Source organism: Algoriphagus sp. SE2 (assembly GCF_039563885.1).
Lineage (GTDB): Bacteria > Bacteroidota > Bacteroidia > Cytophagales > Cyclobacteriaceae > Algoriphagus.
In genome coordinates, this window is sequence record NZ_JBCLWJ010000001.1 from 346,029 (window position 1) to 564,135 (window position 218,107).

The window sequence follows — 218,107 nt, forward strand, 5'->3', positions numbered from 1 at the left end:
TAGCTGACCAGAGTAGTGATAATCTTGCGACTACTGGTGCTATTGAAATTAAAAATATCATGACTGGTACTCCTAGTTCCCAGACCGTTACAGGTGGTTGGAATTGGGGTACGCTAAGAAATATTAATTATTTCCTTGATAATTATACAAAAGCTACTGGGTCTGAAGACGGAATTGCACATTATGTTGGACTGGCTAGATATTACAGAGCACTCTTTTATTTTGATATGGTAAAAAGATACTCTGATGTTCCATGGTATGAAACAACGCTAAATCCTGGGGATGAAGATTTATATAAGCCAAGAGATTCCCGTGAAATGGTAATGTCAAAGGTGATGGAGGATCTTGATTTTGCTATGGCCAATGTAAGAGAATCTGTACCAACTGGAACACCAAACGTTTGGGCAGTAAAAGCTTTTACTGCAAGAGTAGCTCTACACGAAGGCACGTATAGAAAATATCATTCAGAATTAGGTTTGGAAGGAAGCGCCAACCAATTTCTGGAAAAAGCTAGAGATGTTGCGGTAGAAATCATGAACTCTGGGCTTTACTCTATTTATAATTCAGGGAATCCAGAAAGTGATTACGGGTCTCTTTTCGGTGCTCAAAATTTGGTAGGAAATCCAGAGGTGATACTTGCTAATATCTATGATTTAAATAAGGACAGAGGTTCAAATAACAACACCGTGATTTTTGGAGATTATGAGCAATCCCCCACTAAAGATCTTGTCTTAAGTTATTTATTAAGAGATGGATCGAGATTTACTGAAATGGAAGGTTTTGACAAAATGGGTTTTGTGGATGAATTCCAAAATCGGGATCCAAGATTAAGCCAAACAGTAGTCTATCCTGGTTGGGTGAGACAGCCAGAAACAGATCCTTATATTCAGACATTAAGTAAAAACTTTACAGGTTATCACCAATTAAAAGGGTATGTGAATAGCATTGACAATGTAGAGGTCTCTAGTGATGACTTCCCGGTTTATAGATATGCAGAAATTTTGCTGATTTATGCTGAGGCAAAAGCAGAATTAAATGAGTTGAACCAGGGAGATTTGGATATGTCCGTAAATCTATTGCGTCAAAGAGCAGGGATGCCAAACTTGGAAATGTCTGCGGCAAATGCAGATCCAGACCCATTTTTGATGGAAAAATATCCTTCAGTTACTGGTGCGAATCAAGGAGCACTACTTGAGATTAGAAGAGAGAGGCGCGTAGAAATGGCTCTTGAGGGCTATAGATATGATGATCTGATGAGATGGAATTCAGGGAAGTTACTGGAAATTATACCTTCAGGAATGTATTTCTCCGGTCTAGGGAAGTTTGATATGACAGGAGACGGAATTGAAGATATTATTTTGGTTGATAAAGATAGCTCAATTCCAGTGGGAGATGATAAAGAGAAAAATAGCCTTGGCGTTGCACTGATCTATTACAAGGCAGGAACGATCGAGGAAAATGTTGATGTTTTCTTGTCCAATGGAGAAAATGGTGGAAATATGGTGACCGAGACAAAAGAAAGGAATTTTGTTGAGCCTAAATATTATTACAGACCAGTTCCTATTCAGCAGGTAACCCTTAACCCAAATCTGACACAAATATTCGGTTGGGACTAAAATTAGTTTTTGGAATGTGGAGCTCGGTTTGAAAATCGGGCTCCCTCCATTTATTCAAAAGAAGGAATGAAGAAATTATTACTTGCGGCATGCCTCGGTTTTGCTGTTTTACAATCTTGTACTACCGATGAAAAGCAAGAACCCCGATCAAAAAAAGTAATTTTTGTTATAGTTGACGGAATCCCAGATGATGTTATTGATTCAGTAGAAACCCCAAATTTGGATAAAATTATAGCAAAAGGAGGTATTACAAAAGCAACGATGGGTGGTGAAAAAGATGGCTATAGCCAGACTCCCACAATTTCTGCTGTAGGTTATAATTCGCTCCTTACAGGAGTCTGGGCGAATAAGCACAATGTTTGGGGAAATGGAATAAAGGACCCAAACTACAATTACCCAACAATCTTTAGAATTTATAAAGACCAGCATCCTGAAGGAAAGATCGGGATCTTTTCAACCTGGTTGGATAACCGTACCAAATTGGCTGGAGACGGACTTCCTCAAACTGGGAATTTGACGATAGACTATCATTTTGATGGATTAGAACTCGATACGGTGAATTATCCACACGACGAAGAAAGAAATTATATTCATTTAATCGATGAGGAAGTATCCAAGGAAGCTGCAAAGGAAATATCAGAAAAAGCTCCAGATTTATCTTGGTTATATCTGGAATATACTGACGATATGTCCCATAGATTTGGAAACAGCCCTCAATTTGTAGATGCAGTAAAAAAAGCGGACGTTCAAATAGGAAGAGTTTGGGATGCGATTAAACAAAGAGAAGCCTCTTTTAAGGAAGATTGGTTGATCGTAATTACCACAGACCATGGTAGAGAAGATAGCGGCTATGGACATGGAGGTCAAAGTGATCGAGAACGCAGTATTTGGATTGCAACCAACGCAAAAAATTTAAATTCTCATTTTGGTGAAATCGGTCAAACTGTAGATATACTACCTTCCATTGCAAACTTCATGGGATTAAATATTCCAAAGGATCAGGCAATGGAACTAGATGGTGTCCCATTTATAGGAGAAGTAAATGCCAGCAATTTCAAAGCAGAAAAAAACGGAGATCAAATTTTCCTTACCTGGAAATCACTTCCAAATTTAGGCAAAGGAAAAATATGGATTAGCACAACTAACAATTTTAAAACTGGAGGAAAAGACAGTTATGAATTGATAGGAGAAGTGGATCTCAAGGAGGAGAGTTATTCCTTTTTACCAGAGAACAAGAATTCTGAGTTCTACAAAGTGGTCTTAGAAACACCTTCGGGGTATTTGAATTATTGGATTATTGAGGAATAAGAAATAGAGAGCTTTCAAATGCAAGGAGAACTTATCATTTCTTACTAATGGAAAATCAATGAAGTACGATTATATAATTGTTGGGGGCGGCTCAGCTGGAGCTGTTCTTACCAACCGGCTAAGTGAAGACCCATCAAATGAAGTATTGGTTTTAGAGGCAGGAAAGCCTGACTATAAATTGGATTTTAGAATCCATATGCCTGCAGCGCTTACTTATTTGCTTACTGGTACAAATTACAACTGGGGATATTCTTCGGATCCCGAGCCATATATGAACAATCGAAGAATCGCTCAACCAAGAGGAAAGGTTTTAGGGGGTTCGTCTTGTATCAATGGAATGATCTGGATTCGTGGGAATGCAATGGATTATGAAAAATGGTCAAAAGACAAAGGGCTTGAAAATTGGGATTATGCACATTGCCTCCCTTATTTTAAAAAGGTAGAAGATAGACTTATCGGCGGAGATAAATACAGAGGAGATAAGGGTAACCTTAAATTAACGACCCCGGAATGCTCTAATCCACTTTTCAAAGCGTTTTTTGATTCTGTACAGGAAGCCGGTTATCCAATTACTGATGATGTCAATGGATACCAACAAGAAGGGTTTGGTAAATTTGATCAAACGATATATAGGTCCAGAAGATTAAACGCAGCCCGAGCATATATTCATCCTGTAAAACATCGTAAAAACTTAAAAGTTGAAACGCAGGCAATGGTTATGCGAATCCTTTTTGAAGGGAAAAAAGCCATCGGAGTAGAATACAAAAAAGGAGGTCAGGTTAAGCAAGTCTTTGCCAAAGAAATTATTTTATGTGGAGGTGCTATAAATTCCCCTCAGTTGTTGCAGCTTTCTGGAGTAGGAAATGCTGACCACCTGAAAAGTTTGGGGATTCCTGTTGTCCATGATTTACCTGGCGTAGGCGAAGATCTCCAGGATCATTTGGAAGTTTATGTTCAATGGGCCTGTAAAAAACCAGTTAGTTTATTCCCGGCACTTAACCCCTGGAAGGCACCGAAAATTGGCTTTGATTGGTTATTTAGACGAAAGGGTTTGGGAGCATCAAATCATTTTGAAGCAGGAGGCTTTATTCGCAGCAATGATTCTGTAGAATATCCAAACCTTCAGTTTCACTTTTTACCATTGGCTATCAGATATGATGGAACCGCACCAAAGGAAGGACATGGATTCCAACTTCATGTAGGCCCAATGAATACTGATGTTAGAGGAAGAATTAAAATCAAATCTGCCGACCCTACTGAATATCCAAGTATTTTGTTCAATTATCTTTCTACTGAAAAAGAAAGGAAAGAATGGATTGAAGCAATTCGATTATCCAGGAAAATCATTGAAACAAATGCAATGAGTGAGCTAAGGGGTAAGGAATTGTCTCCGGGAAAGGAGGTCCAAACGGATGAGCAGATTTTGGACTTTGTCGCAAAAGAAGGCGAGAGTGCTTACCATCCTTGCTCTACCTGTAGAATGGGTGTTGGTCCAATGGATGTAATTGATCCAAAAACTATGAAAGTACATGGTGTAGAAAATCTTAGAGTAGTAGATGCTTCGGTTTTCCCATATGTCACCAATGGTAATATTTATTCTCCGGTCATGATGGTCGCTGAAAAAGCAGCAGATATGATTCTTGGGAAAACGCCATTAGAAGCTGAAAATGTTCCTTATTTCAAAATATCAGCTCCTGAGGAGAAAAAAGAAGCGATTTCAAAAGAGTAAGTTTAAAAAATCCAAAGTTTCAAGCCTTGAGTAAAACTCTACTCGAGGCTTGATTTATTTTCTAAATGATATTTTTTAAGAGCCTTTAAGATAGAGAAACAGACAAGGATCATAAGGATGCAAACTGGCAATCCTGTCACTAAAGCTCCCGTTTGGAGAGCAATAAGCCCACCCCCCAATACTAATACAGCAGCGACAGCCCCTTCTATTAAAGCCCAGAATATTCGGAGTTTTACAGGAGTATCATCCCTGCCTCCGCTTGTTATAAAATCTATGACTAAAGAGCCACTATCAGAAGAAGTCACAAAAAAGATGATGCCCGCTAATACCACGAAGAAAATACTCAAATACGGAAGAGGGAAAAGTTCAAGTAGTGAATAGAGACCTGTATTAATATTTTCCTGAACAGCCTCACTAATACCCCCTGGCCCAAATAACTCTACATAAAAAGCAGTATTTCCAAAAATAGAAATCCAGATAATACTAGCTGCCGTTGGTCCAAGTAAAACTCCCATCATAAATTCTCGGATGCTTCTGCCTCTTGAAATTCTTGCAATGAATAGTCCAACAAATGGAGCCCAGGCAAACCACCAGGCCCAATAAAAGAAAGTCCAACTGTCCATCCAATGGGTGCCTCGATAGACCTCCATCCAAGTTGCTGTGCCTATCAGGCTTTGGAGATAAGACCCGGTGCTCTGAACTGTCGATCCAAGTATAAATAAAGTAGGCCCAACGATTACCATGAAAAGCATTAAAGCAATGGCCATCATAGAAGCAATTTTACTTAAAATCTGAATCCCATTATGTAATCCCGAGACAACTGACGCCGTGGCAAAAAGGGTGATAATCCCAATTAGTACTACTTGGATCTCAGCCCCAATTGCAATATTGAACAGATAATTGAGACCAGAATTTATATGTTGGATTCCTAGACCTAGCGTGGTTGCTAAACCAAACAATGTGGCTACTACGGCCATCGTGTCAATAAAATGTCCAATTGGTCCCTTCAGTCGATCTCCTAATAGGGGATAAAGAATCCATCGAACTCCAAGTGGTAATCCTTTATTGTATTTAAAGAACGCAATGGATAAACCCATTAAGGCATAAACTCCCCACCCATGCAAACCCCAATGCAGATAAGAAAGATTTAGCGCATTTTTGGCTGCTTGTAGTGTTCCTGCTTCTCCATAGGGAGGATTTGAAAAATGGCTGACAGGTTCTGCTACAGCATAAAACATCAGGACCAATCCTATTCCAGCATTGAATAACATACTTAGCCAGGCCCAAGTACTGAATTCCGGTTTTGAATACTTTCCTCCTAATCTTATGTTTTTGTAACGACTGAAGGCAAGGTAAATACAGAATATCAATATAACATTAACTGCCAGGACGTATAGCCAACCGAAACTAGTAGAAATAAAAGCTTGAAGGGATTCGAATAAATCTCCTACGGACTCTTGAAAGATTAAGGTGAGTGTGACAAATAGAACAATTAAACCTGCAGAGGGGAAAAAAACCCAGGGTTGAATGCTCTTTAAAAAGGGTACTTGGGTACTTTTTGAATCTTTGATAATTAGGGATGGTTTTTCGGCTAATTTAACCCATTTCCTATCACTATGGAAATATAAGTGAGCTTATCTAAGGACTTTTTGATGAATAGAAATAATGTGGAATAAATGATAAAGATGTATCAGTCAAAACTATTTTCTAATAGTGGAAATTTGAACAACCAAAAGCTGAATTATTTTTTTATCAAAATAAATATTAAAAAACCCTCTCCTAAATTAGTTCGGAGAGGGTTGAGAAAATGGAATTGATTCTATTCAGTTTCCTTCTTAATTTGGTTTTTATTCTTCACATATTTTTCCAACCAGGTATCCATTTCCCAAAGAGTGTGTAAGATAGACTCCTCGGCTGCATATCCATGGCTTTCATTCGGTAAGAAAACCAATCTTGCTGTTGCCCCATGGCCTTTCAGCGCATTATAATATCGCTCAGATTGGATGGGGAAAGTACCGGAATTATTATCTGCCTGCCCATGAATCAACAGGATTGGTGTTTCGACCTTATGCGCAAAAGAGAAGGGAGACATATTGAAGTATACATCCGGTGCTTCCCAATAAGTACGTTGCTCATATTGGAAACCAAATGGAGTAAGTGTTCTATTATAAGCGCCACTTCTAGCGATTCCTGCGGCAAACAAATTGGTATGGGAAAGTAGATTTGCCGTCATAAATGCACCATAAGAATGACCTCCTACCGCAATTCTATCTCTGTCACCAATACCCAACTCCACAATATGGTCTATTGCCGCTTCAGCATTTGCTACTAATTGTTCTATAAAATAGTCATTTGGTTCCTTATCCCCTTCGCCGACAATTGGCATTTCGGTTCGATCCATAATTGCATATCCGCGTGTTACCCAATAGAGTGGTGATCCCCAACTCAATCGTGTAAAGGCATATTTGGAACCACGCACCTGAGCAGCTACTTCTTTTGACTTATATTCTCTTGGATAGGCCCACATCAAAACTGGAAGAGGTCCATCTTTAGCTACATCATACCCTGCAGGAGTATAAATTACAGCAGAAAGATTCAGTCCATCCTTTCTTTTATAGGTTACCAGTTGCTTTTGAACTCCTTTTAGGGACTCATAAGGATTAGCAAAATTAGTCATTTGTCTAGGAGCAATTCTCTTTTTGGTGTTTACCAACCAGTAATTTGGTTGGATTTCAGTACTCTCTTTTAGAGTGATGAATTCAGTGCCATTATCGTCTATTACTTTTACAACTCTTTCATAGTAAGGCGCTTGAGATCTCCATAGGATTTCCTGCTCCTTTGTTTTTGTATTAAAAGTGGATAGGAAAGGCATGTTGCCCTCTGGAGAACCTCCGGGACTCGTCATGAATACTAAATCTCCTTTTCTCATGAGTACATTTCTACCAAATTCATTTTCTATGTAAAGAGGATCACCTGGATCATTATACAGATCATCCGATGATCTATCGATGATTACTCGTTTTGGCAGGGAAGGATCAGAAGGGTTTATTACTGATCTAACCTCTTTTCTAGATCTTGTCCAGCGCTCATTAAGGATGGCGAAAGAGTCATCAGACCAAGCTATTCCTGCATAACGGTACGGTGTGGAGGCTAATTTTTTCTTTTGGGCGGTAAAAGGGGCATCAAGTGTAAAAACAACATCTCTTTCCTCGGTGTCGACTCTAGCATCTCCTCCATCTTGTGCCTCTACCCAATACAAGGTAGCAGGCTTATCTGCTCTCCAGTTAATATTTCTTGGCCCCGTTACTGTGGCATCAAAACCTGTTGGTCGGTTTTCATCAAGTGGGATTTCAGCCAAAGTTTTTAATTTTTTTCCATCCTTTGACCAAATTTCTACATCATAAGGAAATCTTGATGCAGGAACCAAATAAGAAAATGGCTTTTTTATCAAATCCACCATGATATAGGAACCATCTGGAGATAGATCCATTCCTTTGATCATTCCACTTGGTCCAATTGGCTTTTTGCTTCCATCCAGATTTACGAGCATAATCTGAGAATCCATGAAAAAGGCAAAAAGGGCTTCATCATACGGATCTGCCAATAAATCCTGATAAGTTCTACTAGGAGCAGCATCTCCAGATGTTTCCTGGATGATTGGCCCTGCTGGAGCAGCCGGTCTTTGTGGCATTGATCCTCGGTTTGGATTCGCTGCTTTTATCAATAATTGATTTTCAGGAGTCCAAAGAATTGAATTTCCATAGACATCATTGACGATGGCATCTGTTAGTTTCTTTGCTTCAAAAGTGCTAAGATTCACTACCCAAAGGCTGATACCATTTGCTTCTGTCTGAGTAAATGAAAGATATTTTTCATCATGCGACATGGAGAAATCCCCCAAATTGGGATTGGATGGCAAGCCTGTGATCTGCTTTTCTTCTCCACTTTGGGTCATTTTGATTTTGATATTTTCTACTCCTCTTCCACGGCTCGGGCCGGAAGTAGCTGGATTAATTCTTAGACCAGCTATGCGTAATTCTGGCTGTGAAAGGTCCTCAATACTTGGGTTGTCTGCTCTTTCCAATAACAGCATCCAACTTCCGTCTTTATTAAAGCTAACAGATGGAGTGCTCGGAGCATCAACTAAATCCATGATTGATTTGGCAGGCTTTTGATAACCGGATTGAGCCTTAACTTCAGAAAATCCAAAGCATATTAGAATGCCTAGTAATAATCTGAAAGTAAATCTTCTTGTCATATAAATTAGGGTTTAGTTCCAATAACTAATTTAGTCTTGTCAGTTTGGATTACTACTTAAAAAGCCATCAATGGTTCGAATCGTGGATAAAGTCGCTTTTTATAAGTTGTCTTAAATTCTTAAAGAGTCAAATTTGAAGCAACATGCCACCTCTCGATTAACATAAATTTGTTCAAGGAGGTAAAAGTTATGACATGTCCAAAGTTGTCAAGAAATCCTTTAAAAAATTGAAGCTATAATTTTTAAAAAAAGAATTAGGATTATTAAGCTGCTAATTTTCTTAAAAACTAGTAGATTATTAAGACACAATCCAAAATAGCTGAGAAACTGTAGAATTTCTCAATATATTTGAAATTTAACCTCAGATAATTTATATCTTGACGTAAGTTAAATGAATATGAAATCAGGTTTTGTACCCTAGATAATTTTATTATATGAAGTTCATAGGAATTTTTTTTTTAATATTGGTCCTGCTGGGATCTTTTTCAATTTCTTTTGCCCAGGATGATGCGGCGGAGTTGGCAAAAAAACTAGCAAATCCCATTGCCTCTTTAATTTCCGTACCATTCCAGAATAATACAGACTATGGAATTGGTGAATTTCGCGGAACTCGGAATACAATGAATTTTCAGCCGGTGTTGCCAGTGAAAATCAATGATAATATCAATATGATTACTAGGGTGGTATTACCCATCGTAACTCAATACAATATCACAGCACCAGGTGAAAAACAAACAGGTTTGGGTGATGCAGTGATGTCCGCATTTTTCTCACCGGCTAATTCTGAAAAACTAACTTGGGGAGTAGGTCCTGCGTTTTTACTTCCTGTAGGGACAAATGATTTCTTAACAACCAAGAAATTTGGAATGGGACCTACAGCTGTAGCATTAAAGCAATTGAACGGATGGACAGTTGGAGGTTTAGTAAATCAGATTTGGTCTGTGGCAGGTAATGAAAACCGTCCTGATGTAAGTCAGATGTTCGTCCAACCATTCGTTGTCTATAACTGGAAGTCAGGGGCAGGAATTGGAGCCAGTATGGAATGGACACAAAACTGGAAAGCATCTACTTCTACTCTTTGGCTAAACCCAACAATCTCTGCTGTAACCAGTCTTGGAAAGCAAAAAACTCAATTTGTCGTGGGACCAAGACTAAATCTTGCTGCTCCGGATGGCGGTAAAGCGGATTGGGGTTGGAGAGCAGTGGTAATCTTCCTGTTTCCCAAATAGATTGTAGTACAGAATTTAATACACAACAATTTCGAAAAAGTCAGTTGGAGTTTTAGGAATTTGCTAAGTCTATTTTTCCCATTTCCTTCTGATTTTTATTAACCTTGTAGTACTAATGAAAGCATCGCCTTAAGAGCATATTTTATTGGTAATTTTTCTCAAAAAAGACCCAAAAATTGATACTTTAATTATTATAGGCTAAAGTTTTTCGCTCTTTAAATGTTTGATAAAGCTATAATTTACCATTTTTACCTTCTTAACTCGAAGAAGATGGGGAAATGATTCAAATAATAGCTGAAGTTGGACTAGGATTGGGTTTAATGGTTAGCCTTGTGTTAATTATTTTTTCTATTAAAAAAGGAACTGCTAATTGGCTGTTGGGAGTATCTTTATTTTTGCTATGGTATTGCTTAATCATCTCTGAATTATATCGAACAGAACTTATTTACACCTATGCTCATTTTTCCAGAACAGGAAATATAGCTGCATTTTTGGTAACGCCGTTTTTATATTTTTTTACTGAGAGGACTTTCGATCAAAGTAAATCCCCGACAAAAAGGTACTGGTGGGTCTTTATACCTGTCTTGTTTTATTTCATTGATTTCCTTCCTTATTTCCTATTATCACTTGAAGAGAAAAGACAAATAGTTCGATCTCAGCAGCTGGGGGATGGACATTTTGTGTTTAAAGAGGGTTTTTTTACTCCTGATTGGGTCCAATATTACCTTAGGTTTTTGTGGCTGGTCTTATTTTTATTTTTGACAGTTAGAGTGGTATGGAAAAATAAGTTTATCATTCAATCACAGAAAAGCAAGAATAACCGAACTATCGCGGGTTTTATTCTAGTGATTACTTCCCTTTACGCTATTTCAATAATACCTGGCTTTTTTATGAATTATTTCATTGAAAGCTCTTATGATCTTCAAATTCAAAGTATTAGTGTCTCCATTACTTTAATATTTACGGCTGTCTTTTTGATTTTTAAGCCCACTTATTTGTATGGATTTTATATAGAAAAGGGGACGCTTGGCATTGAGAAAAAGAAAGATTTAAAAGCAGATTATGCTTCCGAAGAAATAAATGCCAGTGATCAATCAATCGGTGACGCCCTTGATAAATATGTAAGAAAAGAAAAGGCATATAAGAACTCAGCTTATTCTATTCATGATTTGAGTAAAGAAATTGGTATACCTGTTTATAAAATTTCTCCGGCCATCAACTCTTGCTATGGTACGAATTTCAATACTTGGCTAAATGGACATAGGATAAAAGAATTTGAAGAATTGATCTTATCAGGAGCTCATGAAAACCAAAGCTTAGATCAAATTTCCAGTCAATGTGGCTTTTCCAACCGTACTACTTTTACAAATTCCTGTAAAAAGATAACAGGTTATACTCCTAGTGGATATGTCAAAACCATGGCTTCTTGAGGCTTCTGGCTTTAAAAAACTGTGAATATTTTCCAAATCGTTACATTTTCGGGAGACTTTGAAGAGGTTAAAGAGTTATTTAAGGTGTAAAATTTTATCTTTAAACTGTTATATTTAGGGTTTAACTGATTTTTATAGATTGTTTTCAATTCTAATCAAATAGATTTTCCTCAAAAATGACTCTAATTTATTAATTCCTAATCTATCCAATTTCAACTTAAGAAAGGAAATTCAAATCTTTTCTAATTCTATTAAATAACATTACTAATTATGGAAAAAACACAATCAATTTTTAAAAGCCTTCTTTTATTGATGCTATTCAGCCCAATATTGGCTTTTGCACAAGATAAACCCAATATTCTGGTAATTTGGGGAGATGATATAGGCACATGGAATATCAGCCATAATAACCGAGGTATGATGGGGTACAAAACCCCGAACATTGACCGAATTGCTCGTGAGGGTGTAGGTTTTACCGATTATTATGCGCAGCAATCTTGTACAGCTGGACGAGCTGCTTTCATTGGAGGTAATGTACCTGTGAGAACCGGTATGACTAAAGTGGGTATGCCAGGAGCCAAAGAAGGATGGCAAATGACAGATATCACAATGGCGACCGTAATGAAGAACCTAGGTTACAGTACAGGTCAATTTGGTAAGAATCACCAAGGAGACCGCGATGAGCATTTGCCAACGATGCATGGTTTTGATGAGTTTTTTGGAAATCTTTATCATTTAAATGCTGAAGAAGAGCCAGAAAATTTTGATTATCCTGCCGATTTGGTTTTGAAAAACGGTAAGACCTTCGGGGAAGTATATGGTCCAAGGGGAGTAATTCACAGTTGGGCTGATGGTAAAGGCGGACAGAAAATTGAGGATACCGGTGCTTTGACCAAAAAGCGAATGGAAACTATTGACGATGAGTCTCTCGCTGCTGCTAAAGAATTTATTAAAAAACAGGTGGAAGATGGGAAACCATTTTTTACTTGGTGGAATGCTACCAGAATGCACTTCAGAACTCACGTAAAAGAAGAGCATATAGGAATCAGTGGTCAGGATGAGTATTCTGACGGTATGGTGGAGCATGATATGCATGTAGGTGAATTATTAGCACTTTTAGACGAATTAGGAATTGCTGACAATACAGTAGTGTTTTATTCTACAGATAATGGTCCACACTATAATACGTGGCCTGATGCAGGAACAACTCCTTTCCATGGTGAAAAGAATAGTAGCTGGGAAGGAGCATATCGCGTTCCGGCTTTCATAAAATGGCCTGGAAAAATCCCTGCTGGTGAGACATTGAACGGAATCGTCTCTCATGAAGATTGGTTACCAACTTTTGCAGCAATCGGAGGTGATCCTAACGTGAAAGAAAAAATCATGAAAGGAGTAACCATGGGTGGTCGTACCTATAAAAACTATATTGATGGCATGAATCAATTAGATTACTTGACAGGCAAAGTGGATGAATCTCCCCGTAAAGGCTTCATCTATGTGGATGATGCAGGTTCGGTAGCGGCTTTGAGATATACTGATTGGAAAGCGATGTTCTTGGAAAACAGAGCTGATAAACTCCAAATTTGGTTGGAACCATTTGTAGAACTAAGAGCTCCATATTTATTTAATTTAAGAAGAGATCCTTTCGAAAAAGCATTGATTGGTTCTAATACCTATTACGATTGGTATATTGATCGCGCATATATCCTTATGGCTATGCAAGGATACGCCTTCAATTTCTTGTCCACTTTCCAGGAATATCCGCCAAGTCAAACAGCAGGTGACTGGAGCTTAAGCAAGGTGGAAGCACAGATTAATAATATGGTCAAAGCAAATAATCAATAACATTTCTAAAGCCGGTCAAACTGGACCGGCTTTTTTCTTTTAACCTTTATGGATTTTGTAGAAACACAGTCAATTATGAAAAAGTACAGCTTCTTTATTATTTTAACTACTTTTTTGGTTTCCACTTCCTGTCAATCTCCTGATACTACTGATTCCAGCATCTCTTCTACCGTATCTACGGATTTTGACGCCTTATCCTCCTGGAATGAAGGCCCAACCAAACAGGCAATTATAGATTATGTAGAAGATGTATCTAATCCGGAAAGTGCCAACTTTATTCCAATTGAAGATCGCATCGCAACATTTGACAATGATGGTAATTTGTGGTCGGAACAGCCTGCCTATTTCCAATTGTTTTTTGCTATGGATCGCGTAAAAGCATTAGCATCAGATCATCCAGAATGGAAAACAACACAGCCTTTCCAGTCGGTTTTGGAAAATGACATGAAAACCCTAAGCTCATTTGGGGAGCATGGTTTACTCGAATTGGTTATGGCATCTCACTCTGGGATGTCGACTGAGGAATTTGAACAAATAGTGACTGATTGGTTAGCCAATTCAAAGCACCCTCGTTTTGATAGGCCATTTAATGAATTGATCTACCAACCCATGTTAGAGTTGTTGGACTATTTGAGAGCAAATGAATTTAAAACCTTTATCGTATCAGGTGGAGGGATTGAATTTATGAGACCGTGGGTTTATAAAGCATATGGTATTCCTTCTGATCAAGTAATAGGAAGTAGTATTGCGACTGAGTTTGATTACAACAATGGAAACCCCATCATCAAAAGACTACCAAAAATTGACTTTATAGATGATAAGGAAGGGAAACCCATAGGAATTCATAAGTTTATAGGGAAAAAACCAGTATTCGCTTCCGGTAACTCTGATGGAGATTTACAGATGCTTCAATGGACTGATTCCAATAAGTATAAATCATTTCAATTGTACCTACACCATACGGATGCTGATCGTGAATGGGCCTATGATAAGGATTCATCAGTAGGAAGGTTAGATAAAGGTTTAGAAGAAGCAAGCAGTAAAGGATGGACCGTAATTGATATGAAAAACGACTGGAAAGTGATTTATCCTTTTGAATTAAAATAGAACTTCCAGATTTTGAATTAAATAGATAGCTGGAAATATTTTTATTAACTCTAAATATTAAAATAGCTCGCTGTATTTATGGCGGGCTATTTTTTTTAATTTAAGAAGAGAAAACAAATCAGAAGTTTAATCACTTGAAATTCAACATATTTTATCTCTAAAACCTATCGAGTATATAATGAATAAAGTTAACCTAAATGAAAAATTTGATCTGATCAAAGAGCATTGGAGCCCTAAGATCATTGGTGAACTTAACGGGCAAGATGTCAAACTTGCGAAAGTTAAAGGTGAATTTGTATGGCATGATCATAAGGGTGAAGATGAACTATTCCTAATCATCAAAGGAACACTTCGAATTGAGTTTAGAGACCGAAGTGTAACCTTAAATGAAGGGGAAATGCTAATAATTCCCAGAGGAGTGGAGCATTACCCCATAGCCGAGGAAGAAGTCTTGCTTCTACTTTTCGAGCCACAAAATACAAAACATACGGGTGATGTGATGACTGAGCGTACTGTTCAAAAATTCGAAAAGATATAATTCTAAATTATATGAAAAAATCAACTTCATCTGTTGCTCTGCTTTTATTCATGCTCATCTTGGCCTGTGATCCGAATGACAGAAAAGTAGCTCTTGACCACGAAGAGCTTTCCATTTCAACTATTCACGAGAAATATATTTCAGGAGAACTTACTGCAGCCAAACTTGTGGAGGCCTATCTTACTCGAATTGATTCAATCAATCCAAAAATCAATGCGCTTACCACTATCAATCCTAAAGCATTAGAAATAGCGGAATCACTGGATGAAGAGTTCAAGGAAACGGGAACTTTGCGACCGTTGCATGGAATTCCGATGATCGTTAAAGACAATATCAATACAGTCGGTATGCCGACCACTGCAGGGTCATTGGCATTGGCAGATTTTTATCCAGAAACAGATGCTTTTATAATTAAAAAACTTGAAGATGCCGGAGCAATTATACTTGCCAAATCAAATATGGCAGAATGGGCTTTTTCTCCTATGCACTCGGAAAGTTCTACAGCAGGCGTTACCCGTAATCCTTATAATTTAGATTATGTGCCAGCAGGTTCCAGCGGAGGCACAGGTGCTGCAATAGCAGCAAATCTGGGAACTATAGGGTTAGGAACGGATACTGGCAATTCGATCAGAGGACCTTCTTCACATAATGCTTTGGTTGGATTCAGAAGTACGCTGGGACTAGTCAGTCGAGAGGGAATTGTACCGCTGTATTTGAGAAATGACGTAGTTGGGCCAATGTGCAAAACCGTCGAAGACGCTACAAGAGTTTTGCAAGTAATGGCTGGCATAGACCCGGAAGATGCTTTGACCTCTTATTCCGAAGGAAGGTCAAAAAATAATTACATGCAATATCTTTATGAAGAAGGTTTGAAAGGAGCTAGAATTGGCGTTTTCCGTACGCTGAGTGAGCGTAACCCTGACCCGGAAATCAGCATACTATTTAATCAAGCATTAGAAGATATGCAAGGATTAGGAGCTGTGATAATAGATTCCGTTTCGGTTGCGAACTTTGATGAATTGAGGCAAGATCAATGGTGTCCCACTTTCCGAACTGACCTAGAGGACTTCCTTGAAACTTACGTGAAGCGAGATACCATGAGTACGCTAGAAGATGTTTTAAGAGTCGGGACGAAATCAGACTACACACGTCAACGAATCGAGTCATTAAGCGGCGGGAATATGGGGAGAAGAGGAAATCCGGAAATTCCTTGTGGAAATGTTTACGAGGATGAAAAAAGGGTTGCCTTTCGTGAAGCAATAGAGAAAAAAATGGACTCCTTACAGTTGGATGCTCTGGTCTACCCATCGTGGAATAATAGGCCTGCACTTATCGAAAAATTTCAGGAGGAATATCGAGGTGATAATTCTCAGATCATAGCTCCCGCTACTGGTCAGCCGGCCTTCACTGTTCCCATGGGGTTTAGTTCAGGAAATTTACCTGCTGGATTGCAGTTTCTTGGAAGAATGTATGCAGAGCCGACCTTAATTAGACTAACTTACAGTTATGAGCAAGGAACAATGCATAGAAGGCCACCGAATTTCTAAATTTCTTTGTATTATTATTAGCTGTTCCATTAGATTTTAGCGAAATTATTATCATATGAGTTTTTTACTTTCACAAAAAAGAATCCTTTTAATAGTAATACCCTTTACTTTTTGCTACCTAAGCTTAATTGCGGATTCATTTGCCCAAGGAGCACAAAAGATATTCAATCCAGTACATGATGCTTATTTCGATAGTATTAAACAGATGGATTATCCTTTTATCTTTCCGATTTTAGGAAAAGGAGCTGCAAAGAGGGGATATGATCTTCCGTATGCTTATGGAGTCAGCGGGATTTATTTTACTCAAAGACAAGAAATTCTTATTGAACGAACTCTGATAGGCTTTAATGGAAGTGAAAAAGTAGACGTCAGTAATTTTATAAAGTTTGGCCCAACAATCGCAACAACCAATGCTTATACCGTTCGGCCAGATATCTGGGTTTTACCATTTTTGAATCTTTATGGGATTTTTGGAGGAGGGACTACCCAAACTGATGTTAATTTAATCTCTCCAGTTGGGTTTGAGACAAGCCAGCGATTTTCTGTTAGCAGTTTTGGTTTAGGAGCAACCTTGACAGGAGCATTTGGTCCTATTTGGGTTGCTTGGGATAACAATTACAATTTTGCAGATGTGGAAGTGGTCGTTGAACCTGTTCCTGCTTTCAACAGTAGTTTGAGAATTGGACATGCCATTTCTTATTTTAATCATCCACAAAGATCTTTATCTGTATGGGCTGGTGTGTTTTATCAAAACATTCAAAATGATACTAAAGGTAGTATTGCAGTATCGGAAATATTTCCTGGTTTTGGGGAGGGAAAAGTAATAGAGTTTCTCGACGAGTGGGCAGATGGTCTTCCGCCAGCACAGAAAATTATTGCCAAACAAATCATTAGGAAGTTGGAAGAAGCGGGTCAAGGAATAGATGCATCCAATAGTTTTATTGACTACACGTTGGATAAAAAAGTAGCGGCACCTTTTAATATTATTCTCGGTGCACAATATCAATTTAATAAACATTGGATGCTGAGAACCGAATTTGGTGTATTTGGAAAAAGAAGCCAATTTTTGTTGAATTTAAACTGGAGGTTTCCTGGATTTAAACACACTAAAAAATGAAATTTATAAGAATAGTAGCCTTTGCGGCAATAGGATTATTTACCCATTCTTCAGTTCAAGCTCAAGTTCTTTTGAGCTTAATATTTGGGGATAAATTGAATAACGAAGAGAATGCATTCGGTATTCATTTAGACTATAGTTTCAATAATATTTCCAATTTACCAGAGTCAAACTATCAGGGCTCTTTCAATTTAGGTATTTTTTTTAGCCATAGAGTTAATGATCATTGGGAAATGAATTTAGACCTTCTCGGAAAATATGTAAGAGGAGCAAAAGGAATACCTGCTTATCCATTATTGGACCCTTCCTTGGATTCTAAGTTTACAGGAACAACGATAAATAGAAAAATTAATTACGTGAGTGCACCGATCACAATTAGGTATAAAAATAAGAAGGGGATATTCTTAGAGGCAGGTCCACAGTTTGCATTGAGAACAAAAAAGGCTTTTGATTATTTTGAAACAGATTTACCTGATGGAGAGCTTAATTTGAAAGTAGATATAAAAGATCAGGTCAAGCAATTTGATATTTCTTATGTCATTGGTTTGGGTATGTATATAGGAAAGGATAAAATAAACGCTCTGGGAATACGCTATTATGGAGGGCTTATTGATGTCATGAAAAATCTTGAAAGTGGAAATAAACATAGCCAGTTTGCTATCTATACCAACATTCCAATTGGAAGGGCAAAAGCAGGATTAAAATAATTATAGATTAATAAGTTGCATAAGGGCTGATTGACCCGTCTTAAAGAAAGAATTCTTATTAATTAAGTTATTTGTAATCATTACTTATGAAATTCTTGAGATACCAATTTTTGCTCTTAATAATTCTGGGATTTGTTTCTTGCAAAGAAGACAAAGATCTCCTACCGATTACTCCTTTAGAAGGGACATGGCAATATTCCTATTATAATCAGGATCAGCAGTTCTTTTTTATCTACCAATATATTTTTAACCCAGATGGAACTATGGAGAAGAGTATTTTAATTAGAGAAAGCGATACTCCAAAGATCCTTGGCTATTATAGTAATGCTTTGGGCACTTACGAATTGCGTGGCGAAACATATTCTGAAGTTTTGGAGAGGCAATTTGTTTTGGCATTAGATGCATATGTTTTCTATGTACCCAAAGAAAAACTAATCGAAGTTGAGGTCACTTCTGGATTTTCAAATAATGGGACACTTATTTTTTCTGAAAACAACAGATCTTTTGAGTTGGGATTCACCTGTAATGACACTCCTTCTGGAAGAACAACCAGTTGTCAAGCAGCAATAACCTACAAAAGAGTGGATTAATTTTTATTCATTTGGATGCTTTTTCATCCAATGATCTACAGAAAAATTACCCGATCCATAAATAAGGAATACAATCAAAAGGATGAGTACTGCTAAAGAAATACCAAATTCCAGGTTGTTTGAAACAGAAAGAAAACCTTGACTACTATTTACGAATAGCACAGCTCCCAATAATATTGGTATCTGAAATACAATTGCAATTCTAGTTACCAATCCCAAGGCTATCAATATTCCCCCTACTAAATGTGCAAAAGCAACGAAATGTGCTAATCCTAGATTTACAAATTGTAGATCTGCACTTTTCATAATATTTAAGAGTGCTTCTGTGTCAGAAATAAATAAAATGCCTTTATACAGGATAAAAAGACCTAAAATTACCCTTACAAAATCAATCCATTTTGGATGATGAGCATCTGCCCATTGTTCAATTTTTGATACAGCATTCATAGTATTTTGGGTTTTGGTTATATATTTTATACATGATTAATTTATTAATGATTTGAAATTCAAGTTGTTGTAGAGTTTTTTTGCTGTTCCTCATGATATTTAAGTGTCCAAATTTGTATCCTTCCCTGAATTTTTTTTAGATCAAAAATCATTTGCAGTATCTTAATCGATCAATTCCAATCTCATGCATTCAGTTTTAAAACTATTTCTTGCCTTCTTTTTTATAACACAAATTCAAAATTCCTATGGTCAAGATTTACCTAAAGGATTTATGCTCATCTGGGAAGAAGATTTTAATGGGGAGGGATTAATAGATAATTCAAAATGGAATTTTGAGGAAGGATTCGTTCGAAACAATGAGCTCCAGTGGTACCAAGAGGCCAATGCCATTCAGACTAATGGCGTATTGCAGATTCAGGGTAGAAGGGAAAAAGTAAAAAATCCGACATTTGAAGAAGGAAGTAATAATTGGAAAAAGTCCAGAGAGTTTGCTGAATATACATCTTCAAGTATAAATACTAGAGGTAAGTTTGAATTTCAATACGGGATTTTGGAGGTACGGGCAAAGTTTGATACTGCTTCAGGAATGTGGCCTGCTATTTGGACTTTGGGTATATCAAAGCCCTGGCCGGCTAATGGAGAGGTAGATGTGATGGAGTTTTATCAGGTTAATAGAGAGAAGACGATTTTGGCAAATGTGGCTTGGGCAGATGCCAAAAAAAGAGCGAATTGGGATGAAGCGAAAATTCCTTTTGCCGATTTTTTAATGAAAGACCCAAACTGGCAAGAGAAATTTCACATCTGGAAAATGTACTGGACGGAAAATTTTATCAGACTTTATCTCGATGGAGAACTTTTGAATGAGGTAGATCTTTCAACCATCCTCAATCCTGATGGATTTAATCCATTTCACCAGCCTCATTACATTTTATTGAACTTAGCCTTAGGGGCAAATGGAGGAGATCCATCCGGAACTGAATTTCCAAAAGAATATCTGATTGATTATGTGAGAGTTTATCAGAAAAAGTAAGTTTAATCAAAGGTTTTGGAACTGTCAGAAACCAGATAATTCAATTCTTTGAGTTCCTTTTCTGTTAGGTCTCTCCACTTTCCGACAGGAATGTCCAAGTGTACGTTCATGATTCGAATTCTTTTCAATTGTTTTACCTCATACCCCAAATACTCACACATACGTCTAATCTGCCGGTTGAGACCCTGCGTCAAAATAATTCGGAATTTAAATCGGGAAATTTTTTCTACTTTACATGGGTCAGTTACCGTTTCCAAGATGGGAATTCCTCCCGCCATTCGCTGAATAAACCGATCATGTATGGGCTTATCCACTGTGACAATGTATTCTTTTTCATGATTGTTTTTTGAACGGAGTATTTTATTGACGATATCCCCTTCACTGGTTAAAAAAATGAGACCTTCGGAGTCTTTATCTAACCTCCCTATTGGAAATATGCGTTGAGGATGACCTATGAAATCAATCATATTGTCTTTCTCCCCTTTCGTATCGGTCGTTGATACTATACCAACAGGTTTGTTAAAGGCAATATAAACATGTTTCTGCAGGGGTTTTCCTACTGCTTTTCCATCTACTTTGACTATGTCATTTGGCATTACCTTAGTGCCAATTTCAGGTATTTTCCCATTCAAAGTAATCCTTCCTGCTTGTAGCAGCTTATCCCCTTCTCTTCGGGAACAAAACCCTGCTTCGCTCAGATATTTATTTATCCGGATCCCCTGATTTTCTTCCATATCTTAAAATTCCTTGATTCTCTGCAAATAAAAAACCCCGAAACAATAAATGATTCGGGGCTCTTTAACTTTTATAACTTAAGAATTACTTTCCTTTTTCTCCAATAGAAATCATCGCACATCTGAAACCAATAGAATTGGTAGCAGAATCCTGGTGCATAAATCTACGCGTACCTGGGGCAAGCCAATAAGCAACATCTTTCCAAGAACCACCTTTGTAAACTCTAAACTCATCGCTTAGCATGGAGGTCTCATAATTATCGATTTCATCGTAAGCTCCATCTTTTCTCAATGGATTAAGGTCATCAAAATCCTGATATGAAAGTGGACGATATACATCATAAACCCACTCATTCATATTCCCAGCCATATGATAAAGACCGAAATCATTTGGAGCCATATCATAAACATTGGTTGGAAGGATTTCTCCATCATTTCTTTGATTTCCAGCAATACCTGCATAATCACCACGACCTCTTTTGAAGTTGGCCAAGAAATCACCTTGCTTACCTTTTCTCTTTACGTTGTATGGATTTCTAACGCCTCGTCCATCCCATGGATAGATTCTTCCATATTCCTGATTTTCGTCAAGATACTGCGTTCCTATCATCGCTTTTGCAGCATATTCCCACTCCCCTTCGTTAGGCAGACGGAAATCAGCCATTGCAACTCCTCGTTCGATCAACTGATTTTTGGTAAAAGTAGAATCGATTTCTCTTTCTTTTCTGATGATTTCCTGAACATATTCAGTTCTCCACTTAGAATACACATTTGCCTGTGTCCAAGAAACTCCAGCAACAGGATAGAAATTGAATCCAGGAAATCTGAAATAGTAAGACTGATACAAATCATTGAAAGACATTGCTCCAGACCAAACATTTTCTGAAGGTTCTAATTTCAGAATTGAATCTGCACTTACGTTTTTCTTCATCGCAAACAGAAATTCACGATAATCATTATTCGTGATTTCAGTTTCGTCCATGTAGAAATTAGAAATCGTTACGGTCCTTTCCTGATTATCTCGGAATGCCATAACGTCTTCTTCCTGCGAACCAAGAACTGCTCGACCACCTTGGATAAATTTTAGGTTTGGTCCAGGAATTTGTTCTGCGTTTTTCGCTACAAAAAAGTTGGTTGAATCATTTTCTTCAAAACTGAACTCAGCTCCTGTTGTCGCACTTTTTTTACCTGGGTTGTTGGCAGTTCTTCTACCATACCCTGGAGTTTTGTTACAAGAGGTAAGAATTGAACCTGCGGTAATTACTAAAACCGCTGTCCACATTCCCCATGATTTGTTACTAAGACGCATATTTATAGGTATTAAAGTCTAGATCAATTTGTAAATATAGGAGCAAAACGCACCACTTCCAATCAATTTTCAAGGTCGCAAGTTTAAGAAAAGCTCCTTAACATGCAAATTTTTAGGTATTCAACAAAATCGGTATGAAAAAATGCAATATTTATGCCAATTAAATATTCATTAAATCATGATTCCGCCATCTCTTTTAAAGCAATTTGAGCTTTAGATATACTTGGAACTTCCGACACTGTAAGAATCAAACGGTTTTTATGTTCTTTTATTTTACTTCTTTTTGCGTGGTTCTGAACAAATTTCATGATTTTCCCGAAAATGGCAGAAGAGTAAAAATCGTCTCTTGAGGATGGGAGCAAATAACACTTCATTAGATTTCCTTTCAAGCTTAATTTTTCTATTCCAAGCCGTTCAGCCGTCCATCTTAATCTTACTGTTTCCATAAGGTCTTCCACAGAACTCGGCAAAGGACCAAACCTGTCCAGCAGCATGCTGGAAAACTTGTCTAACTCCTCTTCATTTTTGATTGCGTCAAGCTTGGAATATAACCCCAATCGTTCCGAAATGTTGGTAACATATTCCTCTGGTATCAATAACTCCAAATCGGTTTCTATGGTACAATCTTGCACCAAGACTTTTACTTTTTCCTTGAGGTCTACTTCGAATAAAGCAGCAAATTCATTTTCCTTCAATTCTTGAACGGCCTCATCCAAAATTTTATGGTACATCTCAAAGCCCAAGTCTGTTATAAATCCACTTTGTTCGGCACCAAGTAAATTTCCAGCACCACGAATATCCAGGTCTTTCATTGCAACTTTAAAACCATCTCCCAAATCTGAAAATTCTTCGAGCGTCTGCAAACGCTTTCTCGCCTCAGGAGTAAGGCCAGACATTGGCTGAGTCAATAAATAACAAAAGGCCTTTTTATTACTCCTGCCGACACGACCACGCATTTGATGTAGGTCGCTCAACCCAAACATATGTGCTCGATTGATGATGATCGTATTGGCATTAGGAATGTCCAAACCTGATTCTATGATATTAGTAGAAACTAAGACGTCGTATTCATGGTCAATAAAACCCACCATGATTTTTTCGAGTTTCTTCCCATCCATTTGACCATGTGCCCCAACTACTCTAGCATCTGGTACTAATTTCATAATCAAATTGGCAATGCTATCTATCTCACCAACCCGATTATGGACAAAGAAAACTTGTCCACCACGCCTCAACTCATAAGCAACAGCATCCCTTATTTTTTCCTCTTGAAAAGTGACTACCTCTGTGGTTACTGGTTGCCTATTGGGTGGAGGGGTAGCAATAACGGATAAATCCCTTGCCCCCATAAGAGAGAAATGTAGGGTTCTCGGAATTGGTGTGGCTGTCAAGGTCAAAACATCTACATTGACTCTTAGATTCTTTAATTGGTCTTTTACCTTTACACCAAACTTTTGTTCTTCATCTATGATTAAAAGGCCCAAATCTCTGAAGACTATATCTTTATTGACAATTTTATGGGTTCCTACCAAAATATCGATTTCACCCGATTTCACCTGCGAAATAATCTCTTTGATTTCCTTTGCGGATCGAAACCTATTGATGTATTCAACTTTTACGGGTAGATTCTCTAATCTTTCACTAAAAGTCTGGTAGTGCTGCATGGCCAAAATAGTGGTCGGAACTAAAACAGCTACTTGTTTTCTATCATTCACTGCTTTGAAGGCAGCCCGAATAGCAACTTCTGTTTTACCAAACCCAACATCACCACAAACTAATCGGTCCATTGGATAAGATTTTTCCATATCTGCTTTGACATCGGCAGTCGACAATGCTTGATCCGGCGTGTCTTCATAGATAAAGGATGATTCTAATTCCACTTGAAGGACAGAGTCTCTACTAAAAGAAAAACCTGAGGCGGACCTTCTCTTAGCATATAGTGCGATCAAATCCTTTGCGATGTCTTTGACCTGTCTTTTAACCTTTTTCTTTTTATTGTCCCACTCCGGCGAGCCTAATTTGGACATGGAGGGCATCGTTCCTTCTTGTCCGGAATATTTTGAGATCTTATGAAGTGAATGGATATTGACGTAAAGCAAGTCATCATCCCGGAAGACTAACCTGACTGCCTCTTGTAGCTTTCCATTTACTTCCACTTTTTCAAGTCCGGCAAACCTACCGACTCCATAATCTATGTGAACGATATAATCTCCGGGATGCAAGGCCTTTAGTTCTTTTATTGTTAACGCTTTGGACTTGCTTGCCTTGATTCTGGTTTTGTATCGGTGAAATCGTTCGAATAGCTGATGGTCTGTATAACAGACCAATTTCAGAACACGATCTTCAAATCCTTCTCTCAATCCTAAAAGCATACTTTGGATCTGAAGGGTAGGGTCAAGCTCTTTGAATATCCCTAATAATCGATCAATTTGCTTTTCGTTTTCGGCTATTAAAATATTGGTGAATCCTCTTTTTTCATTTTCTGCAAAATTGCTAACCAACAAATCAAAATTCTTATTGAAGGAAGGTTGAGGTTGACTTTCCCATTTGAATTGTTTTGCTCCTTTGAGATAAAACTGTTTCCCAAATTCAATTTGAGAATGGGTCTTTGCCAGATTTGCAAAATCTTTTCCTTTTTCGAAAAGATCTGCTGGTTTTAGCATTAATTTATCCGTTTGCGTTTGTTTTGCGATCACACCAAAAGCTTGTTCAGCTTTGTGAAAGCATTCATCCATGACATCAAGCGTAAGTTGATAGTCCTTGTGCCAGATTTTACAATCATCTGGAAGAAAGCTCAAGAAAGATTGACGAACTTCCTGTAGTAGTTTGGTTTGTACATTTGGAATCAAGGAAATCTTATCCACACTGGAAATGGAAAGCTGACTTTCCGGATCAAATGTTCTGATACTTTCTATTTCTTTTCCAAAAAGCTCTAGACGATAAGGATGCTCATTCGAGAAAGAGAAGACATCTAAAATACCTCCCCGAATAGCAAATTGTCCAGGTTCGTAGACAAAATCAGTTTTCTCAAAATCGTAGCTTGTCAATATCTCTGCCACGAATTCCATGTCCACAGACTCCCCTACACTTGCGGTAAAAGTATTTTCAAGTAAGGATCTTTTGTTTATCACCCGCTCGTAAAGGGCTTCAGGATAAGAAATGATTACTTTAGAGGATGATTTGGCTTCTAATACTTGGTTTAGAATCTCGGATCTCAGTAATACATTTGCATTATCTACCTCTTCGTATTGATAAGCCCGTTTAAAACTGGAAGGGAAAATCATATGATCTTCCACATGCAACAAATTTTGAAGATCGGAATTAAGGTAGGCTGCTTCTTCCTTATCCTGAGCGATAATTAGATGAAAACCACCGTATTTTTGAAAGTAATTTGCAAAAAGTACCATGTCCAAACTTCCAGACAGACCCTTTATTTGTAGCGTATACTTTTCATTCTGACTTAATTCATGAGAAAGCGTCTGAAAGATGGGGTCTGATTGGTAGATAGATAGAAATGCCTGTCGATCCAAAATAAAATGGTTTGAGAGTAAGGGGATTCAGCCCAAATTTAGGGCATTCTGTTGTCTTTAGTGATAAATTGATTTGATTTAGAGAATTCTGAACCTAAGGACTCTTAAAATGTTTAGGAAACATGGGGAATACAAAAGATTCGCAAAGCTGGTTCCAAAAACTGGAAAGTTTGCACCCTTACGAAACAATGTTATATCTGGGAATGCTCGGCAGTGGCTTGATATTTCTTTTTTTGTCCGTTGCTTTCCTTATTTCCGGACTTAATCAACTGGAAGGCCTGAACAGCCGGGTTCCAATTGCTTTTTTGGTATCGACGCTTCTGATCATCATGAGTGGATACTCTGCTAGTAAAATGAGAATTTATTACTTAGAGGAAAATACGGAAAGGCTTCAGGTGGCTTTGAGAAACACTTTGTTTTTGGGAATAGCATTCACTTTTTCACAAGTAATAGGTTGGATGGAGCTATCAAATATGGGGATCAATTTTACCGGCATACCAAGTGGTAGCTTCCTTTATGTACTATCAGGAATTCATATTTTTCATTTGCTAGGAGCTATGGTTTTTGCTGTGATCATGTGGGTTCAGCTAAGGAATAAACAAAGGGATCAAATCAAAAACTTAGTGCTTTTAACAAACCCTTATGAAAAAATGAGGATTCGTCTTTTTACTCGATATTGGCATTTTATGGATGTGATCTGGCTGATTTTATTCTTTCTCTTTGTTCTAAGCTTTTAATCCAAAAAAATGGAAATTATAATAAAAACTCAAGTTGAGCAGGATTTCCTGAGTGTTAAGGAAGGATTTGACAAAACCTTATTCAAAAAGCTCAGTCCTCCTTTTCCGCCAGTCAAGCTCCTAAGGTTTGATGGATCCAAAAAAGGAGATTTAGTTTCCCTTGAATTGAATTTCATTTTTTTTCAACAGAAGTGGGTTAGTGAAATTATCGAAGATAAAACTACTGAAGAGGAATTCTATTTTATTGATCAAGGAGTTGAATTACCTTTCTTTTTGAAATATTGGAGACATAAACACCGCATTTTTAAAGTAGGGGAAAATTCAATTATCCAAGATGAAATCAGCTATAAAGCACCCTTCCTCATATTGACTTGGTTATTATATCCCGCTATGTTGCTTCAATTTGGATACAGAATTCCGATCTATAAGAAAATTTTCAAAAAGAATTAGATCAGAGCTGGCTTGTTTTCACAATCCACAATTAAACAATCTCCATATAAAACGAGTGAGTGGCTTTTTATGGCAGATTTAAATTCTTTGCCTATAGCCTCTTTAATTTCAGTGATTTTTGGGTCAGAAAATTCTCGGATTTTCCGACATTGATTACATACATGATGATCATGGTGTTTGTAGGTAAGGGCTTGTTCATAAAGTGCAACTTTATCTTTGAACTGGTGCTTTACTGCCAAACCACTTTCAACCAAAAGATCCAATGTATTATATATTGTTGCCCTACTGATGGTATATCCTTTGTTACGCATGCTGAGAAAAAGTCCTTCCACATCCATATGCTCATCTTCAGGGAGTGAATATAATTCATCAATTACCGAAAATCGTTCTGGGGTTTTTCTACTTCCTTGCTTAGTCAGGAAGTTTTCAAAAATCTTTTTTGCTTTTTCGATGAGAGCTTTGTCAGCCATATTTTAATATTGAATAACAATAAAGATGGAATATTCTGAAATTTTTGACAAGAAAGTGCAACCAATACCTCCTTATTTGGTTTTATTCTAAATTCAACAAAGCTCGATTAAATGCGTATATTATATCCTACCTACAAGAAATTGAATTATTCTGTGCACTTTTTTCAAAAAAAGTTATATTAAATCTGTCACCCGGGTTTTTCGAGCTAAAATGAATATGAAGATAGTTGTATCACTATTTTTTTGTTTAATCTATTCAGGTATTGTCAATGCCCAGATTCCTGGGTTTTTCATGAAAGAAGAACGCAGAAAAGTGGACATTCCATTTTACGCATCTAATAATTTAATAATCGTTACGGTTTCAATAAATGGGACTTATCCAATTAATTTTTTGGTAGATACGGGAGTAAGGGCAAATATTCTTTTTAGTAAAAATTTAGGAGATGCCATGGATTTGTCCTATTCCAGAAAATTGAATCTGGTAGGTGCAGATGGAGCGGCTAGTTTGGTGGCTTTCGTCTCCCCTACAAACCATCTCGACTTAGGACCGGTAGAAGGAGTTTTTCAAAACCTGCTGGTGTTGGAGGAAGATTTTTTGGAGTTGGAAGCCGTAATAGGAATTCCGGTTTATGGAATTATTGGATATGAATTTTTTAAATATAATCCTGTTAAGATCGATTATGACAAAGGCATAATTAGTTTTTATGAAAAAGATGCCATGAAATGGAGGCCTCCATTTTATAAAAAAGTTCCAATGTCCATTGAAAACCACAAACCATATATTACTGCGAAAGTTAGGCAACAAACTGGGCCTGTGCTTAACCCGAAACTACTGATTGATACCGGAGCGAATCATGGATTGTTATTAAACAAAGAGACCTCCGAGGATATCAGACTGCCAGAACTCTTCATTGAAACGGAATTAGGTCAAAGTCTAGGGGGTGAATTATTTGGTTTTGTAGGCAGAGTAAGAGATTTGAATATTTCTGGGTTTCACCTAAATGATGTTCTTACTTCCTACCCAGAGGAAACTCCATTTAGCTATGTAATCAAAGAATCAGGTAGGCAGGGAAGTATTGGGGCTGAAGTTTTGGGAAGGATGAAATTAATTTTTGATTATCCGCGTGAGAGATTACTAATTCATAGAGGCGAACAATTTTATGCAGCTTTTGAATATGACATGAGTGGTATTGAGGTCAAAAAGGTCACAAATGATGAGCATAGGATGTATGTCGGTCAAGTAAGAGATAATTCTCCTGCAAGTAAAGCTGGTATCTTAGCTTTCGACGAAATATTATCTATTAATAAAATTCCTATAATTATCTGGGAGCTTTCAGAGGTGATCAAATTATTTAGATCGGAAGAGGGGAAAGAAATAGAATTGGAAATCCGCAGGTACGAAGGATTGGACCTCACAAAATATGAGGACATGCGTTTTCGGATTGTGTTGAAAAAGCAGATTTAACCATCTATAGTCCGAATTGGATTAAAAAATGAATATTTTTGAGCCCCGGTAGCGAGACATTATCGAACTTATTATAATGTTTTTCGTGATTAATTCCGATTTCTAAACCAAAAAACAGACTATGAAAAAGCTATTGATTCCTATTTTGATATTAGCCGTGGTGGGTATTTATATGTACACCAAGGCAGTAGGAACGTATAATCAATTTGTTCAGACTGAAGAACAGATCAACGGTCAATGGGCTGAAGTACAGACTCAATATCAACGAAGAGCTGACTTGATACCCAACCTTGTAAATACAGTGAAAGGATATGCAGACTTTGAGCAGGAAACACTTACGGGTGTAGTCGAGGCAAGGGCAAAAGCTACTTCAGTCAATGTGGATGCAGGGAATTTGACACCTGAAAAACTGGCAGAATTTCAGCAGGCCCAGGATCAACTTTCGGGGGCATTGAGCAGGTTATTGGTAACTGTAGAGCGATACCCTGACCTGAAAGCAAATCAAAACTTTTTGGAACTTCAAGCCCAGCTGGAAGGAACAGAAAACAGAATAGCTGTAGCGAGAAGGAACTTTAATGAGTCGGTTCAAGCTTATAATGCTAATCTAAGAACCTTCCCAAATAACATCTTTGCGGGATGGTATGGCTTCGAAGCTAAAGGCTATTTCGAAGCTGCTGCCGGTTCAGAAAATGCTCCGTCAGTACAGTTTTAAGTAAAGAATTATGGCAGAAAAATTATTTTCTTCTGCAGACAAGAAGGCAATTGTTGATGCTATTCAGTCTGCAGAAGTTTCCACTTCCGGAGAAATTCAGGTACACATTGAAAGTCGCTGTAAAGGCGATGTTGTTGATCGCGCGATAGTCGTTTTTGATAAACTAAAAATGTACCAGACTCAAGATCGAAATGGGGTTTTGTTCTATCTGGCTGTGGAGGATAGAAAATTTGCCATTCTTGGAGATTCCGGAATAAATGAAGTTGTTCCAGAAAATTTCTGGGAAAAAATTAAAGAACAAATGACCACCCGATTTAAGGCTGGCGAATTTACAGAGGGTCTGATTGAAGGCATAAAAGAGGCCGGAACCCAACTTGGAGAACACTTCCCGCACCAAGGCGATTCAGATATAAACGAACTTCCTGATGACATTTCTTTTGGATCCTAAGATCCGTTCACTAGTATTTATTCTCTTATTGTTTACCGGGAGGGTATTTGCGCAGGATTTTCCGCCTGCACCGAATCCTCCACGCTTGGTAAATGATTTCACCATTACACTTTCTACCTCGGAAGTTCAGCAATTGGAGAATAAACTAGTTGCATACAATGACAGTACTTCCACTCAGATTTCTATCGTCATGATGCGCTCCGTAGGTCAATACGATATCTCTGATTATGCGTTTCGATTGGGAGATGCCTGGGGAATTGGAGGGTCTCAAAATGACAATGGGATCTTAATCCTGGCAGCCATGGATGATAGAAAAGTATTCATTGCTACTGGATATGGAATGGAAGGGGCAATCCCGGATGCATTGGCTAAAAGAATCGTCGAGCAGTTGATTATTCCCAACTTTAAAATGGAAGCCTATTATCAGGGCTTGGATCAAGCAACTGATATGATTTTCAAATTAGCTTCTGGAGAATATACTGCAGAAGATGTAGAAACAAAAGGTAAAGGTGGAGGAGCAATTTTCATGCTTTTACTATTCATTTTCTTTTTTGTAATTCTCCCGTTGATTCGAAACAAGAAGGATAATGATAATCATATGGGTGGTCGAGGCGGAGGAGTAGATCTTTGGACTACGATCATGCTTGCAAACTTGCTTGGTGGTGGTGGACGTAGAGGAGGAGGCTTTGGTGGCGGCGGTTTCGGCGGCGGCGGTGGAGGATTTGGCGGCTTCGGCGGTGGATCCTTTGGTGGCGGCGGAGCCGGAGGAAGTTGGTAGTTCTTTAGAAATTAGAATTGTAAAGTTTATAAGCTTAAAAGTTACCTGGAACCTGAAATGGTTTCAGGTATTTTTTTGGGATAATCCTTCCAATTTCAATTGTTGATTGGTTACATTTTACTCTTGCCTTATAAAACTCTTCTTCACAAACGTGCTTTTTTACCAAGGTCTATGTATACTTAATATTTCATCTCTAAAAAATTATGATTTCAGTTTTTGAAGCCCTTTCTATTATTGATAAAAATACAGATGTTCTTGAACCGGTTGTCTTGCCTTTAGCCGAAGTTAATGGTTATACATTAGCGCAAGACGTGGAAGCCCCTATTAATTTGCCTCCTTTTCGCCAATCTGCAATGGATGGATATGCATTTAAACATGGTAAAAATCTGGAGTTTCAGTTAAAAGGAGAAAGTAAAGCGGGAGATTTTGTAGAGTTTGAAATTGGTGAAACTGATTGCATTCGAATCTTTACTGGAGCTCGAGTTCCTGATCAAGTAGATACGGTGGTAATGCAGGAACACATTGAAAAAACTGCTTCAGGCATTCATATTCTAAAAATGCCGGAAAAAGGAACGAATGTTAGGCCTGTAGGTGAACAAATAAAAAAAGGAGAGATTGTTCTTAAAAGGGGAACAAGAATCAATGCTGCGATTATAGGATTTTTGGCGGGTTTAGGAATTTCAGAAGTTTTAGTTACTAACATTCCCAAAGTTTCACTGATTGTCACAGGGAATGAGTTGCAAGAACCCGGGACCGAACTAAAGCCAGGATCGGTTTATGAGAGTAATAAGATTATGCTTGAATCTGCCCTGAAATTAGAAAATGTTGAGATTATCCATTCAAAGCATGTTTTGGATGACAAAGAATCAACTTTTAGGGCAATTCAAGAAGCTTTAAAGGCAGATATAGTTTTGATTTCAGGTGGGATTTCTGTGGGGGATTATGATTATGTGAAAGAATCCCTGGAAAGAAATGGCGTAGAAGAAAAATTTTATAAGGTAAATCAAAAGCCAGGAAAGCCACTTTGGTATGGTAAAAAGGGAGAAAAACATGTGTTTGCCTTGCCGGGCAATCCCGCCTCTTCATTAACCTGTTTTTTGATTTATGTAACTGCTGCTATTCGAAAAATGAATGGAACAGCAGAAATCAACATTAATTTGAAGAAAGGAATTCTAAAGGGGAATTATGTAAATAAGTTTAATAAAGCCCTCTTTCTTCAGGCTTTTGAAAATGGGGGGGAATTGGAAGTATATCCAAAACAAGCTTCAAGTATGTTGGTTTCTTTCACCCAGAGCAATGCGTTTTTATTTGTGCCTGAAGATGTAAAAGAAATCCATGCGGGAGAGGAAGTAAAGTATATTTCGTTTAAACTTTAATTCTGCAGATGGGAAAAGTGTACCAAAATATTGCTGTTTATATTCTTTGTGGAGGAAAGAGTTCACGAATGAATTCTGAGAAAGGCTTGGTTGAATTTAATGGCAAACCTTTTATTCAGTGGATATTAGAGGCGGTGGACCCCTTGACAGACCAGATTACACTGGTGACAAAGAATGAAAATTATTCTAAGTTCCAGTTACCAATAATTCAGGATAAAGTTGAAAATAAAGGTCCCGTGGGAGGTATTTATTCCGCTTTGTCACATTCCCATTTCCAGTATAATTTGATTTTGAGCTGTGATATTCCAAAAATCACCACTGAATTGCTTTATAATCTGATTCAAGCTGCGACAAGCTCTGAAAAAGATATAAGCATTCTCTGTGATGAAACCCATGATTATCCGTTGATTGGTTGTTATCAAAAAAAAGTAGTTTCAGTTTTCAAGGACGCAGTTCTAAAAAATCATTTAAAACTTTGTCAATTGGTTAATGATCATTCTCCTCAGAAAATCCAGGTCAACAGACAAAACCATTCAGCAATTCAAAACATTAATTCACCAGAAGACTTATCTAGAATAGCGATCCAAAGCTTGTAAATGGAACAAATGAAGTCTTATGGCAGTTGATTAAAACACAATAAATACCCGATTCTAGGATTTATCGGTGGAGGAAACAGTGTTTTAAACTTATACAAGAATTGGTATATGTTTTAGATTCAATTTATTTTTCAGAATCTAAATGCAATTCCGTTCGTAAATTGATTTAAAATTTAGTGTGTATGATTCAGGTAAAATATTTTGGGATAATAGCAGAAGCAGCAAAGCGTGATTCTGAAGATATTGGGGAAGAGAATGTTACTTTATCCAAAATTCTTTCGGATTTATCATCTCGTCATAATCTCGGAGAATACAATTTCCAGATTGCTGTGAATAGAAAAATTGTCTCCAACTACTCGGATCAGAAACTTTCGAATGGAGATGAAATAGCATTTTTACCACCCTTTTCCGGAGGCTGAAATGAACCGTTATATCCGCCAGATTACATTGCCTCAAGTAGGGCTATCAGGGCAGCAGAAGCTGATAAAAAGCAAAGTACTTGTCATAGGTGCTGGAGGCTTAGGCTGCGCGGTCTTGCCGTATTTGGCAGCAGCGGGTATAGGGAAAATTGGAATTATTGATGGAGATAGGATTGAAGAATCTAACCTGCACAGACAAGTCCTTTATTCTTCGGAACAACTCGGCTATTTTAAAGCGAAAGAAGCTGCGAATTCCATCATCAGAAATAACCCGGAGGTGGATATTTTGGTGTTTGAGGAATATCTGACTCCGAAAAATGCACCTTCAATATTCAAGGAATTTGACCTAATCATTGATGCTACCGATAATCTCTTTATTCGGTATGTTATCAATGATACGTGCGTGGAACTCGGGAAACCTTTTGTCTACGGTTCCATTCATCAGTTTCAAGGTCAAGTTTCAGTTTTTAACTACCAGGATGGGCCTAGTTATAGGGACATATTTCCACAAGAAAATCAGTCAGCACCCAATTGTGCGGAGGCCGGAGTATTAGGTACCACTGTTGGGTTGATTGGAATGCTTCAAGCCAATGAGGCGATTAAGATAATTTTGGAAATAGGAGATGTACTTTCCGGGAAATTATTAATCTACGATCTGTTGAGAAATTCCCAACAGGTTTTTGAATTTGGTAAGGTGCCCAAAAATAAAAAGACCAATATTTCTCCTTCCTTTGAAATGATTATCGCTGAGGAAGCTGTTCTGAAAGAAGGAATCTTGTTGGACGTGAGGGAAATGGATGAATTACCTGAAATTCAATCGGAAAATCTCCTTCAAATACCTCTTTCCATCTTAGCCCAGAAGCAGGAAGATTTAGATAAAGAAAAAGAATATCTCATCTTTTGTCAGTCTGGTGTCAGAAGCCTCAAAGCTGCACAGTATCTTTCTGAGAAAGGTTTTCAGAAATTGAAGTTGATCCGTGGAGGAGCAAAAGATTTAATACAAGTAACGAAAAATGAAAAAAGTATTTCTTGAAGGAGCCATTTCTCCGGAATTCATTGCAGATTCAATAGCAAAGCATCAGGGCAAACATAGCATCGGTGCGCATAATATCTTTTTAGGACAAGTAAGAGGAGATGAAGTGAATGGTAAAAAAGTTGAATCCATTGACTTCACTTGCTATGAAGAGATGGCGAATGAAAAACTGCATGAAATCAGAGAGGCAGCTTTTGAAAAGTTTGATCTCACTTGCTTACATATTTACCATAGTTTGGGAAATGTAAAAGTAGGCGGGATTTGCATTTTTGTGTTTGTCTCTGCTCCTAGAAGAAAACAAGTTTACGAGGCCACTGAATGGCTGGTGAATCAAGTGAAAACAGAAGTTCCTATCTTCGGGAAGGAAATTTTTGAAAATGAGGAATCTCAGTGGAAAGAAAATAGTTGAAAAGTCTGAAAAAGTGATCAGTCCTAGTGCCTGCCGATGGAAGTCGAGGTTCTAATTTGGAATTAAAATTAAAAATGGTAGACATTACCCAAAAAATAACGACGTTACGAGTTGCAAAGGCAAAGGCTATAGTGCAGGTGAGTATGCCTGAAACAATTACTGCGGTGGTTGAAAATAAAGTACCCAAAGGCAATGTTTTCGAAATGGCAAAGGTCGCGGGTCTTTTTGCTGTGAAAAACACCCATATCACTATTCCGGATTGTCATCCACTACCCATTGAATACACAGCAGTTGAATATGAAATTCAGGGATTGGAAATTCATATCTTCATCACGGTCAAGACTGTTTATAAAACGGGTGTAGAGGTAGAAGCCATGCATGGAGCTTCGGTGATTGCATTAACTATGTATGATATGCTCAAGCCTATCGACAAAGGGATTGTGATCCGTGAAGTGGGATTGGTAGAGAAAAAAGGCGGGAAAAGTAGCTTTAAGCAACAAAGCCCTAACAATATCCAGGCTGCAGTGATTGTCTGCTCAGACTCTGTGTCCAAAGGAATCAAAGAGGATGCTGCAGGTAAAGCCATTGTGGAAAAGTTGAAATCCATGGAAGTGGAAGTCTCGTCCTATGAAGTGATTCCTGACGATTTGGATTTAATTCGCCAAAAGGCGCTGGAATATGCCGACACGAATAAATTGGTCATCTTTGCTGGAGGCACAGGACTTTCTAAAAGGGATGTAACTCCGGAAGCTTTGGAACCTATTTTAGAAAGAAGAATCCCAGGGATTGAGGAAGCGATCAGAAGTTATGGACAGAAAATCATACCTTATGCCATGCTTTCCAGGTCCGTTGCAGGTACCATTGGGGATTGTTTAGTTTTGGCTTTGCCGGGATCAACAAATGGAGCAAAAGAATCCATGGATGCGGTTTTCCCGCATTTATTGCACGTATTTAAAGTATTGAGAGGAACGCAACATGATGGAAAAGACTGAAGACCTTCAGGTACTTAAGGATCAATTTGGTAGGAAACATGACTATCTCAGGATCTCTCTGATCGAGAAATGCAATCTCCGCTGTAAATATTGCATGCCGGAAGAGGGGATTCCTTTGACTCCTTCCAAATTCATCATGAATGCAGAGGAGATAGAAAGTCTGACCAGAACATTTGTAGGTCTGGGAGTAAAGAAGATCCGATTGACTGGGGGTGAACCGCTACTTCGAAAGGATTTTGAAGATATTTTGGAGCGGATTTCCCAGTTTCCAGTGGATCTTTCCATCACAACGAATGGAATTTTGGCGGATCGGTTTTTACCAATTTTTAAAAAGCACAAACTTAATAAAGTCAATTTTAGCTTAGATACCCTTAAAGAGGAACGCTTTAAAGAAATTACCAGACGTTCAGGTTTTCAAAAGACTCTGGATAACCTGGATCTTTTTATTCAGGAAGGGTTTGAAGTAAAGCTGAATATCGTCTTGATGAAAGGATTGAATGATGATGAGGTAGTGGACTTTGTAAGATTTACCAAGGATTTACCAATTTCTGCCCGCTTTATTGAGTTTATGCCTTTTGATGGAAATAAATGGGATCGGTCCAAAATGGTATCCGAACAGGAAGTTTTGTCCGTTGTGGGATCAGCTCTTGGTTCAGAAAATTTAATTGCGCTTCCTGATGAGGAGAATCTGACGGCAAGAAAATTTCAGATCAAGGGATACCAGGGAAATTTTGGAGTGATTTCGTCGGTAACCAATCCCTTTTGTGGAACCTGTAACAGAATCCGCTTAACTGCCAATGGAAAGATTAAAAACTGTCTCTTTTCCAACCGGGAAACTGATTTACTAACTGCATTAAGAGCAGGAGAGAATGTGGAAAAACTGATTTTAGAATCCATTTACAATAAAAAAGCTGTGAGGGCTGGTATGGATAGTCTGGAAAAATTATCTGATCCAACTTTACATTCCGATAATCGCAGCATGATTGCGATTGGAGGGTAACGGTCTCGCAAAACAGTCTGGTATGGGTTAAAATGAGTTAATTTTCGGTTTAGAGCTGACATTAGCAATTGTGATAGGATTCAGACGTAGTCGAACCCGCCGTATTTGCTGTTATACATTGTTAGCAAACGTTTTTTAGCTCTTATTCATTCTATACCCAATAGCAAATTTTCAATGTCTGGATTAAGTTTCATGGCTTTATCCAAATTTGATGATAATGAAGTTCCAGACAAATTCAAAATAGAGAATTTTGAAAATGCATGGTCATTTTGGAACAGCTTTGAAAGATATATAGGTAATTTGTTTCCTGATAAAATAAATACTGCGGTTCTATATGTTGGGATGAAACGATTTCCCTTTGACTTGCCTCCAAAACAAGAAAATTTTAGTCCGGTGATTTCGTTTTTAATGTAAAAAACATCAAAAATCTCAGGCCTTAAAATCGATGCTAGAATCATTGAAATAATCAGACGACCTTCAATTCCAAAATCATGTTTTGATAAGAAAATCTCGTATGAACTTCTTTCAGATAACTTTGGAAATGGTATTTCATAAATTATTGACTTTAAGTCACCGTGATTAAAATATGAATTCATTCGATGTTCAATTAATTTTGCTATCCAATTAAATTCTTTTTCTAAAAATGATTCAAGTTCAGTATGATGATTTATCATAAGTGATTGAAATGGTTTTGTTGAAATACTCATTATTCAATTTCTGTACATCTTAAGATGTTTGCTAAAGTTTTCGGGTTTTGCATTCGGGCGGGTTTTGGAGCACAAAACTGTCAGCAAGTACAAAACTTGAATAGAAGCACAAAGCTCAATTTTTGCATATCACCCCGCCTGACGCAAAACCCGTGTTAGGCGTAGTATTTCTATTTGAGTTCATATAATTTGTTGTCAAAGTCTTCGTATAAAAATACTTTGTCAAAGTCGGTCGCTAATTCAATACTTAGCAATTCATTTACCTCAAGCGAACTTTGTCCAACGCCACCAATTATTAAAACTAACCATTGAGGTAACCTTGTATTTTGTCTATAAGCAGAAATTTTACTTTCCTTTTCTGAAACGTACTCAAGTATTAAGTCCTTTGTAATGGTCTTTTGCCAATATGCTCCAAAATTCGGGATCACACTTTTTTGAGTATGTTTCATTTTGTGTGCACCATTCACGATGTCATTGTCGTACAATTCCCCTGTCATTATAAAATGTTTAGCTAACTCTGTCAGTCGTGTTATTAGGTGTGTTTTATCATTGATTTTAAAACTCAAATTGTCCTTCAAATATAAATTAACAAGAACATTTGGAACAGAAGGGTCATTTTCTAAGTTCACTTCGACCTTATCGCAAATGTTCTCATAAAATCCTTCTTGTGCTTTAGCTTTCGAGTCCAGAATTAATTCATGTTCAAGTCCGAATTGTGTTTGTCCATTTGAAATTATGAAGTCAGGTTTTTCGGTAACTTGGATAATTTCAAAGTCATTAAAGTAAGTCGCTAATAATTTCCCAATTTGACATAACTCTAAAATCTTCTGTTTGTCGTCCTTTTTACTTTTGTCAAGTCCGTTTAGATGAGAATTAATTTTCAAACCAAGTCGGTTATGAGTTTCATTAAATTCTATGTCGTGTTGTAGCTCTCTCATAATATTACGCCTAACACTTTTATATACGCAACTCCATGAACTTATTGCGAGTATATCCTAATTGTCCACAAGTTTCACAGGAAACAATTTGAGTTGTTTCGTTCAGGATTTTTTCTTCTTTACAAATACTTTTTTCTAAAATCCCGTGGGTTTTCATTCGCTACTTTTTTGAAGGTACGATTAAAATAGGAAAGGCTTTCAAAACCAGTGAGATAGCAGGCGTCACTCACCGTCTTTCCAGACATGAGGAGCCGCTTGGATTGACTGATTCGATAGCGATTTAAAAATTCAATAAAACTATACTTGCTGGCTTTCTTAAAGTACCTACAAAAAGCTTCCTTGGTCATATTGCTGATTTCAGCTATCTCAGCAAGTTCTATTTTTTGATGATAATTCTTGTCAACAAAAGCATAGATTGCCCTTAATCTACCTTGCTCCCTCTCACTAAACTTATTTTGATAGGATTGATCATGCAATAATTCTATAGCTGAACTGTCAGCAAGTTCCTCCAACACTTCCAGCAAAAGCATATATTGCTGAAAAGAATTCAAGTGCTCTAATTGGAACAACTTTTCACCGATCTGATTTTTTGTTTCTCCTTTAAAAACCAACCCATATTTAGACTTTTCAAATAAGCTTTGAATTGGATTTAATTCTGGGATTGCCTGAAAATGGGTTTCAACAAATTCCTTTTTGAGATGAACGACCACCTTCTGATATTCTGTTTTGACTCCATAATCAAAGTTTAAATGGGGGATATTCGAGCCAATCAATACTAAATCACTCCCCTCATAAGTGGAGATGTGCTCTCCTATATGTCGGGTTCCTGTAGCTGCTTTTATAAAGACCAATTCATACTCCGGATGAAAGTGCCAGTAGAATAAGTCGCTCAACCTTGGATTGAACATCATACTAAATGACTTATCCGGACTACTGATGGTTTCAAGCTGTATTTTCATGTTCTTTCACAAAAATGAATCTTAATATAAGTTTAAAGTTATTGAATATCAATATTGTACAAGTTTCTGTTAACTATCATAAAATTATCTATTGGAGAAATTCTGAATTTGTGCCTATGTCTAATCAATAAATTGACTCAGATGAAAAATACAGACCCAACAATGACCCCAACCATGCAGCCGAACAACCAGCATAATGATATTCCAGGTAATCCCTCTACTGCAAAAAGCAGTAAGGTAAACCTAAGAACAGAAGCCACGGAAGATACGCTCAGAGTGCTGACAATGGAACAATGGAATTTTTGGAGAGAAAATGGCTACGTGGTGATTAAAAATGCAGTTCCTAGGGAACAAGCAAAAAAGACGGCTGCCTTTCTTTGGGAATTTGAGGACAAAAACCCGAATGATAAAAGTACCTGGTATACGGCTCCCCGTGCCGAAATGAAGATGAAAGAATTGGCTGGAACAGGCATGGTAGAAGTTTACAATAACCAACACCTTTGGAATAACCGCCAGACAAAAAAAGTATATGATGCATTCGTGGATATTTGGGGAACGGAAAAATTATGGGTAACAATTGATCGAGCTAACCTGAATTTCCCCATGCGTCCTGGGCATGAATACAAAGGTTTTATCCACTGGGACTATGATCCAGAAACAAAGCCACAGAATGTTCAGGGAGTATTGGCATTGGCAGATCAAACCGATGAAAACATGGGAGGATTTCAATGTATTCCTTGGCTGTTTAGAAATTATGATACCTGGAAATTAACCCAACCGGAAGATAGAAACCATTTCATGCCTGATACGACAGGGCTGGAGGATAAAATTGTAAAAGTACCACTGGAAGCGGGTGATTTGTTAATATTTAATAGCTCTGAGCCACACGGGATTCGTCCCAACCGATCGGAAAATAAGGTTAGAATTGCCCAATACATTTCTATGATGCCAGCTCAAGAAGAAGATGAATCCTTAAAAGAATGGCGGATTAATTCTTGGGAAAAAAGAATTGCTCCTGAAGGTTATGCTTTTCCAGGAGACCCCAGAAACTGGGAACAAACAAAATATGAGAAGGCGGAATTAACAGATTTAGGAAAAAAACTATTGGGCTTAAAAAAATGGTAATCGAAATAGCAATTTTTAAAAAGTTAGATTCTCTTCATAGAAAATAATCTTTAGCTAAATCTATCATTAAAAAGCTTTTCGAGGGGCTAAATCATTTGGATAAGAATTGACTAAAATCAAAAAAAGCACCCCAACCGAGGTGCTTTAAGAATAGATTGGGTAATAAAATTATCCTATTCTTTCAAATTGAGAGAAGAAGAAAGATCCTTCAATCTCAGCATTTTCGTCAGAGTCAGATCCGTGTACAGCATTTGCTTCGATTGACTTAGCGAAGATCTTTCTGATGGTACCTTCAGCAGCATTAGCTGGGTTGGTGGCACCGATTAAATTTCTGTAATCTTCTACTGCATTTTCTTTTTCAAGAATAGCTGCGATGATTGGTCCAGAGGACATATACTTGCAAAGATCAGCGTAGAATGGTCTTTCTTTGTGAACTTCATAGAATTTTCCAGCGACTGCCGGTGTCAATTGGGTAGCTTTCATTGCCACGATTTTGAAACCTGCTTCCTCAATCATTTTGAGTATTGCTCCTGAGTTGCCTGCTTCAAAAGCATCTGGCTTGATCATGGTAAATGTTTTGTTTGCTGCCATGGGTTATCTTATTTTGATTGGTTCAATTCGGGCGCAAAAATAGGTTATTTAAATACATCTTCCGAGTATTCTAAACTATTTATACCTTATAAGGTTAATTTTCAGGTAAATGCATGAGTTGGGATTTGTCAAAAAATTAGTGACCTTTGCGACCTACTTAGAGCCAAGAGTGCCGCTAATTATATATAATGGAAGCATTAGCCTCATTTAAGAAAGAAATTTCATCCCCCAAAAAAATATTCATTACCACTCATGTGAAGCCAGACGCCGACGCACTGGGTTCCTCTTTGGGTCTTGCTAACTACTTGATCAAAAAAGGGCATGAGGTAAGTGTGGTGACCCCATCTGATTATCCTTCCTTCCTAAATTGGATGAAAGGAAACGATGACGTGCTTGATTTCAGCAAACCTGACGATCAGAAAATTGCAATCAAAAAGTTACAAGAAGCCGAGATTATCTTTTGCCTGGATTTCTCTGTTTTAAACAGAGTAAATGAATTAGGAGAAATGATTCGTGAATCTGATGCTTATATTGTGAATATTGATCATCATCAGGATCCTGAGGATTTTGCTGATTTTGAATATTCCAGCACGAAAGCTGCAGCTACTTGTGAACTTGTTTTTGAGTTGATCGATAAACTCGGAGATAGAGCTTTGATTGATAAAGATATCGCGGAATGCCTCTATGCTGGCATCATGACAGATACCGGAGGGTTCAGACATCCCAATACGACTAAAAATGTTCATTTGGTCGTGGCAGAATTGATCGAGCTTGGAGCCAATAGCTCTCAGATAGCAAATTGGATTTATGATTCCAATTCTGTCAATAGACTTAAATTTATTGGTTTTGCAATCAGCAGAAGGTTAGTAGTGAGAGAAGATTTACACACCGCGTATTTCGCCATCAGCAAAAAAGATCTTAAAAAATATCAAAGCAGGACAGGAGATACAGAAGGTTTAGTCAATTATGCTTTATCTTTGGACGGCATAAAATTAGCTGCACTGTTTTCTGAACGTGAAGATGGCATCAAGATCTCATTTAGATCATCCAGCGAAGTTGCTGTAAATAAATTTGCGGCGACATACTTTAATGGAGGAGGGCATAAAAACGCATCAGGAGGCAAGTCAAATTTGGGATTAAAAGAAACTGTTGAGAAATTCGAAGCTTTGGTGGAAGAAAATCAAGAGTCACTTTTTTCAGAGGAGACTGTAGGAGCTAGCTAAAGCTCAAAAAAACCACCCACTTATTAATTGAAAATTCAAAATCCTTTATGAAAAATAACAAAAGCCTGTTGGCTATCATCGTTTTGATGTTGGGCGTATCCATCATCTCTTCCTGTCAAAAGAAAAAAGTAACCGAAAAAGACGGGATTGAATATACCTTTGTCAAAGAAGGAAGCGAAAAAGCTGCTAATGGAGATTTCTTGCTTTACAATCTTGAAATTACCACAGGAGATGACTCTGTGATTTATTCTACAGCTGATCAACCTTTTCCTGGATATTTACAGGCGAATGACTCTATTCCTGCTACTAATGGGATGGACGAAATTTTCCTGAACCTTCGTAAAGGGGACAGTATTGCTTTTGAGTCTACTGCAAAAATTATTTTTGGAGAAAACTTCCCTCCGTTTTTGGAAGAAGCAGATGTGGTGAAAGTTCGCCTTGGAGCATTTGAAATTATGGATCAGGCTGGAATTGAGACCTTCTTCAACCAAACCATGGAAGCAGAGGAGGTGAAAAGAGCAGAAAGAGCCAAGGAACTTATTGTAGAAGAAGCAAAAACTATTGAAGCCTATGTTGCGGATAAGGGTCTGAATGCGAATAAGACTGAGAGTGGGCTTTATTACGTGATCGAGGAGGAAGGAACTGGTGATGAAATCACTCCAGGGACTACGATGTATGTTAACTATGCTGGATATTTACTGGATGGAAGATTATTTGATACCTCTGACGAAGAATTAGCAAAAGAGAACGACATTTTCAATCCGAATAGACCTTATGATCCACTTCCTGTAAACGTAGGTATGGGGCAGGTTATTCCAGGTTGGGATGAAGGTTTGTTGTTATTGAAAAATGGGGCAAAAGCTAAATTTTTGATTCCTTCTCCATTAGCATATGGCGAAAATGGAGCTGGTGGTTTGATTGGTCCAAACGCAATTTTGGTTTTTGACGTAGAGATAATTGATGTTCAGAAATAAGTCCACTCAGGCTTAGAACAAATAATTAAACTATACCAACACAATGAAAATTAAACTTTATTCACTAATTGCACTATTGGCGGGAGCTGCTTCACTTGCTTCCTGCATTAATAAAGAAGAATCTGCAGACGCAGTATATGCTCGGGATGTTGCAGCAATTGATGACTATATCCAAAACAGTTCCTTGACGAATGTTAAGGAATATAATGACCCCGTTTACGGTATCCGGATTATTTGGCAAGAAGTTTCTGCCAGCGGAATACCTGTGGAACTTGGAGATACTTTACGTGTAGATTATACCGGAAAGTTGTTGAGTGACAAAGTTTTCGATACTTCCATTGAATCTGTCGCAGTTGATAATAATATCTTTTCTTCAGGTAGAAATTATATCCCTTTAAGGTTCCGTATCGGTCTTGGCGCTTTGATTTTCGGTTTTGAATATGGAGCTGCTCAAATGGAGCAAGGAGATAAAGCTACAGTCTTCATTCCTTCTGAATCGGGATATGGAAGAAATGCAAATGGAGATATTCCAGCAAATTCACCTTTAATTTTCGAATTGGATCTGATTGAAGTTGTTCCTGGTCCAACTGAATAATTTAAAATGAAAAAACTCGCTCTTGCTTTAGTAATTTTATTTTTCGCGCTCTTAGGATGTGAGCCTAATAATCCTTTTAATACAGGACCAACCTATGATATAGAGGGAAATCTAGCTATAGATAGTGTAAAAATCGCTTCATATTTGGATACAGCCCGCGTTGATAGCTTGTATAGAATCCATGATCCCAGTGGAGTTGTAATTATTGTTCAGGAAGAAGGTGAAGGTTCTAGACCTACTGGAGGCAATGTAGTTTATACGGATTACATAGGATCTTTAATGGAGACTGGAAAAGTATTCGATACTAATAATGAATTAGTTGCCAGAGAGAACGATATTTTCGTTGAGGGAGCATCTTACTCCATATTCAGATTTGTGGTAGGATCAGGGAATGTGATTACAGGATGGGATATAGCATTCCGTAGGATTAGGCCAAAAACCAAGGCCCGGATTATTATTCCCTCTCCTTATGGATATAGGAGTGCTGAAAACAACAGTAGGATTCCACCAAATTCAGTTTTGATTTTCGATGTTAATTTTCGAGGAATAGATTAAATGAGAGGGCCTAAGCCCTCTTTTTTTTACCCCATCGGGGAAAAAGTGTTGGGACATTTTTTTTGTATTCCAGATACTTTTCTCCGAACAGACTGATTAGGTTCTTTTCTTCAAAATATATTCCAAAAGGCAGGTAAATTAGCAGGCAAAGAAAGTGGATAAGGGCTGTAAATTGTGCCGAGACTAAAACATAACCTAAGAAAATCATTAATAAACCTAAGTAAAGGGGATGTCTGACTCGGGAATACAGTCCTGTTTTAATCAATTCTGTGGATTCTTCAGTAGTTTCAAAGCCTAAAAATTCTTTCATTTTAATTTCTTTGGTTGATTTTACTAAAATGATAGTGCCAAAGGCCGCAATCATATATCCCAAATAGGATATTAAAGGTGCCTGAGCCAAGAAACTCTTCTGGGGAATCAAGACGGATTGAATCATAATTGCCAAAAAAAGCAGCGTGGAGAAAATTGTATAGCTAAGTCGGTACCATTTAAGGCTATCTTTCATTCGCTCTTTTAGAATTCTTTTTAACTTGGCAGAAGCGAAAAAACTATGTGTGAAATAGAAGATACTCCAGCTTAAAATTAATAGTATATAGCCCATTAGTATTTTGATTACCCGGTAACCTTATTTTTATGAAAATCGGAATTATCCGCGAAGGAAAAAATCCGCCAGATAGGCGAACCCCATTTGTTCCAACTCAAATCAAGCAAATTCATGCTGATTATGATGGAAAACTTTCATTTAAAGTTCAATCCAGCTCAGATCGATGTTATTCTGATTTGGAATATGAAACTGCTGGTGTTGAGGTAGGGGATGATTTAGAAGATTGTGACATCATTTTTGGAGTCAAAGAAGTACCACTTGAAGGTCTAATTCCTAATAAAACATATTTCTTTTTTTCTCATACTATAAAAAAGCAAAAGTATAATAGACCGCTCTTAAAGGCTGTTTTGGAACGGAATATCAGGCTTTTGGACTATGAAGTTTTAAAAGATGAAAAAGGGAATCGGATAGTTGCTTTTGGTAGATGGGCTGGAATTGTAGGGGCCTATAATGCTATGTGGACTTATGGAAAAAAAACTGGCCTATTCGATATTAAAAGGGCTTATCAATGCTATGATAGGAAAGAATTGGAATTGGAACTTAAAAATGTTCAATTACCACCTATTAAAATAATTGTAACCGGATCCGGAAGAGTTGGAAAAGGCGTGGAAGAAATACTTAAGGCACTTGATATTAAAGAAGTTTCAACTCACGATTTTTTGCATCTTTATTTTGATGAGCCGGTTTATGTAGTATTGCATTCATCAGATTTTTATAGAAGAAAGTCTGATGGTGGTTTTGATAAATCGGAATTTTATGACTTTCCGGAAAGGTATGAAAGCCACTTTCTGAAATTCGCTGAGGAAGGAGAGATCCTGATTTCTGCACATTACTGGGATCCGGAAGCTCCCCGGCTTTTTGAGCTCAAGGATATTAATAATGCTGATTTTGCCTTATCTGTAATTGCTGATGTTTCATGTGATATCGACGGATCAGTTCCTACTACTGTCAAAACTAGCAATATCTTGGATCCTGTTTTTGATGTAGACCGGAATACTGGGAAGGCAATAGACCCTTTTGGAAGCCAAACAAGTATATCGGTAATGGCCATAGATAACCTCCCATGTGAATTGTCCCGAGAGTCGAGTTTGGATTTTGGAAATCAGTTGATTAAATGGGTGATTCCAGAGTTGGAAAAAGAAGTTTCACCAATTTTGGAAGGCGCTACTATTGCTAGAGATGGGGATTTAACCTTGGAGTTTATGTATTTGACTGACTTTGTAAATTCAGATTCTTGAAATTGGGATGAAAAACTTTCATAGATTTTTAGAGTCAACCTTACTTCGACCGACCATGACTGGTCAAGAAGTGGATCAGCTAATTAAAGATGCAATTGAAGAACAATTTGTAGGCGTTTGTGTACCTCCATTTTGGTTAAAGAAAGCAAAAAGAGAACTTAAAGATGAGGATATTCAATTGGTAACCGTGATAGGTTTTCCTTTAGGATATTCGGATACTGCGTCAAAAGTTTTTGAAGTTAAAGAAGCGGTCAAGCAGGGGGCTGATGAATTGGATTTGGTCTGGTCTCAGACTGCATTTCATTCTGGTATGAATTGGCCTAAAATAGAAATTGCCCAAATTTCCAAAATTTGCCATGAGGAGGAAAGGGTTTTAAAAGTAATTATAGAAACTGCAAACCTTAGTGAATCTCAAATAAAAGAGGCCTGTTTAATCTGTCAAGATGCTGGAGCAGATTTTTTAAAAACTTCCACAGGCTTTGCGGCTAGAGGTGCCACTGTGGATGATATTCTTACCATGCGCGCAATATTAGCTTCTCATGTCGGAATTAAAGCATCAGGAGGGATCAAAACGTTGGACTTTGCATTAGAACTTATACAAGCGGGAGCGGATCGGATTGGGACTAGTTCCGCAAAACAACTCATGGATGCATGGAGGAATAAATTTTCCTAGCTATTACTGAAGTAGATCAGTAAAAAGGGAATAATGAAAAAAGTCAAGAGGATGTAAGCAAATCCGATAAACCTTGTTTTTACGGTTTTCCTGCCCATGTAAGAAGCCAATTTAATAGGTAAACTCCGAAGGGCAGGAAAAGGTAGGAAGATTAGAGCACCAAAGAAATTTATTAGAAAATGAACAATTGCTAAAGCGATTGCTGCTTCAGTCTTATAGAATGCTGCGATTGCTGCAGTAATGGTAGTTCCAATATTTGCACCAATAATAAAAGGGAAAGATTTTTTAAGAGAAACTTTTTTATTTGCCACGAGTGGTACTACCAAAGAAGTTGTCACTGTGCTAGATTGTACAGCCGCAGTAAAGAACATTCCATAGGTAAAAGCTAAATAGGTTTTCTTAAAAATGAAATTATTAATATCCTGAAAACTATCTATTACAAATGCCTTGTAAACAGAGGATGATAATATTTTAATTGCTCCAAAAACAAAAAATATTGCAATAACCAGCGTGACGAAGGGAATCTGAATGGTATCAGAAATCCATTCTGTCAAAGGTCTGGTAAATACTTTATTGTAATCAAACGATCCGCTAAAACTTTCATTTGTCACAAATAGTGAGGCTATTTTGTGGGCAAGATTGGAAAGGAATCTAAAATAAAATTCCAGGGGAAGCAGAATAAATACGGTGATGATGTTAAATATATCATGAAGAATCCCTGCTGAAATAGCCCTTCTAAATTGATTTTTCTTCATGATATAGGAAAATGAAACCAAGGTGGAAGTTAGGGTTGTCCCAATGTTGGCACCCATTACCATAGGTACTGCCTGTTCCAATGTCATATTACCTGCAGCCACTATTGCAACTATGCTCGAGGTAACTGTCGAGCTACTCTGTATCAAAGCAGTCATCAACAGCCCAATGAAAAGGCTTACAAAAGGGTTTTGTGTAGCTCTTAGGATTTCTGAAGCAACAGAATTATTGAGTTGCCCCATTGCCACCGTTAGCAGATCTATTGAAAAAATGAATATGATTATCGCCAAAAGCATTAAAATAAAGCTCTTGGTCTTGTTTGCTACAGGTTTATCCTGATCATATAATTCCATTTCAGGCAATTTATTTTGACCACCCTCTTCTATAATAGCTTTTCTCTCTTCAAAGCCTGATAATAAAGAAAATCAAAATTTTCATTAAAATAATTCACAAAATTTGAAATTTTTTTACGAATTACAAGGTATTCGGAATGATATAAAAAAGAAATTGTGCTTACTTAACAATTTATTAACATGGAGGGGAAATTATCTTCATTAATTTTACGGCGAAAGACAAATCAATAAAATGGCCAAGGCTAAAAAGAATCTCGACCAAAATATTAATCAGGAAATATTAAGTAAAACCGCGTATTCTTTATTTGATTTTGCCAAGAAGGAAAAACAATTTTTAGTTGGTATTTGTATTTTAATTTCTATTGCTGGTCTAATACTCCCTTACACCTATGCTGCCATGTGGTTTGGATTTGCTTTGGCGGCCTATTCTGCCATAGCAAACGATAGTATTCAGACGATAGGTACTTTTATCGCCTCCAATCAGGAAAAAAAATGGTATTGGTTATGGCTTTTCATGGGATTGATTTTTGTTGGAACAGTAACCTACAGCTGGTTTACTTATGGAGGCGATGTAAGTTACGAAAGGCTAACCACAAAAGGACTTGATAAAGCTCCTGAAAGTTTCGTTTTCCTTCAGTTGGCTGCACCAATTGTCTTGTTGATTATGACAAGAATGAGAATGCCAGTTTCTACTACTTTCTTATTACTTAATGTTTTTACCTATAAAGCAGGAACTATCGTTGAGGTGATGAAAAAGAGCTTTGTAGGTTATTTATTAGCATTTGGGTTAGCGATTGTTGTGTGGTTTCTTCTAGAAAAATTCGTAGAAAACTACTTAAAAGGAAAACCTAAGCCTTATTGGATATTTTTACAATGGATTACTTCAGGTACGCTTTGGGCTGTATGGATTATGCAAGATGCTGCCAATATTGCTGTTTTTCTTCCCAGACAATTAAATGTCTATGAATTTTCAGCCTATGCTGGATTTGTATTTCTTGGACTTGGATTCTTATTTTATCTAAAAGGAGACAAAATCCAATCTATTGTAAATGAGAAATCAAACGTTACTGACGTTAGAGCTGCTACAATTGTTGATTTTGTGTACGCCATAATTTTATTCTATTTCAAAATTCACAGTAAGGTGCCGATGAGTACAACTTGGGTCTTTATAGGTCTATTAGGGGGACGTGAATTAGCGATTGCACTTGGGAAAGCTGGTAAGCCTGAAAAACGTAGGGATTGGGTTTCCAGAGCTTATAAGCTGGCTAGAAATGATGTGAGTAAGGCATTTATTGGTTTATTGGTTTCACTCCTTCTGGCTTTAATAATTAATGAAGGAATCAGAGATGAGATTTTTGCATTTTTTAAATAATTGATTTGGAGCTTTTTACTCACGATTATTTCATGAATGAAGCCTTTAAGCAGGCAAAAATCGCATTCGAGGAAGGAGAAATACCGGTTGGAGCAGTCATTGTATGTAAAAACAGAGTGATTGCAAAAGGATATAATCAAACGGAAAAACTTAATGATGTAACAGCTCATGCAGAAATGCTAGCTATTACCTCTGCTGAAAACTACCTGGGTTCGAAATATCTTAACGATTGTAAACTATATGTGACATTGGAGCCCTGTGTTATGTGTGGAGGAGCTTTATACTGGTCACAGATAGGAGAAGTGCATTTTGCAGCTCCTGATGCAAAAAGAGGTTTCAAGCAATGCAATCCGGAAATTTTGCATCCAAAAACAAAACTATTTCAAGGGCCAATGATCTCAGAATCTGAGCAATTGCTACTGGAATTTTTTAAAAAGTTAAGAAAGTAAAAGGAATATAGATTTCAGGGAATTTTTTTTCTTTTCTGCTAGTTCCTTAGGCAGATTATTTGAATGATTTTAATTTTAATGTTTAACCTTAAATTTTAACAATATGGCTTTTGAACTCCCATCATTACCTTATGCATATGATGCACTAGAACCAAACATCGATGCAAAAACAATGGAAATCCATCATACCAAGCACCACAATGGATATGTTACCAACTTAAATAATGCAATAGCAGGAACTGATCTTGAGAGTAAATCCCTGGAAGAATTATTAAAGATTGCTGGATCTAATACTGCAGTAAGAAACAACGGAGGGGGTCATTTCAATCACTCACTTTTCTGGACTATCCTTTCTCCAAATGGTGGAGGAGCCCCAACTGGTGAGTTAGCAGATGCAATTAATGCCAAGTTCGGTTCTTTTGAAGCTTTCAAAGAAACTTTCAATAAAGCAGCTGCCACTAGATTTGGTTCTGGCTGGGCATGGTTATGTATCGATACCAAAAAAGAATTGTGTGTATGCTCTTCTCCAAATCAGGACAATCCAATGATGGATATTTCAGAATGTCCAGGAACTCCAATTTTAGGTTTGGATGTATGGGAACATGCATACTACTTAAATTACCAAAATAGAAGACCCGATTATATTTCAGCATTTTGGAATGTGGTGAATTGGGATGAAGTAAGTAAGCGATATGCTGCTGCGAAGTAAGTAGAATTAGTGAGAAATAGCTATCCCCAGCTAGAAAGCTGGGGATTTTTTGTTTAAAAGTGGTCGGATTACTGTACGATTTTGATACAGCTTTATTTTTTGTATTGTGTAAAACCCCTCCAAAATGCTTATTTAAGCTGTTTTCAAGTATTGGCATTTTGTTTTCATAGAATGGAATAGTCAACACATAATTATTTCATTAAAATGAAAACTACCAACTTACTTTTTTTAACACTCTTCACCTATTTATTAGGGATGAGCAATCTTGCTGCCAAAGAGATTAGCAAAATTTCAGGAAAGATATTAGATCAAAATGGACAAACAGTACCATATGCTAACGTAGCCTTAATCGCAATTCAAGATGGGCATTTAGTGGATGGGGCAGTTTCTGATGAAGAAGGTTTATTTCTAATTGAATCTGCAAAAACCGAAAAAGTTAAACTCGTTATTTCTTCCATTGGATTTAAGCCTTTTGAATCTGAAGCATTCGATCTTAAACCAGGGATGATAAAAGAAATGGGTGAGATTATAGTTCAGGATGAAGCTACGGGATTAGAGGAAGTAACAGTACAGTCGACAAGACCAGAGATTATTATTGAGCCTGATAAAACCATCGTGAATGTGGAGGGAACAGTGATGGCCGAAGGGTCTACAGCTTTGGATGTGATTGGTAGATCTCCAGGAATTTATGTGGATCAAGATGGAATCATCAATTTGAATGGTCGAACTGGTGTGGTTGTAATGATTAATGATCGTCAGACTTATATGAGTGCCACAGATCTTGCCAACTTCCTTAGAGCTATGCCAGCTGATAATATCAAAAATATTGAAGTCATAAATAATCCATCGGCCAGATTTGATGCTGAGGGATCCGCCGGTGTGATTAATATTAGACTGAAAAAGAATACAGTAGATGGAGTATTTGGTAACGTACAGGCAGGAGGACAATACAACGGGTTCTGGGCTCCTATCGCAGGTGTATCTTTAAATGTGAAGAAAGGAAAATGGTCTACTAATGCAGATTTAAATTATAATCACAATGCAAATCTAAATGAGTTGGATATCGAGCGCAATTTTGAAGTGGAAGAGGGAATATCCAATTTCATGCAGGAATCAAGAATTAAGCAAAGAAATAAGAACCTCTTTTTCAATGGTGCTGCCAATTATGAAATCAACAAAAATCATAACATTGGATTAAATATTCAGGCATCTGATTTTGACAATGAAACGACAAACCCTTCTTTGACAGACATCACTACCCCAGGGGTTGCAGAAACTACCTATTTAGATTCTTACAATGACTCGAGAGGAGGAGGAAGCAGATTTTTCGGAAACTTACATTATGGTGGAAATCTGGATACTCTTGGAACTAAACTTACATCTGACTTCGATTTTACCAGAATGAATTCTGGAAGTGAATCTTTGCTGACTACTTCTACCTGGACAGGAGATAATCAATCGAATCTTGCAAGTGGAAAACTAAGCACCTTGAATGATATGTATTACAATATCTTCACCGCAAAAGTTGATTTAGAAAAACCTTTGTGGAAGGGCACACTTGAAACAGGCTTGAAAGGATCATGGGTAAAATCTGATAACAATTTAGACCTTTCAAGATCAATAGAAGATGGACCCTTTGAGCCTGATCCAAGTAGTAATCATTTCATTTATAATGAAAACGTTCTAGCAGGTTATGTTTCTTATAAAGGCAAAATATCTGAAAAGTTAAGTTATCAAGCAGGTCTTAGAGGAGAGTATTCTGACATTAAAGGAAACTCAATAACATTGGATCAGATCAATACACAAGAGTATTTCAACCTTTTCCCAAGCGCTTTTATCCAACATAAGGTGAGTGATAATTATCAGATTGTTTATAATGCCAATAGAAGAATCACACGTCCAAATTATAGACTGCTAAATCCCTTTGTGTATTACATTGATCCTTTGACTACTGAGCGAGGTAACCCGAATCTGAAACCTCAATATTCTAATAATTTTGAAATGAATCATGTGATTAAAGGAGCTTATCAGTTTACAGTAGGATATAGTGAAACGACTGACGCCTTTATGCAGGTATTTATTCAGGATGATGAGGCTAGAACCACAACAACTTATACAGACAACTTTGATAAAACCAGAAATGCAAATTTCAGAGCCATGGTGCCAGTTCAAATCCGTGAATGGTGGGGAACTTCAAATATGCTGCAGGTAAATTATAATAGATTCAAATCCCAGATTGGAGATGATTTTCTGGATAATGAGCAGACTTCATTTATGGTCAGAACTCAACATAATATAAACCTACCTAAAGGATTCAAGCTTGAAGTTGTCGGAATGTATTTAGGTCCACAAATTTGGGGACAAGGGGAGATTGAAGGCTTTGGATGGGTTGATGCCGGAATCACTAAAACGATCATGAAAGATAAATTGACTATTGCCGTGAATGGAACTGACTTGTTTAGGACTCAAGTGATAAAAGCAAAAGTAGATTTTGCTGATATTGATACAGCCTTCAGACAATACCGTAGTAATCAAGGCGTAAGATTCACCCTTCGTTATAGATTTTCAAAAGGTGAAAGCTTCCGAGTGAATAAAAGCTCAGGTAGTTCAGAAGAGCGCAATAGACTTAACTGATAATGGCAATCCTCCTTGAAAATCAAGGAGGATTTTTTTTAATTTCCGGTAAACTTCTGAATTATGACACGTCGATTTATAGCAATAGTCTTTGTTATTACAATAAGCACCTTCACTAGTAATGCTCAAGATTTTTCAAGGCTGAACCAATTTCTTGATTCTTTGGAAACCCATGATAAGTTTATGGGTAATGTTATTCTCAGAAAAAATGGAGAAACTGTTTATTCCAGGTCATTAGGTTATAAGGACTTTGATGCATCGATCAAATTAGATAAGGAAACCAGATTTAGAGTGGGTTCCATTAGCAAGATGTTTACCACATCTTTGATATTTAAAGCAGTTGAAGAAGGAAAGCTCCACCTGGATCGGAAACTTTCGGATTTCTTTCCTGAAATAAAAAATGCTGATAAAATCACCATGAGTATGCTTTTGCAGCATAGGAGCGGGATCCATAATTTTACAAATGATTCTCTCTATCAAAGTTATTTCACGAGTCCTCAAACGAGACAAAGAATGGTTCAGATCATAGCCGATGCAGGAAGTGATTTCGAACCTGGTTCCAAAGGTGAGTATAGTAACTCCAATTTCGTCTTACTGACATTTATCTTAGAAGAAATTTACAATGATTCGTATTTGAATTTGGTAAAGGAAAGGATTACTGAGCCATTACAGTTAAAAAACACCTATGTAGGAAAAGCTCCGCTCAAGCAAGAAGCAAAATCTTATACTTTTGAAAATGGATGGAAAGAGGAGAAAATAACTGATATGAGCATACCAGTTGGAGCTGGAGCAATTGTTTCAACTACAGAAGATCTTGGGAAATTTATCGAAGGATTATTTTCCGGAAAAATTATCTCGAAAGAAAGTCTTGCTATGATGCAAGAGATCAGAGAAGGATACGGTCGTGGGATGTTTCAGTTTCCCTATTATGAGCGTAAAGCTTACGGTCATAATGGAGGGATAGATGGATTTTCTTCTATGTTAGGATATTTTCCAGAAGAAAAACTTACAATTTGCTATTTGTCAAACGGAACAAATTATAACAATAATTCTCTTATTCTTGCTGTTTTGGACACCTATTTTGGAAAGGGAATTGAGCTACCTTCTTTTCAAACTGCTGATTTAAAAACTGAGGATTTAGATAAATATTTGGGAGTTTATTCCTCAGAACAAATCCCATTAAAAATTACTTTTGTAAAAGATGATACATCCCTTATAGCTAAGCCAGCTGGTCAACCTGATACGGTATTGGAAGCGAGGGGATCTCACGTGTTTGAGTTTGTACAAGCGGGAGCTACCATGATTTTTGACCCTGAAAAGGGAGAAATGACCTTGAAGCAAGGAGGCAGTTCAATTCTGTTTAAGCGGGAGGGAAATTAGTAATGATGGATAAAAAAGAAGTTTATTTGAAATGATATAGAAATATGAGTACGCCAGTAAATGCTGGTTTTTTCTGATCTTTGATTTCCAACTTTACAGAAACCTCTGCTTTAACTGTTCCCCTCAGATTAACGACTGATTTAAGGGTTGCCAAAAGCCTTACTTGATCTGTTACTAAAACTGGATGAGCAAAACGAAAGTTTTCAATTCCATAATTGATCATCATTTTAAGGTTATTTACCTTTAGTATTTGCTCCCATAAATGTGGTACAATACTTAAAGTTAAATAGCCATGAGCGATGGTGTTTCCAAAAGCGCCTTCAGTTTTTGCCCTCTCTGGATCGGTATGAATCCATTGATGATCATAAGTGGCATCAGCAAATAAATTAATCTGATTTTGAGTGATCTGAAAATATTCAGAAGTTCCTAACTCCTTTCCATTGTACTTTTCAAAATCTTCGAAACTTCCAATTTCTATTGCACTCATCTATTTATTATTTCGTAAAAGATCAAAATAGGGAAGTTTTATTGGGAATTACAAGTCTAAATATTTACTCCTTTTTAAAATTATCAGATTAAAAGTAAAAGAATTTACTTCAGCTAAATTCTTAATATTGTGGATAAAATTTAAGCAAATGACAAACTATATCCATGGATATGTGCCTGAAGAACAAGAGAGACTTGTGGAACAAGCAGGAGTCTTAGGTCCACTAATTTATCCCAGAATTGATTTTGAAGGATGCAAGCATATTCTTGAAATTGGTTGTGGGGTCGGAGCCCAAACAAAGGTGCTCTTATCCCTTTTTCCTGAAATGGACATTACTTGTGTTGATGCAGAATCTAGACAAATAGAAAAGGCAAAAAATAACCTTCAATCCCATGAATCCAGGCTTTCTTTTCATGTTCAGGATGCCAGAAATTTGGACTTAGGAACCAAATTTGATGGTGCTTTTCTTTGTTGGGTTCTTGAGCATATTCCCAATTCCCAATTGGTTTTGGAAAGATTGAGGGAATATCTTGAACCTAGAGCAAAAATTTGGATAACTGAGGTCTTCAATAGTTCTTTTTATTTTCAACCGACATTGTCAGGCCTCTCTAATTACTACGAAAAGTATAATAGTTTTCACCGGTCTTTAAAAGGTGATCCAGACATTGGCGCAAAACTCGGGAATATCTTGACTCAAACTGGATTTAAGGGTATAGAATTATTTAAAGGGGGATTTCATTTATCTCAACATGATCCTGCATCTCTTAGAAAGTTCACGAGTTATTGGAAGGGTCTCATGAAAAGTGGAGCTCCATCGATGTTGGAGGCGGGTTGGATTACAAAGCAGGAAATTGATGAGATGGAAAAGGATATGGATGTTATTGCCGCAGACGAAAATGCAGTTTTTTATTATCAATTTGTGCAGGCAAAAGCAACAGTATAATTAGATGAGGCTTATCAGAAAGATTTGGAAATTTATTTTGAAAACCATTTTATGGTTTTTAATCCTTTCGGTAAGCTTTACAGTGCTTTATAGATTTGTTCCAGTTCCAATTACTCCCTTAATGGTCATTCGTATCTTCGAACAAACTTTTGATTCTGAAAAAAAAGTCCGGTTATCCAAAGATTGGATTCCAATGGCAGAAATTTCGAAAAATGTTCCTCAGGCAGTGGTAGCTGCTGAGGATCAAAAATTCCTAGATCACCATGGTTTTGATTTTGAGGCTATGAAAAAAGCCTGGGAGGGCAATAAGCAAGGAAAAAACACAAAGGGAGCAAGTACGATCACGCAACAGACTGTTAAAAATGTGTTTTTGTGGCCTGACAGGAGTTACTTGAGAAAGGGGCTCGAAGCTTATTTTACCATTTTAGTAGAAATAATTTGGCCCAAAGAGCGAATTCTTGAAGTCTACTTAAATGTAATAGAAATGGGACCTGGGATTTATGGAATTGAATCTGCTGCTCAAAACTATTATAATAAACCCGCGATCAAATTGAATCGGAATGAGGCAGCTATGATAGCAGCAATATTACCTAATCCAAACCGCTGGAACCCAAAGAGGCCAACTCCTTACATTCTGGGAAGACAAGCTTGGATAATGAAACAAATGAACAACTTGGCACCTATTGGATTCGGAAATTAAGGATTGATTTTTTGTATTGCGACCGTTAAAATTGTAATATTTTTATCCTTTATTTTCATTGAGTAATATTTCTGTTAGTAAGAATGAATAAAGGGTTTTATAATTCCTTTAGAAAAAAATATCACACAGAATTTTATTCTATTTATAGATTATTTTAAGTCAAAATTTTAGCTTTTCCCTTAATAACTAAAACCATTAAGAGATACAAAAAAAGGCCCTCAGTTGGCTCTATTTAATGATTGTTATTTGCAAGAAAATTTTATCCACATTTTCAATTATTTATCCACACTTTTCCACAAACGTTAGTTAACGTATTGATAAACAAGAATATAAGTAGCTTTAAAGAAACCTAATTTTGTGGATAAAAGAAGCTAACTTGAAAAAAGTATGCTCTAAGTACATGGGGAAAAGTGGATAAATTAGGATTCCAAATTTTATTCTAAAGATGTTCAATCTTGCTTTTGTCTAATTAATCTTTTTCGATATGCATTGAAAATTCTTGATTTTGAAACAAACCCTAAATAAATGCCATTTTCGATAACAGGAAGATTCCAGGCACCTGAGGTTTCGAACTTCTCCATAGCTTTTTGCATATTTTCAGTAGCCAATAGAATTTCTGGAGGACTATGCATTAGGTCTCGGATAAAAACAGAATCTTGTTGTGACGGGTCAAACATGATATCCCTTATATCATCAAGCGTAATGATGCCTCTCAATGTTTTTTTCTCGTCCACCACTGGAAAGATGTTCCTCTTTGAAATTTTTACTAGATCCGTTAGATCTTTCAATTTGGCGTCTGGATGAACAGGAAGTAAATCCCGCTCGATTACATGAGTAATGTCTATTAATTCCAATAGCTCCTGATCTTTTGATTCGGGCAAAAACTTTCCTTTATCTTTTAGCTGCATGGAGTAAAGACTGTCTTTTTGATAGTAAGTGGTAGTGGTAAATGCAATGGCAGAAACAAACATCAAAGGAATGAATAACTCATAACCTCCAGTGATTTCCGCGATAAGGAATATAGCAGACAATGGAGCGTGTTGAACCCCGCTCATGACACCACACATAGCCACTAGCGTAAAAGAGGCTAAAGGCAAAGGGATATGGAAACCAAATAAATTTTTTGAATAGGCGAAAACAAATCCCACAATTCCACCTACATATAAGGAAGGTGCAAAAATCCCTCCGCTACCCCCACTACCAATAGTTAAAGCAGAAGCGATTGGTTTTACCAAAATGATAAATATCAAAAAGATGATAATCATGTAAGGGTTTTCAATTACCGAAAAAAAAGGGCTTCGATTTAAAATCTCGGCAGACTTTCCATCGATAAGTTGGTTTAGAGTAGCATAGCCTTCACCATATATTGGAGGGAAAAAGAATACCATAAATCCAAGAAATGCACCGCCATAGAGCATTCTCATAGTTTGACTCTCTAGGCCTTCTAAGGCTATTTCAGTTCTTCTTACAGCTCGACTGAAGTATAGTGATACTATGCCACAAATTATACCTAAAAGCAAGTAATAAGGCATATGGGCGGCTTGGAAGCTTTCTTCAAACTTGAAATTAAAGATTGAGTCCTTTCCAATTAAAATCATGGAAGTGAGAGAACCCATCACAGATGCAATTAACAATGGGATGAAACTTGCAGTGCTTACTTCTAATAATATTACCTCGATGGCAAAAATCACTGCGCCAATGGGTGCTCCAAAAATTGCTGATATTGCAGCTGCCGCACCACATCCAATCAGTAAAGTTCTTTTTTTTGCATTAAGGTGCATTAAGAGCCCTGTATTAGAACCAATAGCCGATCCTGTCACTACCATTGGTGCTTCAAGTCCCACTGATCCTCCAAATCCAACCGTCAAGGCAGAGGTAAATAGGCGGCTATACATTTTGATCCTAGGAATGAGGCTTTGTTTCTTTGAAATAATAAAAAGGACGTCGGGTATACCATGCCCTCCTACATCCTTAAAAATATATTTACCTACGAGATAGGCCGCTGTTATTCCTATCAAAGGGTAAAGTATGTAAAGAAAATTAGCGTATTCGTTGTAAAAATCTTCGGTTAGAAATTCTTGGATAGCATGAACACCACTTTTTAGAATTACAGCTGCTAGCCCTGATAAAATCCCAATAATTCCACTAAGGATAATTATAAACGATTGATTACTCAGGTGTCTGAGGCGCCAGATTAAAAGTTTGGTAATGAAGTCTGTTTTCGCCAAAATTCAGTAGGGTAGTAAATGATGTAGCTTACAAATTACGTATCCTTTTAGGCAATACGAAGGATTAAGCTTATTCTTTCAATAATTCCTCGTCTAAAGTTAGAATACACTTTAGAATTAAATTTACTGCATCAAAATAAAAATCTGGCTGAATGTTCTCAAACTCATCGCTTGGTTTGTGATAATCGGGGTGATCCTCGACCCCAAAATAGATATGAGGAATTCCTTTTTCCAGAAATGCTCCATGGTCAGAAGATTTACTCCAATCGTCACGACCAGTATCCGGTAAATCATGCCCGAAAACCAAAGTCGGTTTCTGACCGGATGCAACTGTTTCAAGAATTGGCTTTAACTCTGGGTTTTGATAGGTTCCAGAAGCATAAAGCTCTCCATTTTCATTTCTCGAAATCATATCCATATTGATGTTTAAAACAATATCTTCCAGTGGAAATGGAAAGTCTTTAAGCAGTGCTCTGGCACCCTGAAGTCCCATTTCCTCGCCATCTAAGGCCACAAAAATAAAACTGTGTTCAGGCCTGTTTTTAGAAAAATATTCCGCTAATGCCAACAGAGCGGCAGTTCCTGATGCATTGTCGTCTGCACCATTATATATGGAGTCTCCTTTCACCGCTCGTCCGATTCCTACATGATCAAAATGTGCGGTTATTACAATCAATTTTCGGGATTTGCTACCTGCAATAAAGCCTTCTACGTTTCCACCTTTATATATCTTATTATCTCTTCTTCCCTCAAAAGAAAAGAGTTGTTGATGATTTCGGTAGTGAGACGTTAAACCTAAATCTGTAAACTGCTCTATTAAGTAATTTCTTGCTCGTAAATTCTCTTCTCCTCCCGTCCTTCTTCCTTTAAAATCGTCAGAAGATAGAAATTCAATATTGTCTAAAAGCGTTTTTTTATCAACTTGTTGGGCCAATGATGCAGACCAAATAAGGATCAAGGATAAATTCAGAATTGATTTCAATAGTTTATGCATCAATGATACTATTTTGCGTTATGTATATTCGTAAAATTACTAAGCAAAAGGACTTCACCTATTCCTTCGAATGAAATATATTTTACCGATAGTATTTGTTTTTGTTTTTAGCCGCATGAGTTTTGGTCAGGGAACTATGCCTGAGACTTTTTTTAATGGGAAATCTGTTGTGATGGTTTCAAGTGATCCAGGAGCAAGGCCCGCAATGTCTTGGCAGGTTTTAGCAGATAGTATCCATTCTGCTATTGTTAAGGCCGGAGGAGATCCTGTAGGCTATTTTGAGTTGGAACAGGTGGCAATTTCAGAAGCTGTACAATCTGATTACGCAAGTGCTTTTTCCGGTCGCTTAGTAAAGAACATCATTTTTGTGACCCGACAAATGAATCTTACATCCATCCATGTAGCCCCATTTACTGGCGATTTTCAAATGATTCCATCCACCAGTTTGTTTGGTATAAGTGGTAATGATTATCGTTCTGCAGCAGATCAATTCTCTGCTATTGGGGAAACCAATAAAACGAAAAATCTTTTAGTGATTGATGTTCCAGAGTTTCCAAGCATAAGCCAGACCGAAAGTTCTGCAAGCCAAAAATTTTTACAAGCAAACCCATTAAATCTAGAAGTCTTCAAACTTGGAATCCCTATTGAGGGATCCGCCGCCGAAACAGGGCTAATGAGTTATTTCAGATATGATATGTATGGCAAGTCTCAAGCAACCATATTGGCTGAACAAGAGGCTCAAAAGTCAGGAATTGAACAAATATTAAAAGAGGAATATCCATTTGATACCGAATGGTTGACTGAGCCAAAGACAGATGAAGAATTAATACGGGACAGAGTTCAATTCTTATTGGTAAAAGTAGAAGCAAGAGAATCCGATATGATGAAAAGTATGGGTGTGGAGGTTCCTTCAGGTGAGGCTATGAATAGAACTGTAGTTAAATATTATATTAAATTGATAGTTCGAAATGAGTTATATATTGGGCCTGAGTGGGATGCAGATCCAGATTGGAGAGTTGCCCTTCGAAATTTTTTGAGGAATCTAAAAAAATAAACCTCCTAAAAGGAGGCTTACCGTTGAGTCAAAATTATGGGTGATTGAAACAACTTTGTTTAAATATTTTCTTCGAATTCTGTGTAGTTACATTAGTTGCTTGAAAAAAGACATTTTAATTTAAATATCCTACTAAAACCAAATTATTTTCTAAATAAAAAGCATTAATGAATATTTTTTAAAATTTATATATCATTAAAAGAGATTTTTATTTAAAAATGGGATAAGAGCTAGGATGATCGCCTGGGAATAGTATGCTTTTCTGTCGACAACTCCATGAGTTAGAATACCAACAGAGCCACCTTTTTGTTTGGAATTTTCTTTTTCAAAAACTAAATCATCAGCTTCACCTAACTCCATTCCATTTTTAACAAGCTTTCTAACTTTTTCAGGAAGATAAAAAGTACCTGTTTTGGATTGGCTAGACATGTTTTTACCATTTTCTATGTAAATCCAAGCAAAAGCAAACATACCATATTCATCTTCTTCTATTCCTCCTTCAATACCTACCCAAAAATCCGCTTCAGGGAAAGTCTTTTTGGCATTCTGAGCTCTGTTTTTAGCACCTTGAAATGTCTCTTCGCTACCGAAAGGCTGATCTGAGACTCCTGAGGAGGCATTAACTCCATTAACTAAAAATGATCTTGAAAAGGCTTCCGAGAAAGCAGTTTCAGTACAATTAATTTTTACAGGGTTCTTACTTCCAACAATGATTAGTTGTTTTTCAGAAGCCTGAAAATTTTCTCTTTTGGGGTATTTCATATGTATAAAAAAACCTAGGCAATTGCCTAGGCCATGTTTGTAAAAACTTGATTGACATCATCATCCTCTTCCATCTTTTCAATCATTTTATTTATAATTTCTTCCTGCTCCTCCGTCAGTTCGGTCAAGGTAGTGGGAAATCTTTGAAAATCAGCACTGATCACTTCTATTCCTCTTTCTTCCAATGCTTTTTGCATGGCTCCAAAGTCAGCAAATTCAGTGTAAACAAATAATTCTCCTTCATTTTCATCAATTTCTGAAAGACCATAATCAATCAATTCCAATTCTAACTCCTCCATATCCAAATCGTCCTGAGCAAAACGGAAGACTGCTTTGTGGTCAAACATAAAGCTAACGGAACCGGAAGTCCCTAAAGAACCTCCTGCTTTAGTAAAATAGGATCGGATATTTGCCACAGTCCGGTTTATATTGTCCGTTGAGGTTTCTACAATTACAGCAATTCCAAAAGGCCCATATCCCTCATATACGACTTCTTCATAATCCTTTTCATCCTTATTTGAAGCCCGCTTAATTGCCGCTTCAATTCTGTCTTTGGGCATCTGAGCGCCCTTAGCATTCTGGATTATAGTTCTTAGTCTGGGATTGGATGCTGGGTCTGGACCTCCAGATTTTACAGCCATTACTATCTCTTTTCCAAGACGAGTAAAGACCTTAGACATTTTATCCCATCGTTTGAATTTTCTTTCTTTTCTGAATTCAAATGCTCTTCCCATAGATATACTTTGTTTGGAGGGTAAAAATAACAAATCTTTTTATCTATGGGCTAAACAAAAGAAAGGCAAAAGAGAAAATGGAAAAAGACACTTAAATCATGTCTTATATATATCTAAATCCGTAGGATTAGTAAAGTCTTAGCCCATGTTACTACCAGCACAAAAACCCATTCCCAATATCCCAGAATCCAATCTTCCAAAAGTCGTAATTGTAGGAGGAGGATTTGGTGGATTAAAGCTCGCTCGTAAACTAATCAAAGGCCCATATCAAGTAATTTTACTTGATAAGAATAATTATCATCAGTTTCAGCCCCTTTTCTACCAAGTTGCTACTGCGGGGTTGGAGCCGAGTGCTATTTCTTTTCCCTTAAGGAAAATCTTTCATAACACTCCAAATACCATTTTTAGAATGGCTGAGGTCCATTCATTTGATTCCAAAAGAAAAAGACTTTTTTCGGACATTGGGTATATAGACTATGACTACTTGGTTTTAGCAATGGGTGCAGATACCAATTACTTTGGAAACAAATCCATAGAATATAATTCAGTACCGATGAAAACCGTTTCTGAGGCACTTTATATCCGAAATAAGATTATCTCGAACTATGAAAGAGCGATAAATATCGAGAAACAAGAAGACAGAAAGTCTCTGATGAATGTTGTGATAGTAGGTGGAGGACCCACTGGCGTGGAGCTTGCAGGAGCTATGGCAGAGCTGAGAAACAATGTTTTTCCAAAAGATTATCCAGAGCTGAATTTTAGTAATATGAAAGTCGTACTCATTGAAGCTGGACCAAATCTCCTTGCTGCTATGTCAAAGGATTCTCAGAACCATTCTCTAAAATATCTACAAGGATTGGGAGTAGACGTCATGCTCAATACGAAAGTTCATGATTATAATGGGGAAGAAGTAAAATTGGAAGGAAAAGACCCCATAAGTACTCAAACCTTATTGTGGGCTGCAGGAATTAAACCAAATTTTATAGAAGGTCTGAGTAATGAACATTTTGCTCCAAATGGAAGAATCTATGTAGATGAATTTAATAAGGTTATCGGTGAAGACGGGATTTTTGTACTTGGTGATGTTGCTTTGTTGAAAGAAGAAAATTATCCAAAAGGACATCCTCAGGTCGCTCAGGTCGCTTTGCAACAAGCAGATAACTTGGGAAAAAATCTTCTCAACCAAGTTCAGGGCAAGGAGATGAATCCCTTCCACTATAAAGATTTAGGTTCTATGGCAACTGTGGGCAGAAAGCTTGCTGTAGTGGATTTGCCTTTTATTAAATTCCAGGGATTGTTAGCTTGGCTTACTTGGCTTTTTGTGCATTTGATGGCAATATTAGGTGTAAAAAATAAGATGTTCATCTTCATGGATTGGGCTTGGAATTACCTGAGCTTCGATCCAAGCTTGAGGCTACTGATCAAGCCAAAATATGTAAGGGCAAGCGAGCGAAAAGAGTTAATTGAGGAAAAATAGAATTTAAGGTTTGTTAACAAGGAAAGTAAGAAGTGAATTAAACTTCCAGAGTTCGGCAAGGTCTAAAAGACAAACAAACCATAAAGAAGATGAAGAAATTAACTATTGCAATGCTTTTGGTTTTCCTAGCTGGAATCACGGCGTTCGCTCAAGAAACAAGAAAAAAAGAAAGGCCATCTCCTGAAGAGAGGGCTCAAAAGCAAACTGAAATGATGGCAAAACAACTTGAGCTATCAGAGACTCAGAAAGCTGAGATTTTAGCAATCAATTTAGAGAATGCTAAAAAAAGGGAGGCAGAAATGGAGGCTAGAAAATCTGAAATGGACTCTAGAAGGGAGCAAATGAAAGAGCAAGATGAAGCCATTAAAAAAGTATTAACTGAGGAGCAAAGAGCCAAATGGGTAGAGTTAAAAGAAGCTAAGAGAGATAGAAGAGAAGGAAGGCCTAGAGGGGAAATAAGAGAAAGAAGTGAAATTCCTCATAGAAAAGGAGGTAATTAAAATAGGAAAGCCATCTGCCGAAGCGGATGGCTTTCTTTTTCGCAGGGTTGTCAACTAAACAGGGATTCTATTGGTAAAATGAGTATTTAAACTCAATCAATACCTGCGATTTCTTCCTCTACCTGAAAGAATGATTCATCTTTCTGTGGTAGAGATGAACTTCCCATTAGGAATTCATCTACTTTAACAGCAGCTTCTCTACCTTCTGAAATAGCCCATACAACAAGAGATTGACCTCTTCGCATATCCCCGGCAAGGAAAACCTTGGAATTTGTGCTCTGATAATTTTTTGATTTGGGAAGCGTATTTTCCATTGCCTCAACTCCAAATGCCTCTAAAAGTCCATCTTTTGTTGGGCCGGAAAAACCGATAGCAATAAATGCCAAATCGCATGGAGCGACTCTTTCTGTCCCCTCAATTTCCTCAAAAGTCATTCTACCTCCATTTTCTTTCCATTCAATGTCTACTAGTTTTAATCCCGTGACCTCTCCTTCTTCATTTCCCAAAAACTCTTTGGTAAGAATTGAGAACATTCTTTCTGACCCTTCTTCATGAGAACTGGAGGTTTTTAAGGTCATAGGCCATTCTGGCCAAGGATTAAGAGTATTCCTCTGTTTGGGAGGTTTTGGTAGTAATTCCAATTGAGTAATAGATGCAGCCCCATGTCTATTGGAAGTCCCGATACAATCACTACCGGTATCTCCTCCGCCGATTACAAAGACATGTTTGTCTTTTGCTGAGATAGGATTCTCTTCCAATTCTCCATTGATAACCCTATTTTGATTTCCTAGGAATTCCATCGCAAAATGCACTCCTTTTAGACTGTCACCATTGATTCGCAGAGATCTTGGCTGTCCTGCACCAGTGCAAATAACAACAGCATCAAAATTTCTAAGGATATTTTCAGCTTTAATATTAAAGCCAACTTCAGTTGAACAAGTGAATATTACTCCTTCCTTTTTCATCAGATCGATTCTTCTATCAATCACCCATTTTTCTAATTTGAAATCAGGGATTCCATATCGAAGTAAGCCACCTGGTTTATTGTCTTTTTCGAAAACAGTTACTTCATGACCAGCTTGATTTAATTGATCTGCTGCAGCCAATCCTGCAGGGCCGGAACCAATAATAGCTACCTGTTTACCGGTCCTTTTTTCAGGAGGACTTGGCTTGATCAGATCTAGTTCATACGCTTTCTCGGCAATATTTTTTTCAATCAATTCGATTGTAACCGGATCTTTATTGATCCCTAAAACACAGCTTGCCTCACATGGAGCCGGGCATATTCTGCCTGTAAACTCTGGGAAGTTATTTGTGCTTTTTAGAATATTTATAGCCTGTTCCCACTCTTCATTGTAAACTGCTTCATTAAACTCTGGTATTACATTTCCCAAGGGACATCCGTTATGACAAAACGGAACCCCACAGTCCATGCACCTCGCTGCCTGATGATTTAATTGTTCAGCAGAAAATGGCTGATATATTTCTTTATAGTCGCCAACCCTTTCTTTAGGGTCTCTTGTTTTCGGCGTTTCTCTCTTGAATTGTAAAAAACCTTCTATCGCTCCCATCTTACACCAATAATTTAGATTGTTCTGAAGCTCTTTTTTGCAAAACAGCTTTGTAATCTCTCGGGATTACTTTAATAAATTTTTCTTTAGAATTTTCCCAGTCATCCAGGAATTCAATGCCTAATTCACTTTCGGTTAATTTGACATGTCGCTTGAGATATGATTTTATAGTTGCAAAATCTTCTTCTTCTAAAACATCAATATCGACAAGCTCGGGATTAATTTCTGTGATATAATCTTTTAGAATGTATGCGATTCCACCACTCATCCCAGCGGCGAAGTTTCTTCCGATCTCGCCTAAGTTAACCACCAAGCCGCCTGTCATATATTCACATCCGTGATCACCAATCCCTTCTATGACAGCTTTGACACCAGAATTTCTTACACAAAATCTTTCGCCACCTTTCCCGTTAATATAAGCTTCCCCTGAGGTTGCACCATAAAATGCGACATTTCCAATAATGATATTTTCTTCTGGTTTAAATTTTGAATTTCGGCTTGGGTAAATTATTAATTTCCCTCCTGAAAGACCCTTTCCAAAATAATCATTTGCTTCACCCTCTAGTTCGAAATCCACCCCTTTTGTAAGGAAGGCTCCAAAGGTTTGACCTGCTGATCCAGTGAATTTAAATTGAATGGTATCTTCTGGTAAGCCAACACTTCCAAATATTTTGGAAATCTCATTAGAAAGCATCGCTCCTACCGATCGATCTGTATTCTTGATTTGAAAGTTTCCTGTAGACGTAACAGCCTGTTCCAATGACGGGTGAGCCGCTTTAATCAACTGTCTATCTAAAACCCGCTTCAGTTCAAAATCCTGATCAATCTGCTTATGAATTCCTACATGATCCGGTACTTCTACTCGATGGAAAATCGGAGTAAGATCAACTTTATCCCATTTCCAGTGATTCAAATGACCAGTTGATTGTAGAATATGGCTTTGTCCGACCATTTCGTCAATTGTTCTGAAGCCAAGTGATGCCATTATTTCCCGTAAATCCTGTACCAAGAAATTAAAATAGTTGACCACATGATCAGGATCTCCGGTAAATAGTTTTCTTAATTCTTCATTTTGAGTGGCTATACCAACAGGACAAGTATTAAGGTGACATTTTCTCATCATAATACAGCCTTCCACTACGAGCGCTGCAGTGGAGATCCCCCACTCCTCAGCCCCAAGTAAAGTGGCAATTGCTAAATCACGACCTGTTCTTAATTGGCCATCAGTTTGAAGTGTAACCCTACTCCTAAGGTTGTTTTTTACTAATGTTTGATGAGCCTCGGATAATCCAAGTTCCCAAGGTAAACCCGCATGTCGAATCGAGCTTAATGGAGATGCACCTGTTCCTCCGTCGGCACCGGAAATCAAGATAACATCAGCCATTGCTTTTGCAACACCTGCCGCAACAGTTCCAACTCCAGCTTGAGAAACCAGTTTTACATTTATCCTTGCTTTTCTATTGGCATTTTTTAAATCGTATATCAATTGGGCAAGGTCCTCAATAGAATAGATATCATGATGTGGAGGTGGAGAAATTAGTCCTACTCCTGGAGTAGAATGCCTTACTCTTCCAATCCACTCATCAACCTTATGACCTGGGAGCTGCCCTCCTTCACCCGGTTTAGCACCTTGTGCCATTTTAATTTGAAGCTCAGCGGCATTAGTAAGATAGTTGCTTGTAACGCCAAATCGTCCTGAAGCTACTTGCTTGATAGCAGAGCGTTCCCAATCTCCATTTTCTTTTTTTGCGAAACGGATTTCATCTTCTCCTCCTTCGCCGGAGTTACTCTTACCACCGATTCTATTCATGGCTATTGCCAAAGTAGAATGAGCTTCATGAGAAATAGAACCAAATGACATGGCTCCAGTTGCAAATCTTCGCATGATACTTGAAGCAGGTTCTACTTCGTCAATGGGTACAGTGATTCTTTTTTTGAACTCAAAAAGTCCTCTTAAAGTGAGTGCATCTTTTGATTGTTCATTGATTTTATTTGCAAACTTCTTATAAAGCCCAAAATCATTTAGTCGGGTAGACTTTTGAAGTAAATGAATGGTTTCTGGATTGAAAAGGTGTTTTTCCCCCCTTCTTTTCCACTGATAAACCCCTCCAGCTTCAAGAACGGGGCTTTTGGTTCCATAAGCAGCTCTATGACGGATCAAAACTTCTTCAGCTAGATCGTCAAATGAAATCCCTGAGATTCTCGAGATTGTTCCTTTAAAGCATCTATCAATAACCTCAGGACCTAAACCAAGCGCTTCAAAAATCTGTGCGCTTTGATAGGATTGAAGAGTTGAGATTCCCATTTTAGAAAGTACTTTAAGCAATCCCTTACCAATGGCTTCCTGATAGTTGGAGAATAGTTTTTCCCGATCTTTTACTTTTGGAAGGCGTCCTTTTTCAAACATTTCCAAAAGTGATTCAAGTGCCATGTATGGATTGATCGCAGAAGCTCCATATCCAATTGCTGTAGCAAAATGATGAGTTTCCCTTATATCACCGGACTCTAAAACTAATCCTGCTTTGGTTCGGATATTATTCTTTACTAGGTGATGGTGAACAGCCCCGATTGCCAATAAAGAAGGAATAGGAGCCCAATCTTCCGAGCTGTTTCTATCAGAAATAATAAGAATATTCTTGCTGTCCTTGATAGCCTTTTCCGCTTCCAAACAAAGTTCCTCTATAGCCTCAAGTAATCTTCCTGGTTGATGATCCGTCTTAAAATGAGCATATATTTTTTGACTTCTATAGCCCAAATGCTCCATGTTTTGGATTTTATCCAAATCACTGTTTAATAAGACCGGCTGAGAAATATGAATCTGCCTTGTATGCCTTGGACTTTCTTCCAAAATATTATGCCCTTCCCCTATTCTTGTAAATAAGGACATAACCAAACGTTCCCGAATAGGATCAATAGGAGGATTACTGACCTGAGCAAAAAGTTGTTTGAAATAATTGGAAATATGTTGACTTTCTTTGGAAAGCACTGCCAAAGGGGTATCTGCTCCCATTGAACCTATTGCTTCGTATCCGGTATTCCCCATAGGGGCGAGTACCACTTTCAGTTCTTCGGAAGTATACCCAAATACAGTCTGGCACTTTTTAAGATCCTTGGAGTTATAAGGATGAGTTTGTTGTTCTGGATCAGGGACTAGTCGAAGTTTGATTCTTTGGTCGGCCACCCATTTTTCATAAGGTTGCCTATTACAGATTTCACCTTTTACCTCCTCATCAAAAAGGACTCTTTGTTTTTCTAAATCGGCCCAAAGCATTCTTCCTGGGCTGATTCGACCTTTTTCTTCAATTGTCGCTTCCCTTATGGGTAAAGCGCCTGCTTCAGAGGAAAGTATCAGTCTTTTATCCTTCGTAATGAAATATCTTAGTGGTCTTAAACCATTTCGGTCAAGTGTAGCTCCTACTGATTTTCCATCAGTAAATAACAAAGCAGCTGGACCATCCCAAGGCTCTACCAATGAGGCATGGAATTTATAAAATGCCTTTCTATCTCGGTCCATGACTTCATTATCTTGCCAGGCCTCGGGGACTAGCATCATCATGGCATGTGGCAATGACCTTCCAGTAAGCGTCAGTAATTCGACCATAGCATCTAAATTCGCAGAATCGGAATTTTGACTATTGGTAATTGGAAGTAGTTTTTTCAGTTCTTCATCCGAATAAAACTTCGTTTTCATCAACGTTTCCTTAGACTTCATTTTGGTGACATTACCTCTGATGGTATTGATCTCTCCATTATGAGAAAGGAATCTGAAAGGTTGAGCTAATCTCCAGTTAGGGAAGGTATTCGTAGAAAATCTTGAGTGGACAATGGCAAAAGCGGATTCAATCTTGCTGTTTTGAAGATCTTTATAAAAAGCTAAAACCTGATCTGTCCTTAACTGTCCTTTATATATAAGTGTATTGCTACTTAGACTGGCAAAATAAAATGAGTTATTTACTCCTGGGATCTTCGAATTGATTTCAGAAGTAGCATAGTTTCTCAGTAAATAAAGTTTCCTTTCTAAGTCTATTCCGGTAAGGCCTTTTTTATGTTTAACAAAGAGCTGTTCTATGATAGGCATAACCTCCAAGGCACCAGAGCCTGGAACTGTTTCGTCAACGGGCACTTGCCTATATCCAATCAATTCAAAATCTAACTCGTCAATGATTTGATTAAGAAGTTCCTTGGATTTATGAAATAGCTGTTTGTTTTTCGGGAAGAAAGTCATTCCTACGCCATAATAACCGGCTTCAGGAAGATTAATCTCTGATCTTACTGTAATATCTTTTAAGAACTGATGTGGTACCTGAATCAATACGCCAGCTCCATCTCCTGTCTTTGGATCGGATCCTCTGCCTCCACGATGCTCCATGTTGCTAAGCATGTATAAGGCATCGCTTATCGTTTCATGCGAAGGGACTCCTGTCAAGTCGACAACCGCACCAATACCGCAGGAGTCATGCTCAAACTCCGATCGATATAACCCTTTTTGCATTTTTTTCTAGAATTTAATAGGTTCAAAATTTCCAAAAAATACAGAAAAAATTTCTTTCATTAAAATTTAGGCAATAAACACGCGTTCTAAATGCCTAATTTTTTATGAAAATTGACTTTATTGATTATTTCGCAAAAAAGTTATGGGTTTAATATTATCAACATTTTTTCAATAATATGTTAATTCTAAAGAGATAAGGGTAAAATTAGACCAGTTTTGCAGAAGAATTATGTAGATTTGGCAAAAAATGGTTTTTAAAGAAAATTTTTAAATAAGATTAAATTTTTTTTGCGGAATCTTAAAAATACTTTTTTGCTTAGAATTGATATCTTAAAATCACAGAATAATATTCTGAATATAATAATTAACTAAAAATCAAAGAGTTAACAGTATTTATCAGTCAGTATAAGGACCTGGAAGGTCTTTTTCATTTCCTAAAAGGTGCACTTTTATTTTTTTGATTTTCCTCGCATCAACAGCCAAAATTGTAAACTCAAAATCGTCAAACTTTATTTTTGTACCATTTTTTGGGAGCTTGGAATTCAATTCTAAAAGAAGGCCTCCCAATGATTCATTTTCTCCTTTCACTTCTTCAAATAGTTGTGGATCTAATTCCAGTTTCTTGCAAAAGTCATTTAAAGAAACTTTTCCTTCAAAAATGAAAGTATTGGGATCTAGTTCTTGGAAGAAAACATCATCTGTATCATCAAACTCATCATTAATTTCCCCGATAATTTCTTCTATTAAGTCTTCCAATGTGACTAGGCCAGAGGTGCCCCCATATTCATCTACTACGATAGCCATATGGATTCTCTTCAATTGAAAGTCTTTTAATAAGGAATCGACTTTTTTATTTTCAGGAACAAAGAAGCTTTTTCTTATGAGGTCTTTCCAGGCAAAGTTTTCATCCCTTTCTATAAATGGAAGTAAATCTTTGATATAAAGGATTCCGGAAATATTATCTATAGTCTCCTGATAAACCGGGATTCTAGAATAGCCACTTTTATTTATTTTGTCCATCAATTCATGAAAATCCATTTCCTCATCAATAGCAGTAATATCCATTCGGCTTCGCATTACTTGCTTTACTGTAAGTGTTCCAAAATTCACAATTCCTTTGAGAATGTCTCTTTCTTCCTCTGGTGTGTCTTCAGTCGTCATTTCAAGAGCCTGGTTTAGCTCATTTACTGAAAGCGAATAGCCTCTTTTTTGGATATTTTTCTCAATGATGTTGCTCATAGCCATAAGAAAAAGAGAAATCGGCTTAAGGAAAGTACTGAAAAAACTAATGCTTGGAGCCATGATTAGGCTGAATTGCATACTGGCCTTAGCAGCATAAACTTTGGGCACGATCTCCCCAAAGAATACTATCGCAAAAGTTACCCCAATAGTCTGCACTAGTATGATAATTATTCCTGTTGCATTCATTCCAAAAATCGACCAGGAAACAAAGGTGGTCAAAGTCACAATACCGATGTTGATGAGATTATTGAGAATTAGAATTGTGCTGAGCAGATTTTTTGGCATTTCTACCAATTGAATTACTTTTTTAGCATTGCTGGACTGGTCTAATTGCAGTGAGTCCAAATCATCATTAGAAAGGGAAAAAAATGCTACTTCTGAACCTGAAACGAGGGCTGAGCCAATTAATAATAATACAAAAAGTAAACTATTAAAGACCAGATAACTTACACTTAGTTCACTGATCTGGGCGAGTAGATGAAAACTCGGATAGGGGTCGTCCATGGATAAAACAAAATGTTTGGTACAAAAGTAAAAAAAATCCTCCGAAAAAAACTTTCGGAGGAGTTGAATTAAAATGGAAGATCGTCATCTGAATCATCCATGACCATTTTATCTGGCCCTGACGTCGATGCCGAAGTATTAGGTTTCGGCTGTGGACTGCTGGATTGAGGACTGGAAGGCCCCATTCCTTCGGGTTTGCCTCCAAGCATGGTGAAACTCAAAACTCTAATTCTTATTTTTTTTCTATTCTGTCCTTGTTCATCAGTCCATTTATCAGATTTGATTTTTCCTTCTACATAAATTTGACTTCCTTTTTTGAGATATTGCTCCGCAATTTTTGCTTGTTGTCCCCAAAGCTCAAGATCGTGCCATTCGGTTTGTTCTACTCTATTTCCACTTCTGTCCTTGTATGACTCAGTTGTTGCCAAACTTAAGTTTGCCACGACATTATCTCCCTCAAGATATTTTACTTCTGGATCAGCTCCAAGATTCCCTATTAATATTACTTTGTTTACTCCTGCCATATTTTTTGATGATTATAATTCAAAAAGTGAAAATTGAAGTTAGTCAAATACCCTGATCAGTCAAAAAATTTACAATCAATTTGGGCTTTGCCAGATAGTCTATTTTATCTTCATTGACTAGGATAAAACCCGCTTCATTGCACCATTTCGATAGTTCTTCATATTTTTTGGTTGGAATTTCTACCTCTGAAAAAGTTGCATTAAGCTTTTGATGCGACAGAATATGTCGATATTTTTTCTCAAAGAAATGAGTTTCCTCTCCTTCTAAGGACTCCCAAATCGGGAGTTTTAGGGATTTATCTTTTTCCTTCACGGGAAAGTCAAACAAACCTTCCCAAATATCTCCAGATCCTCTTTTTTTCCAAACCCAATCTTTTCCACATTTGATGATATAATAGTGAAGGTCTCTTTCTGTAATCTTCGTCTTATTGATTTTAACAGGAAGATCCTTTACCATATTATTGTTAAAAGCAAAACAACTTGTTTGCAAAGGGCAGTTTGGGCAATCAGGACTCAAAGGAGTACATTGTCTGGAACCGAAATCCATAATTGCTTGATTGTACTCATCAGGGCAGTCTTTTGGAATAATTTGGTCGGCTAAATCTTCAAACTCCTTTTTAGTCCGGGAACTTGCAATATCTTTTTCAATACCAAAATATCTTGCAAGTACTCTAAATACATTCCCATCTACTACCGCTTTGGCTTGACCAAAAGCAAAACTTGCAATTGCTGACGCAGTATAGCTTCCCACTCCTTTTAGTTTTATGAGTTCCTCATAAGTATCTGGAAATTTTCCACCTAGGTCAGAGCAAACATATTTTGCGCAGGCATGCAAGTTTCTAGCTCTACTGTAATAACCTAAACCTTGCCAAAGGCGTAGTACTTCTTCTTCGGGAGCATCTGCCAGATCATTGATTGTTGGGTAATTGTTAAGAAATTTGTGATAATAAGGCATTCCTTGAGCTACTCGAGTCTGCTGAAGAATGATCTCAGATAGCCAGATTTTGTATGGATTTTTTGTTCCTCTCCATGGTAATTCCCTAGGATTTGAGCGATACCAAAATAAGATTTGATACGAAAATGCCTGTAATTCAGTGTATTTACGGTTCATCGATAATAAATTTCTATTATACAAATCAAGCTAATTTTTGCCATTTTGTTTTTTAATTGCGTAGGTTCTCGTACATTTGCAGTCCCAAAAACACTTGGTTAATAGGTTGTTAAGCTTATTTCATAATTTCTAAATTTAAATTACTGTGACAAAAGCAGAAGTAATCACTAAGATTTCAGACAAAACAGGAATCCAGAAGGATGATGTTACACAGGCTGTAGAGGCCTTCTTTAAGGTAGTAAAAGATTCTATGTCTGAGGGAGAAAACATTTACGTAAGAGGATTTGGTAGCTTCATCAATAAGAAGAGGGCCAAGAAAATTGCTCGTAATATCTCTAAGAATACAGCTATCGTAATTGATGAGCACTACATTCCGGCTTTCAAGCCATCTAAGGTGTTTGTAGAGAAGATCAAGAACAGTAAAAAAATTAAAGAATTGGCTCCTCAGGATTAATCTGAGAAGATAATTTGACATGAAAAAAACTCAGCTCATTCTCATCATAGTGGGAATCATTGCAGTGGTAGGCTTATATGCCTTACCTAGTGTGGTGGTAGATAATGAAGGGGAAGTTGATGCTATTTCTCAGGAAAACGCAGGGGCAGAATCTTCAGAATCTAGTTCAGCTGCTATGCATGAGGCTGAGTTGACACCTGATCAAAAAGCTTTAGTTGCTTCGCTTAGAAGTAAATTGGATGATAGTGATGCGAATGATAATCAGGAAGCTTTACTTGATTCCTTAGGCTCCATTTATCAGGAATTGGGAAGATTTGACAGTGCTGGACTTTATTTTGGTCTAGCAGCAGAGGAAAGCAATAATTTAGCTCTTGCGGAAAAAGCGGGAGATTCATTCTATGAGGCTTATACCTTTGCTCTTGACGCTGATAAAGTCGCTTACACTTCCGAACAGACCCGAAAGTATTTAAATCAGGTGCTGGAAAAAGATCCCACCAGATTGGATTTGAAAACCAAAGTCGCTATGACTTATGTGTCTTCAACGAACCCAATGCAAGGTATTACAATGCTTCGGGAAATTCTCGAACAAGACCCTCAAAATGAGGATGCTTTGTTTAATATGGGTATCTTGGCGATTCAATCAGGTCAGTACAAGCGAGCGGCGGAGCGATTTGAGGAATTGATTAAGCATCATCCTCAAAATCTTCAAGGTCAATTTTATCTTGGAGTAAGTTATTTTGAAGCCAATCAAAAGAACAAAGCGAAAGCTCAGTTTGAGGCAGTTAAGGAAATGACTGGGGATGAAATGATCCTTAGTAGTATTCAAGGCTATCTTGACAGGCTATAAATTATTATATCACTTAAATACTAAAAACTATGCCTTGCGGTAAGAAAAGAAAAAGACATAAGATCGCTACGCACAAGCGTAAAAAGAGACTTAGAAAAAACAGACATAAGAAGAAGTAATACACTTCTTCTTATTCTTGTTTTAATTAAAAACGTTCATTTACATATTTATTAGACACGATTTTGAGTACGGAATTATTAATTGATTCTGCTCAAAGTGGTAGTCGAATTGCACTCCTTCAAGATAAAAGCTTGGTTGAATTGCATTCCGAAGGAATGGATAATCAATTCAAGGTTGGTGATATTTATTTGGGTACGGTACGCAAAATCGTCAATGGGCTCAATGCAGCTTTCATTGATGTGGGTTATGAGAAAGATGCCTTTCTTCATTACCAGGACTTAGGCCCGAATTTCAACAGCCTGATGAAGTTTACCAAAATGGTACGCAACAACAACTATAGCAATTACATGTTGAAGGGTTTTGAAAACGACCCTGAAATAGACAAGATTGGGAAAATTTCCAACATCCTGTCAAAAAATAATCAAGTGTTGGTTCAGGTCGTCAAAGAACCCATCTCCACAAAAGGACCCCGACTATCCTGCGAGCTCTCTCTACCAGGTCGCTATCTCGTTTTGGTTCCCTTTTCAGATTCTGTAAATGTTTCTAAAAAGATAAGAAGCAATGACGAGAGAAAACGTCTATTGAGGCTCATCACTTCTATCAAACCTGCCAACTTTGGTGTGATCATTCGCACCGTGGCAGAAGGTCAATCTGTCACTGAATTAGACAAAGACCTTCGTAATCTTCTCCAAAATTGGGAGGAGGGTATGCAGAAGTTGCTGAAAGCCAAAAGCCGTGACAAGGTAATAGGAGAGATGAGTATGGCTTCCTCACTTGTGAGAGACCTCCTCAATGAATCCTTCGATGCAATCACCGTAGAAGAAGAATCAACTTACGATCAGATCAGATCCTACATCAGGTCTATAGCGCCTGAAAAAGAAAAAATTGTCAAGCTTTACAATGGTAAAGCGAAGCTATTTGAAAATTTTGGAATAGAAAAACAGATCAAAAGCCTGTTTGGACAAACGGTAAGCCTTCCGCAAGGAGGCTATGTAATTATAGAACATACCGAAGCACTTCATGTCATTGATGTGAATAGTGGAAACAAATCCAACCAGGAAAGTGACCAGGAATCAACAGCATTAAAAACCAATCTGGTCGCTGCTAAAGAAATTGCCAGACAGCTACGTCTCCGAGATATGGGAGGCATCATCGTAGTTGACTTCATAGACATGAGAAAGGCCGAAAATAAAAAGGTTATCTATGAAGCAATGAAAGAAGAGCTAAGGCTTGACAGGTCTAAGCATACTATTTTGCCACTGAGCAAATTTGGGCTCATGCAAATCACCCGGCAAAGAGTAAGGCCGGAAGTAAATATTGTCACCAAAGAGACCTGTCCAGCTTGTAATGGAACCGGCAAAATTCAGGCATCTATCCTGATAGCCGATAAGCTAGAAAAAGATCTGGAGCATATTGTAACTATCCAAAATGTGGCTAACATCCACATCGGGCTGCATCCCTACCTGCACGCATACTTTACTACAGGCGTCTTAAGCCGAAGAGTAAAGTGGTTTTTCAAGTATTATAAATGGATTAAACTGATCAAAGATTCTTCTCTACCAGTGACGGAATACAGATTCCAAGATGAATCTGGAGAGGAAATAGAACTTCAAGTAAAAAGCGAGACTGAATAGTCTCGCTTTTTTTTTTGCCTTTATTTTATCGAGAGGTTCAATGAGGTGTCGCAAAAGGAATTTTCCTTTCACCATTAAAAATCAGTTTTAAGGAAAGAGGATTTTTGAAAAATCCAGTCTGACGAAAGCTACTTCATCCTCTGAATGTGGATAGCCAATGTTGAGATAGTAACCTTTTGGAGTGGGGAAGCCCCTTGTTGGAAAAGGGAGAATCACTTCCATGGACTTTTTGAAATCGCTATCCAGAATCACAAGCTTTGTCAGAGGATTTCTTCCCTGACTTCTATTTTCTTCAGTATCAGTTATGACAATCGCTTGCCGTATGTATGTTTGTGATCTTGGGTCATAATCAACCCAGCTATATTTACTGCTTTTTTCATTTGGTAAAAAAGCAGTGAATTCACCTCTTGGCACAGTTTTACCGACTAAAAATTCCATTTTATCACTTACTCCCGCATATACCCACTTCTTCGATTGAGGTGATATTACGAGCAAAGAGTCATCAGCAGGGAATGAGATCAAATGGAAATTATGTTCTTCATCATACCCATTCTGGTAAGCAGCGAAATTTGGATCATCCAAAAAATCCACATACTTACTCGGGTATTTGAATTTGATATAATTGATTGAACTGTCTGCGAGATCAAATTCTAAAAGCCAGTTTTCATACCCAAGTAGTGGTTTTTTTAAAACAAAAGGGACATCTGGAATAATCACCTTACCTTTTGTATTCATTGCTTTCGTACCCACTAAGTTATTGTAATTAATAGCCAATCGCTCTTCAGGCCCATCAGGTAAATCAAATCGCATTAAAACTTTTCCAAATTGATCCGCTCTTATGAGTTCCTGAAAAGACACAAACCAAGAAGTGGAATCGTCAGTGAAATTAACCTGCAAAAAACTCCCTATTCCATTCGGACCTTCTTTGTCATAAATTTGATCACGAATCATTTTACCTTCTGGATAGCTATATATCATAAATCTATCCTGGGCTGAGGTTACTAGGAATTCACCTTCATCATTTATTACATAGTGAAAATTGTAACCCAAATCCTTTGTAATAGTATCTTTTTCCAAGTAAAAGGTGTCCAGAATTATGTCACTTAAATCGAAAACAGGAACTTGATTTTTAGGCTTTTGAGAGCAGGAAAATACTCCAAGGAGAAATGTTGAAAAAACCAATAAATAGAAATACTTCAGGTTAAACATTTTATTTTTTGAAATGTCAGAAAAATAGTTTTTCAGAAATCTATTCCTTTATGAATGAGACTTCATCCCACTTCTTGCGGTGCCGAATAGTGGTTGGGGCATTTGAAAACAATCCATAGTTGACCATGATTTTCTCAATTAAAATATCATAATTACCAGGTGGTAGATGGGATATATTAATAGATGTTTCGTATACTTTTTGATTAGATAGGTTAATTCTGTTCCTCCTCCAGTTTCCCGGGATCAAATTCTCTTCTTTTATAAAGAAACGATAGAGATCCGGTGTATCTTCCAACGGATGCCATCCCAGAGAATCCAGTTCTTTTTTGAAGTTTGAATTTAAATCTTTTAAGAATTTATCGTCACCCTCATATCTGGCGATTCCTAAATGGAGGATATCTCCTTTCACTATTTCAGTTGATAAATATGCTCTAGGGTAACGGGTATTTTCAGTATGAAATTCTACATACGAAAGTTCCTTTGTAGGCCATTTTTGTTCATTTTCCAATAAATCTGTTTCATTGAAAAACAAGGAAAAATCCCTGACGTCTGTAAGAATAAGCGGAATGGATAGAACAAAAATCCCAAGTCCATATATGAAACTGAACCACTTACCCAAATTACTTTGATAGATAGCGACGACAGATGCCATTATCGTTTTTGCAGATTTTCCTTTCCATTTGGTTTTCTTTCTTACTAAAGTCAGGACCAAAAAAATTAAAAGGCTTCCGACAAAAATCAAATAGATAATGAAAAAACTAATATTTAGGTAAAGATAGAAAATGAGTAATAAACCTAAATAGGATGTAAAAATCAAAATTATCATTACAAGAGAGATCGGATAAGCAAAAGTCATACTGCATATGCGCTCCATTGTCAAAACCATTTCAGATGGCTTTTTGTATTCATAATGCTGAGACATTTTGAATAGATTTTCCTTGATTACTCCCTTTGGAAAAGCATAACTAAGCCCTAGCAAACCCGCCCAAATAAATCTTAGTACTAAATGCACTACAAAAAAAATTTTGAAGACACTGATCATTGCACTTAAATAGAGAAGAACAAGCATCGCACCAAGGAAATGAAGTCCATATTCCTGAACTAGAGTAGCGGAAAAAGCATATATCTTTGCGGGAAAAGCAAATAAAAAAGCTAATGTAATACCAGAGATTATCACTTCAGGTTCCCAGCTATTTCGCTGGAGATTTTCTAGCCAGGTTAGCTCCTCTTGTTTACGCTCTGAATCTAAATTCTTTTCTTCCATAGATTAGGTTTTAGCCATCCAACCAACTTTTAAAATCTGAAACCTTTTCTCTGCTGATTAAGATATCTTCGTCTTGACAGTTCTGTAATTTTATTTTTAATCGGCTGTTGGAATAAGTGAAAATATCAGAAATAGATGGATATGAACAAAGGTATTTTCTATTAATTCGGAAAAACTTGCTTGGGTTGACATGAGATTCTACCTGCTCCAGGGTAGAGTCAAGCACATACTTTTTACCTTCTTTGGTCTGAATAAAAGTCACTCTCTCTTCACTAAAAAAGAAGGCGATTTCATCCACGAAAATGCTCTTGATTTTTTCTCCATACTTCACTAGAAATCTGGTTTTATAGGAAGTCTTATTGGGGTTGAGCAAATTTTTTATCAGTTCTAAATCAATATTGGATTTGAGTTGATTGGATCGGAATTTTTCTACTGCCCTATTTAAATCCTCTGGATCAATAGGCTTCAAAAGATAGTCTACAGCATTAACCTGGAATGCCTGAATTGCATATTGATCAAAAGCCGTAGTAAAGATAATCGGTGTGGATAACCTGACTTTTTTAAATATCTCAAAGCTGATTCCATCTGCCAGTTGGATGTCACAAAAAATCAAATCTGGAGAAGGAAATTTTTGAAACCAGTCTATGGCACTTTTGATACTGTCCAAGTTTCCAAAAATCTCAGCATCTGGAAAATGTTCCTTAATTTTCTTCAGAAGCAGATTATATGCTGGTTTCTCATCCTCTATGATTAAAATTCTCATCTGGTATACTCTAAAATTGGAAGTTTGACTAGGAATTCATCTTCGGTTTGGAGGACTTCCATTTCCTTCGTGGAGATCAGCTGATACCTCATTTTTATGTTTTGTAACCCTATGCCTGTGGATGGTTCTGATTGACCGGATTTGGGTTGAAAAGTATTACTGATCCAAAGGTCATCCTCTTTTCTATATATGTGGATAAACAATGGATTTTCTTCGCTTATGATATTGTGCTTTATAGCATTCTCGAGAAGAAGCTGGAGAGAAAGCGGAGGTATCAATCCACTTTGATCTGCTATTTCAATAGAATATTGAAGACTTTCTTCAAATCTAATCTTCTGAAGCTCCAGGTAGTTTTTGGCAAAATTTATCTCCTTTTCCAACTCTATCAATTCTTCTTTTTGAGCTTCTAAAACATAGCGGTAAATCCGGGATAATTTTTGAATAAAAGCGGCAGATTTGTCCGCACTTTCATAGACCAAATTGGAAAGGACATTCAGCGAATTAAATAGAAAGTGTGGGTTAAGCTGATCTTTTAGAGATTGGTATTGGCTGGACAATTTTTCATTTCGGAGGATTTCTGCTTCCAGTGCCGACTTTCTCCATTCCATCAACCAGCTCCTTGTTGTAAAAATAGCCATGATTATTAAAGCAATAATCATAGGCTGAAGTGCATATTCTGCGAGAAGAAGCCAAGGGATGTTTTCTATTTGAATCTTTGCTGTCAGCAAAGTATAAATGAAAACTATTACATAAGAAACTACAAACGCATAACTTAAATAAGTACATCCAGTAAGCAGAAGTCTTTTGACAGGATGATTAACCCAAGAAACCTTGCGATCATAATAATTCTCAACCACATTACCTCCATAGCTCATTGCAATGGTTATTGCAAGGGAATACAAGAAATCAGGAAAAATGTTCCTTATTCCTTGCCAGCTTTGAAAACAGCTTGGACAAAATAATAGCATCAGAGTTGTCGCAATTCCTAGATTTATCAACATAAACCGTGTGAATGTGCGCCATATTCCGGATTGGATTTTAAAAATGGATTCTTGAGAATTGCATTCCATAGAGTGAAAATAAATGAAAATGCTTCAATTGTTACTTTCTTAAATCAAAAGTTAACAATCAAAACATCTTCAATTGTGCACAATTTAATTATTTGCAATTTTTTAAAACTTCCTCTGATTGGCTTTTGCCCCAAGTAGGTAGAATGTAATCCTCATTGATTTTAGCTTCTTCTTTTTTGTAAAGATCTAATGCCATCCTTGCCATTCCACAGGCTTTTTCAGGACCTGATCCAAAAAACTGCGCCATTCCTAGTTCCATTTGAGCCATTAAGGTTAAAGCTCTTGGATTCTCTCTATCAAGATTAATGGCCTTTCCATAGATCTGCATAATTTCTGGACTTAGACTTTGGCCCCTTGAGGCAGGATCTAAAGATAGTTTGCCCATTAATACAAATCCCTTCAGAGCTGTAATTTCTGAGTTATTTGGAGCAATATTCTCTGCCTTTTGGACCAATTCAAGAGCTTGATCAAAATAATTGTCTTTATTCACATCAAATCTGAAAGCTGCCATAGTTTGATTGTAAGCTGCGTAGTATAGCGGAAGCCACTCTTCATTTTTGGCTTCAGCGATTCTCAAAAACCCATTAGTTACCTCTTGTGCTGATTCAAGATTTGGGATGGAATTCATGGCTAAAATCTGTTTTTGCATTGCGGCTTCATAGGCTGGATCAATAGCTTTTGCAAATGATATCCATATAAAGGCGAGTGCGATAGTTAGAATTGTCTTTTTCATGGTTTTGTCTTTTATAGGTTGTTTAAATTATTAGCGGTTTTGTCTTTAGAAAGAGTTAGGAAAATACCCAAGAATAAAAATCTAGGGGCTACCTGTCCTTGAGGAATCGATTCAAATATTCCCTGAGCGTTTGTTTTTGGGCTGAAGGTGTAGCCAAACACATTATCTCTACCCAGTACATTGGTACATGCAAGATGAATGATGAGGTTTGGCTTTGGTAAGTAACTCCATGAAAGGCTCAGGTTTTGAAAACTCTTTGTTTTAGAATTCATCTCAGCCTGATCCAGATTTGGGTTGGTGTAAGTATATCCATCGTTGAAGGCAAAAGAAGCTCCGATTTGAGATTTAAGTGGAACCATAAAATGCTTAACCACAATGGAAAGGTTGTGCTTTGGAGCAAAGCTAGGCTGAACTCGGCTTTGAAATTGATTAAATCTTCTCTTGCTATCCACATAGCTATAGGTGATCCAATAATCAGTGTTTTTGATACTTTGGCGATCTCTAAAGAAAAAATCAATTCCTTTCGCAAATCCGGATCCCCCATTGGTAAGCTTTTCAGGAGCATCAGGAAGTCCTTCAAAAGTGACTAACTGATCATAGGATTTATAAAAGGTTTCTGCTCTAAACGTTAATCCATCTTTTGAAAACAGGTAATTTAAAATCAAGTGATTTGATTCTGAATTTTGAAGATCTATGTTTAAAACTCGGAAGTTTTCGATAGGCAGCTGATGGAATCTACCTGCCGCAAAAGATAATTTACCTTTTTCGTTTAGTTGATAGGCCACAGAGAATCTTGGGTCTATCCAATTCTCTCTAGATAATGAACTTGTTCCGGCTCTCAGGCCGCCCCGGAAGACAAGATTTTTGTTTAGGTAGAAATCCCATTCTGTAAATAGATAGGATTCACGGTCATTATAGTTTCTAACCAAACCCTCCTTCACTAGTGTTTCTGAATAAGGATGCATAAAGTGCTCTACCCCAAATTTTGCTGAAAGGCGGTCAGAAATGTCCTTAATAGCTGTTCCTTTTAAGTGAAGAATTTCATTTCTTCTCTCGATTAATAAGCTATCGTAGGCGATCTTATCATGATTTTTAGAATAAGAAACTCCTGCAAATAATGTCCACTTATTCTTTGTTAATGTTCTCCAATTAGCTTGTGCAAAACTGTAATCATTTTTTAGATCAACAAGCACTTTCTTATCGGTACCAGGGAGTGGTTGCCAAAGACTCATGCCTCCAGACTCTGTTCTTGCCATAACTTTGAGCAAGCTATTTTTTCCTAATTTCTTTTGGGCAGCAAGTTCCAAATCCCAACTGTTTGGAGCAGCTTCAAATTCAATTTCTTGTTTAATCAAGCCCTGATAGGGTCCCAGGTTAAAGTAGTTTGCACTTGCTGTTATACTTTGCTTTTCGTTTGCGAGGGTATGAGAATATCCTCCGCCTACAGTCATTAAGCTAAGATCTCCTTGGCTTCGAATCGATAGATCTTTGGTATTTAGTGCCAAAGCTGAAGAAAGTGCTTGGCCATACTCAGCAGAATAGCCTCCTGTACTGAAAAATGTACCTTTAAAAAGGTTTGGGTTGAAGCGAGTTCGAGTAGGGACATTGCCAGTTGTGGTTCCGTAGGCATTTCCAACCCGCATCCCATCGATATAAATTCCAACCTCAGTGGCATCACCTCCACGAACAAAGAGGCGACCGTCATTACCTACTGTGCTTGTTCCAGGGAGAGTTTGGAAAGCACCCATAATATCACCCATGGCGCTTGGAGTTGTTACAATATCAAGTGGTCTGAGGATCACGGATTTGCTTTCGTCAGATGCTTCCATGGCTCCAGCGGAGATGGTCACGGCATTCATTTCTGTGATTTCCTCAGTCAGTGTAATAGTTGGTATTTCTTGAGTTTTTTCAGTGAGCGTGACTGCCAATTCTTTTGTCTTAAAACCTAGGAATTGAAAAACTAAAATCTGAAAATCTTTCTCAGTGGTGGTCAATTTGAATGTCCCATCAATTGTACTGCTGGCTCCATCAAAGCTTCCTTTGATAAAAATATTTACACCAGGCAGGCCGAGTCCTTTTTCATCAAGCACTTTGCCATGCAATTCAGTTTGGCCAAATGCATTACTGTTTAAAAGAAGAAAGTAGATAAATAATATTGCCTTGGTTTTCATTTCAGTTCAATTATGAACCAAATATGAAGTCATAATTCAGCCGAAAAAATTGAAACTGACTGAAGTGTAGAAAACCCTGACTGAAATGTCAAGTATTCAGATGAACTTAAATGGGGTTAAATAAATACTCTAATTTCAGATCATTAATTTTAGTATAATTTATTAGATTATATTTTTTTAACAGCATTAGTTCTGGCAAAATATTAATAAGATGAAATTTTCTGTAAGAATTTTGATGATTGGATCGGCTTGTATTGCTTTTTCGTGTTCTTCGCCGCCAGAAATACTTGAAAAACCGCCTGTTGAGATTGAAGTAGTACGGTTGAAATCAGAGTCGATTCAACTGGAAAAAGACTTTGTTGCTCAAATATATGGTAAAGTGGATATTCCTATACGAGCAAGAGCTGAGGGATATTTAGAAGGGATTTACTTTCAGGAAGGTAGAATGGTCAATAAAGGAGAACTCTTATATACTATTGACTCAGACCCATTTCAAGAAGGGGTAAATGCTGCTAATTCGCAACTTGCATCAGCCAAGGTGAGCCTTACCCAAGCAGAAAATGATCTTGCAAGATACCTTCCTCTAGCAGAAATTAATGCAATTTCCCAAAAGGATCTTGATGCAGCTATAGCTAATCGAGATGCAGCGGAAGCAATGGTTAAAGCAGCAGAAGCGCATTTGAGGTTTGAAGATATTCAATTAAGCTACACCCAAATAAAATCTCCCATTAAAGGACTAATAGGCAAAACTAATGCAAAAGTGGGTGAATATGTTGGAAGAGACCCTAATCCCGTGATTTTGAATACGGTTTCTTTGATTGATTCTGTTCGGGTAGAATTTTTCCTTTCTGAAAATGATTATTTGTCCCTTTTTAGGGAATATCAGGAAGAGCATCGTAAGGTAAGTGATGAGGGGAAAGCAGAAATTAAGTTGATTTTGTCTGATGGAATTCCATTTGATCAGGTAGGAACAGTAGATTTTATAAATAGGCAAATTGAAGCCACCTCAGGTACAATTTTGGTTCAATCTACTTTTCCTAACCCTGACCGACTGATTCGTCCGGGTCAATTTGCAAGGGTTCGAGTTCCCATCCAAAATATTGAAAATGGTGTATTGGTACCCCAAAGAGCAGTCAGTGAATTTCAGGGGAGGTTTTTTGTTTTTAAAGTGGGAGAAGATAATAAGGTTATTCAACAAGCAATCCAGATAGCAGGAAATCATAGGGATTATTTTTTGGTGCAAAGTGGACTGAATTCGGATGATTTAGTTGTTCTTGAAGCCATTCAGAAAGTGGCCGCTGGTCAGGTGATAATACCTAAAGAAGTAACTTTTCAATCCCAGTACAAAGACTAATCTAATGGCAGAACTAGACGAATCAAAGCAAATTTTCTTTGTAAAGAGACCGATCGTGGCCATTGTCATTGCGGTTTTTATGGTGGTTGTAGGTGCCGTTTCAATATTGGGATTGGCTATCGAACAATATCCAGATATTACGCCACCCGTGGTACGAGTTAGTACTGCATTCACTGGTGCAAATGCTATAAGTGTAGAACAGTCTGTCGCATCTCCACTAGAGCAGGAAATCAATGGGGTTGAGAATATGCTCTATATGAAGTCAACTAATGCAAATGATGGAACATTGGCATTAGATGTAACTTTTGACCTAGGAACTGATCCTGATATGAATACGGTCTTCACCCAGACCAGAGCTGCTGCAGCGACTCCAAAACTTCCCGAGGAAGTCAAAAGACTTGGTGTTAAGACGGAAAAGTCTATGCCTAACATTTTGATGTTAGTGACTCTTACTTCTGAAGGTGAATATGACCAGGAATTTCTTGGGAATTATGGGATAATTAATGTGAAAGATCAATTGGCTCGACTAAGAGGAATAGGTAGAGTTCAAGTTTTAGGAGCAAGTGATTATTCCATGCGGATTTGGGTAAAACCAGATCGGCTTGCTAAATTGGGAATAACCATTCCTGAAATCGTTGATGCTGTGAGAGAGCAAAATGTGATTGCTCCAGGAGGTAAGTTTGGTGCAGAACCTGCGCCACCAGGTACAGAGTTTACTTATACCGTTCGGCTTCCAGACAGATTGGTTTCAGAAAAAGAATTTGGCGATGTCGTTATAAGGACAGATGCAGATGGAAGTCAGATTTTCATAAGAGATGTTGCTCGAGTGGAACTTGGAGTTGAGTCATACAATGCTTTCACCAGACTCAATAAAAATGGTTGTGCAATCATTGCACTCTATCAAGCACCAGGCTCTAATGCTGTTGAACTCTCAGAAATTGTTCGACAAACCATGGATGAACTTGCCCAGGATTTTCCAGAGGGAATAGAATATAAAGTTTCACTTGATTCTACGGCCCCGATAAAAGCTGGTATTTCTGAAATAATCGAAACACTGATCATAGCTCTATTACTGGTTGTTTTGGTAGTTTTCCTTTTTATTCAAGATTGGAGGGCTACATTAATTCCTACTCTGGCCATACCTGTTTCCTTGGTAGCAGCTTTTATGGTTTTCCCTTTACTTGGTTTTTCAATAAATACACTCTCTTTATTGGGCTTGGTTCTGGCTATTGGAATAGTGGTGGATGATGCTATTGTAGTCGTAGAAGCCGTGCAGGTTAATATGCAAAAAGGGATGGATCCTAAAACTGCTACATCTGAAGCAATGAGAGAAGTGACTGCTCCAGTGATTGCAACTACCCTGGTTATGGTAGCGGTATTCGTTCCAGTGGCGGCGATGGCAGGGATCACTGGCAAGCTTTATCAGCAGTTTGCGATTACCATTGCCGTTTCTGTTTTATTTTCTTCTATTAATGCGCTGACTTTAAGTCCAGCACTTTGTTCCCTATTGTTAAAAAGCTCCACAGGTCCAGCAAAAGGAATATTAGGACGATTTTTCAATAAATTCAATACTGGGTTTGACAAGAGTACTGAAAGTTATTATGGCTTGGCAAAAGTCATGGCTGGAAAGTTAAAGCGTGGCTCAATTTACATACTATTTACTCTAGTAGCCGCTGGAATTTTAGGTTCAATGGTGCCGGGGGGATTTTTACCTGAGGAGGATCAAGGGTATATCTATGTCAACCTTCAATTGCCCAATGCAGCTTCAATGCAACGAACAGATGAAGTAATGAAAAAGGTGGAGGAAATTGTAATGGCGCAATCTGAAACAGAGTATGCGACAGCACTTTCTGGCTTCAGCTTGTTGGCGGGGTCGTTTATACCAAATACAGGTTTTATGTTTATCACCTTGACAGATTGGGATGATCGTGAAGCTACAGCTAAAGAGGTGATGCAAAGGCTGAATGGAATTTTTGCGAAAGAAATCCAAGAGGCTCAAGTTTTAAGCTTTGGACCACCGGCAATTCCCGGTTTAGGAAATGGATCTGGGTTTAGTATTATGATTCAGGATAAAAAAGGTCAAGATCCTGTTTATTTAGCTCAGAATACCTATGCTTTTATAAGAGCTGCACAAGAAAGGCCTGAAATTGCCTCTGCATTTACTACTTATCAGGCAACCGTCCCCCAGCGCTTTATGGAGATCAATCAGGATAAACTACTTAAAACTGGCGTTCGCTTGGGTGATGTTTATAATACCTTTGCAGCCTATCTCGGCGGCGCCTATATCAATGACTTCAATCGTTTTGGAAGATTATACAAAGCTTATGTGCAAGCTGAACCCGAATATAGGCAAAGCGAAAGTGGTTTGGATTTGTTTTATGTCAAAAATAATCTGGGAGAGTCTGTTCCCATTTCAAGTTTCGTAAATGTCAAACGGATTTCGGGTCCAGACTATACGAATAGATTTAATCTTTTTAGGTCTGCGGAAGTTACGGGGTCACCAGCAGTCGGTTACTCATCTTTGCAGGCATTGGATGCTTTGGAAGAAGTGGCATCAGAAGTTCTACCGGATGATATGACTTATAGTTGGAATGCTATGAGTTACCAAGAAAAAGCTTCTTCTGGGCAAATAGGAGTAATTTTCGCTTTTTCTCTATTCTTTGTGTTCTTGATTTTGGCAGCACAATATGAAAGTTGGTCGCTTCCATTTGCTATTTTACTTGGGACACCTTTTGCGCTATTTGGTGCATTCCTTTTCCTGTATTTAGCCCGATTGATGGATGAAGCATATTTAAACAACATTTTTGCCCAGATTTCATTGGTTATGTTAATTGCTATGGCTGCAAAGAATGCCATTCTAATTGTGGAGTTTGCGAAAATCAAATTTGATGAGGGACTTAGTCTTTTTGATGCTGCTGTAGAAGCTGCAAAGCTGCGTTTTAGACCCATTTTAATGACAGTTTTTTCTTTTATACTAGGGGTTTTACCCTTGATTTTGGCTTCAGGTTCTGGAGCAGAAGCCCGTAAAGTAATGGGTATGGCTTTATTAGGAGGAATAGGAGTAGCCACATTCCTTGGATTGTTTCTATATCCCATGTTATTTGTTTTGGTAGGGAAACTTGCCAAATATGAAGAAAAACGAGAAGCACTATTAAATCCCAAAAAATCATGAGAAAACTCATAATCCTTTGTTTTGGGATAATTTCTATTTGGTCCTGTAAATCAGGCCAAAATTATCAAGGGTTGGAGATCACTATCCCTGATCAATATAGATTCACGGATACAACATATCAACAACAATTTGAAGAGGTAAATATTGATACAATTCAAATTGATTCCCTCCTGAATAGAGATTGGTTTGGAATCTTTAAAGATCCTGTATTGGATACCTTGATCCTACGTGCACTTGAAAACAATCAGGATTTAGGAATTGCTGCAGAAAATATCCAACAGGCTCAAAGCGCTTTGGTGATCCAGCGATCTCAAATGCTCCCATCAATAGGTTATTCAGCAGGCGCCACTCGGGGTAATTATGCCGGATTGGTTTTGCCATCTACTCAAAATGTATTTACCGGATTCGGCGCTGTAAATTGGGAAATTGATTTCTGGGGAAAATATCGGAGGCTCAATGAAGCGGCTAGGGCTAACATTATCTCCTCGGAGGAAGGTTACAGGGCGACTAAGCTAAGCTTGATGAGTACAGTGGCTTCATCATATTTTCAACTTCTGGAATTTAAATTAAGGTTGGAAATATCGAATCAGACATTGGCTCTGAGGGATAGCATGCAGAGAATTATTGAAGAGCGTTTTGCAAGAGGAATAATAGCAGAAATTGATCTGAATCAAGCCCAAATCCAAAGTGCAATAGCGGCAGGAAGTGTTCCAATTTGGGAACGATTAATTTCTCAAACTGAACATCAGATCAGTGTTTTAGTTGGGGAGTTGCCAATGGGTATAGAAACAGGAACACCATTGATAGATCAAGCTTTAAATTTGGAAATTCCAGAAGGTTTACCTAGCCAGTTATTAGCAAGAAGACCCGATATTCTTTTTGCCGAGCAAGAACTTATCGCATCTAATGCTTTGATAGGTGCCGCAAAAGCGAACCGATTGCCAAATATTTCCTTGACTGGCTTGCTAGGAGTAGCCGGTAGTGAATTTAAAAGTCTTGGTTCGGGTGGTGCAGCCTGGAATCTTGGAGGTTCAGTATTAGGTCCAATTTTCAATTGGGGAGCTTTACAAAGACAAGTGGATATCGAAGAAAGTCGAACCCGACAGGCAGTACTGAACTATGAGAGAACGGTTCTGGAGGCTTTCCAGGAGGTAGAGAACACATTACTTAATATTGAATCACTTAGAAAAGAACTAATTGCTAGAGAATCACATGTAAAGGCTGCCATAAGAGCTCAATTCTTATCTCAAGAGAGATATAATCAAGGAGTAACAAGCTATTTGGAATACCTGGAGTCACAAAGACAAGCCTTTGATGCCCAATTGAATTTTGCTGGAACGAAACAAGAACTACTAAGTAGCTTTGCCCAATTATACAAAGCCTTAGGTGGCGGTTGGTAAGTGACATTTCTAGGGGAATGATCCTTTTATTCCTTACTTGTTGTTTTTTTCTTTTTCCCATGTTTTTTCCCTCGATTTTCATTGTTGGAATGTTTCATCAGCTTCCTTGCTGATTTACTGGGAATGGTGGCCATTAATCCATCTTTTGCGCTTAACCAAATTAAATTAATAGGTCCTTTGTAGGGATCTCTTTTTGTAGCATAGGCTAGTTCTTGGTATTTTTTATCTTCAGGTTTATTTTGCTTATGTACCGCCAAATTTGCCATACTGCTAAGGAATCCCTTTTTGTGATGTTCTGCATTTAATAATTCAATCTTTAAATCTTCGTATTCCATCAAAAAATGGTTGTCTGAAAATTGAGCATTGGCTTCCATATTCAAATGCAGTTTGTTTAACCTTCCTGAAGCAATGGAGATTCCTGCCAAATTATTGACTGTTTGGTTCAGGTGAGTCATCTCCAAATTTTCTAATGTAATGTCAGCTTCCCATTCACGTTCAAAGTAATTTTCATGGACTTCCAGACTTAGCTGGCCGGATCTGTCAAAAACTGCATTTACTTGGACAAATAGGCTGTTTTCCCGCTCTATTTTCTCAATAGTTGAAACATTCAAAATCATTCCATTGATTTTAGACAATTCAATTGTACCTGGCAATTTTTGTCCGTTTCCAATTTCGGAATAGGTGATCGTGGAATTGGTAACCAGTAAAGAATCAACTTTCATGGGAAATGTCAAGGCCTCCAAAAGAAAGGAGAAATCTTGTTTAAGTTCCTTTGGAGGAAAGGGTCTGTTTTTATCTTTCCCTATTTTGAAATCCAAACTATCCAGGGTAATGGATTCTGCAATGACTATTAATGAATCTCCAAATTGACTTGCTTCACTAAGTCCTCTTACAGTTATTTTCCCAATTTCAAATTCCATGATTTCCTTTTGAACTGGTTGATTTTTGGCATGTTCATACCATTCTTTATCAAGTTCCAAGTGGATGTTTTTGAGGTTCATTTGACCTTTCGAAAAATCAAACCCATAGGATTCAAAATTAAAAGTCTGATTTTCTGAAACTTGATAAGCGAGATTTCTAAAGGAAATTTTCAGCTCTTCCAACTTAAAAGGTATGGCTTTGTCTAACTGGACATAGTCCGTCTCAATACCTCTGGCTATAATTTCAAGACCCTCAAAAGAGCCTATCTTCTTTAGACTATCTGTTAGGTCAAATAAGATGGCTTTTCCTTCTGACAAGGAGAAATTTTTTATTTCACCTCTGGAAATAATATCCCTAAATAGCGATTGAAAGGGCTTGCTGGACTCTACCTGTTCTCTTTGAAAATTGGTGCGGGTTAGGGTGAATTCTGGATTTAGAAAATGTAAGTTTTCAATGGTGATTTCTTTGGATCTTAAAAAATTAAAGATTCCAATTCCTTCTAAATTTGCCCGCACTACCTTACCCTCTATGATTGTAGGGATACTGTCCCCTGTTAGAGGAGTTATTTTCACCTGATTTAGTTCAATTCTTCCTTTTAAGACACTTACGCTAAGATTGTCGTAATTCAGATCATACTTACGGTTTGGATTTGTATTTAAGGTGTTTTCAAATTTAGTTTGAACCCATATCTCCAAAAAAAATATTGAGGCAAACAGAAGAAGCATAATAGCCCCTATAAAAACAAATAGCTTTTTCATTCAAATTGACATAAAATTTTCATATTCAATATAATAAAAAACCAAAGGATAAATTGAGACCCAAGTTCTGTCATGAAAAGCACCTTAACTTTTTGAGTACAGTAAAACTACCACTCCCTTCCTATAGGAATTACCTTCCAATTTTGATCTATATAGGGAGTTTGCTCATAAAACCAGCGGTAGATTCTTCGGGGTGATTTGGCAAACTCTTCGTCTTTTGCTTTCTCTTCTTCAAATCTCTTTTTCAATTCAGGATCATCTTCAAGCATCTGTTTCGCCAAAGGTTCTAAAAAATAAGTTTCCATGTATTCGGTCTGAGATAGAATTGAATTGAAATAGCCCCATTGGAAAAAACTATCAACTGATTCAGGTTCCATTAAGATCACTGCAAGTTCCCCTAATGCCTGTCTCGTTTTAACTCGCACAGATCCGGGTTGTAGGGTGACTTTTCTATATTCTTTGTCCAAATCAAAAGAGCGAAAACGCATCAAACCTTCATAAGGGCGGCTTACCATTTGGAAGTCACCTACGATTGAAAATTCAAGATTTATCTCTTTTTCTTCCTTTAAAACTTCCATTTCAATTCCATGTTCTTTCATCTTCTGGATTACTTCGACCCACTCTACCGGAATCCAGTAAGCTTTAGGCACAGGTACAGAAGTGACAGGCTTATCCATTAAAATACTCGGTACTATTTGAGTAATGGCTTCACCTTTCCAAGCCACATATTCGTTTCCGGAAAGCTCAGAGGTTACTTTTTCAGATTTGATTCCTAAAAACTCTACTGAATCAGCAGGAGTATCTCGAAAACCAAATTTGACGACTACGGATTCCATGCTCTGATCTTTGTCTGAAGCAATGGCTGCTTGAAGTTCTGTAAAATGATTTCCTATAGATTTGATTGCCTGCTCTAGAAAAACATAAGTTCCCAGAACTCGCTGCTGATATGGTTTCAAGGAGTGATTTTCTATTAAAATGGCCGGTAAATGACGAATGTCTCCATAAGTATGAGAAAACCTTGGGCTAAAGGAAAATGCAATATTCCCTTCTGTAAAATCCTCCCCGTTTGCCGCAAACAATAAAGGTCCTGGAATATGTCCTTGCTCTTTTAATGCCTGGTCCACTTCTGGTTTGAATTGATTTGTCAGCCAAGAGGAAATTTCAGGTGAATATCCTCCTGTTTCTACGAAACCATAGGTTACGTCATATTGATAATCCGCACCATCAGTCACATGAATATCAATGTAAAGATCTGGATCATAACTGTTAATAACTTTAGCAATTGCTTTAACTCCTGCTGTTTCCAATTTGGTATAATCCCTATTTAGATTTAGATTTTGAGCGTTCGTTCTCCAGCCCATGATTTTCGGGCCTCGTTGGTTGACGCGGGAATATTCACTTTTTCTCTCATGACCATCTACGTTTAGGATTGGGATAAAAAGTAAATTGGCATAATCCAAGAGCTCTAATTTTTCGCCCACATTAATATCTCTTAAAAGCATCATCCCGGCATCTTTCCCGTCGATTTCTCCAGCATGAATTCCAGCTTGAAATAGGATCAATGGCTTTTTAGATGTGGATAACTCCTCAGCGGTGAAGTCTTGGTCCTTAGAAACCATCACCATTTGTATGACCCTTCCCTGCTCGCTGACTCCAATCGAGTTGATAGCTATGTAGGGAGAGTTTTGACTTAATTTTTCGAGCCATGCCATCGTTTCATCATAGCTTGGAGTTTCTGTCAGTCCGGTAATTTCGCTTGGAGTGATCCAAGGATTAGAAGAGTCCACGATCAGACTTTTGCTTTTACCATTCCATGGCAGAAGTGGAGGAAGAAAATCCTGAGCTGCGACCTGAAAGGAAAAAGTAACTAGTGCTATTGCTAAAAGTGATTTACTTAAGTTTTTCATAAGAATAGATTATTGTATAAATATCGGAAGGAAAGCAGAAACTCAAAGCGATTCTCCTATTCATTCTGACAGATCCTCAAAACACCTTTTATTCATCTAACTTTATATAAGCTGGATTTGGAGTTTGAGGGATGGGGGCCGAAGTATATATCCACCAATCTTTCATCATTCCCAATAGCTCTTCTCTTTTTTCAGGCAGTTGTCCGGATAAATCAATCTTTTCTGAAAGATCATTTTCTAAGTTATAAAGCTCTATTTCATTTTCCTCAAAAAAATAATGAAGCTTCCATTTACCGAATCGCATGGCAGTTCCAGGACGGGTTCTGAAGAGGGAATCACGGGTTTCATTTTGACCATATTTATAAGATTCCAGATAAATTGGGAAGTGCCAAAATAGAGGCCTATCTGGCAGCTCTTTGTTTTGAGTCAAAAGTGGGATTAGACTTTCCCCATCCAAAGGAAATTCCTCTTTGATCTCTGCAGCCTCCAGGATTGTTGGGAAGATATCCAGATTTGTGATTGGGGTTTGCTTATTTGTTCCAGGTTTAATTTTTCCTTCCCAAATGAAAAAGAAAGGAACTCTAATACCTCCTTCGTAATAGCTTCCTTTGCCTGCCCGTAAGGGTTGTTGATCGGTAATTCCTTTCAGTCCTCCATTGTCAGAAACAAAGATGAGGATTGTGTTTTTGAGTTGATGGTTTCTCTTTAATGTGTTGATAAGTAAACCAATATTTCTGTCCAGGTTTTCCACCATAGTTGCGTATTCAGCATTGGACTGGCCGATTTTGGAGGATTTCTGCTCATACTTCGAAAGCAAAGATTTGACTGGCATAATCGGAGTATGGACTGCATATGGAGAATAGTACAAGAAAAATGGTCCTTCAGTTTTGTCCATTTCCTTCAGAGTTTTCAACATTATCGCATCTGTCAGATATTTTTCATTTTCTCCTTCCAAATTAACGTTGCCATAAGGAGGATAATAACTGGAAGGATGTCCATTGTGACCTCCTCCAATATTCACATCAAACCCATAATCTAACGGTGAATCACTTAGGTGCCACTTGCCGGCATGGATAGTTTTATATCCTGATTTTTTTAGGGTCTGAGGAATGATTTGATACTCCTTACCTAATGTGGTTTTATTTTCTGTTGGGATTATTTTTCTATCTCTGGAGTTTCCTCTCTCTGAGGTTCCAACAGTATAAATACCATGTCTGGGGTTCCACAAGCCAGTTATCATCGATGCTCGACTGGGTGCGCAATTCGCAGAAGAGGCATATCCCTGTGTAAATACCATTCCAGATCTTGAAAGGCTATCAATAATCGGGGTTTCATAAAAATCACTTCCCATGAAGCCGAGATCCCTCCAGCCCATATCATCAATATTGATCAAGATGATATTTGGCTTTTCCTGTTGAGAAAATGCCTGTAGACAGATAAGGATTAAGACCGCAATCGAAAGAAAGTACTTCATAGATGGAGAGAAAGGGTATATGAATTTAATCCTCTAAATATCGCTTGGCAAACTCAATAAAATATTCCCAATTTGGCCCTTCTGTATGCCCTCCATCATGTTGGCGAAAAACAAGATCTCCATCCAATAGGCCTACATTAGTTCCAGGATATTGATCTGTCTCAATCCCTTTTTTACCTAGAAATTCATAAACTGGGCTTGCCGCAGCTGCTGTTTTGAACATGCCCATGGCATCGATCCAATGTCCTTCCACATTGGGATCTCCTCCGGAAATGAAAACAGGTCTTGGTGCACAAAGTGCTACCATCTGATGTGCATCCACCGGTAAATCCATTGGTGTTAATGGGCCGGCATATTTGATGAAATTAGGGGTAAACCAATGATACTCTCCGGAAGAAGCAAGGTTTTCTACTTGTTCTCCATAAACTCTCCTAAAGATTTTTGATCCGCCAGCTCCCGATGAAGCTATAAATCCGATAGCGAATCTTGGTTCGTCTACCATAGCAACCAAAGCCGCTTTTCCATAGCGGGATAAGCCTTCGATTCCCACTTTTTTAGCATCTACAGTAGGGTCAGTCTCAAAGTAATCCAATGCCCTACTAGCTCCCCAACCCCAAGCTCTCAAAGTTCCCCAATCATCCAATTTTCTTGGTTTACCTTTATTGACTAATCCGATAATTCCTGCTCGCAAACCTGCACCATTATCCGCTTGAAAACTTGTTGGAATTAACATTGCAAATCCCCAACCTTCTGCAAGCATTTGTTCCTGCCAGGTAGGGCCCGTTGGCTTAGGCCTTTGCATACTGGCTGGCCAAATCCAGCTAAACTGCATGATTAAAGGAACAGCTCCTTTTGCTTCCAAAGGGGTAGCCATCATAATTTCAATATCTACTTTGATACTAGGAAAAGATGAGTTATCCACATGCCCGATCAACTTTTTAAACCTAGCGGGAGTTTCTCCAAATAGACTGTCTTTTTCCTCTATGATTTCCCATGAAACAGAAGGGGTATTTTCTGGTATCCTCCCATATATTTCCCGAGCAAAATGCTCCTTGATTTCCATTCTTCTCTTCTCCCAATCCTTTTTTGATTTTACTTCATCGCCATTATCAAAAATCAAAGGGTCAGGAAGAACGCTGTAAGGAGTTGCAATCGACTCATCTTTGTTTGCCGCATTAGGAGCTTCTGGATTTCCTGAGGGACCTGGCCGCAAGGATTCAATTCCTAATTTTTGCATCATCAACCGATGATCTTCTTGGCTGAGTTTTGAGATGCTGTCTCTAGCCTGCTGAGACATTTGGGCATAAGACTCTAATTTTAGTAGGAGTAGAAAGACAAAAAGTAATAAGACAACCTTTCTCATTGGATGGGAATTTTGGGTTAATTAATCTGTACAATGTACAAAAAAGGCGAAGCTTTGGAATTTAAAATAAAAGTGTTTGCAAGCCTTTTAAATTTTTTCGGGGTTCTATATATCTGATGAATTTCAATTCAGTTTGTTCAGAATAAGGTCAGCAGCTTTTTCGCCTATCATAATGCAAGAGGCATTGGTATTTCCAGATACAATTGTGGGCATAATTGATGCATCAGCTATTCTCAAGTTAGAGATCCCATGTACTCTAAGCTCATGATCAACTACAGCTAATTCATCATTTCCCATTTTGCAGGTTCCGACTGGATGATAGATTGTTTCAACTGATTTTTTGATATGGGAAATTATTCCTTCATCGGATCTGTCAGGTGGGGTAATTATTTGTTTGCAAAATGGTTCAAATGCAGCTGATTCAAGGATTTCTATTGCTTTTTTGCATCCCCTGATTAAGGTATCCCAATCCTCTTGTTCTGAAAGAAAATTTGGTTGAATCAGTGGAGGACTTTTGGGGTCAGCATTTTTAAGGGAAATAAATCCTTTACTTTTTGGTTTGATTAAGCTAGGCAATATTGTATATCCATCAGTTCTAGGGAAGGTAGCTAAATCGTGAAAATCTGTTTTGTAATCAGATCCGAGTTGGATTGGAGCAAATTGAAACTGGAAATCAACCGCTTTATTTCCATGAGAATTAAAGAATGCAACTGCCTCTAAAGGACTACATGTAAGTGGGCCTTTCTGGCTTAGAAAAAGCTGTATAAGACCCTTAAACTGATTCCAAGGGGTGGTGTGATGATTAAACCCTTCCTGTTTTTTACTCAAAGCCGAGCAATTAAAGAATAAATGATCCTGAAGGTTTTTACCCACTCCAAGAAGTGAAATTCTGGATTCGATTCCAAAAAATTTTAATTCTTCAGGATCTCCAATTCCGGAAAGCAATAGAATCTGTGGAGATTTAAATGCCCCAGCAGAAAGGGTTACTTCTTTTCTTGCGAAAATCTTTTCAACTTCTCCATTTTGACGGGTCACTTTTACACCGATCGCCCGGTCATTTTTCAAAATTACCTCAGTTACGAGAGCATGAGTTTTGATGGTAAGGTTACTTCTTTTAAGAATAGGTTTTAAAAAAGCATCAGCAGTGCTATGTCTTTTACCATTTTTGATGGTAAACTGGAACAGGCTTGCCCCAGCTTGTTCTGCTCCATTGTAGTCCGGGTTTTTTGGAATACCTTTTTCTGCACAAGCTTCTACAAATGCATCTGCAAAAGGAGTTTTAAAGCTTCTTGCAAAAGTAACATTTAAGGGCCCTGAATCTCCATGGAATTCATTGTGGATATCTTCGTTATGTTCGGATTTTTTGAAATAAGGTAGAACTGAATCGTAGTTCCAACCTTTGTTTCCCAATGCAGCCCATTCATCATAGTCAGCCCGATTACCCCGAACATAAACCATTGCATTGGTAGATGAACTCCCACCTAATGTCTTTCCTCTCGGAAGAAAGAGTTTCCTTCCACCTAATTGTTTTTGAGGCTCCGACCAAAATCCCCAATCCACTTCTGAGCGATGTAACCTGGTGTAAGCTCCAGGGATTTTGATTTCCATTTTTTTGTCGGGAGCACCAGCTTCTAAAAGTAACACTTGGTTTCCCGGATCTTCGGATAACCTGTTCGCTAGGACACAACCAGCTGAGCCTGCACCAACAATAATGTAATCAAATTCGGACATGGAATGGTTGGGTGAAAATTAACCTAAGTTAGAAAAAAGTAGTTGTTTTCAGGTGCAAGAATAAAAAGTGATTTTAAACTTGCCGCCACCCAAATCCTGTAATTTTAAGTTTTGTATCGCATCGAGGTCTGAAAAATTCCAAATATTCCCTTCTCGAGAGGAAATTCTGGGGATTTCAAATTGATGGCTAAATTTTCTTCCAGTCAGGTTGATTAATTGGTGATAAGCTTCTGAAAGAGAAAAACTTTCTAAAAGGTATTCTGTGTCATGGCAACCGTCGAAAAATGTTTCATAGACTACAGCAGACTCATACTTTCTAACTATTTTCTGAACAGGATAAGAATTACCATCAATGATTGTCTGTTCTGTAAATTCTTTTTTCTCGAGTTCTTTTCCAAATAAGTTTAACTCTTCAAAACTTCCCAAATCGGCATCTTTTGTAATCAGTTTTGCTGTAAAATCGCCACTGAAAATATATCCGATACTTGAATCTAAAATGATTTCTAACCAATTTCCTTCTAACCCTAAGTCTGCGGAAACCTGCTTTTTCACTTTTCTTTCAAGCGATTTGTTCACATAAACTTTATTGCCAGCTTCTACGAGACCTATTAGCTGGGAATCAAAACTTGGAGCCGAGTAAATAGATGCTCCTAGAAAATTTACTACATGTAACATTTCACTATTCTGAGCTAAAAGTGAAGTATTGATTACCCAGCAGAAGGTGAAAAGTACAATTAGGTGTTTGTTCTTCATGTCCCTAAAACTAGGGATTTCTTCTAATTAGAAATAAATCGATCTTTAAAGAACTTGCCAAAAATTAAAAAGGGACCAAATTCGGTCCCTTTTTATTAAGAATCAAGCTGGTAGGCTTGCTAGTCCATTTCCGTCAGGTTTATTTCTTACCTGGCTTTTATCATTCAAAATCATCGTTTCACTATTTTCAGCCGAATATCTTGGCCAAGTTGGAAGTTTACCCGCATTTGGATCTCCTGTTCTCATAAATGCGAGTAAAGAAGCTGACATGGCTTTGGAAAGCTTTCTAGGCCGATCCCCACCACCAGTATGCGTATACATCCGATCTGTATTATCAAACCAAAAACAAATGTCAATACAGTGAAAAGCTTTCATTCTACCGCTATAGAGGTTAGGTTTCCAGCCAAACCAAGCCAGATAGACTGGTGCTTTTTGTTTAGATTTGGCATTGGCCGTGTTTATTGCACCTTGACGATTAGATAAAACCATCGCCCAAATATCAGCAGGAGAGGCTTCTGGAAAATCCTGTCTATATGCATTTACTATTTTTTCAGAATCAGCCCCAAATCTTGGTTCTATTTTTTCTACTACTCCTGCCCAATCTATCTTTTCAAGTTCCGGTGAAGTACGCGTCGGGTTCCATTCATGAAATGTAGTACAAATCATCATTGGGATATCGGACCCCAAACCATTTGGGTCAGAAAAGAACTCACCTTTCGGAATATTCACTCCATCTGCCACCGGGCCAAATCCTCCTCTGAAGCCTGGCGTTGGATTATCTTTTCTCATTTTCGCCAAAGCTTTATTGGCAACATCAATGTATTCTCTCCAACTTAATTCCTGAAGTTTATCGATGGTATCAGGAGTAAGCCCTGCTTCTTTCATAACATATTCACCCAGTTTTCTGGAGTATTCCTGATCATTAGCACGCAACATAGAACCACTTAATGGAACACCCTTATGCACCAGGCCTTTGGCAGCTGGCATTGACATCGTCGCAGTGACTTTGGCCCCACCACCTGATTGTCCCATAATGGTGACATTTCCGGGGTCTCCTCCGAAATTGCTAATATTATCCCGCACCCATTCCAAAGAGGCGATTATATCCAGTTGACTAACGTTGCCAGAATTGGCATACTTGGATCCACCTACTCCAGAAAGGTCAGTAAATCCAATCGGTCCCAATCGATGGTTGATAGAGATAAAAACGATATCACCATTCTTACTGATATTTTCTCCATGGTAGCCATCCTGTTCGATACCATTTCCGTTCGTAAATCCTCCTCCATGAAGCCAAACCAGAACAGGTCTTTTTTTATTATCCAATGCTGGTGTCCAAACATTGAGTCGCAAACAATCCTCACTGACGTCGTCATAATTCCAGTGGTCTGCAAAAGAATAATCAGGATTCGCATATCGATTATCCATGATTTGGGGAGCTGTATTTCCCCACCAAATGGTAGGTTTAATCCCAGTCCACTTTTCAGGTTTTTGAGGAGGCATAAATCTATTTTTACCAGAAGTATCTGCACCATAGGGAACGCCTAAGAAAGTATATACATCATTCAGAATATAGCCTCTTATCTTACCTGAATCAGTATTGGCAACAGCAATGTCGTCTCCAATTTGTAGGAATTGACCAGAAGGTGCATCTTGGGTCGAATTCGAAGATTTTGCACTTGCAGAAAATGGAATCGTGGTGGCAAGTCCTAGTCCTGCTGTTCCAACGCCTACTTTTTTAAAGAATTCTCGTCTATTATTTTTCATGGTTTTAGGTTTATTGTCAAGGGTCTGATTATGAAGAAAATATAGCTCCTTAAAATTGGTGTCTGACTATGGCTAAATAGATTTTAGCTCAAATTTTATATAAAAGGAAATTTATTGTTTCAAAACGAATAATTAGATTTAAAAAACAAAAAAACCGACCACTTTTCAGTAGCCGGTTATGATTAAAGGTACTAGAGTCTTTTTATTATTACTGACCCACCATAAAGATGGCATTACTCAAAATCAGTTTCCCTGATTCCCAAAAGCCTCTGAAAATAGGATCATCTACAAAATAAACGATTTGCCCTCTTCCAGCTCTTTCGGTACCAATTGCCATGGATTCACCGATTTTGGATTTGATTTTATAACCAATATATCCGGTTCTATATGCATCATTATCGGCAATAATTCCTGCATTGACTCCATTAGTTAAATAAGCGTAGCGGCTAGAGTTATTCTTTAAAGTGTAGTATTTCCCGCCTGTTCCATATCCCAGGGGATGAGTTTCGTCCATAGTAATTTCATAAATTGCTCCAGCAGCACCGCCTGAAATAGCTACCCGTTCTCCTTCTTGATAAGGGGCTAATCTTTCTTCTTTTGCCAATGCTTCTGATTCCTTTTCTGCAGCCTTCTTCTCCTCATCTGTATCAAAGGTTTTCAACTCGAATCCCTCCTTATTTGCAAAAGCATTCAGGGCACCATCAATTGCAATCATTTTTCCTCCAGCTCTAACCCATTCCATTACTTTATCCAAAGCAGGCTTAGATAATCCACCGCCTCTTGTAGAAGGCATGATTAAAACGTCATATTTGCTCAGATCATAACGCCCCATATTTTCGAGCTCCAGATTCACTAAAGGATAATCCAGCTCTTGTTCGAAGAAATGCCAGATTGCTCCATAATTCAGTGAGTTAGTTCCAGATCCTCCAATTAATGCAACTTTAGGTGCTTGAATGATTCTGATATTTGGTGATCCAAAATCTTTTCCTTTATCTACATAGCCGCTCATTGTTGTGGCTAATGTGATACCAAACTTATTTGCGGCTTCAATTACTTTCTGATCAAAGTTTTCCACATACTCATTTCCACCCTTAGTGATCAAAAGTGATCCCGCAGGGAAACTTTTTCCTTCTACTTCGAAAGGGAATTCTGGATATTTCACACGGATTCCAGCGTTCAGCAATTCAGCCAAGAAAGCAACATCTCTGGTTCCTTCCCATGAAGCCATATAGGCAACAGGAGTTTTTCCAGCTTGATTGGAAACGAATTCAGGTGCTTCATATTCACCTGCTGGATCAATTCTGGTTTCTACTGCATAAGCCTCTAATCCATAGGCATAAGGCAATGCCCAGCTTGTAATATCATAAGTTATACTATCGTTTAATACAGGATTTGGCTCAAAGAAAACTTGAGTCAAAACAGACTTTGGCTGAAAAGCATTGATAATTACATCTTCTTCAGTAGTAGAGAAGGTCTTACTTTCCCCTGTTTGATATTCAAATCCTTTTATACCAGATTTGGATCCGGCTTTACCATACTTGATTCCGTTTTTGTCGAGAAGCATAAGCAATTTAGCTACCTGAGCGGGGTTGCTTTCTCCTTTGATTACAAAACTCTTATATTTTCCTTTTGGGCTTGAGGAATTTTCATCATAGAATTTCTCGTATTCAGCAAGTAGCTTTTCAGCATTTTGACTGGTTACCTCGGCAGCTGACATCGCTGCAGTATAATGACCTGCTATTCTATAACTTAAAGTCACGGTATCACCCACGGAATTATATCCCCCAATTCCTGCTTGGCCTCCGCCACCTTGCTCGATGGTCATCCCAATGGCACCATTGAACATTGGATAGGAATCTCCATAGGAAGGATAAAGTAGGTCAAATCGCTCTTTAGTAAAATAGAAACGACCTGCTTCGTCGAAGTATTTAGCAGTATTTCTACCAAAAGTATCCTGGAATTCATGTTGCCATGGGGTCAATTGCTCGTGTAATGGCTCAGCTGCCGGAGCCATGTAAAATGGATTATTGATTCCTTGCTCGTGAAAATCCAGGTGCAATTGTGGAAGCCATTGATTGTAAAGCTTCATTCTCTGCTGGGATTCAACCTGTACTTGCCAAGCCCAGTCTCTATTCAAATCAAATAAGTAATGATTGGCACGACCTCCAGGCCATGGCTCGTTGTGCTCCACAGATTGTAAATCAGGCTGTAGCCTGGTGTTCATCTTCTGGTTGTACCAGTTGGAATAGCGATCACGACCGTCAGGGTTAATACATGGGTCTAAAAGGATAACTTGATTTTTTAGCCATTCCTGTGATTTTGCATTTGCTGGATTGGCCAACGTATAAAAAGAGGAAATTGCCGCTTCCATACCTACAGATTCATTTCCGTGAACATTGAAAGACATCCAGTTGATCGGAACAGCAGTAGAAGGCTCTCCTTCTAAAACACCTGCTCTTTTTAAATTATCTTCACGGATTTGCTCTATTCGAGCCATGTTTTCTTCCGAAGCGATAATTGCGACAATCAATGGCCGTTTCTCATTGGTTTCACCATATTGGATCAGTTTTACGTTTGGATTATTTGCCGCAACATGCTCAAAGTAATCAACCATTCGGTGGTGTGGAGTAAATCGATCACCGGGTTTATATCCCAAAAATTGCTCAGGTGTCTGAATCTGTGCCCATCCGCAAATTGAGATAGTAAAAAGGATTAAACTCAGGAATATATGTTTTTTCATAGGAGGTGGTATAGATTGAAGGCATGAATTTAAAAGGATTTGTCTTCAGCATTAACACCGATTAAAAAAAAGCTTTTGATTTCAAGTCGCTTGATCCTTAATAAATCGACATTGATTTTTCCAAATGTGACAAAAGTTCCTGAGTGTGAAGAATTTTATCCCGTATTTCGAACTATAATTTAAAACAAAAGATAGAAATGTATTTTCAACACGTATATGACAAGACTCTTGCACAGGCAAGTTATTTTATTGGTTGTCAAGCAAAAGGTGAAGCAATTGTAATTGACGCTCAGCGAGATGTAGATGTTTATTTAGATATCGCAAAGCGAAACAACATGAAGATCACTCATATTACGGAAACGCATATTCATGCAGACTTTCTGAGTGGTTCTAGAGAATTGGCGGCGGTTACTGGTGCTAAATTGTATTTATCCGATGAAGGTCCTGAAGAATGGCAATATGAATTTGAGCATGAAGGATTAAAACATGGCGATAAAATCAATGTGGGTAACTTGACCTTGGAAGTTTTGCATACTCCTGGACATACCCCTGAAAGTATTAGCTTCTTATTGACGGATCATCCGGCTACTGATCAACCTGTCATGGTATTTACTGGAGACTTTGTTTTCGTAGGAGATGTAGGAAGACCGGATTTATTGGAAAAGGCTGCTGGAATTGTGGGTACACAGGAGAAAGGGGCCAAGCAAATGTATGATTCTATTCAAAGATTTGCAGCATTACCTGACTATGTACAGGTTTGGCCTGGACATGGTGCTGGATCAGCCTGTGGAAAAGCACTGGGTTCAGTTCCTAGCTCTACAGTGGGATATGAAAAAATTAGAAACTGGGCATTCCGATTTGGATCTGACGAAAAGGCTTTTGTGGATTATCTTTTGGATGGCCAGCCGGAGCCACCTAAATACTTTGCGATGATGAAGCATTTAAACAAGGTAGATAGACCTCTACTTGTAGAAGTGCCTAAGCACTCAAAGTTGACAAAAGATCAATTCCTGACCGCTTATAAGGATGGTTTGAAAGTGATAGACACTCGAAATAAAGTGGATTTTGCCAAAGGGTTTTTGCCAGGAAGTATCAATATTCAGGGCAATAATTCTTTTTCTACATGGGCAGGTTGGATTCTGAATTACCAAGAACAATTTATTCTTGTGGCGGAAGAAAGCCAGATGGAAGATTTAACCAGAAAATTGATGAGAATTGGTCTGGACAATATTTATGGTTTTGTTGAGGACATCTCAGACTTGGGGTTGGCCTTGCAAAAGGCAGATGTAATTGATTTTGAAGAGTTCAAAGGCTTGGCAGAAAAAGAGGAGGTACAAGTAGTCGACGTTAGAAATACAACGGAATATAATACGGGCCATGTGAGAGGAGCTGATCATGTTTTTGTTGGGACCATAGAAGATAATTTGGATAAAATCAGCAAAGACAAGCAGGTAGTAATTCATTGTCAGAGTGGGGATCGCGCTGCTATCGCTTATTCTCTTCTTCGAAGAAATGGTTTTGAAAATGTGAAGAACTATTCCGGAGGGATGAAGGAGTGGAAAGAGAAGGGACAGCAAACTTTCAAAAAAGAAGTAGTAACAATTTAAACTAATAGATATGGGTTTTTTCTCAGCAATTTTCGGAGGAGTAGATAATACAATGCTCACCGAAGCAATTAATGAAGGAGCATTTTTGGTAGATGTAAGGTCTGCCGGTGAATTTGCTTCAGGAAGTGTAAAAGGGGCAGTTAATATTCCCCTGGATAGAATTCAAAGCCAATTGGCAAAATTTAAAGGCAAGAAAAACATTGTGGTTTTCTGCAGAAGTGGGAACCGAAGTGGACAGGCGAAAAGTATTTTAGAACAGAATGGTTTTCAAAATGTTATCAATGGTGGCACATGGAATAACGTAAGTCAATGTGTTAAATAAATTGTGATCAATGGAGAGTCAATAGGCTCTCCATTTTTATTTTAAGAGATTTTGATATGAATTTTTGGGACCAGCGATACAGTCAACCTGATTTTGCCTATGGCAAAAAGCCAAACGAGTATTTGAAATCGAAATTGGCAAATCTTACGCCAGGGCGAATTTTATTTCCAGCGGAAGGAGAGGGTAGAAATGCGGTTTATGCAGCTAAGTTGGGATGGGAGGTCTTTGCTTTTGATAGCAGTATTGAAGGTAAAAAGAAGGCCGAAAGGCTTGCTTTGACAAATAAAGTTTCAATTGATTATCGGGTCAATAGTTTGGAAGAAGTTGATTATCCAACTGATTATTTTGATGCGATAGCGTTCTCTTATACGCATTTCCCCGAAGCGAAAAGACGGATTTATCATCAAAAATTAAGTTCCTATCTTAAAAATGAGGGACTTCTTATTTTAGAATGCTTTAGTAAAAAGCATATTAATTATCAGAAAGAAAATCCGAATGCAGGAGGTCCAAAAGAAGTGTCAATGCTTTTTGACTTGGAAGAGGTAAAGGAGGATTTTAAAGGCTTTGAATTTTTTGAAGCTTGTGAAACGGAAACGGAATTAAGTGAAGGACTTTATCATGTAGGTAAGGCTTCCGTTGTTCGTCTTTTTGGTAAGAAGAAGGCCATTTCCTAAACCTCCTTTATTAATTAGGAAGGTAAATATCGATGAAATTATATTGAAGTCAGAGTGGAGCATTACCAGGAAGCACTGGGATTGGTTATTTTTTGGGTTTGAATTACCTCGCTACCGTGAATTAGCTCTGAAATTGAATCTTTTTTTCTTGTGAATAGTGAAATATTAAGAATAAGAAAACACTGGATTTGCATTACTAATTTTTCGAAGAAAAACTAATGTTTCCATGTGACAAAAGTTGCTGTACTTGGAGTTTTTTGGGGTGATATTGCATCAAAAGTTTAAAACAAAAAACAAGAAATAATGGAAACTGAAACTATTAACACCATGCCAAGGATAGGAGATATGGCTCCTGATTTTGATGCGGTAACTACCACAGGTAATCTTAAATTCTCAGAATATAATAAAGGAAGTTGGGTTATTTTATTCTCACATCCGGCGGATTTTACACCAGTATGTACAACTGAAATGACAGGTTTTGCCCAAGAAAGTAATTTCTTTGAAAAGCATAACACCAAATTGATGGGATTAAGTATAGACAGCATACACTCACACATTGCATGGGTAAATGCAGTAGATGAGAAGACGGGTGTCTTATTCAATTTTCCGATTATCGCTGATTTGGATATGAAAGTTGCCAAACTTTATGGAATGCTTCAACCGGGAGAAAGTGAAACAGCCGCTGTTCGTGCGGTTTTCATCATAGACCCAACAGGCAAGATTAGATTGATTATGTACTATCCATTGAATGTTGGTAGGAATATGGATGAGATAAAGAGAACTTTATTGGCATTGCAAACATCGGATGAATATAAGGTAGCTATGCCTCTAAACTGGCAGCCCGGTGATAAAGTAATCGTTGGAGCTCCTAAAACATTGGAAGGTCTTGCAGAAAGAAAGGCGGATACATCATTAGAACAAGTGGATTGGTATCTTGCCAAAAAATCATTGTAAAATCATAAAAAAGATCTTGAATGGCCTGAAAATTTCCAGAATTGTGGTTGGTACCAAATCTTAATCATCCCAGTTCTTATGTTGAAATAATAAATGGAGAGTCTATTGACTCTCCATTTTCATTTTAGGGGTTACATTTTGAATAAATGTGGGATCTAAGGGATTCGAACCCATGACCTCTGCTCTGTCAAAGCAGCGCTCTAAACCAACTGAGCTAAGATCCCATTTGTCTCTTTGTGCTCTGAACCTCCCGATAGCTACCTTAGGTTTGATAGGTTGAAAAATGTAAGGTTTACACAAAAGCCTCCCTTAAATACTTCGCTGTATAATTCCCCTCTTCTTTCATCATATCTTCCGGTGTACCGGCAAAAGTTAAGTTTCCTCCTTTATTTCCTCCTTCAGGACCTAGATCGATTACCCAGTCAGCGGATTTGATCACTTCGGTATTATGCTCAATAATTATAACTGAATGACCTTGATCAATTAGGGCATTGATGGAGTGAAGTAATTTTTTGATGTCATGGAAATGGAGACCAGTAGTCGGTTCATCGAAGATAAAAAGGATATGATCTCCGGATTTGTTACCCCCTTTACCCAAGAAAGAAGCGAGTTTCACCCGTTGCGCTTCACCTCCGGAAAGAGTATTGGAACTCTGACCCATGCCGATGTAGCCAAGCCCCACTTCCTGAAGTGGAAGGAGTTTATTGATGATCTGAGTTTTGCCTTTGAAGAATTCGATTGCCTCATCAATGGTCATATGCAAGACTTCGGAAATGTCCTTATCCTTATACTTGACATCCAAAATTTCATTTTTGAAGCGCTTACCTTTACAGGATTCACAAGTCAAGTGGATATCTGCCATAAACTGCATTTCCACCGTGGTGATGCCTTCCCCAGAACAGGCTTCACATCTTCCTCCGTCCACATTAAATGAGAAAAAAGCAGGCTTATAATTTCGTTGTTTCGAGATAGGTTGATCCGAAAATAAAGACCGAATGGCATCATAAGCTTTCACATAGGTGACTGGATTGGATCGGGATGACTTGCCAATTGGATTTTGATCTACAAATTCAATTTGAGAAATAGATCGATAATCACCTTCGATTTTATCATACTTACCGCTTTCATCGATGACAGTACCAAGCATCTTACCCAAAGCCGGATATAGAACCTTTTTTACCAAAGTTGATTTTCCAGAACCTGAAACTCCGGTTACCACTGTCAGGGTGTTGAGAGGGAATTGCACTGTCAGATTCTTTAGGTTGTTCTCTCTTGCTCCTTTGATGATGATGCTGTCTTTCCAAATTCGATTTCCATCCTTTTTGAAAATCAATTCTTCTCCTCTGAGATACTTCGCAGTATAGGTTTGAGCAGTTGCCATTAAATCCTCAATTGGACCTTGAAATAGCAGTTCTCCTCCATTGACTCCTGCATCAGGACCAATATCAATAATCTGATCAGCGGCTTTCATGACTTTTTCCTCGTGCTCTACCACAATTACTGTGTTTCCCAAATCCCTGAGCGATTTTAAAACTCCGATCAACCGGTCAGTATCTCTTGGATGAAGTCCAATGCTAGGTTCATCTAAAATATACATAGAACCCACCAAGGCAGACCCGATGGATGTTGCCAGCTTAATTCGCTGAAATTCCCCACCTGAAAGAGAAGAGGTCAATCTATTTAAAGTAAGATATCCCAACCCTACTTGATCCATATATTCCAAGCGACTTTGGATTTCTTTGAGCAACCGATTGGCGACTTTCGCCTGATGTTCGGGTAATTCTATTTTATTAAAAAAGTCTAGCGCTTCATCGATCGGCATCAGCACCAAGTCGATAATAGATTTATCTTCTATTTTTACATAGGAAGCATCCTTTCGTAAGCGGGTTCCTTTACAATCCGGGCATGTAGTTCTTCCACGAAATCTGGAAAGCATGACACGGTATTGGATTTTATGAGTTTTAGATTCCAAATCTTTGAAAAAAGCATCTAGCCCTTTAAAATACTTATTTCCTTTCCAGATTAAACTTTGCTCTTTTTCCGTGAGTTCGCTGTAAGATCTGTGGATTGGAAAATCAAACTCTATCCCTTTTTTAAGTAAAGGTTCTAGCCAACTTCTGGAAGTTTCTCCTCTCCATGGAGCGATGGCCCCTTCATAAACAGACATTTCTTTATCTGGGATAACTAAATCTGGATCTATGCCCAAGACATTCCCAAAACCCTCACAGGTTTTGCAAGCCCCATATGGATTGTTGAAAGAGAAAAAATTGACAGAAGGGATCTCGAAAGTCATTCCATCCAGTTCGAATCGATCAGAGAATGTTCGTGTTTCATTTCCCGGTATTGTTATTTTGCAATCACCATGTCCTTCAAAAAGGGCTGTTTGCACAGAATCTGCAATTCTAAATTGATTGTCCTCATCGTCCTTAATTACGGAAGCTCGATCAATCAGAATTTCGTATTTGCCCTTTGGAACTTTCTTTTCTTCTAATAAATCCTCTACAAAATATACTTCCTCATTGATTAGAATTCGGGTATATCCTTTTTGGAGCAATAACTCCAATTCTTGTTCAATTTTTCTTCCCCGTTCAATTTGCAACGGGCATGAGATCATGACTTTACTTCCTTCTTCAAAAGATTGAATAAAATCTACAATATCGGTTACCGTATGATGCTTCACTTCCTTTCCTGAAATAGGTGAAATTGTTTTCCCAATCCGTGAGAAAAGCAGTTTTAGATAATCATAAATTTCGGTGGTAGTACCTACGGTAGACCTGGGATTTTTAGTATTTACTTTTTGTTGAATAGCAATAGCAGGGGCTACACCTTTAATATATTCTACATCAGGTTTTTCCATTCTTCCCAAAAATTGACGGGCGTAGGAAGAAAGGCTTTCAACGTACATTCGTTGACCTTCTGCAAATAGGGTGTCAAAAGCTAAGGAGGATTTCCCTGATCCTGAAAGCCCTGTTACCACCACTAGTTTATTTCTTGGGATAGCTACACTAAGACTTTTAAGGTTATTGACCCTAGCATTCTTTATTATGATGAACTCCTTTGGATCAAAGGAATCAATATTGGTTTTTTTGGATAAAGTACTCAAAGTCATAGCTGGCAAAGATACAAAGGTAAAGTAGATTTCGTCTTGGGAATAGTGGTCATTCTGGAAAGCGAAAAAAGAGTAACTAAGTTTCCAGACATCATTATTCCTTAATGTGCATGATTATTTGGGTATTCGTTTTAAATAAAATAAATATTCTTTGTACTTTAAGAAGTTAAAATTCTCTAAAAAAACTCTCATCTTGGCTAATGTTTAGCTTTAAAATTAATTTCTATCGGATATCCTTTTATTTTTTAAATGCCTGATTTAAGATTCAACATATTAGATAAAGTTCGAGAGAACTCAAGATATATAGTCTACAAGGCTAACCGGATTCAGGACTCGAAACCCGTAACAATCCAGACATTTAGATCTGCATATCCAACATTTCGTGATTTAAACCACTTAAAGCAGGAATATTCCATATTATCAAAGCTTTTCCATCCAAATATTGTTCAACCAATAGGCCTAGAAAATCTTGAAAACTTACCAATCCTTGTAAATGAGGATGTTTCAGGTGAGACACTTTCGGAATATTTGAAGAGAGGAAAGCCTGATCTAATTATTTTTTTAAAGATAGCGATGGAGATTACCAAGGCTATTAATTATCTACACAGTAAAAATATTATTCATAAAAACATCAACCCTTCAAATATCATTGTGGATAAGCATGGAGGAGTAAAGGTGTGGGGTTTTGATTATGCAATCGAGCGAGGAAGAGATTTAAATTATTCTAATGTAAGTGAGGCATTGGAATTGGGTCTCCATTATATTTCGCCCGAGCAGACCGGCAGAATGAATAGACCTATTGATCATCGTACTGATCTATATTCGCTTGGAGCGGTTTTCTTTGAAATGCTGACAGGTAGAACAATTTTTCATTTTTCTGATCCGATGGAATTAATGCATGCTCATTTGGCATTAGTCCCGGATTCACCGAGTACTTTTCGAGATCAAATTCCTGAGGTTATAAGCAAGATTGTCTTAAAACTATTAGAGAAAAACACCTCCGAAAGGTATCAAAGCTGTTCAGGATTACTTGCTGATTTACAAAAATGCTTAGATCGGCTGCTAGACATCAACGAGATTCCCGAATTTGCTATAGGTACTCAAGATCACTTGGATCAGTTTCAGATTTCCTCGAAAATTTACGGAAGAGACGAGGAACTCAGGAAGATGAATGAACTTTTCCAACGAATAAGAAATGAGCGCGCCGAACTCGCATTAGTAAGTGGATATTCTGGAGTTGGAAAATCAAGCTTCGTCAGGGAATTTCAAAAATACATCGATCTAGAAGGTGGATTTTTTATATCGGGGAAGTTTGAACAGTACAAAAGGAATCCTCCCTTGAGTTCCTTATTACTGGCATTGAACGATTTGATTAATCAAGTTTTGATTCTTGGAGAAGATCAGCAAGAGTATTGGAAGAAGTCAATATTAAAGGCAATAGGAAATTCGGGACAATTAATCATTGATATTATGCCCGACTTGGAATTGCTAATCGGGCCTCAGCCAGAGGTGCCGACTCTTCCCATCAATGAGTCCAAGAATCGATTTGATCAAGTATTCAACAGTTTTATAAGATCTTTTGCAAGCCAAGATCATCCACTTTGTATTTTCTTGGATGACCTGCAGTGGTTAGACACAACCACAAGAAGATGGCTGGAGAATACGCTCCTAGATTCTAGTTTAAAGCATATTCTGATCATTTGTGCATATCGTGAAAATGAGGTTTCACCATCTCATCCGTTGATGATGATGTTGGATAGGTTACAGTCTCAAGGTGTGGCAAATAATCTTTTTGCTTTAGCTCCTTTAGATCAGGATTCTGTCTCAGAAATAGTTGCTGACTCCCTTTCGATCAACAAGAGAGAGGCGGATGGCTTAGCAAAGATCGTTTTTAGAAAGACCCTAGGGAATCCATTTTTTATCAGGCAATGTCTTCTTACCCTCTATGAAAGCGGCGTAATACATCTTTCACAAAACACGCTACATTGGACCTATAGTGTAGAAAAAGCCTATCGTGTAAGCATTAGTGATAACGTAATTGATCTGATGTCAGAGCTTTTTTTTAGACTTCCTGAAGAAGTTCAGACCACCTTGAAATATGCCTCCTGTATCGGTAATACATTTTCAATTGAAATTTTGAGTGGCTTGGTTGAAATAAGTGAGGAGGAGCTAGATATGCAACTTAAGCTTGCCGAAAAGCTTTGTATCATCGAAAATCTGAATACAAAAGAACGCTCGGGTGATGATGATTATGGATTCCAACATGACAAAATTCAGCAGGCTGCCTTGGGTTTGCTTTCTGATCTTGAAAAGCAAAAGATTCGGTTAAAAATTGGGAAAAGTATTATCTCAAAGCTTTCTAATATTGAGCATTCTGACTCAATCTATATCCTGACGGACCATTTAAACTATGCACAAAACTTAATTGAAGATGAAGAGCTTCTTCAAAAGCTAATCGCCTTGAATATTGCAGCAAGTATCCGGGCAAAGTATGCAAATGCTTATGAATCTGGCCTTAGCTATGTTAAGAATGCGATGGAATTGGTTCAAGAAAAAAAGATGGATGTCTCAAAAGAGATTCGTCGAAATTTGAACTTACAACGAGCAGAAATGGAGTATCTAGCCGGTAATAATAGCCAGGTAGTTCAATTTTTTGATGAGGCTCTAAAAAACACAGAAGATGTAATTGATAAGGCAAAAGTTACAATCCGAAAAATACAATACTATAATAACACTAGGGATTTTGAGGCAGCATATAAAGCTTGTAGGGAGGTGACTTCCGAATTGGGAGTTAAAATTCCAGCAAGTTTTTCCCCTCCAAGTTTGGCAATTGAGTTTTTGAAATATAAAACCATGCTAGGTAAAAGGGATGTGGAGGAATTGATTGATCTTCCGGAAATGACGGATGAAAAGCTCAAAACTGCGATACTTTTGATGGCGGCGGCTGGTCAATCGGCTTTTCAAATTAAGCCTGAGCTTTGTGTTTTGGTCTGTTCGATCATGGTTAACTTATGTCTTAAACATGGGAATACCGATGGGGGCTTTATTGGGTTTCTTGGTTTTGGACCCGTTTTTCACAGCGGTATTCTTGGATTCAGGACTACTGGCTTTAAATTAGGACAGCTCACTTTGAACTTAGTTGAAAAATACCAAAATCACGGAGCAAGAGCTGAAACAAATTTTGTGACTGGATACTTTGCTATTCCTTGGAGACAGTCAGCCAAGGTGATGGAAGAATATTGGTTTAATGCCTATGAATCAGGACTGGAAGTTGGAGATCTATTTCATGCCAGTTGTGCCAGTTGTGCGATAGTTCAGAGTTATTTCATGAGAGGGGTTCAGTTTGAAGAGATTTTAGAATCAAGCAATTCTCACTTGGACTTTTTGCGAAGATTTCAGATTGAGGAAGCAGTACTTACTATTCGTGCCGTGACTCAGGCCATTAAAAATCTTCAGGGGAAAACGAATTCATCAGATTCTTTTTCTGACGAAGGCTTTGAGGAAAATGAGTACGTGAAAAAGCTAGAAAATTTTAATTCAAGGCATTTTGCTCATTTTTATTATATCAATAAAATGCAATCCCTCTACCTCTGGGAAGAGTTTGATCAGGCTTATGAGGTTTCTATTACCTCAGATTTTTATTTAAAAGACTCTCCAGGGATGCTGCATACAGCGGAGCATTATTTCTACAAAGGAATGATTTTGGCCTCTTTGATTTTGAAAACTAGTGGAATAAATAAATTGAAGTGGAAGGTAGAGCTCTCAAGCATAGTCAAGAAATTCAAAAAATATAGCCAGAAAAATCCATACAATTTTGAGCATAAATATCGCCTTCTTTCTGCCGAGTCAGCATTGGTTAAAGGCGATTCTGAAAAAGCAGAAACGGAGTATTATGCTGCTTTGGATGCCTCTGAGAGCTATGAATATCTCCAAATCCAAGCACTTGTAAATCGCAGGTTAGTTGATTTGCATTTGAGGGATGGGAAAAAGAAAATAGCCGGAATACATTTGAGTGACGCAGTATACCAATATGATTTATTAGGAGCGAAAGGTATTGTGGAACTATTGGTCTCCAAGAATAGCTCCTATAATTTATCCCAAGTAGAATTCAGGTTTGTAGAAGGAATAGATGATAAAAAATTATCTCAAAAGTTTTCCAATCAAGATTTGGATTTGAAATCAGTAATGAAATCATCCGAAGCAATTTCCAAAGAGATCAAACTAAAAGACCTGCTCACAACTTTGATGAAAATAATCATTGAAAATGCCGGGGCCCAGCGAATGGTACTTTTGTTGAAAAGCGAAAATGAATTTTTGGTTCAGTCAGAATCCTGTACCAAAAATATCGAACCAAAGCTATTTGAAAATCTTCCGCTGAAAAAGTTTGATCAAATTGCAAAGGAATCGGTCCTTTTTACTGCAAAAAATAAGGAAAGTGTGATTTTGGAAAATGCTTTTGAAGATGCCCAGTTTGGAAAAGACCCATATATCCTAAGTCAGAAAATGAAATCTATTATGGTGGTGCCATTGATGAAGCAAAGCGAGGTAACCGGGATCATTTATCTGGAAAATAACTTGATTGAAGGAGCATTCACGATTGAGCGTTTAAACTTGATAAATATTCTTTCAAGCCAAATGGCGATATCTTTGGAAAATGCTCTATTGTATCAAAATATGGAGGAAAAGATTAGACTTAGGACGAGGCAGTTGAATGAAGAAAAGGAAAAGTCAGAAGAATTAATATTAAATATTTTGCCTCCTGAGATTGCCAGTGAATTGAAAAATAGCGGGATTTCAAAAGCCCGACAATTTGAAGATGTTAGTGTGATGTTCACTGACATTGTGAATTTTTCAGGCTTATGCGAGATTCTTTCAGCGGAGGAATTGGTTGCAGAATTAAACTATTTCTACTGCGAGTTTGACCGGATCATTGGCAAGTATGGTATTGAAAAAATAAAGACAGTAGGTGACAGTTATATGTGTGCGGGAGGTTTGAATTTTACTAAAGAATTTGATGCTTCAAACATTGTTTTGGCAGCTTTTGAGATCAATGAGTTTATTAATGAACACATGAAATCACAGATTTCTGAAAATAAGCCATCCATAAGCATGCGGATTGGAATTCATACAGGGCCAGTAATCGCAGGGATAGTAGGTTTAAAAAAGTTTGCTTACGATATCTGGGGAGATACTGTCAATGTAGCCTCGAGAATGGAGACTGCCGGCGAACCGGGAAAAATAAATATTAGTGGACAAACCTATGAGTTGATAAAAAATAGGTTTAAGTGCACTCCACGCGGTAAAATTAAAGTTAAGAATAAAGGTTTTGTAGAAATGTATTTTATAGAATCGGAAATTTAACCTCCTACTTTAATTTTTAGAATTTGATTTAAATTATTTTATTCACTTAAAACCCATTTAAAATGAGTTATTTATCCTATCCAAGGATTAATTTTTATGGACGTTTTTTTACCGATCCATCAACTGTAAATAATGATCCTACCCATTACGAAGTAAGCAACACTGTTCCTTCACCTTGGCAGAACCCCAATGGTCTCCATCGATTTCAACTTCAGGAATGTAGTGTAGTCTCTGCAATAGGTAAGGAGGGAGAAGTACAGGATCCAATTTTAGGACTCCCCTTTATTACTACAGATAAGCCTTCTGCTGCAAAAATTGCGGACATTGACGTATACCAGCAAGGGGTACCTACCATTTATGGTATGCAGGTGAGTATTCCAATCTCGGAAGGAGTAAGCTTAACGGGATTGGTCGATCCGGCTGTTCTTAATCAATTGTGGTGGGTTGCTGTTTTAGCGACTAGAAGCTGGGAGGATGCGGACTATCAAATGGATAGCTTTGGAGGAGATATGAATGCCTCAGGAGTTTATCAATCGATAATTCGGGTTCCAAAAGCTACTTGGCCAACCGATGATGTTTCTCCTGTTTTAGCAGAATTGAAAAACAAAACTCTTGAGGAAAATGGGGAATATCTGGTTTCCATCAGATTTGTAGTGGATGGATATAGAAATGTTCCCGAGGATAAAAATTATCAAACGGGTAGAATCACCGGTTCATTAGGACCCGTTTATGCAAATGAACCTCTTTATAGTCCCGGGGTAAGAATGTTGAGCGGAAGGGCTCAAGATAAAAGTGATCCATGGAATTGGCCTATGTTTAATACCTGTCCCTTCACAGTTGATCAGCAAAGAAAACTCCTAATTATTGACTTGGCAAATGGGATTTGTAGACAGTCAGCAGGTGGTCCTCCGGTCCAACTTGGAGATTTGACAGCTTGGATTAAACCCGCCAGCGGCGATCCAATTTCGTTGGGAAAAATAGATTATTCAGAATTCTGTTTTAATTCCTATTCCCATATTGTACAGATTCCCCTTTCAGAAGATCAGATTAACATCCTTGGATCAGCTGCACTAAGTATTGAAATGTCAAGAACGGATATTGGCCCAGTTGAGATCTTTAAAGAGGATATTACCCAAACAAATATTGAGGTAGAATTTAGGCCTATTCGGCTTACAGGAAGACCAGGAAATATTGCTACGACAAAAGTTTATGTAAGTAAATTTTCAAAACCCTTGGTTGGAAAGCAACTCAAAGTAGACATCGTAAGTGTCCATGGAAATACTCCAGGGGCAACGGTACCTCCTAGTAATCCAGGAAATACACCACAAGCTTTTGGAGCAATTGAGGCCTCGGTTTCAGCAACTGATTCGAATGGGTTTGCAACGGTTACTATAGTGGTTTTAAAAGACCCGGGCTTTAGAACTCCTCAATTAGACGGTCAGTTATATTTCATAAATCTTTATGATTCTGAGGGGCTAGTACCTATTAGTACTTCTCAGAGTGCCATGATTTCCTGTCTGGTTTGGTCAAATTATATTATTAATGAAAATCCTACCTGGCCGGAAATTCAGGAGATTTTTGCAGGATATGCCAAGTTATTTCCAGGTATGACAGAAAAGATCAATCTAATTGATTTCAAGTCATTCGAGGTTTTTGCAAAAAACCCACCTTGGAGTCATATGTATGGTACAAATGAATCTGGGCCACTAGAGATTAATTATGGGGCTATTGGGTTTTTTATGACCAGAGATTTTAATGATACCCGCTACATGCCTGTCACCAGGGACATGTCCCCGGAAAAAACCATGACGGTTTTGCACTTTATCAAAAATCTTCACGACGGTACTGCTTCTGGACCTAACCATCAAACATTATGAAAAAGCCAAACTTAAAATATCTCTTTATATTTGTAGCAACTTGTTTTGCTCTAGCATCCTGCGATGGTTCACAGACTTCCGATTCATCTGAAAGTTCTGCTCAAATGTTTATGCAAGAGCCCGTAGCAGATCCAAATATTCAACCGAATGTATTGCCATATACCATTGAGTTTGTGGAACAGGAATTTCCAAATAAGCCCGCATTGCCGGGTTTACAATCCTATACTAGTGCTGTCAATACGTCTGGAGAAATTTTAGTAGTTGGAGGAAGAAGGCAGGGCTTACATACATTTATGCCCGCTCCTAATAATAACTTCATCCCAGACAGTGCAAATAACTTCCTTTTTGTATTGGACCCAGATTCCGGTGATTTTTGGAGTTTTGATGTCAATGGATTGAAAGATGAACTTTCAGAGCAGCTTCAGTCAAATAATTTGCAGGGATACCATGATCTGGAAACTGACGAAATGTATATAGTCGGTGGATATGGTTGGTTGGCAGATGGGTCAGATATGAAAACCTTTGGTAGCATCATTCGATTCAAAGTGGAGGCCTTGACCCAAGCTATAAAAAATGGAGCCTCGGCAAATGAGATTGAGGCACTCATGGAGTATGGGAAAGACGATCGATTTGCTGTCACTGGAGGTGAGCTTGCTAAATTGAACGGAAGATTTTATCTAGTTTTTGGTCAACGATTTGATGGTCAATATAGAGCATTTGGAGGTACAGATTTTACGCAGGAATATACAGAGGAAATCAGAGTTTTTACCTTAAAACCTGGTTCTTTGGATGTTTTGAGTTATGGTGCCACAAAGAGCTCAGATCCTGATCGACCTTTCCATCGAAGAGATGGGAACATTATCGAAGATGTTGATCCCGCAACAGGAGTCGAGCGTATTACTGCTTTAGGGGGAGTCTTTCCTCCGGGAGTGATTGGAGGATATGATTATCCGATTTACATCACGGGACCTCAAAATCCAGTTGTTAATAAAGATGTTCATCAGAAATTTAGCCAATACGAATGTCCGGTAATTTCCATCTACGATGATGAATCAACTAACAAATCGATTTACAGCACTATGTTCGGTGGAATCGGTCTTTATTATTACTCTCAAGACTCGGCTCAAAAGGCAATTTATAATCTTGCAACTGGTCAAGGCAGGAATGATGGGATTCCATTTGTGGCTGACATCAGTACTTTTATAGAAGGGGCTGATGGGGTATATTCTGAATTCATTAATGATAAGCCAATTGTAAACAATCGATTATTGGGAGCAAGTATCACCTTTATAGGAAATAGAGCTTTAATCAGTAATGCCAAAGCCACCGGAAACGGAGTCCTAAAATTGAGTGGTTTGGCTGCGGGAGAAAAAGTTCTAGCTGGATATATTCTTGGGGGTATTGAAGCTGCAGCTCCTCTTCCGGAGATTCCTAACAAAGGTACATGGGCCAGTAATTCTTTGTTCGCTGTGTATGTCACCAAAACTCCCTCAGGAGCCATACCTTCAAGTATGGGTATCAAGGCAGATCCAAATACTCAATGATCTAATAGCAGTTTTAACAGAATAAAAATAGCGAGATATAATCTCGCTATTTTTATTTGAGGCAATTCGGGTATTATTTCTTTATTTCGATGATGGATTTACAATTTTTCCTTGATGGATTTTCTGAGGGGCTCAAGCAAATGACACTTCTTGAGGCTATTGCTGTCTTTTTTGGAATAGCATCAGTTTTTTATTCGATGAGGGAAAATATCTGGGTATATCCCACCGGGATTATTTCTACCTTAATTTATGTCTGGATCTGTTTTCAATATAAACTGTATGCTGATATGGGCATAAATGCCTACTATTTCAGTATGTCGATTTTTGGCTGGTATGTTTGGTCTCACCCAAAAGAAGGTGAGGAAGTCCTTCCGGTTACTTGGCTGAAGCCCTCAGGATGGGTTGTTTCCGTTGCAATATTCTTGATCTCCTATTTGGTTTTATATCTGGTATTATCTCGATTTACGGATAGTGATGTGCCTTACTGGGATTCGTTTACAACAGCAACTGCCTTTGTAGGGATGTGGTTGATGGCAAAGAAGAAAGTAGAAAACTGGATATTTTGGATCATTACAGATTTGGTTGCTGTACCATTGTATTTCTACAAAGGATTGATTTTAACTTCTTTTCAATTTCTTTTTTTTACAATTCTGGCTACAATTGGTTTAATGGCATGGATAAAATCTGCAAGAGCATATGAAACCTGAACGAATATTAATTTTGGGTCCCGAATCCACAGGAAAAAGTACCCTTTGTAAGCAGTTATCCGCAACCTTCGAAGAACCTTGGGTCCCTGAATATGCAAGAGAATTTCTTGAAAATCTTGATAGAGCCTACGGCTATGATGATTTATTGAAAATTGGTAAAGGTCAAATTGAGATGGAAGATAAGTTGGCAAAAGTGGCTAAAAAATATCTTTTTTGTGATACTGACTTGCGGGTTATCCACATTTGGTCAAGCCATAGATTTGGAAAAACTGATCCTTGGATATTGGAACAGATAGAAAAGCGCGAATATAGTTTGATCTTATTAAAAGATACGGATTTACCTTGGGAACAAGATCCTCAAAGGGAATATCCTGAATTGGAAATGCGGCAATATTTCTTTAAGAAATATTTAAAACTGGCTGAAGAAAGTAGATTTCCTTTTGAAGTAGTCAGTGGAAATGAAAAGGCTAGGTTGAGTCAGGCCCTTCAGTTTATTAAAAAACATGTTTAAGATTTAATTACCGATTATGAACCGATCCATTTTATCCCTATTCGGCCTAATGTTACTTTTTTCCTGTTCCCAGCAAGATAAAAGCCCAGGAAAGCCAAATATCGTTTATATTCTTGCAGATGATTTAGGTTTTGGGGAGGTTGGATATCAAGGGCAAGAAAAAATACATACTCCTAATATCGACGGTCTTGCCAAATCAGGAATGGTATTCACCAACCATTATTCCGGAGCCCCAGTTTGTGCGCCAGCTCGATGTATTTTGTTGACGGGAAAACATGGAGGACATGCTTATATCAGAGGAAATGACGAATGGAGAGAAAGAGGAGAAGTTTGGGATTATGCCAAGGCAGCCGCTGATCCGAATTTAGAAGGGCAGCGGCCTTTACCTATAGGAACAGTGACCTTGGCTAGCATTCTGCAAAATCAAGGCTATAAAACTGGAATTGTTGGAAAATGGGGGCTAGGTGGACCTACAACGGAAAGCATTCCCACCAAAATGGGCTTTGATTATTTCTATGGTTATAACTGTCAAAGACAAGCCCATAATTTATACCCACCCCATATGTGGGAAAATGAAGCAAAAGTACCTTTAAATAATCCAGTAGTTGCTCCAAGGACTAAATTAGATGAGGGAGCGGATCCAAATGATCCAGCAAGTTATTCCAAGTATAATCAACAAGATTATGCCCCTACTTTGATGCATGAAAAAGTTTTGAGTTTTATCGAGCAAAACAAAGATGAACCATTCTTTCTTTATTATGCATCACCCTTGCCCCATGTTCCACTCCAAGCGCCGCTCGATGACGTGGATAAATATGAAAATGAAATAGGAGACGAAGCTCCTTACGATGGATCTAATGGATATTTTCCAAATAGATATCCAAGGGCAACTTATGCAGCGATGATCAGTTTATTTGATCAGCAAGTTGGTGAGGTAAGAGAGAAGTTAAGAGAGCTCGGCTTGGAAGAGAATACAATTATTGTTGTGACTAGCGATAATGGACCTACCTATACGGGTGGAGTTGATTTTGATTATTTCGAAAGTTCATCACCTTTTACGAATGGATATGGTAGAACAAAGGGATTTGTATACGAGGGTGGAATTCGTATTCCAATGTTGGTGAGTTGGCCTGGCAAAATACAAGCAGGAAGTAAGACAGACCATATCTCCGCCTTTTATGATGTGATGCCTACAATTTGCGATTTGCTTGGAATTCCAATACCCCAAGATACCGATGGCAAGAGTTTTTTACCAACGCTCTTAGGAAAGGAGCAAGAACCACATGAATATCTTTTTTGGGAATATCCTGAATATGGAGGACAGCAGGCCGTTAGAATGGGGAAGTGGAAAGGTATAAGACAGAATATTATAAAGGAAGGAAATCTGGAGATTGAACTTTATGACTTATCTGTTGATCCAAAAGAACAAAATAATATTGCGGATGCTCACCCTGAAATCATTCAGGAAATGGAAGAGATTATGAAAAAAGAACATAGTACTCCTGCATTGGATCGCTTCAAAATGGCCGCATTGGAGGATTAGTTAAATTGTATAAAATTCAATTGTTTACCATTTTCCAAGAGAAAGAGTAGCTGCTTCAACAAGGCGCATCATATCTGGATGATAATTGTTATTCAGAATAATGATGGTTTTATTTTCCTCAATGAATCGTACAATGATGGTTTTGTATCCTGGATTATCACCGGTGTGCATGACCATTTTCCCTAAGGGGCTTTTAGGTTCTAACTCCCACCCAAAACCATAATAACTTCTGGTTCCATCATTCAGTTTTGCAGGGCTAAAAGCTAAATCTAAAGTCTCTTTTGAGACTAATTTATCTTCGTATAATGCTTGATCCCATAACAATAAATCTTCTGCTGTGCTACTCACTCTTCCGGGGCCTTTTCTATTTCCTAGCCAAACCGTGTAATCTGAACTCCTAAAAGTGTTGGCATTGACATAATTACCATCATTATTTTTAATATGGCCAGCAGCAAAGTTTTTCACTTTCGCCTTTTCTTCTGGGGATCGAATGTCAGTGCTTTTCATGCCGAGAGGTTTGAAAATCCATTCTCTCATCATTTCCACAAAATCTTTCCCAGTTGCTTTTTCAACAATACTGGCCAAAAAGACATATCCTGTATTGCTGTATTGATATTTCTCTCCTGGTTCAAAAAGCATTGGAGGTTGATACTTATTCAGATACTCCAAAATATCCGGATTTCCAGCTACCTTACTTTTATCCCAGTGTTCATCCATCACCGCTTGATAATCCGGAACACCGCTGGTGTGAGTGAGTAACTGCCGGATGGTAATTCCTCGGTACGGGATATCTAGATATTTACCAACTGCATCATCGTAATCAAGAAGGCCTTTCTCCTGACACATCATGATCATCATGGCTGTAAATTGCTTGGAGACAGAGGCCATTTCGAAAATATCCTTCACTTTTAATACGACATGGTTCTCAAAGGAGCGCATTCCAATTGCTTCTTCATATAAAATTTTACCTTCTTGAGCTACCAATATTACTCCGGAAAAATTTTCACTTCTAGCTTTTTCAACAGCATCTACCAAGATTTTTTCCTGGGCATTTAGAAGTGTGGAGGTGAATAATAGGACAAAAAGTATGGGTAGAAAAAGTCTTTTCATAGTTGGGGATTTAGGAAATAGAAAAATACAAAACCTTTTCCGTATGCGCTAGTGGGCCGAATTTAAAAAGTGAAATAAAAAAAGCCACAGTTTCCTGTGGCTTTCAATTTATAGAATAAGTCAAATTTAGTTATCTAAACCACCCTTTCGAGTTGGAGATCTCATGGCTGGCCAATCTGTTGGCTCACCGTTTCTACCTATAGGAACTCTTACTTCTCTTGAAACCATATTTTCTTCTTCACTTGCCATGTAAACCATGATTGCAGCCATGATGACATTGCTTTGAACGTCGTCAAAAACGATTTTGTCATACGTGTCCAAATTAGTATGCCAAGTGTAATTGAAATAAGACCAATTCAAAGAACTCAAAGAGAATGCAGGAACGCCTGCCGCCACGAAGGAAGCATAGTCAGATCCTCCACCACCTGGATTTCCAGGGAAGTTAGTTTGGATATCTCTGGTAATTTCTCTCGGAACCTTAGACATCCATCTACCTAGGTATTCATAGCTATCTACGAATCCTTGTCCCGACACATTTGCCACACGACCTGTTCCGTTATCCTGATTAAATAGAGCTTGAATTTTTGCCATCATTTCTGGATGGTCCTCCACAAAAGCCCTTGATCCGTTCAACCCTTGTTCTTCAGATCCCCAATGGCCGACCAAAATTGTTCTTTTAGGATTAGGATACAATTTTTTCAAAACTCTCATCACTTCCATCATCATAATCGTTCCAGTTCCGTTATCAGTGGCACCAGTTCCACCATCCCAAGAATCAAAATGGGCGGATAGCATTACATATTCATCAGGTTTTTCAGTTCCTTTTATTTCAGCGATTGTGTTGAAAGTAGGAGCAACTCCGAGATCTTTTGACTGAGCATTTAGTGTAATTTGTGGCTTTTCTCCGTTTTCCGCCAATCTGAAAAGAAGTCCGTAATCTTCTAAAGAAAGGTCAACGGTTGGTACTTTTTTAGTGTATGCGGAAAATATTTTATTAGCTCCAAAACCTTGAGACCAATAGGAGGTGATAATTCCAAGTGCTCCTGCTTCTTCCAAAGCAACTGGAAGTTCCCTTCTGCCTTTTCCTGTTTTTTGAAGTCTTGCATTCCAAGCTCTATTGGATTCAGTACGTTCTTCTTTCATTTTTGCAAATGACTCCTCAGTTGCAAACTCTTCCCAATTGTAATCGGGTCTTCCTGTAATTTGTGGTGCTGAAATCATTACATACTTTCCTTCTACTGAAGGCAGCCAAGCATTAAACGCTGCTTCATCAGCTATCTCAGGGATGATGACCACTTCACCAGTTGCCCCACCCTCCGGAGAGGCAGGACTCCAAGCTAACTGCTGACCTGCAAGCGATTTTGTCCAAGGAGCTACCATGTCAATATGGGTTATTCCTCTTTCCCAACTTCTCCATTCGCCCCATTGTTCGTTTCTGGCTTCAATACCCCAGCTTTGATATTTTTCTACCGCCCAATCATGAGCTTTTTTCATCTGAGGCGTTCCCACTAATCTTGGCCCGATTCCATCCATTAATTCATGCGCGATTTGCTTCAACTGGGAATTCTCAGTTTCTTCTTTGATAATGTTTTCAATTACCTGATCTTGAGCTTGAACATTGATTCCCAAAGTCAGCATCAACGCCATTCCTAATAAGTAGCTTTTTTTCATATTCTTGTATTTAGAATTTAAAATTATCTAGGAGATTTAAGATTTCCGCACCGCTGGTGGATTTGTGGGGATTCTTCTAAAAATCGGACATATTTTAAAATCAGATCACTTAAATTGTAACCCCTTGATAATTAGAACCTCAAAGGTTGCTTTTATAACCCAAAACCCATGCATATTTTTCTAATTCTGGCATTCCACTTTTATTCAAATTTTTCACATGCAATTGAGCTAAATGATCACCATTTGGCCAGTCCAAAATCAGATAGTTCACTTTATTTAAACCCCATCTTCGAACCGGTCCTCGCAGATCCTAGTGTAATCAAGGATGGAGAGTACTTTTATGCATATGGGACTGAGGATAATTGGGGGGAAGAAGGAGGATACCATTTGGTACCGGTGATTCAGTCTAAAGACTTGGTCCACTGGAATCTTGTTGGGAACTCGATGGAAAAAAAGCCTAACTGGAGACCAAAAGGAGGTATTTGGGCACCGGATGTTACTAAAGTTGGTGACCGATTTTTTATGTATTATTCCTTCTCGACCTGGGGAGATCCCAATCCGGGAATTGGGTTGGCAATTGCTGAAAAACCAAAAGGCCCATTTGTCGATCAAGGCCCTGTTTTTACCTCAGAAGAAATCGGGGTAGCTAATTCAATTGACCCATTCTATTACGAAGAAAACGGAAAAAAATATTTGATCTGGGGAAGTTTTCATGGCTTGTATCTCACACAACTTTCCACTGATGGCAACAAAGCGGAAGGTGAAAAAATAAAGCTTGCCGGAAATCACCTCGAAGCTGCATATTTAATCAAAAAAGGAGATTACTATTATCTTTTTGGATCTTCAGGGACTTGTTGTGAAGGAGCAAAAAGCACCTATAAAGTCCTAGTTGGAAGATCTAAAATTCTTTTTGGGCCTTATTTGGATCAAGAAGGAAATGAACTCCTGAATGACTCAGCAGGAAGTTTGGTAGTAAAAAGTAATTCTGGCGATACGGGTTATGCCGGGCCCGGCCATAATGCCGAGATTATAACAGATGATAATGGACAGGATTGGTTACTGTACCATGGGATGGATAAAGCAAAGCCAAAACTTCAAAACGGCACCAATAGAAGGGTTTTATTGATGGATCCATTAATTTGGAAAGATGGATGGCCTAGTATCAAAAACCTTGAACCGAGCATCTCTCTTCAGACGGCTCCAATTTTTAATTAAGAAAAAAGGAAAGTAACATTGGAAATGTTAAAATTCAGAGGAAAATCGATTTTAGTTCTAGCCCTTTCCATTTCAGCTATAGCTTGTCAGCCTGAAAGTGAAAATGGTGAAGTGAGTTTTGTGGAGAAAATAGATTCTCAAAGCACAAACCAATATTACGTCAGTAATAGAGCTCCTTTGGTTCCCAGTGCTTTAATCAAACTACCTGTTGGCTCTGTCAAGCCAAAAGGGTTTCTAAAAGAATACCTGCTGAGGCAAAAAGAGGGATTAACCGGGAATCTTGGACAGATTTCAGCTTGGCTCCAAAAGCAGGACAATGCCTGGCTTTCTCCTGATGGAGAGGGTGAATGGGGCTGGGAGGAAGTTCCCTACTGGTTAAAAGGATATGCTAATATCGGATACATTCTCGAGGACCAGAAAATGATCGATGAAGCAATGGTCTGGATTGAAGGGACATTGAATAGTCAGCGTGAGGATGGAAATTTTGGCCCCAAGCATTTCGATGGAGAAAACCAGGATTTTTGGGCGAATATGATCATGCTCTATTGTCTTCAATCCTATTATGAGTATTCCCAAGATCAACGTGTCATCGAATTGATGACCAATTATTTCAAATATGAATTATCGGTACCGGATGAGAATTTTTTAGAAGGATATTGGCAAAAGCTTCGTGGAGGAGATAATCTTCATAGCGTTTTCTGGCTGTATAATCGTACTGGCGATGAGTTTTTATTAGAGTTGGCAGAAAAAATCCATCGGAATACGGCAAACTGGGAAGGTCGAGATTTGCCGTTAAACCAAATCAAAAATTATTACGAAGTCAGAGATGGTGGGGAAGTCCCAGATTGGTATCGGAATCAAGTGGATTGGCACAATGTAAATCATGCTCAGGCTTTCCGGGAACCGGCACAGTATTATTTGCTTAGTAATAATGAAGCAGACTTGAAAGCTTCCTACGAAAACTTTGAGATCATGCGAAACCATTTTGGTCAGGTTCCGGGAGGGATGTTTGGAGCAGATGAAGATGCCCGACCAGGATATGCTGACCCGAGGCAGGGAGTAGAAACCTGTGGGATGGTGGAGCAGATGAATTCAGACGAGCATATGCTTCGAATAACCGGGGATCCATTTTGGGGCGATCATGCAGAGGAAGTCGCTTTCAATACTTATCCAGCGGCAGTTATGCCAGATTTTAAGGCTTTACATTATATCACCTCTCCTAATATGGCTTTACTGGATGCGGAGAATCATTTTCCTGGGATAGGCAATAAGGGCCCATTTTTAATGATGAATCCTTTTAGTTCGCGTTGTTGTCAACACAATCATTCACAAGGTTGGCCATATTTCGTAGAAAACCTATGGATGGCAACTCCAGATAATGGAGTCGTTGCGGCGATTTATGGAGAGAGCATTGTCAAGGTGAAAGTGGGTGACGGAACAGAAGTTCAACTGGAGGAAACGACCCATTATCCTTTTGAGGAGGAAATCCAATTTGCTGTCAGCAGCCCAAAAGACGCCGAATTCCCACTTTATCTACGAATTCCTGCCTGGACAAATGGAGCAAGTATCAAAATCAATGGGGAATTGGTGAAATCAGATCTTTCTGGAATCGGCTTTGCCAAGATCCAAAGAACCTGGAAAAACGGGGACTTGGTATCCCTCACTTTGCCAATGGAAGTCCAGACGAAACGTTGGGAAAAAAATAACAATAGCTTGAGCATCAGTCGAGGACCACTGACTTATTCTTTGAAGATAAGAGAAAAATATCTGAAGAAAGACAGTGATGAAACTGCGATTTCAGATTCAAAATGGCAAAAGGGTGTGGATACAAAGAATTGGCCTTCTTGGGAAGTTCATCCGGTAACAGACTGGAATTATAGCATTTTGGTGGATGAAAATGATCCGGCTTCCTCCGTGGAAGTCATGAAAGGGAAATGGCCAAAATCAAACTTCCCCTTTACTTTGGAGGAAGTCCCGATCAAAATGGTCGTAAAAGCCCAACAAATTCCTGAATGGCAATTTGATGAATATGGCTTGGTGGGTGAATTGAAAGACCTGCCAAAAACCTCAGATCAACCCATCGTCGATGTGACTTTGATTCCTATGGGAGCGGCAAGGTTACGGATTACAGCTTTTCCGGAATTAACTACTAACCCAAAAATCAATGAATAGACGATTAAACATCGTTGGGATTATTTGCATGGTATATCTGATAGGAGGTTTTTCCACAAATAGCTTTGCACAAAAAAAATCTTTTGAAAATCCAGTTTTGGCTGGAGACCGCCCTGATCCCACTGTCGTAAAAATTGGGAATTATTATTATGCTTCAGCGACGTCCAATGAATGGGCACCTCTTTTTCCGATTTTCAAATCCAAAGATCTTATCAATTGGGAGTTGGTGAATTATGTTTTCCCTGATGGAGCTCCAGATTGGGCAAGAAATAACTTTTGGGCACCTGAGCTTGCATACGATGAAAAGCAGAAGAAAATCTATGCCTATTATACAGCTCGGGATAAGGAAAGTAACAGGCTGAGTGTGGCAGTTGCTAGTGCTGCTACTCCGGAAAGTAAATTCACCGATCATGGACCTTTGGTGGCTCAGGAATATGGTTCTATTGATGCCTTTGAAGCTCGGGATGAAAATGGGAAACTCTTTTTACTTTGGAAAGAAGACGGAAATAGCAAAGGGCAAAAAACACCCATTTGGGCACAGGAAATAAATGAAGATCGGACAGCCTTAGTAGGAGAAAAGTACGAGTTATTTCATAATGATCAGGATTGGGAAGGTGGATTAGTGGAAGGCATAGCAATTTTCCGAAAAAACGGATATTTCTATGCTACTTATTCTTCTAGGGGATGCTGCGAGATCACCTGCGATTATGTGACAGGAGTGGCTAGAAGTAAATCACTTTTGGGTCCTTGGGAAAAGTATGATATGAATCCTGTCATCCGTGACAATGAGAGTTGGAAATGTCCTGGACATGGCACCGTAGTAGAAAAAAAAGGGGAGCTTTGGTTACTTAATCATGCCTATAATCAGGAGGGAAGTGTGTATGTAGGAAGACAGGGAGTCCTGCAAAAAGTGGAATGGACTGACGATCTATGGCCAGTTTTTTCCAACGATGAAGCCTATACCCGAAGTAAAGCCTCTCTCGACTTTATAGATAATTTTAAAAAGAGATTGGATCCTGTTTGGCAATGGAGAGTGACCCAGGACATTCAATATGAAACAGGAAAAGATGGGCTAAAGCTTCAGGCTTCCGAAGAGAATGAAACCTTGGGCACTTTGCTGGTACAGGGTACAAAATCCCTTAATTATCGATATGAGGCTATTGTGGTTCCTGTATTTAACGTGGGAGCTGGATTGGCTGTCATCGGAGGAGCAAATAATGGGTTTGGAGCTCCAGTGGCTGGGATGGGCATTTCTGTAGAAGGGAATGAAGTTACCCTATGGGAAACCGTCAATCAGAAATCAAAAATAATTGCCACCCAAACCATCCCCGATTCTAAAAAGGTGAAATTGATTTTGGAGATGAAAGATGGCTATAAAATGAGTACTTCTGTGAAAGTAGATGGCGGATCAATTCAAGTTGGAGAAGTTCAAGATGTAAAGCATCTGGTTCCTTGGGGGATGGGGTTCCGACTTGGCATGGTCGCTAAAGGAGACAAAGATTCCTATGCTCATTTTAAAGAAGTAAAGATTTCTAACTAAAAGGATCCTTAGAAGAGATTCATTGATAAGAAAAAATTAATCATGATTGATAACCGATAGACCTATGAAAAAAACTATAATTTTTGGTGCATGCCTGCTTTTTGCGCAGCAGGTTGCTACTGCACAAACGAGTACGTACAAGCCTGTAGAAGGTAAAATCATGACCGAATGGGCTGGAAAAGTTGATCCCGAAAACGTGCATCAAGAATATCCAAGACCTCAGATGACACGAGAGAATTGGGTGAACTTAAATGGACTTTGGGATTATGCAATCCAAGCAAAGGGAGGTACAGTTCCAAACGAATTTGATGGCGAGATTTTAGTGCCTTTTGCTGTAGAATCAGCTCTTTCGGGAGTTGGTAAAACTGTAGGAAAAGACAATGAATTATGGTATCACACCAGCTTTGCAACGCCAAAAAAAGGAAGCAAGGATAAAGTATTATTGCATTTTGTGGCTTCTGACTGGGAAACCGAAGTCTACGTCAACGGAGAGTCCGTGGGAGTCCATAAAGGAGGATATGATCCATTTGAGTTTGATATAACTGATTTTTTGAAGTCGGGGAAAAGCCAAAATTTACAAGTTAGAGTTTGGGATCCAAGCGATGACGGTCCTCAGCCGAGGGGAAAGCAAGTAAAAGAGCCTAAGGGAATTTGGTACACTCCTGTTACTGGCATTTGGCAAACTGTATGGTTGGAAGTAGTTCCCAATAGTTATATCTCGGGAATTAGAAATATGTCGGATATCCAATCCAAACAAATTTGGGTAAGCCCAATTGTTGCTGGTTCAGAAGAAGGCCAGCAAATAAAAGTTTCTGCTTGGAAAGATGGACTTATGCTAGCTGAGCAAACTATTAATCCAATGGGTACTGCAAAATTGACGATTGAAAATGCTGAATTTTGGGAACCTGGAAACCCGGTGCTTTATGATCTGAAAGTGGAGTTGATCAAAAGTAAAAAGGTATTGGATGAGATTGGAAGTTATGCGGCTATTCGCGAAATTAAAATGGCTCCTGATGCCAATGGAATACAAAGAATGATGCTCAATGGCAAGTTTTTGTTCCAATATGGTCCATTGGATCAAGGTTGGTGGCCTGATGGATTATATACCGCTCCAAGTGATGAAGCTTTGGTTTTTGATATCAAGAAAACTCAGGAAATGGGCTTCAATATGATCAGGAAGCATGTGAAAGTGGAGCCGGCAAGATGGTATTATGCATGTGATAAATTAGGAATGCTAGTATGGCAAGACATGCCTAGTGGAGACATGGGAAATGGCTGGGAGATGAAAGTAGGAGTTATTGGGAGTCAATCTGATCGGGAAAGAACACCAGAATCTGAGGCAATTTATAGAACGGAATGGAAGGAAATCATGGATGATTTTTACAATTTCCCTTCCATTGTAGTATGGGTACCATTTAACGAAGCTTGGGGTCAATTCAAAACAAAAGAAATTACGGAATGGACTGAAAATCATGATCCTAGCAGATTAGTTAACTCGGCAAGTGGAGGTAATTTTGAAATGGAGGGAACAAAAATTGTTGGGGATATCCTCGATTTACATAACTATCCTGATGTAAAAATGCCAGATCCGAGCATCTTTGGAAAGGATAATATCATTGTATTAGGAGAATTTGGAGGCTTGGGTCTTCCAGTCGATGGTCACGTTTGGCAACAAAAAGACAACTGGGGTTATCAAAGTTTCAAAAACGAAAAAGAGCTATTTGATAAATACTCCCAATTAATGCAAAAGATGAAAAAGATGATTTCAGTTGGTCTTTCTGCAGCAATCTATACCCAAACCACAGATGTAGAAATCGAGACCAATGGCTTGATGACCTATGACCGTAAAATTATCAAAATGAAAGCAGCAGAATTAAAATCACTGCACAATCAACTTTATAATGTTTCTGTCAAATAAAATCAGGTAAATTGATCCTTTGATAGATAGGAATCAATGATCCCATAAGATTTCAATATTTTAGATAGATATTTACCATGTGATGAAAAATAAATTCCAATTTTTAAGTTTGAGCTGTTTGATACTTATGTTTGCATGCGCTCAAAAAAATGAATCTAAAATTCCTGATGAAACTATGATCCAAGAAGCTAATCCGTATCAGATTTTGACCATGTCAAACAGTAATGGAATAGAAATGACCGTTACCAATTTAGGAGCAAGAGTAATGACTCTTTTAATTCCGGATAAAAATGGTGAAGTACTTGACGTAGTTTTGGGTTATGATACGCCAAAGGAATATCTGACTTCTCCTGAGCCTTTTTTAGGAACTGCTGTGGGTCGATATGGAAACAGAATCGCAAAAGGGAAATTTGAATTAGATGGTCAAACCTATTCCCTAGCTCTAAATAATGGGCCCAATTCGCTTCATGGTGGACCTGGAGGTTTTCATAATGTAATTTGGACTGTGGAAGAGGCTGATGATTCCCATATTGTTTTTACCTATTTGTCTAAAGATGGGGAAGAAGGTTTTCCAGGAAATCTAACTGTGAAAATGACTTATTATCTGACGGAGGACAATGAGTTTAAAATCACTTATGAAGCTGAAACTGATAAAGCTACCCCCGTCAATTTAACTCACCATTCCTTTTTCAATCTCAATGGTGCTGGCAATGGAGATATTTTAGGACATGAATTACAATTAATGGCCAGTAAATATACTCCGGTCGATAGTACTTTGATCCCATTGGGTGACAATGTGCCTGTGGCTGGAACGCCATTTGATTTTACTGAAGCTAAAACGATAGGAAGGGATATCAATAAAGATAATCAGCAAATTAAGTTTGGAGGAGGCTTTGACCACAACTGGGTTTTGGATAAAAAGGAAGAAGGAGCATTGGAATTAGCGGCAGTTGCCTATTCGCCAGCTTCAGGGATTGAAATGGAAGTGTATACCACGGAGCCAGGCATCCAATTTTATGCTGGTAATTTTCTAGATGGAACGGCCAAAGGAAAAGGTGGAAAAGCCTATGAGTACAGATCAGCATTTTGCCTTGAAACTCAACATTTCCCTGACTCTCCTAATCAGCCTAACTTCCCATCTACGATTTTAATACCTGGGGAGAAATATGAACATACTTGTATATATAAGTTTGACACGAAGTAGTAATTAATTCTTGGCCCTTTTGGGAAAATGGCTTAATATGATGAGGTGAAGTTTTAAGAAAACGGCCAACTGAATTTTAAATGATTCGGCAGGCCGTTTTATATTATCGATCATTCCAGCCCTTGCCTTCAAATATCTTTCCCATGGATTTTTCAATTCTAGAAATCCGGGTCGAGGATTGTTTTGCCTGGGAGAAATAGATGTTATAACCCCGCTGCCTGCCGGGAGTCAATGCCTCAAAAGCAGCTTTGAAAGATGGGTCATCTTCCAGTTTTTGCTGAAGTTCCTCAACAAATTCAAGATTGGTATTGTCTTTAAACTCCACTTTAAGCCCTGCTTTTTCTACTTCAATGGCTTCCAAAATATATGCTCTAATATCCTCCTCAAGTTTAAGGATTTCTTTGACATCGGTAATTTTAATCAATCTTGCCGCTTGGGAATTTTCTCCTGGTTTCGTCAGGATTTTTTTTCGGTCCTGAAGCAAAGACCCTTTTAAGAAACTGATAGAACAGTATTTTTTGAAGGCGCTTAGAATCAAAACATTTGCCCCGTTTAGAGTATAGCAAGGAACTCCCCATTTACTTTCCTCCTGAAGTCCTGTTTGAAGAATGATCTTTCGAAATTGGGCGAGTTCGTTGGCCCAGGAATGAACTTTGCATTGGGGGGTGCCGCCTAAGGGACATCTTCCGCAACCGTTAATGAAGTAATTTTCAGCACTTGTATTCATTTACCAAGGTTCGATCTTCAGTCAGTTTTTATTATATAATCATAAATTGTCTTAGATATCCCGGCGAGTTGCTCCGTCCCCTTATCAAAGTCCTTTAGGTTTTTAGAAAGTAAAACTAAAACATAAGCTCGCCCATCTGGTAAGTATATAATTCCTGCATCATGATGTACCCCTGTGATGGATCCGGTTTTATGCGCCACAGAAACGTCTTTCGGCAAATAAAAAGGGATGATTTCATTGAATTGTTGGTCTTTCATAATCCCAATCATTTCTTCACAATCATCTTTTGTCCCTGCCGTATTTTCTGCGATGGCTTTCATGATCATCATAAGATCTCTGGCAGTTGTAGAATTGCTTAATCCCAGATCAAAAGCTTTTTGATCTTCCACTCCTCTTAATACCTCGATTTTTTCTGCTCCTAAGGTTCGCATGGTAGCGGTAACTTTCTTGGCATCCACTAATTCAATTAAAACATTGGTAGCCAAATTACTGCTGACAGTTATCATACTATAAATCAGGTCTTTGATTGCTACAACTGTTCCAATTTTACTATAAATCACATCATCGCTATCATCTACTATATCCATGCTATAGGGACTTCCGTCCACAATACTTTTGAATTCATTTTTGAGTAAAATGGAATCATTAAGATCTAATATCCCTTCATTTTCTTGCTTGTAGAGTTCGATCATTACAGGAACTTTCATCGTACTTGCCGCATGAAATTCTTCCTCAGCATTAATTAGTAAGCTATCACTTGCATCATCTAAATTATAAAAAGCCACTGCTATATCACCTTGGATTTCATCAATTTGGGAGAGAATCGATTTTCTTAATTCTGCTTTTTTACTGGATTTCTCCTGGCAAGAAAAGAGCATGAAAATGCCTAGAAGCAATGAAAGGATACTTTTTATTCGATTCATTTGATTGAAAATAAAATTCATATGAAGGGAGGCTCAAGTAATACTATTTCAAGTTATTGAATTTGGAGAAGGACTTCCTTTTGTTTGTTAATTATTGGTATAAATAATCTGATAAAAGGTAATTTTATTGACCCATAGCTAATTGAATTAAAAGAAAGCAGCAAAGGCTGAGATTAATCTAACTTTCTTGCAAACCAAGGGAGGTAAATTAAAACTAACTGGATTGCAATTCTTGTGAAAGCCACAGCTTTTGTTCCTATAGCTGGGTTTTCTTTCAAAGCATCCAGAATGTGAATGGGTAGGAAAATAATCATCAAAATGAAAATACCTAAAAGGGCATGCTTTCTAAATGAAGGGATGAAAACCCCAATTCCTAAAAGTATTTCTACTCCTCCGGCAAAGATATTTGCTACGGATTTTGGCAAAAAATCAGGAATGAGCGGGAAGTAAAATTCCGGGATTATGAAATGTGCTATACCGGAAACTAATAAAAGCAGGGCTAGAATTATTCCGATTATTCTTTTCGTTAGTTTCATTGAATTAATTTTATACAAAAAAAGATCTCTCTTATTATAACTAGCTTGGTTCGCAATAGCATTTAATATTAGCTAGGTTGTTTTTAAGAATTTATATTTACTGGTTCATTCTAAGCTCAAATCTAATTTTCCTAACGCCGTGATCAGTATCCCACTGTTTAACTTCTTTAAAACCAAATTTTTTGTAGAGTTTAGTTGCTGGCCCATTCTCCAGCCCAGTTTCAACCATAAATAGATTTGATTCAAATGTCGAGAAAACAAATTCGATTAATTGTCTGGCAATTCCTTGTCTAAAGAATTTTGGATCTACCACCAAGCTTCGAATAAGTGTGTAGTCTTCGGTTTGATTTATTTCAACAACACCAGCCAGTTCTTCATTTTTTAAGTATCCAAAAAACATTGTTTCACTAGTCATGAAATTATCGATTGTTCGCTTTAAGGGAGGAAAATCAATAGCTTTTAAAATTTTCGCCTCAACTTTATAAGATACCTGAAAAACGGAATGTATTTTTTTTGATGTTTCTAACTCACTATTGTCAAGCTTTATTATCATTTTTTGAAGCAGTTTATTTAAAACCACGCTTTTGTTTTTATTCGCTTCGGTAGCTTTCTTTTCCCGGTAATTAGAATTTTAAGTCAAGTCAATGCAAATCGTTTTTTAAGCATAGGTAGACTAAAATCTAATGACTCCAATTTTATCCGTCATCATCTCTGTAAACCATAAGTTACCGTCAAAGTCCATTTTGATCCGATGTAGCATGGGCATTTTACTCGATAAAACATGGGTGCTATATGGAACATCTGAAAGTGAAAGTCCGATAGTTTCTCTAATCGATTTGTCTAATTTGAGAAGATAGCTGTAACATTCAGCACTTGGGTTATAGACTTGTACCCATAGATTTTTATGGTTATCAAATGTAAGAGATCCTAGAACGTCATTCTTTTGAAGTGCAGGAATTGGATATTCACTAATTCTCCCGTCCTTATCTATTCTTCCGATTTTAACTCCCGACTCTTGAGTAAACCACATTGATTCCAAATCACAATCTGGATCAGGTATTATTCCAATCGGTCGACTGTTTCCAGTTGGAATAGTAAACTCTTTAACCTCACCATTCTCTGTGGTCCTGAGAATGGCATTTCCAAATAATTCGGTTCCCCATATCATACCTTTATTTCCAGCACAAAGGAAAATTGGTAAAGAGGCTAAGTTTTCTAATTGGAAATGTTCAACTGAAAAATCTTCTAGACTAAACTTACCAACTGTACTGGTGCGTTTGCCTGTGAACCAAATAGATTTACCCTCGGCATCTAGACAAATACCATGAGGAGCTGGATTAATTTTCTTTTTTGATCCCTCGATAATTAGTGATACGTCAACAGATTTATCAATTTTTCCATCCTCTCCCAACCGAACGACTTTTCCCTGAAATTCAAGTGAAACCCAAATCTTCCCCTCTTTGTCTAAAAGAATCCCGTGTGGACCACTACTATCAGGCATTTTATAATACTCCAATATTATACCGTCATAATTCAACTTGGCGACACAATCCATGTTTTGTCCAGTGACATAAATGAATTTTTCATCGATTACCAGCTCATGGGTTGAACCTTTTTTATCACTTTGCCAATTTAGAGGGTACTCCGTAATATTGCCTAGTTTGGCTATGGTAGTTTCTGATTGGGATTTCATTGTGTAAGATTTATGTTCAATGTCTTAAAATTTTACTACCTCTGGGTTCAAAATGAAAAAATATCCTAGCCTCTTAACAGGCTAGGATAAAAATAAGATAGGAGAGCTTTATGGTTAATTTAAGTCTTTAGTCCATAGTTAATCGATTTTCTTTTTTCAGCCCTTTATTGATTTTGGGTATTGTGTTTTTTAGGACTTGCTCTTTTTCAACTTTAAGCTTTTCTACCATAGATAGGTAATAGTTGTATTGTTCCTTTTGATCATGGGTCCATGGACCTATGTAATCACCTATTTCTGAATAGAGCGATCTGACTCGATTAAATAGCTCGCTGTATTTTCTGCTGATTTCCTTTAATGGAGTTGCTGATTTCTTATCATAAGAAATTTTATCTTTCTCCAATTTCTCCAGTTGTTTATCCAGTTTTTCAATTGGTTCTTTATCAGAGTTAATCTCTTTTGATAATGCTAATACATTCATCTGGGAGGCGGTCCACTCATTTCTTATGCTGATAGAAACATCAAGTCGAGGATCGTCACTTACGCTGAATTTCTGTTCATGGAGTTCTCCATTTACTTCCAATTTGGCAGTATAAAGACCGGGTAAAACAAAAGGACCATCCATTCTGGATCTACCTGACCCCGACTGATCATTTTTATATCTTAGCCCCCACATCACACGGTTAAGTCCCTTTTTTACTTTTGGTTTTACTTCATCTACAAGAGAACCTTTGGCGTCAAATATTTTAAGACTTATATTATCTTCAGCAATAGAATCTTTCAAATAATAGTCGATTGCAGCTCCAAAATCTGGGTTTTCTCCCCTATAATACATATCACCTGTATGGGCACCATCTCTGGTATAATTGATGATTTCGGCATCTGAAATGGTAAATAAAGCAGCCTGATTTTGTAAGACAGAAGGAGTCAGTTCTTGGAGAGAATTGATATTATCTAAAATCCAAACTCCACGACCATGAGTTGCCAATACCAAATCATTGTCTCTCGGATGAATGATCAAATCATTGAATGGAAGTGTAGGCATGTTGTTTTTTAATTCTACCCAATGTTGTCCTCTATCGATACTTATAAAAAGACCGAATTCGGTCCCTAGGAATAATAAGTTGGGGTTTTTGGGGTCTTCTCTCAGCGTCCTTGCTACACGATTGGCAGGCAAATCCCCTTCAACGGAACTCCAAGTTTTTCCATAATCTTCTGTTCGATAGATGTAATTATTGAAATCATCGTTTCGATAGTTGTTGATTGCCACATAGGCCGTTCCTGGGGTATGAGATGAGGGTTCAAAGGTATTGATCCAAGTTTCCTTTGGAAGTCCTTCCAACTCATCAGTAACATCAATCCAGGTTTTTCCATCATCCCAGGAAACTTGAAGTAAGCCGTCATCCGTTCCAGCATATAGCATTCCCTGTGTATGTAAATCTTCTGCGATGGCTGTTAAAGTAGGATAATAGGGAATACCATCATCTAGTGAGGCTGTGGTTGAGTCCGGTCTTTGTCCCATAATTAGAAGTTCCCTTCTATTTACTTTCGTCGTTAAATCACCCAATGAGGTCCAGGTAGAGCCATTATCTATACTTTTCCAGAGTACATTTGTGCCTGAATAAATAGTATTGGCATCATGGTGCGATAAAAAGAAAGGTCCATCCCAATTGGCTGGTGCCATGGCATTCCCAAGTTCTGGTTCCGGAATACCTGGACCCCACGAATCCCAATTTCTTCTTGCACTTATTCTTCCTTTTGGATCACCGGGACGGATATCCTGACGTTGTCCGGTTTTCATATTATATCTAGAAAGCCCTAAATATTGAGACTCCGTATAGACTACATCCGGATCGTTTCGGTCTACTAGGTTAAGGAAGCCGTCTCCACCTCCTAGCCTTTTCCAATCTTCATTTAATATACCCTCAGCTCTGTAGGTTTCGCTCGGGCCTACCCAACTTCCATTATCCTGCAATCCACCATACACGTTGTAGGGTTTGGCATTGTCCACCGATACGCGATAGTACTGACTCACTGGTAGATTGTTTACAAAGAGCCATTTAATACCTCTGTCATAAGAAATCCCTATTCCGCCATCATCTCCTTTGATCACGTGCCGAGAGTCATTTGGATTGACCCAAAGAATTCTATCATCACCATGAAGCGATTGTCTAGGAGCTGTGAAAGTCCTACCACTATCACTTGAATAGCTGTACTGATTCATCATATAAATCCGCGATTCATCACTAGGATCTACTAAAGGCTGTGATGCATACATCGGTCTAGGGTTCCAGTCGCTCATCAATTCCCAACTTTCACCTTTGTCTTTACTCCTGTAAAGTCCAGCTCTCCTTTCATTATATGCAGTAGATGCATTGTATTGGAAGCCTTGTTCTAAAGAAATAAAAACAATCTCGGGGTTGCTTCTATAAATTGAAATCCCTATTCGACCATAATCCCCTTCAGGAAGACCATTTTTTAACTCTTTCCACGTCTTCCCCCCGTCTGTTGATTTATGTATTCCACTACCAGGTCCTCCCCCATGAAAACCATAGGGCTTTCTTCTCCTTTGGTATGTTGCAGCATATATAATGTTAGGATCAGAAGGGTCCATAGCAACATCAGATACTCCGGTATTTTCATCTACATAAATCAATCGATCCCAGGTTTTCCCGCCATCCTGCGTATGATACAATCCACGCTCCTCATTTGGACCCCACAAATGTCCCATAGCGGCAACATAAGCGACAAGCGTATCGGTAGGGTGAAGAACAATTCTTCCTATATGATGCGAGTCCTTTAACCCCATATTTTGCCAAGTTTTGCCACCATCATGCGACGTATAAACTCCATCCCCCCAAGAGTTGCTTTGTCTATTGGCTCGCTCCCCAGTTCCTACCCAAAGAATATTAGGATGAGCTTGGTGAAGAGCAATAGCTCCTACTGAATGGGTATTTTCATTTTCAAAGACTGGATTAAAAGTGATCCCGTTATCGGTCGTTTTCCATATTCCTCCAGTTGCTGTCGCCGCATAAAAAGTATAAGGGTCAGATTCGACTACTGCCAAGTCAACTATTCGGCCACTCATTGTGGCAGGACCTATATTTCTTAATGTTAGTCCGTTTAATAATTCACTTGTTAATTCCTGACTAAAGGTATGAGTGGAAATGCTTAAGGAAAGTAGAAGTAAAAAGATCTTGTTTTTCATAGGGCTGTTTTTCAGTACAAAGTGGAATTTACGTAGATGGACCGAGTCTTCATCTTAATTTTTGAGGAATGGTTAAAGACAATAGGAGTGATTATAAGTTTCAGATTTTTAAAAAACGAAATGCCAAGTGGTTCTAAAATAAGCTAGAAAAAATTTGAGGATTACTAGAAATTAGATTGTCAGCGTGTGAAATACTTTTTCCAATGAATTAAACTAAGCCCTAAAATGCGAAATAATCTACAATAAAATTCTGCTCAAATTTAAAGTGCAGTTCTTTGTTTTTGAATATCCTCTTCTAATTTTTGGTAAAAGAACTTTCTTATGCCAATAAAAACAAAAATCATTATGGTATAAGCTAAAAAGAAAGGTAGAATTAGATCTTTTAACCCCAATACTAACATCGTTGCCATGATGAGGATCTGAAAGCCCAAACCAGTAGTAGAAACACAAGTCATTAACCAATTTGGTAATACTGCGCCTTTATCTGCATTGCTATCTAGCTTGTAAATTGTTTTATCAAATATCCCATAAAGTAGTTTATACAGGGCAAAAAGTACATTTACATGTTTTTGTTTTTCTCCTTCAAATGCAATTGGTGCTTTGTCTTCAAAGACTCGACTTGTGGTATCGCCATCAAATTTATTTCTTAAAATTACATAGTAATAATTATAAAGTGTGCCTTGTAATTGAAGCCCGATGAATGCTAAAATGCAAAGCCAAATACTCGTATCGGTAACGATCCAAATAGAAAGGAAAAATAAGATATTTAAGAGGATATCTGCTACGGAGTCTAAATAGCGCCCAGTATAAGATGGTTTTTGTTTTACCCGTGCCAATTCTCCATCTGCTGCATCTAAAATGGATTTAAATATTAAAAAGAATGCTGCTGCCCAATAATAACCCTGAATAATGCAAGCTATTGCGATTAGTCCTGATATAATAAACCCAATGGTTACATGAATCGGGGTAACAGAAGAATTTTTTAAAGAGTTTGCAATTAATTTTGCTACCGGTCTACCATAATCTGAGAGATCAAAAAATTTATGCTGCTCTGGTAATTTGGACATTTCTTGGGTAAGATAAAATAAGGAATCTATCAATAATCTGATATCGATAAAGATACAACTACAGACTTTCTTAGTAGTTTATTTTACAATAAAGGCAAAGTTGATTTATCTTATTTCTAAATTTAAACTTCCTTTTAATTAAATAATCAAAAATTCTCGGTTTAAAGATTCTACATCCCAGTTATTCTTGACTTTATATTGTTTATTCAATAGAATAAATTAATTGTTACTGTCTTAATGACCTCAATTTTCTTGTTTTGGAAAAACCTGTACTTTTTAGCAGTCCATTAATATTATCTTTGTCAATAAATAAATCCTTATTAGTAAGTGCGTATTTCCAGTACCAAGTATGGTTTTTATTCGATTCATTGCCTGTTCAGAACCATCCATGACAAAACCTGACCAATTATTATTCATCATTAAAAAACTTGTGTTTGATTCCAGATAATTACTCACTCCGAATTCTAAAAATTTAATTTTTCATTTTAATATTCTTGATTAGATATTGAATGATTCTTTCATCTCCAAACTGGCTAAATATTTTTAATTCATTAAATATTGCTGCTTGGATAACATCGCGCCTATTGCCAGTAAGTAACTTCTCTTGTTAGCCTGTTTTATTTTATGTTCGAATTACCCATGAAGTGACTTACTTTTTTTATCATTTTTTTCGATGAAACCAGCGGGTTTGGAATAGAGTCTGATTTTGGAAATAGATCATTCTAAAAATTGCTGATTGGAGGACATAAGAATGATTTTATTCTAACTAATAAAATTTCTTCAGTCTCAGGGTCAATATTATTCCCCAAGGAAAATTAAGAATATATAGAAAGCGAACAATCTTATCAAAAATACCCGATAGACAATTTAAATGGAGTTTAGCAAAAAATAAGGTCGAAAGAATTAGACTATGTTTACTTTATGAAGTTTTGATTTTTTATCCTTCAAGAGCAAATAGATATAAAAGAGATCTACAAGCAAAATAATAAGTCCCATGCAAAGGATGTAAGTATTGACCCCTCCTGCTGTTTTTGATCCAATCATTCCTATTAGTACTGTAGACGAGAAAGTTCCAAAGCATTTCGAAATAGCAATAATTAGTGATTGTCCTTTGGATCCACCTCTTCTGAAAAATAGCCTTACAAAAAGAAAGGACATAATAAAGTTGATGGTGAATCCTGTGTAAAGTGCGCCTTGAACTATTCCAAGCCATTGAAAAACAAAATAATGAATCACATAGGATAGAATAATAAAAGAGATTGCCTGAGCATAAAATATTCTCTCACTGACATTTACTTCCTTTCGACCGTATTTGAAATAGGTGTAGAGAATACCAATATCAATTAATACCCATAAAAAGTTAACGTATGTGGAAACATGGTAACCGAAAACATGAAAACCTTGAATGGTATATAGAATTTCCCAGGTAAAATTCATCGCCAAAGTTAAAAATGGAATGGCATAAGTCTTATCTCGAAATCCAATTCGCAATGCATCGATATATGCTATAATCCAACCAATTCCGCACAATGCTATAAATAAAGAACTAATTGTCATAAATCATTCATTGTGTAATTTCTTCCAGCTACTACATCATGTATTTGGAAGATAGCCTTTAGGCTACTCAAATTAAAAATTGGTTTTTTTCGAATTTCAGCCAAAATTATTCGATTAAACTATTTTTTCCTTCTCTTATTGAAATTACTTTCTGGATTTTTTCAGTTTTAATTCGAATTACTCCGGTTCAAAGTTATTGGAATTGGCATGATATTATAAATTTATTATTCATTTCCTGGATTGATTCAAGGCCGTGTTATTTTCCTTTCGGGTTAAGCGATTTTTTCAACAATAAAAATGCCTCCAAAAACTAACCACTTTTTGGAGGCAGATTATAACAAGATATTCGAACTGGAATATTTCGAATATCTTGATAGGAGTTTTTCTTTGGAGGAATTTACTTATTCGGATTTTGCAATGAGAAATTTATTGACATCCAGCCAATGGACAAAAGCATCAAACCATCGGTTACTGGTACGATTTGGATTTCCTAAACCGAACCCGTGTCCACCATTTTGGTATAAATGAAACTCGACCGGGATTCCAGCTTTAAACCAAGAATCAATTACTCCAAATTGACCCCTGAAAAGAAAATCATCTGAAGCGATTACATTAAACATTGGTGGGGCGTCTTTTGGAACTTCCACTGGTCCCATTCCTCCATAAATAGGGCCAATAAATGCCAATTTCATCGACTTGGAATTTAAAGTAGAATGCATGGTTAGTCCGGCTCCTGCAGAAAATCCAATCATTCCGATTCTCTCTGGGTCTACACCCCATTCTTCAGCACGATCTATTATCATAGCATATGCTGCTTCTGCATCTTCTAGTTGATTAGTAAGGTCTATCGCAGGTCTTGGTGCTGGTTCCCCTGAATTAGTTGGAGCTGCAGGACGTGGTCTATTCATCCAATCGGAAAAGTCATCCAATGATTCTGGAGTTGGGAAAAGTCGATATTTAAGTACAAATGCAGCTATACCTTGCTTGGCAAGGGCTTCTGCGACTTCCCAACCTTCATTTCCCATTGAAAGCCATCTAAATCCTCCTCCGGGAGCCACAATTACGGCAGCTCCATTCGCCTTACCTGGTTCTGGTAAAAAAGGAGTTAAAGTTGCAGTAGAAATATTCCTTGCCATCGGGTCTCCCCATTGGCGAAACCACGTTTCCGGAGCAGGTTGATCTTCTACCCCTCCGGTATTCAAGAGAATGGCATTTGGTTCGGAAGGGTTATCCAAAGGATAAATAGTTCCGTCTTGTGCAATTGCTGAGGCAGCAAATGCAAATAGTCCTAATGAGAGGACAACTTTTTTAATGTTCATAGGTATGATGGGTTTAGAGAACTTCTTGAAAATTAGTGAATTTAAAATAAAAGTTTAACGTGATTAAAAAAAATCTGAGCTCATCTGCTATAAGAAAGGAAACCCTCTAGATACATTTTCTAGAGGGCTGAATCCTTGGTGGCTAAAGTGTTTTATTTTTTCTGATTTCTAACCATGGCTTTGATATCCTCTCTCAGTTTCACAGCATCATAAACAATCCCATCCTTGATGGTATATTTGATGCCGCCAACCCGTTCCATTTCTCCAGTTTCATCATTCAGTTTCAGGAACCCAGTACCATACAATACTTTTAAGTTTTCTATTGGATTTTCTTCCACTATGACCAAATCTGCCAAAAGACCCGGTCTGATGACTCCGAATTCTATGGGCTTACCCTTTGGTTCAAAGATAGCTTGAGCTGCGTGTAAAGTCGCTCCTCTGATTACTTCTAATGGATGGAATCCTGCTTCTTGAAGTAATTCCATTTCTTCTATATAACCGAAACCCCAAAGATTATAGATGAAAGAGGCATCATCACTGACCGTAACCCTTCCTCCGGCATTTTTGTAATCATTTAAAAATGACATCCATACCTTGTAGAAGTTTCTCCAGGCGGTTTCATCCCAAGAAGTCCAATTGTAAAAATAGGAGCCATGGTTTTCCCGGTTTGGTGTATAGAAATCCCAAAGAGAAGGCAGGGTGTATTCCTGATGCCATTCTGCATTTCTCTCCCTCATCAAGTCCCGACCTGCCAGGTATGCGGTCATGGTAGGATCGATGATGAAATCATGTTCCAAAAACTCATCGATTAAATCCTGCCATTGTTTGCTTCCTCGAGGGTGGATTTTATCCCATTGATAGGCTACTTGGCTAAAGCGATTTTGCTCGTCATTGTAATTGAAATCTGCAGGCCAATGCTGAATGTCTTCATTTTTATATAAGGCCTCGAACAATCCATAGTAGTGGGTTAAAACATCCAAGCCCATTCTGGCGGCATCCAAAGCATTTGTCTGCGCGACCATTGGCTGTGCGATATGAGCAACAGTCCCCATTCCGTTTTCATGGGCAGCATCAATAGCAGCTTTCATAACATCTGGATCATGGTTGAAAAATTTTATTCCATCTACTCCCTGACTCGCTGCCCAAGTTACCCATTCTCTAGCTTTTTCAGGAGTATAAACAGGTCCGCCTTTCCAATTTTCTCCTTGCCCTAATGTTTGAAAAGCAATGATTCTAGGAGCAACAATTTCATTGGTGGCACTTCTTTTTTTCTCTTCTTGGGTCCAAGCCACGTTGGCCGCTGGTACTCCTCGGATGGTGGTAATCCCATTTGCCATCCAGAGTTTGTAAGGATATTCTGCATTGGGTGATTTTTCTGCACCTCCAACGTGTGCATGAAGATTGATAAATCCCGGTAAGACATAAGATCCATGGGCATCAATTTCTTTGGTAGCGCCCTGAGGTCGAGATTTTTCATCAATGGGAACGTTAGGTACGCCCACCTGACGGATTTCTACGATCTTATTTCCTTCTATGACAATATCAGCAGGGCCGGCTGGAGGAGCTCCAGAACCATCAATGACAATTGCTCCTCGAATAATCAAACGATCAAAAGGGCCTTCTCCTTCATCTGCTCGTCGATCTGGTGCTGGGTTGAGTGTAACCTGTGCATAACTACTGCAAGCAAAGAGCACAATAACAAAAAGCGGAATTAATTTTTTCATAAGATTGGGGATTGATTGTCTTATGAAAAACGTCAAAAACTCTTTGATTACCAAAGTATTGTATTTAAAAATCAGAAGTAGATAATATATACCCAGTAAAAGTTAATACAATAAAGAAAGACTCCAATTAAGGAGTCTTTTAAAGTTCTGCGAGACTGAATGAGTCAGTTCCCATAATCTGAGGGGTAATTTTTATTTTTCCAAATCTTTGATCACTATCAAGCAGCATTTTGAGATGTACTTTCCCAAGTTAAATCACCGGTATATCGATGGGTTACTTTCCCATTGTCATCCATTGCTAAAAGATAGATCCAGCCATTATCACAGAGGTCTCTGACAGATTGATGCTTTTCAAGTATGAGGTTCATCGCCTCAATTGGCGCTTCAATGATCACATTTAGCTTTTGTGGCTCGTGTTGGTACTTTTCCCCGTCATGAATTGATTGCATCGGTAAGCCTACTCTTAAGTCTCCCGAGTAACCCTCCAAAACTCCTAGACCTGATGTAACATTATGCAGCGTTTTATTTCCAGACCCGAAGTTCTTATTATCTACTGTGGACCCGTAATACTGTAAATTAATCCAGCTGGTTACGACCATCGGAGCTGTCATGATAAGTTCCAACACTGAAAACCCCTGATCTTTTTTCCAATCGTAAGAGTGAAGAAAAGACTTTCCTCCGAGATTGATTCCTTTGGTTCTTTCCCGCGGAGCTACAACAAATGCCGCGCATCCTGCGAGTCCCCATTCGGGGCGGGTTTGTGACCAATCCTTGCTTCTAGCAATCATCATATTGTCTACACTGGATCTACTCTCTGATGACATTCGCATAGAGCGCTCTGTTCTAGCTGCTTTTCCAGCCATTTCAAGAGTTTTTTTAAGTGATTCCAGTTCTCCTTTTCTATCGGTAGGAACGTCATATTCATTATAGATACTTACTTCATCAGTCGTAGTATCATGTAGACAAGCAAGGAAAACCGTATTTATTGGGATGAAGATATCTTCCTTGAGAAGTCCTATTCTTACTTCTCTATTATTTAAAACTGCAGCAGCTACTCTGGCGTTTGCCTCACCAGAATGCCCCCCGCAAGCCCCACAATCATATCCTGTCGCATGAGGGTTGTTGACTGTGGAGGATCCATGGCCCACGATTAAAACTAATTTGGCAAAATCATCAGCCAGCGACATAGCCTTTAGTGCATTTTTGGCCATTTGTATTTGCTGATCCAGTGGAATCCCTGTCGTCTCATTTCCAAAAGTTCCTTCCGAAAGGCTTATCTTCTTCTTTTTATAAATTTCGTTGGATAACCCACCTTTATCAGGGTGTGGAACCGGCCTTGTTAATCCAAATGAGTCAGTAAAGATTTTTGGCAAGTAAGATAGACCTATTGGACTCACAAAGCTGAAGCAAGAAACAGCTCCAGATTTAAATGATTTCCAAACCTGATGTAGCTGATGATTTAGAATTCTGCTGTTTGTTGCCTTTTTGTGTTCTTCTTTATCAGAAATCTCTTCCAGAATAGTGGGGCCAGTTTTGAGAAGCACTGGACATTGAGCCTCTCCCTCATCATGAGCAATAGGCACATATTTTATAGGGAAGGCAAAGAAGCCTGCAAACCCTAATGTTTCTACTTCATTATCAACCAACTCCAGATTTCTTCGAAATACTTCGGAGCGTACATCGATGCAAAATACTGCTTGGGCTTTTGCTTGTTCCGTATTCTTATTTTCTATTGGTTTAGCTTTTTCAAACTTTTCTAGGATTTCTCTTTGGGTTGCTAAATCGAAGGCCTCCTGAAGGATTAGATTATGCGTTAATTGTTGATTTATTTCTTGATGAACATTAACCTGAGCTAGTAATTCACTTGCTTCTTTCCACTTTTTAGTTACTTGAGGATGGTCTAAACTTTCTAGAAGACATGCCTCCCAGCAAATTAAGACCGCTAAAAATTCCATTAGTTTTCCATCTTTCCCACCGTACAACTCATTATCCCAATCTAATCGAGCAGCATAGGCAGACCACCCCCCCAAGCGAAGTAGAATCCGGTGTAGATATAAGGAAGCCTGCTTCTTTGATTGGATTCCCAATTTTTTCAAGCCTACTTGTGCAGCTTGTAATGGGTTGTTTGGAAGTGCTTTTACAATTTTTCTAAACCCTTTTAAACCCGTTAATTCTGGAGTTCTATCTATCTGGGCTTCCGATTTCCAAGCCAAGAAAAGGTCTTCACTTTGATTTGCTGCCGCCCAGACCGCTTGCCCGCTGTCGAAATAAGAAGCTGCCCACTGGGAGACTCTTCCAATAACAAATCTATTCCAGTCTTTTTCGGTTACCTGAGTTGCTACGTCAATGACAGAAGCAATGGTTTTGGTAGTTTCTATGATTTCACTTTCTTCTTCCAAGCTTTTTAGAAATTGAGTTAAATCAGAATCATAGTTTCTTTTGTTTAAGACTTTGGAAAGGTCCTCGTTCTTAATTTCACCCTCTTTTATTTTTTGTAGGTAAAACGATGTAGGCAAAGTCATTTGAATACCACCGGCTGCCGCAAGTTCCTGAGCTACATTTTCAAATTTTTTACCAGTAAATCCCAAGTAAGGATTTACAGCCACAAAATTCTCTAATGGCCAAACTGGTGCAATTTTCTTACATGCTTCTCTCAAAGTATCTACAAGCAATTCTTGCTTACTATTTTCCAAGTTTTCAAAGAAGTTTTGTTTTGATTGTTTATTCATAATCATTTGACTGTCTTTAAATGGGTTTAGTTTGTTGGTAGTACTCAATTGTTTTGTAAGACATGTTTATTTTCAAAGTTCTCAACCTCAAAAGGCTTTTGATCTTTAGCTTCTGTTAACAAAACCGATTTGTTTTGTGGATGATGTTCATAGAGTGCCCGTACTGTCCTATCAAAAACTGTATTCACATATAATCCATTTCTAAAATGGATAGCCATTGCCCGATAAAATGAATTTTCAGAAAGGGTAGGTGCTAAAATTTGAATGAAAATTGTCGCGCCAAATATGATGAGCACAATAGAAATAAATATTATTTCTGTTAAGCTTGGGCTTACCAACTCAGGTATCTGAGAAGAAAGGATGTAGTGGGATACTGATTCCAGCGTGAAAAATGAGATGGTGACAATTACTGCTAGAAAGCTTGCTCTCAGTATGAGTTTCATACTACTGTTTGAGTCAATTGCTGAAGTAAACAATCTTGAAAGGCCTAAGACAATTATAGCTCCAATTGCCAAAAGTGATAATTCATTTTCTGGATCAACCCCCCATACGAAAGCGAAGAATGTATATAATCCAAGTGCCAGAAGTATACCCAAACCAATTTTAAAAGGACTTCCAACTCGTTTAGACGCAGAACTAACTTTAGAAGCTCTGATTACTTCAATGACACTTCCTGAGGATAAGAAGGAATGAGCTTTGTAAAAAGAATGAGCTACTAAGTGAAGCATTGCTGCCGGATATATACCTAATCCGCAGGTAAGCAGACTAAATCCCATGTGAGCCACACTAGAATAGCCTAAGGCAGTTTTAATGGATGTCTGAGTAAGGAAAACAACGGAAGCAAATAGAGCAGTAAAGCCTCCTATTGAAATAAGAATTAGGGGAGCATAAATGCTTGACTCCATCACGAAAGCCATTCTCACGATTAGGAATGGACCAGCGTTAAGTAAGCCTGCATGAAGAAGAGCAGAAACTGGTGTGGGAGTTTCCATTACCTCGATTAACCAGCCGTGTGTTGGGAATTGAGCGGATTTAAGAAGGGCTGCAAAAACAAGTAGAATTGCGGCTATTTCCATTCCATTCATTGATATGCCGGAAGAAAGATTTGATTTTATCTCTTGAAAGATAATTTCTAGATTACCTGTTTCAAATTGAGAATATAAAAGAACAAAGGCAGCTAATAAACAAGCATCTCCGATTCTTGCAACTATGAATTTTTTACGAGCTGCGATGATAGCACCAGGTCTTTCCCTATAGAATACCAGCAGCTTATGTAAGGACATACTGGTAAGAACCCAAGAGATAAACAACAAGACTAAATTTCCTGATAGTACTAAAAGTTGGACTGAAGCAATAGTAGCAGCTAGTCTTCCTATGAAGACCCCTTGTCTCGCATCCCCATCGAGGTAGTTAAGACTAAAACGTACCACGATAAAGCCAAGCAGCGCTATCATTGTAAGCATTAATATACTTAATGCATCTAATCTTAGGCTTAGTCCTAATTGTTCACTTCCTAAAAGAGATGTTTCAAGTAGACCAAAATTGATCACAAAAAAACCGCATATCGCGGCAATCATGATACTCAAAATGGTGGACATGGTCGCCATCTTTTTTACAAGATTCGGACGTAGGCCCGTCTGAAACCAGGAAGTAATTGCCGTAAGGACAAAAACCGCTGGAGATAATATTGCAATTAATGCGAGTAAGTTCTGATTCATAATTGAGTCCACCTTATTATATGATCTCTACTGAAATAGAAGATTTGATTCTCAAGTTTTTGCCTTGCTTTTTGGCTAGCTCCATAAACTCATTCAAAGAAGCTTTACATTTCTTCAACTCTTTTATTCTTTCTTTTGAGTTATTGTCAACCTCGCCGAATCTAATTTCATCGCTGAAATTTTTTCTTTCGTGGAAATTGATCTTTTTAGCAAAGAGATGGTTGATAATTTCAGATGCTTCTTCAGGTGAGAAATCCCCTTTAATAAGATCTTGGTCATTTATCTTTTTCACATCTTTTTCAAAAACTTCAGTTGTATTCATCTTCTTGTTTTTAGTTTACAATGCAAAGTTTGTAAAACATGTTCATAAATTTTTATTTATATTTATTATGGAATACATAAATAAAATATATGAATTATACGATCCATCAACTTCAGATCTTTCTGAAAGTGGTACAAACCAAAAGTATAACGAAGGCTTCGGAAGAACTTTTTATGACCCAGCCTGCCGTATCAATTCAATTGAAAAATTTGCAGGATCAGTTTGATATACCGCTGACTCAGGTAATAGGCCGACAGTTGTATATTACTGACTTCGGAAAAGAAATAGCAATAATTGCTGAACGAGTAATTCAGGAATTAGAAAACATCAATTATAAGACGCAAGCTTTTCAGGGAATTTTGACGGGAAAACTCAGCATCTCTGCTGCTTCAACAGGTAAATATGTAATTCCTTATTTCTTATCTGGGTTTTTGGAGGAGCATACCGGGATTGATTTGGTCTTGGATGTGACCAATAAAAGTAGAGTAGTGGAGAGTCTCAAAAACAATGAAATTGATTTTGCCTTGGTGTCAGTGGTACCTGAAAAGCTATCCATCGAAGAGGAGTTATTAATTGAAAACAAATTGTATTTAGTAGGGAATCAGGCCGTCAGAGATGAGAAAAAGCCATTGATTTATAGAGAGGAAGGTTCGGCTACGCGGGCAGCTATGGAAAAATATTTTGATCAGGAGCAGGGGAAAAGTAGAAAGAGAATGGAGCTTACTTCAAATGAGGCTGTAAAGCAAGCTGTTATTGCGGGACTCGGATATTCCATCATGCCCTTGATTGGAATTCAAAATGAATTGAAAAACAAAGAGTTATTTATCTTAAAAACTAAGGATTTACCTATAAAAACAGATTGGCGTTTAATTTGGCTGAAAGGAAAAAAACTTTCACCGGTAAGTCAGACATTTCTTGATTTTATTCGAGAAGAAAAAAAGAATATCCTAGAGAGGAATTTCAACTGGTATTTAAATTATTGAAAAAGAATCCAAAGACATGAGTCCTAGAATTTAATATTTCAAATTTTTGAAGTGAGTTAGCTTCTTAAGACTTCAAGTACTCTTTCGGGTGTAAAAGGAATATGTCTAAGTTTTTTTCCGGTTAATTTGAGGAATGCATTGGCAATAGCTCCTGCCGCCATTGGAGTTGCCGTCTCTCCAACACCTTGTGGTATTTCAGTAGATTCAATCAAGGAAATCTCAATACTATCGGGAATATCTTCCATCCTTAAAAGAGAATAATCATTGAAGTTTGATTGCTGTACCTCACCATTGACGACAGTAATTTTTTCTTTTAATACGCTACTAATACCCATCATAATACCGCCTTCCATTTGAGCTTTTACATTATCAGGGTGAATAATGACTCCAGCATCTAGGGCAATCCAAAAATTATGGACTTTTATCTTGCCTGTATTTTGATCCACAGAAATTTCACAAACTCCTGTTCCCAAAGAACCATGTTCCACAAATGAGACTCCTTTTGCTCTTCCTTCAGGTAAAGGTTCACCCCATTTTGACATTTCAGCTACTTTTTCTATGGTGGCTAAAGCTCTGGGAGAATTTGCCATTAATTTTCTCCTCAAAACCATAGGGTCAACCTTTTGATCAAATGCAATTTCATCCAACATACTTTCGATTGCGAATTTATTGGGACCATGACCCACAGACCTCCAGTGCTTTAATCGAACTCCATGTTTAGTCTCCCTCCATTCAGCAAATTGATTAGGTATGTCATAATGATCGTTGTGAATTCCGCTTGCTACCAAATTTCCCCCATCTCCAACGACCACATGTGAAAATCCATTTATCTCGCCACTTGAATTTACACTTGCAGTAATTCGCTGAAGAGAAATGGGTCTGAAAGTGCCGTATGTTAAATCATCTTCCCGCGTCCAAATCAGTTTGACAGGTAATGGAGCCATTTCCTTCGCCAAAACAGCACATTCCTCCACAAAATCACTCATGCTCCTTCTTCCGAAACCTCCTCCCAAGTATTGCAAATGAACGTTTACATTCTCTGGTGGAATACCTAAAACCCCTGGAACTCCCAATTTAGTATCTGCTCCTTGCTGACTTCCCACCCAAACTTCAGCCGATTGTAAATCTTCAGCTACTTGGATAACCGCATTTAATGGTTCTAGTTGGGCATGATAAACGTAGTCATTCTTAAAGTCAGAGGTATATGTTTTTGAGGCATTTCTAAACGCGTTGGTTACATTTCCCTTTTCTAAAATTGTTGATCCCTTTTTGGCCCGACCGGCTATTTTTTCATATTCTCCATAGATTTCCTGAGAGTTAAAACCTGTGGCATCTGATTCACTCCAATCTATTTTTAAGAGGCTTTTGGCTTTGAATGCTTGTTCCAGTTTCGTTGTTATGACCCCGATTGCGTAATCAAACTGAACAATCTTTAAAACTCCATCTTGTTCCAATATTTCGCTTTCATTTAGCAAAGTTGGTTTTGCTCCATGTAGTCTTCCTCTTTCCAACACCCCATAAACCATATCTGGCAATCGTATATCTATAGCAAACTGTGCTGTTCCATCTACTTTAGCTGGAATTTCTGTACGGGGCACATTCTTACCAATTAATTGAAAGTCTTTTGGTTGTTTTAGTTGATCCTCTGTAAAATCCGGAATGGAATCAGGTAATGATAAAAAGGAAACAAGCTCTCCGTAACTGATTTCATCGCCAGATTTAGTGTGGGAAATTGTACTATTAGAGACAGTTAATTCATCAAGAGGTACCCCCCAATGTTTTGCAGCAGAGTTCAGTAAGATATATCGAGCCTGAGCACCTGCTTTTCTCATGGTAATATAATAGCTATTGGTAGTTCTACTGCCTACGGTAAACATCAGTTTACTACCAGGTGCCCAACCAGGGGAGCCATATATATCACTTTCCTGAGGAGAAAATTCTACTCTTACTTTAGACCAATCGGCATCCATTTCTTCAGCAAAGATCAATGGAAGCGAAGTCATAGACCCTTGTCCCATTTCAGCCGCAGGGTTGTAAATGGTTATCTCTCCGTCTTCAGCAATTTGAACCCACGCTGATACTTGGTGTTTTTCAAACTGCTCTTTAATTTTTTTGGTGTCATTGCAAGCTACTAAGGCAGGAAAAATCCCTGATGCTCCAATAAACAGGGCAATACCACTGGATGACTTTAAAAATTCTCTTCTATTTAGGTTCGATCTTTTTGATTGTTCGTTTTTCATAGGAAGAGTTAGTTACTTTTTGCAGCTAATTCGATGGCTTTAATAATTCGAAGATAAGTTCCGCATCTACACAAATTGCCATTCATGAATGCCTTGATTTCATCTCTCGACGGGCTTGGATTATTTTCTAAAAGTGCCACTGCCTGCATAATTTGACCGGAATGACAATACCCGCATTGTGGCGCTTGGGCTTCAACCCAAGCTTTTTGCACCGGATGGTCTCCATTTTCAGATAGACCTTCTATTGTTTTTATTTTTTCTCCATTAGAAAAATCCTCGACGGATAATACACATGCTTTCATAGGATTACCATCAATATGAATAGTACAAGCGCCACACTGAGCGATTCCACAACCGTATTTTGTTCCGGTCAGTCCCAAATGTTCTCTGATTACCCAAAGAAGCGAAGTTCCCTTATCCACTTCTACTTGATGAGTTTTATCATTAATATTCAATTTGTAAGATGGCATAGAAGGATACTTTTTAAGAAATTAAAATACTGAAAATAAGTCGCTTGTCAATAATTAATTATTTAGCAGCTTTTCAAACTATTAAATTTATAAAGTAGGATATCCCTGAATATCTTCATTTTCACTAAATCGGGAGTTGCTTGTTTTCTAGATAATAATCGATTCTCCGTCATTGGGAATTTTCACTTTGGCTTCTAGACTATTTTTCTTCAATTCTTCAAATAGAATTTTTCGCGTTAGAAAACAATGGTTAATAGTGTCCATATGAACAGCTATGATTTTTGTTTCGGGAAGTTTCTCATAAACTTTTATAATGTCATTGGAAGTCATTGTAATCGGATCTCCTGTAAGGAATTTAGCGCCTCCTGCATTGAGAATAGTAACGTTCGGATTATGATTAGAAAGTGCATTTTCTACCTCTTCGCACCAAATGGTATCTCCTGCCAAGTATATGGAATCTTTCTGATGTTTGAACACAAAACCGGATACTTTGCCCATGCTTTTTCCAATATCTCCCGTACCATGTTGTCCACCTGTCCTATAAATATTTATTCCTCTCCAAGTGAGGTTATCCTCAATAGTTTGAACGTTTTCGAAACCCTGATTTCTTATCGCTTTTTCATCATTCGAAGAGCAAAAAATAAGCTTGTCTTTAGGGATTAAATCTTTTGCTGAATTATCCCAGTGATCCCGATGTAAGTGGGTAATCACGATCGCATCCATTTCAGATATCATGGCGTTAATTTCTGATCTTGGAATCGGTAAATCGACCATAGGAATTCTAATATCATTACCACAATTCCTGATTGGATCCATGGCCTCCTTTTCCGAAAGCATGGGGTCTATCAAAAGTTTTTTTCCATTTATCTCCAGGATCAAGGTAGCATGTCTAAGAAGCCTTATGCTTGATGAGTTCTTTATATGAGTAGTTTTTGCACTCAATAGTGAGGGGATTGCTCCAAGAAATAATAAACTTTTAATGAATGTCTTTCGCTTCATGACTAAATATTCAAATTTAAGTTTTGTCAATTTTGATTTTTGATAACCCCTCCAATAAACTAGTATGGAAATCTACCAACATAGGTCAGAATAAAAACAATTAATATTCTCTTGAGCTAGCCAAATTAAGGGTTTTCAGGTTGCTTGATCGAAAATTCAGCTTTAATATCCAATTGATTTCCAGTCAAATGAATCGAATATTCTCCTGCTTTTGGAAGATTGACAAAATTGAAAAGATAGGGATCATCATTAAGATTTGGACCAAGGATCAAATCCCAGGTAAAGGTATTTAAGCCTTTTTGGGCATTTATTTCTTTGGAGAAAACAGGCTCACCTTCCCAATTGTTAATGCTTAATTTTAACTTTTCATTAGCAGGCCAGTGGAAGCTGAAATTCACATTTTCATAGCTTGAAAAATCAGGCTTTCCTGAACCATCACCTTGTGGAAGAATCGCTTCCGAAATGTAGAGAAAGGAAGCGGACTTAGGATTCTCTTTTAAAAAACTATGGATCGGTTCCAAATCGAACTTAAAAATCCCTCTACCATGAGTTACGGCGATGAGATCATTCTCACGCTCTTGAATAGTCATGTCTGATACAAAACTGTTTGGAATTTCAGTTCCTAAAACATGCCAAGAATCTCCTCGGTTTAGAGAGATGAAAACACCATTGAAAGTACCTGCATATAAAACATTCTCATATTTGGGATCTTCCAGTATTACATTGACTGGTGCCTGCGGTAGATTGGATGTTATGTTTTCCCAAGTTGCTCCAAAATCTTCAGATCGATAAACATAGGCATTCAAATCATCCTCACCAATGGCACTTTGGGTAAGATAAACCCGGGATTCCTTAAATTTTGATGGGGCAAAACTCTTGATATATTTTGCAGGAATACCATCAGATATCTCGGTCCAGCTATCTCCATCATCTTTAGAAACCCATGCTGCTCCTTTCGATGTACCGGCATATAGAAGACCTTGACGGTTTGGGGATTCTTCCATTGCAATAATCCCATTGCCTACCCGATCTGGATCAGAAGAGCGACTTAGATCAGGACTTATCACTTTCCAACTATCGCCTCGATCTGTAGACTTGAACATATAGTTTGCCCCGTAATAAAGAGTACGTGGTGTATAGCTCGAAGTAAAAAAAGGCGTCAGCCATTCATTATAAAGCGTATTTAAATTTTCGTCTTTTGGCAGCCTAGGTCGAATACTTTTCGTTTCACCGGTTGACATTACTTTACGTCTGATCGCACCGTTTTGTGATTCATAATAAACAATGTCGGAGTCTTCAGTATCCGGTGTGACTACAATTCCATCTCCACCTCCCCAAGGGTCAATCCAAACATAATCCCATCCATCATTGCTTTCGTTTTTCAGGCTTTTTGCCGGACCTCTTACTGCAGAATCGTCCTGGGTACCTGAATATATTTTGTAGGGGCTGTCATTATCGGTTCTTACAAAATAGAATTCACCAACCGGCAGATTGTTGTAATGCATCCAAGTAGATCCTGTATCATAGCTTATATATACACCCCCATCATTACCCACTATAATATGATTTGGATTGGAAGGGTTGATCCACATTTCATGATGATCGAGATGGAAAAAATTAGCCGGAGAGGGTTGGATATGCTCAACTGTTCCCTTAAGGGATTTAAAACTTTTCCCTCCATCAGTGCTCCTTAAAACACTGATTCCCAAAACATAGATTTCATTATCATCCTGAGGATTTACAAAGCAATCAGTAAATACTTCTCCAAAAGTATTTAGGATCTTCAAGTTGTTTTGATGTGTCTTTTTCCAATTTTCTCCTCCGTCTAGCGTTAGATATAACTCCCCGGATCCGTTTTCATATCCTGCGTTTACATTGTCAGTAAAAGCATAAACTTTATTGGGATCTTGATGGGAAACCGCGAGTCCTGTTCTCCCATTCATTTCACCTGCAGGGAAACCATTGTTGATTACGTTCCATGTATTACCTCCATCCGTGCTTTTATGAATGGTTCCTCCAGGTCCCGCTTTGTCTTCACTACAGTACCAGGTAGAAGCATAGAGAATGGAAGGGTCTCTAGGTGCAAATACGACGTCATTACCTCCGACGCGATCATTCACATAAACCACTTTTTCCCAAGATTCACCTCCATTTTCAGTTTTGTAAATCCCTCGTTCTTCACTTGGAGAATAAAAACTTCCCAAAGCTGCTACAAAAATAATATCTGGATTTGTGGGATGCACGGCAATTCTTCCAATATGGTGAGTACCATCAAGCCCAATTGACTTCCAGGTTTTTCCCGCATCATCTGAACGAAAGACTCCAGCTCCTGGGATGGTATGAGCTCGTTTTGCACGAAGACTTTCTCCGGTACCTACGTAGATTATATTTTCGTTGCTAGGAGCGATGCTGATATCGCCGATACTATAGCCCGCTTGATTATCAAAGATTGCTTCCCAAGAGAGACCATGGTTGGTTGTTTTCCAGAGGTTGCCAGAACCAAAGCCAGCATAAATGGTGCTTGGATTATCAGGATGTACAGCCATTGCTTCTACTCTTCCGGAGTTAATAGTAGGCCCAACCAAGTCCCATATTAGACCGGAATAAATAGACTCACTTTTGTTTTTAGAAAAGGACTCCCACGCTTTTGTAATTGGACTCTCTACCTGTTGTCCAGAAACTAGAGAAACGGTGATTAAAAGAAAAAATATGGAGAAAGTGAAATGTCTCATTTTTTGGGTTATTAAAGGATTTAAGATAACCCAATTATTTTGACTCCTCTTAAACTTGGTCTCATACTTTTTACAAAAATTCGATTAATGGCTAGCTGTAGGTGTTTTATTCAAAAAGCAAGCACAGTAAAAAAGCATTTTCCAAAAGTTTTCTGCAAAGTGAGTCTAATGGGTATTAAAAGAAACAATCGATCCCATACATTATGGGACCTAATTTCAGCCTCTTTTTTAAATTCTCCTCCTATTCAATTTCTGACTTTTTTCCAATTGGGATCACAAACTTCAAGAGAAGCTTTTCCTACCTATTGAAGGGCTTTTGAGTAGGGAGTTTGTGTTGTGCTTTTAGATACTGTTCCTCTACTATAAATTTTTCGGCTTTATTTATTTGCTTAAGATACACACGGTAATCCTTTAAATCTTTAGAAAGAGGATTACTAAAATTTAGAATTCGATAGAAATAACTTATAAAAAGTAGAATTCTCATTTTTTGGCTACAAATGAATGGACTTCAAACCATTGAAAGCAATAAGTTTTTTAGCCGTTAAATTCGCCGAACACAAGCGCCATCCATGTATCCAGGGAATTTAGACGCGGACTCTGAACTTGAAAACAGTAATTTATCTCCTAAGTATGATTGTTTAAAAATTTAATTTTGGTAATGAGGAGTTTAAGACACTTCGAAAACGTTTTCTATACTTTGTGATTTTTTAAAATTCCGCAAGCCTAGTCAAGCCAATTCTACAAAAAACATCTCAATTTCTCCTTTCCCTTTCACATTGATCATACCTCTATTTGTAAAATTGAATTGAAGGTTTTCTTTTATAAGTTCATAGGTGCTCTTGCTGATATTTACTTTACCAACCTCTCCAGAAGATTCGAGCCTAGAGGCTGTATTGACTGTATCTCCCCATATATCATATTGAAATTTCTTTACGCCTACTATCCCTGCAACGACAGGCCCGGAATTAATCCCCAATCGCATCTCAAAAGTGAAAAGATCTTTTGACTTGCGTTCTTTATTTCTGGTTTTAATAAATTTCTGCATTTCTAACGCAGCTAGAATTGTTTTGATTGTCGAATTATTAGACTTATCGTTAAGGCCTCCAACTGCCATATATGAATCACCAATAGTCTTGATTTTTTCCACATTATACTTTTCCATTATCATATCAAATCCTTTGAAACAATGATTTAATTCATCTACCAATTCATTTGCTGTCAGTTTTTCCGAGGTTTGGGTGAACCCTTTAAAGTCAGAGAAGATGACAGTAACCAATTCGAAATCTCTTGCTTTGGCCTCTCCATTTGCTTTTAATTCTTCTGCTACTTCTGCAGGAAGAATATTTAAAAGGAGATGTTCTGACCTGTCTTTTTCAGCTTGAATAATCTTTCTGGATTTTCTGCTGAATGCCAATCTATTCCAAAGACCTCCAGTAAGGACTAGCAGAAGAAATCCCGAACCTATCAATACATTCCGAGTATTTTTTTGTTCGAGAATCTCTTTTTGATATTCTGTTTCGGCAATTCTTTTTTCCTCTTCCTGTGCAAGGCTATCTGCAAAGAATTTATTGGTCAATTCAACCTTTAATAGTCTTTTACTTGTTTCATCTTTCTTTAAACTATCGTTTAAAATCATTAATTCTTCGTGAAAAGCTAATGCATTGCCTAGGTTTCCTGACTTTTTATTTACCGAATAAAGGTAATCTTGTGTATTGGCCTTAAGATCCAATGAGTTTATTTGATCTGCTAACTGAGAACTTTCCTGAAACAGTGATATTGCTTTGCTGAATTCTCCCTCTTCCATGGCAATATGTCCTTGATACATTTTTAAAAGTGTTAGCTCGGGCGTTGCGCCATATTCGGCGAACGTTTTTTCTCCTCTATCTGCAAATACTTTTGCTTTATCAAATTGATTTTTAGCTATATAAAGATTTGATAATGAAAGGAATGCATGTCCTTCACTAATTGGATCTAAATTTTTCTGAATTTCCAGATTTTTTAGCATATACTCTTCTGCTTTTTCCAGTGAATTTTGGCTTAAATAAACATTTGCAATATTCCCCAGTGCATTAGCTTGCCAACTTAGATGCTCAAATTCTTCAAAAACGGATAATGCTTCTTCAAAATATTTAAGCGCCTTATCATTTTCACCGATACTATGATATACTAAACCGATATTATTTTTACTAGCGGCAACATTCAGTCTATCATTATCCAATAATCGACTCCTCATGCTGATTTCGTAGTTTTCTAATGCTGTTAAATAAAATCCCATTCCTCGATTTATCTCGCCCATCATATGTTGCAAATCCCCGATGTACTTATTGATTGAGTAGGATTTTATTTCACCAAACATTGAGGCACTTCCTGTCATTTTTTGAAATGTTGTTATCTCGCGATAGGCATCATTAAGATATTTCAGCCCCTCTATTGGTTTTTGTTTGTAGGCTAAAGTGATCCCCAAAATAGCTTGAGCCCTCAATTGACCATATCGATAACCTATTTTCTTAGCCTCTTCAAAGACTTCCATTGATAGCTCCAATGCTTCGTCTAACTTTCTCATTGCTAGAAAAGCGCGAGCAAGTTGAACGTTTGCATCTACCTTGTATCGTTCAGAGTCAATTCTTTTAGCTAGCGCAGTCATTTCATTTGCTATTTTGACTATTGAATCAGGAGCTATTCCATTACCATAGCTCAATTCATTTATGGCATTTAGCCTTATTGAATCAATTTGAGTCGGGTCGGTCCAAACTTGATATAAAGAATCCAAATGGGTTTGGGCTGAGAGTTTTAGGCAAAAAAATAGAAGTAGGATAAGTAAAGGCTTATGAAACACAACACGAATGGTTTATTGGAAAATCGATTGAAAAATATTGAATTAAAGAGAATAAAAAGTTCATTTATAATTTAACCCAAATTTCTCTAATTGACAAAAAGGAACTTCCTATAGCCTTTATTAAAAATATGTCCAATATAATCTCTTGGATATTATTTCATTAATTTTAAAATGGTTTTTCTATTTACCGATCGGTTCTTTCTAATGGATTGATTTTGGAAGCAATAATTTGCGAAGCAGCTAAATTAGCCGAACATACCGCGCCATCCATGTATCCCGGAAATTCAGAAGCAGACTCTGAACTTGAAAATAGTAATTTATCCCCAAAGTATGAGTGTCTAAAAACTTGATTACCATTGTTTTGATGGGGGAAATGAGGAATATCGGAAGCTTCAAAAGTATTTTCTTCCATGCTCCAAACACATTCTTGGTATTCCAGAAAATCTTCTGCTTTTGGTCCAAACACGCTTTTTATCTGTGCAATAACCAAAGCGCGTCGCTCTGCAACATCAAGTTGATGAAAGGAGGAATTGATGAATCCACAAAGCGCAAACTTGGTTCTTTCAGAATTGCAATGGTCGTATAATTCGGTAATTGGTCCAGCATTGCTGAATAAAGTTGCAGAACGGCCTTCAGCTTCCCAAAACGGATCTTTATAAGTCAAAGCAATTTTTATGGAGTCTTCCATCCAAGTATGTGTTTGCTGAGCGATTTGAATTAAATCAGCTGGTAAATTGGGTTCGAATAGAATTCTTTTCGCCCATAATTTGGGCGGTATGGCAACTACCACTTGGCTTCCTACATACACCTTGTCTGTAATCACCTGAATCGAATCGCCCAGGGATTTAATTTGCTTGATCGATTGATTAAGGATGATGTCATTTTCATCCAGTTTTTGGTATAAGGTATGAATAAGGTTTGATGTGCCACCAGAAATCCGATAACTGGGAGCTTGGATGGGGATTTGGACAGATTCTGTTGGGGAAGTTGGGGAAGCCTGATAATAAACAATGCGATCCATGTACTGCTTAAAATATTCAATCCCCAATTCTTCTAACAAAGCCCTAAGATGTACATGTTGATTTCCAAACCAAGTTGCGCCCATCTCCACAGGCGTAATATCGGTTCCATAAACAGTATTGATCCTTCCTCCTATCCGATCTCTGGCCTCTAGAATTTTAAAAGGGATTCCTGCTTTTTTTAATCGGTAAGCTGTGAGAAGCCCAGATAAGCCTGCTCCAATTATGATAATCATGCTGTAAAAATAGGGTAAATCTGCTTTTTTGATCAAAGGTTTAATTTTGTTCAGTTTTTCGAATTATTGATAGATCCAGTTTTTATTCTTTTTTTGGTTTAAATAATTTTTCAAACGCTTGATAAACAGTATTATGCAATGCATCACTTAATTTGTTTTTTCAAAAAATTCATAAAATGAATCTGTAATCTGTTTTTGCTTCTTCTCTGTTTTTGAACCTTTTATAATTAAAATCTAGCAGGTGTTGAGCTAGTTTCATCTGGATGTGGTTTTTAGGTAGCCTATGTTTTAATCAGTAAGGCATCTGATCCAAAGAAATGGGCTGTTACTGAACAAGCTAAGACCAGAAGATATTATCTCTTTTGAATTTCGGTATCTAGTAAATTTATGATTTGACCAAATTTCTCCTTAAAATCATCTCCCACCCTGATTTGAATATCCAATCCATTTACACAATTGATCAACAGATTATGGTATCTAAAATCATCAACAATTGCTTCCCTAAATTCCTGTATTTCCAAATTGGAATGGTTGGTATAATTCCATTTTCCTTCTTTGACCATTCTTATAGGAAGCTTGACTTTTTCATAATTAAGTAATTCGTATACTATGTCTTTATAAATTATCGCATGCTCATCAAAACTATCTATCTCTCTATTCCAATCGTGGAGTAAATACTTTAAGGAATCATTTTTTATATACTCAATATTTCCGGTGCTTAGTAAGCTATTTAATACAGCATTTCCTGAATCCCACGAAACAATAGCGACTGGCCCACGTTCGATTTTTGCCTTTTGGGAAGTGGTTTTACTATCATCACTTAGTAAACTCAAGTAATTATATAAGCCTTCCTGAGCTTTTTTCTTTTGATCTAATACTCCTAATAAAGAATTGTAATTTCTTTCAAATTCATTCCTTAATTCCATCAAGGCTATGGTTTCTCCTTCATAATTTTTTCGCTCCTCATTCCAATTGTTCATTTGAAGAGCTAATAAAATCCCCACCATAACCAGCAATATTTCTCCAACGGCATATTTTAAATACTTTCCTGTATTTCCTTCTGAAAGCAATTTTTGTCGAATTTTTCTGAAAAATTTTATCATGATATGGGTAGTCATAATATAGAAAAGCCTCAGTAGATGGAATCGAAAGGATATAAAAAGTATAGCCTGTCTATTTCACATTGCCAAATCTACATTTGTTACTATTCTAATCTTTTAAAACCATCAATCAAATTTTAGATTTAGTGGGACTTTATTTTCAAACGATGAAAGTTATGTAAACCACTGTAGCCGATATGTTTTAGAAACCTTATTGTTTACACCTTAACTTTTTTGATTCACTAGTAATAAAATGAATTAAGCTTTGGGTTCTGTTATCAGTTTGATTTTATTTCTTCAGAAATAAAACTATTGAGCTTGTTGATGTCCGCAGAGAGTTTTTTGTGAAAATCATTAATGAAAAGATTATTAAGAAGAGCCAATTTCAATCCATTTTGATAGGCTTGATTATTCTTTAACCATTTAAAATCTGCTAGCATTTTTTGGAATTTCTCATCTGATATCTGGGATGAGTCAGCATCGCTCATATTTTTTGCTTCTACGGATTTACTAAAATCAACATTATCGTAAATATTGGTGTTAGGAATTAAGCTATTATAAAGATACTGTTCAAACTCTCTCCTCATATGATGCTCGCTGTCTGCTATTGATGCATAAGTTTTGTCTAATTCGAGTAGGTAATACTTGATCGAATCATTTGATATAGAATTGAGTTGTCCAGAACTTATAAGCTCTTTATAGGTATTATTAGTCGGGATAAAATTTCTCCATCCCAGTACATAATATTGCCTTTTAAGCAAATCTAATTGCTCGGCTTTGTTCTTACCGGAAGTAGTATTTATTAGTTGATGTGCAAAAGATGCTTTTCTAGATCTTTCGGTAATCATTTCATTGTTATTTTTAAGCTCTGCAAATAGATCTGATTGAATATTTTTTAAATAATTAATTTCAACTTTCCTGGCTTTTCTAGTTTCATTCCAATTATTAACCTGTAGTGCCAACAGGATACCTATCATTACAAGCGCAATTTCTCCAAAAGCATATAAGAGATAATTATTGAACTTCTTTTCTCTAAGTAATCTTTGGCGAATTTTACGGAAGAATTTGATCATAGAAAGATATGCCTTGCGATTAATTCTCTAAGTTAAAGAATAATCTTTAGCAGCTTAAAATTAAACCAAGAAGGGCAATTTTAAAGATCCCTACAATAGACACTTGCACAGATTTAGTAGTGATAAGTATTTCGTAATAAAGGATGAAGTAGGCGAGAACAGGCAATTACTTATAGCCATTCTTGGCAACAGTATTTATTTTCTTTGGTGTTTTGTCATCCCTCCCATAACTTTCTCCATAATTTATACTTTCCCATCTTGGTACTGACCTAAGTGAATACACCAAAATTTTGGTCAAGAACCTTGGCAAAACAGTTGTCTTTCTTCCTATTGCTTTTAAAATGGGGATGCTACTTGTGAAGGTGTAAGTGACATTGACATTTTCATATTTGCTCTTTTGCTAAAACCGCTTTAAACAGCCAACCCTTCTGCCAAGGTTTGAATATAAGCTTTTGAGGCTGCATAATTTTAAGCATAGGGTGCGCCTTGAAATTCCACCATAGAACTCATTAATATGATACCGCATCGTTTGTGTTGTGCAAATTGCTTACTGTATTAATATGTCAAAGAAAGTAAGCATTCTTCATATAACTAATCCCTGGCTCGATGGCTTCTCGCCAGGCATTCTCAATCATTTCTCTTTCATTTTCATTTAACTGACACTCCTGATCATAAGGCTTGGGCACGTAGGTTGGATGCCCACAAACAGTATTTATCAGTGCTTCAACAAATTGATCGTAAGACGGCCAAGATATATCATAGTTTTTCTTGTTGTGCATTTGAGCTATTCTTGTGAGAATATTGGGTTCTTTGTCTCCCAGTTTTTTTTCTGCAAACATCAAGAGTATAAAAATCGCCTCCCTAAGCAAATCATATTGTTTATGATGTTTACTTCTTCCCAAATCTTGACCAGAAAATCTATCCGCCGCTTCGTTGGAAAGTCTAATCAGCTCTCCATAAAAAGTTTGAAAAAAGCTCTTTTCCAAATGGGTTGTTGTCATGCACCTGTTGAAACTATCTTTAGCTATTTCTATCGAATCCAACGTTATAGATTTAATTTCTGAAACGGCTAAATTCAATGAAGGGTACCTCTTAGCAGGATCAGTTTCAACCATTCGGCTAATTATTTCGGAGAGCTTATTCGGACAATCCTTTCGAAAATTACTTACTTCGACTAATTTATTGAAGGCTCTGTGACCTTGAGATTCAATATCCTCAATTGTGGAAACTGTATGAGGTATTTGACCTGTTAATAATTCGTACCCCATAAGGCCAAGCATATATTGATCTATTTTTTTTAACCTTTTTTGCTCTTCTTCCCTGTAAGTTTGATCGAATATTTCAGGAGCTAGGTAACATAAATCTTCCCGATATCCTGGGTTATGGATTTCTGATTTCCTTAAAGCAAGCTTTTTTAGAATAGTAGACTGAGTAATTTTTGGTAAACGACATAACGCAGATATAAAGGGTACTTTTATATCATTGAAGAGGATATTAGAAGGCTTTATATTGCAATGAGTAATTCCGACTGAATGAGCTTTTTCGATAGTTTCCGACATTTCTAGCATTAGCTTATGTGCTTCTTTCAGATCAAGGCCCCTTCCTTCTGTTTCATCAATTAGAGATCGTAATGTCCCTTTTTCTAAATAATTTGTAACAATGTGATATGGATCCCGATCTAACCATGCGCCATAGATATGTATGGAATTGGTGACTAAGGCGTCAAACTTGACTGCTTCCTTTAAAGTTTCGGTTATAAGATTATTGAATTCTGGGTTTTCAATAGCTTTTATTGCAACCTTACGCTCCAGGCCTGTATCATGAGCGAGGTAAACATTTGAAATTGCCCCTTTAGCTATAAATTTTTTTATTTCATATTTATCTACGAGTATTTTCTCTAGACTTTCTCGTAGTTTATCTGGAGATTTCCTTTTAGCAAGTGTAGTAGAGAGGTCTTTTACAAATTCTTTTATTTCTTCTGGTTTACTAGAGTTAATATCCAGGCGTTTTGCTTGTATGTGACTAAGTTTGCTTATTGATTTAGGCAATGCTTCAGTCGGGGGCATCTGTGCACCATTAAGTAAAATTGGAAAGACTATTTTATCCTGATCAAAAGCTAATTCAATTTCTATTCGTACCCAATCGTTTTCTTGGTCAATTCTTCGCCTACCGAAATTATCTGTTCCTACGGTCAACCAGTTTTCTCCAATGACTACAAGGACAATTTCTGATTCTAGCAGTTTCTGACGAATGGTATCGGGCCAATTTGCACCTCGTTCAAGGGAACCAGAATCCATAAAGATTTTTTCTTGATTGAATGCATTTTTTAATTTCTCATACAACCAATTAACTTCTGGCTCACTATCTGCCTTTCGGTAATTAATAAAAATTCTATTTATCATTCCACTTTAAAACCTTAATTGGACCCCAATCACTTAAGATAGTTAATTTAAAAAAATATCCGGTTTTTTTAGGCAAACCGTAGCTTAAAACCTCTGGTTTTCAAATTGAAGGAGAAAGTAAATGCTATCCAAATTACATTGGGTTCACATAGGACCAAGATATCCTTGCCTCGGAATTTTTCCAAGAAAGTAATATTGGGATAATACGAAGTAAGGAGGCTCGAATGGATCAATTCCTGAAAAATGAAAAGAATTAAGAAGGAATCATTATAGAGATTATTTTATCGGGCAATAGGACCGGCTTTTATACCAGTTGTTAAGTTAAAACTATCACCTACTGACCCGACAATCGCATCACTTCGATTCAGTTCTAATAACTCCCTTAAGGTGTAAAGCGAATTAATTCCAGTACAATGGGCTCCAATTATTTTCGAGACTCCAAAATCCTTAAGCTTACTTGCTGTCCATTCCAACTGCTGATCTGAAGCATTGAATAAATGAAAGCCTCCAATAATCGTAAATACCTTTTTTTCATTAGCATTTGCACTTACATGTTCCAAGGTATTGATGAGACCTGCATGCCCACAACCTGAAACCAGAACTAACCCATCTTTAGTGTCAATCACCAAAGATTGATCTTCGGGTATCGTATCTTCTATGATACCATTTTCCGTTTCTATTTTACCATTTCCAGACCAGTTTCGCTCATCATGTATTCGGTTTATTGGTCCTGTTATCCATACGCCAGGGAATAATTCCTGCTGATTCTCATAAATAATAAACTCAACCTGATCGGCTTCTAGCTCATCTCGAATTGACAAAATGGTGTTTTCAGAATTCACTCTTTTACTAAATATTCCCTCTCCCACATGGATTCTACTGAGTGCATTGGGGTTCCGTTTTTTTAATTCCTTTCTAAGGGTAAGTAGGCCACCGATGTGATCCCAATGATTATGGCTAAGAAAAACATCCTCTACATCTGATAAATCAATACCTAGTTCCTGCGCATTTTGCAAAACAGTTTCCGGTCTACTTCCCGTATCAAATAATATTTTCTTTCCATCTACCTCAATTAATGCCGAATATCCCCATTCTCCTATTCCTTTTCCATTTGCCACCATGGTGGATAGTGTAGTAATCTTTAATTCAGAAACAGTTTTTTCTTGCTGCCCTAGGAGTAAGGTGCTGTTCTGAACTATTATGAGGATAAGTAAAAAATAGCTTTTTATGGTCATGAATTTGGTGTTATATGGGCTCAGTTCAAGAGTGGTAGCGGATAAAAAACTGCTGACATTTAATTGTCAAGATACCTAATATTATGCAAAAAGCGGTTTAAGTTACTTCCTAAACCGCTATTGCTTTTATACCATGATAAAGAGCGCTTCTTTTTGAATTTAGAACATTTTTCGTCTTACATATTTTCGTTGGATAGTTCGATTGCTATCTGATATCCCTGTCATCAGTAGTTCTTTTTCATTGACTTCTACACGCCAGCTTTCGACTGTTCCATCTTCCTGATGTGGGAGAAGGGTGATGTCTGGTCTATGACCATGAATGTGCCAATAGCCGGTTAATCTTTTCCCTCCAGAACTATAATCGTTATAAATCCTATCCCATCTAAAATGAATTTTGTGTTTATCCTCACTATCAAAACTATCTAAAATAGATACTTCATTTTCAGTGATTTCCACTAAATCCCAAAGACCTTCCAGATAGTCTGCAGGTGACATAGGTAGCTTTTCGATAGGCGTTAAAGTTACTGTCACGAGCATTCCTTCTTCCTCTCGTTCCCATACCATATTTTCATTGCTAAATGACACTGAAAATCCACCAAATTCATCCTCAATATCTAGGTTATCCATAGGTGTGAATGTGCTGGTTTCGGCATCATAATCCCAAACACCCTCCTTATTTTGCAACCAGCCATTTCCTGCTTGTTGTGTGCCGTCAGGATTTATTCTGAACCACTTTGCCACCGGGGTCATACTTTGTTCTCCTACTGCTACTTTTTCTACTCCCCAAAGGCCTATCATCCTTTCTTTTTGGGCATAAGTAGTAAATGAAACAAAGGTCAAGGCAATTACTGCCAAGGTTTTCAATTCTTTCTTCATGATTTATTTAATTAAGATTTCAATAATTTTTTGAGCGAGTTGCATTTCATTCGTTCGGTTTCCTACATTACTTAAGAAGCTGATTACATACTCTCCTTGATTGATATTGATGAGCATAGCTTTATAGCCATCCATACTGCCTCCATGAATGATGTAGGGTTTGTCAATGCCTAAATCTCCCATCTTACTTTTATTTTCTTCATCAAAAATGACCCAGCCATAGCCATAAGTAAAGTCTTTGTTGATGCCGGCCAGATGGTTTTGCTTAATCAATTCCAAGGAGGCTTCTGTTAACCAACCTGGGTTGTACATCACTTGAGCCCACCGGTTGAGATCAGAAGCAGTAGAGAATATCCTCCTGCTCAGGCTCAAGTCTACGAAAGGAGTTTCCAGCCATTGCCCTGTGGACTCTTGGTAGTTATAAGCTTGCGCCAGTTTAGGGATCACGATTTCATTGAGTCCCTCTGATACCGTGTTAGTCAGGCCTAAAGGCTCGGTGAGTTTTTCTTTGAGGACCTCGGAAAATGGTTTTGAATAGGTATCAGCAAGTATGATTGCCACCAGATGATAGGCGAAATTGCTGTAATGAAATTGCTTTCCCGGTTCTCCAATCGGTTCAAGTTGACTAATGAAATCAACGTAGGAGGCATCGGTAAATCGCGAGCGTTTTAATTTCAGGAAATTATCCTGCCTTAAGGCTTCAGCTACTCCGTCATAATCAGCTAAACCAGAACTATGACTCAGCAGGTGATGTAAGGTGATGTCAGGATGAAATTGACCCTTGTAGGAAAATCCTGAAAGTAACTTCACTAATCGATCATCAAGCTTTAACCGGTCTTCTTCTACCGCTTTTAAAGCTAGGGCCGCAATCATAGATTTATTTACAGAAGCGATATCGAGTTTTACTTCATTATCGAAGGGAATGCCCCAACTTCGATCGGCAAGGCCAAAATAGTTTTCATAAATAGTCTCCCCATACTGAGTGATAGCCACGCCACCATGAAAAAGGTCTTGCTCAAAATGGCTTGTGAAAAGTGAGTCAATTTGTTGGGAAGCAGTAGGAATTTCTCCTTCAAGCGAACGGCTTCCTTTTGGCTGACAGCCTATCAGAATAGTAATTCCAGAGAGGCAAAATAAGTAAAATAGCTTTTTCATCAGGTTTTCCTTTTCAGTAAAGATGAAGGCTGAAAACCTGATTTAGCGAGTGAAATGGCGGTTTTGGGATAAAAATCGCCTATAAGTGACGAATAAAAATCACTCCTTGAGAAACTGTTGCTGATATTGTTTTGATACGGGTATACTGGTTCCATTAACCTCAAGCAAAACTCTACCTTTGTCTTGCTTTACCGATTGTATGTTGAGGCTATTAACTAGATAACTCCGATGCGTTCTTTCTATTTCAGTATACCCTTTCAGCTCTTGTTCCAAGGCTTTGAGCGGTTTTCGGATGAGGTGCTGTTTGATTTGTCCGTCCGAAATGTAGGCAATCGTGATGTAGTTTTCCGAGGAGTTGGCATAGAGAAAGTACTGCGGGTTAAGTCTTAACTGGTCTTTCCCGTTTTCAGATTGAAAGGTGATATAGGAAATATTGGGTACTTGGGGAGCTGAAATTCTTTTAAGTATCAAATAAAAGGAGAGGGGCAGTACCATCATTAAAGGAAACTCCTTCATAATCAGCCCGTAGCCTATCAGATCCCACTCTTGCCAATTCCAAAAGAAGTTGAATAGTATAAAAATGAGTTGGCTTCCCAATAAGACTAAACCTAGATACCAAAGAATTGAATGATGAGGCCGGGTAAAAGTTAATTTTGGTTTGAGCCATCCTTCAAAAGCAGTCAGATACACAAAGGTTAATAGCCCAAAACTGATACTACGAAAAAGATGGGTATGGCCTGAATAAGACAAACCTTTTTGGATTCCATACGCTCCGAAAAAATACAAAAAGTAGAATACAGAAAAACCCGAAATTAACCCAAAGATTATGGGTAAGGTCCTCGGAGAATAGAGTATTCTAATTCTTTTTGATGTTAAATTCATGGTCATCTTAGTTCAGATGATTTTTAAATTTATTTTTTTAATTCCATATACAAAGTTGGATAAGGTTTTCCATAAGAATCCAACTCGGAGCGGTTTTTAATTTCAAATCCGCAATGCTTGTAAAATTTGACAGCTTGTTCATTCTGTTCATTCACGTCAACTTTTGTCACATTTAAGTTACCAATTGAATAATCCAAAAGCGTTTTTCCTATTCCTATTCCTCTAAAGTCAGGATGAATAAATAACATTTCCAGGTTTTGGTCTGCTACACCAAGAAACCCTATTATTTTCTTATTGTTATCTCTGACACATTTTAATTCAACTGCATCTAAATAGGTATTTAAAATTAGCGGTTTAAAATATTCGATATCTTCTTCTTTTAAAAAATCATGAGTTGCACGAACTGAGGCCTCCCAAACTTTCACTACTTCTTTATATTCTTTTTTGTCAATGTTATCTATTTCATTCATTTTCTCTTAATTACCCCTTATGATTAGCTAAGCTTATGCATGTTTTAAACACACTTTATTTTCCGTTTTTAAGGTAGTTTATTTAATGAATTAACTTCTATTTAAGCACTTTTGCTTCTATTAAGTACTAAAAATGTTTGGTACTGCCTTTTACTCATTTTTTCTCGCTACGTAAAATCCGTAACTATAATAATCCTTGAATTTTTGATACAAGTCGATCTCAGCTTGATTATCTTCAACTACTTTTCTTGCAAGTTCTGAATTTCCGTGGCGTTTCAGAAAAGGCTCAAATCTAGCCTGCATAGGCTTGTAATAGTTCTCAATCCAACTGTCTTGACTTAAATAAAAATATCCCACAAGCATATAATCATTATTTTCTAATTGCTTGATTTTGTTTGCCGCTGTATCGACTTCCGGGTATTCAGATTTCCAAAATTCTTCAATTTCGTTTGGTCGAGATTGAGTTATCCAAGTAATTTCACTTACGGCCAAATAGCCACCAACTTTCAAAAAGTCCTTCCATTTTTTAATTCCGTTTTCAAATCCAATGTTATAAATCGCTCCTTCCGACCAAATAAGATCGAATTCTTCAGATTTAAACGATAAATTATCCATTGATTTTTCAAGTGTGTCGATTTTTTCCGTCAATCCTAATTTTTGAGATTTTTCGTTGAGTTCATCCAAAAACTCTGGAAAGAGATCAATTGCAGTTATATGTCCGTTTAAGTTTTTAGCAAGTAAAATCGTCTGTCCACCCGAACCACTGCCAATGTCAGCCACTTTTAAATTTTGGCTAGTCTGTAAGTTTAAAAAATCAAGTGCTTTTAACGTGTCATTTTCACTTCCTGGTCCTTGTCTTACCGAGTTTTTATGTAAATCAATTATAAGCTCTAATTCTGTCATTCAAATGCTTTTTCAGGTTTTAACGATCAGATAGACGCTGTGCCTTTCAACTTAATTTATTTCTGCTAAAATAGCGGATTTGCAGATCAATTTTAGGTTGGCAGTTTGAAGCATTCATTCATATCAATTTTTGTCGGCTTTTGATTGAATTTTCTTTGTTAGTAGCCATTCATATAGTGAGTTTGAACTATAAGCCAGGTTCCACGCATCATGTTCATCCTTGTCTAATTCTGAGAAAATCAATGATGAATCCATTTGAGTAGGCGCCAATTTCATATCATTAATTTTCAAAAAAATTCGATTCATACTTTTTTCAAAATAATCAACGGTATTTAGTGAGTATTCAAAATCAACAGTTGGATCTCCGGAATTGTGAATGATCCATATTGGGATTTCAGAAAGCTTTTCACAATCGCTTCTACAATTTATCTGCCCCGCTATTGGTACTATTGCGGCAAAAGTCTGTGGGTATTTTTTTGCCAAACCCCAGCTACCATGCCCCCCACGGCTTAAACCAGTGAGATATATTCTTGAAGAATCTCCAGCGTATTTGTAAACAACTTCATCAATTATACTTTTTAGAGTGTTAGGATATTGATACCATTGCCTTTTCTCTCGCGGCCCTACTTTCATATGTGGATTGATAATTAGAAATGTATCACTAACAAGCTGATATTTTCCTTCCTTACTAAGATTGTTGAGAGCAAACTTTGCGGGTCCATCTTCTTTTGAAGTTCGAGGGTAAGGACTTACACCAGCACCTCCTTGCAAAAACAAGATCACAGGCCACTTTTTATTAGAATCGAAATTTCTCGGTAGATAAAGCCAATACCCATCTACCACTTTGTTTGAATAACCCTCAGAGACGTAAATTTGCTTTCCTGCGGTAGGAGCAGAATCACATCCTACAAAAGAAATAATAAGTGCTAATGCCAAAAAACGATAATTACTTTTCAGGAAATTCATTAATTCGTGCATTGTGATATATTAAACTTTTTTCTTCTATGGATTCATTTTTGGGGTTCTTCTAATTCCTGCCAACGTCCAGCTATCATCCATAAGCTGAACCGGGTCGCGTAGACTTTTCAAATATCTATAAAAATATCTCATCCCATCTGCCTTTACAAATGCTCAGTTAGCTTATGGATGTTAGTATCTGCTGGCCTCTGAATAATTTACTTATTATTCTATTCCTTTGGCTCCTTCTGAATTTCTTATCAGTATTAAGTATTGATAATAGTCGGTGGTAACCTGATTCGGACCCCCATTGATCACCATCCCTATTGGAAGAACTTTTGACATAGAAATAAGCCTTCTTGAAGAATTATAGGGGGAATCTTTACCGTTTAGTTTGATGAGGGTTTTAGTTTCTTTTTCAGTTACCCGTTTTAATTCATCAATACCATGGAGATAGCTGAGTAAGATATTGTCATAGGATACAGACAGTGATGTAAACTTCCCTTTATCTCGGAGAAAGCTCGGTAGGCTTTTACTGTAGGTGGTCATATAACTGTCTATAAATACAAAATTGAATGAAAGTATTTTACCCTTCATGTCTGGCACTAGACTCGCGAAGCGTGATGCCATGGCGGTATACCCATCATTAAAAGGAGAGAGAACAGTATGCCCTAATCCATAGAAGCCAAATACTTTTTTCTCTTCAAGATTGAAATGACCGTAAATATTAGCCAAGTTTTCTGTTAGCACTTCTTCTCTGTATTTTTTATTAATCGTAAAATCAATGTTGCTGATGATGTATTCTTTCTCCCATTGAAGACTGTCCGTCCAGTCAATTTCACGTATTGCCTTTCTGATGCTTAACAACTTAACTGAGTCACTTTGATCGATTGGAATATCAATGTCTGTTTTCATAATTTCATTTATGTAATCAATAAGCAAGTCAACATCAGATATATTGTTGTTTCCATGATAGGTAAATCCATCATACTTGGTGTACAACTCTTTCAAACTTTTCCACTTTTTTCGATAATCTTCGTTTTCTCTTCCTATGAACACAACCCATTTTTTAAGCACTCTGTCCAGGATTTCTTCATCTCCTGTTTTATTATACTTATTCATAAAATAAGCTTGACTCATATCCATTTCGATCAGATAGTCATTGACCTGATGGGTTGTGTGGAGGTATTCGAAAAACTCAGGCTCAAACTTTGTTGATTCCTTAAATCCGTGAATTTCTCCTACCAGAATTAGCTGATAATCTGAGATATCTTCATCTGCCAGATCAAAGCTTAATACATTGTCCAATGGAACTGATTCTATATTATTTTCAAGGTAAGTAATGTATTTATTGCCCTGAATGTGTTCTTTAACTCTAAACCCACTGAATAATAGGATAATCAAAAAAATTCCAATAAGTAGTGCTTTATATGTAAATGTAATTGCTCGTTTCATGTATTGTTTTTGATAGCAAATGAACGAGTTGAGTAGATTGGATGCCAATCCTTGTGACTAACTTGATTAATTCTGTGATGAATTTGTATGCGTTGGGATCAAATTGAATCTCTAGGGACGATTTTTAAGGTAATCTTCAAGTGATTCGATGTATTTGTTGCTTACAGGCACTTCATTTTCAATACCATCCAGTACTATTCTTTTCTTTCTCGAATTGCCTTTCATGGTTTTTATCCTTTTCAAGTTGACCACAAATGAGCGGTGCACTTGCTGTGCCTCAGTAAGCTGCTCGACTATTTTAGAAAAAGTAGATCTAACCATTTCCTTTTGGATATGGCTTTCATTATTGAGATAAAAAATATCTACATAATTCTGCTGTGCTTCGGCATAAAGAAATTTTTCGCTTGCGATAGTCAGATTATCTTCTTGATTATTACCTTTAATATCATAGATAATACCCCCTCCTCTTTCTTTGGCTGTAATCGTAAAACTACCAAATCTGAAACGCAAATAGATTAAGAGAGGGACCAGGATGGGGACAAATGGTAGTGAATAGTTTAATGAAAATTGAAAGAATATTTTTTTTGAAAATACTGCCTCAGAAAAGACAAAAGCGTGATAACCATAAGCAGCAGTTGCAATCAGGATTATTGTTGCAGTTATAGAGATTATTTCATCCCGAAGAATCCAGGTATTATTTCGTTTTTTGAAATAAAAACGTTCAAAAATGTGAATGAAAAGAATCGGTACAATTACTGGAAGAGCGTAACCAGTCAGTTTCAACGCTTTGAACTTAAACTCTGATTGGAATGTATCAAAAGGTTGAAGAAAGATCATGATGAAAGCAATAGCAAAACCACAGATGACTGCTACCTTGATTTGATCGGACCAACCGTATGTAAATGCTATCTTTTTCGATAAATGCATCGATAATTAATACTCAATTTTATGTAAAAAACTATTGTGATGAATTCTAACTAGATGAAGACTAACGGTCTTTTATAACCGTCAGTTACGGGCTTTGAAGTTTAATTTTATTCGGAAGGGTTTAGTTTTCTTGTAGGAATTCAAATTCAATTAAGCAACTTCAGCGGTTATTGCGGTTATACATTATTATGCTTTCATTATTTTTTTAAGTTTAATTCTTCCGCGCAAAGGGCAATTATTTCCTCTATTTTGATTTTGAGCCTTTTATAATTCCCTTCATTTTTTACATTCCAAATTCTGTGGCCATTCACAAGATTTTCAAATTCCATTAATTTGTACATTGCCTTGTAATCTGTGTCAAAGCCCGAAGTAATCGGATTCTTTTTTAGTGGACTTACGGTAATATTCGTATAATTTGAATTCTTATAAAGGAAAGGAAATATGATAGTATTTCTTTCATTTACGGCCCATGTTTCATCTTCTTTCACATCACTGAGAATTCCATTCCAATTGGAAAGGAAGTTTTTCAGTTTCTCGTTTTTTATTATTTGAATCTTTCCCGAACTGATAATATCGTTCAATATTCCATTACTTGGATCATAGGTTATAATGTTCGTTAAACCCCAATTTATAAGAGAATCACTTTCATATTCAGATAATTTCATTTCACGATTCCCTGTGTTTTTTAATATGACTTCACATCTTTTTTGTATTATTTGCGCTTTTGCAATCGAACGGTCTAATTCATTTTTATTATATGTAAATTCTTCTTGAAGTGATTCTAAAAGTTGTAATTCCAGTTTGTTTGTTTTCCTGTTTTCATTCCAGGTGTTGACTTGTAATGCAATCAAAATCCCAATAACTACTAGAATTATTTCTCCAAAAGCATAAATCAGATATTTACTAAATTTATTTTCAGTAAGCATTTTTTGACGAATTTTTCTAAAGAATTTTATCATTTTTTATTGGTTGGTTCCGATAGCTATCGGGATGAAGCGCAACGGTTAGTATATAAGTAGTGGCAGATTGCGGGAATCTTTCCTTTTAAACAGCTATATAGTTTGAGCGGACTACCAATCTTGATATTTAGCACTTTGCCTGCCATTACTTATACAAAATGTTGGCTTTAGTTTTAATTTTTATTTTATCATCATAAATGTAAATATTCCACCAATTAAAAGAATAGAGTAAAAGTATAATGATTTTAAACTAAATCTTTCCTTAATCAAAAAGATGAAAGAAAGTATCGGTAACACGAAAAGTCCGGCTAACATTGGTAGCCAAAGTAATTCCGAAAAAACTCCAACTATTTTATATTTATAAACGTCAATTAAATTAACTAACAACCAAAAAGTAGTTACAAGTATACTTAAGAAAAAAACGAATTTACTTTTTTTAGAGTTTCCAAATTTTAAAGAATCATTAGTCATGATTTAGTTTTTTATTAATTACCGCCAACGATTTTGTATTTAAAACTAACTTCCTGTATATCTAATTAGCCCAAGGAACTTTGAATCCTTTATGGGTCACATGGCTAAATACCTCAGTGTTCTTTCAACTGCCGTATTCCAAAAGTTGCGGAATATACCTTTAAGTCCTTACTTTTTTCTGATTGAGGTGTGACATCTCGATAGCTACAGCAGGATACTTTAAGGTATAGGCCATTAATGCTTTTCATTTTTTGGCTAAGTTTAAAATACAGCTTTTCATTTAAAAATCATACTTAATCAAAATAAAATTTGGCAAAAATGTCTATATGCTATATAAATAAGGCGTATTCCTTTTAAACAAAAAATCCCTCAGAACAATCGTTCTGAGGGATTTCTATTGCTTTTAAGAATTTTCTATTTCAAACTGGTATTCGATACTGGTGCAACTTTAGTCCAAGGTGTCACATTCATCTTCCTCGGAGTTGGATAAACTTCATCCAAGGTGTTTCCATCGTAAATTCTTCCGTTTTTCACCACATGTGAAATTGTATTGGTGTTTCGGATATTCTCCAATGGATTACTGTCCATAATCACCAAGTCGGCCAGTTTGCCTACTTCGATACTTCCCAATTCCATATCCAATCCCAACGCTTCGGCACCGGAAATTGTTGCTACTTTCAAAGCATCGTGGGCTTCCATTCCGCCGCTGGCCACAGACCAAAGTTCCCAATGGTAACCCAGTCCCTGCAGCTGTCCATGCGAACCAACTCCTGCCAAGCCACCTTGCTCAAAAATCGACTTGATGCCTTCCGCATGCTTCATAAATACATGGTCTTCCGGAGCAAACCAACCTCCCAATCCTCCAGCTCTTCTTCTTGCTTTGGAATTCAGTTCTTCATAAGGAGTGAAACGATTCAATTTAGGGTCATGTAGAGGACTTTCGGTAGTATAATAATAATTCTCAGCCCAAGGTCCACCATAGGCCACCAACAAGGTTGGAGTTACTGCCATTTTGCTTTCCGCAATGGTTTTGGTTACATCCTGATACAGTGGATGAATCGGAATAGAATGCTCATGTCCCGGATAGCCATCGATCAACTGGGTCATATTTAATTTGAAGTCCAAACCACCTTCTGTGGTAGGCATCAATTCCTGCTCTTTAGCAGCCATGATCACCCATTGTCTATGCTGTCTGTTACCTACCAAGTACATTTTGATATAGTGGGTATTGTAATATTTGCTGTATTGCTTCAGCACATTTTTGGTTTGATCAAGTGACTTCAGATTGTACATCCAATATCCCACACCCGGACCAGTACTATATACTCTTGGACCTGGAACCATGCCTGCATCCACCATATCACCATAAGTCAAAACATCGGTGGTAGCTGTTTGAGGATCTCTGGTTGTGGTAACGCCATAAGCCAAGTTGGCGGCATAAATCCAAACTGTATTTTTATGCAAGCCCCAAGTAGGCCACATATGGGCATGGGTGTCGATAAATCCTGGAGTAATAGTTTTGCCGGACATATCCATGACCTGGGCTTTTCCTGCATCCAAGGTTCCGCTGGCTCCAACAGCTTTTATTCGGTTGTTTTCGATCAAAATATCTCCTCTTTCGATTACCTCATCACCTTTCATAGTGACAATCCGGGCATTGGTCAAAAGGACTCTACCTTCAGGGATGTCTTTTTTGTAGTAAACAGATACTTGGGTTTCTACCGGTTTATAGGTTTCTTTTTCTTTTAGCTCAGCCTTGTAAATGCTATCCGCTTTTGCTTTTTCTTTGTCATTTTTCAGTAATTCTGCCAAAGCCTCTTTTTTAGCCTTAGCAACAGAATCTGCTGCTTTCACTGCTTCTGGTCCCAATGCTTTCAAGGCAGCAACAGAATCCGCATCTGCCATCATTTTTTCTTTTTTGGCTGCTTTTACGGAATCCTCAATGAACTCTGCTCTTTCCACATCATATACCCAATGACCATTGCCTAAGGACCAATGCACTTTCTTGCCATTTGCCTCCCATGCTGGCCATTCCCCACCGATTTCAGTAAGTTGGCGGGAGGGGAAATTGCTTGATTGGGGATTACCAACATTGATGCTAGGTGTCTTCCCTACCTTTGGGATCTGGACTACATAGACATTATTATTTACCTGAGCTACTGCCAAATCTCCCTCCGGAGCCATCAAAATAGTACTGGCACTGCTTGGTCTCATTTGTGGTTCCTGAGCACTAGCTCCCTCTGGAAGCATGCAGTAATTTACTGCGTCGGCATTTGAAATGGGGAGTCCCATTACATAACGTACATCAGTTGCTTCCTCTGGGTTGGTCGTGTGATCATGATCATCGTGTGACTCTGCTACGGATCCAAATGGAGTGATACCAGTGATTTTCACATACTCTTTCTCATCGGTTCCATCCCATCTTACACTGAGGAGCGTTCCTCCAGGTCCATTCAAGAAGACTCGGGAAGTATCTTTGGTAAAGTGAACATTCCCATGATTTCCTGCATCCATGATTTTTCTTAATTCCCCACCAGAAGCAGGGATCCATACCAATTCAGCTTCTGAACCATTTACTCCTGGGCCTTCCGCGTCTTTCATGACTTGGTTGGAAGCTTTGAAAACAGCAATTCTGTTATTTGGTGCCCAAGCAGGTTGCATATATAATGCACTTTCACTTGTCAGCTGGGTAACCGATGCTCTATTTGCTAAGGTAGCTTTGTAAAGTCGGCCACCTTCTGTTTCATTCCAGCCTACGAAAGCTAGTTGAGTGCCATCTGGGCTCCAGGTTGGCATAGCTTCGGTAAAGTCATTATTAGTAATTCTCTTTGGTTCCCCGTCAGGGTAGTCCATTACATACAGTCTGTTCAGCGCTGTAAAAGCTAGTTTTTTACCATCAGGAGAAGGGACTGCATCCCTGATTTGGGTCGCTCTGGCAGCGGTGGTATCCTTAATCTCATAATTAAAATACAAGCGTGGGCCCATGGCCAAGTTCACGTCTACTTGAAAGGGAATCTCTGTTGGAGTTCCGCCGTCTATGCTTATTTTCCAGATTTTTCCCCCGTAGGATGCAATTACATTTTTACTGTCTGGAGTAAAGGCCATGGCAGGCAGCACTCCCTGAGGAGCGATAGATTCCTGTTCATCCCTTTGAACGGGATATGCAAGCCAGTTTTCTTCACCTGTTTCTAAATTTCTTAAAACCAATCCGGTTTTTTCTTCCCAACGAGAGCCATAAACCATCCACTTTCCATCATTGCTTAATGTAGGTGTAAATGCCGAACCATAACGAGAGGTAATTCTGTTTGTCTCACCTTTTTCAAAATCATAAGTTCCAATCTGATATTGTGGAAGAAGTGCATTGTAATTCCAAGCCCCGCTCCTTTGAGAAAAATATACCTTCTTTCCGTCCGGGCTCACAAAAGGGTCAATGGTTTTGATACCGCTTGGACTCTCATTCAGTTGGATTCCTCCACCTCCATCTTTATGGTACATCCAAAGTTTAGCAATTCTTCGGCCTTTACTTACGACAATATATTCGGAATCTGGTGTCCAGTCGGCACCTGGAACATCTCCATTTTTGTCTTTAGTGATCTGAACGGTATCTTTTTTGACCATATCGATGTACCAAAGATTGTCACTCCCTGCTCTATCAGAGGTAAAAAGAATTTTCTCTCCGTCTGGAGAAAATCGTGGATGTGTTTCGTATGCCATCCCAGTAGTTATTGGTTTGGCTGTTCCTCCTTCTATCGGGATCGTATATATATCTCCAAGTAAGTCAAATGCCAAAGTTTTGCCATCAGGACTGATGTCAATACTCATCCAGGTTCCTTGCTTTGTGCTGAACTTGATTTCCCGTTCAGCCTTCAGAGGCAAGTCCTTAAACTTTGGGGTTTTGATGGAGTCCTTTTCTGTACTATCTGCCTGAATCACGGTATCATGATTTAATGGCATCAGGTTATCTGGTCGATCTGGAACCATCGTAGCAAAGCTTACGGTAGCGCCAAAAGCAACTAGTAATGCAGGGTGGGTAAATTTTTTCATAAAGTAATTTTTGGAAAATAATTTTATGCAAGACCTGTAAGTTCAAAAAGAAAATAGGTCTCGGTTTTGTGGACTTTTAGCGGTGTTATTTTCTATTGAAAATGGGAAAGCATCGGATTCAAATTATAAGGAAATTACCTCATACACTGTAACGGGTTTTGATTTGTTCTTAAGTATCATGTCACCGATTTTAGTCAATTTAAAATCATCTGCGACCAGTTCTTGATATTGATCTAAAATAAGAATCTGTCCAGGATTTGCCTTTGATTGAAGTCTTGAGGCCACATTAACAGTATCACCGATTACAGTATAATCCAATCTCTTAAGAGAAATAGACCCAATATTTCCTGAAACCATTTCGCCTCGATTAATTCCAATAGATACTTTGGGTTTGAAACCTGATTTTTCAGAAAATACGGGCATGGCATTCATTTTATCCCGGATTGCAATACTTGCCCGAATGGCTCTTTTTTCATAGTCATCTCCTTTAAATACAGCCATGACAGCATCTCCAATAAATTTATCTATGATGCCTTTCTCTGCAATTATTTCCCGGACCATCATGTCAAAATAATCATTGAGTTGACCGACGACCACGTTTGGTTCTTCATTTTCGCTGATTGCTGTAAATCCACACAGATCTATAAAAGCTACCGCTGCTTCCATCGTTTCATTTTCTGTCAGCCCATTTTCAATCTCACGGCTTCCCATAAAATTCAGGACGGTTTCATCCACATACATTTTCAGGATGTTATTTTCCTTCATTGCTTTGAGGGTTTCCTTTATTTGATTGATATAGGTAATCGTCTTTTCAATGGTAATTTCTAAGTCCTGAAAATCTACAGGCTTAGTGATAAAGTCGAAAGCTCCTAAGTTCATGGCTGTCCGAATGTTTTCCATATCGCCATAGGCTGAGATGATCACGGTTTTCAGGAGCGCGTTTTGTTCTTTCACTTTGGACAAAAGTGTAAGACCATCCATTTCCGGCATATTGATATCACTTAAAATCATATCAATATTCTTTTGTTCTTCCATCAGCTCCAATGCCTTTTTCCCATTTAAGGCAAAATGAAATTCATATTCCTCCGATCGGATTTTTTTCCGGAATTTCTGCCTGATCAATACTTCCAGATCTGCCTCATCATCTACGACTAATATTCTTATCATCCCTTCTCCGATTTATTTTTTATTATCTACTAATGCCAAGATCTCTTTTTTTAGAAATTCAAAGTCAATAGGTTTTGTAAAGAACTCTTTTGCTCCCGAATCAATTGCTTTCTCATAGTTTTCACTATCCCCATAGGCAGAAATCATACTGACATTTATTTGGGGGAATTTTTCCTTTATTTTTTTTAAAAGCTCTAATCCTGTCATTCCGGGCATATTAATATCAGAAAAAACATAGACAACCTGCGGTGGATTTTCCTTGGATAAGAAGTCAAGCGCTTCTTGTCCGGAAAATGCAAACGATAGGCTAATAGATCCACTTTTTATTTCCTTCCTAAATTTTTGACGAAAAAGTATTTCTACGTCTGTCTCATCATCTACTATTAAAATATTCATATTTACAAAATTAAGTTTATTTAATAAGGACTTCTTACTTCTTTTTGGGAGCTGGTTTGTTTTGACCTTTTACAGGTAAGGATATTGTAAAAACAGTTTTTTCACCTTCTACCGAATCAACTTTAAAGTCTCCCCCATGAGCTTTGACAATATCATAACTGAGACTTAATCCCAGTCCAGTTCCAGATCCTGTAGGTTTGGTGGTAAAAAATGGCTGAAATATCTTTTCCTTTATAGATTGTGGGATTCCGCTTCCGTTATCTTCAACTGTGATATTCAAATTTTCTCCCTCAAAAAAAGTCTTAATTTTAACCATAGGTTGATAGGCTTCCAGCTCTTCTTTTGATTTTAGCTTATTTTTTTTCTCCTGTACAGCATAAAATGCATTGTTGACCAGATTTAAAATCAATCTTCCGAAGTCTTGGGTAATAAGCTCTAAATCAGGAATGTCTGGGACCAACTCGAGTTTAAAGTCTGCATTGAAACTTTTATCTTTTGCTCGTAGTCCATGATAGGAAAGCCTCGTAAATTCATCAACGAGCGCATTAATATCTGTGAGTTCTTTTTCTCCTGAATTAATCCGGCTATGCTGAAGCATACCTTTCACAATCGAATCGGCACGATGTCCATGATGGGCTATTTTTTTTAAGTTTTGATTTAGGTCATCTGCAATCTCCTTAGCCATGTCATAGTTTCCGGCATCGATTTCTTCTTTCATTTCTGTCAGAAGCTCACTGCTTAATTCTGAAAAATTATTTACAAAATTGAGCGGGTTTTGGATTTCATGAGCAATGCCAGCTGTGAGCTCGCCTAAAGATGCCATTTTTTCAGCATGGATCAATTGAGATTGCATGGATTTTAACTCATTTAAGGTTTTAATGAGTTCCTCTTTCTGTGCATTAATTTCAGATGTTCGTTCTGCTACTTGGATTTCAAGCTCTGATTGGAGCTTTTGGGATTTCTTTATTTCGAATTCCTTTTGGGCTGCTTTGATTCGCTCGTCTTCTAAGGCTTTTCGCTGTCTTCTGTTGATAATAAATTGAGCAACCAGCCAAATCCAGGCGAATAATTCTGCAGTACTGAACCAACCTTCATAGGAATTGTAAAATTCACTGTTTATCAGAATCGTTAAGTCCTCTAGAAAATCTATCGCTACAACCGGGAAAAAGGCATTGACATAAATCTTAATTGGGCTAAATACCGGCATTTTAAATGCAGCATATACAATTCCAAAATTGATGATGTGAGCAATCCAACGGAGAAAAACATCTGGCCAATCAAATACTAGCTGAACTATAAAGAACACAAGGGCAGCAACAAACCCTTTAAAAAAAAGATTTACCCACTCGGGATATTGGGTTTTTGTCTGCTCATGTTTTTGTAGATATCTAAAAGCAAATATCTGTAGAAGAAAATCCATTTTAACTAGCCTTATTTTAAAAATCAGTAAATCCCATGAAGCAAAATAACAATAATTTCGATTCTAGTTGATGCTAGGTCCATTGCTTTCGTGTTTACTTAGTTTTATTTCTCTTTCACTTGGGGTTATATCCTAATTTTAATCCCAAAATAATCTGTAAAAACCTTTTTTAATCACTGCTTATCGGAAGTACAAACTTAAAAATAGAGCCTTCGCCTTCTTTACTCTCCATTAAAAGTTGTCCCCCATGTGCTTGAATTATATCATAAGCTAAAGACAAACCTAAACCTGTCCCTGAGCCGGTAGGCTTGGTAGTAAAAAAAGGCTGGAAGATTTTCTCCTTAATGGATTCTGGTATTCCAATTCCATTGTCGATGATGGAGACGATTGCCTGAGGTCCTAAAACGGGATCGTTTGCCAACGCTGTAGTGACTTTGACAATCGGACTAAATTCCCCATTGTTTTCTTTATCTTTTATTGATTTGTCTAAAACAGCGTAAAAACCATTATTCAACAGGTTTAGAAATACTTTTCCGATTTCCTGTGGAATTACATTTACCTTGGGTAGATTCTCATCTGTAGAGATATCCATTTCAATCTCCAGATCATCAGAGATTATATTTTTATACTTTGCCAAAAAACTGTGATAAGAAATCCTCAAAGATCCATTTGCTAATGCATTCAAATCTGTTAGTTCGTGTTTTCCCTGACCTTGCTTGCTGTGTTCAAGCATATTCTTCACGATAGCATCAGCTTGGAGGCCATGCTTTCTGATTCTCTCAAGATTGGATTTTACATCAGTAAGTAAATCATTTATAATTTTCTCATTCCTATCTTCTAAGGTTTTACTGTACTCGACAAGAATTTCATCGATTAACTCATCGCTGACTTCTGTAAAATTATTTACAAAATTTAGAGGATTTTGTATCTCATGAGCAATTCCTGAAGCCAGTTCACCCATGGAAGCCATTTTTTCAGAATTTACAAGTTGCCTCTGAGCCTTTCTTAAATCTTTCAAGGTCAATTCTAAATCCTCTTTTTGAAGTTGTAGTTCAGCTGTTCTCTGAAGTACTTTCCGTTCTAAATTATCATACAACTGGGCATTAGATATAGAAATAGCTATTTGGGTGGATAGAGTCTGAAGTAATTCTTTATGAGAAACTGTGAAAGCTCCAATAGAAAGAGAATTTTCTAAATATAAAACTGCCATTAACATCCCCTGATGAATGACTGGAAGGCATAAAATGGATTTTACCTTGACTGAATTTAAATAGGGGATTACTCCAAATTCAGGATGATTTTGGGCATCTTCCAGTAACAAAGATTTTTGACTATTAATTACATAGTTGAGAATCTCTTCTGGCAATTTAATGGTATTAGAGGGGTAAGGAACGCCATGCAGCAGTTTATACGATCTTGGATTGACAATCCCTTCAGCTTCAATTTTCCAGGAATCATCGGAATGCATAATAAAATATCCTCTTTCAGCACCAGCATTTTCTAGCACCACTTCCATCATTTTGCTAAGTACTCCTTTTAGAGTTACCTGTTGGGAGATGGCTGAAGAAGCTTTGATAAGTGTGTGGGAATCGAACATTTCAAGAGATTGAATGGTCCGAGTTGTTTCACTTATCGTCAAGCTTTTTTGCTTTTGGCCTTGTTGAAAAAGAGTGGGGTAGGTTTCCTGTAATTGATTCACCTTTTTCATTGCCCCATATTCGAGGTAAGCCAAATAAGAATCTTTAAGGTAAACTTCACCGATTCTGGTTTTCCCATGATTAAGCATCATGATTCCAGCTTTTTCAAAAGCTATTGCTTTCAGAGGCAACATTTCCTGTTTTGTGGTCTGGTCAATTACGGCGTCATAAAGTTCCAAAGCTTCAAGAACATGCCCTTCTTTGTCCTTCTTAATCGCTTTTATTAAATCAAGTCGAAACTGAAAGTTTTCAGGAATTGAGGAGTTCCATTTTTCTAAAATAGTAATTGATTCTTCGATTGAATTTTGAAGATCCTCTTCAGGATTGGAGAAGTCAATCAATTCTAAGGCTATAAGAGGAAGGTAAATGTAATAATCTGCTAAAACCACTGAGCCTGGTACAGCAGCAAGGTAGTTCTTTGCATTTGACAAATGGTCATATGCTCCTTTAGCATCTCCTAATAAATAAGATGAAAACCCTTTATAAAGAGAAAAATAGAACCTTCCAAAATAGTTTTGCTCCTTTTCCAAAAGAGCAAAAATACTTTCTTCGGATTCAAAAACTGTGAGGGTTGAAGGGCCGTCTAAGTCATGTATCAATTGATAAAAGACGAGAATGGTACTTTTAACAAATAGATTTTTGGTTTTTTCAGCTATTTGCAGACCGTGATACATCTGTTCATCTAACACAGACAAGGAGTTCCCGGTTGTTGTAAGTACTTGGCCAAGACCCGAAATATTATATCCTGCAAATTGCAGTTCACCGGATTGAAGTCCAGAAGATAAACCTTCTTTTAAATACTTAAAACCATCCTTTGCAGGCCTCGCAAAAATGTTAAGAAAAGCCCCAAGAACGAAACAGGTATTACTTCGCTGTCTTAGACTTTTTAAATCTATTGCAAGCTGATAAGATAGGTCTCCAAAATCAAAACCCTGCTGAAAGTCACTAAATGCCAATCCACATAAAATACCATAGGAGCTAAAAGCAGTACAGCTCTCAGCTACGTTGCCATTTTCTATTGAATTAGCGGTACTTGCCAAAACCAAATAGGTCCATAAATTGCTTTGTCCACCCAGAAAGGCGGGAGATAGCATGTTTACGATCAGTTTTATTTTTATGCTGGCAATTTCATCTGGAGCGAGTGTTCTGTTTTTTAAAAGGTCAAGTGGTTTTTTGCTTTCCATTAAGGAAATAATAGTTCCAAAACCCTGTCCAATTGCAGCTTCAAGTTCGTTTTCCTCAGGGATAGTTAATCCAATTAATTCTAAACCTTTTCTCCCAAAATCCAATGCTTCTTGGAATTGAATTTTCATTGTGGAGAAAATGATGAGCTGATTATAAATCAAAGCTTTTTCAAAATTCGAACTGGCATAAGTTAAAACCTCATTTGCCAGTTTAAGAGCTTTATTTTGATCTCCAGCAATAAACTCCACTTCAATTTGTGCGAAGGAAATATTCCATATTAAATCATATTCACTGACCCATGGGTTCTTATCGTGGAGAAGTTCGCTCGCAAGATTTAATAATTTCAAAGATTCATCAAAAGCCACAGCATCTCTGGCTTTGATTCCTGCTTCATAATTATACTTAGCAAGCTCAATTTGTTTTTCAGGATCGGTGATTAAAGATTTGGCACGATTTAATTGATTCGTGATCCGAAAAACCCATTCTTCTTTTCCTCTTTCTAAATGCTCTTTAAAGAACTCTCCAATTTCTAAATGTACCTTTTCCTTATTTTCAAGATATAAGTAGGCTGCTTGTTGGATTCGATCATGTACAAAAAAATAATTGATGCCATCGAATAATAGAAAGGAATCATTCAATGCCGGAGAAAGTTCTTCCCTCAATGTTGATTCTTTGAGACCATTTAAACCTGCTAATTCTGAAGCAGTAAAACGATTACCTATAGCTGCACCTGTCCCTAAATAATGCCTGACATTTTCTGGTAGTTTTTCCATTTGCTTCATCAGGAAATCCACCACGTTTTCAGTTGCACTTTCTATTGCTATTTCAGCTTTATTCCATTCCCATCTTCCTTTTTTTGAGTCAGAATAAATCAATCCCTTTTCATGTAAACTATCAATAAATCGATGGACATAAAAAGGGTTGCCACTCGTCTTTTCATGGATTTGTTTCGAAAACTCCTTTACCTCAGAGCTTTTCCTCATGAGACAGTACGCCAAAATGTTATTGATCTCAGAGATGGGCAAGAGCCCTAATTCCATCTGATTAACCGTGAAACCAGATTTTTTCAAATCCTTGAGCAAACCCCTCAGGGGATGATTTTCGTCAACTTCAGTATCTCTGTAGGCACCTACAATAAAAAAGGTTTGATTTTGGTTATTCTTAAGAAGCTGCGAAAGCAGATTCAAACTGGCCAAATCGATCCATTGTAAATCATCTAAAAATAAAGCAATTGGATAAGGTTGGGAGGTGAAAACTTTAATAAACTCCGCAAATACATATTCAAATCGGTTTTGAGATTCTAGTGGAGTAAGAGATTCAAATTCGACTTGAGGCCCAATAATTTTTTCTAACGTTGGAAATACATCGGTAAGGAGTTTCCCGTTTTGTCCTACGGCATTAATCAGGAGGTCCTTCCAAAAAGACAATGCCTTTTTGTGCTCACTCATTAATTGAGAAAGTAGGCTTTCAAATGCCTGAATCAAGCCACTATAAGGAATTGGCTGATTTAATAGCTCAAATTTACCATGAAGAAAGAAGCCATTTTGTTCAAGCACTGGTTTTTTTAATTCCTGAATTAAAGCAGACTTTCCTATTCCAGGACTCCCGTTTACGAGGAGGAACTGAGTTTCCTTCCTATTTAAACAGGTATCCCAATAGTTCAACAATTGTTTCAGTTCTTTCTCTCTTCCAAATAATTGTCTCGGCATCCTGAATATGGTAGAGAAGTCATATTCAGCTAATTTGAATTCGGGGATATCACCTGATTCTCTGAAGAGTTCCGCACACTTCAGTAAATCCTTTTCGAGTCCTTTTGCTGACTGATACCTATCATCGGCAGATTTTGATAAGAGCTTGAAAACTATATTCTCCAGTACAGAGGGAATATTGTGTAAATAGTTTTTTAAAGGGGGAGGAGGTGAAGCAATGTGTTTATGGATGATCTGGAAAGAATCCTCGCTGTCAAACGGGAAAAACCCAGATAGTAACCGGTAGAATAATACACCTAGAGAATAGAAATCAGTCCTGTAATCTGTTAGTCTATTAATACGACCTGTTTGCTCAGGGGACAAATAATGAATTTTTCCTCCTCCAATTTTTTCGGAACTTATTTTTAAAAAAGAAGCGGATACACCAAAATCTATCAATCTGATATTTGAAAAGTCATTAGCTACCAAAATATTATCTGAACTTATATCTCGATGAACGATTTTTTGCCTATGCATTTCCCCAAGTGCATGAGCTATTTTGGGAGCTATTTTTAAAAATTCATCTATTGATAAATGGTTATTGTTTTTTAGGAAATTATCAAGTGAAGTGCCTTCAAAAAATTCTTGAACTATAGCGAAGCCATTTCCGATACGAATTAGCTCTAGGTATTTAGCCAGACCCTCACCGGAAATATTTTCACCTATTTTAAATTCTTCTTTAATTCGCTCTATTTTATGAGGTGAAGGAAAGTCGTCCGAATGAACTTTTATTATGACTTTAATTCCCGTTTTATGATGTACAGCTTCATAAACAGAAGTTTCGTTATCTTCATACAGCTTATTTTTCAATAAGTATTCACCTATATTCATTTCCTATTCACCGATACAAGTAGTTATAATACAACACTTTAAATTCAAAAATTGGAGGATGTAAAATAATATTTTTTCTCTAATCACACAGTCTTTAACTAAAATGAGGATAAACTTCTTTTTCGAAGAAATCTTGGATTTTATGCTTATCCAACCAAATTTTATCAATCATATATTGGTAATCTTCTTTTACAGGAACTGTATATGGGTCATCATCATTCGATTCTAAAGAATCTGTCCAAACAGAGTGTAGTGTGAAAGCGAAATTCAAATCAGGATGCGAGAGAACTGTTTTCGGACCTTGCTTAAGATTTGCTGCATCGAAAATCCATACTTCTCTAAAGAAGTTCTTTACTCCATTTATTTCGTCCTCATTGATCATAAGAACTGTTATGTACCCATCGATTCCTGGCCTTGGGTTTACGCTACCTTTTCTATGGGTAAATTGAAGGGATCTAATTTCATATCCTTTTGGGAATTGAAAGTAATCTTCCAATTCAAAGCTTTGGGCATTGAGCCTTACTAATTGATGTGGAATACCCTCTTCTGATAGTAGTTTGACTTTTTCTGCAGGTATTTTTCTGTTCGGATATCCTTCGTAAAGGTCGTAGATAAATTGGGTTAATCTTCTAGGCTCCAGTCCATAGCATTGGAAGAAGATATCAGTGATTTCATTAGTTGGGATACTACCGGATATTATATCTCTAAAAGTATAGATTCCAACACCCCAGGTATGAGCTCCCAAATCTTTAGGATGATCCAGATTTCCGGTTGAATCCAAGATATTCTCTGAAATTAAAGTACCTTTTTCACCATCTATTTCATATTTACTAATTCTACCAATGTCCATTACCCCAGCAGAAATAATCCCTGCCGTTCCAGGTTCTATATTAGATCCGTCGACTAATTTATCAAAAGGCCTCACCCATTCTGCTAGACATGCGGCACTATTGCTTGCCCCATACAAGGTTAATTTTCCATTCGGATTCTTATAATTTAGATAACAGTGGATAAATTCTGGTTCAAGTTTAATTTGTTTGGCAACAACTGTTTTTGAAGCAGGATTTAAATCTTTCCTGGCTACGATATATAGATATGTAAAGGGTTCCTGTGGAACAGATGTAACTTTTCTGATGTAGTTATCAATTTCCGGATTATGAGGAAATGGATTATTGAACATTACATCCAATGATAACTTAAAAGCAGCATCAATAAATACAAAGTAGTCCTCGGAAAGTGTTGTTTGATGACAACATTGTGTAATTTTCAGATCCTCCCCTTTTTCATTGACCATTCTCCAAGATTTTAGGGTGGGGGATCCATCAAAGCAATGAAGGTAAACTTCATCCTTCACGGAAAATTCATTTTGAGGGATTCCAAGCAAGGAAAAAATGTCACCCAATATTTTAGTAAAAAAGTGCTTCGCTTTTCTGAAGAATCTTTTAAACTTACTTTCATGGGTTGGACGATTTTTATGGACATTCTTAAAATATTCATTCAGTTTTTCCCGTCCTTCATTTTTATCAGTTATCGTACTCCAGCTCTTAACCTTTTGTTCTAGATCTTTTTCTATGGCATCATGATGTAAATGTAGAGCTGGCCACAAATTAGATTCTTTGAGTTGTAAAGATGTAGACTTGGTATAGTTTACAGAAAATAGCTCTTTAGTGACTGGGTCAAATGCAGGATGAGCAGTAGTCTGTAAAACTGGAAATGGCCAAGGAACAATTCCAGGAACGCCGTTGATATATTCTTTGATGTAACCAATAGCTGTTTTAATCTCTAATGTTTTGGAATCAAATTCATAAGGTCTTCCCACATCTGTTGTAGCAACTAGTCTATCATTTTTATCATTTCCATAACGGATTGGAGTAATAGCAGTAGACAACAAATCACTGCAACCCAGCCAAAAAGATAATCTAGTTATTCCGAGGTTTTTAAAACCACTTATACTTTGCTTCCATTTAGGGTATTGGGGATGACTTCCCTCTTTTGTAGCCTCATCTGCATAATATGCTGGTGGTTTTAAGAGCCTTGCTTTAAGGAAGGCTTTTCCTGCTTGGTCAAAATCATATCTCATGACAAACCCACCTCCAAGTAAAATAGGAGAACCATATTCTTTATTTCTGGTTCCATCCGGATTTTTTTCTGGATAAGGATATGGGGAATTTACGGAGCCACTGGAGGAATTAATAAAAACATGACCTGTAATGTCATTGGGGATTTCCCCATAGATAGCAACAAGTTCTAAATCTAGATCTTCACGAGTTGATGATATTAAAGGTCTAACGGGAAGATCTAAATCAGCTCTTCCTTTTTGTAGGATTTTGAGTTGAAACATAATAAAAATGAAAAATGGTTGTTGTTTATCAAGATAAATAAAACTTTTCTTATTTCAGGTTTTATTTTTATGACTTTTAATTTAAAAATAGTTGACATTGATCAAACTAAATCCTGAATGATTTTTGCATTTCAAATACAAAAATTAACTAATAAATTAAATCTAAAGGTATTTGTTAATAGAAATTTCGCCTATTCAATAGGCTTTTTTAAAGACCACTTTTTATTAATCTAATTTGAGTATGTAGACTCTAAATTACACCAGATTGACTCTAATTATTAATACAAAAATAACTTTGCACGATTTTACATTTTTAACAAGATTTTAAATTCAGTCCCTTTTCCTTCTTTGCTCTCAAAAGTTAATTCCCCTCCATGCCCTTTCACGATATCATAGCTCAAAGAAAGACCTAGACCTGTTCCAGATCCTGTGGGCTTGGTCGTAAAGAAAGGCTGGAAAATTTTATCTTTGATATGTTTTGGGATTCCGTTTCCATTGTCTTGAACTGAAATCACGATGCCGTTTTCATTTGTTTTGCTACTGACTGTTACGGTTGGTTGATAGCCTTCATCCCGATCGTTATTTGAACCTGATTTTGCCTTTTCACTGACAGCATAAAATGCATTATTAACCAAATTCAAAATAACTCTTCCGATGTCAGAAGGGACGACATTTACTTGAGGTAGATCTGGATCCAAGTCCAGTTTAAATTCTGCGTTAAAATTTTTGTCTTTAGCACGAATGCCATGGTACGAAAGTCTCAAATATTCATCAGCTAATTCATTGATATCAGTAAGAACTTTATCACTAGAATTGGTTCTGCTATGCTCTAGCATTCCTTTTACGATCGAGTCTGCCCGCCTACCATGGTGATTTATTTTCTCTTCATTTATTATTACATCATTTGCGATGGCTTTTATTTCATCAAGATTGCCACTAGCTACTTCTTCTTTCAGCTCTTGCAATAATTCTTTATTTAAATCCGAAAAATTATTAACAAAATTCAGCGGGTTCTGAATTTCATGTGCTATTCCTGCAGTGAGTTCTCCAAGGGAAGCCATTTTTTCGGATTGGATAAGTTGAGCCTGAGTCAACTTTAATTGATCAACTGTGTTTTCCAGTTTTTCATTTTTATGTTTGATTTCTACATTTTTTTCCTTGAGGCTATGATAAGCTTTATCTAATTTATTCCGGTTTCTAAAAACCAAAAATAGAATAATCAAAAATGTGAATAGACCGGCAAAAGCTGAAAAAGTAAGCCAGCGTTGTCTTAGGTTAGCTTTTTCAAATTCCAAAGTCTTTTTTGAAAATTCGTATTCTGATTCCAGATTTGCTGCTAAACGTTGCCCTTGGGCAGTATTGATGCTGTCATTAAATAGTTTGAATGATTTGTATTTATTTAGCGCTTCCTGGTAATTTCCTTCTTCTTCATAGATTTTGGCCAAGAGCTCATTTGCATTTCGGAGCTGCGTAGTTTGCCCCATCTTTTCAGCTTGCTCAAGGCCTTGATTTGCTATCACTGAAGCTTCTTCTAAATTTCCTTTTTTATAATACAATTCTGCAAGCCCTAGCAAAGAGTGAGAATAAGGAACTCCATACCCTTTTTCCTCAGCGATTGCAATGGATCGGCGATATAAATCTTCTGCCTTTTCTGTACTGTCCATGGCTGCATAAATATCTGCCATGGTCCTTGCGGTCATTTCTATAAATTCAGGACTTTGTAAATCCAACGCTGAAGCGTATCCTATTTTAAGATTTTTTAATGCTTCGACAGGTCTATTTTGTCGGAGTTCTACATCGCCAATGTTGTTATAAGCAAGAATTTGCCTTCCCTGATTTCCGAGATCTTTATAAATACCAAGCATCTCTTGATACTTTGATTTAGCCTCTTCAAATTTTTCCTGTTCGAAGTAAATAAGCGCAATATTATTTAGCGCAGCGGCTTTTACATTCAAATTTCCGGCAGTTTCTGCACCTTTAATCGCATCAAAAAAATTATTTAAGGCCTCTGTATAATTCCCTAAATTATAATAAACCAGTCCAATATTATTTAAGATTCCTGGAACTAAGTTTTCGTTAGAGGATGCCTTGGCAATGGACAATGAGTTTGTATAGTATTCTATAGAAGCAACGAATTCTCCCTTATTTTGAAGCGCATTTCCATAAATCTTTAAAGCTTCAGACTCCCCTTTCTTATAATTTGCTTCACGGCATAGTTGAATTTGTTTATCCAGAAAATGAATAGCACTATCCGGATTGCTTTCTGCAAGCATAAAACCAAGTTCATTGCCCTTGTTTAGATATAGGGTATCACTTTCATATCCCGGTTTAGAAGATAGCTCGACTAAATCTTTTTTCAGATCTTCAATCGTCTGTGCATGGGAGATCCTTGGGAAATGAAATAATAATACAAGCACTAAAAGTGAAGTCACCTTGAAAAAGAATAGATGAGAAATTGAAGTGCTTTTCATAAAATAGGATATAATTAATAGCGTGGGCGTCGGGGATTTACAAGACTAAACTTCGATTTATAAAAATTTGGATTTTTAACTTAAAAAACTACCTTTATCTTATATAAATTGTATTTTAATCCGAAAATCATGAAAAGAAATTATGCTCCATCCAATAATATATGGTTCTTATTTTTTAGTACTGAATTAGAACTTCAAAAAGAGCTTTTTGTTAACGGTTTATCCCTTGATAATTCAACTGATGAAGATGATACTGAATCATCTGAAAGTTTTAATAATGAGGAAGAAAGTGATGTGGATCCTGCCCGCACAAGAAGTGTGGACCCTGCTCGAACGAGAGGTGTAGATCCCGCTCGCACTGATGAGGAGGTAGATCCGGCCAGAACAGACTTTGTAGACCCTGCTCGAACCTAAATATATTTAAAGCAAATTCGGAAAAAAGACCTTAAGGAATTTTGGTCTTTTTTCATTAAAAGACTAAAATTCTGTTTTTAGAAAATCTAGTTGAGGTTATAATACCAATTCCTATTTGGACAAAAAATGTCTTCGTTTTCTTTACTTTAATTTTCTGCTTCAATTTCACTTGAACGTACTTTTTTTAAATAAGAATTTTCCCTAAAAACAGATCACTTCAGTTGAACGAAATGCAATAACTCAGCTTCTCCTTTCTAAAGCAAGGAATCATCTAGGTTTTAAGCCAGTAACTCATCTTTGTGGAAGTATCATACTAAACTTGGTTCCCTCACCTTCTTTCGACTCAACAATTAGCTGCCCTCCATGGGCTTTCAAAATATCGTATGACAAGGACAATCCAAGCCCAGTTCCTGAACCTGTTGGCTTGGTAGTAAAGAAAGGTTGGAAGATTTTTTCTTTTATTGACTCAGGAATTCCATTTCCATTGTCTTTAACGGATAGCTCTACTCCATTTTTAGTTTTTTTCGTACAGATAATAACTTTTGGTTGATAACCGTCGTCTCTTTGGTTATCTAGATTGGCTTTTGCTTTCTCCCCAACAGCATAAAAAGCATTGTTAACAAGATTTAGAATCACTCGACCCATATCGGATGCTACCACATTAACCTTTGGTAGATTAGGATCAAGTTCTAATTTATATGTAGCATTAAATGTTTGATCTTTTGCACGAAGGCCATGATAGGAAAGTCTGACAAATTCATCTGCTAAGACATTTAGATCTGTGGGTATTTTTTCACCCTTGCTACTTCTACTGTGATCAAGCATTCCTTTCACAATAGAATCCGCGCGTTTTCCATGGACCGTGATTTTAGAAAGGTTCTCCTTTAAGTCTGCTGCAATTGATATTGCTTCTTTAATATCTCCTTTTTTCAGTTCTTGATTCATCTCGTCCACTAATTCTGAACTGACATCAGAGAAGTTATTGACAAAATTCAGAGGATTAAGGATTTCATGGGCAATACCTGCAGTAAGTTCACCCAAAGAAGCCATTTTTTCAGATTGGATAAGTTGAGCCTGGGTAGATTTTAATTTATCGTATGCTGATTCTACATTTTCCCGCTGCGCTTTAATTTCTTCTTTTTGAATCTGAAGCAAACGATTTGCTTTCTGCTTGCTTAAGTTATTTCTATAGAGATAAATACTTATGATGATAAACATAATCAAAACAGCCAATGAAGCAAAAATGATGATCCTTTGGTTAAAGACTGCCGCGTTCTTCAATGCAGTATCTTTTTGAAGCAATTCAATTTCGGCCTCTTTTTTGTCTAATTCATATTCAAATTGAAGCTGTTGAATCCTTTGTTCGGTACTGGTTTTTGCAATTATTTCTTTTACGGATTTTGCGTTAATTTCATTTTCAAAGGCATCCTTGTATAGTCCAAGAAGGGCTTGTGTCTCAGCCAAGTTTTGGTACACATCTACTAATTCATTTTTGGCATCAATCTCGATTGCCAGTAATTTAGCTTTTTCCAAACTGCTGATTGTACCCTCTAAATCCCCTCGCATTTTTTGGGTTTTTGATAAACCGATAAGACTTTGTGTTAATTCAAATTTGGCATCAAGTTTTTCAGCAATTTCCAAGGAGCGCTCGTGATAATTAAATGCCTTCTGAAAATTGCCAAGTGCGGCATTAATTTCGCCCAATTGGGTGAGTGGAAACGTAGCGTCAATGGTGCCATCGCATAGTTCTAGAGCCAATTCGTGATAATAGATAGCAGAATCATAGTTCGATTCAAAAAAATATATTTCCCCAATATTCATGGCTACAATAGCTATTTCTAATTCTCGATTTATGCTTTGGAATACTTCTAATGATTTTTTGAAATAGGTCAAAGCTTCTTTTAGAGTATTCTTATTCTTGGAGTAGATAGTTCCAATATTATTGAGTGAAGTTGCTATCCTTAATTTGTTATCAAGTTCTTCTGAAATTTTCAGGGATTCAAAATGTAATTCTATGGCTTTACTACTATTCCCTATCTTAAAGTAAACCGATCCAAGATTGCTAAGAACATTTGCTTCACCTGTTTTGTCACCAATTTCTTTGTAAATATTCAATGCTTCTTGAAAACTTAAATTAGCTTCCTGAAAATTACTTATTTGGGAGTAAGCTCTTCCTTTTCCATTATAAGCATCTGCTAAACCTTTTTTATAGTTTAATTTATTCCCTAAAAGGATTGCCTCATCAAAATAATAAATTGCGTTATTTGGATCTGAATAAATATATTCCAGTCCTAAAGCCACATAATTAGAAACTTTTACACTATCATCATTTATAGTGTCAATTGATTTCAACAAACTGTCCGCTGTGTTAGTTTGTGCAAAACTTTTATCGAAAAAAGGAAAAGTGAATAAAAGTAAAAGAAGTAAGTACTTAAAAATAGTCATATTTCGGTCTAGGTTCCTATGTAAATACTTTTCACTTTGAATTGATCGGATTGGTAATTTTAGAAATCACATCTTCTTTCATTCAGAAATTCAATATAATTAGGCAAAATAACAAACTTGTCCTGTCTTTAAGATTCCTGAAAAAATATTTAAATCTGGATCGAAAATCTAATCGAAAGCAAATAATATATTTTTCCCTTTTTGAACATTCAAATCTCCAGGCCATTGATTTCAAATTCTCTTTTTGGTTATTTGAAAGATAAAATTCGATGCTGCGAGAATAATAAATTAGAAAAAGAATGGAAGTAATTCCATTCTTTTTCTCTTTAATCTGAGATTTACCTTTTTAAGGATCTTTAATCACGTGAATAGATTTCATTCCTTTTAAGGTATTGATGTTGATTACATAAACTCCAATGTGCATTTGAGAGAAATCCAACTCAAGTCTACTCTCTTCATCATGCCATATGCTAGGCAAATGTTGGATTCTTCCCATGGCGTCTAATATCACCATTGAATAATCACTTGGCTCTTCATTTACAAGACCTCTGAGATCGATGTTGAGTCTATCATTCACTGGATTCGGGTATGCTTTTATTTCTGCAAAAATCTCGCTTTGCTGAATCTGGGCATTACCTTCAGAAATTGACAACTCAGGTATCGAATCAGTAGAGTTGATAATCCTTGCGTTTTCAAAATCAACAACAACCGGACGGATTGCAAGAGCCTGGGATACCCAATGCTCTCCCAATGAAGCAACTGCACTTAAATCTCCGGTTTCTCCAGCTTCGCTTTGAATAAAATATGACATCATATTAGAAGTTAATCCTTGCTGGTTATTAGGATCGTCATACACTTCAATCGTTCCGGCTGGTGGAGTCCAGGTTGCATTTTTCTTATTAGTATAAAATAACATGACTAGGGTATTACAATCAACCGTTGTCAATGAAGGTGCTGTTCCAATAATATCCGGAGGTCCAGATGCTCCGCTGAATGTAACTATTGGGCCATCAGGATGATTAATATCAGCACCTGTTATTCTTGTTATTCCCATCGTCCATTTTGGAGCTTGCTTAATTCGGAACCCATAGGAATCGGGCTCATTGTTGCTTATTATCACCTTATAATAGGTAACCATAGCCACTTGATTTTCCTGATTAACTCGCTGGATTAGTACCCAATCTTTATCAAGAGGAGTAACCGAAGGAGCCTGACCTTTTTCAAACATCAATCCTACGATTAACAAATCTCCGATCTGGGTATTGGCTGGCTTTTTAATCGTTGCAGGATTGCTTGTGTTTCCAGCACCCATTGCCGTTTCGAAATCACCTATTTCGGGAGCTTCATTTACGCATCCTACAATTAATAAGGTAGCATATTCTGAACTGGCGGCATCGTAGTTTTCATTTCCAGCGAAGTTTGCTTTGACGCGATAGGTTCCTGGATAAGTTGGAGCCAACGTAGTGGGTCCGTAGCTGGTTTCACCTGCTCCCTCATATTCTATTGAAACCAAGTTTTGATCCAACACATCGTCAATACCACCTATTCCGTAAGCGAAGGCAGTTGCTTCTATTGGAGATCCGTTATATTCAAATCTACCACCAGTAATAGAGACAGTTGGAATTGCTTTTTCCACGCTAAGGATTCCTTTGGTGATTGTGCCTAGGATATAATTGGAAGGTTCAACAAAACTAACCATCGGATTTACCTCATAATTGCCTGCCTGAATTAATCCAGTGATTGGGAAAGAGGCTTCATTTTTCAATAAAGAATAGGAGACAGATTCAATTACTGATTCTTCATTATCTTCTAGTACTACTTCATTGCCTTGTTGGTCAAGGAAATTAGTGCTTACTTCAAATCCCTCAAATTCAGAACTAAATTCTGGTGCGGCTTCTCCGTAACTTATTGGGTTAGGGGATGCCGCTGTTGTTACTGACAGTGCTGCTGGAGTAATGGTAAGATCCGCAGGCAGGTAAGAAGAAATAAAATTCCTAGAATCAAAAGTTCCAGGTATAATTAGGTGTTGACCGACTCCCGTTCCTGTCACCATGTTAATAGAGAAGAATTCAAGGTTAAAATCATCGTCACCCTCACCAATTTCTTCTCCGAAATCATAGTATTTTCCGATTTCAGCATTTTCTCCCTCTTCTGCTAATTCCAAATCCTTTTCTCCAAAAATCACCAGACTGTTATTTTCCAATTCATTTTCAGAACCACCTGTGCTATTGATGATAGTTCTTGAATTAATGATGGTCCTTCCATTGACTATGGTCCTTGCATTAATGATCGTTCGCCCATTGATGATGGTTCTTCCATTGACTATGGTTCTTCCATTAATGATGGTTCGGGCGTTGATTATGGACCTGCCATTAATACTAACTTCTTTCAGTTCTTGATCTTCTGGGTTATCAAGGTAATCCAAATAAGAATCCGCGGATACATCAAAAACTGAATTAATGATAGTTCTTCCGTTGATTATCGTTCGTCCATTGATTATCGTTCGTCCGCTCACCATAAAGCTTTTATTAATCAAGCTCTCTTTGTTAATAATTGTCCTACCGTTGAAAATTCCCAAAGGAAGACTATTATCATTAGGATTTTTGGCCAATTCAAGGTCTTGCAGGTATTGGCTTATTATGCTATTCTTTAAACCTTGGATATCATTTATTTTTATTTCTCCATCAGATTCAATGAGCTCATCAGGTATGATTACCTCAAATTCCAAAGCATCACTTATCGATTCACCATAGGTTAAGTTGAGGTCTACCGGTTGGAGTGTTATAGGCAATGCTTCAACCTTGATAATGCCAGGACCATAGTTTCCAAAGTCATCACTGGTTCCATCATACAAAAGAGTTCCATCTTCCTGAACCACTCCTACATAATTGAAAAAATCAGAGAAAGTGAAGCCGGTCCGAGGGTGGGAAGCTGTTATTACATACGTTCCAACATCTGCCAGATCCCCGCTGATTTGGCTGGTCAAGGTAAGAGGTACTATTGAGTTATCTTGATTTTCTGGATTCAAAGTGAGTCCAACTTCTTCTAATGTTAGTTCACTCAAGACCCAATTGTTATCGATCAATTCATAGACACTTGCTGAAAATGGCTTCAAAGCTTGTGCAAATTTCTTAGTCATATCATCTGCTCTGATCGCAATCGTCCTTTTTACTACATCAAAGAAAAATTCCGGACCTGCTGATCCACCATCTATTCCACTGTCTGAAATGGCATTATTAATCACAGTAATACCGGGATTGCCTTCAAATTCAGGAATCGTAACCTCCAAATACCCAAAACCAAACTCATCAATGCCGTAGATAGCGTTGAGCTGTTCCTCTCTCAAATAAACATTTGACCCCTCATAAAGATTTGTGCCTCTAATAATCAGTTTAAACTCTACTTCTCCCGGAGTTATATCCTCCGCATATACTAATTCTATATTATCAGGATTAGGAGCAGCGAGTGAAAGTAATGCCCTATCCGCTCTGACTAGACCAGAACCAGATTTAAAGTCATCTCCAGCTTCATGCATATCTTGGGCAGTTGTTTTAAGCACTCTCCTGATATCATCTGGTAAGCTTTCATCAATTCCTCCAATCCAATCCGTGGGATTACTTTCAGGGTAATACTTAACTCGGGCCTGTTTTACCAAGGCTGCTATCGCTGCGGCATGAGGTGCTGCTGCTGAAGTACCAAAGAAATTTGGGAAATCATCATTCTCTAAATTTGGAGCACCGAAATTTACAGTAGTGTTTACCCCATTGGGAGCTGTAAAATCTGGTTTACTGCGAATAACTCCATTAGTTTCAGTTCCACCTCTTGATGAGAAGGTAGCCACAGTAAAAGGTTCTGTTCCGCTTGGAACCAGAGTGGGGTCAAATCCAAATACTGAAGTATTGGCATAAAGAACAGCTCCAACAGTCATAGCTCCTTCTGCATTTGCATGCCCCACAATAGTGGAAGCATTTATTCCATTCTGATCAGTTGGATCTAATTCGCCTCTAAAAACAACATATTTGAATTTAATCCCAGTATTGGAATCTAAGTCAGTACAACTCTCGCACTCTCTTGCAATCAAAAGATCAATAGTGGTTTCTTCTTTCACTGTAAATGAAATAATTTCAATGGGATCACCATTGGTATTATCCCGGTTGAAACCAAAAAGTGGAACACCAAAGTCTTTAAGATAAATATCCAGATCGTATAAGCTGCCTATTTCATCGATCGAATAAAGCGGATCCTCCCATTGGAGTGCAATCATATATACTGCCGGACCATCTTCTCCAGGAAACACTTTGATGGGTTGTGTGGTATTCCCATTGCTAAATTGGTGGACTCTTCCTTGTTCTTGCCATTCCCCTTGATTTAGCGGTAGCTGAATATTGGGATCGATAACAGGCGTAAATACACCTTCAAATGACTTTGTTCCGAAATTTCCTGCTGAAGTAAAATAAGATACCCCATTAGCGGTAACTTCATTGATTGCCCTTGCCACTTTTCCATCCTTAAAGAAAGGTTCAGTAGTGTAAGAAATGTCATCCACTAAAATATCACTTCCCGCTGCCCCAAGGTCTCTTATTCCTTCTGCAAAATCCCCTGCAGTCAAAACGCCTGTCCTAAAGCCAAGCTCGGCTCCAGGAGCAATATCATGAACGATCTGCATCATTGCACGCCCTTCGTCAGTACCAGATCCAAATCGACTTGGCAAGTCCCGTAAAAAATAGGTGCTAGCCGGTAAATCCCCATTGGAAATATCTGTTTCCAATGTATTTACTCCAGCATCTGAACGAGTAGCGTAGCTATCAGAAAGAATTCCGATTTTGATTCCGGTTCCGTCAATGGGTTGATCCCCTTCAAAGTGAGAATAACCAGCTCTTACAAGGTTAGATCGCATCACACGGTCCCCTTGGGTAGTCGTTGCTCCTTTATTAGGAACAGGAGGGATGGCGGGACGAACATAATTTATTACCTCGTAATACTGATTTAAATCCAACAATTTTTCAATTGGAAAGAAACCTGCAATGATCAAAGAATTAGGATCTTGTTTCAACTCCTCTTCTGTGGGAGTTACAAACCCTAAATTTTCTAGAATTGCTTTGGCCTGGTCAAATTTGTCCTTGAAATAGATAACCTCGATAAGGACTTCATTTTGATCGATGTAAAAGACTTCATTGGTTTTAACAACTTGGCCTTGTCTAAAAATCTCATTTAAAGCACTTAATTCAGAACCTATAATTTCATAAACTTTTCCTTGTGAACAGATCCCGAATATCTGTCGATCATTTACAGTGACTGAAAAAGTTTCTGTGTTGCCACAGGTTCCAATGGTTGAAACCTCGATTTGGTCACCATTCGTAACAAAAACATTGTCGGGGTTCTCAACAGGCTGTCCGTTTTGTTTAAACGTGATTTCGCCAAAATCGACAGATACATAGGTGTTTAAGTTAGCAAAGGCTGTATTTCCACCATTCTCTATGCTACAAAGTTCAGCATCAACAACTGATAATGTAGGTGGGTTGTTCAAAGTAACATCAAGGCTACATTGGGTGGGGAAGCATGCTCCAATATTTTCTATTTCAACAGAAACCTTTCCTGAACTTAGCCAATTCACTAAAATCGTATTCGTTCCTTGTCCTGAAATAATTTCTCCATCTCCTTCAATGGACCAGAGATAGGAAAATGCTCCATCTGCTACGGAATAAGATGCGGTCTCACCAGCACAGATTTCAACATTTCCCTCAATTGTACATTCCGTATCAAAGTCAATGATTTCTGATGCTGCTTGTACAGAACTACTCTGGCTTCCTACTGATTTTCCATTTAGGGATACTACTCTGGTATGGTATGGAGATCCATTGATGCTTGCAGCGGAATTACCCTCGCCCCAATCTTGTGCTTTCGCAATATGGCCACCCCATGCAATTACTACTGAATTATTTGCTCCGTTTTCACCAGAGACTGAAAAAGTGATAGCCAGTCTGGTGATGGTACTGGAGGTTGAATTACTTTCCTGAAGGACATAGCTTAGATCATCAATTGTTCCTCCATAAATTGCCATTTTTCTTTCGTCATCAGAAAGAAGATTAAAGCTTTCGAATGGTTGAGGAGTTCCGTTAGGAACTGGTATTAAGGCAAAATTTGGATTTCCAGAATTAGGGATCACATCCTCACAGATTCTATCAAAACTTGTGATATAATCGATCGCATTCTTTTCGTCTTTACTGGTATCCCATTCTATTTCTACCGTGTGGGTACCAGTCTTTAATTTAGAAATTGTCAATCTGTAAGGAATGGATTGCCCTTCAAAGAAATGACTATTACTAGAATTAGAATTTCCGGTAGCCCAGGTAACCGGGCTGACTGGGTCTTTGTCCACCCCTCCATTCTGACCTTGCTCTAACTTGATAGATTGGGCGTTAGAAAAATTAATTGCAAGTAGAAATACTATCACTAGCCCCTTACAAAATGTGATTAGTTTTTGCATAAAATTATATTAGGTTGAAAGAGATAAACGTTAAGTGCAAAATTGATTTTGATAAAATCTACGACCAGGTTTAATACGGCTTTATAAACACTTTTTAATATTAAAAAAGACAGATTTCTAAGTACAAAGTACATTTGAAAATAGTTTATTTTTATCAAAATATAAAAAATCTACTTCTCTTAAGATGATAAAAATCAGATGATTTAGTATTGATTTTGCTAACAAGATTAATCCATTAAAAAATTTAATTATTTGGTTTAATTTTCACTTTAATTGGAGTAAAACAATATTGATAAAATTATGATTTTTATTGATTTGTATATTTTCAATTTTTTTTAAAAATTTTGCACTGATAAAATCTTTGATCTGGGATTATAGGATCTTTAAGAGTTCTTTTAGGTTTTTGCACCGATTTTTTTTGAACCAATTGCTTTATAAATCTAGAAAGCTTGAGGGAATCAGACTTGGGAATCCAACAGAATTGTAAATATAATTCCCATGCCTTCCTTACTATCAATCCTAATTTCTCCCCCATGCGCTTTTATGATATCATAGCTGAGTGATAACCCAAGGCCAGTACCCGATCCAGTGGGCTTGGTGGTGAAGAAGGGCTGGAATATCTTGTCTTTTACTGAATCAGGAATTCCATTGCCATTGTCTCTTACAGAAAGCTCAATAACCCCCCCTGCCTGTCCGGCAGGCAGGCCTTGCCCCTCCCGATATCTCGGGACAGGCTCTGATAGGGGGGAATAGGAACTGCTTACAGTTACGGTTGGTTTATAATCGGGATCTGCGTTTCCTGATTTTGCCTTTTCGTGGACTGCGTAAAAAGCATTGTTCACCAAGTTCAAAATCACCCGCCCGATATCCGAAGCCACCACATTTACTTTTGGAAGATCAGGATCAAGGTCCAATTTAAAATCTGCATTAAAGCTCTTATCCTTTGCCCTTAATCCGTGATAAGAAAGCCGTACAAATTCATCGGCCAGCGCATTTAAATCAGTCGAAGCTTTTTCTCCTTTATTGGTCCGGCTATGCTCCAGCATTCCCTTGACAATGGCATCGGCTCGCTTGCCATGATGGTTGATTTTGGATAGATTTTCTTTCAGATCTGCCCCAATGATTTTCACTTCTTCCAGATCCCCTTTTCTGATTTCCTCATTCATTTCATCTACGAGCTCTTCACTGACTTCAGAAAAATTATTCACAAAATTCAGCGGGTTCTGAATCTCATGGGCGATGCCAGCTGTAAGCTCACCGAGCGATGCCATCTTTTCGGATTGGATGAGTTGGGCTTGGGTGGATTTCAGTTCTGAATAAGCCTTCTCGATTTCCTTTGCTTGTGCCAATTCTCTATCCTTGGCCAATTCTCTTTCCTTCCGGGCGGCTTTTTTCCTTTGCTCCTGAATAAATCCATAAGCCAAAAGAATAAATACTCCTAGGTAAAGAAAATAAGCCCACCAGGTTTGATACCAAGGAGGGAATACCTTTATGCTTAATTGAAGTGGTTCTTCGTTCCAGATGCCGTCAAGATTTCCGGATTTCAATTCTAGAATATAATCTCCTGCCGGTAAATTGGTGAAGACAGCATTTCCATTTCCTCCTGCATCTTGCCAATTGTCATCAAAATTCAGCAAGCGATATTGGCTAATGTTTTTACCGCTTCCGCCAAAGTGGATAGAAGCAAAATTGATTGAAAGTGTGGTGATCCCCGGAGGGATTAACAAAGAAGAAAAGGTGTGATTGGGCTTCCTATCAGTAGTGTCCAGAAAGGTTTGGTAGCTTTTTCCATCTAGGGTAATTCCCCTAATAACAATTTTTGGGGGATAAGGATTAGTTTTTATTTCTTTAGGATCAAAGACATTCATTCCTCCATTTCCAGAAAAGTAAATTCTCCCAGATGGGCCCCTGTTATTTAGCTTGGTATCAAAAAGGTTGGATTGAAGACCACGTTCTGATCCAAAACGAACCGTCTTGCCGGATTCTGGATGATATTGAATAATACCTTCCGAGCTGGCAAGATATAGATTACCCTGATCATCAAAGCTGAAGGCTCTTATTTCCAAGTCAGGATACCCAAATTCTTCAAAGGTCTTCCAGAACTTCAATCCATCGTATTTCTCATCGAAATAGCCAAAACCGTCAACAGAGGCAACCCATATTCTTCCTTTGGAATCCAGAATAGGTCTTGCAGTAACATACCCTAAATCCTGGTTGATAAAATCTCCATTTTTGACAATGGCTTTTGAATCCGTATCGATTAGCAACCAAGAGCTTTGAGCGGAATCTTTTGTAATCAAGAGATTTCCTTTGGTATCAATTAAAGCTGCTCGGTAATATACATCTTTGTTGCCTTTCACAATTGAAGTAAAAATTTCTGATTCTGGATCAAAAAAATCGATCCCATTGTCTACACTGATCCACAGTTTGTCTTGAGGGTCCCTATGGATTCCAAATATCCAATTATTACTAAGTGAGGTCGAATCTTCCGGATCATTTTTGTATCGGGTAATCAGGCCAGTTTTTGGGTCTATACGATTAAGTCCGCCATTTGCATAACCGGGAGAGCCTGTTCCCACCCAAAGGGTAGAGTCTTCAGTCTGTGTAATCGCCCAAGCAAAGGGATGGGATAATTCTGTTCCTGTAGTTTTCCCTTTTGGAGTAAGACCTCCAAAGAAACCTCCTATCCTGTTAAGGATTGTTTTTCTGTCTGAAGCAAAATGAATTAATCCCTTTTCATTGCTAATCCGTTGACCTGCCCAGAAGGAACCATCTGCCAGCTCAAAGGATGACAGGATATCCGGAATGACTTTCCCCTGTTCATCTCGCAGGAGGCCAAAATCCGACTGATAGGTATTTAATAGACTGAGGCCATAGGCGAATTTAGGGATCCAAAGAACTCCTTGACCATCCAGAAATAAACGGCTTCCATGATTGCTGGACATAGGGAGCAATTCTTTTTGTGTATTTGTACCGGAATGGATGGTTAGGGATTCTCCCGTTTCAAGATTTATTCGGGAAATGGCATTTATTTGATTGAGCCAAAGGTCATTCCCAAGGAGTATGTAAGAAGCATCATTTTCAAAGCCCTTCTCTTTAAGTATTTCAGGTTCGCTTACTTTTTTAAATGTCCAAGCATCTTTATCTGACTCCCGGGAAGCAATCCCATTGGAGTTAAACAACACGGTCCCTGATTTCCCATGGGGAAGAATGATGCTAGGATACGAATAACTAAGGGAAGGCTTATTTGGGGTATTTTCATCCAGTGGAAATTCTTCATAACTAAATTTTCCATCCGGATGCCTTATTCCTATTTTCTGTTCTCCACTCTCCTCTGGTATAAGAATAAAATTGATCCTTCCGTCCTCTCCGATATTGAGTTCCCAAACTTCTCCGACTTCCTGTCCCGGTTCAAGGACAAAATTATTACTTGCCGAATCTAATTTCATGATGCCTTTGGAAGTTGCTGCGAATACTTCTCCATGCATTCCCAAAAGCACATGGGTATAGCGTCTATTTGGATCCACATCCATATAGGAAATCAGGCTGTCTCGGTTGGAATCATAATAAAATAGATTTCCATCTTGTACTTCGATCCAGACACCTCCTTTGGCATCTGCTTTTATGTATCGGCCTTCATGGTAAATCTTTTCGTAATTTTTCCCATCAAAGCGGTATACTCCATCCCAGGTTCCTAGGTAGATGAACCCATAGATGTCCTGCGTAACATCCGTAACTGAAGTGCTTGGCAAGCCATCATCGGAAGTGATGTTGTTGAAAATGTAATTTTGGGCATGGGAAATAAACGATGACCCAAAAAGAAAAAGGATAGTCAAACTAAGCAGGGCCCTGTTTTTTAAAAATTCGGGATGGTTTTTTTCTTTATTCATCAGTTGAAATTTTCTTTGCCTCCCCGATCAATTCAAGGGTAAACTTTAACCTACCACTAACTATTCGGTCTTTGTATTCAGCTTCCAAAATGCTTTTCGTATAATTATTTTTAGAAGGTACTGAATTTTATGAACATTTGACTTTGGATTCCGATCAAATGGCACTCTTACATTAGTTTAGGGATCATTACTTGAAATGTTAAAGGAACCAAAATTGGGATCATTTATCTTAGAATTAGATCATTTAATAAGGGAGAGTTTTGATTTCGATGAAGTTAAGAATTTCTAGCATTTAGATTATCGGATGAGCCATGCTAGGGAAATAAAGGTACCCCAATGGTCGCTAACTGTTTTGGTTCAAGCAGGACTTTTGAGTTGGGAAAACGGCCTATTTTCTCAGATTTTCCCTAACTTCCTCTTTACATTAAACTAAGTGACTCCTTATGCTACAAAAATACATCGCTTATCCACTCTTACTACTTATACTTACCTGCTCGGGTTTTTACGCGGAAGCTCAAGAAAAGGGCGAAGAAAAACCCGCCATTTATGAAGCTGCTTGGAATAGTCTTTCCTTCCGATCTATTGGACCTTCTTTCACTTCAGGCAGGATCGCAGATTTTGCAGTAAATCCAGATAATCCAAGTGAATTTTATGTGGGTGTTGCCGCTGGAGGGGTTTGGAAAACCACCAACAAAGGGCTCAACTTTGATCCGGTATTCGATGCTGAGGGCTCCTACTCCATCGGGGTGGTAGAGATGGATCCCAATAACCATAATGTCATCTGGGTAGGTACAGGAGAAAACAACAACCAGCGAAGTGTAGCATATGGTGATGGGATTTATAAAAGTATGGACGGAGGAAAAAGCTGGGAGCATAAGGGGCTCAAAGCATCTGAGCATATTGGGATGATAGCCATTGATCCGAGAAATTCTGATGTTGTATATGTGGCGGCTACTGGCCCACTTTGGAGTGCTGGAGGAGATCGTGGATTGTACAAAACTACAGATGGAGGTGATAACTGGACTAAGATTCTGGAGATCAGTGAGCACACAGGAATTCATGAGGTACATCTCGACCCTAGAAATCCCAACGTGATTTATGCCGTAGCACACCAAAGAAGACGCCACGTGTTTACATACATCAGCGGTGGACCTGAATCGTCTATTTACAAGTCAACAGATGGAGGAGAGAATTTTCGTAAGATTGTCAAAGGACTTCCTAGCGGTGATTTAGGGCGGATTGGACTAGATATTTCTCCAGCTAATCCAAACGTGATCTATGCTATAGTGGAGGCTCAGGAAGATAAAGGTGGGTTTTACAAATCCACAGACCTTGGGGAATCCTGGGAACGGCAAAGTGACTATACCACTAGTGGCCTCTATTACCAAGAAGTAATAGCGGATCCGGTCGATGTGGATCTGCTCTATGTGATGAATACTTACTCTGGTGTTTCTGAAGATGGTGGTAAGACATTCAAAAATGTAGGCGAGAAGAACAAGCACATCGACAATCATGCGCTATGGATTGATCCCAAGAACCCGAACTATTTACTGAACGGAAATGACGGAGGTGTTTACGAATCATGGGATCGAGGAGAAACTTGGCGTTTCTTCCCCAATCTGCCACTAGCCCAGTTTTATAAACTCGGAGTGAGCAATGACTATCCCTTCTATTATGTTTATGGCGGTACACAGGACAATTTCACCTTCGGCGGTCCTTCTCAAACGACGGAGACCACTGGAATCACAAATCGCAACTGGTTCGTGACGACACTGGGTGATGGGTTTGAACCACATGTGGATCCTGAAAACCCAGATATTATTTACAGTCAATCGCAGTATGGTAACCTGGCCAGATTTGACAGGAAGACAGGTCAGACGAAGAACATCATACCCCAACCTCTGGATGGAGATTACTCTTACAATTGGAATTGGGATGCTCCTTTGCTTGTAAGCAGTCATGATCACAAACGTCTTTACTATGCTTCTGATCGAGTTCATCGAAGTGATGATATGGGTGAAAGCTGGCGTGAAGTGAGCGGAGATCTGACCAGAGCGCTAGATCGCAACAAACTGGAAGTGATGGGGAAGGTCTGGCCAATGGATGCAGTCGCAAAACATGCTTCTACTACGCCTTATGGAAATATTGTGGCAATCGCAGAATCTCCAATTGATGAGAACCTACTTTATGCTGGCACAGACGATGGCCTGATCCATATGTCTGCAAACGGAGGTGAGAGCTGGACACGCTACAGTTCATTCCCAGGCGTACCTGACATGACCTATGTAAATGAAATTATTGCTTCCGCCCATGATAAGAATACCGTGTATGCGGCATTTAATAATCACAAAAAAGGTGACTTTAAACCCTATCTTTTGAAAAGTACGGATATGGGAAAAAGCTGGACAACTATCAAAGCAAATCTGCCTGAAAAAGGATCAGTATATGCTATTGAAGAAGACCCAGTAGCAGCAAACTTGCTGTTCGTAGGGACTGAGTTTGGATGCTTTACTACCCTTGATGGGGGTCAGTACTGGCAAAAGCTATCGAAAGGACTTCCCACCATCGCGGTACGTGACATTAACATTCAAGAACGAGAAAAAGACTTGGTGATCGGTACATTTGGGCGAGGCTTTTACATCATGGATGATTACTCGGCACTCCGCGAATTGTCCAATGAGCTGCTGGAAAAAGAAGCCCATATTTTCCCTGTTTCAGAAGCATTGCAGTATGAGCCTTATAGTCCAATTGCTGCAAGCAAAACCATCTCCTGGTTAGGTCCGAAAGGGTTTCAGGGCGAGACCTACTATTTAGGCGAAAATCCGCCATTTGGAGCTGCATTTACTTATTTTCTGAAAGAGAAATACACAACCCTAGAAGATGAGCGAAAGAAAGCAGAAGAAAAGGGAAGAAAAGATGGTGAGACTGTTTATTATCCGAGCTATGAGCAGCTACAAGCCGAGCAAGAGGAAGAAAAACCATTCCTGATTTTTACCATCAAAGATGTGAATGGTGAGGTTGTTAATGAAATTAGAAGTGTAGCCAAAGAAGGCATCAATCGAATATACTGGGATTTAAAATATCCTGCCATAGATCAGGTGAATACCAATCTCGCAGATCCAATGAAGGATCTCCCATCAGGAATTATGGTGCTGCCAGGTAACTATACTGTGGAACTAGCAAAGAGTATTAATGGTGAAGTAACTCAACTCATGGAAGGGGTACCATTTGAAGTGAAAACATTAGATAACCAAACTGTCCCAATGGCAGACCCTGCAGCTATGCTGGCATTTCATCAGGAGTTGATGGAGCTATCCAAATCGGCAAATGGAGCGAGAAGTTCATATGATCAGTTGCGGGAAGCTTTGAAATATTATCAGGCAGCAGCAAGAATTGTAAAGAGTCCTTCCTTGGATGCAAAGATTGATACAATGGAAAGTGTATTGGATGAGATTGAGATAACCATGTTTGGAGACCCCATCAAACGGCAGCTCGAAATCGATCAGGCACCGTCCTTAAGTAGTCGGGTGAATACGGCGATTTATTCCGGATCTACAAGTTTGACCGACCCTACTACAACTTCGAAAGAGGTGAAAAGAATAGCTGAAAAATATTTGAATCCGGTGATCGCAAGTCTGAAGGAGTTGATAGAGGTTAATGTACCAGCCATCAATGCGGAACTCGATGCGAATCAAGCACCATGGACGCCTGGAAGAATCATCGATATTAAGAACTAGTGGGAGATTCCTTAACTCAGCTCTGCTTCGTCAGGAATGACGCTCCTTCAACGTCATTCCTGCGCATGTAGGAATCCCCTCAAGAGAAACAGAGAAATACCGGAATCTTTTCAATTATAGTCCTGAATCTCTTCGAAAAGATCTCGCCAACTAGGATTGAAAGAGTTAATGACGTTTTCCTTGTATTCTCTTTTCCATTTCTTGATCTGTTTTTCTCGAGAGATAGCGGATACTATGTCTTCAAAAACTTCAAAGTATAGTAGATCCACGCAGTTGTATCTCTTTGCAAAGGCTGAACCGATCCCTTGCTTGTGTTGATCGATTCTGGACTGAAGGTTACTGGTCACGCTGGTATATAGCACCGTTCGGTTCTTATTTGAGATAATATAGATGTATCCTCCTTTTTTCATTTTTATACAAATTAAGGAGATTCCTGAACTACGCTCTGCTGCGTCAGGAATGACGTCTAGGTATTGCTCGTCCCTCCCAAACCGGAATGACGTTATCAACCCTCCTCATTCCGGGTTTTGAAGCAAAGCGGAAAAATACCGGAATCTTTGAATTGGAGTTCGAATCACGAATAGGAGATTCCTGAACTGCGCTGTGCTTCGTCAGGAATGACGTTGAGCGATTTAGTTGAGCAGCTGCGAAATCAAACTCACTCAGAAGATGGTTAGCCCCGATACGCTTCTCGTACCTCGAGCTATCGGGATTAACCAGACCATTACTTTATTTAGCTCTCGTTTCGCATTAATTTAATAATTGTGATATTAATGAAACAGAAAATCGTCAACCCCGAATCGCACTTTGTGCTCTCGGGACTAACCAGCGAAATCATTTTGAGAAATTAAAACTCTCATTAATTCAGCAATTGACTAATTAAACTTACCGAGAATATAGTCAACATAAACCAACCGATAAAACCTTGGATAATCGCCAAGTAGCGAGGTAAGCCTTTTATGGGGATCTCACCAAAACCTAAAGTGGTGAAGGTGTTGATGCTCAGCATAAGGGCGTTCAGCATTTTGATAAAGAGGTCGTAGAGCAAGGCAATCACGAAAGCTCCAATAATCAAGACAGACTTTCCTGCTTTCTTAGAGTCTTCCGTAGAAGACCAGGTTCCTTTAAGCACATCTACCTTGGAAAGTAACCAAGAGAATGACTTTGTGCCAGCCACCGACCAGCGATAAAGAGGTAGGGCGGTAGCCATAAAGAAACCAGGGATTTCTTGTTTGGACTTGAGCATATACGCTCTGAAGTCTTCTGCTGCCATCATCTCTTCCCGCTTTTCATCCAAATAGACTTCATGGATCCCACTATCCTTTTTCATGTATTTGGCAAAAAACCGATAGCGATCCATGATTCGGTTCTTGCCATGACTGTCCCAGTGGTTAGGAAAGAAAAGGTAGACTAAGGCAAAGACTAGAATTACATAAGTAGAAAATGTTATGGCCTTGGCAGGTTCTGTACCATAGTCACTAAAAACTTTCAGAAACTGATTGACTTTCCATTTGAAAAAAGGAGTGAAGCTTGGGTTGGTTTTATATAAATAGGCAAGGCGTTTTGTTTCTAAATCTTTAAGGGCGATATAACTTGAGTTAGCGAATTCCGGATCATGCTGTGATTTATAAAGGGCATTGAGTCGGCCCAAGAGTTGAACTTCACGTTTATAAATATTGCTTTCACTCACCCTTACATTTTCCAAATATTGGGTTTGAATGCTGTCAGATAATATGAGATCATTTAATGCTTGACCATCGTGGGTAGAGAAAAATCTAGGTGTATAATAGTTGAGGTATGTAAAAGAGTCATAGAAGCCCTTTTGGAACTGGTTCCAGCCTATTTTATTGGTTGTCGTTATTTCACCAATTTTCAAGCCAACAGGCTTATTAAAATTATTTTCTTCGATGACTAAATTTGGAATAACATTTCCTGCATTGACGGTTATTTCTACACTGGCATCACCAAAATTATTTTTTTCAAGATAGAAATCTGTGCCTTTATTTGGCGATATCTTCACTTCTCCACTGTTTAAAAATGTATTATTGAAAAACCTTGAATAAGTATTCTTCGACAGCCACATAAAACTTAAATAATTGGTATTTCCAATAACCCGAGTAGGTTTGAGGTGAATCTTGTTAAAGCCAATAATGACACTTAGGTTAGTTGGGGACTCATTTGAGGATAAATCAGTCAAGGCAAAACTGTTATGAAAATTTGATGAGAGGATTCTGATAAGCCCTGTATAATTTCTTCCATTTATGGATAATTGCACTTTTTCAAAGTCTTCATTATAAAGAAACCGTGGCTTTTCTTTGAATTCACAGAAAAGAATATTGAACTCAGTATTTAAAAAACTGACCTTCTTTTCAAAAATAAGGTGATGTAAGCCATAGGAACCAAAGGAACCAAAGAAGACATTTTCTAACTCAATGGCCTTTTCGATATGGATGTTTTCTTCTCTCCAAAATTTATAGTTGATAGAGTCACCATCTTGACCTTTAGCTTTAGTAATATATGCATGAGCCATATCGGTAAGGCTATCAAATTCTATTCTGGCATTTTTTAGTATAAAAAGACTGTCCTTTTCATCTTCGATCAACTGAAAGAACTCCGAATAGGAGTATTCTTTGAATTCTATTTCGTCTTGAGCGAAGGCGGAGAAACAGGTAAGCAGTAGCAGTACTGCAAGGGTAAGGTAGTTGAAGGATTTTTTCATTTTTATGTATCGTCATCATTAGGTATTCCCCTCCTTGGAGGGGCTAGGGGTGGGTTTTCCTCCTTGGCAGAGTTGGCCTTTATTTCGCTGATTGTGTGCATCAATTCAGAAATCACCCAATTGATGTTCTTCTTGACATCCAAATCGTCAAACCTTACAAACTGTACACCCAAAGACTCTAGTCTTTTTTGTCTAACCGCATCCTTTTCAGGTTGGTCATCATGATGGTGAGACTCTCCATCTATCTCTATCGCCAATACTAAGTCTTTGCAATAGAAATCTACAATAAATTCATCAATTGGAATTTGACGATTGAATCGCACGCCCAATTGCTTGTTTTTAATTTCATTCCATAATAGCACCTCGCTCAACGTCATGTCTTTCCTAAGCTTTTTAGCTAAAGGCAGAAGGCGTGGGTTATATGGAATTATTTTTCTCATTCTTAGTCGCGACCCACCCCTTTATCCCCTCCAAGGAGGGGACTTGCTATGCGATGGAGCTTTCCTGAATCCATTGTCATTTTAATTCAACAACTGACTTATCAAACTCACACTAAATATCGTCAGCATAAACCAACCGATAAAGCCCTGGATAATCGCTAGATAACGCGGTAACCCCTTGATCGGAATCTCACCAAAACCTAAGGTGGTAAAGGTGTTGATGCTCAGCATTAAGGCATTGAGCATTTTAATAAAGATATCGTAGACAATAGCAATCAAGAATGCACCTATGATCAAGATAGACTTTCCTGCTTTCTTGGAGTCTTCTGTAGAGGACCAGGTTCCTTTAAGGACGTCAACCTTGGAAAGTAACCAGGAAAAAGTTTTAGTACCCGCCACCGACCAGCGATAAAGTGGCAGGGCGGTAGCCATAAAGAAACCGGGGATTTCTTGTTTGGACTCAAGCATATATGCTCTGAAGTCTTCTGCTGCCATCATCTCCTCCCGCTTTTCATCCAAATAGACTTCATGAATCCCACTATCCTTTTTCATGTATTTGGCAAAAAACCGGAACCGATCCATGATCCGGTTCTTGCCGTGGCTGTCCCAGTGGTTAGGGAAGAAAAGGTAAATGAGGGCAAAGGCTAATATGACGTAACCTGAAAAGATTATTGCTCTTGCGGGCTCTGTTCCATAGGCAGAAAAAACCTTTAAGAATTGGTTGATCTTCCATGTGAAGTAATTTCTAAAGGAGGGGTTTTCCTGTTGTAAATATGCTAGTCGTAGCGTTTCAAGATCTTTGGATTCTATGTATGCGATATTCGAAAACTCTAAATCATTTTGAGATTTATAATGATTAATAAATTTTCCTTTGAGCCTTTGTTCAGCCTTGTAAGCCTTGTTATTCTCAATACGTGATTTGTTGAAATAGGAATTCAGGTAGGCTTCATTCGTGAAATTATAAAAATCGTTCTCCTGGTTTGAGCTATCTAATTCACTAATTTTGCTCACTTCTTCTATCAGGTAACCAGTGCCATCTACACTTTTACCTCTAAACTGGGACCAATCCACCACAGTGTTTTCGTTGGGATTAATGTCTAAACTGGTGTAGCCTTTGATTACATTCTCTTCAAATTGTAGACTCAATGATTGATTAATGGTATTGTTTATTTTTAACAAATCAACATCGAAAGAATTATTGGTGATTTCCGAAAATCCACCAACAGATATTGACATATATCGGCCGGAAAATTCATTAAAATAAATTTCCTGGTATCGTAAATTAAAATGATCAAAATTAATGTCATTTATTCCCGATTTGATTTTAGAGTTGAACAGAAAGAAGGCTGCGGACAATTGCTCAGTCTTCCCAATATCTGAATTACCATGATAAAACCCATTCAAAAATTCGCTGTCTTGTATGATTGAGATTTGAAGCCGGTCGTTAGCGATTTGGTCTTTAGAAACTTCAAAAAATAAGGTGAAATCTTTTAAAAACCGAGAATTGGATATGCTGATGCTTAGAACATCACGTATGATAACTTTCTTTTTAAATAGTATATGGTGTAGAAATACAAGGCCGTTATCTCTTGCAACTTTAGTCCGTTCAAATTGCACATTATTTAACCTTAATTCCTTATCTATAATGATGCTATCATAGCTATTGTGTATGGGATTATAAAGCTGAGGTAATCCAGCTTTTTTATTTCGAATAATAGGGACTATAAACCATTGATCTGTTGTCAGATTAGGTATAATCTTAGCGTTCTCCAGACTAAAAACAGAATCTTCCTCATCTTCGATCATTTGAAAGAACTGGGTGTAGGAATATTCCTTATATTCAATGTCTTCCTGTGCAAGGGATAAAAAAGGAAATAAAAGACTTAGGACAAAAAAATATTTTCTCATAGTATTAAAGCTTTTTTCTAGGTTAGGTTTCATCAAAGGAGGATCAGTTCAACAACTGGGATATCAAAGAGACTGAGAATATCGTCAACATAAACCACCCGATAAAGCCCTGGATAATCGCCAAATAACGGGGTAAACCCTTGATTGGAATCTCTCCAAAGCCAAGCGTGGTAAAGGTATTGATGCTAAGCATTAATGCATTGAGCATTTTGATAAAGAGGTCGTAGACAATAGCGATTAAGAAAGCACCTATGATCAAGACAGACTTTCCTGCTTTCTTGGAGTCTTCTGTAGAGGACCAGGTTCCTTTAAGGACGTCTACCTTGGAAAGCAGCCAGGAAAAAGTTCTAGTACCCGCCACCGACCAGCGATAAAGAGGCAGGGCGGTAGCCATAAAGAAACCGGGGATTTCTTGTTTGGACTTGAGCATATAGGCTCTGAAGTCTTCTGCTGCCATCATCTCCTCCCGCTTTTCATCCAAATAGACTTCATGGATCCCACTATCCTTTTTCATGTATTTGGCAAAAAACCGATAGCGATCCATGATTCGGTTTTTGCCATGGCTGTCCCAGTGGTTTGGGAAGAAGAGGTAAATCAGGGCAAAGGCGATGATTACATAAACAGAAAACACAATGGCCCTCGCAGGTTCAGTCCCGTAGGCTGAGAATATTTTCAGGAATTGATTGATCTTCCATTTGAAAAAGGTGTTAAAGTGAGGGTCCGTTTTGTATAGATAAGCAAGCCTTTTGGTTTCTAAATCCTTTGAGTCTATATATACAGCGTTTTTGTTCTCAATATTATTCTGTCGATTATAAAAATCTATGAGTGCACCTCGAAGCTTTTGCTCGGCATCATAAGCAGTTTTGTAACGAGGGACTATAGAGTCGAAGTATACTTGAATCTTTTCGTCTGTCACATCACTGTCTATATCGAACCTCTTAGATTGGCTTAAAGCGTATTTTTCGCTACCTAACACATAACCTTCACGGGAGAATACATTACCATGAATTTGATTCCAGTCAAATGAAGCACCGGTAGAAACCTCTTCAAATTCTAGAGCTATGTTTGAGCCAAAGGAATTGTCTGTAAAATATTGTCTTCCTTTTACCTCTAGATAAAGTTCAGAGCAGTTAAAGACATTGTTAAAAATACTTGATTCTTTTGGAACTCCTAAAGAGAATACGTCTGCTTCTAATTGGTTAGAATGCATTAACAACGCTGTGGTTTCCTGCACTAGAATATTGGAGATGATGTCTGATTTTTGAAGCGTATTGCCCACGATGAATAATTGGACTTTGCTTGCGGTTTCGTCTCCAGAACTTATCGAAAATGATACTTGAAAGGCATTGCGTGTAATCGATACGTTTCGATAACCTTCAAAGTTTTTATTATTGTTGTTGTAATAAATGATTCTAAAATCATCATCAAACCTCGATTCTGATATATTCATACCGAATGCGTTCCAAAATGATACTCGTTTTTTATAGTGAATGTGAGAAAGCACAACCTGCATGTAAACACCGCTTTCATTGGTAAAACCCGACTCAAATTCTACGTCTCTTATGTCGATTTCCTTATCTATAATAATTGTATCTCTTGACTCGTATGATTGGTTAGAGAAAGCATCTAACCGATCTGATGGACGCTGATTAGGGGAGAATATAAATCGTTGATCGGTTTCAGGATTTACTTTAATTAAAGCATTCTTCAATTCAAAAATACTGTCCTTTTCCTCTTCGATCATTTGAAATAACTCCGAGTAGGAATACTCCTTGTATTCAATCTCTTCTTGAGCGAAGGAGAAGAGTGGAAGGAAAAGGCATAAGGCTAGAGTAAAGTGTTTCATAGTGGTTGAAGCTTGCTTTAAGGTAGTCAGGAATCAGGTAAAGAGGAAATCAGTCTCTCTAACACGTCATTCTGAGTGAGCTTGCGACCGAAAGAGCCTGCCTATGCCGGCAGGCAGATCTCCCTTTTCGCTTGACGAATTCTTTTTATAATCAAGAGATTGCCGCGCTGCGCTCGCAATGACGTAAAGCGATTTAGTTGAGAAGCTGCGAAATCAAACTCACTGAGAATATGGTTAGCATAAACCAGCCAATAAAGCCCTGAATG

General features: G+C 37.7%; 154 protein-coding genes and 1 tRNA gene (1 of these 155 running past the window's edge). 67 read left to right on the plus strand and 88 right to left on the minus strand.

The window, feature by feature from the left end; genetic code table 11:
* The 3 genes from AAGF08_RS01440 to betA all read left to right on the plus strand — a co-directional run.
* Window positions 1-1,616: the 3' portion of a RagB/SusD family nutrient uptake outer membrane protein gene (locus AAGF08_RS01440; RefSeq protein ID WP_343509118.1), read on the plus strand. Its footprint begins 175 nt before the window's first position; 1,616 of the gene's 1,791 nt are visible here — the last part of the coding sequence; the start codon falls outside the window, past its left edge; it ends in the stop codon at window positions 1,614-1,616.
* 66 nt (window positions 1,617-1,682) lie between these two features.
* Window positions 1,683-2,924, plus strand: coding sequence for an alkaline phosphatase family protein (locus tag AAGF08_RS01445; protein ID WP_343509119.1), 1,242 nt, complete (start codon window positions 1,683-1,685; stop codon window positions 2,922-2,924).
* A gap of 58 nt (window positions 2,925-2,982) precedes the next feature.
* Complete coding sequence (gene betA, locus AAGF08_RS01450; protein ID WP_343509120.1) at window positions 2,983-4,653, plus strand: choline dehydrogenase; 1,671 nt, start codon at window positions 2,983-2,985, stop codon at window positions 4,651-4,653.
* 38 nt (window positions 4,654-4,691) lie between these two features.
* Here betA and AAGF08_RS01455 read toward each other — a convergent pair whose 3' ends face one another.
* Both AAGF08_RS01455 and AAGF08_RS01460 read right to left on the minus strand, forming a co-directional pair.
* Window positions 4,692-6,227, minus strand: coding sequence for a BCCT family transporter (locus AAGF08_RS01455; RefSeq protein ID WP_343509287.1), 1,536 nt, complete (start codon window positions 6,225-6,227; stop codon window positions 4,692-4,694).
* A gap of 245 nt (window positions 6,228-6,472) precedes the next feature.
* A complete protein-coding gene (locus AAGF08_RS01460) occupies window positions 6,473-8,911 on the minus strand; it encodes a prolyl oligopeptidase family serine peptidase (protein WP_343509121.1) in 2,439 nt (812 codons plus the stop codon).
* 434 nt (window positions 8,912-9,345) lie between these two features.
* Between AAGF08_RS01460 and AAGF08_RS01465 the strand changes: the two genes are divergently transcribed.
* The 9 genes from AAGF08_RS01465 to AAGF08_RS01505 all read left to right on the plus strand — a co-directional run bounded on the left by AAGF08_RS01465 (window position 9,346) and on the right by AAGF08_RS01505 (window position 19,021).
* A complete protein-coding gene (locus AAGF08_RS01465; RefSeq protein ID WP_343509122.1) occupies window positions 9,346-10,140 on the plus strand; it encodes a hypothetical protein in 795 nt (264 codons plus the stop codon).
* 278 nt (window positions 10,141-10,418) lie between these two features.
* Complete coding sequence (locus AAGF08_RS01470; protein WP_343509123.1) at window positions 10,419-11,570, plus strand: AraC family transcriptional regulator; 1,152 nt, start codon at window positions 10,419-10,421, stop codon at window positions 11,568-11,570.
* Window positions 11,571-11,840: 270 nt separating this feature from the next.
* On the plus strand, window positions 11,841-13,415 hold the full coding sequence (locus AAGF08_RS01475) for an arylsulfatase (protein WP_343509124.1): 1,575 nt from the start codon (window positions 11,841-11,843) through the stop codon (window positions 13,413-13,415).
* Window positions 13,416-13,490: 75 nt separating this feature from the next.
* On the plus strand, window positions 13,491-14,522 hold the full coding sequence (locus tag AAGF08_RS01480; protein ID WP_343509125.1) for an HAD family hydrolase: 1,032 nt from the start codon (window positions 13,491-13,493) through the stop codon (window positions 14,520-14,522).
* 178 nt (window positions 14,523-14,700) lie between these two features.
* Complete coding sequence (locus AAGF08_RS01485; protein ID WP_343509126.1) at window positions 14,701-15,060, plus strand: cupin domain-containing protein; 360 nt, start codon at window positions 14,701-14,703, stop codon at window positions 15,058-15,060.
* A gap of 11 nt (window positions 15,061-15,071) precedes the next feature.
* Entirely contained in the window at window positions 15,072-16,607 is a 1,536-nt protein-coding gene (locus AAGF08_RS01490) for an amidase family protein (RefSeq protein ID WP_343509127.1), read from the plus strand.
* Window positions 16,608-16,662: 55 nt separating this feature from the next.
* On the plus strand, window positions 16,663-17,724 hold the full coding sequence (locus AAGF08_RS01495; RefSeq protein WP_343509128.1) for a hypothetical protein: 1,062 nt from the start codon (window positions 16,663-16,665) through the stop codon (window positions 17,722-17,724).
* Entirely contained in the window at window positions 17,721-18,431 is a 711-nt protein-coding gene (locus AAGF08_RS01500; RefSeq protein WP_343509129.1) for a porin family protein, read from the plus strand. Before AAGF08_RS01495 ends, AAGF08_RS01500 begins: the two co-directional genes overlap by 4 nt.
* An 86-nt stretch (window positions 18,432-18,517) precedes the next feature.
* Window positions 18,518-19,021 (plus strand): hypothetical protein, encoded by a 504-nt coding sequence (locus AAGF08_RS01505; protein WP_343509130.1) that lies wholly within the window; start codon window positions 18,518-18,520, stop codon window positions 19,019-19,021.
* A gap of 3 nt (window positions 19,022-19,024) precedes the next feature.
* Here AAGF08_RS01505 and AAGF08_RS01510 read toward each other — a convergent pair whose 3' ends face one another.
* Complete coding sequence (locus AAGF08_RS01510) at window positions 19,025-19,468, minus strand: DoxX family protein (protein ID WP_343509131.1); 444 nt, start codon at window positions 19,466-19,468, stop codon at window positions 19,025-19,027.
* 184 nt (window positions 19,469-19,652) lie between these two features.
* On the opposite strand from AAGF08_RS01510, the gene AAGF08_RS01515 reads away from it, so the two are divergent.
* Entirely contained in the window at window positions 19,653-20,498 is an 846-nt protein-coding gene (locus tag AAGF08_RS01515) for a glycoside hydrolase family 16 protein (protein WP_343509132.1), read from the plus strand.
* Between the two features lie 2 nt (window positions 20,499-20,500).
* Here AAGF08_RS01515 and rluF read toward each other — a convergent pair whose 3' ends face one another.
* The 3 genes from rluF to mfd all read right to left on the minus strand — a co-directional run bounded on the left by rluF (window position 20,501) and on the right by mfd (window position 26,071).
* Complete coding sequence (gene rluF, locus AAGF08_RS01520) at window positions 20,501-21,232, minus strand: 23S rRNA pseudouridine(2604) synthase RluF (protein ID WP_343509133.1); 732 nt, start codon at window positions 21,230-21,232, stop codon at window positions 20,501-20,503.
* An 85-nt stretch (window positions 21,233-21,317) separates the two neighbouring features.
* A complete protein-coding gene (gene gldJ / locus AAGF08_RS01525) occupies window positions 21,318-22,541 on the minus strand; it encodes a gliding motility lipoprotein GldJ (protein ID WP_343509134.1) in 1,224 nt (407 codons plus the stop codon).
* Between the two features lie 176 nt (window positions 22,542-22,717).
* A complete protein-coding gene (gene mfd, locus AAGF08_RS01530; RefSeq protein ID WP_343509135.1) occupies window positions 22,718-26,071 on the minus strand; it encodes a transcription-repair coupling factor in 3,354 nt (1,117 codons plus the stop codon).
* A 122-nt stretch (window positions 26,072-26,193) separates the two neighbouring features.
* On the opposite strand from mfd, the gene AAGF08_RS01535 reads away from it, so the two are divergent.
* Together AAGF08_RS01535 and AAGF08_RS01540 are read left to right on the plus strand one after the other, a co-directional pair.
* Complete coding sequence (locus tag AAGF08_RS01535) at window positions 26,194-26,808, plus strand: cytochrome c oxidase subunit 3 (protein WP_343509136.1); 615 nt, start codon at window positions 26,194-26,196, stop codon at window positions 26,806-26,808.
* Between the two features lie 9 nt (window positions 26,809-26,817).
* Window positions 26,818-27,258, plus strand: coding sequence for a hypothetical protein (locus AAGF08_RS01540; RefSeq protein ID WP_343509137.1), 441 nt, complete (start codon window positions 26,818-26,820; stop codon window positions 27,256-27,258).
* On the opposite strand, the gene AAGF08_RS01545 is transcribed toward AAGF08_RS01540, so the two are convergent.
* On the minus strand, window positions 27,255-27,728 hold the full coding sequence (locus AAGF08_RS01545) for a transcriptional repressor (protein ID WP_343509138.1): 474 nt from the start codon (window positions 27,726-27,728) through the stop codon (window positions 27,255-27,257). The two genes, AAGF08_RS01540 and AAGF08_RS01545, sit on opposite strands and share 4 nt — an antisense overlap.
* A 217-nt stretch (window positions 27,729-27,945) precedes the next feature.
* Between AAGF08_RS01545 and AAGF08_RS01550 the strand changes: the two genes are divergently transcribed.
* The 11 genes from AAGF08_RS01550 to moaA all read left to right on the plus strand — a co-directional run bounded on the left by AAGF08_RS01550 (window position 27,946) and on the right by moaA (window position 36,956).
* A complete protein-coding gene (locus tag AAGF08_RS01550) occupies window positions 27,946-29,193 on the plus strand; it encodes an aspartyl protease family protein (protein ID WP_343509139.1) in 1,248 nt (415 codons plus the stop codon).
* 121 nt (window positions 29,194-29,314) lie between these two features.
* A complete protein-coding gene (locus AAGF08_RS01555; RefSeq protein WP_343509140.1) occupies window positions 29,315-29,905 on the plus strand; it encodes a LemA family protein in 591 nt (196 codons plus the stop codon).
* A 10-nt stretch (window positions 29,906-29,915) separates the two neighbouring features.
* Complete coding sequence (locus tag AAGF08_RS01560) at window positions 29,916-30,353, plus strand: TPM domain-containing protein (RefSeq protein WP_343509141.1); 438 nt, start codon at window positions 29,916-29,918, stop codon at window positions 30,351-30,353.
* Window positions 30,331-31,131 carry a TPM domain-containing protein gene (locus AAGF08_RS01565; RefSeq protein ID WP_343509142.1) on the plus strand — a complete coding sequence of 267 codons (801 nt, stop codon included), beginning with the start codon at window positions 30,331-30,333 and terminating at the stop codon, window positions 31,129-31,131. Before AAGF08_RS01560 ends, AAGF08_RS01565 begins: the two co-directional genes overlap by 23 nt.
* 203 nt (window positions 31,132-31,334) lie before the next feature.
* Window positions 31,335-32,507, plus strand: a complete 1,173-nt coding sequence (gene glp, locus AAGF08_RS01570) for a gephyrin-like molybdotransferase Glp (RefSeq protein ID WP_343509143.1) — start codon at window positions 31,335-31,337, stop codon at window positions 32,505-32,507.
* 8 nt (window positions 32,508-32,515) lie between these two features.
* Window positions 32,516-33,103, plus strand: a complete 588-nt coding sequence (locus AAGF08_RS01575; protein WP_343509144.1) for a molybdenum cofactor guanylyltransferase — start codon at window positions 32,516-32,518, stop codon at window positions 33,101-33,103.
* 182 nt (window positions 33,104-33,285) lie between these two features.
* Window positions 33,286-33,522 (plus strand): MoaD/ThiS family protein, encoded by a 237-nt coding sequence (locus AAGF08_RS01580; RefSeq protein WP_343509145.1) that lies wholly within the window; start codon window positions 33,286-33,288, stop codon window positions 33,520-33,522.
* Window position 33,523: 1 nt separating this feature from the next.
* Complete coding sequence (locus AAGF08_RS01585) at window positions 33,524-34,555, plus strand: HesA/MoeB/ThiF family protein (RefSeq protein ID WP_343509146.1); 1,032 nt, start codon at window positions 33,524-33,526, stop codon at window positions 34,553-34,555.
* Entirely contained in the window at window positions 34,536-34,964 is a 429-nt protein-coding gene (locus tag AAGF08_RS01590; RefSeq protein WP_343509147.1) for a molybdenum cofactor biosynthesis protein MoaE, read from the plus strand. The genes AAGF08_RS01585 and AAGF08_RS01590 overlap by 20 nt, the downstream gene beginning before the upstream one ends.
* A 74-nt stretch (window positions 34,965-35,038) precedes the next feature.
* On the plus strand, window positions 35,039-35,956 hold the full coding sequence (gene moaCB / locus AAGF08_RS01595; RefSeq protein ID WP_343509148.1) for a bifunctional molybdenum cofactor biosynthesis protein MoaC/MoaB: 918 nt from the start codon (window positions 35,039-35,041) through the stop codon (window positions 35,954-35,956).
* Window positions 35,940-36,956 (plus strand): GTP 3',8-cyclase MoaA, encoded by a 1,017-nt coding sequence (gene moaA, locus AAGF08_RS01600; protein WP_343509149.1) that lies wholly within the window; start codon window positions 35,940-35,942, stop codon window positions 36,954-36,956. The genes moaCB and moaA overlap by 17 nt, the downstream gene beginning before the upstream one ends.
* Before the next feature lie 146 nt (window positions 36,957-37,102).
* Here moaA and AAGF08_RS01605 read toward each other — a convergent pair whose 3' ends face one another.
* From AAGF08_RS01605 to AAGF08_RS01615, 3 genes are all read right to left on the minus strand, one after another.
* Window positions 37,103-37,630 (minus strand): hypothetical protein, encoded by a 528-nt coding sequence (locus AAGF08_RS01605; RefSeq protein WP_343509150.1) that lies wholly within the window; start codon window positions 37,628-37,630, stop codon window positions 37,103-37,105.
* A gap of 203 nt (window positions 37,631-37,833) precedes the next feature.
* Window positions 37,834-38,601 (minus strand): hypothetical protein, encoded by a 768-nt coding sequence (locus AAGF08_RS01610; protein ID WP_343509151.1) that lies wholly within the window; start codon window positions 38,599-38,601, stop codon window positions 37,834-37,836.
* Between the two features lie 119 nt (window positions 38,602-38,720).
* On the minus strand, window positions 38,721-39,560 hold the full coding sequence (locus AAGF08_RS01615) for an AraC family transcriptional regulator (protein ID WP_343509153.1): 840 nt from the start codon (window positions 39,558-39,560) through the stop codon (window positions 38,721-38,723).
* Between the two features lie 141 nt (window positions 39,561-39,701).
* Between AAGF08_RS01615 and AAGF08_RS01620 the strand changes: the two genes are divergently transcribed.
* Window positions 39,702-40,685, plus strand: a complete 984-nt coding sequence (locus AAGF08_RS01620) for a phytanoyl-CoA dioxygenase family protein (protein ID WP_343509154.1) — start codon at window positions 39,702-39,704, stop codon at window positions 40,683-40,685.
* A gap of 168 nt (window positions 40,686-40,853) precedes the next feature.
* Here the strand turns inward: AAGF08_RS01620 and AAGF08_RS01625 are convergent, their stop codons facing one another.
* Entirely contained in the window at window positions 40,854-41,276 is a 423-nt protein-coding gene (locus AAGF08_RS01625) for a nucleoside-diphosphate kinase (protein WP_343509156.1), read from the minus strand.
* Between the two features lie 188 nt (window positions 41,277-41,464).
* Between AAGF08_RS01625 and AAGF08_RS01630 the strand changes: the two genes are divergently transcribed.
* The 4 genes from AAGF08_RS01630 to AAGF08_RS01645 are packed head-to-tail and all read left to right on the plus strand — an operon-like array spanning window position 41,465 to window position 44,623.
* Window positions 41,465-42,499, plus strand: a complete 1,035-nt coding sequence (locus AAGF08_RS01630; protein ID WP_343509157.1) for a bifunctional oligoribonuclease/PAP phosphatase NrnA — start codon at window positions 41,465-41,467, stop codon at window positions 42,497-42,499.
* 47 nt (window positions 42,500-42,546) lie between these two features.
* Complete coding sequence (locus tag AAGF08_RS01635) at window positions 42,547-43,473, plus strand: FKBP-type peptidyl-prolyl cis-trans isomerase (protein ID WP_343509158.1); 927 nt, start codon at window positions 42,547-42,549, stop codon at window positions 43,471-43,473.
* A 43-nt stretch (window positions 43,474-43,516) separates the two neighbouring features.
* Entirely contained in the window at window positions 43,517-44,068 is a 552-nt protein-coding gene (locus AAGF08_RS01640; RefSeq protein WP_343509159.1) for an FKBP-type peptidyl-prolyl cis-trans isomerase, read from the plus strand.
* A gap of 6 nt (window positions 44,069-44,074) precedes the next feature.
* A complete protein-coding gene (locus tag AAGF08_RS01645; RefSeq protein ID WP_343509160.1) occupies window positions 44,075-44,623 on the plus strand; it encodes an FKBP-type peptidyl-prolyl cis-trans isomerase in 549 nt (182 codons plus the stop codon).
* 10 nt (window positions 44,624-44,633) lie between these two features.
* On the opposite strand, the gene AAGF08_RS01650 is transcribed toward AAGF08_RS01645, so the two are convergent.
* Window positions 44,634-45,224: an isoprenylcysteine carboxylmethyltransferase family protein gene (locus AAGF08_RS01650; RefSeq protein ID WP_343509161.1), complete on the minus strand. Its 591-nt coding sequence runs from the start codon at window positions 45,222-45,224 to the stop codon at window positions 44,634-44,636.
* 32 nt (window positions 45,225-45,256) lie between these two features.
* Between AAGF08_RS01650 and AAGF08_RS01655 the strand changes: the two genes are divergently transcribed.
* Window positions 45,257-46,465, plus strand: coding sequence for an NAD(P)-dependent oxidoreductase (locus AAGF08_RS01655; protein WP_343509162.1), 1,209 nt, complete (start codon window positions 45,257-45,259; stop codon window positions 46,463-46,465).
* Between the two features lie 7 nt (window positions 46,466-46,472).
* Window positions 46,473-47,138, plus strand: coding sequence for a deoxyribose-phosphate aldolase (gene deoC / locus AAGF08_RS01660; protein WP_343509163.1), 666 nt, complete (start codon window positions 46,473-46,475; stop codon window positions 47,136-47,138).
* Here deoC and AAGF08_RS01665 read toward each other — a convergent pair.
* Window positions 47,135-48,244 carry a Na/Pi symporter gene (locus AAGF08_RS01665; RefSeq protein ID WP_343509164.1) on the minus strand — a complete coding sequence of 370 codons (1,110 nt, stop codon included), beginning with the start codon at window positions 48,242-48,244 and terminating at the stop codon, window positions 47,135-47,137. The two genes, deoC and AAGF08_RS01665, sit on opposite strands and share 4 nt — an antisense overlap.
* Before the next feature lie 232 nt (window positions 48,245-48,476).
* On the opposite strand from AAGF08_RS01665, the gene AAGF08_RS01670 reads away from it, so the two are divergent.
* From AAGF08_RS01670 to AAGF08_RS01690, 5 genes are all read left to right on the plus strand, one after another.
* The gene (locus tag AAGF08_RS01670) at window positions 48,477-49,616 is read left to right on the plus strand and encodes a hypothetical protein (protein WP_343509165.1); all 1,140 of its coding nucleotides are present in this window, start codon (window positions 48,477-48,479) and stop codon (window positions 49,614-49,616) included.
* Between the two features lie 5 nt (window positions 49,617-49,621).
* Window positions 49,622-50,065, plus strand: a complete 444-nt coding sequence (locus AAGF08_RS01675; protein WP_343509166.1) for a nucleoside deaminase — start codon at window positions 49,622-49,624, stop codon at window positions 50,063-50,065.
* Between the two features lie 103 nt (window positions 50,066-50,168).
* On the plus strand, window positions 50,169-50,774 hold the full coding sequence (locus AAGF08_RS01680; RefSeq protein ID WP_343509167.1) for a superoxide dismutase: 606 nt from the start codon (window positions 50,169-50,171) through the stop codon (window positions 50,772-50,774).
* Window positions 50,775-50,978: 204 nt separating this feature from the next.
* Window positions 50,979-53,408 carry an outer membrane beta-barrel family protein gene (locus AAGF08_RS01685; RefSeq protein WP_343509168.1) on the plus strand — a complete coding sequence of 810 codons (2,430 nt, stop codon included), beginning with the start codon at window positions 50,979-50,981 and terminating at the stop codon, window positions 53,406-53,408.
* A 63-nt stretch (window positions 53,409-53,471) separates the two neighbouring features.
* Window positions 53,472-54,788, plus strand: a complete 1,317-nt coding sequence (locus AAGF08_RS01690) for a serine hydrolase domain-containing protein (RefSeq protein WP_343509169.1) — start codon at window positions 53,472-53,474, stop codon at window positions 54,786-54,788.
* Window positions 54,789-54,810: 22 nt separating this feature from the next.
* On the opposite strand, the gene AAGF08_RS01695 is transcribed toward AAGF08_RS01690, so the two are convergent.
* Window positions 54,811-55,275, minus strand: coding sequence for a MaoC family dehydratase (locus AAGF08_RS01695; RefSeq protein WP_343509170.1), 465 nt, complete (start codon window positions 55,273-55,275; stop codon window positions 54,811-54,813).
* A gap of 148 nt (window positions 55,276-55,423) precedes the next feature.
* Between AAGF08_RS01695 and AAGF08_RS01700 the strand changes: the two genes are divergently transcribed.
* Window positions 55,424-56,218 (plus strand): methyltransferase domain-containing protein, encoded by a 795-nt coding sequence (locus AAGF08_RS01700; protein WP_343509171.1) that lies wholly within the window; start codon window positions 55,424-55,426, stop codon window positions 56,216-56,218.
* Between the two features lie 4 nt (window positions 56,219-56,222).
* Window positions 56,223-56,918 carry a monofunctional biosynthetic peptidoglycan transglycosylase gene (mtgA, locus tag AAGF08_RS01705; protein ID WP_343509172.1) on the plus strand — a complete coding sequence of 232 codons (696 nt, stop codon included), beginning with the start codon at window positions 56,223-56,225 and terminating at the stop codon, window positions 56,916-56,918.
* Window positions 56,919-57,367: 449 nt separating this feature from the next.
* On the opposite strand, the gene AAGF08_RS01710 is transcribed toward mtgA, so the two are convergent.
* Together AAGF08_RS01710 and AAGF08_RS01715 are read right to left on the minus strand one after the other, a co-directional pair.
* Window positions 57,368-59,146 (minus strand): chloride channel protein, encoded by a 1,779-nt coding sequence (locus AAGF08_RS01710; protein ID WP_343509173.1) that lies wholly within the window; start codon window positions 59,144-59,146, stop codon window positions 57,368-57,370.
* Window positions 59,147-59,216: 70 nt separating this feature from the next.
* Entirely contained in the window at window positions 59,217-60,140 is a 924-nt protein-coding gene (locus tag AAGF08_RS01715) for a M28 family peptidase (RefSeq protein WP_343509174.1), read from the minus strand.
* Between the two features lie 70 nt (window positions 60,141-60,210).
* Between AAGF08_RS01715 and AAGF08_RS01720 the strand changes: the two genes are divergently transcribed.
* Window positions 60,211-61,194 (plus strand): NTPase, encoded by a 984-nt coding sequence (locus AAGF08_RS01720; protein ID WP_343509175.1) that lies wholly within the window; start codon window positions 60,211-60,213, stop codon window positions 61,192-61,194.
* A gap of 195 nt (window positions 61,195-61,389) precedes the next feature.
* On the opposite strand, the gene yjjX is transcribed toward AAGF08_RS01720, so the two are convergent.
* Both yjjX and AAGF08_RS01730 read right to left on the minus strand, forming a co-directional pair.
* Window positions 61,390-61,956, minus strand: coding sequence for an inosine/xanthosine triphosphatase (gene yjjX, locus AAGF08_RS01725; RefSeq protein ID WP_343509176.1), 567 nt, complete (start codon window positions 61,954-61,956; stop codon window positions 61,390-61,392).
* A 26-nt stretch (window positions 61,957-61,982) separates the two neighbouring features.
* A complete protein-coding gene (locus AAGF08_RS01730; protein WP_343509177.1) occupies window positions 61,983-62,690 on the minus strand; it encodes a YebC/PmpR family DNA-binding transcriptional regulator in 708 nt (235 codons plus the stop codon).
* A gap of 145 nt (window positions 62,691-62,835) precedes the next feature.
* Between AAGF08_RS01730 and AAGF08_RS01735 the strand changes: the two genes are divergently transcribed.
* Both AAGF08_RS01735 and AAGF08_RS01740 read left to right on the plus strand, forming a co-directional pair.
* Entirely contained in the window at window positions 62,836-64,167 is a 1,332-nt protein-coding gene (locus tag AAGF08_RS01735) for an NAD(P)/FAD-dependent oxidoreductase (protein ID WP_343509178.1), read from the plus strand.
* A gap of 89 nt (window positions 64,168-64,256) precedes the next feature.
* Window positions 64,257-64,667 carry a DUF4890 domain-containing protein gene (locus AAGF08_RS01740; RefSeq protein WP_343509179.1) on the plus strand — a complete coding sequence of 137 codons (411 nt, stop codon included), beginning with the start codon at window positions 64,257-64,259 and terminating at the stop codon, window positions 64,665-64,667.
* 92 nt (window positions 64,668-64,759) lie between these two features.
* Here the strand turns inward: AAGF08_RS01740 and AAGF08_RS01745 are convergent, their stop codons facing one another.
* The 5 genes from AAGF08_RS01745 to mutY form a co-directional block, all read right to left on the minus strand.
* On the minus strand, window positions 64,760-66,238 hold the full coding sequence (locus tag AAGF08_RS01745) for a glutamate synthase subunit beta (RefSeq protein ID WP_343509181.1): 1,479 nt from the start codon (window positions 66,236-66,238) through the stop codon (window positions 64,760-64,762).
* 1 nt (window position 66,239) lies between these two features.
* Window positions 66,240-70,730 (minus strand): glutamate synthase large subunit, encoded by a 4,491-nt coding sequence (gene gltB, locus AAGF08_RS01750; protein WP_343509182.1) that lies wholly within the window; start codon window positions 70,728-70,730, stop codon window positions 66,240-66,242.
* A gap of 396 nt (window positions 70,731-71,126) precedes the next feature.
* Window positions 71,127-72,476, minus strand: a complete 1,350-nt coding sequence (gene gldE / locus AAGF08_RS01755) for a gliding motility-associated protein GldE (protein WP_343509183.1) — start codon at window positions 72,474-72,476, stop codon at window positions 71,127-71,129.
* Window positions 72,477-72,544: 68 nt separating this feature from the next.
* On the minus strand, window positions 72,545-73,000 hold the full coding sequence (locus AAGF08_RS01760) for a single-stranded DNA-binding protein (RefSeq protein WP_343509184.1): 456 nt from the start codon (window positions 72,998-73,000) through the stop codon (window positions 72,545-72,547).
* Between the two features lie 43 nt (window positions 73,001-73,043).
* Window positions 73,044-74,111, minus strand: coding sequence for an A/G-specific adenine glycosylase (mutY, locus tag AAGF08_RS01765; RefSeq protein WP_343509185.1), 1,068 nt, complete (start codon window positions 74,109-74,111; stop codon window positions 73,044-73,046).
* 145 nt (window positions 74,112-74,256) lie between these two features.
* Here mutY and AAGF08_RS01770 point away from each other — a divergent pair, with 145 nt between their 5' ends.
* From AAGF08_RS01770 to AAGF08_RS01780, 3 genes are all read left to right on the plus strand, one after another.
* Entirely contained in the window at window positions 74,257-74,565 is a 309-nt protein-coding gene (locus tag AAGF08_RS01770; RefSeq protein WP_074225800.1) for an HU family DNA-binding protein, read from the plus strand.
* A gap of 19 nt (window positions 74,566-74,584) precedes the next feature.
* Window positions 74,585-75,412, plus strand: a complete 828-nt coding sequence (locus AAGF08_RS01775; protein WP_343509187.1) for a tetratricopeptide repeat protein — start codon at window positions 74,585-74,587, stop codon at window positions 75,410-75,412.
* A 182-nt stretch (window positions 75,413-75,594) separates the two neighbouring features.
* Window positions 75,595-77,166 carry an Rne/Rng family ribonuclease gene (locus AAGF08_RS01780; RefSeq protein WP_343509188.1) on the plus strand — a complete coding sequence of 524 codons (1,572 nt, stop codon included), beginning with the start codon at window positions 75,595-75,597 and terminating at the stop codon, window positions 77,164-77,166.
* 87 nt (window positions 77,167-77,253) lie between these two features.
* Here the strand turns inward: AAGF08_RS01780 and AAGF08_RS01785 are convergent, their stop codons facing one another.
* From AAGF08_RS01785 to AAGF08_RS01810, 6 genes are all read right to left on the minus strand, one after another.
* A complete protein-coding gene (locus tag AAGF08_RS01785) occupies window positions 77,254-78,375 on the minus strand; it encodes a DUF4221 family protein (protein WP_343509190.1) in 1,122 nt (373 codons plus the stop codon).
* Between the two features lie 40 nt (window positions 78,376-78,415).
* A complete protein-coding gene (locus tag AAGF08_RS01790) occupies window positions 78,416-79,639 on the minus strand; it encodes a hypothetical protein (protein WP_343509191.1) in 1,224 nt (407 codons plus the stop codon).
* A gap of 10 nt (window positions 79,640-79,649) precedes the next feature.
* Window positions 79,650-80,402: a LytTR family DNA-binding domain-containing protein gene (locus tag AAGF08_RS01795; protein ID WP_343509192.1), complete on the minus strand. Its 753-nt coding sequence runs from the start codon at window positions 80,400-80,402 to the stop codon at window positions 79,650-79,652.
* Window positions 80,399-81,472 carry a histidine kinase gene (locus AAGF08_RS01800; protein ID WP_343509193.1) on the minus strand — a complete coding sequence of 358 codons (1,074 nt, stop codon included), beginning with the start codon at window positions 81,470-81,472 and terminating at the stop codon, window positions 80,399-80,401. Before AAGF08_RS01800 ends, AAGF08_RS01795 begins: the two co-directional genes overlap by 4 nt.
* An 88-nt stretch (window positions 81,473-81,560) precedes the next feature.
* A complete protein-coding gene (locus tag AAGF08_RS01805) occupies window positions 81,561-82,205 on the minus strand; it encodes a hypothetical protein (protein ID WP_343509194.1) in 645 nt (214 codons plus the stop codon).
* Between the two features lie 11 nt (window positions 82,206-82,216).
* On the minus strand, window positions 82,217-84,376 hold the full coding sequence (locus AAGF08_RS01810) for a TonB-dependent receptor (protein ID WP_343509195.1): 2,160 nt from the start codon (window positions 84,374-84,376) through the stop codon (window positions 82,217-82,219).
* A gap of 211 nt (window positions 84,377-84,587) precedes the next feature.
* Here AAGF08_RS01810 and AAGF08_RS01815 point away from each other — a divergent pair, with 211 nt between their 5' ends.
* The 3 genes from AAGF08_RS01815 to AAGF08_RS01825 are packed head-to-tail and all read left to right on the plus strand — an operon-like array spanning window position 84,588 to window position 90,302.
* Complete coding sequence (locus tag AAGF08_RS01815; protein WP_343509196.1) at window positions 84,588-85,730, plus strand: efflux RND transporter periplasmic adaptor subunit; 1,143 nt, start codon at window positions 84,588-84,590, stop codon at window positions 85,728-85,730.
* Between the two features lie 4 nt (window positions 85,731-85,734).
* Entirely contained in the window at window positions 85,735-88,902 is a 3,168-nt protein-coding gene (locus AAGF08_RS01820; protein WP_343509197.1) for an efflux RND transporter permease subunit, read from the plus strand.
* Window positions 88,899-90,302: an efflux transporter outer membrane subunit gene (locus AAGF08_RS01825; RefSeq protein ID WP_343509199.1), complete on the plus strand. Its 1,404-nt coding sequence runs from the start codon at window positions 88,899-88,901 to the stop codon at window positions 90,300-90,302. Before AAGF08_RS01820 ends, AAGF08_RS01825 begins: the two co-directional genes overlap by 4 nt.
* A gap of 26 nt (window positions 90,303-90,328) precedes the next feature.
* Here AAGF08_RS01825 and AAGF08_RS01830 read toward each other — a convergent pair whose 3' ends face one another.
* The 8 genes from AAGF08_RS01830 to AAGF08_RS01865 all read right to left on the minus strand — a co-directional run bounded on the left by AAGF08_RS01830 (window position 90,329) and on the right by AAGF08_RS01865 (window position 103,716).
* Window positions 90,329-91,981, minus strand: coding sequence for a DUF748 domain-containing protein (locus AAGF08_RS01830; RefSeq protein ID WP_343509200.1), 1,653 nt, complete (start codon window positions 91,979-91,981; stop codon window positions 90,329-90,331).
* Between the two features lie 107 nt (window positions 91,982-92,088).
* Window positions 92,089-93,888: a M14 family metallopeptidase gene (locus AAGF08_RS01835; RefSeq protein ID WP_343509201.1), complete on the minus strand. Its 1,800-nt coding sequence runs from the start codon at window positions 93,886-93,888 to the stop codon at window positions 92,089-92,091.
* Between the two features lie 88 nt (window positions 93,889-93,976).
* Window positions 93,977-95,362, minus strand: a complete 1,386-nt coding sequence (locus AAGF08_RS01840) for a sulfatase (protein ID WP_343509202.1) — start codon at window positions 95,360-95,362, stop codon at window positions 93,977-93,979.
* A gap of 25 nt (window positions 95,363-95,387) precedes the next feature.
* On the minus strand, window positions 95,388-96,725 hold the full coding sequence (locus tag AAGF08_RS01845) for an acetylxylan esterase (protein WP_343509203.1): 1,338 nt from the start codon (window positions 96,723-96,725) through the stop codon (window positions 95,388-95,390).
* Between the two features lie 123 nt (window positions 96,726-96,848).
* Window positions 96,849-98,456 (minus strand): GMC family oxidoreductase N-terminal domain-containing protein, encoded by a 1,608-nt coding sequence (locus AAGF08_RS01850; protein WP_343509205.1) that lies wholly within the window; start codon window positions 98,454-98,456, stop codon window positions 96,849-96,851.
* A 48-nt stretch (window positions 98,457-98,504) separates the two neighbouring features.
* Window positions 98,505-99,209 carry a hypothetical protein gene (locus AAGF08_RS01855; RefSeq protein ID WP_343509206.1) on the minus strand — a complete coding sequence of 235 codons (705 nt, stop codon included), beginning with the start codon at window positions 99,207-99,209 and terminating at the stop codon, window positions 98,505-98,507.
* 102 nt (window positions 99,210-99,311) lie between these two features.
* Window positions 99,312-100,976, minus strand: a complete 1,665-nt coding sequence (locus AAGF08_RS01860) for a carboxylesterase family protein (RefSeq protein WP_343509207.1) — start codon at window positions 100,974-100,976, stop codon at window positions 99,312-99,314.
* 208 nt (window positions 100,977-101,184) lie between these two features.
* Entirely contained in the window at window positions 101,185-103,716 is a 2,532-nt protein-coding gene (locus AAGF08_RS01865; RefSeq protein WP_343509208.1) for a M14 family metallopeptidase, read from the minus strand.
* 197 nt (window positions 103,717-103,913) lie between these two features.
* Between AAGF08_RS01865 and AAGF08_RS01870 the strand changes: the two genes are divergently transcribed.
* The 4 genes from AAGF08_RS01870 to AAGF08_RS01885 all read left to right on the plus strand — a co-directional run bounded on the left by AAGF08_RS01870 (window position 103,914) and on the right by AAGF08_RS01885 (window position 107,273).
* Window positions 103,914-105,323 (plus strand): MBL fold metallo-hydrolase, encoded by a 1,410-nt coding sequence (locus AAGF08_RS01870; protein WP_343509209.1) that lies wholly within the window; start codon window positions 103,914-103,916, stop codon window positions 105,321-105,323.
* 10 nt (window positions 105,324-105,333) lie between these two features.
* Window positions 105,334-105,645: a rhodanese-like domain-containing protein gene (locus AAGF08_RS01875; RefSeq protein WP_343509210.1), complete on the plus strand. Its 312-nt coding sequence runs from the start codon at window positions 105,334-105,336 to the stop codon at window positions 105,643-105,645.
* Between the two features lie 56 nt (window positions 105,646-105,701).
* Window positions 105,702-106,319: a class I SAM-dependent methyltransferase gene (locus AAGF08_RS01880; RefSeq protein WP_343509211.1), complete on the plus strand. Its 618-nt coding sequence runs from the start codon at window positions 105,702-105,704 to the stop codon at window positions 106,317-106,319.
* Window positions 106,320-106,622: 303 nt separating this feature from the next.
* Entirely contained in the window at window positions 106,623-107,273 is a 651-nt protein-coding gene (locus tag AAGF08_RS01885) for a peroxiredoxin (protein WP_343509213.1), read from the plus strand.
* A 149-nt stretch (window positions 107,274-107,422) separates the two neighbouring features.
* Here the strand turns inward: AAGF08_RS01885 and AAGF08_RS01890 are convergent.
* Both AAGF08_RS01890 and uvrA read right to left on the minus strand, forming a co-directional pair.
* Window positions 107,423-107,497, minus strand: a tRNA-Val gene (locus AAGF08_RS01890).
* A gap of 68 nt (window positions 107,498-107,565) precedes the next feature.
* Entirely contained in the window at window positions 107,566-110,382 is a 2,817-nt protein-coding gene (uvrA, locus tag AAGF08_RS01895; RefSeq protein ID WP_343509214.1) for an excinuclease ABC subunit UvrA, read from the minus strand.
* A 249-nt stretch (window positions 110,383-110,631) separates the two neighbouring features.
* On the opposite strand from uvrA, the gene AAGF08_RS01900 reads away from it, so the two are divergent.
* The 6 genes from AAGF08_RS01900 (at window position 110,632) to AAGF08_RS01925 (ending at window position 121,925) form a co-directional block, all read left to right on the plus strand.
* The gene (locus tag AAGF08_RS01900; RefSeq protein WP_343509215.1) at window positions 110,632-115,743 is read left to right on the plus strand and encodes an adenylate/guanylate cyclase domain-containing protein; all 5,112 of its coding nucleotides are present in this window, start codon (window positions 110,632-110,634) and stop codon (window positions 115,741-115,743) included.
* A gap of 62 nt (window positions 115,744-115,805) precedes the next feature.
* Window positions 115,806-117,620, plus strand: coding sequence for a hypothetical protein (locus AAGF08_RS01905; protein WP_343509216.1), 1,815 nt, complete (start codon window positions 115,806-115,808; stop codon window positions 117,618-117,620).
* Window positions 117,617-119,164 (plus strand): hypothetical protein, encoded by a 1,548-nt coding sequence (locus AAGF08_RS01910; RefSeq protein ID WP_343509217.1) that lies wholly within the window; start codon window positions 117,617-117,619, stop codon window positions 119,162-119,164. Before AAGF08_RS01905 ends, AAGF08_RS01910 begins: the two co-directional genes overlap by 4 nt.
* A gap of 92 nt (window positions 119,165-119,256) precedes the next feature.
* The gene (gene pnuC, locus AAGF08_RS01915; protein ID WP_343509288.1) at window positions 119,257-119,871 is read left to right on the plus strand and encodes a nicotinamide riboside transporter PnuC; all 615 of its coding nucleotides are present in this window, start codon (window positions 119,257-119,259) and stop codon (window positions 119,869-119,871) included.
* Window positions 119,861-120,382: an ATP-binding protein gene (locus AAGF08_RS01920; protein WP_343509218.1), complete on the plus strand. Its 522-nt coding sequence runs from the start codon at window positions 119,861-119,863 to the stop codon at window positions 120,380-120,382. Before pnuC ends, AAGF08_RS01920 begins: the two co-directional genes overlap by 11 nt.
* Window positions 120,383-120,398: 16 nt before the next feature.
* Window positions 120,399-121,925, plus strand: a complete 1,527-nt coding sequence (locus AAGF08_RS01925; RefSeq protein WP_343509219.1) for an arylsulfatase — start codon at window positions 120,399-120,401, stop codon at window positions 121,923-121,925.
* Between the two features lie 24 nt (window positions 121,926-121,949).
* Here the strand turns inward: AAGF08_RS01925 and AAGF08_RS01930 are convergent, their stop codons facing one another.
* Together AAGF08_RS01930 and AAGF08_RS01935 are read right to left on the minus strand one after the other, a co-directional pair.
* A complete protein-coding gene (locus AAGF08_RS01930) occupies window positions 121,950-123,035 on the minus strand; it encodes a serine hydrolase domain-containing protein (protein ID WP_343509220.1) in 1,086 nt (361 codons plus the stop codon).
* A gap of 126 nt (window positions 123,036-123,161) precedes the next feature.
* Window positions 123,162-124,706, minus strand: coding sequence for a M20/M25/M40 family metallo-hydrolase (locus tag AAGF08_RS01935; protein ID WP_343509221.1), 1,545 nt, complete (start codon window positions 124,704-124,706; stop codon window positions 123,162-123,164).
* A gap of 168 nt (window positions 124,707-124,874) precedes the next feature.
* Here AAGF08_RS01935 and AAGF08_RS01940 point away from each other — a divergent pair, with 168 nt between their 5' ends.
* The 5 genes from AAGF08_RS01940 (at window position 124,875) to AAGF08_RS01960 (ending at window position 132,755) form a co-directional block, all read left to right on the plus strand.
* On the plus strand, window positions 124,875-125,921 hold the full coding sequence (locus tag AAGF08_RS01940) for a family 43 glycosylhydrolase (protein ID WP_343509222.1): 1,047 nt from the start codon (window positions 124,875-124,877) through the stop codon (window positions 125,919-125,921).
* Between the two features lie 24 nt (window positions 125,922-125,945).
* A complete protein-coding gene (locus tag AAGF08_RS01945) occupies window positions 125,946-128,093 on the plus strand; it encodes a beta-L-arabinofuranosidase domain-containing protein (protein ID WP_343509223.1) in 2,148 nt (715 codons plus the stop codon).
* Window positions 128,086-129,633, plus strand: coding sequence for a glycoside hydrolase family 43 protein (locus tag AAGF08_RS01950; protein ID WP_343509224.1), 1,548 nt, complete (start codon window positions 128,086-128,088; stop codon window positions 129,631-129,633). The genes AAGF08_RS01945 and AAGF08_RS01950 overlap by 8 nt, the downstream gene beginning before the upstream one ends.
* 64 nt (window positions 129,634-129,697) lie before the next feature.
* On the plus strand, window positions 129,698-131,551 hold the full coding sequence (locus tag AAGF08_RS01955) for a sugar-binding domain-containing protein (protein WP_343509225.1): 1,854 nt from the start codon (window positions 129,698-129,700) through the stop codon (window positions 131,549-131,551).
* A gap of 175 nt (window positions 131,552-131,726) precedes the next feature.
* Window positions 131,727-132,755 (plus strand): aldose epimerase family protein, encoded by a 1,029-nt coding sequence (locus AAGF08_RS01960; protein WP_343509226.1) that lies wholly within the window; start codon window positions 131,727-131,729, stop codon window positions 132,753-132,755.
* Between the two features lie 103 nt (window positions 132,756-132,858).
* Here AAGF08_RS01960 and AAGF08_RS01965 read toward each other — a convergent pair whose 3' ends face one another.
* From AAGF08_RS01965 to AAGF08_RS02025, 13 genes are all read right to left on the minus strand, one after another.
* Window positions 132,859-133,482, minus strand: a complete 624-nt coding sequence (locus tag AAGF08_RS01965; protein WP_343509227.1) for a DUF1801 domain-containing protein — start codon at window positions 133,480-133,482, stop codon at window positions 132,859-132,861.
* Window positions 133,483-133,499: 17 nt separating this feature from the next.
* The gene (locus AAGF08_RS01970; protein ID WP_343509228.1) at window positions 133,500-134,405 is read right to left on the minus strand and encodes a serine hydrolase; all 906 of its coding nucleotides are present in this window, start codon (window positions 134,403-134,405) and stop codon (window positions 133,500-133,502) included.
* A gap of 173 nt (window positions 134,406-134,578) precedes the next feature.
* A complete protein-coding gene (locus AAGF08_RS01975) occupies window positions 134,579-134,941 on the minus strand; it encodes a hypothetical protein (RefSeq protein WP_343509229.1) in 363 nt (120 codons plus the stop codon).
* 97 nt (window positions 134,942-135,038) lie between these two features.
* The gene (locus AAGF08_RS01980) at window positions 135,039-135,494 is read right to left on the minus strand and encodes a GNAT family N-acetyltransferase (RefSeq protein WP_343509230.1); all 456 of its coding nucleotides are present in this window, start codon (window positions 135,492-135,494) and stop codon (window positions 135,039-135,041) included.
* Window positions 135,495-135,614: 120 nt separating this feature from the next.
* The gene (locus AAGF08_RS01985; RefSeq protein WP_343509231.1) at window positions 135,615-136,634 is read right to left on the minus strand and encodes a hypothetical protein; all 1,020 of its coding nucleotides are present in this window, start codon (window positions 136,632-136,634) and stop codon (window positions 135,615-135,617) included.
* A 127-nt stretch (window positions 136,635-136,761) separates the two neighbouring features.
* The gene (locus tag AAGF08_RS01990; protein WP_343509232.1) at window positions 136,762-139,839 is read right to left on the minus strand and encodes a glycosyl hydrolase; all 3,078 of its coding nucleotides are present in this window, start codon (window positions 139,837-139,839) and stop codon (window positions 136,762-136,764) included.
* Window positions 139,840-140,099: 260 nt separating this feature from the next.
* Complete coding sequence (locus AAGF08_RS01995; protein ID WP_343509233.1) at window positions 140,100-140,906, minus strand: CDP-alcohol phosphatidyltransferase family protein; 807 nt, start codon at window positions 140,904-140,906, stop codon at window positions 140,100-140,102.
* Between the two features lie 903 nt (window positions 140,907-141,809).
* Window positions 141,810-142,463, minus strand: a complete 654-nt coding sequence (locus AAGF08_RS02000; RefSeq protein ID WP_343509234.1) for a hypothetical protein — start codon at window positions 142,461-142,463, stop codon at window positions 141,810-141,812.
* A gap of 401 nt (window positions 142,464-142,864) precedes the next feature.
* Complete coding sequence (locus AAGF08_RS02005; protein ID WP_343509235.1) at window positions 142,865-143,782, minus strand: alpha/beta hydrolase; 918 nt, start codon at window positions 143,780-143,782, stop codon at window positions 142,865-142,867.
* Between the two features lie 152 nt (window positions 143,783-143,934).
* The gene (locus AAGF08_RS02010; protein WP_343509236.1) at window positions 143,935-145,506 is read right to left on the minus strand and encodes an amidohydrolase; all 1,572 of its coding nucleotides are present in this window, start codon (window positions 145,504-145,506) and stop codon (window positions 143,935-143,937) included.
* Between the two features lie 218 nt (window positions 145,507-145,724).
* Complete coding sequence (locus AAGF08_RS02015) at window positions 145,725-148,235, minus strand: DUF2309 domain-containing protein (RefSeq protein ID WP_343509237.1); 2,511 nt, start codon at window positions 148,233-148,235, stop codon at window positions 145,725-145,727.
* 44 nt (window positions 148,236-148,279) lie between these two features.
* The gene (locus tag AAGF08_RS02020) at window positions 148,280-149,953 is read right to left on the minus strand and encodes a proton-conducting transporter membrane subunit (RefSeq protein WP_343509238.1); all 1,674 of its coding nucleotides are present in this window, start codon (window positions 149,951-149,953) and stop codon (window positions 148,280-148,282) included.
* A gap of 16 nt (window positions 149,954-149,969) precedes the next feature.
* Complete coding sequence (locus AAGF08_RS02025; protein WP_343509239.1) at window positions 149,970-150,275, minus strand: hypothetical protein; 306 nt, start codon at window positions 150,273-150,275, stop codon at window positions 149,970-149,972.
* 89 nt (window positions 150,276-150,364) lie between these two features.
* On the opposite strand from AAGF08_RS02025, the gene AAGF08_RS02030 reads away from it, so the two are divergent.
* Window positions 150,365-151,258: a LysR family transcriptional regulator gene (locus tag AAGF08_RS02030; RefSeq protein WP_343509240.1), complete on the plus strand. Its 894-nt coding sequence runs from the start codon at window positions 150,365-150,367 to the stop codon at window positions 151,256-151,258.
* 56 nt (window positions 151,259-151,314) lie between these two features.
* On the opposite strand, the gene AAGF08_RS02035 is transcribed toward AAGF08_RS02030, so the two are convergent.
* The 26 genes from AAGF08_RS02035 to AAGF08_RS02160 form a co-directional block, all read right to left on the minus strand.
* A complete protein-coding gene (locus AAGF08_RS02035) occupies window positions 151,315-153,498 on the minus strand; it encodes a molybdopterin cofactor-binding domain-containing protein (RefSeq protein ID WP_343509241.1) in 2,184 nt (727 codons plus the stop codon).
* An 8-nt stretch (window positions 153,499-153,506) separates the two neighbouring features.
* Window positions 153,507-153,968: a (2Fe-2S)-binding protein gene (locus tag AAGF08_RS02040; protein WP_343509242.1), complete on the minus strand. Its 462-nt coding sequence runs from the start codon at window positions 153,966-153,968 to the stop codon at window positions 153,507-153,509.
* Window positions 153,969-154,115: 147 nt separating this feature from the next.
* Window positions 154,116-154,967, minus strand: coding sequence for an MBL fold metallo-hydrolase (locus AAGF08_RS02045; protein ID WP_343509243.1), 852 nt, complete (start codon window positions 154,965-154,967; stop codon window positions 154,116-154,118).
* A gap of 125 nt (window positions 154,968-155,092) precedes the next feature.
* Entirely contained in the window at window positions 155,093-157,699 is a 2,607-nt protein-coding gene (locus AAGF08_RS02050; RefSeq protein WP_343509244.1) for a hypothetical protein, read from the minus strand.
* Between the two features lie 727 nt (window positions 157,700-158,426).
* Window positions 158,427-160,469, minus strand: coding sequence for an adenylate/guanylate cyclase domain-containing protein (locus tag AAGF08_RS02055; RefSeq protein ID WP_343509245.1), 2,043 nt, complete (start codon window positions 160,467-160,469; stop codon window positions 158,427-158,429).
* A gap of 250 nt (window positions 160,470-160,719) precedes the next feature.
* Complete coding sequence (locus tag AAGF08_RS02060; protein ID WP_343509246.1) at window positions 160,720-161,826, minus strand: NAD(P)/FAD-dependent oxidoreductase; 1,107 nt, start codon at window positions 161,824-161,826, stop codon at window positions 160,720-160,722.
* 317 nt (window positions 161,827-162,143) lie between these two features.
* Window positions 162,144-162,893 carry a DUF6090 family protein gene (locus AAGF08_RS02065; protein WP_343509247.1) on the minus strand — a complete coding sequence of 250 codons (750 nt, stop codon included), beginning with the start codon at window positions 162,891-162,893 and terminating at the stop codon, window positions 162,144-162,146.
* A gap of 275 nt (window positions 162,894-163,168) precedes the next feature.
* Entirely contained in the window at window positions 163,169-163,963 is a 795-nt protein-coding gene (locus AAGF08_RS02070) for a DUF6090 family protein (RefSeq protein WP_343509248.1), read from the minus strand.
* Between the two features lie 563 nt (window positions 163,964-164,526).
* A complete protein-coding gene (locus AAGF08_RS02075; RefSeq protein WP_343509249.1) occupies window positions 164,527-166,365 on the minus strand; it encodes a protein kinase in 1,839 nt (612 codons plus the stop codon).
* Window positions 166,366-166,646: 281 nt separating this feature from the next.
* Window positions 166,647-167,600: an MBL fold metallo-hydrolase gene (locus AAGF08_RS02080; RefSeq protein WP_343509250.1), complete on the minus strand. Its 954-nt coding sequence runs from the start codon at window positions 167,598-167,600 to the stop codon at window positions 166,647-166,649.
* 159 nt (window positions 167,601-167,759) lie between these two features.
* Window positions 167,760-168,476, minus strand: a complete 717-nt coding sequence (locus AAGF08_RS02085; protein ID WP_343509251.1) for a hypothetical protein — start codon at window positions 168,474-168,476, stop codon at window positions 167,760-167,762.
* 3 nt (window positions 168,477-168,479) lie between these two features.
* On the minus strand, window positions 168,480-169,631 hold the full coding sequence (locus AAGF08_RS02090; protein WP_343509252.1) for a serine hydrolase domain-containing protein: 1,152 nt from the start codon (window positions 169,629-169,631) through the stop codon (window positions 168,480-168,482).
* 99 nt (window positions 169,632-169,730) lie between these two features.
* A complete protein-coding gene (locus AAGF08_RS02095; protein WP_343509253.1) occupies window positions 169,731-170,513 on the minus strand; it encodes a LytTR family transcriptional regulator DNA-binding domain-containing protein in 783 nt (260 codons plus the stop codon).
* Window positions 170,514-170,542: 29 nt separating this feature from the next.
* The gene (locus AAGF08_RS02100; RefSeq protein WP_343509254.1) at window positions 170,543-170,983 is read right to left on the minus strand and encodes a GNAT family N-acetyltransferase; all 441 of its coding nucleotides are present in this window, start codon (window positions 170,981-170,983) and stop codon (window positions 170,543-170,545) included.
* A gap of 150 nt (window positions 170,984-171,133) precedes the next feature.
* Complete coding sequence (locus AAGF08_RS02105) at window positions 171,134-171,886, minus strand: class I SAM-dependent methyltransferase (RefSeq protein WP_343509256.1); 753 nt, start codon at window positions 171,884-171,886, stop codon at window positions 171,134-171,136.
* Window positions 171,887-172,009: 123 nt separating this feature from the next.
* Window positions 172,010-172,852, minus strand: coding sequence for an alpha/beta hydrolase-fold protein (locus AAGF08_RS02110; RefSeq protein WP_343509257.1), 843 nt, complete (start codon window positions 172,850-172,852; stop codon window positions 172,010-172,012).
* Window positions 172,853-173,068: 216 nt separating this feature from the next.
* Entirely contained in the window at window positions 173,069-174,298 is a 1,230-nt protein-coding gene (locus tag AAGF08_RS02115) for a hypothetical protein (RefSeq protein ID WP_343509259.1), read from the minus strand.
* 111 nt (window positions 174,299-174,409) lie between these two features.
* Complete coding sequence (locus tag AAGF08_RS02120; protein WP_343509260.1) at window positions 174,410-175,225, minus strand: LytTR family DNA-binding domain-containing protein; 816 nt, start codon at window positions 175,223-175,225, stop codon at window positions 174,410-174,412.
* 197 nt (window positions 175,226-175,422) lie between these two features.
* Window positions 175,423-176,184 carry a DUF6090 family protein gene (locus AAGF08_RS02125; protein ID WP_343509261.1) on the minus strand — a complete coding sequence of 254 codons (762 nt, stop codon included), beginning with the start codon at window positions 176,182-176,184 and terminating at the stop codon, window positions 175,423-175,425.
* Between the two features lie 885 nt (window positions 176,185-177,069).
* Complete coding sequence (locus tag AAGF08_RS02130) at window positions 177,070-180,699, minus strand: amidohydrolase family protein (protein ID WP_343509262.1); 3,630 nt, start codon at window positions 180,697-180,699, stop codon at window positions 177,070-177,072.
* Between the two features lie 123 nt (window positions 180,700-180,822).
* On the minus strand, window positions 180,823-181,866 hold the full coding sequence (locus AAGF08_RS02135; protein ID WP_343509263.1) for an adenylate/guanylate cyclase domain-containing protein: 1,044 nt from the start codon (window positions 181,864-181,866) through the stop codon (window positions 180,823-180,825).
* A gap of 12 nt (window positions 181,867-181,878) precedes the next feature.
* Window positions 181,879-182,262: a response regulator gene (locus tag AAGF08_RS02140; protein ID WP_343509264.1), complete on the minus strand. Its 384-nt coding sequence runs from the start codon at window positions 182,260-182,262 to the stop codon at window positions 181,879-181,881.
* 34 nt (window positions 182,263-182,296) lie between these two features.
* Window positions 182,297-183,682, minus strand: coding sequence for an ATP-binding protein (locus tag AAGF08_RS02145; protein ID WP_343509265.1), 1,386 nt, complete (start codon window positions 183,680-183,682; stop codon window positions 182,297-182,299).
* Between the two features lie 169 nt (window positions 183,683-183,851).
* A complete protein-coding gene (locus tag AAGF08_RS02150) occupies window positions 183,852-189,143 on the minus strand; it encodes an AAA family ATPase (RefSeq protein ID WP_343509267.1) in 5,292 nt (1,763 codons plus the stop codon).
* A 94-nt stretch (window positions 189,144-189,237) separates the two neighbouring features.
* Window positions 189,238-191,484 carry a carotenoid oxygenase family protein gene (locus AAGF08_RS02155; protein ID WP_343509268.1) on the minus strand — a complete coding sequence of 749 codons (2,247 nt, stop codon included), beginning with the start codon at window positions 191,482-191,484 and terminating at the stop codon, window positions 189,238-189,240.
* 305 nt (window positions 191,485-191,789) lie between these two features.
* The gene (locus AAGF08_RS02160; RefSeq protein WP_343509269.1) at window positions 191,790-193,955 is read right to left on the minus strand and encodes a tetratricopeptide repeat protein; all 2,166 of its coding nucleotides are present in this window, start codon (window positions 193,953-193,955) and stop codon (window positions 191,790-191,792) included.
* A gap of 129 nt (window positions 193,956-194,084) precedes the next feature.
* Here AAGF08_RS02160 and AAGF08_RS02165 point away from each other — a divergent pair, with 129 nt between their 5' ends.
* A complete protein-coding gene (locus AAGF08_RS02165; protein ID WP_343509270.1) occupies window positions 194,085-194,369 on the plus strand; it encodes a hypothetical protein in 285 nt (94 codons plus the stop codon).
* Between the two features lie 291 nt (window positions 194,370-194,660).
* On the opposite strand, the gene AAGF08_RS02170 is transcribed toward AAGF08_RS02165, so the two are convergent.
* The 3 genes from AAGF08_RS02170 to AAGF08_RS02180 all read right to left on the minus strand — a co-directional run bounded on the left by AAGF08_RS02170 (window position 194,661) and on the right by AAGF08_RS02180 (window position 207,191).
* Complete coding sequence (locus AAGF08_RS02170) at window positions 194,661-196,814, minus strand: tetratricopeptide repeat protein (protein WP_343509271.1); 2,154 nt, start codon at window positions 196,812-196,814, stop codon at window positions 194,661-194,663.
* A 346-nt stretch (window positions 196,815-197,160) separates the two neighbouring features.
* Window positions 197,161-203,301, minus strand: a complete 6,141-nt coding sequence (locus AAGF08_RS02175; protein WP_343509272.1) for a S8 family serine peptidase — start codon at window positions 203,299-203,301, stop codon at window positions 197,161-197,163.
* Between the two features lie 458 nt (window positions 203,302-203,759).
* The gene (locus tag AAGF08_RS02180) at window positions 203,760-207,191 is read right to left on the minus strand and encodes an ATP-binding protein (protein ID WP_343509273.1); all 3,432 of its coding nucleotides are present in this window, start codon (window positions 207,189-207,191) and stop codon (window positions 203,760-203,762) included.
* 443 nt (window positions 207,192-207,634) lie between these two features.
* Here AAGF08_RS02180 and AAGF08_RS02185 point away from each other — a divergent pair, with 443 nt between their 5' ends.
* Window positions 207,635-210,928, plus strand: coding sequence for a glycosyl hydrolase (locus AAGF08_RS02185; RefSeq protein ID WP_343509275.1), 3,294 nt, complete (start codon window positions 207,635-207,637; stop codon window positions 210,926-210,928).
* A 110-nt stretch (window positions 210,929-211,038) separates the two neighbouring features.
* On the opposite strand, the gene AAGF08_RS02190 is transcribed toward AAGF08_RS02185, so the two are convergent.
* The 5 genes from AAGF08_RS02190 to AAGF08_RS02210 form a co-directional block, all read right to left on the minus strand.
* Window positions 211,039-211,437, minus strand: coding sequence for a GIY-YIG nuclease family protein (locus AAGF08_RS02190; protein WP_343509277.1), 399 nt, complete (start codon window positions 211,435-211,437; stop codon window positions 211,039-211,041).
* Window positions 211,438-211,787: 350 nt separating this feature from the next.
* Window positions 211,788-213,647: a potassium channel family protein gene (locus tag AAGF08_RS02195; protein ID WP_343509278.1), complete on the minus strand. Its 1,860-nt coding sequence runs from the start codon at window positions 213,645-213,647 to the stop codon at window positions 211,788-211,790.
* 2 nt (window positions 213,648-213,649) lie between these two features.
* Window positions 213,650-214,087 carry a DUF559 domain-containing protein gene (locus tag AAGF08_RS02200; RefSeq protein WP_343509279.1) on the minus strand — a complete coding sequence of 146 codons (438 nt, stop codon included), beginning with the start codon at window positions 214,085-214,087 and terminating at the stop codon, window positions 213,650-213,652.
* 81 nt (window positions 214,088-214,168) lie between these two features.
* Entirely contained in the window at window positions 214,169-215,995 is a 1,827-nt protein-coding gene (locus AAGF08_RS02205) for a potassium channel family protein (protein WP_343509280.1), read from the minus strand.
* A 43-nt stretch (window positions 215,996-216,038) separates the two neighbouring features.
* Window positions 216,039-217,841 carry a potassium channel family protein gene (locus tag AAGF08_RS02210; RefSeq protein ID WP_343509281.1) on the minus strand — a complete coding sequence of 601 codons (1,803 nt, stop codon included), beginning with the start codon at window positions 217,839-217,841 and terminating at the stop codon, window positions 216,039-216,041.
* Window positions 217,842-218,107 lie beyond the last annotated feature (266 nt).

Excerpts from the sequence above, each read along its gene's own strand:
- AAGF08_RS01445 (WP_343509119.1), top strand. The coding sequence starts at position 1,683 with ATGAAGAAATTATTACTTGCGGCATGCCTCGGTTTTGCTGTTTTACAA.
- betA (WP_343509120.1), top strand. The coding sequence starts at position 2,983 with ATGAAGTACGATTATATAATTGTTGGGGGCGGCTCAGCTGGAGCTGTT.
- AAGF08_RS01460 (WP_343509121.1), bottom strand. The coding sequence starts at position 8,911 with ATGACAAGAAGATTTACTTTCAGATTATTACTAGGCATTCTAATATGC.
- AAGF08_RS01465 (WP_343509122.1), top strand. The coding sequence starts at position 9,346 with ATGAAGTTCATAGGAATTTTTTTTTTAATATTGGTCCTGCTGGGATCT.
- AAGF08_RS01470 (WP_343509123.1), top strand. The coding sequence starts at position 10,419 with ATGATTCAAATAATAGCTGAAGTTGGACTAGGATTGGGTTTAATGGTT.
- AAGF08_RS01475 (WP_343509124.1), top strand. The coding sequence starts at position 11,841 with ATGGAAAAAACACAATCAATTTTTAAAAGCCTTCTTTTATTGATGCTA.
- AAGF08_RS01480 (WP_343509125.1), top strand. The coding sequence starts at position 13,491 with ATGAAAAAGTACAGCTTCTTTATTATTTTAACTACTTTTTTGGTTTCC.
- AAGF08_RS01485 (WP_343509126.1), top strand. The coding sequence starts at position 14,701 with ATGAATAAAGTTAACCTAAATGAAAAATTTGATCTGATCAAAGAGCAT.
- AAGF08_RS01490 (WP_343509127.1), top strand. The coding sequence starts at position 15,072 with ATGAAAAAATCAACTTCATCTGTTGCTCTGCTTTTATTCATGCTCATC.
- AAGF08_RS01495 (WP_343509128.1), top strand. The coding sequence starts at position 16,663 with ATGAGTTTTTTACTTTCACAAAAAAGAATCCTTTTAATAGTAATACCC.
- AAGF08_RS01500 (WP_343509129.1), top strand. The coding sequence starts at position 17,721 with ATGAAATTTATAAGAATAGTAGCCTTTGCGGCAATAGGATTATTTACC.
- AAGF08_RS01505 (WP_343509130.1), top strand. The coding sequence starts at position 18,518 with ATGAAATTCTTGAGATACCAATTTTTGCTCTTAATAATTCTGGGATTT.
- AAGF08_RS01510 (WP_343509131.1), bottom strand. The coding sequence starts at position 19,468 with ATGAATGCTGTATCAAAAATTGAACAATGGGCAGATGCTCATCATCCA.
- AAGF08_RS01515 (WP_343509132.1), top strand. The coding sequence starts at position 19,653 with ATGCATTCAGTTTTAAAACTATTTCTTGCCTTCTTTTTTATAACACAA.
- rluF (WP_343509133.1), bottom strand. The coding sequence starts at position 21,232 with ATGGAAGAAAATCAGGGGATCCGGATAAATAAATATCTGAGCGAAGCA.
- gldJ (WP_343509134.1), bottom strand. The coding sequence starts at position 22,541 with ATGCGTCTTAGTAACAAATCATGGGGAATGTGGACAGCGGTTTTAGTA.
- AAGF08_RS01535 (WP_343509136.1), top strand. The coding sequence starts at position 26,194 with ATGGGGAATACAAAAGATTCGCAAAGCTGGTTCCAAAAACTGGAAAGT.
- AAGF08_RS01540 (WP_343509137.1), top strand. The coding sequence starts at position 26,818 with ATGGAAATTATAATAAAAACTCAAGTTGAGCAGGATTTCCTGAGTGTT.
- AAGF08_RS01545 (WP_343509138.1), bottom strand. The coding sequence starts at position 27,728 with ATGGCTGACAAAGCTCTCATCGAAAAAGCAAAAAAGATTTTTGAAAAC.
- AAGF08_RS01550 (WP_343509139.1), top strand. The coding sequence starts at position 27,946 with ATGAAGATAGTTGTATCACTATTTTTTTGTTTAATCTATTCAGGTATT.
- AAGF08_RS01555 (WP_343509140.1), top strand. The coding sequence starts at position 29,315 with ATGAAAAAGCTATTGATTCCTATTTTGATATTAGCCGTGGTGGGTATT.
- AAGF08_RS01560 (WP_343509141.1), top strand. The coding sequence starts at position 29,916 with ATGGCAGAAAAATTATTTTCTTCTGCAGACAAGAAGGCAATTGTTGAT.
- AAGF08_RS01565 (WP_343509142.1), top strand. The coding sequence starts at position 30,331 with ATGACATTTCTTTTGGATCCTAAGATCCGTTCACTAGTATTTATTCTC.
- glp (WP_343509143.1), top strand. The coding sequence starts at position 31,335 with ATGATTTCAGTTTTTGAAGCCCTTTCTATTATTGATAAAAATACAGAT.
- AAGF08_RS01575 (WP_343509144.1), top strand. The coding sequence starts at position 32,516 with ATGGGAAAAGTGTACCAAAATATTGCTGTTTATATTCTTTGTGGAGGA.
- AAGF08_RS01580 (WP_343509145.1), top strand. The coding sequence starts at position 33,286 with ATGATTCAGGTAAAATATTTTGGGATAATAGCAGAAGCAGCAAAGCGT.
- AAGF08_RS01585 (WP_343509146.1), top strand. The coding sequence starts at position 33,524 with ATGAACCGTTATATCCGCCAGATTACATTGCCTCAAGTAGGGCTATCA.
- AAGF08_RS01590 (WP_343509147.1), top strand. The coding sequence starts at position 34,536 with ATGAAAAAAGTATTTCTTGAAGGAGCCATTTCTCCGGAATTCATTGCA.
- moaCB (WP_343509148.1), top strand. The coding sequence starts at position 35,039 with ATGGTAGACATTACCCAAAAAATAACGACGTTACGAGTTGCAAAGGCA.
- moaA (WP_343509149.1), top strand. The coding sequence starts at position 35,940 with ATGATGGAAAAGACTGAAGACCTTCAGGTACTTAAGGATCAATTTGGT.
- AAGF08_RS01605 (WP_343509150.1), bottom strand. The coding sequence starts at position 37,630 with ATGATAAATCATCATACTGAACTTGAATCATTTTTAGAAAAAGAATTT.
- AAGF08_RS01610 (WP_343509151.1), bottom strand. The coding sequence starts at position 38,601 with ATGAGAGAGCTACAACACGACATAGAATTTAATGAAACTCATAACCGA.
- AAGF08_RS01615 (WP_343509153.1), bottom strand. The coding sequence starts at position 39,560 with ATGAAAATACAGCTTGAAACCATCAGTAGTCCGGATAAGTCATTTAGT.
- AAGF08_RS01620 (WP_343509154.1), top strand. The coding sequence starts at position 39,702 with ATGAAAAATACAGACCCAACAATGACCCCAACCATGCAGCCGAACAAC.
- AAGF08_RS01625 (WP_343509156.1), bottom strand. The coding sequence starts at position 41,276 with ATGGCAGCAAACAAAACATTTACCATGATCAAGCCAGATGCTTTTGAA.
- AAGF08_RS01630 (WP_343509157.1), top strand. The coding sequence starts at position 41,465 with ATGGAAGCATTAGCCTCATTTAAGAAAGAAATTTCATCCCCCAAAAAA.
- AAGF08_RS01635 (WP_343509158.1), top strand. The coding sequence starts at position 42,547 with ATGAAAAATAACAAAAGCCTGTTGGCTATCATCGTTTTGATGTTGGGC.
- AAGF08_RS01640 (WP_343509159.1), top strand. The coding sequence starts at position 43,517 with ATGAAAATTAAACTTTATTCACTAATTGCACTATTGGCGGGAGCTGCT.
- AAGF08_RS01645 (WP_343509160.1), top strand. The coding sequence starts at position 44,075 with ATGAAAAAACTCGCTCTTGCTTTAGTAATTTTATTTTTCGCGCTCTTA.
- AAGF08_RS01650 (WP_343509161.1), bottom strand. The coding sequence starts at position 45,224 with ATGGGCTATATACTATTAATTTTAAGCTGGAGTATCTTCTATTTCACA.
- AAGF08_RS01655 (WP_343509162.1), top strand. The coding sequence starts at position 45,257 with ATGAAAATCGGAATTATCCGCGAAGGAAAAAATCCGCCAGATAGGCGA.
- deoC (WP_343509163.1), top strand. The coding sequence starts at position 46,473 with ATGAAAAACTTTCATAGATTTTTAGAGTCAACCTTACTTCGACCGACC.
- AAGF08_RS01665 (WP_343509164.1), bottom strand. The coding sequence starts at position 48,244 with ATGGAATTATATGATCAGGATAAACCTGTAGCAAACAAGACCAAGAGC.
- AAGF08_RS01670 (WP_343509165.1), top strand. The coding sequence starts at position 48,477 with ATGGCCAAGGCTAAAAAGAATCTCGACCAAAATATTAATCAGGAAATA.
- AAGF08_RS01680 (WP_343509167.1), top strand. The coding sequence starts at position 50,169 with ATGGCTTTTGAACTCCCATCATTACCTTATGCATATGATGCACTAGAA.
- AAGF08_RS01685 (WP_343509168.1), top strand. The coding sequence starts at position 50,979 with ATGAAAACTACCAACTTACTTTTTTTAACACTCTTCACCTATTTATTA.
- AAGF08_RS01690 (WP_343509169.1), top strand. The coding sequence starts at position 53,472 with ATGACACGTCGATTTATAGCAATAGTCTTTGTTATTACAATAAGCACC.
- AAGF08_RS01695 (WP_343509170.1), bottom strand. The coding sequence starts at position 55,275 with ATGAGTGCAATAGAAATTGGAAGTTTCGAAGATTTTGAAAAGTACAAT.
- AAGF08_RS01700 (WP_343509171.1), top strand. The coding sequence starts at position 55,424 with ATGACAAACTATATCCATGGATATGTGCCTGAAGAACAAGAGAGACTT.
- mtgA (WP_343509172.1), top strand. The coding sequence starts at position 56,223 with ATGAGGCTTATCAGAAAGATTTGGAAATTTATTTTGAAAACCATTTTA.
- AAGF08_RS01715 (WP_343509174.1), bottom strand. The coding sequence starts at position 60,140 with ATGCATAAACTATTGAAATCAATTCTGAATTTATCCTTGATCCTTATT.
- AAGF08_RS01720 (WP_343509175.1), top strand. The coding sequence starts at position 60,211 with ATGAAATATATTTTACCGATAGTATTTGTTTTTGTTTTTAGCCGCATG.
- yjjX (WP_343509176.1), bottom strand. The coding sequence starts at position 61,956 with ATGAAATACCCCAAAAGAGAAAATTTTCAGGCTTCTGAAAAACAACTA.
- AAGF08_RS01730 (WP_343509177.1), bottom strand. The coding sequence starts at position 62,690 with ATGGGAAGAGCATTTGAATTCAGAAAAGAAAGAAAATTCAAACGATGG.
- AAGF08_RS01735 (WP_343509178.1), top strand. The coding sequence starts at position 62,836 with ATGTTACTACCAGCACAAAAACCCATTCCCAATATCCCAGAATCCAAT.
- AAGF08_RS01740 (WP_343509179.1), top strand. The coding sequence starts at position 64,257 with ATGAAGAAATTAACTATTGCAATGCTTTTGGTTTTCCTAGCTGGAATC.
- AAGF08_RS01745 (WP_343509181.1), bottom strand. The coding sequence starts at position 66,238 with ATGGGAGCGATAGAAGGTTTTTTACAATTCAAGAGAGAAACGCCGAAA.
- gltB (WP_343509182.1), bottom strand. The coding sequence starts at position 70,730 with ATGCAAAAAGGGTTATATCGATCGGAGTTTGAGCATGACTCCTGCGGT.
- gldE (WP_343509183.1), bottom strand. The coding sequence starts at position 72,476 with ATGGACGACCCCTATCCGAGTTTTCATCTACTCGCCCAGATCAGTGAA.
- AAGF08_RS01760 (WP_343509184.1), bottom strand. The coding sequence starts at position 73,000 with ATGGCAGGAGTAAACAAAGTAATATTAATAGGGAATCTTGGAGCTGAT.
- mutY (WP_343509185.1), bottom strand. The coding sequence starts at position 74,111 with ATGAACCGTAAATACACTGAATTACAGGCATTTTCGTATCAAATCTTA.
- AAGF08_RS01775 (WP_343509187.1), top strand. The coding sequence starts at position 74,585 with ATGAAAAAAACTCAGCTCATTCTCATCATAGTGGGAATCATTGCAGTG.
- AAGF08_RS01785 (WP_343509190.1), bottom strand. The coding sequence starts at position 78,375 with ATGTTTAACCTGAAGTATTTCTATTTATTGGTTTTTTCAACATTTCTC.
- AAGF08_RS01790 (WP_343509191.1), bottom strand. The coding sequence starts at position 79,639 with ATGGAAGAAAAGAATTTAGATTCAGAGCGTAAACAAGAGGAGCTAACC.
- AAGF08_RS01795 (WP_343509192.1), bottom strand. The coding sequence starts at position 80,402 with ATGAGAATTTTAATCATAGAGGATGAGAAACCAGCATATAATCTGCTT.
- AAGF08_RS01800 (WP_343509193.1), bottom strand. The coding sequence starts at position 81,472 with ATGGAATGCAATTCTCAAGAATCCATTTTTAAAATCCAATCCGGAATA.
- AAGF08_RS01805 (WP_343509194.1), bottom strand. The coding sequence starts at position 82,205 with ATGAAAAAGACAATTCTAACTATCGCACTCGCCTTTATATGGATATCA.
- AAGF08_RS01810 (WP_343509195.1), bottom strand. The coding sequence starts at position 84,376 with ATGAAAACCAAGGCAATATTATTTATCTACTTTCTTCTTTTAAACAGT.
- AAGF08_RS01815 (WP_343509196.1), top strand. The coding sequence starts at position 84,588 with ATGAAATTTTCTGTAAGAATTTTGATGATTGGATCGGCTTGTATTGCT.
- AAGF08_RS01820 (WP_343509197.1), top strand. The coding sequence starts at position 85,735 with ATGGCAGAACTAGACGAATCAAAGCAAATTTTCTTTGTAAAGAGACCG.
- AAGF08_RS01825 (WP_343509199.1), top strand. The coding sequence starts at position 88,899 with ATGAGAAAACTCATAATCCTTTGTTTTGGGATAATTTCTATTTGGTCC.
- AAGF08_RS01830 (WP_343509200.1), bottom strand. The coding sequence starts at position 91,981 with ATGAAAAAGCTATTTGTTTTTATAGGGGCTATTATGCTTCTTCTGTTT.
- AAGF08_RS01835 (WP_343509201.1), bottom strand. The coding sequence starts at position 93,888 with ATGAAAAACTTAAGTAAATCACTTTTAGCAATAGCACTAGTTACTTTT.
- AAGF08_RS01840 (WP_343509202.1), bottom strand. The coding sequence starts at position 95,362 with ATGAAGTACTTTCTTTCGATTGCGGTCTTAATCCTTATCTGTCTACAG.
- AAGF08_RS01845 (WP_343509203.1), bottom strand. The coding sequence starts at position 96,725 with ATGAGAAAGGTTGTCTTATTACTTTTTGTCTTTCTACTCCTACTAAAA.
- AAGF08_RS01850 (WP_343509205.1), bottom strand. The coding sequence starts at position 98,456 with ATGTCCGAATTTGATTACATTATTGTTGGTGCAGGCTCAGCTGGTTGT.
- AAGF08_RS01855 (WP_343509206.1), bottom strand. The coding sequence starts at position 99,209 with ATGAAGAACAAACACCTAATTGTACTTTTCACCTTCTGCTGGGTAATC.
- AAGF08_RS01860 (WP_343509207.1), bottom strand. The coding sequence starts at position 100,976 with ATGAAAAATAATAGACGAGAATTCTTTAAAAAAGTAGGCGTTGGAACA.
- AAGF08_RS01865 (WP_343509208.1), bottom strand. The coding sequence starts at position 103,716 with ATGAAAAAACATATATTCCTGAGTTTAATCCTTTTTACTATCTCAATT.
- AAGF08_RS01870 (WP_343509209.1), top strand. The coding sequence starts at position 103,914 with ATGTATTTTCAACACGTATATGACAAGACTCTTGCACAGGCAAGTTAT.
- AAGF08_RS01875 (WP_343509210.1), top strand. The coding sequence starts at position 105,334 with ATGGGTTTTTTCTCAGCAATTTTCGGAGGAGTAGATAATACAATGCTC.
- AAGF08_RS01880 (WP_343509211.1), top strand. The coding sequence starts at position 105,702 with ATGAATTTTTGGGACCAGCGATACAGTCAACCTGATTTTGCCTATGGC.
- AAGF08_RS01885 (WP_343509213.1), top strand. The coding sequence starts at position 106,623 with ATGGAAACTGAAACTATTAACACCATGCCAAGGATAGGAGATATGGCT.
- uvrA (WP_343509214.1), bottom strand. The coding sequence starts at position 110,382 with ATGACTTTGAGTACTTTATCCAAAAAAACCAATATTGATTCCTTTGAT.
- AAGF08_RS01900 (WP_343509215.1), top strand. The coding sequence starts at position 110,632 with ATGCCTGATTTAAGATTCAACATATTAGATAAAGTTCGAGAGAACTCA.
- AAGF08_RS01905 (WP_343509216.1), top strand. The coding sequence starts at position 115,806 with ATGAGTTATTTATCCTATCCAAGGATTAATTTTTATGGACGTTTTTTT.
- AAGF08_RS01910 (WP_343509217.1), top strand. The coding sequence starts at position 117,617 with ATGAAAAAGCCAAACTTAAAATATCTCTTTATATTTGTAGCAACTTGT.
- pnuC (WP_343509288.1), top strand. The coding sequence starts at position 119,257 with ATGGATTTACAATTTTTCCTTGATGGATTTTCTGAGGGGCTCAAGCAA.
- AAGF08_RS01920 (WP_343509218.1), top strand. The coding sequence starts at position 119,861 with ATGAAACCTGAACGAATATTAATTTTGGGTCCCGAATCCACAGGAAAA.
- AAGF08_RS01925 (WP_343509219.1), top strand. The coding sequence starts at position 120,399 with ATGAACCGATCCATTTTATCCCTATTCGGCCTAATGTTACTTTTTTCC.
- AAGF08_RS01930 (WP_343509220.1), bottom strand. The coding sequence starts at position 123,035 with ATGAAAAGACTTTTTCTACCCATACTTTTTGTCCTATTATTCACCTCC.
- AAGF08_RS01935 (WP_343509221.1), bottom strand. The coding sequence starts at position 124,706 with ATGAAAAAAAGCTACTTATTAGGAATGGCGTTGATGCTGACTTTGGGA.
- AAGF08_RS01940 (WP_343509222.1), top strand. The coding sequence starts at position 124,875 with ATGCATATTTTTCTAATTCTGGCATTCCACTTTTATTCAAATTTTTCA.
- AAGF08_RS01945 (WP_343509223.1), top strand. The coding sequence starts at position 125,946 with ATGTTAAAATTCAGAGGAAAATCGATTTTAGTTCTAGCCCTTTCCATT.
- AAGF08_RS01950 (WP_343509224.1), top strand. The coding sequence starts at position 128,086 with ATGAATAGACGATTAAACATCGTTGGGATTATTTGCATGGTATATCTG.
- AAGF08_RS01955 (WP_343509225.1), top strand. The coding sequence starts at position 129,698 with ATGAAAAAAACTATAATTTTTGGTGCATGCCTGCTTTTTGCGCAGCAG.
- AAGF08_RS01960 (WP_343509226.1), top strand. The coding sequence starts at position 131,727 with ATGATCCAAGAAGCTAATCCGTATCAGATTTTGACCATGTCAAACAGT.
- AAGF08_RS01965 (WP_343509227.1), bottom strand. The coding sequence starts at position 133,482 with ATGAATACAAGTGCTGAAAATTACTTCATTAACGGTTGCGGAAGATGT.
- AAGF08_RS01970 (WP_343509228.1), bottom strand. The coding sequence starts at position 134,405 with ATGAATCGAATAAAAAGTATCCTTTCATTGCTTCTAGGCATTTTCATG.
- AAGF08_RS01975 (WP_343509229.1), bottom strand. The coding sequence starts at position 134,941 with ATGAAACTAACGAAAAGAATAATCGGAATAATTCTAGCCCTGCTTTTA.
- AAGF08_RS01980 (WP_343509230.1), bottom strand. The coding sequence starts at position 135,494 with ATGATAATAAAGCTTGACAATAGTGAGTTAGAAACATCAAAAAAAATA.
- AAGF08_RS01985 (WP_343509231.1), bottom strand. The coding sequence starts at position 136,634 with ATGAAATCCCAATCAGAAACTACCATAGCCAAACTAGGCAATATTACG.
- AAGF08_RS01990 (WP_343509232.1), bottom strand. The coding sequence starts at position 139,839 with ATGAAAAACAAGATCTTTTTACTTCTACTTTCCTTAAGCATTTCCACT.
- AAGF08_RS01995 (WP_343509233.1), bottom strand. The coding sequence starts at position 140,906 with ATGTCCAAATTACCAGAGCAGCATAAATTTTTTGATCTCTCAGATTAT.
- AAGF08_RS02000 (WP_343509234.1), bottom strand. The coding sequence starts at position 142,463 with ATGACAATTAGTTCTTTATTTATAGCATTGTGCGGAATTGGTTGGATT.
- AAGF08_RS02005 (WP_343509235.1), bottom strand. The coding sequence starts at position 143,782 with ATGAACATTAAAAAAGTTGTCCTCTCATTAGGACTATTTGCATTTGCT.
- AAGF08_RS02010 (WP_343509236.1), bottom strand. The coding sequence starts at position 145,506 with ATGAAAAAATTAATTCCGCTTTTTGTTATTGTGCTCTTTGCTTGCAGT.
- AAGF08_RS02015 (WP_343509237.1), bottom strand. The coding sequence starts at position 148,235 with ATGAATAAACAATCAAAACAAAACTTCTTTGAAAACTTGGAAAATAGT.
- AAGF08_RS02020 (WP_343509238.1), bottom strand. The coding sequence starts at position 149,953 with ATGAATCAGAACTTACTCGCATTAATTGCAATATTATCTCCAGCGGTT.
- AAGF08_RS02025 (WP_343509239.1), bottom strand. The coding sequence starts at position 150,275 with ATGAATACAACTGAAGTTTTTGAAAAAGATGTGAAAAAGATAAATGAC.
- AAGF08_RS02030 (WP_343509240.1), top strand. The coding sequence starts at position 150,365 with ATGAATTATACGATCCATCAACTTCAGATCTTTCTGAAAGTGGTACAA.
- AAGF08_RS02035 (WP_343509241.1), bottom strand. The coding sequence starts at position 153,498 with ATGAAAAACGAACAATCAAAAAGATCGAACCTAAATAGAAGAGAATTT.
- AAGF08_RS02040 (WP_343509242.1), bottom strand. The coding sequence starts at position 153,968 with ATGCCATCTTACAAATTGAATATTAATGATAAAACTCATCAAGTAGAA.
- AAGF08_RS02045 (WP_343509243.1), bottom strand. The coding sequence starts at position 154,967 with ATGAAGCGAAAGACATTCATTAAAAGTTTATTATTTCTTGGAGCAATC.
- AAGF08_RS02050 (WP_343509244.1), bottom strand. The coding sequence starts at position 157,699 with ATGAGACATTTCACTTTCTCCATATTTTTTCTTTTAATCACCGTTTCT.
- AAGF08_RS02065 (WP_343509247.1), bottom strand. The coding sequence starts at position 162,893 with ATGATAAAATTTTTCAGAAAAATTCGACAAAAATTGCTTTCAGAAGGA.
- AAGF08_RS02070 (WP_343509248.1), bottom strand. The coding sequence starts at position 163,963 with ATGATCAAATTCTTCCGTAAAATTCGCCAAAGATTACTTAGAGAAAAG.
- AAGF08_RS02075 (WP_343509249.1), bottom strand. The coding sequence starts at position 166,365 with ATGATAAATAGAATTTTTATTAATTACCGAAAGGCAGATAGTGAGCCA.
- AAGF08_RS02080 (WP_343509250.1), bottom strand. The coding sequence starts at position 167,600 with ATGACCATAAAAAGCTATTTTTTACTTATCCTCATAATAGTTCAGAAC.
- AAGF08_RS02085 (WP_343509251.1), bottom strand. The coding sequence starts at position 168,476 with ATGAAGAAAGAATTGAAAACCTTGGCAGTAATTGCCTTGACCTTTGTT.
- AAGF08_RS02090 (WP_343509252.1), bottom strand. The coding sequence starts at position 169,631 with ATGAAAAAGCTATTTTACTTATTTTGCCTCTCTGGAATTACTATTCTG.
- AAGF08_RS02095 (WP_343509253.1), bottom strand. The coding sequence starts at position 170,513 with ATGAATTTAACATCAAAAAGAATTAGAATACTCTATTCTCCGAGGACC.
- AAGF08_RS02100 (WP_343509254.1), bottom strand. The coding sequence starts at position 170,983 with ATGAATGAAATAGATAACATTGACAAAAAAGAATATAAAGAAGTAGTG.
- AAGF08_RS02105 (WP_343509256.1), bottom strand. The coding sequence starts at position 171,886 with ATGACAGAATTAGAGCTTATAATTGATTTACATAAAAACTCGGTAAGA.
- AAGF08_RS02110 (WP_343509257.1), bottom strand. The coding sequence starts at position 172,852 with ATGAATTTCCTGAAAAGTAATTATCGTTTTTTGGCATTAGCACTTATT.
- AAGF08_RS02115 (WP_343509259.1), bottom strand. The coding sequence starts at position 174,298 with ATGAAACGAGCAATTACATTTACATATAAAGCACTACTTATTGGAATT.
- AAGF08_RS02120 (WP_343509260.1), bottom strand. The coding sequence starts at position 175,225 with ATGCATTTATCGAAAAAGATAGCATTTACATACGGTTGGTCCGATCAA.
- AAGF08_RS02125 (WP_343509261.1), bottom strand. The coding sequence starts at position 176,184 with ATGATAAAATTCTTTAGAAAAATTCGTCAAAAAATGCTTACTGAAAAT.
- AAGF08_RS02130 (WP_343509262.1), bottom strand. The coding sequence starts at position 180,699 with ATGAAAAAATTTACCCACCCTGCATTACTAGTTGCTTTTGGCGCTACC.
- AAGF08_RS02135 (WP_343509263.1), bottom strand. The coding sequence starts at position 181,866 with ATGATAAGAATATTAGTCGTAGATGATGAGGCAGATCTGGAAGTATTG.
- AAGF08_RS02140 (WP_343509264.1), bottom strand. The coding sequence starts at position 182,262 with ATGAATATTTTAATAGTAGATGATGAGACAGACGTAGAAATACTTTTT.
- AAGF08_RS02145 (WP_343509265.1), bottom strand. The coding sequence starts at position 183,682 with ATGGATTTTCTTCTACAGATATTTGCTTTTAGATATCTACAAAAACAT.
- AAGF08_RS02150 (WP_343509267.1), bottom strand. The coding sequence starts at position 189,143 with ATGAATATAGGTGAATACTTATTGAAAAATAAGCTGTATGAAGATAAC.
- AAGF08_RS02155 (WP_343509268.1), bottom strand. The coding sequence starts at position 191,484 with ATGTTTCAACTCAAAATCCTACAAAAAGGAAGAGCTGATTTAGATCTT.
- AAGF08_RS02160 (WP_343509269.1), bottom strand. The coding sequence starts at position 193,955 with ATGAAAAGCACTTCAATTTCTCATCTATTCTTTTTCAAGGTGACTTCA.
- AAGF08_RS02165 (WP_343509270.1), top strand. The coding sequence starts at position 194,085 with ATGAAAAGAAATTATGCTCCATCCAATAATATATGGTTCTTATTTTTT.
- AAGF08_RS02170 (WP_343509271.1), bottom strand. The coding sequence starts at position 196,814 with ATGACTATTTTTAAGTACTTACTTCTTTTACTTTTATTCACTTTTCCT.
- AAGF08_RS02175 (WP_343509272.1), bottom strand. The coding sequence starts at position 203,301 with ATGCAAAAACTAATCACATTTTGTAAGGGGCTAGTGATAGTATTTCTA.
- AAGF08_RS02180 (WP_343509273.1), bottom strand. The coding sequence starts at position 207,191 with ATGAATAAAGAAAAAAACCATCCCGAATTTTTAAAAAACAGGGCCCTG.
- AAGF08_RS02185 (WP_343509275.1), top strand. The coding sequence starts at position 207,635 with ATGCTACAAAAATACATCGCTTATCCACTCTTACTACTTATACTTACC.
- AAGF08_RS02195 (WP_343509278.1), bottom strand. The coding sequence starts at position 213,647 with ATGAAAAAATCCTTCAACTACCTTACCCTTGCAGTACTGCTACTGCTT.
- AAGF08_RS02200 (WP_343509279.1), bottom strand. The coding sequence starts at position 214,087 with ATGAGAAAAATAATTCCATATAACCCACGCCTTCTGCCTTTAGCTAAA.
- AAGF08_RS02205 (WP_343509280.1), bottom strand. The coding sequence starts at position 215,995 with ATGAGAAAATATTTTTTTGTCCTAAGTCTTTTATTTCCTTTTTTATCC.
- AAGF08_RS02210 (WP_343509281.1), bottom strand. The coding sequence starts at position 217,841 with ATGAAACACTTTACTCTAGCCTTATGCCTTTTCCTTCCACTCTTCTCC.